The 230,686-nt window shown below is 39.3% G+C and carries 179 protein-coding genes, 2 other RNA genes and 2 riboswitches (1 of these 183 running past the window's edge); of the genes, 113 read left to right on the forward strand and 68 right to left on the reverse strand.

Going from position 1 to position 230,686, the window contains the following annotated elements; translation table 11 throughout:
- Nucleotides 1-7: 7 nt before the first annotated feature.
- From J1N10_RS06660 to J1N10_RS06690, 7 genes are all read left to right on the forward strand, one after another.
- Nucleotides 8-1,612, forward strand: coding sequence for a RagB/SusD family nutrient uptake outer membrane protein (locus J1N10_RS06660; protein ID WP_262325909.1), 1,605 nt, complete (start codon nucleotides 8-10; stop codon nucleotides 1,610-1,612).
- 18 nt (nucleotides 1,613-1,630) lie between these two features.
- On the forward strand, nucleotides 1,631-2,794 hold the full coding sequence (locus J1N10_RS06665) for a SusE domain-containing protein (RefSeq protein WP_262325910.1): 1,164 nt from the start codon (nucleotides 1,631-1,633) through the stop codon (nucleotides 2,792-2,794).
- A gap of 17 nt (nucleotides 2,795-2,811) precedes the next feature.
- Nucleotides 2,812-3,906 carry a starch-binding protein gene (locus tag J1N10_RS06670; RefSeq protein ID WP_262325911.1) on the forward strand — a complete coding sequence of 365 codons (1,095 nt, stop codon included), beginning with the start codon at nucleotides 2,812-2,814 and terminating at the stop codon, nucleotides 3,904-3,906.
- Between the two features lie 77 nt (nucleotides 3,907-3,983).
- On the forward strand, nucleotides 3,984-5,357 hold the full coding sequence (locus tag J1N10_RS06675) for an alpha-amylase family glycosyl hydrolase (RefSeq protein ID WP_262325912.1): 1,374 nt from the start codon (nucleotides 3,984-3,986) through the stop codon (nucleotides 5,355-5,357).
- A gap of 35 nt (nucleotides 5,358-5,392) precedes the next feature.
- A complete protein-coding gene (locus J1N10_RS06680; protein WP_262325913.1) occupies nucleotides 5,393-7,381 on the forward strand; it encodes a glycoside hydrolase family 97 protein in 1,989 nt (662 codons plus the stop codon).
- 377 nt (nucleotides 7,382-7,758) lie between these two features.
- Nucleotides 7,759-8,595, forward strand: coding sequence for a helix-turn-helix domain-containing protein (locus J1N10_RS06685; RefSeq protein WP_262325914.1), 837 nt, complete (start codon nucleotides 7,759-7,761; stop codon nucleotides 8,593-8,595).
- Nucleotides 8,596-8,620: 25 nt separating this feature from the next.
- On the forward strand, nucleotides 8,621-9,775 hold the full coding sequence (locus J1N10_RS06690) for an iron-containing alcohol dehydrogenase (protein WP_262325915.1): 1,155 nt from the start codon (nucleotides 8,621-8,623) through the stop codon (nucleotides 9,773-9,775).
- Between the two features lie 74 nt (nucleotides 9,776-9,849).
- On the opposite strand, the gene J1N10_RS06695 is transcribed toward J1N10_RS06690, so the two are convergent.
- The 5 genes from J1N10_RS06695 to J1N10_RS06715 all read right to left on the reverse strand — a co-directional run bounded on the left by J1N10_RS06695 (nucleotide 9,850) and on the right by J1N10_RS06715 (nucleotide 15,326).
- The gene (locus tag J1N10_RS06695; protein WP_262325916.1) at nucleotides 9,850-10,872 is read right to left on the reverse strand and encodes an aldose epimerase family protein; all 1,023 of its coding nucleotides are present in this window, start codon (nucleotides 10,870-10,872) and stop codon (nucleotides 9,850-9,852) included.
- A 27-nt stretch (nucleotides 10,873-10,899) separates the two neighbouring features.
- On the reverse strand, nucleotides 10,900-12,141 hold the full coding sequence (locus tag J1N10_RS06700; RefSeq protein WP_262325917.1) for an MFS transporter: 1,242 nt from the start codon (nucleotides 12,139-12,141) through the stop codon (nucleotides 10,900-10,902).
- Between the two features lie 69 nt (nucleotides 12,142-12,210).
- Entirely contained in the window at nucleotides 12,211-13,485 is a 1,275-nt protein-coding gene (locus J1N10_RS06705; RefSeq protein WP_262325918.1) for a galactokinase, read from the reverse strand.
- A 69-nt stretch (nucleotides 13,486-13,554) separates the two neighbouring features.
- A complete protein-coding gene (locus J1N10_RS06710; RefSeq protein WP_262325919.1) occupies nucleotides 13,555-14,601 on the reverse strand; it encodes a UDP-glucose--hexose-1-phosphate uridylyltransferase in 1,047 nt (348 codons plus the stop codon).
- Between the two features lie 26 nt (nucleotides 14,602-14,627).
- Complete coding sequence (locus J1N10_RS06715) at nucleotides 14,628-15,326, reverse strand: NUDIX hydrolase (protein WP_262325920.1); 699 nt, start codon at nucleotides 15,324-15,326, stop codon at nucleotides 14,628-14,630.
- Nucleotides 15,327-15,586: 260 nt separating this feature from the next.
- Nucleotides 15,587-15,780: riboswitch (cobalamin riboswitch) on the forward strand.
- A 187-nt stretch (nucleotides 15,781-15,967) separates the two neighbouring features.
- Here J1N10_RS06715 and J1N10_RS06720 point away from each other — a divergent pair.
- Genes J1N10_RS06720 through cbiD form a run of 6 tightly spaced genes read left to right on the forward strand, consistent with a single transcriptional unit; the run spans nucleotide 15,968 to nucleotide 23,165 of the window.
- Nucleotides 15,968-16,273 (forward strand): hypothetical protein, encoded by a 306-nt coding sequence (locus J1N10_RS06720; RefSeq protein WP_262325921.1) that lies wholly within the window; start codon nucleotides 15,968-15,970, stop codon nucleotides 16,271-16,273.
- A complete protein-coding gene (locus tag J1N10_RS06725; RefSeq protein ID WP_262325922.1) occupies nucleotides 16,236-16,940 on the forward strand; it encodes a precorrin-2 C(20)-methyltransferase in 705 nt (234 codons plus the stop codon). The genes J1N10_RS06720 and J1N10_RS06725 overlap by 38 nt, the downstream gene beginning before the upstream one ends.
- Nucleotides 16,937-18,328 (forward strand): precorrin-3B C(17)-methyltransferase, encoded by a 1,392-nt coding sequence (gene cobJ / locus J1N10_RS06730; RefSeq protein ID WP_262325923.1) that lies wholly within the window; start codon nucleotides 16,937-16,939, stop codon nucleotides 18,326-18,328. The genes J1N10_RS06725 and cobJ overlap by 4 nt, the downstream gene beginning before the upstream one ends.
- Entirely contained in the window at nucleotides 18,321-19,508 is a 1,188-nt protein-coding gene (cbiE, locus tag J1N10_RS06735) for a precorrin-6y C5,15-methyltransferase (decarboxylating) subunit CbiE (protein WP_262325924.1), read from the forward strand. Before cobJ ends, cbiE begins: the two co-directional genes overlap by 8 nt.
- A 2-nt stretch (nucleotides 19,509-19,510) precedes the next feature.
- A complete protein-coding gene (gene cobM / locus J1N10_RS06740; protein ID WP_262325925.1) occupies nucleotides 19,511-21,337 on the forward strand; it encodes a precorrin-4 C(11)-methyltransferase in 1,827 nt (608 codons plus the stop codon).
- A complete protein-coding gene (cbiD, locus tag J1N10_RS06745) occupies nucleotides 21,330-23,165 on the forward strand; it encodes a cobalt-precorrin-5B (C(1))-methyltransferase CbiD (protein ID WP_262325926.1) in 1,836 nt (611 codons plus the stop codon). The genes cobM and cbiD overlap by 8 nt, the downstream gene beginning before the upstream one ends.
- A 131-nt stretch (nucleotides 23,166-23,296) precedes the next feature.
- On the opposite strand, the gene J1N10_RS06750 is transcribed toward cbiD, so the two are convergent.
- The 4 genes from J1N10_RS06750 to J1N10_RS06765 form a co-directional block, all read right to left on the reverse strand.
- The gene (locus J1N10_RS06750; RefSeq protein WP_262325927.1) at nucleotides 23,297-23,989 is read right to left on the reverse strand and encodes a YjjG family noncanonical pyrimidine nucleotidase; all 693 of its coding nucleotides are present in this window, start codon (nucleotides 23,987-23,989) and stop codon (nucleotides 23,297-23,299) included.
- A 119-nt stretch (nucleotides 23,990-24,108) separates the two neighbouring features.
- Entirely contained in the window at nucleotides 24,109-24,990 is an 882-nt protein-coding gene (locus J1N10_RS06755) for a Cbp1 family collagen-binding glycoprotein adhesin (protein ID WP_262325928.1), read from the reverse strand.
- A gap of 152 nt (nucleotides 24,991-25,142) precedes the next feature.
- Complete coding sequence (rsmI, locus tag J1N10_RS06760) at nucleotides 25,143-25,859, reverse strand: 16S rRNA (cytidine(1402)-2'-O)-methyltransferase (protein WP_262325929.1); 717 nt, start codon at nucleotides 25,857-25,859, stop codon at nucleotides 25,143-25,145.
- Between the two features lie 98 nt (nucleotides 25,860-25,957).
- Complete coding sequence (locus tag J1N10_RS06765; protein WP_262325930.1) at nucleotides 25,958-26,902, reverse strand: hypothetical protein; 945 nt, start codon at nucleotides 26,900-26,902, stop codon at nucleotides 25,958-25,960.
- A 68-nt stretch (nucleotides 26,903-26,970) separates the two neighbouring features.
- Here J1N10_RS06765 and J1N10_RS06770 point away from each other — a divergent pair, with 68 nt between their 5' ends.
- The 5 genes from J1N10_RS06770 (at nucleotide 26,971) to J1N10_RS06790 (ending at nucleotide 31,647) form a co-directional block, all read left to right on the forward strand.
- A complete protein-coding gene (locus tag J1N10_RS06770; RefSeq protein ID WP_262325931.1) occupies nucleotides 26,971-27,546 on the forward strand; it encodes a thymidine kinase in 576 nt (191 codons plus the stop codon).
- Nucleotide 27,547: 1 nt separating this feature from the next.
- Nucleotides 27,548-30,001 (forward strand): bifunctional UDP-N-acetylmuramoyl-tripeptide:D-alanyl-D-alanine ligase/alanine racemase, encoded by a 2,454-nt coding sequence (locus tag J1N10_RS06775; protein WP_262325932.1) that lies wholly within the window; start codon nucleotides 27,548-27,550, stop codon nucleotides 29,999-30,001.
- A 98-nt stretch (nucleotides 30,002-30,099) separates the two neighbouring features.
- Nucleotides 30,100-30,408, forward strand: a complete 309-nt coding sequence (locus tag J1N10_RS06780) for a hypothetical protein (protein WP_262325933.1) — start codon at nucleotides 30,100-30,102, stop codon at nucleotides 30,406-30,408.
- 131 nt (nucleotides 30,409-30,539) lie between these two features.
- The gene (locus J1N10_RS06785; RefSeq protein ID WP_262325934.1) at nucleotides 30,540-31,121 is read left to right on the forward strand and encodes a hydrolase; all 582 of its coding nucleotides are present in this window, start codon (nucleotides 30,540-30,542) and stop codon (nucleotides 31,119-31,121) included.
- 52 nt (nucleotides 31,122-31,173) lie between these two features.
- Complete coding sequence (locus tag J1N10_RS06790) at nucleotides 31,174-31,647, forward strand: FKBP-type peptidyl-prolyl cis-trans isomerase (protein ID WP_262325935.1); 474 nt, start codon at nucleotides 31,174-31,176, stop codon at nucleotides 31,645-31,647.
- Between the two features lie 207 nt (nucleotides 31,648-31,854).
- Here J1N10_RS06790 and J1N10_RS06795 read toward each other — a convergent pair whose 3' ends face one another.
- From J1N10_RS06795 to J1N10_RS06815, 5 genes are all read right to left on the reverse strand, one after another.
- Entirely contained in the window at nucleotides 31,855-32,454 is a 600-nt protein-coding gene (locus J1N10_RS06795; protein WP_262325936.1) for a PD-(D/E)XK nuclease family protein, read from the reverse strand.
- A gap of 68 nt (nucleotides 32,455-32,522) precedes the next feature.
- The gene (locus tag J1N10_RS06800; RefSeq protein WP_262325937.1) at nucleotides 32,523-33,131 is read right to left on the reverse strand and encodes a DUF4386 domain-containing protein; all 609 of its coding nucleotides are present in this window, start codon (nucleotides 33,129-33,131) and stop codon (nucleotides 32,523-32,525) included.
- 131 nt (nucleotides 33,132-33,262) lie between these two features.
- Nucleotides 33,263-34,543: a DEAD/DEAH box helicase gene (locus tag J1N10_RS06805; protein ID WP_262325938.1), complete on the reverse strand. Its 1,281-nt coding sequence runs from the start codon at nucleotides 34,541-34,543 to the stop codon at nucleotides 33,263-33,265.
- 241 nt (nucleotides 34,544-34,784) lie between these two features.
- Entirely contained in the window at nucleotides 34,785-35,231 is a 447-nt protein-coding gene (locus tag J1N10_RS06810) for a cold-shock protein (RefSeq protein WP_262325939.1), read from the reverse strand.
- A 164-nt stretch (nucleotides 35,232-35,395) separates the two neighbouring features.
- Nucleotides 35,396-36,052: a hypothetical protein gene (locus J1N10_RS06815; RefSeq protein WP_262325940.1), complete on the reverse strand. Its 657-nt coding sequence runs from the start codon at nucleotides 36,050-36,052 to the stop codon at nucleotides 35,396-35,398.
- 53 nt (nucleotides 36,053-36,105) lie between these two features.
- Between J1N10_RS06815 and J1N10_RS06820 the strand changes: the two genes are divergently transcribed.
- Nucleotides 36,106-36,240 (forward strand): hypothetical protein, encoded by a 135-nt coding sequence (locus J1N10_RS06820; RefSeq protein ID WP_262325941.1) that lies wholly within the window; start codon nucleotides 36,106-36,108, stop codon nucleotides 36,238-36,240.
- Between the two features lie 78 nt (nucleotides 36,241-36,318).
- On the opposite strand, the gene J1N10_RS06825 is transcribed toward J1N10_RS06820, so the two are convergent.
- Both J1N10_RS06825 and J1N10_RS06830 read right to left on the reverse strand, forming a co-directional pair.
- Nucleotides 36,319-37,017, reverse strand: a complete 699-nt coding sequence (locus tag J1N10_RS06825; RefSeq protein WP_262325942.1) for a response regulator transcription factor — start codon at nucleotides 37,015-37,017, stop codon at nucleotides 36,319-36,321.
- A 40-nt stretch (nucleotides 37,018-37,057) separates the two neighbouring features.
- On the reverse strand, nucleotides 37,058-38,536 hold the full coding sequence (locus tag J1N10_RS06830; protein WP_262325943.1) for a sensor histidine kinase: 1,479 nt from the start codon (nucleotides 38,534-38,536) through the stop codon (nucleotides 37,058-37,060).
- A 195-nt stretch (nucleotides 38,537-38,731) separates the two neighbouring features.
- Here J1N10_RS06830 and J1N10_RS06835 point away from each other — a divergent pair, with 195 nt between their 5' ends.
- From J1N10_RS06835 to J1N10_RS06890, 12 genes are all read left to right on the forward strand, one after another.
- Complete coding sequence (locus tag J1N10_RS06835) at nucleotides 38,732-41,401, forward strand: outer membrane beta-barrel protein (protein ID WP_262325944.1); 2,670 nt, start codon at nucleotides 38,732-38,734, stop codon at nucleotides 41,399-41,401.
- Between the two features lie 381 nt (nucleotides 41,402-41,782).
- Entirely contained in the window at nucleotides 41,783-42,625 is an 843-nt protein-coding gene (locus J1N10_RS06840; protein ID WP_262325945.1) for an alpha/beta fold hydrolase, read from the forward strand.
- Between the two features lie 2 nt (nucleotides 42,626-42,627).
- On the forward strand, nucleotides 42,628-43,122 hold the full coding sequence (locus tag J1N10_RS06845; RefSeq protein ID WP_262325946.1) for an RNA polymerase sigma factor: 495 nt from the start codon (nucleotides 42,628-42,630) through the stop codon (nucleotides 43,120-43,122).
- Complete coding sequence (locus tag J1N10_RS06850; RefSeq protein WP_262325947.1) at nucleotides 43,109-43,672, forward strand: hypothetical protein; 564 nt, start codon at nucleotides 43,109-43,111, stop codon at nucleotides 43,670-43,672. Before J1N10_RS06845 ends, J1N10_RS06850 begins: the two co-directional genes overlap by 14 nt.
- 251 nt (nucleotides 43,673-43,923) lie before the next feature.
- Entirely contained in the window at nucleotides 43,924-44,703 is a 780-nt protein-coding gene (locus J1N10_RS06855) for a GNAT family N-acetyltransferase (protein WP_262325948.1), read from the forward strand.
- Between the two features lie 24 nt (nucleotides 44,704-44,727).
- Nucleotides 44,728-45,573, forward strand: a complete 846-nt coding sequence (locus tag J1N10_RS06860) for a hypothetical protein (protein ID WP_262325949.1) — start codon at nucleotides 44,728-44,730, stop codon at nucleotides 45,571-45,573.
- Nucleotides 45,574-45,675: 102 nt separating this feature from the next.
- On the forward strand, nucleotides 45,676-46,686 hold the full coding sequence (locus J1N10_RS06865) for a hypothetical protein (RefSeq protein ID WP_262325950.1): 1,011 nt from the start codon (nucleotides 45,676-45,678) through the stop codon (nucleotides 46,684-46,686).
- A gap of 721 nt (nucleotides 46,687-47,407) precedes the next feature.
- Nucleotides 47,408-47,767 carry a trypco2 family protein gene (locus tag J1N10_RS06870; protein WP_262325951.1) on the forward strand — a complete coding sequence of 120 codons (360 nt, stop codon included), beginning with the start codon at nucleotides 47,408-47,410 and terminating at the stop codon, nucleotides 47,765-47,767.
- A 406-nt stretch (nucleotides 47,768-48,173) separates the two neighbouring features.
- Complete coding sequence (locus tag J1N10_RS06875) at nucleotides 48,174-48,536, forward strand: response regulator (RefSeq protein WP_262325952.1); 363 nt, start codon at nucleotides 48,174-48,176, stop codon at nucleotides 48,534-48,536.
- A 43-nt stretch (nucleotides 48,537-48,579) separates the two neighbouring features.
- Entirely contained in the window at nucleotides 48,580-48,945 is a 366-nt protein-coding gene (locus J1N10_RS06880; protein ID WP_262325953.1) for a response regulator, read from the forward strand.
- Nucleotides 48,945-49,535 carry a hypothetical protein gene (locus tag J1N10_RS06885; protein ID WP_262325954.1) on the forward strand — a complete coding sequence of 197 codons (591 nt, stop codon included), beginning with the start codon at nucleotides 48,945-48,947 and terminating at the stop codon, nucleotides 49,533-49,535. Before J1N10_RS06880 ends, J1N10_RS06885 begins: the two co-directional genes overlap by 1 nt.
- Before the next feature lie 6 nt (nucleotides 49,536-49,541).
- Nucleotides 49,542-50,774, forward strand: a complete 1,233-nt coding sequence (locus tag J1N10_RS06890; RefSeq protein ID WP_262325955.1) for a sensor histidine kinase — start codon at nucleotides 49,542-49,544, stop codon at nucleotides 50,772-50,774.
- On the opposite strand, the gene J1N10_RS06895 is transcribed toward J1N10_RS06890, so the two are convergent.
- From J1N10_RS06895 to mdh, 5 genes are all read right to left on the reverse strand, one after another.
- Nucleotides 50,746-51,414, reverse strand: a complete 669-nt coding sequence (locus J1N10_RS06895; protein WP_262325956.1) for a response regulator transcription factor — start codon at nucleotides 51,412-51,414, stop codon at nucleotides 50,746-50,748. The two genes, J1N10_RS06890 and J1N10_RS06895, sit on opposite strands and share 29 nt — an antisense overlap.
- A 16-nt stretch (nucleotides 51,415-51,430) precedes the next feature.
- Nucleotides 51,431-53,836: a PocR ligand-binding domain-containing protein gene (locus J1N10_RS06900; RefSeq protein WP_262325957.1), complete on the reverse strand. Its 2,406-nt coding sequence runs from the start codon at nucleotides 53,834-53,836 to the stop codon at nucleotides 51,431-51,433.
- A 298-nt stretch (nucleotides 53,837-54,134) separates the two neighbouring features.
- Nucleotides 54,135-54,535, reverse strand: a transfer-messenger RNA (tmRNA) gene (ssrA, locus tag J1N10_RS06905).
- 155 nt (nucleotides 54,536-54,690) lie between these two features.
- Nucleotides 54,691-55,182 carry a hypothetical protein gene (locus tag J1N10_RS06910; RefSeq protein ID WP_262325958.1) on the reverse strand — a complete coding sequence of 164 codons (492 nt, stop codon included), beginning with the start codon at nucleotides 55,180-55,182 and terminating at the stop codon, nucleotides 54,691-54,693.
- 419 nt (nucleotides 55,183-55,601) lie between these two features.
- Entirely contained in the window at nucleotides 55,602-56,528 is a 927-nt protein-coding gene (gene mdh / locus J1N10_RS06915) for a malate dehydrogenase (protein ID WP_262325959.1), read from the reverse strand.
- A gap of 464 nt (nucleotides 56,529-56,992) precedes the next feature.
- Here mdh and folP point away from each other — a divergent pair, with 464 nt between their 5' ends.
- Genes folP through J1N10_RS06930 form a run of 3 tightly spaced genes read left to right on the forward strand, consistent with a single transcriptional unit; the run spans nucleotide 56,993 to nucleotide 59,488 of the window.
- Nucleotides 56,993-57,796, forward strand: coding sequence for a dihydropteroate synthase (gene folP / locus J1N10_RS06920; RefSeq protein WP_262325960.1), 804 nt, complete (start codon nucleotides 56,993-56,995; stop codon nucleotides 57,794-57,796).
- Between the two features lie 7 nt (nucleotides 57,797-57,803).
- Entirely contained in the window at nucleotides 57,804-58,571 is a 768-nt protein-coding gene (cdaA, locus tag J1N10_RS06925) for a diadenylate cyclase CdaA (protein ID WP_262325961.1), read from the forward strand.
- A 32-nt stretch (nucleotides 58,572-58,603) separates the two neighbouring features.
- Nucleotides 58,604-59,488: a TIGR01777 family oxidoreductase gene (locus J1N10_RS06930; RefSeq protein ID WP_262325962.1), complete on the forward strand. Its 885-nt coding sequence runs from the start codon at nucleotides 58,604-58,606 to the stop codon at nucleotides 59,486-59,488.
- Nucleotides 59,489-59,523: 35 nt separating this feature from the next.
- Here J1N10_RS06930 and trhA read toward each other — a convergent pair whose 3' ends face one another.
- The 3 genes from trhA to J1N10_RS06945 form a co-directional block, all read right to left on the reverse strand.
- Nucleotides 59,524-60,165, reverse strand: a complete 642-nt coding sequence (trhA, locus tag J1N10_RS06935; RefSeq protein WP_262325963.1) for a PAQR family membrane homeostasis protein TrhA — start codon at nucleotides 60,163-60,165, stop codon at nucleotides 59,524-59,526.
- 113 nt (nucleotides 60,166-60,278) lie between these two features.
- Nucleotides 60,279-62,132 carry an alpha-amylase family protein gene (locus tag J1N10_RS06940; RefSeq protein WP_262325964.1) on the reverse strand — a complete coding sequence of 618 codons (1,854 nt, stop codon included), beginning with the start codon at nucleotides 62,130-62,132 and terminating at the stop codon, nucleotides 60,279-60,281.
- 40 nt (nucleotides 62,133-62,172) lie between these two features.
- Nucleotides 62,173-64,596, reverse strand: coding sequence for a glycoside hydrolase family 31 protein (locus tag J1N10_RS06945; protein ID WP_262325965.1), 2,424 nt, complete (start codon nucleotides 64,594-64,596; stop codon nucleotides 62,173-62,175).
- A 445-nt stretch (nucleotides 64,597-65,041) separates the two neighbouring features.
- On the opposite strand from J1N10_RS06945, the gene J1N10_RS06950 reads away from it, so the two are divergent.
- Complete coding sequence (locus J1N10_RS06950) at nucleotides 65,042-65,509, forward strand: MaoC family dehydratase (RefSeq protein WP_262325966.1); 468 nt, start codon at nucleotides 65,042-65,044, stop codon at nucleotides 65,507-65,509.
- Between the two features lie 111 nt (nucleotides 65,510-65,620).
- On the opposite strand, the gene rbr is transcribed toward J1N10_RS06950, so the two are convergent.
- Nucleotides 65,621-66,196, reverse strand: a complete 576-nt coding sequence (gene rbr / locus J1N10_RS06955) for a rubrerythrin (RefSeq protein ID WP_262325967.1) — start codon at nucleotides 66,194-66,196, stop codon at nucleotides 65,621-65,623.
- Nucleotides 66,197-66,906: 710 nt separating this feature from the next.
- Here rbr and J1N10_RS06960 point away from each other — a divergent pair.
- The 6 genes from J1N10_RS06960 to rplI all read left to right on the forward strand — a co-directional run bounded on the left by J1N10_RS06960 (nucleotide 66,907) and on the right by rplI (nucleotide 71,461).
- The gene (locus J1N10_RS06960) at nucleotides 66,907-67,740 is read left to right on the forward strand and encodes a sulfide/dihydroorotate dehydrogenase-like FAD/NAD-binding protein (RefSeq protein WP_262325968.1); all 834 of its coding nucleotides are present in this window, start codon (nucleotides 66,907-66,909) and stop codon (nucleotides 67,738-67,740) included.
- A 2-nt stretch (nucleotides 67,741-67,742) separates the two neighbouring features.
- Complete coding sequence (gene gltA / locus J1N10_RS06965; RefSeq protein ID WP_262325969.1) at nucleotides 67,743-69,227, forward strand: NADPH-dependent glutamate synthase; 1,485 nt, start codon at nucleotides 67,743-67,745, stop codon at nucleotides 69,225-69,227.
- Nucleotides 69,228-69,238: 11 nt separating this feature from the next.
- Entirely contained in the window at nucleotides 69,239-70,231 is a 993-nt protein-coding gene (locus J1N10_RS06970; protein WP_262325970.1) for a dihydroorotate dehydrogenase-like protein, read from the forward strand.
- A gap of 147 nt (nucleotides 70,232-70,378) precedes the next feature.
- Nucleotides 70,379-70,726, forward strand: coding sequence for a 30S ribosomal protein S6 (gene rpsF, locus J1N10_RS06975; protein WP_262325971.1), 348 nt, complete (start codon nucleotides 70,379-70,381; stop codon nucleotides 70,724-70,726).
- Between the two features lie 3 nt (nucleotides 70,727-70,729).
- Nucleotides 70,730-70,999, forward strand: a complete 270-nt coding sequence (gene rpsR / locus J1N10_RS06980) for a 30S ribosomal protein S18 (RefSeq protein WP_212188816.1) — start codon at nucleotides 70,730-70,732, stop codon at nucleotides 70,997-70,999.
- A gap of 18 nt (nucleotides 71,000-71,017) precedes the next feature.
- Complete coding sequence (gene rplI, locus J1N10_RS06985; RefSeq protein ID WP_262325972.1) at nucleotides 71,018-71,461, forward strand: 50S ribosomal protein L9; 444 nt, start codon at nucleotides 71,018-71,020, stop codon at nucleotides 71,459-71,461.
- 209 nt (nucleotides 71,462-71,670) lie between these two features.
- Here rplI and J1N10_RS06990 read toward each other — a convergent pair whose 3' ends face one another.
- Both J1N10_RS06990 and J1N10_RS06995 read right to left on the reverse strand, forming a co-directional pair.
- Nucleotides 71,671-72,048: a RidA family protein gene (locus J1N10_RS06990; RefSeq protein ID WP_262325973.1), complete on the reverse strand. Its 378-nt coding sequence runs from the start codon at nucleotides 72,046-72,048 to the stop codon at nucleotides 71,671-71,673.
- A gap of 32 nt (nucleotides 72,049-72,080) precedes the next feature.
- Entirely contained in the window at nucleotides 72,081-74,822 is a 2,742-nt protein-coding gene (locus J1N10_RS06995) for a putative LPS assembly protein LptD (protein WP_262325974.1), read from the reverse strand.
- Between the two features lie 139 nt (nucleotides 74,823-74,961).
- On the opposite strand from J1N10_RS06995, the gene J1N10_RS07000 reads away from it, so the two are divergent.
- From J1N10_RS07000 to J1N10_RS07015, 4 genes are all read left to right on the forward strand, one after another.
- Nucleotides 74,962-76,065, forward strand: coding sequence for an N-acetylmuramoyl-L-alanine amidase family protein (locus J1N10_RS07000; RefSeq protein ID WP_262325975.1), 1,104 nt, complete (start codon nucleotides 74,962-74,964; stop codon nucleotides 76,063-76,065).
- An 80-nt stretch (nucleotides 76,066-76,145) separates the two neighbouring features.
- The gene (locus tag J1N10_RS07005; RefSeq protein WP_262325976.1) at nucleotides 76,146-77,384 is read left to right on the forward strand and encodes an MlaD family protein; all 1,239 of its coding nucleotides are present in this window, start codon (nucleotides 76,146-76,148) and stop codon (nucleotides 77,382-77,384) included.
- A 312-nt stretch (nucleotides 77,385-77,696) separates the two neighbouring features.
- On the forward strand, nucleotides 77,697-79,124 hold the full coding sequence (gene dnaA / locus J1N10_RS07010) for a chromosomal replication initiator protein DnaA (protein WP_262325977.1): 1,428 nt from the start codon (nucleotides 77,697-77,699) through the stop codon (nucleotides 79,122-79,124).
- Between the two features lie 118 nt (nucleotides 79,125-79,242).
- A complete protein-coding gene (locus tag J1N10_RS07015) occupies nucleotides 79,243-81,363 on the forward strand; it encodes a M3 family metallopeptidase (protein WP_262325978.1) in 2,121 nt (706 codons plus the stop codon).
- A gap of 144 nt (nucleotides 81,364-81,507) precedes the next feature.
- Here the strand turns inward: J1N10_RS07015 and J1N10_RS07020 are convergent, their stop codons facing one another.
- From J1N10_RS07020 to J1N10_RS07030, 3 genes are all read right to left on the reverse strand, one after another.
- Entirely contained in the window at nucleotides 81,508-82,044 is a 537-nt protein-coding gene (locus tag J1N10_RS07020; RefSeq protein ID WP_262325979.1) for a glutathione peroxidase, read from the reverse strand.
- Between the two features lie 62 nt (nucleotides 82,045-82,106).
- Nucleotides 82,107-82,784, reverse strand: a complete 678-nt coding sequence (locus J1N10_RS07025) for a protein-L-isoaspartate(D-aspartate) O-methyltransferase (protein ID WP_262325980.1) — start codon at nucleotides 82,782-82,784, stop codon at nucleotides 82,107-82,109.
- Between the two features lie 2 nt (nucleotides 82,785-82,786).
- Nucleotides 82,787-83,233, reverse strand: coding sequence for a nuclear transport factor 2 family protein (locus tag J1N10_RS07030; RefSeq protein WP_262325981.1), 447 nt, complete (start codon nucleotides 83,231-83,233; stop codon nucleotides 82,787-82,789).
- A gap of 157 nt (nucleotides 83,234-83,390) precedes the next feature.
- On the opposite strand from J1N10_RS07030, the gene truA reads away from it, so the two are divergent.
- A complete protein-coding gene (gene truA, locus J1N10_RS07035) occupies nucleotides 83,391-84,170 on the forward strand; it encodes a tRNA pseudouridine(38-40) synthase TruA (protein WP_262325982.1) in 780 nt (259 codons plus the stop codon).
- 103 nt (nucleotides 84,171-84,273) lie between these two features.
- Here truA and J1N10_RS07040 read toward each other — a convergent pair whose 3' ends face one another.
- From J1N10_RS07040 to J1N10_RS07055, 4 genes are all read right to left on the reverse strand, one after another.
- Nucleotides 84,274-85,014, reverse strand: a complete 741-nt coding sequence (locus J1N10_RS07040) for a shikimate dehydrogenase family protein (protein WP_262325983.1) — start codon at nucleotides 85,012-85,014, stop codon at nucleotides 84,274-84,276.
- A 4-nt stretch (nucleotides 85,015-85,018) separates the two neighbouring features.
- The gene (locus tag J1N10_RS07045) at nucleotides 85,019-85,927 is read right to left on the reverse strand and encodes a DUF368 domain-containing protein (protein WP_262325984.1); all 909 of its coding nucleotides are present in this window, start codon (nucleotides 85,925-85,927) and stop codon (nucleotides 85,019-85,021) included.
- Nucleotides 85,928-85,938: 11 nt separating this feature from the next.
- Nucleotides 85,939-87,345 (reverse strand): tetratricopeptide repeat protein, encoded by a 1,407-nt coding sequence (locus J1N10_RS07050; RefSeq protein WP_262325985.1) that lies wholly within the window; start codon nucleotides 87,343-87,345, stop codon nucleotides 85,939-85,941.
- A gap of 539 nt (nucleotides 87,346-87,884) precedes the next feature.
- Complete coding sequence (locus J1N10_RS07055) at nucleotides 87,885-88,787, reverse strand: EamA family transporter (RefSeq protein ID WP_262325986.1); 903 nt, start codon at nucleotides 88,785-88,787, stop codon at nucleotides 87,885-87,887.
- A 134-nt stretch (nucleotides 88,788-88,921) separates the two neighbouring features.
- Here J1N10_RS07055 and J1N10_RS07060 point away from each other — a divergent pair, with 134 nt between their 5' ends.
- Together J1N10_RS07060 and J1N10_RS07065 are read left to right on the forward strand one after the other, a co-directional pair.
- Complete coding sequence (locus tag J1N10_RS07060; protein WP_262325987.1) at nucleotides 88,922-90,247, forward strand: amidohydrolase family protein; 1,326 nt, start codon at nucleotides 88,922-88,924, stop codon at nucleotides 90,245-90,247.
- A 62-nt stretch (nucleotides 90,248-90,309) separates the two neighbouring features.
- Nucleotides 90,310-92,703 (forward strand): GumC family protein, encoded by a 2,394-nt coding sequence (locus tag J1N10_RS07065; protein WP_262325988.1) that lies wholly within the window; start codon nucleotides 90,310-90,312, stop codon nucleotides 92,701-92,703.
- A 2-nt stretch (nucleotides 92,704-92,705) separates the two neighbouring features.
- On the opposite strand, the gene J1N10_RS07070 is transcribed toward J1N10_RS07065, so the two are convergent.
- Together J1N10_RS07070 and J1N10_RS07075 are read right to left on the reverse strand one after the other, a co-directional pair.
- Nucleotides 92,706-93,452 (reverse strand): glycosyltransferase family 2 protein, encoded by a 747-nt coding sequence (locus J1N10_RS07070; RefSeq protein ID WP_262325989.1) that lies wholly within the window; start codon nucleotides 93,450-93,452, stop codon nucleotides 92,706-92,708.
- Nucleotides 93,453-93,459: 7 nt separating this feature from the next.
- On the reverse strand, nucleotides 93,460-93,987 hold the full coding sequence (locus J1N10_RS07075) for a DUF7935 family protein (protein ID WP_262325990.1): 528 nt from the start codon (nucleotides 93,985-93,987) through the stop codon (nucleotides 93,460-93,462).
- A gap of 283 nt (nucleotides 93,988-94,270) precedes the next feature.
- On the opposite strand from J1N10_RS07075, the gene J1N10_RS07080 reads away from it, so the two are divergent.
- From J1N10_RS07080 to gyrB, 5 genes are all read left to right on the forward strand, one after another.
- Complete coding sequence (locus J1N10_RS07080) at nucleotides 94,271-95,470, forward strand: pyridoxal phosphate-dependent aminotransferase (protein ID WP_262325991.1); 1,200 nt, start codon at nucleotides 94,271-94,273, stop codon at nucleotides 95,468-95,470.
- A 166-nt stretch (nucleotides 95,471-95,636) separates the two neighbouring features.
- Nucleotides 95,637-96,368, forward strand: a complete 732-nt coding sequence (locus J1N10_RS07085) for a cell division ATP-binding protein FtsE (RefSeq protein ID WP_262325992.1) — start codon at nucleotides 95,637-95,639, stop codon at nucleotides 96,366-96,368.
- 148 nt (nucleotides 96,369-96,516) lie between these two features.
- Entirely contained in the window at nucleotides 96,517-99,561 is a 3,045-nt protein-coding gene (locus J1N10_RS07090) for a tetratricopeptide repeat protein (RefSeq protein WP_262325993.1), read from the forward strand.
- 11 nt (nucleotides 99,562-99,572) lie between these two features.
- The gene (locus J1N10_RS07095; protein ID WP_262325994.1) at nucleotides 99,573-101,333 is read left to right on the forward strand and encodes a TonB-dependent receptor; all 1,761 of its coding nucleotides are present in this window, start codon (nucleotides 99,573-99,575) and stop codon (nucleotides 101,331-101,333) included.
- 162 nt (nucleotides 101,334-101,495) lie between these two features.
- Entirely contained in the window at nucleotides 101,496-103,460 is a 1,965-nt protein-coding gene (gene gyrB, locus J1N10_RS07100; RefSeq protein ID WP_262325995.1) for a DNA topoisomerase (ATP-hydrolyzing) subunit B, read from the forward strand.
- 161 nt (nucleotides 103,461-103,621) lie between these two features.
- Here the strand turns inward: gyrB and J1N10_RS07105 are convergent, their stop codons facing one another.
- From J1N10_RS07105 to J1N10_RS07115, 3 genes are read right to left on the reverse strand one after another with little or no spacing between them, the layout of a single operon-like run.
- Nucleotides 103,622-104,995, reverse strand: a complete 1,374-nt coding sequence (locus J1N10_RS07105; protein WP_262325996.1) for an efflux transporter outer membrane subunit — start codon at nucleotides 104,993-104,995, stop codon at nucleotides 103,622-103,624.
- Nucleotides 104,982-108,137, reverse strand: a complete 3,156-nt coding sequence (locus J1N10_RS07110) for an efflux RND transporter permease subunit (protein ID WP_262325997.1) — start codon at nucleotides 108,135-108,137, stop codon at nucleotides 104,982-104,984. The genes J1N10_RS07105 and J1N10_RS07110 overlap by 14 nt, the downstream gene beginning before the upstream one ends.
- A 2-nt stretch (nucleotides 108,138-108,139) precedes the next feature.
- Nucleotides 108,140-109,213, reverse strand: a complete 1,074-nt coding sequence (locus J1N10_RS07115) for an efflux RND transporter periplasmic adaptor subunit (RefSeq protein WP_262325998.1) — start codon at nucleotides 109,211-109,213, stop codon at nucleotides 108,140-108,142.
- Between the two features lie 244 nt (nucleotides 109,214-109,457).
- Here J1N10_RS07115 and J1N10_RS07120 point away from each other — a divergent pair, with 244 nt between their 5' ends.
- From J1N10_RS07120 to J1N10_RS07185, 14 genes are all read left to right on the forward strand, one after another.
- Entirely contained in the window at nucleotides 109,458-109,946 is a 489-nt protein-coding gene (locus J1N10_RS07120; protein WP_262325999.1) for a PaaI family thioesterase, read from the forward strand.
- A 711-nt stretch (nucleotides 109,947-110,657) separates the two neighbouring features.
- The gene (locus tag J1N10_RS07125) at nucleotides 110,658-113,771 is read left to right on the forward strand and encodes a SusC/RagA family TonB-linked outer membrane protein (protein WP_262326000.1); all 3,114 of its coding nucleotides are present in this window, start codon (nucleotides 110,658-110,660) and stop codon (nucleotides 113,769-113,771) included.
- Nucleotides 113,772-113,789: 18 nt separating this feature from the next.
- Nucleotides 113,790-115,475: a SusD/RagB family nutrient-binding outer membrane lipoprotein gene (locus tag J1N10_RS07130; RefSeq protein ID WP_262326001.1), complete on the forward strand. Its 1,686-nt coding sequence runs from the start codon at nucleotides 113,790-113,792 to the stop codon at nucleotides 115,473-115,475.
- 169 nt (nucleotides 115,476-115,644) lie between these two features.
- Nucleotides 115,645-116,670: an L-threonine 3-dehydrogenase gene (tdh, locus tag J1N10_RS07135; RefSeq protein WP_262326002.1), complete on the forward strand. Its 1,026-nt coding sequence runs from the start codon at nucleotides 115,645-115,647 to the stop codon at nucleotides 116,668-116,670.
- 131 nt (nucleotides 116,671-116,801) lie between these two features.
- Nucleotides 116,802-118,007, forward strand: a complete 1,206-nt coding sequence (locus J1N10_RS07140; protein WP_262326003.1) for a hypothetical protein — start codon at nucleotides 116,802-116,804, stop codon at nucleotides 118,005-118,007.
- The gene (locus J1N10_RS07145) at nucleotides 118,008-119,981 is read left to right on the forward strand and encodes a dipeptidyl peptidase 3 (RefSeq protein WP_262326004.1); all 1,974 of its coding nucleotides are present in this window, start codon (nucleotides 118,008-118,010) and stop codon (nucleotides 119,979-119,981) included.
- 12 nt (nucleotides 119,982-119,993) lie between these two features.
- Nucleotides 119,994-120,189, forward strand: a riboswitch (cobalamin riboswitch).
- A 25-nt stretch (nucleotides 120,190-120,214) separates the two neighbouring features.
- Nucleotides 120,215-121,360 (forward strand): ABC transporter substrate-binding protein, encoded by a 1,146-nt coding sequence (locus J1N10_RS07150; RefSeq protein ID WP_262326005.1) that lies wholly within the window; start codon nucleotides 120,215-120,217, stop codon nucleotides 121,358-121,360.
- A complete protein-coding gene (locus J1N10_RS07155; protein WP_262326006.1) occupies nucleotides 121,360-122,406 on the forward strand; it encodes an iron ABC transporter permease in 1,047 nt (348 codons plus the stop codon). Before J1N10_RS07150 ends, J1N10_RS07155 begins: the two co-directional genes overlap by 1 nt.
- Nucleotides 122,399-123,412 carry an ABC transporter ATP-binding protein gene (locus J1N10_RS07160; RefSeq protein ID WP_262326007.1) on the forward strand — a complete coding sequence of 338 codons (1,014 nt, stop codon included), beginning with the start codon at nucleotides 122,399-122,401 and terminating at the stop codon, nucleotides 123,410-123,412. Before J1N10_RS07155 ends, J1N10_RS07160 begins: the two co-directional genes overlap by 8 nt.
- Before the next feature lie 255 nt (nucleotides 123,413-123,667).
- A complete protein-coding gene (locus tag J1N10_RS07165; protein ID WP_262326008.1) occupies nucleotides 123,668-125,149 on the forward strand; it encodes a sulfatase family protein in 1,482 nt (493 codons plus the stop codon).
- 8 nt (nucleotides 125,150-125,157) lie between these two features.
- Nucleotides 125,158-127,206, forward strand: a complete 2,049-nt coding sequence (locus J1N10_RS07170; RefSeq protein ID WP_262326009.1) for a sulfatase family protein — start codon at nucleotides 125,158-125,160, stop codon at nucleotides 127,204-127,206.
- Nucleotides 127,207-127,642: 436 nt separating this feature from the next.
- On the forward strand, nucleotides 127,643-129,697 hold the full coding sequence (gene htpG / locus J1N10_RS07175; RefSeq protein WP_262326010.1) for a molecular chaperone HtpG: 2,055 nt from the start codon (nucleotides 127,643-127,645) through the stop codon (nucleotides 129,695-129,697).
- A gap of 310 nt (nucleotides 129,698-130,007) precedes the next feature.
- The gene (locus J1N10_RS07180) at nucleotides 130,008-130,583 is read left to right on the forward strand and encodes an acetate uptake transporter (RefSeq protein ID WP_262326011.1); all 576 of its coding nucleotides are present in this window, start codon (nucleotides 130,008-130,010) and stop codon (nucleotides 130,581-130,583) included.
- A gap of 153 nt (nucleotides 130,584-130,736) precedes the next feature.
- Nucleotides 130,737-131,687 carry a CPBP family intramembrane glutamic endopeptidase gene (locus J1N10_RS07185; protein ID WP_262326012.1) on the forward strand — a complete coding sequence of 317 codons (951 nt, stop codon included), beginning with the start codon at nucleotides 130,737-130,739 and terminating at the stop codon, nucleotides 131,685-131,687.
- Nucleotides 131,688-131,745: 58 nt separating this feature from the next.
- Here J1N10_RS07185 and J1N10_RS07190 read toward each other — a convergent pair whose 3' ends face one another.
- Entirely contained in the window at nucleotides 131,746-132,753 is a 1,008-nt protein-coding gene (locus J1N10_RS07190; protein ID WP_262326013.1) for a DUF2027 domain-containing protein, read from the reverse strand.
- 107 nt (nucleotides 132,754-132,860) lie between these two features.
- Here J1N10_RS07190 and J1N10_RS07195 point away from each other — a divergent pair, with 107 nt between their 5' ends.
- Nucleotides 132,861-134,075, forward strand: coding sequence for an S-adenosylmethionine:tRNA ribosyltransferase-isomerase (locus tag J1N10_RS07195; protein ID WP_262326014.1), 1,215 nt, complete (start codon nucleotides 132,861-132,863; stop codon nucleotides 134,073-134,075).
- 84 nt (nucleotides 134,076-134,159) lie between these two features.
- Here the strand turns inward: J1N10_RS07195 and J1N10_RS07200 are convergent, their stop codons facing one another.
- Nucleotides 134,160-134,354: a (2Fe-2S)-binding protein gene (locus J1N10_RS07200; protein WP_262326015.1), complete on the reverse strand. Its 195-nt coding sequence runs from the start codon at nucleotides 134,352-134,354 to the stop codon at nucleotides 134,160-134,162.
- Nucleotides 134,355-134,389: 35 nt separating this feature from the next.
- Complete coding sequence (locus tag J1N10_RS07205) at nucleotides 134,390-135,250, reverse strand: histidinol-phosphatase (RefSeq protein WP_262326016.1); 861 nt, start codon at nucleotides 135,248-135,250, stop codon at nucleotides 134,390-134,392.
- Nucleotides 135,251-135,610: 360 nt separating this feature from the next.
- On the opposite strand from J1N10_RS07205, the gene J1N10_RS07210 reads away from it, so the two are divergent.
- From J1N10_RS07210 to J1N10_RS07245, 8 genes are all read left to right on the forward strand, one after another.
- Nucleotides 135,611-136,606, forward strand: a complete 996-nt coding sequence (locus J1N10_RS07210) for an AAA family ATPase (protein WP_262326017.1) — start codon at nucleotides 135,611-135,613, stop codon at nucleotides 136,604-136,606.
- Between the two features lie 83 nt (nucleotides 136,607-136,689).
- Nucleotides 136,690-137,556, forward strand: a complete 867-nt coding sequence (locus tag J1N10_RS07215) for a DUF58 domain-containing protein (RefSeq protein WP_262326018.1) — start codon at nucleotides 136,690-136,692, stop codon at nucleotides 137,554-137,556.
- Nucleotides 137,556-138,581, forward strand: coding sequence for a hypothetical protein (locus J1N10_RS07220; RefSeq protein WP_262326019.1), 1,026 nt, complete (start codon nucleotides 137,556-137,558; stop codon nucleotides 138,579-138,581). Before J1N10_RS07215 ends, J1N10_RS07220 begins: the two co-directional genes overlap by 1 nt.
- 14 nt (nucleotides 138,582-138,595) lie before the next feature.
- On the forward strand, nucleotides 138,596-139,591 hold the full coding sequence (locus tag J1N10_RS07225; protein ID WP_262326020.1) for a vWA domain-containing protein: 996 nt from the start codon (nucleotides 138,596-138,598) through the stop codon (nucleotides 139,589-139,591).
- A gap of 53 nt (nucleotides 139,592-139,644) precedes the next feature.
- Nucleotides 139,645-140,697, forward strand: coding sequence for a vWA domain-containing protein (locus J1N10_RS07230; protein WP_262326021.1), 1,053 nt, complete (start codon nucleotides 139,645-139,647; stop codon nucleotides 140,695-140,697).
- A 12-nt stretch (nucleotides 140,698-140,709) separates the two neighbouring features.
- A complete protein-coding gene (locus J1N10_RS07235) occupies nucleotides 140,710-141,453 on the forward strand; it encodes a tetratricopeptide repeat protein (RefSeq protein WP_262326022.1) in 744 nt (247 codons plus the stop codon).
- Between the two features lie 117 nt (nucleotides 141,454-141,570).
- Nucleotides 141,571-143,391, forward strand: coding sequence for a BatD family protein (locus tag J1N10_RS07240; RefSeq protein WP_262326023.1), 1,821 nt, complete (start codon nucleotides 141,571-141,573; stop codon nucleotides 143,389-143,391).
- A 2-nt stretch (nucleotides 143,392-143,393) separates the two neighbouring features.
- A complete protein-coding gene (locus J1N10_RS07245) occupies nucleotides 143,394-144,143 on the forward strand; it encodes a tetratricopeptide repeat protein (RefSeq protein WP_262326024.1) in 750 nt (249 codons plus the stop codon).
- A 411-nt stretch (nucleotides 144,144-144,554) separates the two neighbouring features.
- Here the strand turns inward: J1N10_RS07245 and J1N10_RS07250 are convergent, their stop codons facing one another.
- Nucleotides 144,555-145,514 carry a hypothetical protein gene (locus J1N10_RS07250; protein WP_262326025.1) on the reverse strand — a complete coding sequence of 320 codons (960 nt, stop codon included), beginning with the start codon at nucleotides 145,512-145,514 and terminating at the stop codon, nucleotides 144,555-144,557.
- 196 nt (nucleotides 145,515-145,710) lie between these two features.
- On the opposite strand from J1N10_RS07250, the gene J1N10_RS07255 reads away from it, so the two are divergent.
- From J1N10_RS07255 to J1N10_RS07310, 12 genes are all read left to right on the forward strand, one after another.
- Nucleotides 145,711-147,327, forward strand: coding sequence for a sensor histidine kinase (locus tag J1N10_RS07255; protein ID WP_262326026.1), 1,617 nt, complete (start codon nucleotides 145,711-145,713; stop codon nucleotides 147,325-147,327).
- Between the two features lie 5 nt (nucleotides 147,328-147,332).
- A complete protein-coding gene (locus J1N10_RS07260; RefSeq protein ID WP_262326027.1) occupies nucleotides 147,333-148,022 on the forward strand; it encodes a response regulator transcription factor in 690 nt (229 codons plus the stop codon).
- Nucleotides 148,023-148,218: 196 nt separating this feature from the next.
- The gene (locus J1N10_RS07265) at nucleotides 148,219-148,851 is read left to right on the forward strand and encodes a DUF4097 domain-containing protein (protein ID WP_262326028.1); all 633 of its coding nucleotides are present in this window, start codon (nucleotides 148,219-148,221) and stop codon (nucleotides 148,849-148,851) included.
- Between the two features lie 282 nt (nucleotides 148,852-149,133).
- Nucleotides 149,134-149,796 carry a hypothetical protein gene (locus J1N10_RS07270; RefSeq protein WP_262326029.1) on the forward strand — a complete coding sequence of 221 codons (663 nt, stop codon included), beginning with the start codon at nucleotides 149,134-149,136 and terminating at the stop codon, nucleotides 149,794-149,796.
- Between the two features lie 396 nt (nucleotides 149,797-150,192).
- Entirely contained in the window at nucleotides 150,193-150,852 is a 660-nt protein-coding gene (locus tag J1N10_RS07275; protein ID WP_262326030.1) for a hypothetical protein, read from the forward strand.
- A 293-nt stretch (nucleotides 150,853-151,145) separates the two neighbouring features.
- Nucleotides 151,146-160,385 carry a T9SS type B sorting domain-containing protein gene (locus J1N10_RS07280; protein ID WP_262326031.1) on the forward strand — a complete coding sequence of 3,080 codons (9,240 nt, stop codon included), beginning with the start codon at nucleotides 151,146-151,148 and terminating at the stop codon, nucleotides 160,383-160,385.
- A gap of 25 nt (nucleotides 160,386-160,410) precedes the next feature.
- Nucleotides 160,411-161,343, forward strand: a complete 933-nt coding sequence (locus J1N10_RS07285) for a PorP/SprF family type IX secretion system membrane protein (protein WP_262326032.1) — start codon at nucleotides 160,411-160,413, stop codon at nucleotides 161,341-161,343.
- Between the two features lie 53 nt (nucleotides 161,344-161,396).
- The gene (locus J1N10_RS07290) at nucleotides 161,397-163,436 is read left to right on the forward strand and encodes an OmpA family protein (protein WP_262326033.1); all 2,040 of its coding nucleotides are present in this window, start codon (nucleotides 161,397-161,399) and stop codon (nucleotides 163,434-163,436) included.
- A gap of 37 nt (nucleotides 163,437-163,473) precedes the next feature.
- A complete protein-coding gene (locus J1N10_RS07295) occupies nucleotides 163,474-164,100 on the forward strand; it encodes an SPOR domain-containing protein (RefSeq protein WP_262326034.1) in 627 nt (208 codons plus the stop codon).
- Nucleotides 164,101-164,122: 22 nt separating this feature from the next.
- An RNA gene (rnpB, locus tag J1N10_RS07300) (RNase P RNA component class A) lies at nucleotides 164,123-164,491 on the forward strand.
- A gap of 22 nt (nucleotides 164,492-164,513) precedes the next feature.
- The gene (locus tag J1N10_RS07305; RefSeq protein WP_262326035.1) at nucleotides 164,514-165,818 is read left to right on the forward strand and encodes a YihY/virulence factor BrkB family protein; all 1,305 of its coding nucleotides are present in this window, start codon (nucleotides 164,514-164,516) and stop codon (nucleotides 165,816-165,818) included.
- A 345-nt stretch (nucleotides 165,819-166,163) separates the two neighbouring features.
- Nucleotides 166,164-167,531 (forward strand): exonuclease domain-containing protein, encoded by a 1,368-nt coding sequence (locus J1N10_RS07310; RefSeq protein WP_262326036.1) that lies wholly within the window; start codon nucleotides 166,164-166,166, stop codon nucleotides 167,529-167,531.
- Between the two features lie 184 nt (nucleotides 167,532-167,715).
- Here J1N10_RS07310 and J1N10_RS07315 read toward each other — a convergent pair whose 3' ends face one another.
- The 6 genes from J1N10_RS07315 to J1N10_RS07340 form a co-directional block, all read right to left on the reverse strand.
- Nucleotides 167,716-170,067, reverse strand: a complete 2,352-nt coding sequence (locus tag J1N10_RS07315) for a glycoside hydrolase family 95 protein (RefSeq protein ID WP_262326037.1) — start codon at nucleotides 170,065-170,067, stop codon at nucleotides 167,716-167,718.
- A gap of 102 nt (nucleotides 170,068-170,169) precedes the next feature.
- The gene (gene aroC, locus J1N10_RS07320; protein WP_262326038.1) at nucleotides 170,170-171,246 is read right to left on the reverse strand and encodes a chorismate synthase; all 1,077 of its coding nucleotides are present in this window, start codon (nucleotides 171,244-171,246) and stop codon (nucleotides 170,170-170,172) included.
- A 282-nt stretch (nucleotides 171,247-171,528) separates the two neighbouring features.
- Nucleotides 171,529-172,065, reverse strand: a complete 537-nt coding sequence (locus J1N10_RS07325) for an FKBP-type peptidyl-prolyl cis-trans isomerase (protein ID WP_262326039.1) — start codon at nucleotides 172,063-172,065, stop codon at nucleotides 171,529-171,531.
- 246 nt (nucleotides 172,066-172,311) lie between these two features.
- Nucleotides 172,312-173,007, reverse strand: a complete 696-nt coding sequence (locus J1N10_RS07330) for a hypothetical protein (protein WP_262326040.1) — start codon at nucleotides 173,005-173,007, stop codon at nucleotides 172,312-172,314.
- Between the two features lie 44 nt (nucleotides 173,008-173,051).
- Nucleotides 173,052-173,759, reverse strand: a complete 708-nt coding sequence (locus J1N10_RS07335) for a DNA alkylation repair protein (protein WP_262326041.1) — start codon at nucleotides 173,757-173,759, stop codon at nucleotides 173,052-173,054.
- A 280-nt stretch (nucleotides 173,760-174,039) separates the two neighbouring features.
- Nucleotides 174,040-176,472, reverse strand: a complete 2,433-nt coding sequence (locus tag J1N10_RS07340; RefSeq protein ID WP_262326042.1) for a TonB-dependent receptor domain-containing protein — start codon at nucleotides 176,470-176,472, stop codon at nucleotides 174,040-174,042.
- A gap of 254 nt (nucleotides 176,473-176,726) precedes the next feature.
- On the opposite strand from J1N10_RS07340, the gene moeB reads away from it, so the two are divergent.
- The 3 genes from moeB (at nucleotide 176,727) to J1N10_RS07355 (ending at nucleotide 179,574) form a co-directional block, all read left to right on the forward strand.
- On the forward strand, nucleotides 176,727-177,833 hold the full coding sequence (gene moeB, locus J1N10_RS07345; RefSeq protein ID WP_262326043.1) for a molybdopterin-synthase adenylyltransferase MoeB: 1,107 nt from the start codon (nucleotides 176,727-176,729) through the stop codon (nucleotides 177,831-177,833).
- Nucleotides 177,834-178,069: 236 nt separating this feature from the next.
- Entirely contained in the window at nucleotides 178,070-178,975 is a 906-nt protein-coding gene (locus tag J1N10_RS07350; RefSeq protein WP_262326044.1) for an NAD(P)-dependent oxidoreductase, read from the forward strand.
- A gap of 71 nt (nucleotides 178,976-179,046) precedes the next feature.
- A complete protein-coding gene (locus tag J1N10_RS07355) occupies nucleotides 179,047-179,574 on the forward strand; it encodes a hypothetical protein (protein WP_262326045.1) in 528 nt (175 codons plus the stop codon).
- 6 nt (nucleotides 179,575-179,580) lie between these two features.
- Here J1N10_RS07355 and J1N10_RS07360 read toward each other — a convergent pair whose 3' ends face one another.
- The 5 genes from J1N10_RS07360 to ligA all read right to left on the reverse strand — a co-directional run bounded on the left by J1N10_RS07360 (nucleotide 179,581) and on the right by ligA (nucleotide 185,222).
- Nucleotides 179,581-180,960 carry a COG3014 family protein gene (locus tag J1N10_RS07360; RefSeq protein WP_262326046.1) on the reverse strand — a complete coding sequence of 460 codons (1,380 nt, stop codon included), beginning with the start codon at nucleotides 180,958-180,960 and terminating at the stop codon, nucleotides 179,581-179,583.
- 121 nt (nucleotides 180,961-181,081) lie between these two features.
- Nucleotides 181,082-181,675, reverse strand: a complete 594-nt coding sequence (locus J1N10_RS07365) for a penicillin-binding protein activator LpoB (protein ID WP_262326047.1) — start codon at nucleotides 181,673-181,675, stop codon at nucleotides 181,082-181,084.
- A gap of 76 nt (nucleotides 181,676-181,751) precedes the next feature.
- A complete protein-coding gene (gene dapA, locus J1N10_RS07370) occupies nucleotides 181,752-182,636 on the reverse strand; it encodes a 4-hydroxy-tetrahydrodipicolinate synthase (RefSeq protein ID WP_262326048.1) in 885 nt (294 codons plus the stop codon).
- A gap of 9 nt (nucleotides 182,637-182,645) precedes the next feature.
- Complete coding sequence (locus J1N10_RS07375; RefSeq protein ID WP_262326049.1) at nucleotides 182,646-183,194, reverse strand: DUF6913 domain-containing protein; 549 nt, start codon at nucleotides 183,192-183,194, stop codon at nucleotides 182,646-182,648.
- A gap of 27 nt (nucleotides 183,195-183,221) precedes the next feature.
- The gene (gene ligA, locus J1N10_RS07380) at nucleotides 183,222-185,222 is read right to left on the reverse strand and encodes an NAD-dependent DNA ligase LigA (protein ID WP_262326050.1); all 2,001 of its coding nucleotides are present in this window, start codon (nucleotides 185,220-185,222) and stop codon (nucleotides 183,222-183,224) included.
- 162 nt (nucleotides 185,223-185,384) lie between these two features.
- Here ligA and J1N10_RS07385 point away from each other — a divergent pair, with 162 nt between their 5' ends.
- Nucleotides 185,385-187,022: an ABC-F family ATP-binding cassette domain-containing protein gene (locus J1N10_RS07385; RefSeq protein ID WP_262326051.1), complete on the forward strand. Its 1,638-nt coding sequence runs from the start codon at nucleotides 185,385-185,387 to the stop codon at nucleotides 187,020-187,022.
- A 117-nt stretch (nucleotides 187,023-187,139) separates the two neighbouring features.
- Here the strand turns inward: J1N10_RS07385 and J1N10_RS07390 are convergent, their stop codons facing one another.
- The 5 genes from J1N10_RS07390 to J1N10_RS07410 all read right to left on the reverse strand — a co-directional run bounded on the left by J1N10_RS07390 (nucleotide 187,140) and on the right by J1N10_RS07410 (nucleotide 194,480).
- Nucleotides 187,140-188,768 (reverse strand): AMP-binding protein, encoded by a 1,629-nt coding sequence (locus J1N10_RS07390; protein ID WP_262326052.1) that lies wholly within the window; start codon nucleotides 188,766-188,768, stop codon nucleotides 187,140-187,142.
- Between the two features lie 363 nt (nucleotides 188,769-189,131).
- A complete protein-coding gene (locus J1N10_RS07395) occupies nucleotides 189,132-190,268 on the reverse strand; it encodes an MBL fold metallo-hydrolase (RefSeq protein WP_262326053.1) in 1,137 nt (378 codons plus the stop codon).
- Nucleotides 190,269-190,594: 326 nt separating this feature from the next.
- Nucleotides 190,595-193,003, reverse strand: coding sequence for a TonB-dependent receptor (locus J1N10_RS07400; protein WP_262326054.1), 2,409 nt, complete (start codon nucleotides 193,001-193,003; stop codon nucleotides 190,595-190,597).
- Nucleotides 193,004-193,136: 133 nt separating this feature from the next.
- Nucleotides 193,137-193,421: a hypothetical protein gene (locus J1N10_RS07405; protein WP_262326055.1), complete on the reverse strand. Its 285-nt coding sequence runs from the start codon at nucleotides 193,419-193,421 to the stop codon at nucleotides 193,137-193,139.
- Nucleotides 193,422-193,910: 489 nt separating this feature from the next.
- Nucleotides 193,911-194,480 carry a hypothetical protein gene (locus tag J1N10_RS07410; RefSeq protein WP_262326056.1) on the reverse strand — a complete coding sequence of 190 codons (570 nt, stop codon included), beginning with the start codon at nucleotides 194,478-194,480 and terminating at the stop codon, nucleotides 193,911-193,913.
- A 163-nt stretch (nucleotides 194,481-194,643) separates the two neighbouring features.
- Here J1N10_RS07410 and J1N10_RS07415 point away from each other — a divergent pair, with 163 nt between their 5' ends.
- On the forward strand, nucleotides 194,644-195,912 hold the full coding sequence (locus tag J1N10_RS07415; protein ID WP_262326057.1) for an LVIVD repeat-containing protein: 1,269 nt from the start codon (nucleotides 194,644-194,646) through the stop codon (nucleotides 195,910-195,912).
- A 117-nt stretch (nucleotides 195,913-196,029) separates the two neighbouring features.
- A complete protein-coding gene (locus J1N10_RS07420; RefSeq protein ID WP_262326058.1) occupies nucleotides 196,030-197,436 on the forward strand; it encodes a dicarboxylate/amino acid:cation symporter in 1,407 nt (468 codons plus the stop codon).
- Nucleotides 197,437-197,438: 2 nt separating this feature from the next.
- Here J1N10_RS07420 and J1N10_RS07425 read toward each other — a convergent pair whose 3' ends face one another.
- The 7 genes from J1N10_RS07425 to J1N10_RS07455 form a co-directional block, all read right to left on the reverse strand.
- Complete coding sequence (locus J1N10_RS07425; protein ID WP_262326059.1) at nucleotides 197,439-197,852, reverse strand: hypothetical protein; 414 nt, start codon at nucleotides 197,850-197,852, stop codon at nucleotides 197,439-197,441.
- 189 nt (nucleotides 197,853-198,041) lie between these two features.
- On the reverse strand, nucleotides 198,042-199,217 hold the full coding sequence (locus J1N10_RS07430) for a sensor histidine kinase (RefSeq protein ID WP_262326060.1): 1,176 nt from the start codon (nucleotides 199,215-199,217) through the stop codon (nucleotides 198,042-198,044).
- A 220-nt stretch (nucleotides 199,218-199,437) separates the two neighbouring features.
- On the reverse strand, nucleotides 199,438-200,934 hold the full coding sequence (locus J1N10_RS07435) for a PepSY domain-containing protein (protein WP_262326061.1): 1,497 nt from the start codon (nucleotides 200,932-200,934) through the stop codon (nucleotides 199,438-199,440).
- A gap of 227 nt (nucleotides 200,935-201,161) precedes the next feature.
- Entirely contained in the window at nucleotides 201,162-202,418 is a 1,257-nt protein-coding gene (locus J1N10_RS07440) for a GNAT family N-acetyltransferase (RefSeq protein WP_262326062.1), read from the reverse strand.
- 383 nt (nucleotides 202,419-202,801) lie between these two features.
- Entirely contained in the window at nucleotides 202,802-203,860 is a 1,059-nt protein-coding gene (gene rsgA, locus J1N10_RS07445; protein ID WP_262326063.1) for a ribosome small subunit-dependent GTPase A, read from the reverse strand.
- A gap of 365 nt (nucleotides 203,861-204,225) precedes the next feature.
- Entirely contained in the window at nucleotides 204,226-205,458 is a 1,233-nt protein-coding gene (locus tag J1N10_RS07450) for a PorV/PorQ family protein (protein WP_262326064.1), read from the reverse strand.
- A complete protein-coding gene (locus J1N10_RS07455) occupies nucleotides 205,451-206,725 on the reverse strand; it encodes a DUF4270 domain-containing protein (protein WP_262326065.1) in 1,275 nt (424 codons plus the stop codon). Before J1N10_RS07455 ends, J1N10_RS07450 begins: the two co-directional genes overlap by 8 nt.
- Nucleotides 206,726-207,043: 318 nt before the next feature.
- Between J1N10_RS07455 and J1N10_RS07460 the strand changes: the two genes are divergently transcribed.
- The 14 genes from J1N10_RS07460 (at nucleotide 207,044) to J1N10_RS07525 (ending at nucleotide 222,786) form a co-directional block, all read left to right on the forward strand.
- Complete coding sequence (locus J1N10_RS07460) at nucleotides 207,044-208,060, forward strand: Kelch repeat-containing protein (protein ID WP_262326066.1); 1,017 nt, start codon at nucleotides 207,044-207,046, stop codon at nucleotides 208,058-208,060.
- Between the two features lie 34 nt (nucleotides 208,061-208,094).
- Complete coding sequence (locus tag J1N10_RS07465) at nucleotides 208,095-208,373, forward strand: DUF4907 domain-containing protein (protein WP_262326067.1); 279 nt, start codon at nucleotides 208,095-208,097, stop codon at nucleotides 208,371-208,373.
- 119 nt (nucleotides 208,374-208,492) lie between these two features.
- Nucleotides 208,493-208,930 carry a hypothetical protein gene (locus J1N10_RS07470; protein ID WP_262326068.1) on the forward strand — a complete coding sequence of 146 codons (438 nt, stop codon included), beginning with the start codon at nucleotides 208,493-208,495 and terminating at the stop codon, nucleotides 208,928-208,930.
- Nucleotides 208,931-209,065: 135 nt separating this feature from the next.
- Entirely contained in the window at nucleotides 209,066-212,371 is a 3,306-nt protein-coding gene (secA, locus tag J1N10_RS07475; RefSeq protein ID WP_262326069.1) for a preprotein translocase subunit SecA, read from the forward strand.
- Between the two features lie 135 nt (nucleotides 212,372-212,506).
- On the forward strand, nucleotides 212,507-213,292 hold the full coding sequence (gene lgt / locus J1N10_RS07480) for a prolipoprotein diacylglyceryl transferase (protein ID WP_262326070.1): 786 nt from the start codon (nucleotides 212,507-212,509) through the stop codon (nucleotides 213,290-213,292).
- 140 nt (nucleotides 213,293-213,432) lie between these two features.
- The gene (locus tag J1N10_RS07485; protein ID WP_262326071.1) at nucleotides 213,433-214,020 is read left to right on the forward strand and encodes a TetR/AcrR family transcriptional regulator; all 588 of its coding nucleotides are present in this window, start codon (nucleotides 213,433-213,435) and stop codon (nucleotides 214,018-214,020) included.
- Complete coding sequence (locus J1N10_RS07490) at nucleotides 214,020-215,165, forward strand: hypothetical protein (RefSeq protein WP_262326072.1); 1,146 nt, start codon at nucleotides 214,020-214,022, stop codon at nucleotides 215,163-215,165. Before J1N10_RS07485 ends, J1N10_RS07490 begins: the two co-directional genes overlap by 1 nt.
- A 35-nt stretch (nucleotides 215,166-215,200) precedes the next feature.
- The gene (locus tag J1N10_RS07495) at nucleotides 215,201-215,905 is read left to right on the forward strand and encodes an ABC transporter ATP-binding protein (protein WP_262326073.1); all 705 of its coding nucleotides are present in this window, start codon (nucleotides 215,201-215,203) and stop codon (nucleotides 215,903-215,905) included.
- Between the two features lie 77 nt (nucleotides 215,906-215,982).
- Complete coding sequence (locus J1N10_RS07500) at nucleotides 215,983-217,143, forward strand: ABC transporter permease (protein ID WP_262326074.1); 1,161 nt, start codon at nucleotides 215,983-215,985, stop codon at nucleotides 217,141-217,143.
- 71 nt (nucleotides 217,144-217,214) lie between these two features.
- Complete coding sequence (locus J1N10_RS07505; RefSeq protein WP_262326075.1) at nucleotides 217,215-218,369, forward strand: ABC transporter permease; 1,155 nt, start codon at nucleotides 217,215-217,217, stop codon at nucleotides 218,367-218,369.
- Between the two features lie 163 nt (nucleotides 218,370-218,532).
- A complete protein-coding gene (locus tag J1N10_RS07510) occupies nucleotides 218,533-219,807 on the forward strand; it encodes an ABC transporter permease (RefSeq protein WP_262326076.1) in 1,275 nt (424 codons plus the stop codon).
- 49 nt (nucleotides 219,808-219,856) lie between these two features.
- Nucleotides 219,857-220,591 carry an outer membrane lipoprotein-sorting protein gene (locus tag J1N10_RS07515; protein WP_262326077.1) on the forward strand — a complete coding sequence of 245 codons (735 nt, stop codon included), beginning with the start codon at nucleotides 219,857-219,859 and terminating at the stop codon, nucleotides 220,589-220,591.
- Nucleotides 220,592-221,071: 480 nt separating this feature from the next.
- Nucleotides 221,072-222,412, forward strand: coding sequence for an ammonium transporter (locus J1N10_RS07520; protein ID WP_262326078.1), 1,341 nt, complete (start codon nucleotides 221,072-221,074; stop codon nucleotides 222,410-222,412).
- Nucleotides 222,413-222,435: 23 nt separating this feature from the next.
- Nucleotides 222,436-222,786 (forward strand): P-II family nitrogen regulator, encoded by a 351-nt coding sequence (locus tag J1N10_RS07525; RefSeq protein WP_262326079.1) that lies wholly within the window; start codon nucleotides 222,436-222,438, stop codon nucleotides 222,784-222,786.
- Nucleotides 222,787-222,888: 102 nt separating this feature from the next.
- On the opposite strand, the gene J1N10_RS07530 is transcribed toward J1N10_RS07525, so the two are convergent.
- Nucleotides 222,889-224,421, reverse strand: a complete 1,533-nt coding sequence (locus J1N10_RS07530; protein ID WP_262326080.1) for a DUF4301 family protein — start codon at nucleotides 224,419-224,421, stop codon at nucleotides 222,889-222,891.
- A gap of 283 nt (nucleotides 224,422-224,704) precedes the next feature.
- Here J1N10_RS07530 and J1N10_RS07535 point away from each other — a divergent pair, with 283 nt between their 5' ends.
- Nucleotides 224,705-225,922, forward strand: a complete 1,218-nt coding sequence (locus J1N10_RS07535) for an OmpP1/FadL family transporter (RefSeq protein WP_262326081.1) — start codon at nucleotides 224,705-224,707, stop codon at nucleotides 225,920-225,922.
- A gap of 12 nt (nucleotides 225,923-225,934) precedes the next feature.
- Nucleotides 225,935-227,287: an SGNH/GDSL hydrolase family protein gene (locus J1N10_RS07540; RefSeq protein ID WP_262326082.1), complete on the forward strand. Its 1,353-nt coding sequence runs from the start codon at nucleotides 225,935-225,937 to the stop codon at nucleotides 227,285-227,287.
- A gap of 54 nt (nucleotides 227,288-227,341) precedes the next feature.
- On the opposite strand, the gene J1N10_RS07545 is transcribed toward J1N10_RS07540, so the two are convergent.
- Nucleotides 227,342-228,130 carry an aminotransferase class IV gene (locus J1N10_RS07545; protein WP_262326083.1) on the reverse strand — a complete coding sequence of 263 codons (789 nt, stop codon included), beginning with the start codon at nucleotides 228,128-228,130 and terminating at the stop codon, nucleotides 227,342-227,344.
- 293 nt (nucleotides 228,131-228,423) lie between these two features.
- Between J1N10_RS07545 and J1N10_RS07550 the strand changes: the two genes are divergently transcribed.
- The 3 genes in view from J1N10_RS07550 to J1N10_RS07560 are tightly spaced (at most 3 nt apart) and all read left to right on the forward strand, a layout consistent with a single transcriptional unit that may run on beyond the window.
- Entirely contained in the window at nucleotides 228,424-228,861 is a 438-nt protein-coding gene (locus J1N10_RS07550) for a hypothetical protein (RefSeq protein ID WP_262326084.1), read from the forward strand.
- Nucleotides 228,862-228,864: 3 nt separating this feature from the next.
- Entirely contained in the window at nucleotides 228,865-229,770 is a 906-nt protein-coding gene (locus tag J1N10_RS07555) for a hypothetical protein (protein WP_262326085.1), read from the forward strand.
- A 2-nt stretch (nucleotides 229,771-229,772) separates the two neighbouring features.
- On the forward strand, nucleotides 229,773-230,686 hold the 5' portion of the coding sequence (locus J1N10_RS07560; protein WP_262326086.1) for a beta-ketoacyl-ACP synthase III. 229 nt of this gene lie beyond the right edge of the window; only the first 914 of its 1,143 coding nucleotides appear in the window; it begins with the start codon at nucleotides 229,773-229,775; its stop codon lies beyond the right edge, outside the window.

The following is a 230,686-nucleotide window of genomic DNA, read 5'->3' on the forward strand; positions in this document are numbered from 1 at the left end:
GAACACTATGAAATCGATATATAACAAATCTGTTTGGGTCATTGGGCTGTTACTAATTTTAGGTTTTGGTGCCTGTACGAATGACTTGGACACGACACCTCCGGGAGGAAAAGAGACAACAGCTGATGAGGCCTGGGAGGATGAATCAACTTACAATAAGTTTGTGGCAAAAATATACGGCAGTTTTGCCTTGTCTGGTAATCAGGGACCTAATGGCTACGATGATATTGCCGGGGCCGATCAGGGTGAAGCTACTTTTCTTCGTTCCTATTGGAATTTGCAGGAACTACCTACTGACGAGGCTGTTTGTGCCTGGTCTGATGATGGCCTGGATGGTCTGATGTTTTGTCAGTGGACATCGAGTAACCGCTTTGCCGAGCTGAGCTACAACCGGATGCTTGTTACCATTGCCTTTTGCAATGAGTTCATGCGTGAGACTGAAGAGGAAAAGCTAGATGCTCGCGGGGTGGATAACGCATTAAAAGCAACCATCCACGAATACCGGGCAGAAGTACGCGCATTACGGGCGATGAATTATTATTTCCTGATGGATTTATTTGCTAATGTGCCTTTTGTGACACCTGAAGATGGTGTTGGTGCATTTTTACCTGAGCAAAAAGGGCGCGATTTCTTCTTTCCATGGATAGAAAGTGAACTGAAGGCTTGTGAGGGTCAGCTACCTGAGAAAACAGAGGCGAACTATGGTAAAGTAACCGATGAGGTGGTTTGGATGGTATTAGCCAAAATGTACCTCAATGCCGAGGTATATGTGGATGAGGCGCACTATACCGATTGTTTAAGCTACCTGAATAAACTGTTGGAAGCCAATTACGGGCTCGATGATAAATACAGCTATTTGTTTGGTGCCGATAACCACGTGTCGTCTGAAATCATCTTCCCGGTTATTTTTGATGGCAAGAAAGCAACAAGTTATGGCGGAATGACTTACCTGATGGCAGCAGCCTGGGGTTCTGATATGGAGCCGGGTAGTAATTTTGGTTTGGCACAATCGTGGTCAGGATTGAGAGCCAAAGAAACATTGAGCACGTTGTTTGAAACTGATGATGCTCGTGCCATGTTTTGGACTGATAAGCGCACACAGGAGACACAAACGCTTAACGATTTTAACTCCGGTTATTCAGTTATCAAATTCACCAATATTCTGCGCAGCGATCCCTTGAATGTGCCGGTTGGTGAACGGGTGTTTGGTTCCGATAGTCAGTTCCCTGACGCAGATTTCCCGATGTATCGCCTGGCCGATGCTTATTTAATGTATGCTGAATGTGTGCTTCGAGGCGGTGAAGGTGGTAGCATCTCAACCGCTTTAGGTCTGGTCAACGAAATTCGTACAAGAGCCCATGCTTCTACTATTGGTGAAGCGGATTTAACACTCGATTTTATGTTGCAGGAGCGGGCTCGTGAGCTTTACTGGGAAGGGCATCGTCGTACCGACTTGATTCGTTTCAACCGCTTTACCGCCAATTATACCTGGCCTTGGAAAAACGGGGTGTACAGTGGAACTGCTAGTATCAGCAAGATTTATAAGCTATTCCCTATTCCGGCAACCGAATTGGTAGCCAACCCAAATATCAAACAGAATATGGGCTATTAATCATTTAAGCGCAAAACAATGAAACTAAAAATAGTAATCCTTAATATACTTCTTGTTGGTATGACTGCCTTGTATAGTTGCCAGCAAGACGACGAACAACCTGTGTTGACCAATATACAGGCCAGTGAGCTTGATTACCTGCCTTTCAATACCTTTGAGTTGCAAGAGCCTGAGGGTGATGCTAACCCATTGTTATTCACGGTCACCTGGAGTGAAACACAATTCTTTCTTGATAATGCCAGTACGTCTTTTCCGGCTGGCCCGGTAAGCTATACGCTTGAGATGGACGTAGAGGGCAATGATTTCAATGATGCTGTGGCATTGGCAGCAACCACTAATTTGTTTGCCGACATTTTAGTCGTTGATCTCAACACGGTGCTGTTGAATAACTTTGGTGCTGTGCCGGGAACAGCTGATAATTATGAGTTAAGAGTAATAGCTGCATATGGTGGTTCGGGAAGTCCGGCGCATCAGGTGGTTTCGGTCAATACTTTGCCAACTACCATTACACCATATTTCCCGCCTAAAGACATTGAACCATTGTATATAATTGGCGATATGCAATCGGCAGGCTATGAGGCCACCGCATTTATGATGTACCGTAACAGCAGCAGCAACGACGATTATACCTACACTTATACCGGTCGTTTTGATGGAGGCACACATTTTAAACTGGCCCCGGAAAGCGAATTATCATCTGGTAAGTTTTATTATGCTGGTAACGATGGTGAGCTTTTATTTGGTGATGCTGAAGGTGGGGACTTCTACATTGAAACAGAAGGCTATTATACTTTGAACATCAACGTGGAGACGATGACCTGGAGCATTGAAGCTTATGATGCGAGTGAAGCCGCAGTCTGGACTATCGTCAATTTTGTGGGGCAATTCTCCAACTGGGGTGCCGATAACGAGCCAAACATGGTGGTGTCAGCCTATGATCCGCATCAATGGACGCTCGACATCAACCTGGAGAACATCGATTATGGTGTGAAATTCAGAACGAACAACAGCTGGGACAATCGCTGGTGCCCACAGGTACCAACTGATAGCCCTTATGGTATTGCCGATTTTAATCCTACTGGTCATGATAATAATATTGATTTGGCTGAACAGGGACTTGGTCATTACCATGTGCGCCTGAACGACCTCACTGGTCATTATGTGGTGCTGATTCAGGAATAATCTAAAAAAATGAGAAGATGAAAAGCTTAAAAAATATACTGGGTCTGATGGGTATCATCGTGTTGTTGTTTGCCTGTACAGACGATTATGAAAGAAGTGCCGGAGGTGAGATTGTAGCCGAGGCACCGGTATTAAATATGTTGGGACAAAATGCGTTTTTGCTTGCACATCCGGAAACCAGCGAAAGTGATTTGTTCCTGTTTCGCACTTCATGGGCCAGGCCACGCATATCGTATGAAAATGGCTTACCCTGTGAAGTGAGTAACCTGCAGTATCAGGTAGAGGCGGGTCTGTTAGGCGAGGAATTTGCCACAGCCGTTACAATTGAAGAGACGAGTCAATTATTTTTTGATATGTACACATCCAATATGTATCAGGTAGCTGAGCAATTGCTGGGTGAGGACTTTGAGGCACCGGTCAATTTGGAATTGCGTGTAGTAGCCACTTACGATGGCCTTGAAGAGGCGTTGACATCCAACTCAATCACTGTTGTACTGCAGCAGGAAGTGGTGGAAGAACCGGAAGAGCCTGTTGAATTAACCATACGCTTTAAGCAAACGGCTGGTGATTGGGATGAATTCGCGGTGTATGCCTGGGGCGAATCGGAAGTGTATGGAGGCTGGCCCGGGTTAAAACTGGACAGTGATGCCAATGGCTGGTATGCTTTTACGGTGCCGGTTAATCGACCTATTAATCTGATTATAAATAACAATGGTGGTGGTCAGCAGTTTGATTTTCTAGCTGATCCAACTGAGGATGCCTGTTATGAATTTGATACGGGAGCCGGAACATGGACAGCGGTTGATTGTCCGGGCTTGCCCATAACCATACGCTGGAAGTATGTCGGAACCGATTGGACAACATCAGCCATCTACGCCTGGGGAGGGGATCCGCTTGGCGAAACGTTTGGCGGTTGGCCAGGCGCTGTAGGCACGCCAGATACTGAAGGATGGTGCAGTGTTACCGTTGATGCCGGCCAGGCTGTTGGCAATGTCATTTTCAATAATGGAACAGGTGGCGATGGAGGTCAGTTCGATTTAGGTATGACCATCACCGAAGATATCTGTTTTGAAATTACATCAGATAGTTACACCGTAGTAAATTGTGAATAGGTGAATATATGTGAAGAGACTGTCTGGAAACGTTTAGGCAGTCTCATTTTTTAATGAGAGTACAAAAAACGATAGATATGAGAGGGCTGATTTTTCTGAAATTATTGATTCTTCTTTGTTTCACAACGTGTTTGTCGTGCGAGGATGACGATACGGTTGATAAAAAGCAAGAAGTAGTTGATGAGTTTTATGGTGAACCATTTGATAAAGTGCCATCGCCAGATGAAGTGATTATGTATGAAGCCAATGAGCGTGTGTTTGCTGCCAATGCCTCATTTAGTGCGATAACACAGCGTTTGGATGCCATAAGCGATTTGGGTGTTAATGTATTGTGGTTGATGCCTATTAATGAACAAGGTACTGAGAAGGCTTTTGGCTCGCCATACTGTGTAAAAGATTACACCAGCACCAATCCGGAATATGGTACGCTTGCTGAATTGCGCACGCTGGTTGAGGAAGCGCACAAGCGTGAAATGGCTGTTATTATCGATTGGGTGGCCAACCATACCGCATGGGATCACAGTTGGATGAAGGACCATCCTGAATGGTATACACAGGATGAGAATGGCAACCCAATGCCACCCGAAGGCACCAACTGGAGCGATGTTGTTGATTTAGATTTTAACAACCACGCGATGCGGGCTGAGATGATTGAATCGATGAAATATTGGGTGCGCGAAGCTAATATTGATGGTTTTCGTTGCGATGCAGCCGATTGGGTGCCGGTTGATTTCTGGCGCGATGCCATTTACCAGCTTCGTAAGCTGCAGGAAGGACGCACCCTCATTATGCTGGCCGAAGGCACCGAACCTAAGAATTTGCAGGCTGGTTTCGATATGGATTATGCCTGGAATTTTTGCGATGTGCTCGAAGGAGTGTTTAATAATTCTCAGTCAACAGCCAATCTTTTTCAGTCGCATTTTAATGAATTGGAGCAGATACCTGCCGGTAAGCAGAAGTTAAGGCATAACACCAACCACGACCGGGCCATGGAACACAGCCCCGTGACAAAATATCAGAGTGCGGAAGGTGCACTGGCAGCCTATGTGGTTTCAACAACTATGGGAGGCGTTCCGCTTATGTATAGTTCGCAGGAGGTAGCATATCCTAATGCTGTTGACTTCTTTAATTATGTAGCTGTTGACTGGAGTAGTAATCCTGAGTTATTAAACGATTATCAGGCGCTTATGAGCATTTATCAGCAATACGATGCATTTAAAAATGGGGTGCTTGAGCCGTTTGAAAATGACGATGTGCTCTGTTTTACCAGAACCTACAATCTGCAGCAGGTATTGGTAATAGTAAATGTTCGCAATAATGTGTCGGCTATTGAAATGCCTGATGATTGGTCTGGTGATCAATGGATAAATGCCTTTACGAAGGAAAATGTGAATGTGACTCAAACGATTAACTTGGAACCGTTTCAATACCTGATTCTTGTAAAAGAGTAGCTGTTGGACGTATAATTCAATTTTGACAGATGTTAATGAAATCATTTTTTAAATATTTAGTGTTGATAGCAATGGCAGGACTGATGGCTTGCCAGCGCAATGCACACTTCAATGTAGCGTCTCCTGACGATAAAATTGTGGTCACTCTTGGTGAAGAGAACGGACGAGTTTATTATGAGGTTTTTCACGATAGTAAGCCGGTTGTTTTACAATCATTTCTGGGTTTTACGTTAAAAGCTACTGATAACCTTGAGGATAACTTTTACTTGAAAGATGTGAGTTATGCCGAAGTGAATAAGACCTGGGAGCAACAATGGGGCGAAGAACGATTTGTAGATGAGGTATATAACGAGATGAAAGTGCTGGTGGAAGAGAAGAGTGGGGATAAGCGTCAATTTTACATCACATTCCGCTTATTTAACGATGGCTTTGGGTTTAGATACGAATTCCCTGAGCAAGCAAACCTCAAGAAATTTACCATCATGGATGAGCAAACCGAGTTTGTGCTCAATGGCAATCATACTGCCTGGTCCATCCCTTATGATATTGAGGCCTATGAGGGTTTGTATCGTCAAATGCCAATCAGCGAATTGGATACCGTCTGCTCACCATTAACCATGAAAACAGCCGACGGATTATACCTGGCTATTCATGAAGCCAACCTGACTGATTATGCGGCGATGAATTTATACCCAACAGGTGATAGTACTTTAAAGGTTTACCTGACACCATGGTCAAGCGGTGAAAAGGTGTTTATGAAGGCACCACATCAAACACCGTGGCGTACCATGATAATTGCCGATAATGCCGGTGATTTGTTGCTTTCGCGCCTGATGCTCAACTTGAACGAACCGTGCCAATTAGAAGATACCTCGTGGATTAAACCCGGGCGGTATATTGGTATCTGGTGGGGCATGCACATGAAGCATTATACCTGGCACGAAGGCCCGCAGCACGGCGCTACTACAGAAAATACGATGCGCTATATGGATTTTGCCGCCGAGCATGGTTTTTCAGGGGTGCTGGTGGAAGGATGGAATAAAGGTTGGGACGATTGGCAACACTTTAGCTTTACCGAACCCTATGCAGATTTTGATCTGAAAGCAGTGACGGAGTATGGTGCCACTAAAGGCGTGAAGCTCATTGGACATCACGAGACCGGTGGGAATGTGAATAACTATGAGGCACAGCTCGATGATGCCTTTAATCTGTATCATCAACATGGCGTATCTGTTGTTAAAACCGGTTATGTGGGCACCTTGCTAAATGGAAATGAGATGCACAGTGGACAATATGCTGTCCGGCATTATCGCCACGTGATTGAAAAGGCAGCGCGTTCACAAATCATGATTGATAACCATGAGCCGGTGATGCCAACAGGTCTGCAACGCACGTTTCCAAACCTGATGACGCAGGAAGGCGTTCGTGGACAGGAATGGAATGCCTGGGCCGGTGATGGTGGTAATCCACCCAATCATACAACCATTATTCCGTTTACGAGGGGGCTGGCCGGACCAATGGATTTTACGCCTGGCATTTTCAATTTTGACAATCCGGAGATGCCACAAACGCGAGTGCAAACCACTTTAGCCAAGCAACTGGCCTTGTCAGTTATTTTATACAGTCCTTTGCAAATGGCCGCCGATATGATTGAGAATTATCAGAACAATCCTGAGCCGTTTGAATTTATCAAAGCCTGTCCGGTCAATTGGGCTCAAACGGTGGTGCCCGAAGCCGAGATTGGCGAATATGTTACCATTGCCCGAAAAGATAGGGATAGTGACAATTGGTTTGTTGGCAGCATCACCAATGAGCATCAACGTGAATTGGTTTTACCACTTGATTTTCTCGAGCCTAATACCAGGTACATGGCACAGGTTTTTAAGGATGCAGAAGAAACTGATTATTTATCAAATCCTTATGAGCTTATAGAGGAAGAGTTGGAGGTGAACGCTCATACTGTGCTCAAGATAGGGCTTGCACCTGGTGGCGGAACAGCTATTATATTGACTAAAATTGAATAGAATATCTTCAAATACATTGTAATATCGGATGCGATGAGGTTACTTACCTCAACAATTCATAATTTCATAAAAACTAGATTTAATGCCCGGAAGAACGCTTCCGGGTTTTTTTGTGATAATAATTCAATAATTATCGCGAAGTAAGTTGAAAATATTGTCGTTTAATAATTGGCTGAGCAGTATAGGTATGTTGTATCATTTGTTCAAATTCATTCAAGTCTCACTCTCAGCTTTAAAAAAACTCTTCATGATAGGTTAATTCAGTGGGTAAAATCATATTTGATTGAATATTTCAAATTATTTGAAAGAAATAGACAAGTTAAATCAACAATATGACTCTACTTTTGTCATAAATTTGTTGATTAAAAGCATCAGATATGAATTCTTGTGAGTCACAAATGATAGAATGTGATGGCCTTATGGTGGCTGCAACCTGTAAAACAGATAAGCCGCAGGAGCATCCCATTTACTATCCGGCCAATATGCTGATATATGTTGAGCAGGGAACGCTTCGTTTAAATATCAATAATGAAATAAACCTGATACAAGAAGGGGAAATAGGCTTAGTGCGTAAATATACCTATGGCACTTATTTTAAAACATGGGAAGATACACAAAGTGGTTTTCGTGATCATATTTTTGTGCTGGAAGACCGATTTATTAAAGAGGTGATTAATAGATTTAAACAGCCCGATGGTTATATGCCATGCACCGTTCCAATGGTGAAATTGCCAACTACCCTTTTGCTTCAAGGCCTAATGGAATCGATAAAAACATATGTATCAGGATTGGCACAGGTCGATAGTCATTTAATACGTTTAAAAACGATGGAGGCTATTCATGCCATCACTGCTGCTCAACCCGATTTGTTGCATGTGTTTTACGAGTTTTCAGAACCTGCGCGAGCTGATTTAGTGCCTTTTGTGGAGAATAATTTTACCCACAATGTATCCCTGGAAAAGTTTGCCGAGATGTCGGGGAGAAGCTTGTCAACTTTTAATCGCGATTTTCGAAAGATTTTTGACACATCGCCACATAAATGGATAAGACAAAGGCGCTTGGAGCTGGCTAAAAAGCTTTTGACTAATACCAATAAAAAAGCTTCGGATGTATATCTCGAAGTGGGTTTTGAGGATTTGGCACATTTTAGCCGATCTTTTAAAAGTCACTTTGGCTTAAACCCATCCGAAATAAAAAGTACCTCAGTAGCATAACCACAACACTAAAAATATACATAACATGCTAAATTTTGATTTTTACAACCCAACGCACATCGTTTTTGGAAAAGAGCGATTGAATGAATTAGACAAATTGGTTCCACAAAATGCCAAAGTATTAATTACCTATGGAGGTGGAAGTGTTAAGAAATTTGGAACATTACCTAAAGTCACTGAAGCTTTAAAAGGTAGAGAGGTATTGGAATTTGGAGGTATTGAACCTAACCCGCGCTTCGAGACTTTAATGAATGCTGTTGATGTGGTGAAAAAAGAAAATATCGACTTTTTGCTGGCCGTTGGAGGCGGATCGGTAATGGATGGTACCAAGTTTATTGCTTTGGCTGCCAATTATAAAGGCAATGACCCGGAGAAGATTCTAATGGGTGGAGCTGGTACTGTTGAAGAAGCCGTACCTCTTGGAACGGTGGTGACTTTGCCTGCTACCGGTTCAGAAATGAACATGGGAGGCGTAGTAACTTACAATGGTGGTAAGCTTGTTTTTATGAGTCCTTTGGCGTTTCCTAAATTTTCATTTCTCGACCCTACATTGACTTATAGTTTGCCGAAAAAACAGGTGGCCAATGGTGTAGTTGATGCTTTTGTGCATACAACAGAGCAGTATTTAACCTTTCCGGTTGATGGCCGTTTTCAGGACAGAACCGCAGAAGGTATTCTGCAGTCATTAATTGAGATTGGACGCAAAACCATGGATGAACCTGAAGATTACGATACACGTGCTAACCTAGTTTGGAACGCTACAATGGCGTTGAATGGTGTGATTGGTTCGGGGGTGCCGCAAGATTGGGCAACGCATATGCTCGGGCATGAGATCACTGCTTTTTATGGCGTTGACCACGGTCAATCACTGGCTATTGTATTGCCGTCGTTATTACGCTTGCGTAAAGAGGGTAAAAAAGCCAAATTAATTCAATATGCCGAACGTGTTTGGAATATCACTACTGGCACCGATGATGAAAAGATGGAGCAGGCCATTACTAAAACCGAAGAATTCTTTAATAGCCTTGATGTTAAAACCAAGCTATCAGATTATGGCATTGACGCATCAGGTATTGACCTGATGATTGGAGGATTAGAAGCGAAAGGTTTAAAAGCCTTGTCTGAAACTCGCGATATTACTTTAGATGTTAGTCGTCAGATTTATGAAGCAGCTTTATAAGTAATTGTTGCTTCAATAGAAACAAAAAGCTGCTTCCTGGTTAGAAAGCAGCTTTTATTTTTATATCTAATCCATTATATAAACTTGTAAACACAAGTGTGTTTGTAATGTTCTTCAGCTTTTAGGGTGGCATCAGGAAAATGCTCCTTATTGGGCGAATCAGGGAATATTTGCGTTTCCATGGCCAGTCCAGCCCATTTTTCAATTGGGTTGCCTAGTTTACCTGTTTCAGAACCATCGAAGTGACTACCTGTATAGATTTGAATACCAGGTTGGTCAGTATACACTTCCATGGCACGGCCTGATGCTTCGTGTTCGAGGCGAGCAGCCAGTTTAAGCATGCCATCAAATCCGTTGATGACGAAGTTATGATCGATGCCATCCACCAGCTTCACCTGCGGACAATCGGCGCTTAAAGCCTCACCTATTTTTTTTGCTGATCTAAAATCCATGGCTGATTTTTCCACGTCGAGTATTTCACCAGTCACGGTGCCAATTTCTCCATCAATAGGAGTGAACTTATCGGCATTCAAGGTCAGCTCATGCTCAGCAATCGTACCAGTACCTGCACCTGCCAGGTTAAAATAGGCATGTGAAGTTAGGTTGATGATGGTATCTTTTGTTGAAACGGCATCATACTCAATCACTAACTCATTGTCTTCGGTTAGTCCATATGTTACGACAGTTGTTAGCTCGCCAGGGTAATTCTGATCCCCATCAGGGCTCACTAACATCAGCTTATAAGCTTGAGCGAACTGTGGAAGGTCAACTTCTTCAACGTCCCAGGTGCGTAAGTTGAAACCATCATTTCCTCCATGCAGGTGATTGGAACCATTATTGGTATCCAATTGGATTTTCTCACCATTTAACTCGAATTGACCATTAACAATACGATTCGCGTAGCGTCCACAGAGTGCGCCAAAATAAGCGTCTCCAGCCAGTGCTTTTTCAGTTGTTTCATAACCAATAACCACATCGGCCATTTCGCCTCTGGTATTGGGAACCTTAATGCCAGTAATCTGACCTCCGCGAGCAATAAATGTTACTTCAATATTATTGCTGTTTTTTAAAGTATATGTATCAGCAGCATTTGCCATGATATTTTGTTTTTTTAAGTTTAATAATTAAGCGTTTTTTCTGATTTTAGAACCTTTTAGTGCAAAGAAGATAATGTAGGCATAAAACAAGAAGAAGAACGCATAGGCAATACCATAATTAGCGGTAGCCGGGTCGGTAACTCCATTGGTAACTGTAGCTGTAGAATCAACAACCTTACCCATAATGAACATCCACATGCCGGTAAACACAACGCCTGTACAAATAATTCCTGAACCTAACTTGGCTGCTGAAGCAGGTATATCTTTCATTGAAAGATCGAACAATACCGACCACATAATTGATAGGAATAAACCTTGTGCAATCAAAGGCCAGATTGAGAAAGCAGAGCCTTTCGTCAGGAAGAAAGTGGCTAATAAAATCACACAAATTAGCGAGTTAACAAGCAATACTTTTGAAGCCTCAAATTTCTTTAATAAACCAGCACCTACCAATCGACCAATAAAGAAGCCCAATGGATAGAAGCCCAGAATTTTTGAAGCAAAATCCATTGTTTTGCTTTCTACATTGTACTCTACATAATTTAAAAAGTAATTACCAACGCCAACTTCCAGCCCCATGTACATGCCAATAGCTATAAATCCAAGGATTAAATGCGGATAACTCCATGCACTGCGTCCTTCACTGGTTTCACCTGCTTCTGCATCATCTTCAATTGCTGGTAAGTTCATGAATACCAATAATACGGCAGTACCAATTGAGATACCTGCCAAGGCGATAAACATTGTTTTTGCTAAGCCTTCATTAACAGTTACATCACCATTGCTTGATGATAAAATGAAGCCACCAATGACTGGAGCTAACACAGCAGCCAATGAGTTAATGGCCATTGCCAATGTTAATCGTGAGGCTGATGTTTCAGGTGTACCTAATGCAATAACATAAGGATTGGCGGCAACCTGCAATACAACAACGCCAATAGCGGTTACAAATAATCCCGCCAGCACCATAGAGTAGCCAATACCTAGTGCAGGCACAAAAATAGCGCAACCTATTCCGGTAATAACGGAGCCAATTATTACACTCATTTTGTAGCCTACTTTTTTGACAACTTCGCCAACCGGAATGGATATAATGTATGCACTAAAAAAGGCAGCACTTACTAATTGAGCCTGGCTTTCTGAGATCGAAAACTGGACTTTCATAAATGGTACCAGAATGTTGTTTATCCATGTTACAAATCCAAGTAGGAAAAGTAAGAAAGACATGATGGCAAAGGGGATGGCATAGTTTGTTTTTGAATTTCCCATTTTAACTAAAATTGGTGTAGTTAGTAAAAAGAAAAGGCATGCAATTGATTTTACATGCCTTTCTTGATGTTATAATTTAACTTCAACGGCTCCTTTAGAACGGATAAATAACTTGTGACAATTACCTTTTCCAAACACAGACTCTAACGTCGTGATGTAATCGTTTAGCAAGTCATTTGGTACAAAAGCCTGGATGGTACCGGCAAATCCACCACCATGTACACGCCATGCACCTTTACCTTTTAGCACTAATTCAGATAGCGCTAAAGCTAATGCCACATTTTGATGCTTGGTTTCGCCACCAACAAATATATTCTGGTTGTACATGTAAGAGCTAAAACCTGACTCAATTACTAACTCAAGGAATTTATCAAAGTTACCAGACTCCAATGCATCAACCTGGTAAACAACTCGGGAGTTATCGGCCTGGAAGTGGATTGAACGCAATAGTGCGCGATCACCTACTTTTTCACGAATTGCAGGAATACCTTTCACCACATCGTCCATCGATAGAGGACGTAATACCTCCTGTCCAAGTTCTTTAGCAACAGATTTCATTTCTCCGGGCAGAGCGTTATATTCTTCATCCAATCCACCGTGGCTGCCACCTGTGTTCGTAATCACCAAAGAATAACCTGTTTTGGCAAAGTCAAAATCCAATGCTTTAACAATAGGGTTAGCTTTATCGGCAAAGTCGATAGTGATAAAACCACCTACTGCACATGCCGTTTGATCCATTAACCCACAGAATTTCTTGCAGGCGTGCTCGGCTTTCTGACCAATCTTGGCATTGTCAACCGGATCCAATTTACCTTCGTTAAATAGGTTACTAAAAATTGCCCCAATTAATACCTCAAATGATGCAGAGGAGCTCAAACCAGAACCTTCAGGCACACATCCATGAATAACAGCATCGAAACCGGCAATTTCAAATCCTAAAGCTTTGATTTCTTTCGCAATAGTGCGAACAATATTTCCTGGCGTTAGTTTGAATTCAGTGACTTCCAACTCGCTTAGGTCCACTTCAAAAGGGTCGAAACCAACCGATGTGATACGAACTTTATTGGTTCCGTTTGGTGCAGCAACAGCAATGTTATCAAGGTTAACAGCACCTGCCAATACACGTCCCAGTTGGTGGTCGGTGTGGTTACCACCAACCTCTGTACGACCTGGTGAGCTTAAAAGCATAACATCATCTGTTCCATAAATACTTTGGAACTCGTTCATATATTTGATATAACGATCGGCTTGTTCTTTAAGAACAGCTTCGTCTGTACCATAAATCTCTTTGAAAAACGGGTTGTTACCTCCGTTAATCTTTTCAATTAAACTTGTAATCTGCATATCTAAACTGAATTAAGTGTTTTTTAATAGAAGCCAATAGCCATCAGAATAGCCATTAGCTTTAAATAATTATTTTGCTTTATAGTGTGTTGTTGGTAAATCGCGCAAGCGTTGAGCTGCCTGCTCTGCCGTTATATCGCGCTGAGCGTTGGCCATCATTTCATAGCCGACCATAAATTTCTTAACGGTTGCTGAGCGTAATAATGGTGGATAAAAATGCATGTGTAAGTGCCATTCAGGATGGTCTTCACCATCGGTTGGCGCCTGATGAATACCTGCAGAATATGGGAATGATACCTCAAACAGGTTATCGTACATCACGGTCAGTTTTTTATAAGCATCAGCCAATGCAGTACGTTCCGCTTCAGTTAACTGAGTCAGGTTTGAAACAGCGCGTTTACTTACAATCATAGCTTCAAACGGCCAGGTGGCCCAAAAAGGAACCAAGGCAACAAAGTGGTCGTTCTCAACTAAGATGCGTTCATCCGATTTTAATTCATCCGCCACATAGTCTTCTAAAAGTGTTTTTCCATGCTTGTCGAAGTATTCCTTCTGCTTGATAGCTTCTTTGGCAGGTTCAACGGGCACTGAGTATTGTCCCCATATTTGGCCATGTGGGTGAGGGTTACTGCAACCCATGATATCACCTTTATTCTCAAAAATCTGCACATGCTTGATGTAATCCAAGGTGCCAATTTCTTCATATTGCTCGCACCAAAGGTCAACTACCTTTTTGATGTTTTCCACTTCCATTTCAGGAATTGTCAGGTCGTGACGAGGAGAGAAGCAGATAACTTTACAAAAACCACGTTCGCTTTCGGCTCTGAATAAATCGCCATTAGTATAATTTCCTTCCGGAATATCAGGAACTAAGGCACTAAAGTCATTCTGAAAGACAAAAACATCTTTGTAATCGGGATTTTTATGTCCACCAGCACGTTCATTACCAGGACATAAATAACACTTCTCGTCATATTGCGGACGTTCGTCAATGGCTGGTTTTTCTACCTTGCCCTGCCATGGACGTTTCGTGCGATGAGGAGATACCAATACCCAATCGCCGGTTAGTGCATTGTAGCGCCTATGTGAGTGTTCTGTAAATTCAAATTGTTCCATAATTCTATATTGTGCAGTTAGTTATTTTATATCGTTCGCTTGAAAATTGGATGGTTGAATTCGCCTTCTTTCTTGGGCTTAAACTTGAAGTAGAAAGCACCTTTTTTCGATTCAGACATGTCTTTCTCTTCCAGACGTTCCAACACTTTAAGTGATAAAATCTTTTTACGAAAGTTGCCTGGGTCAAATTGTTTCTGAAAAATCTGATCGTATAAATTGCGCAGGCGCGTCAGTGTAAATTTCTCAGGCAAAAGTTTACGGCCAATAATTTCATAACTAGAGCGCAGACGAAGTTTTTCCAAGGCTTTTTCAACTAATATATTGTGGTCGAAAATGAGGGGTGGCAATTCGTCCAGAGTAAACCATTTGGCGCCATAATCTTCAATTAGGTTGCTCGCTTTTGCATCAATCTTAATTAAGGCATAATATTCCACAGTGATTACACTGCCTCCCGGGTCACGTTCCGGATCTGAAAAAGTATGAACTTGCTCCAAATAAATATCTTGCAATCCGGTAAGTTTGTTGAGTACTCTTCTTGCTGCATCTTCAGAGGATTCACCGGCATTAACCCATCCTCCTAATAAGGACCATTCACCTTTTGACGGTTCAATGGCACGTTGAAAAACCAAAAGTTTTAGTTTTTCTTCTTCGTAACCAAAAATGACGCAGTCGACTGAGACGAAGCGTTTGTTTTCCTGATATTGATCGTAAATACTTGTATTCATAATAAGAACAAATATAAAAGTAAAAATTACTTTTAAAAATATTTTAAAGGTAAAAAACACTTTTAAAATACATAAAACTTAGGATAACAGTGCTGTAATTGTTATTTAGAAAGATTTTATCAAAGAAAGTGGTCATTTGAATGTGTAAATGTCGTTTTAATAATGTGTGATAGGGTGTCTTTGAGGATTAGATCAAATTTAATTGAACTATTAACCGCATGAAGTTCATAGGATGAAATTATAATATTACATTTGTCGTCACAAAATGGTGCGTCATTAGTCAGCCTATTCGGACAATGACAAAAAGAGGGAATTCGGTGTAAATCCGGAACTGTACCCGCAGCTGTAAGCTCTAATAACTCCATTGCAACAGGTCACTTTTCGCTTTTAGGCGGATGGGAAGGCGCAAAAGGAGGGAGTAAGTCAGAAAACCTGCCATTGAAGCAAACATATTATTATTCAAAGCTTTCGGGTTTTAAACTTTGATAACTATGATGATGAATCCCTTTTTTAAAGGCAGGATAAGAAGCCTGCAATGTATAGCAAATACCAGCTGTTTAGAAGCAAAGCATAATAACCAGGTTTATTCAATGTATTAGTGCTGATATTGTATCTAATACATAATTGATAGTTTGGTGATTATGAATTGCGAGCTGATTCAAGAAAATACGAATAAACCTTATCGGGTTGTTGGTGGCGGTAATAATACTCCTCAAGAGGCAATAAAGCTTTGTCAGGCTGGTTTAGCTGTAACTGATATTTCCAAAGATATTTTTCCAGACCTGCAGGTGCGGAATGAGAAAACTGCCAATCTCATCTGCCTTTATCAAACGGATATTGTTAAAAGCTTTGCGGGCGAGTTTGCCGCCACTAACAGCCTTAGGTTTAAGCAACAAAAACATAAACACAATGATATATGGAGTAGCATTAGGGCCTGGCGATCCTGAATTGATTACAATAAAAGCTTTAAGGATATTACAACAGGCCGATATTATTTACTATCCATCGACTATCAACAGCGAAGGGACAATTAATAGCATGGCCTATCGTGTTTTAGGAAGTTTAGAGATAGATCAATCACGCTTGAAATCTTTTGAAGTGCCGATGAAATATGACCGTACTGATGTCTCAGGTATCTATCAACGATTGGCTCAGGAAAGCATCCTTAAGAGTCGGGAAGGACAACAAGTCGCCATCGTTAGTGAAGGTGATATCTCGTTTTACAGCACCTTTGCTTATCTCATTGATGATTTTAAAAAAGCAAATGTATCGTTTGAAATGATACCTGGTGTACCGGCATTTATTTTAGGTGGTTCCTTAAGTCAACAAGCCATTTGCATGCAAAACGATAATGTGTTGATAACACCGGCTATTGATGGAGAAGCACATCTTACTGATTTGCTTTTGGCTAATGAAACGGTGGTTATCATGAAAGTGTCAAAGATAAAAGACTGGATCATACCTTTTATTAATACTGGTAATTATGCCTTTTTTTATGGCGAATACATGGGAACCGATAAAGAATATACCTGTACAGCTATTGCAGAATTGTTAGGGCGAAGCATCCCTTATTTCTCAATTTTAATTATAAAATCAGCGAACAATCATTCATGAGTCAAATTAAAGTAATCGGCTTAGGGCCGGGCAACCCCGATTTGTTTTTAAAACCAGCAATTGAAGCTATTCAACAAGCTGATGTGGTTATTGGTTACAAATATTATTTCCAGTTTATACAGACCTATTTACAAGAAGGTACCGAATGTATTGATACCGGCATGCGTCAGGAAGTTCAGCGCGCTGAAATAGCCTTTGAGAAAGCCGAATCGGGCTTGTGCGTGGCGGTGATCAGTTCGGGAGATGCCAATATTTATGGTATGTCATCTCTAATCCTTGAAATGGCCGATAAACGACAGTCTCAGGTGGATGTGGAAGTCATTCCGGGTATTTCTGCTTTTCAGGCTGCTGCGGCAAAACTAGGAGCACCTTTAAGTCACGATTTTGTTATTCTGTCTTTGTCCGATTTACTTACGCCTTGGAAGTTGATAGAAAAACGAATGAAAGCTGCTGCTTATGGTGATTTTGTTACTGCATTGTACAACCCTCGCAGTCAGAAGCGTTATTGGCAAATCTATCGCTTGCAGGAATTGTTTTTGGAAGAACGTTCACCCGATACACCAGTTGCTATTGTGCGTCAGGTAGCGCGTGAAGATGAGCAGATTACATTAACTACCTTAGGCGAATTTGACCCTGAAGTAGTGGATATGTTTTCCATTGTGATCATCGGTAATTCACAGAGTTACGTGGCTAACGATAAATTTATAACACCTCGTGGATACTATTCGAAATACGATGAGAAAGGGGCTCCGGGGCCACTGATTATGCAAGAAAGTTTTCGCACTATTGCCGAACAACTTATCAATTTGGATATTTCCAATGAAGATAAATGGGTGATGATGCACTGCATCCATACAACGGCTGACTTTGAGATGAAGCAGTTGTTGCGTATTAAAAACAATGCTGTGGCTCGCATCAATGACTATTTACAGAAGGGTGGTACAATCATAACAGATGTAACCATGGTGCAAAGTGGCATCCGAAAAAAAGCTTGCGAGCGTTATGGTATTAATGTCAAGTGTTATTTGCACGATGAGCGTACCCTGGCATTAGCAGCCGAAAAGAATATTACACGTACACAAGCTGGTATACGACTGGCGGTCGAAGAGCATCCCGATGCTTTATATGTGTTTGGCAATGCACCAACCGCATTGATTGAGCTGACCGAATTAATGCGTCGAAAGCAATTTCAGCCGGCCGGTGTTATTGGAGCACCTGTAGGTTTTGTGAATGTGGAGGAATCCAAACATCGTTTAAAAACCTTTCCTGAGCTACCATTCATAAGCATAGAAGGGCGAAAAGGCGGTTCTAACCTGGCGGCCACAATTGTAAATGCGGTTTTGAGTCGCGATGAAGCTGAAACCCTTAAACCAGGCCGTGATGTGTAAGTTTCATGTTGTAGGCATTTCAGATCAGGCGAAGCCGGAACTTAGCGTAAAGGTAAAAGAACTCTTGCAGTCGCACCTTTATTTCTCTGGTGGTAAGCGTCATTATGAGCTTGTACGGGAGTGGTTACCAGCGAATCATCAATGGATTGATGTTTTGGTGCCTTTGGCTGAGACTTTTAATGAATACAATAGCATCGACGCATCCATTGTTGTGTTTGCTTCGGGTGACCCTTTGTTTTTTGGTATCGGCAATACTTTGAAGCGCGAGTTTCCGGATGAGGCTATAACGGTTTACCCGAGCTTTAATAGCCTGCAAATGCTGGCACACGAATGTCAGTTGCCGTATGGCACCATGAAGGTAGCCACATTAACCGGTCGCCCATGGATTAATCTTGACCAGGAGCTTATTAAGGGCACAGCGCTGATAGGTATCTTAACGGATAAGCAAAAAAAACCGGCTGCCATTGCGCAACGTATTATGGCTTTTGGCTTTGTTAATTATCGGATTTATCTGGGCGAGCGAATGGGAGGGGATGCTCAGCAAGTTCGAAAATTATCGGTAGAGGAGTGTGCGAAAGTAGAGGCAGAAATGCCCAATTGCTTAATCATTGAGCAAACAGAAGCTTTTGAGCGAACATTTGGAATTAATGAAGGCGATTTTCACTTTTTAAAAGGCCGTCCGAAGATGATTACCAAGCGAAGCATCCGTTTAATGTCTTTGTCGATGTTGAAGCTTGACTCTGCCAGCGTGTTATGGGATATTGGTTTTTGTACAGGCTCAGTATCCATTGAAACCAAGCAAATGGCACCGCACGTTGATGTGTTTAGTATCGAAAAGCGGGAAGAATCACGTGAGCTAATGCAAAAAAATCAGTTTACATTTAGAGTGCCAGGTATCAATGCCTTTATCGGTGATTTTTTCAAAACTGATTTGAAGGATTGGCCTCAACCCGATAGAATCTTTATAGGTGGTCATGGAGGACGGCTAATGGAGATGATTAAACAACTAGAGAAACAATTAAAGCCTGGAGGTATCATTGTTTTTAATGCAGTAAGTAACGAAACACTCAATCAGTTTAAGCAAGCAATTGCTACAGTTTCAATGACTATAAGCGATGAGATGCAGCTTCTGCAAGATGACCATAATCCAGTAACAATCATTCAGGCAACAAAACAATAGCAATGGAACATACAGCCATTATAATCAATAATTGCAATGCACTAGCTACAGCCAAGTTGCTTAAGCAGGAGCTGGGTGCAACTATTTATACGACATCTGAATTGGAAGGCACGGAACGAATTGTCTCTATTTCAGCTTTTCTGACGACAAAATTCGAATTGCTTGACAGTGTTATTTTTGTTGGAGCTCTGGGTATCGCCGTCCGTTCTGTGGCGCCGTATTTACAAAGTAAGCAAAGTGATCCGGCCGTGATAAATATGGATATTCATGGTCGTTTTGTGCAATCGGTGGTGTCTGGACACAAAGGAGGTGGTAATGCAATTGCACAACGATTGGCGAGAATAACAGGTGGACAGGCCGTGATAACAACAGCCAGCGATTCACTGGATTTATGGCCGCTGGATATTATTGGTAAAACGTATAATTGGATCAACGAGTATATTGGTTTGGACGAAAATACTTTTATCGCCCGATTTGTTAATGGTGGCAAAACAGCCTTGCTGCTCCAAATCAAAGATGCCGGAACAAAGCACCTGGAGGAAACCTTGCCTGCGCATGTCAAGGTGTTTTATTCAACAGATGAAATAGAAGCGAATAAGTACGAATTAATCATCGCTGTGACACCGTTTCTACATACGTTTGGCCAGCCTGCTTTATATCTTCGTCCTAAGTGCCTGATGATTGGTGCGGGTTCGCAAAAAGGATTGAATAGTCAGTTTTTCCAGGATGAAATTGAAAAGGTGTTATCTGCCAATGGATTAAGTGCCCTATCTGTGCATTCGCTTCATTCCCATGAATTAAAGAAGAAAGAACAGGCGTTTGTGGATTTTGCTAAAGAAAAGGACATTGATTTTATAACACATACTGCCAGCGATTTAAATCGTGTAGCTGATAACCTGGAAACATCTGAAGCAGCTTTGGAAGTCACTGGCGCTACCAACGTATCAGAGGCCTCAGCTTTATTGGCTTCGGGCAATCAAGAGTTGTTAATCGGCAAAACAAAAGGCTGCGATGCCAATGGCAAGCACTGTACTATTGCTGTGGCAATGGACCTGGCTCAGGAGCGAAGGGGCACCATCTACATTGTTGGAGCAGGCCCGGGCGACCCGGAGTTGGTATCAGTTAAAGGCAAGAAACTACTTGAAGCTGCGGATTTAGTCTTGTACGCCGGCAGTTTGGTGCCTGAGCAATTGACACATTATGCCAAAGATGGATGTGTGGTGCGTAACTCGGCTCAAATGGACTTGGAAGAGCAGTTCGAAACCATGAAAGCCATGTACGATAGAGGGGGTCTTGTCGTACGTTTGCATACAGGTGATCCCTGTATATATGGTGCTATTCAAGAGCAAATGAGTTATTTTGATGAGCACCATATGCCTTATGAAATTGTGCCTGGTATCTCGTCATTTCAAGCGGCGGCAGCTCGTTTAAAGTCACAGTTTACCATTCCTGAACGCATCCAAACCATAATTTTAACACGTGGTGAAGGGCGAACACCAATGCCGGAGCGTGAGAAGTTATCGGAACTGGCGAAGTTCCAGAGTACCATCTGTTTGTTTTTAAGTGTGTCGCTCATCGACGATATGCAGCAACAATTACTGGAAGGTTATCCTCCTGAAACACCTGTTGCTATCTGCTATAAGCTTACGTGGAAGGAAGAGAAAATATGGCGTGGTCAGTTGAAAGACTTATCAAAGATTGTGAAGGAAAATAAACTGAAGTTAACGGTTATGATTGTGGTGGGTGAGGCCATTGATAACCGTAATATGCGTTCGAAGTTGTACGACCGTAAATTCACTCATTTATTCAGAGAAGGAAAGAGTGAGTAAGCCAACGAACATATTGTTGTTTGGTGGCACCACCGAAGGTAAAGCAACAGCCAATTGGTTGAACGATATGGGATTCGCTTATTTCTATTCAACCAAAACACCTACCAACTTTAAGGTGCACAAAGGCAGTCAGAAGATGGAAGGTGCGCTGTCGCGTGAGGCGATGATTAGCTTTTGTAAAACGCATCAAATTGATTGTGTGATTGACGCGGCGCACCCTTATGCGCATGAGCTGCATTGGACGATTCACCATTGTTGCCAAGCGGTGGGAGTGGAGCATGTGCGTATTGAGCGCGAATTAACTGATAAAGTGAAGTGCGATCATGTGATTTATTTGTCTTCGCTCGATAAAATGGTGGAGTATTGTCGTGAGAATGATTATAAGCGCATTCTTTCGCTGATGGGCGTTAAAAGTGTGGCCAGGCTTCATCAGGGTTTAGATGATAAGGAAGTGTGGTATCGTATACTTGATCGTGCATTATCGTGGGATGAAGCGTTGAGTGCGGGCGTTAAAAAAGAACAAGTGCTTGCGTCACTGAATCTTGAAAGTCTGGATGATGCTGAGCACTTGATTCAAGACAACAACATAGAAGCGTTGCTCACCAAAGACAGTGGTTTCAACGGTTTATTCGACCAGAAAGTAGAATTGTCGAAAACATACAATATTCCTTTATTAGTGTTGGAGCGTCCGGTCATGCCTTCGTTTCATCACTTGATAAAGTGCCGTGCTGATTTGCGCAAATACATGTGTGCTCATTATACGTTACCAAAAGCGGAACTGGCACATGGCTATACAACCGGCACCTGTGGCACTATTTGTGCCAAGGCTGCTGCTTCAAGGCTTTTAAGCGGCTTTATCGCTGATAAGGTTCAGGTGTTTTTACCCGATGGTGAAGTGGTGAGTATGCCCATTCATAGCTCAGGTGGTGATAAAAACGAAGCCTTTGCCACCGTAATAAAAAACAGTGGTGATGACCCCGATTTAACCGATGGATTGGTGATTGGTTGCCGTATTAAACTGAATGAAGCAGGCCTGATTCGATTTGTATCTGGCGAAGGTGTTGGTATTGTACGCCTGCCGGGATTGCGCCTACCCATTGGTGAGCCGGCTATTAATAAGGTGCCTCGTCAGATGATAATGGGGGAGTTGCAGCAGCTTCTGGATGAGTACGATATGTCGCATCAGGGAATGGATGTGCAAGTGTATATTCCGCAAGGCAGACGATTGGCCGAAAAGACTTTTAATCCTCGGCTGGGTGTGGAAGGCGGGCTGTCTATAATTGGTAGCACAGGTCGTATAAAACCGTTCTCATCAGCTGCTTATGTAAATAGTATCAAACGACAACTGGGGGTGGTGCAGGAGAATCGAGCCAGTCATATTGTTTTAAATTCAGGCGGACGAAGTGAGCGCTACCTGAAACGGCGTTTTAATCATTTGCCCGGTTACTGCTTTGTTCAATACGGCAATTATATTGGCGAGGCTTTAAAAGCAGCTAATGAGTGTGGAATTCAGCAAGTCACCATGGGTGTAATGATCGGAAAAGCTGTTAAGCTGGCAGCTGGTCACCTGGATACACATAGCCGCAAAGTGGTGATGGATAAGGATTTTATTATGCAAATGGCGAACGAATCTGGTTGCAGTGCAGTAATCGTAAAACAGATTGGCACGATTACTATGGCACGCGAACTGGAGGAACTATTGCCTTTTGAGGCCGGTGAACCCTTCTTTAAATTATTGAAGGAAAAATGTTATCAGGTGGCTGCTGATGTGGTTGAAGGATTTAAGCTGGATCTTATCTTAATCAATAACGAAGGGAAGATGATTTAAACTCATTGCGAGCCTGTTGGGGTTGCAATGGTTAATGCCGAAACAGAATCACAGATTGATTTTTTATAAATCGTTTTGATTCGTATTCGGTATAAATTAAACTCAGCGTCTTTGTGTTAAAATTAAACGAATTACAAAAACTCCAGCAACTCTTTCAGTTCGTTAATTACATAAGTAATTTCTTCGCTGTGTTCCTGTTTTTTCGAATTAAAAAACACCTGATCAATACCCGCTTTTTGAGCACCTTTAATGTCAGCCTCCAGGCTATCGCCAATCACGAGGCTTTCTTTTTTACTGGCATGACTGCTTTTAATCGCATAATCAAAAAAGTAGGTGTTGGGTTTTTGTACGCCAATCAGTTCTGAAATATAAATGTTGGTGAAGTAAGGGCGCAAACCACTGTTATGTAGCTTTTGTGTTTGTACTTCTTTAAAACCATTGGTGATAATGTGAAGTTGGTAGCGCTCTTGCAGCTGTTTTAATACTTCCAGGGTGTTGGGAAATAAAATGGTTTTGGTGGCACTAATATCCAGATAGTCTTTGGCAAATTGCTGGGCGACTGTTAAATCATCAAAGCCTACTTCGGCAAAAGGTAGGTAGAAGCGCTGCACGTTGAGCGTTTTCTTATCCACCTTATTCCTTCGATATTGTGCCCACAAATACAAGTTATGTGGCTCGTAACGGGCATGAAAATCATCGTAATCAGTAAAAAAACGCGATAACTTGTAGTTGTCAAACATCTCTCTCAATGTCGCCTCGGAGTTAGCTTCAAAGTCCCACAAAGTGTGGTCGAGATCAAAAAAGAGGTGTTTGTATGTTTTCATTGTTTAGTTGTTGATGTGATGATTTTATTGAATTGTCTGATTGCTAAATTGATAGACTGTGGAATTGGTGAATTGTATTTCAAACCCGAAACTCAAACCCCAGTAACCTAAACTCTGAACTATTTAGATACCTGAATTACCATATACCTGGTCATGCTCCAGAAGTTTTCTTTATCAACTATTTTCAGAATCATGGCGTCGTCGCTTCCGGCTTCCAGTGAATAGGACGATTTTGGGTGATTAGATAATAACTTAGCCTTGGGCATGTACACGTTTAATGAATCCAGTTCGCGGTAATCAATAGTGGAGAAATAGTCTTGTGAATAACCTTCAGACAAGAGCTTGTTTCTGCTTAGGAAGCCATCGTTTGATAAAATGCCTTGAGATTTCAGTTCTTTTTTAGTGCCAAATACATAGTAGGCACGATACAGTTTTTCTATGGTTTCGTCTAACTCTTGTTGCGTAGCATATTTAACACCTTCTAATGAATCAACAACTGCCTGAAGACCTTCGATGGTGAAGTTCAGGTCGGCAATCTGCAGACTCTGACTTTCCAACTTTTTCTGCAACTGAATAATTTCAACCGTTTTGTCCTTGAGTTGCGAATTGAGGCGTTTAACCAATTTATTAAGGTTAGTGTTGTTGGCTCCAGATTGTTTTAGTTGTTTTTCAAGATGCGAGATTTGTTCCTTATTCTGAAGCATTAAATCATAAATGACTTGTATATCGCGATTAATGCGGTCTTCCAATGCTTCACTACCATTTTCATTATTGGCTATGTTCAGCGTGATGAGGTGCTCTTTCTCCTTTATTTTTTGCAGATTATCATCAATTTCGAGTAGTGCTGCAGCCAGGTTATTCATCTGTTGGTCTTTTTCAATCGACAGCATCTGCAACGAATCAATGGTCTTGGTGTCATCAATTGACACCGTTTTTGTTTGTGGTTCATGCTTGCAACTGAAGAGTGCGATAATCAAGGCTATGGTTAGAATGTTTTTCATTGTTTATATATTGTGCCCGGTGGAAAATAGCCGGTGCTTGTTTGTGTCAATTAATTCATTAGTCGTATGGCTGAACCCGATAGTTTTTTTATGTCGAACTGGTTAATTGTCGAATTGAGAAACTGATGATTCAAAACTCAAAACTATTAAACTCACTTCTCATCCCTCTTCTCTTTTCTCTCTTTCTTCTTTTTCTCCTCAACCTTTCCGGCTACCACAATCACTATTTCTCCTTTAACGGTTTTTGATGAAAAATGTTGTTCTAAGTCCTTGAGTGTTCCTTGTTTATTTTCTTCATGCATTTTACTGATTTCACGCGATACGGAAGCCTGTCGCTCTGGTCCGAAATGCTCAATAAATTGCCCAAGAGTTTTAACCAATCTAAAAGGCGATTCGTAAAATACCATTGTGCGTGTTTCTTCTGCCAATAATTCGAGGCGTGTTTTGCGGCCTTTCTTTTGTGGTAAAAAACCTTCGAAGCAAAAACGGTCGTTGGGCAGACCCGAGTTAACCAAGGCCGGAACAAAAGCTGTTGGACCTGGCAAACACTCCACTTCAATGCCTTCCTCCACACATTTTTTTACCATCAGGTAACCCGGATCCGAGATAGCGGGTGTGCCGGCATCCGAAATTAATGCGGCTGTCTCACCTGCTTTCAATCGCTCAGCCACCTTATCCACCGATGAATGTTCGTTAAATTTATGGTGCGATATCATGCGGGTTGACACTTCCAGATATTTTAAAAGAAAACCACTGGTTCGTGTGTCTTCGGCCAAAATAAAGTCCACTTCCTTTAAAATACGAATGGCACGTAGAGTAATGTCTTCAAGGTTGCCAATGGGTGTGGGCACTATATATAGTTTGCTCATTTGCTTTGATTGCTAAATAGTTGAGTTGTTGATCAGTTGAAAAGTTGAACTTCAAACCAAAACTCGAAACTTATCAACTCATCAACTTTTAAACTAAATTAAATAAACCGTCTCTTTATACTTCTAAAAAAGCCTTCGCTGGCTTCGTTATCACTTTCCCAACTGTAATTCGACTGTAAAAAGCTAACTGCTGAAGCATAGCTTTCCATGTTGTTTATCTGGTCAAGTGTTTGGTTAAAAAGGTCAGCATTGTTATTAAATAACTCGCGCTGGTAGTAGAAACGATCATTTAATCCAAAGGCTTTTTTTACATCATCAACGGGTTTGCCAATTTGCTTAATGTCTTCGAACACTTCCTTTTTATTGGCCAGAACATCATTAACCGATGATGCTTCTTTATTAATCACTTCACCTAATACCGATTTTTTAGTTTCTGATTTAGCCTTTTTAGCACTTGTTTTAGGAGCTGCAGTAATCTCTACTTCTTTTGTTGTCTTTTCAGAGGCGCTTGTTGAGCTTTCAGGCTTTATAGTTTGATTGTCAGAAGCCCTTGTTTCAATTAAAGCATCTATTGTTTCAGCTGCAGCATTGTTTGTTTTATGCGAAGCGACCATTGTTTCAGGTGAATTGTCAATGGTTTCGTCCTCAGCCATAATTGTTTCACTTTGTGAAGTCTTTGTTTCTGTTTGTAAGTCGCTTGTTACACTATCAGCGACCTTTTCAGGCTTTGGAATTGGCTTCGATTCAATATTTGATTCTCCCGCAACGAATCGACTCGATGATTCAGCAATAGCCGCATTATCCTCTTGAGCAGAACTTGCTGTGACTGGCGATGTTAAAGATGTCTCATTCGTGTCTGTTGATACTTTTTTCTCATTAACTTGCTCCAACAAGCTTAACTCCTCGTTAATGTTTGCTATTTTAGTGCGTGTTAAGTTGATGAAAGCTGCATTGAGTTCCTGCTTACCTTTAAAGGTATTAACCAAAGCATGAACTTCCTTTATATCATTAAGAATAATATCTATGAGTGCTTCTTGTTCCATAGTAAGATGTGGCTTTTGATAGACTACACAAAGGTAACGATTGCAATTAAATAAACCGGATACACTAAATGTTTCTTGAAAATAAGGCCAATAGAGAGTCACAAAAAGGATGGATTGAAGTTATTGTAGGCTCCATGTTTTCGGGTAAGACCGAGGAACTGCTGCGACGATTAAAGCGGGCAAAGATAGCTCAGCAGAAAGTGGAGATTTTTAAACCCATGGTAGATGTTCGCTACAGTGACGATGAGGTAGTGTCGCACGATGCCAATGCCATTCGTTCAACGCCGGTTGAATCGTCGGGTAATATTATGTTGCTGAGTGGTAATGTGAACGTGGTGGGTATTGATGAAGCACAGTTTTTTGATGATGGCCTGGCCAATGTTTGTCATCAATTGGCTAATCAGGGTATTCGCGTGATTGTAGCAGGACTGGATATGGACTTTAAAGGCAAGCCATTCGGGCCTATTCCTTCTTTGCTGGCTACAGCCGAATACGTTACTAAAGTGCATGCCATATGTATGCGTTGTGGTGATTTGGCGCAGTTTTCACACCGCTTATCCGATGAAGAGAAACTGGTGGTGTTAGGCGAAAAGGGTGATTACGAACCACTTTGCCGTTGTTGTTTTCTAAAAGCTAATTCGTGATATGGCCTATTCAGTCGCACAACTGGCACAATGGAGTGCAGCCAAACTTATTGGTGATGCAGAACGAACAGTTGAAAAGATTATTTTCGATAGTCGTAAATCTTTTAGTTCGGAAGAAACGCTTTTTGTAGCTATCAAGAGCACCACCAATGACGGTCATTCGTTTATCGCAGAGTTATACGATAAAGGAATGCGAAGCTTTATTGTTGAAGCTGATTGTGCCATTGATTATAAGAAATATCCCGAGGCAAGTTTTATTGAATGTACTAACTCAATAGAAAGCTTGCAATCCATAGCCGCACAAATTCGTCATAGCTTTTCTATTCCCTTTATAGGTATTACGGGAAGTAACGGTAAAACCATTATTAAAGAATGGCTGGCGCACATATTGGAAAAGACTTATAAAGTTGGGCGTTCGCCACGTAGCTTTAATAGTCAGATTGGTGTGCCTTTATCCATTTGGTTTTTAGCCAAAGATATAGACTTTGCACTAATCGAGGCCGGTATTTCCATGCCAGGAGAAATGGAAAAAATTAGCACATGCATACAGCCAGCTTATGGCTTGCTAACGAATATAGGACAAGCGCATCAGGAGAATTTTGAAAGTCTCGAACAGAAGCTTGATGAAAAGCTTAAGCTATTTGCTTCGGCTCATACCATATTTTACAATGGTGATGATGCGATGATTAACGAAGCATTAAAGCAACACTTTCCAGATAAAGCACTGGTGAGTGTTGGTGCCGAGCCGGGTAATAATTTGCAAATAGTAAAAACAGAAACTACTTCAGGAGGAACCAGTTTAAGTTTGCATTGGAAGGAGCAGGCTTTTACCTTACAACTTCCTTTTCAGGATGCTATTTCCATCGAAAATTCATTATTAGTGGCTCTATGCGCGTTAAATCTAGGTGTTTCAATTGAAATATTACAAACGGAAATGCAGCAGCTTTTCCCAATTGCCATGCGCCTTGAGCAGAAAGAAGGCATCAATAACTGCCTGCTTATTGATGATGGTTATAATGCTGATATTACTTCACTGGGGTTAGCGCTCGATTTTCTCAACCAGATGGGTGCCAAGCGCGGTTTGTCTAAAACTTTGATTTTGTCTGATATTCAGCAGAGCGGTGTGGATGCGACGTTATTATATCAAAAGGTGTTGAGATTGGCAGAGGAAAAAGGCATCACAAAGCTTATTGGTATTGGGGAGAACATGTTTGCAGCGAAAGAAGGCCTTAATGCTTACCAAAGTACTGAAGAATTTCTTGAAAAAGTTGATGTTAACACTTTTAAGGATGAGGCCATTCTGCTGAAAGGGGCACGTCACTATACCTTTGAGCGTATTTCAGCATTGTTGGAACAGCGTCGTCATAAAACAGTGCTGGAGATTAACTTGAACGCATTGGCTGAAAATGTGAAATATTTTCGCTCTAAGCTAGGTAAAGAAACAAAGCTGTTGGCTATGGTGAAGGCCTTTTCGTATGGGACTGGTTCGTTCGAAATAGCCAATCTATTGGCGCATCAAAAAGTAGATTACCTGGGGGTGGCTTTTGCCGATGAAGGTATAGAACTGCGTAAGACCGGCATTAGTTTACCAATCATTGTAATGAATCCGGAGCTGAGTAGTTTTCCGATGATGCTGGAGTATGAACTGGAGCCGGAGATATATAGTTTTGAGGTGTTGGAGGCTTATCTCTCAGCTGTTCAGCGTCAAGGATTGAGCCGTGTGCCAATTCATGTAAAGGTAGATACAGGCATGAATCGCCTGGGTTTTTTGCCCGAAGAGACAGAGAGCTTGATTGAGCGACTTCACAAGAATTCATCTGTTTTTGTCAGTAGTGTGTTTTCGCATCTGGCTGGCAGCGATGAAGCCATTCACGATGGCTTTACTCAACAACAAATCAATTGCTTTACATCGACTTGTCAACAGATGGAAAAGGGCCTGGGCTATGGCTTTACCCGACATATACTCAACTCGGCAGGTATTGAGCGTTTTCCTGAAGCTCAAATGGATATGGTACGTTTGGGCATTGGCATGTATGGCGTTTCTGTAGTTGACAATACAAATCTTCAACAGGTTAATACCCTTAAATCATACGTGTCGCAATTTAAAACCATTAAAGCAGGTGAAACAGTCGGCTATAGTCGCAAAGGTCGTTCAAACAACGAGATGCAAATAGCTGTTGTTCCAATTGGCTATGCCGATGGCTATAACCGTCGCTTGAGCAATGGTGTGGGACATGTGATTATCAATGGTAAAAAGGCTTCTGTGGTTGGGAATATCTGCATGGATATGTGTATGATCGATGTTACAGATTTGAATATCAAGGCCGGTGATGAAGTAGAGATTTTTGGCACACAACTACCTATCAAAGCAATGGCACAGCAGTTAGAAACGATTCCATATGAAATATTAACAAGTATCAGTCGTCGCGTTAAGCGCATTTATATCATGGAATAGAGTTGTTTATGTTTTGGGTGAAAATTCTCATGTTGTAGAACACGTGTTTTCTGCCTGAGAATTGTCTTATCGTAGCAGTTTAATCTTATTTTTGCGGCATGAACAAACAAAGCGGTGATATTTCAGAGTTAGTGAAGGAGCATGTGCAGGCGCTTGATCCGTATGCAGAAGTTGTTTTGCTTTTCCCTCAGGGAGTTAGTATTCATGAGGATATTCAGATATATGTATTATCGAACGAAAAGGTTGACTTTCGTTTAGAGCAGCAATACCTGGACGCTAAATACCAGGTTGAACTCTTGTCTGGTCAATCCATTTCTCTTTATCTCTATTCAAAATCAGATTGGCACAAGCAATTTAAAGATACACCTATCTATCAAAAAGTAAGTGGCGAAGGGGTTTACTTGTAGTTGAGTAGTAACCTCAGTTCGACATATAATTAATTGCTCAGACCGCTTGTAAATAATAGCTTGAACTGATAACCGCATTATTTATTTGTTTGATTTTTCTTAAATTCATCTTCGAATCAAACAATTAACTCATGACAAATGCACCATCACGGCACCAGGCACTTCAATTATTTAAAGAATACAACAAAAGTGAAAGCCTCTATCGTCACGGATTAGCGGTTGAAGCAGTAATGCGGCACTTTGCTCGCAAGTACGATGAAGATGAGGATAAATGGGGTATCATTGGTTTAGTTCACGACCTCGACTATGAAATGTATCCCGATGAACATTGCCATAAAACGGAAGCCATCCTAAAAGAAGCCGATTGGTCGGAAGAATATATTCGGGCTGTTATGAGTCATGGCTGGGGAATCTGCACCGATGTTGAACCTTTGGAAACAATGGAAAAAGTGCTGTATGCCTGTGATGAACTAACTGGCCTGGTAACCACCGCTGTTTTAGTTAGGCCCGATAAGAGCATTCACTCACTAACTGTCAAGTCTGTTAAGAAAAGATGGAAGGACAAGCGCTTTGCGGCTAAAGTAGACAGAAGTATTATTGCACGTGGGGCAGAGATGCTTGACATACCAGTTGAAGAGCTAATAGAGGAAACCATTAAAGGCATGCAAACTATCGCTGTTAGTTTGGGACTAGATGGTATAGAATCGAATTAATGTTTCAGTAAAGTTGTTATTTTAGCACAACTAATCTTTTAAAATCTATTAAATGAAATCATTTTTAGCATTTGCTATTGCAGCTTTTATATTAGCATCTTGTCAGTTGAAAAGTTCACAATCGGACGTCAAAAAAGAAGATAACGTCATCCAAACAGCCAGTGGTTTGCAATATTATTATATCAAAAAGGGAGATGGGCCGAAAGTGGTACCTGGTAGTCGAGTGGGCACTTATCTGAGTCTAAAGGTAAAAGATTCTGTAGTATGGAATACCAACGAATTACCCGATTCGCTTTTTACTTTTGTAGCTGATTCAACCCGCCTGATAAAAGGATTCACTGAAGTTTCTTTGTTGCTTCGTGAAGGAGATGAGATAGTTGCTATTTTGCCCGATTCATTGGCCTATGGAGCGAAAGGCGCGGGTGATGTCATTCCTCCCCATGCTACTTTGATATATGATGTGTTTAAAGTGGTGAAGGTAGAGGCTCCTTATAAAAAGACAGATAAGGCTTCGGAAGCTCTATGACTCTGTTAAGTGCTTTCTATGGGCTTTCTTCGTGCCAGCTGCGGCTTAACCTCGCTCTCAGCGAGGTTGATCCCGAAGAAGACCTTTAGTTGGAACGAAGCAGGTAGTAAAGTAAATTAGAGAACAGAGATGAGAATTGAGCGATGAACTGAAATGCTTTGTTTAATTTTCATAGACTAGTTCTTAGTTTTTCAGTTCGACAATTTCTCAATTCTTCAGTTCGACAACAAACAAAACTAACAATACCACTCCAATAGCTACTTTAACCGGCCAGTAGGGGATGACAATGCCTGTAATGCCGGCAATAATTACTACTTTGAGTAAGTTGCTGCTACGCCGTTCCATCTTTGATTTAAACTGCACGAGTTTGAGTTGTCGGTTTTCCATATCCAGGAGAAATACACCATCATTTTCCACCACATAATCATATTCGAGCAATTGGCGGCGTGTACTTTTATTGCGGGCGCTAATGGCTTGCGTACCGCTCTTAACCTCCACAATATACTGTTTACCATTCTTCTTAACGATGTAATCGGGTTGTATTTCGGCGTGCTGTACTTCGCCGTCTTCCTTGTATTTATGTTGGTATGTACTTTGGTAATCTACAATGGAGTAGCCTTTACTTTTCAAAAAGCTTTTGGCCTGAAGCTCCAGTTTGTTGCCCCGTTCAAAGCGCTTGCGTACTTTTCGTTCCTGAAAGTAAGTTTTGATTTTATATCGGATGATAAGGAGGACTAAAGTCAAAATTATCAGCCCCAGTAACAGAAATATCAGATGATTTTGATTGGTATAATCGAAATGCTGCATGTTGTATGGTATAGTTATTGGCAGCAAAAATAATGTGTTGCGGCTATAAAACCGAATCAACTAACTTATTACTTACCTCCTTTTGCCAGCAACCAAACGGATAAGGCCATTTCACCAAAAATGCTTGGTATGGCTACCAGAGCTAGAAAAACAGAGGCATAGTTTTCATATTGAGGAAGTAGAAAGTGGGCTATTGTATCTGTCATATACATTATGCCAGCAATTATAAGGAATGCACTTATAATTGCTGGTCGTTGCAGGATACGCCCTAACAGAACAAGGTGAATACCAAAAAAGAATAAGCCAATGAGCCATATGGTATTAAATATATCCACATGTCTTAATACATCCTTAGTGGTGGTTGATATCAGGGCCAGGGGCAATGCGAAGATGGCAACGCCCATTATGGCGGCATGCATCATCCTGAATAAGGTGCTTAGTCCTGATAAGTTGTTTGCTTTATATAGTTCATATAATGCCCAGGCCACAACCACATCAAAGACTACTGTGATAAGAAAAGCCACGGTACCCAGCCTGACCATTATATGATGCTCCTGAATTGCCACCAAGGGATCGTCAAAAATGGTTTCGAGCACAAAGAAGTTGGCAAATATTGCTGAGAAGAAAATGACCAGGTAACTAATACCTGCTATTATTGAAAGGGTTCTTGGCTTCATAACCGGATAAACTATTAATAAACATGCTTTATATCAGTACTATGCTAACAGTCTATGTATTGAAAGTGTTTATTCTTCCAGTCACATTATCACATGAGCAACCCTCTTAATTGGCCATCTTCTTAAAAGTTTTATTTCAGCTCCTGACGTTTCTTTCTTTTGAATCCGGGCTTTTTTGCCGTCTTTTTCTTATTACGATTGGCAAAATACTCTTGACGTTTGCGTTGTTTCTCCTTTTCAAACTCCTTTTTCTCTTCGGTATTCATCGGTTTGTCCGTCTGGGGAAAGGGATTATCCTCAGCTTTGTCAATCTTGCGTTTAATAAGTTGTTCAATATCCCTCACATAGGCATTTTCCTCGGGTTCGCATAGTGAAATGGCAATGCCTTCTTCGCCGGCGCGGCCACAGCGTCCAATGCGGTGTACATAGGTTTCGGGCTCGTTAGGTATATCATAGTTAATCACATAACGCAGCTTGTCAATGTCGATGCCACGTGCAGCAATGTCGGTAGCTACTAATAGTTTTATCTGGCCACTTTTAAATTGCTTTAGGGCTTTCTGGCGTTGGTTCTGACTCTTATCGCCGTGGATGGCTGCACAATCAATTTTCTTATGGCGCAGGTTGCGTACAATACGGTCGGCGCCATGCTTGGTTCTTGAAAACACCAACACCTGGTCCATGTCCTGGCTTTTCAGAATGTGAAGCAATAGTGCCTTTTTATCACTTTTATTAGTGGAGTAGAGGTATTGCTGTATGGTTTCCGCAGTTGACGATACGGGGTTGACAACGACCTTTTCGGGATTCACTAATATCTGTTGCGAGAGCTTTAATATTTTTGGAGGCATAGTGGCAGAGAAGAACAGTGACTGTCGCTCTTTGGGCAGTTTCTCCAGCAGCTTCTTAATGTCATGGATAAAACCCATATCCAGCATGCGATCGGCTTCATCGAGTACGAAATATTTAATGTGGCGAAGCGTAATATAGCCCTGGCTCATTAAATCGAGCAGGCGACCTGGTGTAGCAATCAGTACATCTACACCTGCTTTGAGCGACCTTACCTGGGCATTTTGTGATACGCCACCAAAAATAACTGTGTTTTTTACTTTAGTGTATTTGCCATAGGTAGTGAAGCTTTCGCCTATTTGAAGCGCCAGCTCACGAGTAGGTGTCACTATCAGGGCTTTTATTTTTCGCTTACCTTTCTCTTGCGGCACATCTTGTGTGAGGTGTTGCAGAATGGGAATAGCAAAAGCAGCCGTTTTTCCGGTGCCGGTTTGCGCACTTCCTAATACATCTTTTTGTTTAAGGATATGCGGTATGGCATTGGCCTGAATATCTGTTGGGGTAGTATAGTTTTCATCCCTTAGTGCCTTAAGAATGGGCGGGATTAAATTTAATTCGGTGAATTGCATGTGTTTTGTTTCAGGATATGCAACTCATGACCATATAGCCAGATGACTGGCCTGGGTTTAGACTGCATATCATTGTTTAATTACTCAAAACAAAGCCCAAAAGTGGCGGCTTTTATATTTGAATAATGACGATATAATTTATAATCGAATTGAGGAACTTATTGTCTTTTATTGGGTGCAGAAAAGTATTGTGTTCTTAAGTTGTTAAAAACAATACAAGCCTGCAAATGCTATTGTTTGCTTAAATCTTTTTTACTCTCACGGCATTTAAACCTTTCTTACCTTGTTCAAGTTCAAAGCTCACCATATCATTCTCTTTTACTTCTTCGGTCAAGCCATTGACGTGTACAAAAAACTTCTCTTGTGTTTCCAACTCTGTAATAAACCCAAAGCCCTTAGAAGTATTGAAAAAAGCAACCTTTCCTTTACGTATCGGGTCAACTTCGATGTCTTCCTTTTTAGGGATGCTGATATCAATATTTTCGGCTTTAACTTTTTCTTTATTAGCCGGATCGGGAGGTGTGTCAGTGATATTTCCAAATTCATCAACATAGGCTATCATGTCATCCAACGATGAACTTTTTGCATTAGCCTTTCTTTCTTCCTGCTTTTTCTGCTTCTCTTGTCTTTTCTTCAGGCGTTTAGCCTCTTTTTCTTTTTTACTAAATGATTGTTGCGATTTCGCCATTAAATAATTTTTATATCACTGCTAATTAAAATGCAATAGTAGGGAATATTTTTTAGTAATTCGTTGAATAAGTGAATATAATTGGTTTTTCGTTGCGAATTTCTGAAAAATAAATGACAATTGCTTATAAAAATGATTGGCTAGCTACTGATAGCTAGTGTTTTTTAAGCCCACTTCACTTCAATGGGCTGATTAATCCAATCGTGCTCAAACACCTGTTGTCGCATGGCTTTTAATTGTGCTGCCGGAAACTGGCTGTAGAAGCGAACCGGAAAACCGTCGGGTGTGGTGACGATGCAGGCCAGGTCAACACCGTAATGTTTCATCGTGTACTCGCGCAGATACTTAAGCGGGTATGCCACTTTTTTACCAATGTCAAGGCCACTTTCATAATCGAGCTTTTTAAAGCTGATGGTTTCTTCTTTATAGGCACAGCAACTCAACACCGGCACCAGGCGTTGTGCCATTGTATTGCAGGTTTCATCATCGTACAGCTCGTTGTCGCTTTTATCTTTTTTCTTGTTGTCAATGGCTTTTAAGCACTCCAATGTGGCAGCGTAATTAATATTGCTGGCATCAAAGGTATTAACGATGCTTTCCAACATTTTTATGGCAATGTGGTAAGGCCAGTTGCGGTTGTCTAATACATGAACCGGCCAGTGGGCCACTCTTTTAAAATGGAAATGTTTATGTCGCGTATCAACATGATAATCTACAGCCCAGGTGATTTCTTCCTCGGTTAATGCATTAATGTCACTTCTGAAATTATAAGGGTTTTTAAACGAATAAGTGTCCTTTCCAACCCTTTTCCACTGGAGCATATTGAGTACTGATTAGTTGATGTGCAAGTTTAGTAATTTTGATTGAGTTGCCCATGCATGAAGGGTTAATAAACTTGATAACAAAGCGCATTGCTTTATTCGGATACTATCTGACACCTGGCGATGATGAATCCACAGGTGATAATGCTTTATTTGGAGTTAGAGAGCTGTATGTGCTGAAGAATTAGGGACTGAAGAAAAAATACAAAAGGCTTGTTGTTTGAGGTATAGCTTATCAACAAGCCTTTGTTTTTTTGTAAAAGAGTTTACCTTACTAAAAATAGATATCCTTTTCCACGTAGGGTTTGAATCTCGATGTTATCGTCTTCACTAAAATAGGTACGTAGCTTTTTAATGTACACATCCAGGTTACGTGAATTAAAAAACGAATCATCGCCCCAAATCTTCAATAGCAATTCTTTACGTTCGATAATTTGACTGCCTTTGCCAGCCATCATATGCAACAGTTCGCCTTCGCGGCTCGATAGGTTGATAATGCCCGACGGAGCTTCCAACTCATAGCGTTGCGGGCGGTACTTGTACTTTCCGATAGTCATTTCATCAATATCTTGATCAGGCCCATTGTTGCCTCCATGAATTTGTTGTAGCTGTAGCTGATTATTGATGCGTACAATCAATTCCTCAATGCTGAAGGGTTTACGAATATAGTCAGTACCGCCGGCTTCAAATCCTTTAACCAAATCTTCTGTATTGACCTTTGCCGTTAGAAAAATGATAGGTAGTTGAGGTTGTAGTTCTCTGATTTTAAGACACAACTCATAGCCATTAATGTTCGGTAACATTATGTCGAGAACGCAAACATCGGGTTCAAACGCTTTGAAGTGTTCCATTACCAAAGCGCCGTCTTGTTCCCACACAACCTCAAAACCCTGAAGACGAAGTGTGTCATTAACAATTTTACCCAGGTTGGGCTCATCTTCTACATAGAGTATTTTCTGCTTCATTTGTCATTGATTCTATCAGCGTGCAATATTTTAATTCTCCTTAATCACTTAGCTCTTTGGGGAGCTTAATGGTAAAAGCACAGCCACCTTCCGGCAGGTTTTTAACGGCAATGGTTCCTTTATGTTGGCGAACCAATAGCGCGGCAAAGCTAAGGCCGAGCCCAAAACCTTTGACATTGTGTTTGTCATCTGTTGGAACTCTGAAGAATTTATCAAAAACCTTATCCAGGTATTCTTTTTTGATTCCTGGTCCGTTATCACTAACGATAAGGATGGCTTGCGATTCGTTTTCTTCAAGTTGGATGTTAATAATAACATCTGAACCACCATATTTGATGCTGTTATCAATCAGATTTTTTATAATACCTTCAACATAAACACGGTCTATATAACTATAAATCAAATCTGATGGATGCTTATAGGTAATGTTGATTTTATTGCCAACAGAAAGTTTTTCGGCAGAGTGGACTATGTGGCTTAAAAATGTGTTGAGTTCTGTTTTTTCAAGTTTAAGATGTTGCCTCTCTTCTTCAAATACCGAATGTTTAAGCACTCTTTCTGTCAGCTGATCGAGACGATTCATCTCGCGCGCCATCATATCTAGATATTCTTCCATTGTTTGGGTGTCAGCTTTTAAGCCGTATGTTCTTAGTGCTTCCAATGCCACTTTGGCTGTGGCTACCGGTATTTTTAGCTCGTGTGTTATGTTATTGACAAATTCTGATCGTAATTGATTTAGCTTAAGTTGATTGATGTAGCCTTTGTAGGTGAATATCAATGCAAAACCAGTTAAGCTTAACAATACCAGAGCAAACAAAATTTGTGGCATTATAACTTTTATCAGGTACATCTGGTAATCTGTTATTTGTATCGCTACTTCATATTTTTTTAAAGTTCGGTTATAGCGATTGATTGAAGGTTCTTTATCCTGTGGTGTGATAGTAGTATCGGCAGGAATATAATGAGCCTGAAATGACATCTTATTGGCTTCAAGATGCTTTAAGAACATTTGCACAAAAAGTTCTTCATCAACAGCTATACCATTTTGTCTGGATATACTGCTGAATAAGGAGCCCAAGGGTCTGATGCCATGCCAGTAGGCAATTCGATTAACACTATTTATGGTTTGCTCAATAGATTCATCAGCTTCTGGATAGGGATATGGCTGTAGCAGGTAGTTGTTGATATGCTCAATGTCATCTTTGTTTGATTCGATAAACTGAGTGAGTTCATTGATTAACCCGACCTTTTTAAGGGAGTCTATCTGGATGTTTTTCAGTAGTTGAGCATCATTTTTATTCTCTAGCAAAGGCACGATTAAGTTAGTGTGTATCTGTCGTGTATTATAATCCTGCCTTGTTTTACTCCACAGTGTGCGAAGTTTATTATTGAGCTCATTCTTTTCATTCTGATACTGAGTGTTAAGCCAGTAGCCTACAAACATGGTCAGGACTAGCTGACTACTAATCATTAGTAGAATATTACGAATTCGTTTCCGGTTCAGTGCCTTTTTTTTCATATGTTGAACCCCTTTGTGTCAGTTAAATAGAGTAGTGTAAAGAAACACTTTTTTTATCGACAACGGGGTAATCATTAACCTTAATTAACCTTGATTGTGCTAGTGTTAACCTGAATCCATTATCCAATGTGCTTTTTTTGCATTAGAGATTTTAGAATGCTTAAGCACTAAAATCAATATCCCTTAATATTCGAAATGACAAGATTTTTTTTCATAGTTTTTGTATTGTTTATCACCTTGTCTGCTATGTCGCAAACGGGCGGCATAACAGGCTTGGTTCTCGATGAACAAGAACAACTTCCGCTGCCAGGTGCAACTGTTTTACTTCAAAATCTTCAGGACTCATTGTTACAGGAAGGTACGATTACAGCTTTGGATGGCAGCTATCATCTACAGGTGTCGAACGGAAGCTATGCACTGCAGGTTTCATTCATGGGATTTAAAATATATCGGGATACGCTTCTGCTGGAAGATAAACCATTAGAATTAGCGACTATCGTTTTGGCTGAAGAAACCGAAGTGCTTGAAGAGATAAAGGTGGTGAGTAACCTGGCACCAACATTTCAACGGGGCGATACCACACTATATAATCCGGCTGCTTTTAAAGTAAGCCTTGATGCCACAGCCAATGACTTGCTTCTGAAAATGCCCGGATTCTATGAAGTGGATGGGAAGATGCTGGCATTGGGAGATACAATAAAAGAAGTACTGGTGGATGGGAAACGCTTTTTTGGATTCAATGTGAATGAGGCCTTGCGCAGCATTCGGCCCGAAATGATTAAGGACATTGAGGTGTATCAATATAAAAGTGATGAAGCCAGGCATTCGGGCTTTGAAGATATGAATGGTGGACAAACCGTTAATATTGTTACCAAAGAACAAAAGAACTCGATGCTGTTTGGTGAGCTGGCTGCTGGTATTGGGAAAGATGATCGCTATGTGGGCGAAGCCAGTTTGAACCGGTATAGCGAGAAAAACAGAATGAATGTAAGCGGAGGAGTTAATAATGCTAATGTACCTATTAAGGTCAATCAGGGAAGTCCGCGGCAAAGCATATCTGGGAATAAGATGGAGCAGAAAAGGCTGAATGCCAATTATGGTTTAATGGGCCGGCAGGAATTGAATGTGAACTATTCGTATAACGATCAGCAGTCGGAAAATATATCCAGAAATTCACGTGAATATATATCAGGTGCAACGGCCGGGCAGGCCAACTTAAGTGAGCGAACATCAGATAATACTTCGCTTAATAATCAGGTTCGAATGAATTGGTCAAGCCCGAAGAGTGAAAAGTATCAATTGAGGGTCAGTGCCCGTTTAGGTAATTCAAAACGGGAGAGTACTGGCTTAACCAACGCATCAACACTAATGAATGGTGAGCTGCTTAATGCCAATAAACGGCTTAATAGCAGCAATAACGAATCAAATCGGATCAATACTCAGCTTAACTTTATCCGTCGATTAAATGATAAGGGAAGCGCTGTTTCGGCTAATGTGGGCTTGGGAGTTAATCAAAGTGAGGGAGATGGTTCGCTGCTTTCTGAAACCCGCAATGGAAGTGATGAGTTGGTGCAGGCTGTCAATCAGATATCCAATAATGAACGAACGAATACGAACTTAAATTATGGACTTAACTATAACCAGGCTTTAAGTCCGAAAAGTAATCTTAATTTTGGTTATTCATTTAGCCACAATAGCGGACAATCTTTGAAAACGAGTTATGATTATGAAGAAGAATCGGACTCGTATGCTCACATCGATTCTTTAACATCCAGCGATTTTAACAATACATCCACTGTTCATCAGGGGCGACTTGCTTTCAAAACTGGTGATGGAAAGACCAATTTGTATGTTGGGGTCAATGTTTCGCAAACCGAACTAGAGAGTGAAGAGGTGTTTCCAAAAACGGAACAGCTGCGCGAGACCTTCTTGTTTTTTGAACCACAGGTAAAGTATAGCATCCAAACAGATAAGAAAATGCGCTGGCAGTTTAGCTATGCCATGTCAAATAGTAATCCGTCGCTACGAAACCTGCAGTCTGTTGTTGATAACAGTAATCCTCTGTACATCTCAACGGGTAATCCCGAATTAAAGTCGTCGCGCACGCATAATACGACCATATCGCTCAGTAAATCATATGTTGAAAAGGGTGTGTTTATGTCGCTTAATCTGCGGGGCAGTATGACCAACGATATGGTAGCTCAAAACCGTGTGGTAGCTCAAAACGATACGGTGATTATGGGTGAATACCTGTTGCCGGCAGGTGGCCAGTTTAGTTCGCCTATTAACCTGGATGGTAATTTTAGGATGAGTATGTTTGGAACATTGGGTTTACCGATTAATACCCTCAAATCGAAATTGAATATGCGCACTGAGTTGAGCTTTGCCAATATGCCTAATATTATCAACAACGTTAAAAGCTACTCAAAGCGCTACAACATTTCTCAAAGCTTTACTTTAAGCTCTAATATTAGTGAAAAAATAGACTTTACACTGTCGAGTAACAGTAGCTTTTCATTGGTTGACGGGCGCAATGGAAGTTCAGCTCAGTCCAACTATTTTACGCAACGTAGCGGACTTAATCTGTACTATAATTTTTATAAGAAGTTTATCTTCAAAACAAACACAGGTCATAACTATACAGGTGCTTCAGGTAGTCTGGCAAGTAACAGTCGTCTGTATCTCAACCTGTCGTTAAGCACTAAATTGTTTAAGGATAATAAAGGAGAAATAAGCCTATCGGGCTACGACCTGACCAACAATGTAGATGAGATGCGTCGGACAGTTGATGAATTCTCTGTTTCAGAGTCCTATCAACCCACCTTAAATCAGTTTGTGATGTTAAGCTTCGCCTATCGGATATAAAAATAATTTAAGCTTATAAATAGGATACTAATCTTGACTTTCCGGCTTTAATATGGAAGCTATGCTGAGTTGTCTAAGGTGTATTAGCTTCAAGGGCATTGATTTATGAATCAGTGCCCTATTTTCTACTTTGACAAAAAATACTCTAAAAGAATGATTTGGTTATGAACCAAGGGGAGAGAAGCAATTAGCCAACGGAATGGATTCCTTTGGCTTTTTATTTAATAAGTGGGTTGGGTTTTAATGATGAAGGTAATCAGTCTGTTACGTATTGATAGGTGCAGGTATCTATTATTTTTTCTAAAAAATATCATCTTTTTTGTAACGCTCTGCTACAATCTGAATCCTTAGGGAAATTAAAAACCATTAAATCTAACAGAAATGAGAACATTAAAACAAACTATCCTAAGCCTAATGATGATGATTGCCGCAAGTAATTTATATGCTACTGACATTGATATTAAAGTTGAGAAAACAGGAGAGGGGCAGCCCATTATATTTTTGCCAGGCTTTACTTGTCCGGGTGATGTGTGGAGTGGTATTGTACAGCCATTAAGCACACAGTATGAATGTCATTTAGTAACGTATCCCGGTTTTAACGGTCTTGCTGCGCCCGACACCTTATGGTACCAAACAGTAGTTGACTGCTTAAAAGAATATATCAACGATGAGCTTGATGAAAAGCCGATTGTGATTGGACATAGTGTGGGAGGTCTGTTTGCTATGCAACTGGCTATTGACGAAACAGAGATGTGCGAACGCTTAATTCTGGTTGACGCCCTCACGTGTATGGCCAGTGTGATGATGCCGGGGGTGCAAATGGAGAATATCACCTACGATTCGCCTTATAATCAGAATTTGTTGGCTATGGATGAGGCGCAATTTGCCGGTATGACAACACAAATGGCCAACTATATGACTAAGGTAGAGGAGAAGAAAGGCATTATAGCTGAATGGATGCAACAGGCCGATCGTCGCACCTATGTGTATGGTTATACCGAGATATTAAAGATGGATATTCGTCAGGAGGTGGCATCCATTGAAGTGCCAACGCTTGTATTGGCAGCAGTGCCTTTTAACCTGGAGCAAACGCAACAGATAATGGCGGACCAATATGCCAACTTAAGCAATAAAAAAATCGAATACATCGAAAACTCCGGCCATTTTATCATGTTTGATCAACCAGAGTGGCTTTCTTTGCAAATAACATCCTTTTTAAAATAAGCATGCCAAACCACCACGAATTTGATACCATCTACCAGGCGTACTATTCAAAAGTCTTTCGACTGTGCGCCGGGTATGCCTCTGGACGAGACGAATGGGCCAGTGATGTGGGCCAGGAGGTTTTTATCACGGTGTGGAGTAAGCTCGACAGCCTGAAAGACCCTAAAGCACTCCCGGCGTGGATATACCGCATTACCTTTAATACCTGCATGAAGCGTTTGAAGGATAATAAAACGGAGGTACAAGCAAACGATACCTTACCCGATATCAGTTATTCGCCGGAAGAAGCCTCAGAGGCCAATGAAATGCTAAAGAAGGTGTATCGGGCACTGGAGCATCTGAAAGTAGAGGAGAAGAACCTGGTACTTTTAATGCTCGAAGGCATTGAACATGAAGATATGGCTGAGATACTTGGACTGTCGCGTTCTAACTTAAGAGTGCGTATGCATCGCACAAGAGATAAACTTAAAAAACTGATGGACAATGAACGACTTTAACGATATACAAAACCTGTGGCAAGCGCAGGATAAGCAAACTTTGGTAAGCACCGAAGAACTCAAGGTAAAAGCTAAAAACCATCAACAGCAGGCCTTAAAAAAGTTACTTTATACAATCCTTATTTTGAGTACTGTTTGTATTACTTTGTTGGTGTTGTGGTGGCTTACGCCCTGGGGTAATGCTGTCAGCACCGGACTAAGCATGATGTTTTCAGCCATACTGATACGTGTGAGTGTGGAGTTGTATTGCTACCGTCGCATGAAAAACATAGATATTAGCGAGGTGAGCGACCGCTACCAACAGAAGATTAAAAACTTTTATCGCTTGCGCCGGGTGCTGGTGTCTGTAGTAACTAGCACAACTCTTCTGCTTTATATTGCCGGTTTTCTGATTATGTTACCGGTTTTTAAAGCCACACTGCCACATTGGTTCTTTATCTATATTGTGGTGTTCCTCAGTATAGGTATTCCGCTAAGTGCCTATCTGCTGATACGCCATGCCCGCAATGAGTTAAGCGAACTAAAACGAGTGATTGGACTGTTGGAGTAGGAGGTGAAAGGAAAACAATAGAGGATGTCCAAAGATAAAGTTTCACGCAAAGAACGCTAAGGATCTCGCAAAGGCCGCAAAGTATAAATTGTTATTTTTTAAGACTTTGCGTTCTTTGCGGTTTTCTTGCTTTGCGCACTTGGCGAGAAATAGTAATGTTTTTGGACAACCCCATAAGGAATAGACTACAGACTTGTATTCCCCACTAAACAACATTCACTATATTTGAATAAACTAACCAATTTACTACCATGACTACTACTTTTAAAATCATTGACCTGACGCCTGAAACCATTGCCGATTATGGTGTTTGTGGCTATAAAGATGTCAATAAGCACAAAGAACTTCGCAATAAAATAGAATGGTTTAGTACCTACCATGCCCAAGGACTAAAGATAAAAGCTCTGCTGGCTGAAGATGGCACTTACCAGGGCATGATTGAATACCTGCCGGGCGAGTTGGCGCACCGCCCTGTTAATGCCAAAGACTACCTGTTTATTCACTGTCTGTTTGTTGGTTTTAAAAAGGAGCATAAAGGAAAAGGCTATGCCTCGGCCCTGCTCGGTGAATGCCTGCAGGATGCCAAAGCACAACAAAAGAATGGAGTTGCAGTGATAACGCGCAAAGGCTCTTTTATGGCCGATAATAAGCTGTTTTTAAAGAAAGGTTTTAAAGCGGTTGATAAAGCTAAGCCCGACTTTGAGTTATTGGTTTATAAGTTCAACGATAATGCACCCGACCCTCGTTTTAATTCCTACATACAGACGATGCCGGAACAATACAAAGAAGGCCTCACCATTCTGCGCTCACCTCAATGTCCCTATACCGAGAAAAATGTGCACGCTATTATTGATACCGCACAAAAGAAATACAAAGTACCCACTCAGTTGATTGACCTCGATAATGCACCAGCTGCGCAGGCAACACCCTGTGCTTTTGGTACTTTCTGTATTATTTACAATGGTGAGGTCATTAGTCATCACCCCATTAGTAATAAGCGCTTTGAGAATATAATGGATAAGGTGATGTAGTGTAGGCAAACTAACTCGATTTTTATGAATGACTATATAAATTCACCAGATCCAAGAGATGATCTAGTACTGTTTTATCTTTTAAAAAACGAATTAGATAAAGTATTTCAGCAGTTAAGGGATTATGAACAAGTTAGTTTTGAAGATAAGAAAGTAGGAGTGTATAAGCACTTGAAGAAGCTAATGCCATGTTTTGATGTGATAGCAGAAGTTGCAAAAATGGATTCTGTACAATCTTTAATCACATTGACGCGGATGGTTGTAGATAATTACTCAATACATTATTTGTTAACTTCATTTGGAACCAAAGGGGAGCAACAATTGAGATACTATCTGTTCTTATTAGATGCGACAACTTCCCGAATAAATACAGCAAAGGATTTTTATGCAAATGTTTTGTTTCCATTGCCTGAAGAAACAATTAATAATTCTAAAATTGTTATTCAACTTGATGAAAAGGCTGTTTGTGATATTAAAGCATTAATAAAAAAGAAGGGATTAAATATAGGAGTTGATTCAACAATAATTGATAATGTAAACTGGAAGTTTAAAGATAAGAACCCTGCAAAAAAGAGTAATAATAGATATAAGTGGCATGAGTTATATTCTCTTGCTCGAATCCCAGAGCATCAATCAAGACTGATTCAAAACTACTATTCTTCATATGTACATGGTTTAGGCATGTCTCTTATTCCTATTTATGAAAATATCGATATTTTTAAGGCTTTAGCTTATTCAACATGTAACCAAGTAATGCCACTGCTGATTAAAACTTTGTTGTTAGAATTTGCTGAAGAAACAAAACAAGTAAATCTTAACAAATTCGTCCGGATTGTGATGGAGGATTGCTGGAATTTGGAAAAGAAGTAATTTACTGCTGCTTGATTAAAATGATTCTTGATAGAAGTATGCTAGCTGAGTTATAACCATATTTTGTTTAGTTTAGAACTACAGTTTTTTAACCTAAACAAAATGAAAACGCAAATAAAACCAGAGGCTGTTGATTCAGTTCAATTACTTAAAGATAATTTAGAGGCATTAAGGGGAAAGTTTGATTCAATTTCCATGGCTCATAATGAGCTTTCTGAAACATATGATTTTGTAAGTAACCAACTAAATAAACTATGTGTAAGGGTTGATTCTGCAGAAGCAGTTGCCAATAATTATATGGTTCGACAAGATTATTTTAGTGATATTATTTCTTCGCAGTTGATGTGGTTTACTATAATTATTGCTGTTACTGCAATAATAGCTGGTCTGTGTGTTTGGAAAGGTGTGTTGCAACCGTTTAAAGAAGAGGTTATTGATATCAAGAATGAGCATGAGACAATTAAAGCAGAATTACAGGGAAGCCTCAAATCAACCACAAAAGAATTAAGAAATGAATTACAAAAAAGTTCATATAATTCAAATACTTATATCAATAAGATAAGAAGAGAAGTTCGAAGATATGTTGATGATGAATTTGATGAAATAAATGTTTCATTTAATGCTGTTGTTGAGGATTTTGAAGAGCAGGAGAATCGGTTTAAAATTAGTTTGGAGAATCAAACAAGTTTATTGAAAAAGGAACAGATTGAATTATTAAAAAAACAAGATTCAGAGTTTAAATCAAGGATTAATAAGATTACTAAAGGATTATATCAAACTACATTTGATGTGGCACGTAGTATGTGCTTAATTGCGGAAGGTGCAAAGAGGTATAATTCAGCATTGAGCTGGGCAATAAAAACACTATTCGAATACCAATCTAATAAAATAGAGGGACATGAAATATCAACCTTTACTTCGAAAATTGATAAACTAGTTCCAAAATTTAAGTATTATGAAGGGTGTGAGAATGAGTTTAAGAAGGCTATGGAAGTTCTGGAATTGACAATTAAGAAAACTCATGATACGAATGTTAAGGAAGAGCTAGAGGGGATTAAGGATAAGGTGGAAGAACGATATTACTTAACGAAGACTGATTATAACAGAAAGTAAACATTGCCTCCCTCCGTGCCACTAGCGCTCTGTTCCACGTTGCGTCCCGCTATGTCGTTTAAATACTACCACCAAAACCTGTCAAGATTCTTAATCCTGACAGGTTTTTTTATAACACTACTCTCCAAACTATCAAAAAGGTTATCTTATTTTTTCCTCCACCTATTGAACTTTAAATTATCCTACCGTAAATTGCTTCTCGTTGTTTTGAATTTGCTGTCGGGAAACAGCTATTTATCGGGCAACATAAAAGATAATTAATCGGGATACAGTAGTAATACAGCAAGGTTGCTTATGTGCGCCTTGCGGTATAAAAGGTCTTTGACATACTGCATCCCTTTATACCTCCTTAATTGTTGGTTCCTCCTTAAGGTTTATCCTTTTTTTTAATAATTATTGGTCAGCAAGTGCCTATGGTGGCTTTGCATAGGAAGCTTTGTACAACAGCTTGCTTTATACCAGAGCCAATGATGAGGTAGATGATACACCAACGTATTCCCCGGCATTGTTACAGCCAGTTTATTAAACATACGCCAGCGACCAAGCATACAATCACCAACAGTTAGCGAACTCCTGCGGCAAGGGATGCACGTCACTCAATTGCAACAGCACAGCGAATGGTTAAAGGTAAAAGTGGAGCTGGAAGGCTGTGTAAAAAGCGATTTTGTGAAATTGGTGGAGGATTGAATAAAATTTGTTACTAATTAATAATTTTTAAACTATGTCAGAACTAAACCTAAAAGAATTGATTCACGAAGTACGTGAAGAGCTAATTGCCTCAGAAAAATTAAGGGTGCAAAAAGGCCTTGATACTTTATTTGAAGTTGATATGCTTAAGATTGAAGTCAATTTTGTGGTTGAAAAAATCAGCGGCAAAAGTGGAGGCGTTAATCTGAAAGTGATTGATGGAAAATTGAATAAAGAGTATAAAGAGCAGCAGGTACACAAAATCACTCTTGACCTAAAAGTGCCAGATGAGGTTATTATGGTAAAACCTACAATAGGCAGCAGACCTGGTTTATATCCCATTGCACCTAAAGGATATAAAGCAGGTTTAACTGGTTATGACGAGAAGCTTTAATTTAAAACCTGTCAGGATTCCAAATCCTGACAGGTTTATTTTATCTACCCACCAAATACAAAAAATCACCCGTAGGTGATTTTGACGGTCGAGTTGCAGAGGTCGCCCTCGAAGCCATATGCTTTCATAGTCATTGGTAACTTCTTCAATGCATTCCAACCAGATATTTATTAACCGACCATTTATTTTGATACAGTGCTGTGCTAAGAGCTAATAGATCGGAAGGGATATAGTTTATTGCTTATATAAATGCTTAATATATAGGGAATATGCGCATGTAAATAGGGAGAATGCGCACATGGAAATAGGTAAAACAAATTCTTATATAGCCCACTAAGCTAATACTTTTGTCACAAGAATGTAATAGTGAGTTTAAATACCAATTTAGGATATTAATCAAAGGAGCATGACAAAAGTTTTAATAGTTGATGATGCCTGTGAAGCGCGCCTTATCGGGAAGTATCTCTTGCGACCATATAACGTTGAGGTTTTTGAGGCAAGCAATGGTAAGGAAGCTTGGGCTGTCATTATCCGCGAAAAGCCTGATGTTATATTATTAGATTTGAAAATGCCTTTGATGGATGGTTTCGAGGTTTTGCAAGAGCTACACAGTGAGGCGTTTCAGATTCCTGTTATTGTTATTACTTCAGATACATCAAATGAGGTTCATAAGTTGTGTCAGGCTTTAGGCGTGCTTGGCATATTTTCTAAACCCGTAAACTTAAAAGGCTTTCATAGCACCTTTAGCAATGTATGTCAGCTCAGTTAGAAGTTAGCAAACGCTGTTAAAGGATTTTTAAATATACACCCATATGATTAAAATTTTGATTGTTGACGACTCATTCGCTGCGCGTATGTATCTGGCCAACTTACTTGATGACCAAGGCTTTTTTTTGCATTTTGCAGGCAATGGCAAAGAGGCACTGGATAAGATAAAAACCTATCACCCAGACCTGATGATCATGGATTTGTTGATGCCTGAAATGGATGGAACAGAGGTGTTAAGGAGGTTGCGTAGTGTCAGTAATGCTCCATTCTCAATCGTTTTGTCGGCCGATATACAGGAACCTACACAAAAACGTTGCTTCGAACTGGGAGCCAATGCTTTCTTAGCAAAGCCTGTTAATAAGCAGGTGCTTATTGGTCAAATTCAACTATTGCTTAAAAATAATTTGTGATGGAATTATCTGCTCTTCAACTGGATGCTTTAAAGGAGTTGATAAATATTGGCGTTGGTAAAGGTGCGAGCTTGCTCAATCGGATGTTGAATAAGCCCATAGAGCTAAAAACGATACACGTGCAGATTGTTGATTGGCACGATGACGTTTTAAAGGAGTATCAAACTAAAAATGCATCAATTGTGCACATGGATTTTAATGGCCAGATAAACGGCCGTGCTAATTTGATATTTCCAAACCGCGATGCTATTCGCCTGCTTGGTTTAATTGCACCCTGGCTCAATGTTGATACCAGCATTAGCCATGTAAAAAGGAATGTACTGACAGAAGTGGGCAACATTGTTATCAATGGTGTGATTGGCAGCCTTAACAATGTGCTCAACCTTCATTCGTCCTATACACTACCATGTTATTCAGATGGTGCATTGTATGATTTTTTTGTTGGCATGGGAAAAGGCAAGTTTATTTTAGCAAATACACAATATGCGATAGAAGATCAGGCCATAAAAGGCACTTTGCTGATTTTTTTAGAGCTAAACTCATTTCAGGTGTTGGGTGAACTTCTTGATAATATAAACGGTAACGCTTAGGGCCTGATGACAAATGAAGAATTAACAGCAGTATATAATCCTGTTCCTTTGGGTATTTGTGTGTTAAACAGACAAAAGCATATTATTTTTGTTAATAAGGGTTTCAGGGAGCTACTGAATGATAAGCGGAAGCAAGTAGAAGGTTGGCCGCTGGAGGAATTGTTTCCTGTTTTTGAGCAGAGCTATTTTAAGCAGCGTCTCGAACAGGTCTTTAACCAGAATGTCCCATTGTTTTTATCATCGGGTTTGCATGGGGTGGAAGTTGCACAGGGATTGGGCAAAAAAGATGCCTACTGCGAGGTGTCGTTGGCTCCATTGATAAAGCGAGATGATCATTACGCCGAACAGGTGGTTTTAACTGTGGAAGATGTGACATCAACTGTTAAGCAGATAAAGCAGCAAAAGAATCTACTGAAGTGTTTACGTAGGCAACTGAAAGAATCGGAAGTAGTTAAGCAAATTATGGAAGGGGTGCAGTTGGAGCTAGAAGAGGCTAATGCTGCCAAGGATAAACTCTTTTCCATAATTGGGCATGATTTAAAAACACCATTTAGTGCACTGGTGGCCATAAGCGATTTGCTGATGAACAATAGTTATAAAGATACTGATGGTAAGGAGCGGCGGCGATTATATGAAGCTATTTGGCTCACTGCTACTCAGGGGATTGAGTTTGTAACTAATTTGCTGAACTGGGCACAGTCACAATCGAATAGCATCACCGCTTTGCCATGTCATTTCGATTTGGATAAGCTGCTTAGTGAGCTGCAGGCCTTCTACCGGTTAAGCATGCAAAAAAAGTCAATTAATATACGGCTGACCTATAGTACAAGAAATAGCCAGGTTTTTGCCGATATGGATATGATAAAAGTGGTTTTGCAAAATCTGCTGTCAAATGCCATTAAGTTCTCCGGAAATGCACAACACATCGAAATAGAATTAGCAGCGGAGAATGGTAATCGTACCCGCATACTCGTGAAGGACAAAGGACTTGGTATGCCAGCTCATACACTCAAGAGTATTATGCGCAAGAAACGGGTTAAGCCGGGTTTAGGTGCTAATATGGAGAAGGGAACAGGCATAGGATTGTCGGTTTGTCACGAATTTCTGGAAGCTAATAACAGTTCATTGCTAATTGAGAGTATTCCAGGTAAAGGGAGTACTTTCAGTTTTTCATTAGCCAATACTGCAAAAAGTTTCCATTCGCAGCCGGTTAAAGATGAGTCAGAGCATCCAGGCTAACCAGTTTATTTTTGATGCTGTAAATCACCAACCTGATAAGGTTTTTACATCCGGTTTTGGCAAGTATATTTTCTTTATGCTTGTCAACCGTTTTCTCGGATATATGCAGACTGCTTGCTATCTCCTGCCGGCTTAGGCCTTTGCATAGTAACACAAGTAACTGTTTCTCACGGCCTGTTAGAGATACAGGTGAATTACTTATTTGGTGGGAGTTGCCGTTGATGGCTCGCTTTGATAATGAAAGCACTATTTTATTGGAGAAGTAATTGTTTTCATTCATTACAGCCTCAATGGCTTTGTTAATTTCATCAGGTGTCGCTTCTTTAAGCAGGTAACCATCAACACCGGCATCTATCATTTTTTCTACATGCTCCAGGCTTTCTAACGACGACAGAGCAATTACTTTAACATTGGAATGATTGGCCTTTATGTGCCTGGTTGCTTCAATACCATCCATAACTGGCATCATTATATCCATAAAAACAATATGAGGCAGGTAGCCATTCTCAATCAGTTCAATAAACTGTTGACCATTAGCTGCTGTTTCCAGTCTTTCAATCTTACTATTTAAGCTGAGGTATGATTTAAAACCTTCAATAAACAGAGGGTGATCGTCTACTATAGCAATTGTGTAATTCATGTGATTGGTGTTGAAGTTAGTATTTAAGTTGTATTCCAACAATCAGGCCAAAGCCCTTTATTGGAAAAAACTGGCACGCTCCACCGTAAGTACGCACTCTAGTCATTATGTTTTTAATGCCCATGCCTGCGCTCTTAAGGCTGTTATCGAGGCAAAAATTGCCATGACCGTTGTCCTCATATAGCAAGAATATTTCGCCATTGTAATTAAACAGATTAACAGTCATAGAATCTGCCTTGCCGTGTTTGATTGAATTGCTGATTAATTCCGATACAATTCGGTAAATGGATAACTGTACTTCTTTACCTGGCTCTTTCGTCAGATTATCGGTCAGAAATTTAATATTCAGCTTGTCAAATTTGCTATAAAGTAGCTGAATAGCGTTAAGACTTTCGGCCAATCCAAGCGTTTCAAGTTCTGGGGGTTTTAGTTCGCGAGCCACCAGCCTGATGTCATTAGCAGTTTGTTTTACTATGCTGTCAACCTGCTGTAAAAGTTTATTGTGAGGGTATTGCGTATTAAGGGTATTCATATACATGCTGATAGCCGACATGGTAGCGCCGATTGAATCGTGAAGCTCCATTGATATCCGCGTCCTTTGACGCTCCTCAGCATCCCATATGGCCGACACTATTTGTTTATCCTGTTCCTTTTGTTGAGTGATGTCAAGGGATATGCCTCTAATGCCTTGTAATACACCCCTTTTATTGTATATGGGCTTGCCCGAGGCTTTTAAGTAAGTTCGTTTGTGGCTTTTGTCCAGAAATACTTCAAAATCGTTAAATTCATGGGGATATAAATGAAATGTGGAAATGAACTTAAACAGTTTGCCATGTAGTTCTGAATCGAAAAGATAGTGCATAGGTTGTCCAATTAGTTCCTCAACCTGGTAATTGGAATAGCGGTAAATGTTGGGCGAAACGAATTGGATAATACCACGCATATCTACCTCCCACACAATACCCGAGAGGTGCTCAACTATTTCCTTATAATCGTGGCGGGTTTGCTGCAGTAATTTGCGCTGCTCAATAACGCGGCCTTCCAGTTTGTTCTTATAGCGCATTAACTCTTCTTCCATGGCCTTATGCTCTGTTACGTCTTCTTTGATAGCAACAAAATGAGTTATGAGTCCCTCCTTAAGTACCGGACTTATTATGCAATCTTCCCAAAAAAAGGAACCGTCTTTTCTTTTGTTTTGAAATGTGCCTTTCCATGTGCGCCCTTTGCTAATTGTTTGCCAAAGGGCATTATATGCAGCTGTTGATGTAGCTCCAGATTTAAGGATGCGTGGATTTTTTCCTTTAACTTCTTCGAATTTATAGCCCGTATTGCGGGTAAAGCACTCGTTAGTGTATTCGATATTAGCATCACTATCGGTAATGACAATAGCAACTGGACTTTGATCAACAATATGCATTAATTTTTTTACTTCATCATAAGCTGATGCTTCGTGAGTAATGTTGCGTATGTGAAGAGTTGTGCCGCCAAACTGATTATGAGAATTTCGCCTGCACGCAACAGTTGCTTTAAATTGTTGTCCGGGGTAGCGGCTATATAACTGAAAGTAGAAACTCTCGGCTTTATTGTTGAGCTTAACGTTGGAAATAGTTCGTGACAGTCTTCGTTTAAATTGTTGATCAATCTTTATGGCAGTAAAGTGTTTACCTTTAATATTATCGTAATTATCCTCCAGTAAGCCAATTCTAAAATGAGTATACATCGTTTCAAAGCAGTCATTTGTATCCAACGAATAGATGTAGTCCTCCAGTGAAAGAAGTGTGGTGGTTAGTATTTCGTTTCGTTTATTAAATGCAATATTTGACGGCGTATTATAACTGATTGTTTCACCATTAACTTTCTGCCATTTATGTTGGTCTGCGCTTGAGACAATCATCTTTGCCAGCGATTTAAGGAAAGTTACGATGCTATCAACCTTTTCCTGTGAAAACACCTTAATTGACTTAATGCTAGCCAGATATTCTAATTTGTTAAACCCGTATTTATCTGCTATTGAAGCGTAGTTATCGATATCAGGAGTTTGCATAAAAAACTGGCCTGAAAACAAATTGCCAATGTGCTTGCGTTTGTAATGCACCGGAACGGCTATATCAACAAGACCATTGAGACAGGTATAAATAGCATAATCTTTTCCGCCCTTTAAGTGTGCTGCCAGATACGTATCACTTATGATGCAGTTTTTCTTTGTTGATTCACATTGTCGATGAAAATGTGTACATGCATGGGCCCAGCCAGCACCAAAGTGTGAGCCATCAGAATTGTACAATAAATTGCCGTTGATGTCAGTAAATGTCACAGCAACGCCACTTAAGGTATGAAAACTCTTAAAAAGCGCCTGAAGGTTGTTTAATTCAATTATAGAATGAAGTTGCTGGCAGCCTTGCATCAAAGTTTTTGCTAACAAATGTAGAAGCTTTTCTTTAAGTAGGTATTTGTACCTGGAAAAATAGGTAATATCCCTATGGAAATCGGTAGAATACTTATTTAAAAATGACTAAAAAGTGATGAATTTTGAATTATAACTAAGATTTCCAGCGATGCAATAGTAGTAGAGCAGTCATGTTTGTTATGGTAACATTGCACCATGGAGCAATGGTATTAGGTGGGCAAGGCAATGGTTTTGTCCACTTCTTTTTAATTGTATGTAAAGTTACCATGTAAAAAAAAGGAGCAAAAAAAAAATCACCCGAAGGTGATTGAAGTTGTGGAGCTGGAGGGGATCGAACCCTCGTCCAGACAAGGAAGCTATGCGCTTTCTACATGCTTAGCTTTGACTTGGTTTTCGAGTAATAACTGGATCAAAGCCACCGATTATTACCTTATCCTCTTAAATTTCGGAATAGGTCCAAGGCTTACCTTTTCCTAGTTCTGATTTTCCAGCATCCCTAGTACGAACCGCCTCAAAACGTTAGCATTCGTGGGATGTCTCGTTTCTGCACCTTGTGCTGAAATAAAGCTTATCTACTATGATTCGATTAAGCAGCAAGAGCGTAATTATTTTCGCCAATTAAAAAGTTTGAGATCCGGGATTTACGAGCCAGCATCACGACGCTCGACATGCTTACACACCACTTTGCCAAGCTGTCAAATCCACGTCAGCCCCATAAAGAAATGCGAATGCAAAAATAATAAAATATGCCATATTATGGCACATGTTAAAAACAATTGTGATTAATGGTTCAGCGACAACTGGTAATAATTTGCACTAAAAAAGCCGGACTATTCAGCCCGGCATAATGAAGGAACGTATATTAATGGTTATTTAGCGTTAGCAATCCAGTCATCGGTACTAAGCATCCAGCTTTCAATGGCTAATGGTGCTTCGTCAAAGTCAGCATCGTTGAATACAGTTGACCAGCTGTCTAAGTCCAACATCCATGCTTCAATATAAAGTTGCTCATTGGTAAATTCGTCAGCGGCAATGTTTGAACCGGCCCAGTCGCTAGTGCTTAACATCCAGCTCTCAACTCTTAAAGCCTCTTCTTCAAAGGTGTTCGATGAAGCTATTGTCCAGCTGTTCATGTCGGTCATCCATTCTTCAACAACGATAGGGTTCTCGGTATATGTAGTTGGTAGTGTTAATGTTGAAGAGCTTGCAGTTACTGTTGCTGTTGAACTTGATGTTGCAACCTCAAAAGGTTCTGTCATCCAGGCTTCAATTTCAAGAGGAGCTTCTGTGTCAGCTATTAATTCTTTTAGGTTGGTAGCATATGTTTCGGTAATAGGAGTAGTTGTAGCAGGTTTTGTCATTCTTGAATTCATAATATATGACATGTCCTTTATCAAATTAACTTTTTCTTCTGTTTGAAAATAGGAGAAGAAAATACTCAAAGTAAAAATGCTTGCAGCAATACCGAAAAATAGGTAATTAATTACTGAGTTTTTGTGGCTATGGTTAACTGTAGTTTTCATCTTAATATCCTCCATTGTTTGTTACGTCAATGGTATATCAGAATATGTGCCACAAGATATAACTGACAGATTAATAGGGTATAAGGTGTTAAAAAGACATTTTTGTCTGATAAATTCTGAACGGAATTGCAACAAAGGGCTGTACGGATTCGAACAAACAAAAAAAAGTCCTGTCAAATTGTTGACAGGACCCTATATTATTGGCCAATTTTTTAATGCTCAAGCAGCCTTGTTATCTGCTTAGATGCATTTGCTAATTATGCTTTATCTAATACGCTCATTACTTCAAGTACGTGCTTGCGGCTAGTTTCCAACAATTCTTTTTCGTCAGCGTTTAAGTCAAGCTCAATCACTTTCTCAACACCGTTTTTACCAAGAATGACAGGAACACCCAGGTAACAATCGTTAATGCCGTACTCACCATCTAACTTAATACATACTGGGAATACACGTTTTTGGTCTTTAACGATAGCCTCAACCATTTGTGCAGCAGCCGAACCTGGAGCATACCAAGCAGACGTACCCATCAACTTCACTAATTCTCCACCTCCAAATTTAGTACGCTCAATGATAGCATCTAGTTTTTCACTGTCGATTAGCTCAGTTACAGGAATGCCGCCAACAGTTGTATAGCGCGGAAGTGGTACCATCGTATCACCATGTCCACCCATTAATACAGCCTGAATATCTTTTGGAGACACGTTTAACTCTTCTGCTAAGAAAGCACGATAGCGAGCAGTATCAAGGATACCAGCCATACCCATTACTTTAGTTCGTGGGAATTTAGATGTTAAATGCGCCTGATAGGTCATTACATCTAATGGGTTCGATACAATAATGATAATTGCTTCTGGTGAATGCTTAACTACTTGTTCAGTTACCGACTTTACAATACCAGCATTAGTCGAAATTAAGTCATCACGCGTCATCCCCGGCTTACGAGGTAGACCTGAAGTAATTACCACAACGTCAGAACCAGCCGTTTTCTCATAATCATTGGTTGAACCGACGGTTCTTGTATCATACAAATTAATCGGAGCTTTTTGCCAGATATCAAGCGCTTTTCCCTCAGCAACGCCTTCTTTAATGTCAACAAGTACAACTTCGTTAGCAATTTCTCTATAAGCGAGAACATCAGCGCAAGTTGCACCTACATTACCTGCTCCAACTACAGTTACTTTCATAATAAAAAGGTATTAATTTAGTGTTATATCAAATTTTTCTAAATCCAGATACTGTGCATGTTAGCAATACTTAACACTTCCCCTTTAAAGTGTTTGATTTTTTGCACACGCAAATATAAAACTTTATTTAGCCCTACATTTAAATTTTGGGGCTTTAACGTTTGTTAGTAAATTAGGTCTAGATTGTAATGTTCAGGTAATTAAGTTGTTGAAGATGATTTTATTTAATGAAAAAATTCTCTATTTAGTTCGTATTCCCTTAAATGTTAATAAATATGACTAGTACTTAATTTCACAATGAGTTGGTTCTTTAACCTATTGTTTTTTGTCTGGTTTGTAGCTAATAATTTGTTTTTAGCTTTGTATGAGATTTAACAATTATCGGCTCATCATGTTTAAATATTTTTAAATGAGTCATAGTAAATAGTGATAATATGCATACAGTCAATATAAAAGGTGAGCTCATGGAGCTGTCAGAACCCATGGTGATGGGCATTTTGAATATTACACCCGATTCGTTTTTTGATGGAGGGAAATACCAATTACAAAAAGATATTGAAGAACGTTGCGAGGAAATATTAAGTGAAGGTGCGAAAATAATTGATTTAGGAGCTTATTCATCACGCCCAGGCGCCACACATATTTCAGAAGAGGAAGAAGTGAAGCGACTGACAAAGGCTTTAACATGGATTCGTAATAAATATCCTCATGCCATATTATCCGTTGATACTTTTCGGGCTTCGGTGAGTGAGTTGGTTGTGAATGAATTTGAAGTGGATATTATCAATGATATTTCAGGTGGTACAATGGATGAGCATATGTTTGAATCCATTGGACAATTAGGTGTTCCGTATATTTTAATGCACATGCAGGGAACACCGCAGAATATGCAGATGAATCCGGTTTATCAGAATCTGATTGGCGATATCAGCTTGTTTTTTGCTGAACAACTGAAAAAACTAAGAGCATTTGGAGCCAAAGATGTTATTCTTGACCTTGGTTTTGGTTTTGGAAAGACTTTAGAGCATAATTACGAGCTTTTGCGTGAATTAAGGCAATTTGAATTATTTGAGCTGCCAATGTTGGTTGGAATATCACGTAAGTCGATGATATATAAGTTGCTCGGTGTGGATTCGCAAGCTGCTTTAAATGGGACAACTGCTTTAAATACCATCGCTTTATTAAATGGCGCCAATATTTTAAGGGTGCATGATGTTAAAGAAGCCGTAGAATGTATTAATTTAGTGCGTCAACTTAAAAAAGCCTGATTACTAAATGACATTTCTGGATATACGCTTTATTGATTTGGTCGACATTGTTCTGGTGGCTTACCTGATGTTTCGCATTTATAAGCTTATCAAGGGAACCGTGGCACTGTATATTATGCTGGGCATTTTTGCCTTTGTCATTTTTTGGGTGTTGATAAAAACTTTTGGGATGGAGCTATCATCCACCATCCTTGACCATATTGTTAATGTAGGTGTGATTGCCTTTATTGTGGTGTTTCAACAGGAAATCAGACGATTCTTATTATTACTTGGTTCAAGATACAATGTCACTAATCGCTTTTCGATGGATAAGGTGTTTATGTCGCAGTCGAAAGGGATGATGTCCATCTATAATAAACCTGTTGTAAGGGCATGTGTTTCATTAGCCAAAACAAAAACTGGAGCATTGATTGTTATCACCAAAGATTCGGAGTTGTTGGACTATGTGCAAACTGGTGAACTTATTAATGGCGTGATTTCAACGCAGTTGTTGGAGAACATCTTCTTTAAAAACAGTCCTTTGCATGATGGTGCTGTTATTATAACCGGAAATAAAATTAAAGCAGCAGGATGTATTCTGCCTGTATCTCAAAATACTGACCTACCCAAACGTGTAGGTTTGCGTCATCGAGCCGCCATGGGTATAACCGAATCGACGGATGCCCATGCAATTGTTGTGTCTGAAGAAACCGGACGTATTTCCTTCTTTAGTAAGGGGCAAATGGAAATGGGTGTAACTGATGAAGAGCTACAGGACTTGTTGAATAAATCCTGATAATAGAATGTGAATTAAAAGAGAATAAAGATATGCCTCAAGGGCTTACCTCAAATAAAGTGGCGATTAGCGGTGCTACAGGTTTTATAGGAACTGCATTGTGTGATTTCTTAGAGTGCAATGGTTTTGAAGTTGTTCGGCTCAAACGCCATCATTTTGAAAAAAGAAGTGGGCAGCTCGATAGGTTAATTGCCGATTGTTCGGTGATTATTAATTTGGCGGGTGCTCCGATAGCTGCTAAAAAATGGACCAGGAGTTATAAGAGTGAGATTTTAAATAGCCGAATTAAAACAACTGAGCGTTTGGTAGAAGCCATTCATAATATGACCACCAAGCCTGATGTGTTTATCTCATGCTCGGCCGTTGGAGTGTATGATAGCTACGAGGTTCACGATGAGTTTTCAACCAATTATGCCGATGATTTTCTGGGTAGTGTTTGTCAGGAATGGGAAGCCCGTGCTTTTAAAGCGCAAACCATAGATGATGTGCGCCTGTGTATTGTTAGAATGGGTGTAGTATTAGGTAACGAAGGAGGTGCTTTTTCGCGCATGGCCAGACCTTTTAAATATGGTTTAGGTTGTAAACTTGGTGATGGACATCAGGTGTTTCCATATATTCACCTGAACGATGTGTTAAGTGCTTTCTGGTATTTAATTCAACGCAAAGCATCTCATGGCATCTATAATTTGGTGGCTCCACAGATGATTTCCAACCTGGAAATTACGGAAGCGATGCAAAAGCGAACTCGAAAATCAGTGTTGCCCTCTGTGCCTAAAGCTGCACTAAGATTGCTTTATGGCGAAGGGGCGGAGATGCTGCTTGTTGGCCAGAAAGTAGTTCCAAAACGATTGGAGCGAGAAGGTTTTCACTTTGCTTTCCCAGATTTTGAGTCTGTTTTGGATGATTTATTAGTATAAGTTGAGGGTTGTTCATCCTTTATCTTTCATCTTTTTTATAAATACCAATACACGGCATGGAAATGAGCGTAAGCACCTATCAAAACGAAAAAATGAAAGATGGCATGATTCATTGGGATGCGCTTAATTTGATAAAGAACAGCCCCTACGGTGTAGAATGCACCGCCAATTGATAACCATAGTAGTGTTTCGGAAGTCAACGCATCAATTAATGACTTACTGGCAATAACTACAATCCAACCTAGTAATACATAGCTACTTGTGGAGATTAGTTTAAAACGACCCGTGAAGAAAAGTTTAAGAATAATGCCGGCGATGGCTAAAAGCCAGACTGCTGCCAGTATCCAATAGGCTATTTTATTGCCGATACCCAAGGCTAAAAAAGGAACGTACGAACCAGCAATCATCAGATAGATGGCACAATGGTCAAATACTTTCAGTTTCAAACGTTTCGATTCTTCTTTTGCAGAGTGATAAAGTGTCGATGCTGAAAACATGGCAATAATACAGAGACCGTAAAGCAGGTAGATGGCAAAGGTTAATGGGCTTGAAGCTTTTATGAGGAGGAAGATAAGTGCCACTACGCCCAGTGGTATACCGATCAAATGGCTGTAGATGTTTAGCTTTTCTTCGGTTGGGCTGTAAGTGTTGGGTTTAAGCTGCATTTTTTCTTTCAAAAGTAGTAGTTTAATATGGATTGCTTGTTGTAGAATAAGAAATCATGCAATAAAAAAGGCTAAAACTTCCTTTATTCAGAAGCCTTAGCCTTAGCATTGTTCCCCGATTAGTGCTATTTAATGCAGTATATAAATGATTCCAACGGTTTAAGAGTTGTTTTAATCGTTCCAACACCTTCTTTAACAATCATTGTGTTGGTTGAAGCAAATAGAGCATCTTCAAGGTTGTACTTGCCATCTTTTAGGCTCCATTTTTTAATCGTTTCGGCAGGGATTTTTAATGCGAATGAATCAACATCAGACGGTTTAAAACTTGATACAATAATTAGCTTTTCATCATTACTCCAACGCACAAAGCTGAATACTTTATCGCCATAACCTTCGGTGTTTGCTCTGTTGAAAGTGTGTATTTCTGCATATTCGCCCATTAAAGCTGAGCTTTGGGTTGAAAAAGTAAGCAGACGCTTGTAGAAGTTGCGTAACTCTTTTTCTTCTGCACTTAACTGGCCACCATCAAACGCACCATTGTTCATCCAGCGTTGGTGATGCGGCACGCCTATGTAGTCGAAGATACTTGTTCTGCTATTACTTCCAAAACCAGCATCTTCAGCACCAGGTTCGCCCACTTCCTGACCAAAATAAAGCATGGTTGGCGCTGTGCTGATGCATGTTGAAACCACCATAGCTGGCTTACCCTTTTTTGCATTACCTGCGAATTCAGGACTTGCAATACGTTGCTCGTCATGATTTTCAAGGAAGTGCAGCATATGATGCTCAATATCTTGCAAACCGTCTTGAATGGCAGGTAGGTTATCGGTTAAACCGTGCCCTTGCATAATGTGCTTTAGGGTATCATATAGTTCTACTTTGTCATACAAGTAATCCATTTTGCCTTTATGGATGTAATCGCGATACAAACTTGGGTTATACACTTCAGCCAACAAGAAGGCATCAGGATTGGCATTTTTAATAGAAGAATTCATAAAACTCCAGAATTCCACAGGTACCATCTCAGCCATGTCCGAGCGGAAACCATCAACACCGAAATCAATCCAGTAAAGGGCGATATCGCGAAACTTCAACCACGAATCGGGTAGCGTCTTATTCTGCCAGTAGTCGAAATGTGCCTTCCAACCCTTCTCGTCGTAACCTTCGGGAAGTTCAGGGAAATCTTTTGTGCCATCGGGACGAACGCCATAGTTGATTTTAACGGTCTCGTACCAATCATAAAAGCCAGGCTGAGCCAGTCGTGAACCGTTTCCTGTCCATTTAGCCGGATTCTCATCAAATAGACCATCAGCTAGTGGATGCTCTTCGCCGCCCAGTGGTTTGTAGTTGTTTTCCGGAGCAGGTACTTTAAATGTCTCGCCAGGAATGTAATAAAAGTTGTTGTTAATGGCATATTCAACAGAAGTATCGTCATTGGCACCAAAATCAACAACACCTTCAGGGTTGTTTTTACCTTCGTAGTGACGGGCAACGTGGTTAGGCACAATATCAATCAATACTTTCATTCCATGTTTATGCGTGCGCTCCACTAAAGCTTTAAATTCGCTCAGTCGATTAGCCGGGTCAACAGCCAAATCGGGATTGACATTGTAGTAATCTTTCACCGCATAGGGTGAGCCGGCACGGCCTTTAACCACATCAGGATCATCATTCGAAATACCATATTGCGTGTAATCGTGAATTACAGCGTGGTGAGGAACGCCTGTGTACCACATGTGTGTGACGCCAAGTTCTTTTAGTTCGCTTAGTGCTTTGTCGCTAAAGTCATTAAACTTGCCAACACCGTTCTCTTCAACGATACCCCAGGGCTTGTTGGTGGTGTTGGTGTTGCCAAATAGACGTGTGAAAACCTGGTAAACTACGGTCTTATGTTCTTTTTGTGTTACCACTTCCTGTGGTTTCTGCTGACATGCGATTAGCACAACCAACATTACTGCGAATGATAAGAATCTTCTCATGAATTTAATTATCTAATTAATTTATTAATTATTGTTGTTTCTATTCGGTTACTATGGATTTAATGGTGTTACCCATTTTGAATTTTACATGAAGTTTTCCTGTCTTCGAATCGTATGCAGCCCCTTCTTCTCGTTTTTTGAGTTTTTTCAAAGAACCACTTACTTTGTATGTACTGTCACCAATTGTTATGCGCTTGGTTTTGCGATTAAAATGGTGAATCACTAGTTCAATGCTGCGTTCTTCGGGCATGCCATTATATTTATAACGAAGAGGAGTTAGTTTGAATGTCAGGTTGCCTCTGTTATAACAATCAAAAATCAAAGTTTCTGATTGATGAGATAGGTGATTGTTTTTTGTTATGCCGTCATCTTCATATAAATAGCTATTGCCGTGTAGTACTTCATTATCATGATAGTAGTGAAGGGTAAGCTCTTTTGATGTATAATCTTCGGTATTTTGAATTAATGGAACCATTGGCACAAAAGCACCGGCACGCACAAATACAGGGATGGTGTTAATGTCGACATCTACTTCAATGTGTTGACCGCCAGAGTATCGTTTACCATTAAAGTAATCGTACCAGATAAAATTGGCAGGTAGGTAAACCAGCTGCTTTTTAATGCCTTTTTCGATGATTGGAGATACCACAAATGCTTCACCCCAGGCATAAGATCCTGTATAATCTAAAAGTTCGGGATTATCATCATAGAAAAACAAAGGGCGCATCATGGGTAATCCCAAGGTGCTGTTTTCGTGCATCATCGAGTAATTATAGGGCAGGAGCTGATAGCGGAGATTAATAAATTCTCTGACAATATTTTTAGTGCTATCGGGCCAGAAAACTGGTTCAGGCGGAACATCCTCTTGTGCGTGAGTCCGGTATACAGGCTGGAAAACGCCATATTGAAGCCAACGTGTATACAGTTCATCATCTCTGTAATCACCAGCAAAGCCTCCTAAGTCAGAATGCATATAAGCCAATCCCTGCATGCCCATCTGTAGCGAAATCTCAACCTGTGATTGCAAACCACCCCACGAACGGCTTACATCGCCTGACCATGGAATCATGCCATAGCGCTGCGAACCAATGAAACCAGCACGCATCAATGTTACCGGGCGTCTATCCGGAAAATCTTTTTCGAAACCCTTATAAATTACTTTTGCCCACTCATGACCATATAAATTATGAACTTCGTCGGCTCGCCCATTGACATGCAGCAAGTCGTCAGGGTGAACTTCTGGTTCGCCCAGGTCGCCCCACCAGCCATCGACGCCACTTAAGGTGTGTTGTTTATATATGTTCCAGAACCAGTCTTGCGCTTCGGGTTTAAAAATATCGATCAAAGCGGTTGTGCCAAAAAAGAAATCGAAGATATATGGCTCGCCCTTAGCGTTTGTTCCTAAGAGCCCTTGCTGGGTGCATTCCTGGTATTTGCTGCTGTTTTTTAAAATAAAAAGCTCCGTGATTAAAACCGTTTTTATGCCTCTTTCTTTGTTGCGTTGCAGCATTAGTTCCGGCTCTGGGAAAGAGTCGCGATGCCATTCCAGGTTACCCATATGTCCTTTTACATCGGGGCCAAACCAATAGAGGTCGAGCACAATACCATCCAGTGGGATGTTATCTTCAGCATATTTGTCAATCACCGATTCTACTTCTCGTTGAGAATGGTATCCCATGCGCGAAGAAATATTACCTAGAGCCCATCGCGGTAGCATGGGGTGTCGTCCGGTTAGTTCGGTAAAGTTAGTCATCAGACCTTGCCAGCTATTGGATGTGACAATAAAATAACTTTTACGTCCTCCCACACTTTCAAACTGTAAAATGTTAGGCTCGGCTTTGCCAAGGTCGAGCCAGCCGCTGGCACCATTATCAAATCCAAGCATGTATTTTTCGGATGAGATAATAAGAGGCATAGAATAGTACATTAACTCGGCATGTGTTTCATAGCCATAGGAGGCACGATTATATAGTTGTAATCGATGTCCTCTGCGATTCATGCCTAATGCCCTTTCGCCGGCGCCAAACAAATGTTCTTTTTTATTCAGGTTAAAACGAAAACCTGAAATACTGTCGTTGCAGAAGTAACCTTTTTCTTCCGAAAACAGGTATTTGCCCATGTGGTAATAGGATATTTTAAACGGCTGTTTCTGTATAATTGCCGATACTTTTGTAGTAGAAAAACTAATTTGATTCGCTTCATCCTGGTAGTTTATTTTATCCAGATAAGGTTCATCAATTATGGCAATGGCAGGAAAAGGAGCAATAGAGTCCTCTAAAAACACTACCTCCAAATTTGAGTCGGAGTAAGGTGTGATGATAATTGTGCCGTCCGACACTTCCAGTGTAAGTTTATTCTCGTAATAACTGGCAGATAGAAACTGACGTGTTTCGTTTTGTGCCTTAACGATATAGCTAATCGATAGGAGGAGCGTTATTAGGATGGCTGAAAATCGATAGTTCATAAAGTTGATTTTTGATAATAAGGTCTTAAAGTTTAGGCAGAGGTGCAACTTCAATTAGCCAAATTACTAATTAGGTAGGTTTATTTCGTAAATAGTGAATGTTATGAGCTAGTTGCATCAAAGGATATGATCTAAGGTTTTGTTTTGTAAGGTGTATGAAATCAGGTTGATAGGTTTGTTGTTTTATGGTTGTAATACCGTTGGGATATATTTAAATTCTAGTCGTATTTAATTTAAGTGCTTATTTGCAAACGTTTTCGATAAAAGGTTGGGAAGAAGGATGTTTGTTGTGTGTAAGTGTCATTAAATTAAGGTGATGTATTTTGATGAAAAATCTTGGTGCAAGCTGCTAATGAAATTATCTAATCCAATCTGGGTTAAAAACTAAGGAACTATTGTATCTTAGCAACCGCAAAATATTTGACAAATAATTAAAGAAAATACGATGAGTAAGGTAGTAATTAAAAGTTTTGATGAATTAGAGAAATTAATCGGCAGCGATTTGGGGATTTCTGATTATCATGAATTTACTCAAGAGCAAATCAACCTTTTTGCAGATGCAACTTTGGATCATCAGTGGATTCATACTGATGTTGAGAAAGCAAAAAATGAATCTCCTTTTGGTAATACCATTGCTCATGGTTACCTGACTGTTTCAATTCTTCCACACTTGTGGAATCAGATTGTAGATGTACAAAACCTTAAAATGCAGGTTAACTATGGTATTGAAAAATTGAAATTTAATGCCCCTGTAGTTGTAGGAAGTAAAGTACGCTTGCATGCAAAAGTGAATAATGCTGTCAATCTTCGTGGTGTTTGTCGCGCTAATATTGGTATTAAATTAGAGATTGAAGGAAGTCGCAAGCCAGCTTATGAAGGAGAAATTGTTTTCCTATATCATTTCAACGCGTAATCTTTTCAGAATCGATATTTCTAAGGCACCACTTGGTGCCTTTTTTTTGTGCGCAAAAAAAGAGGGCACCTTGTAAGCGCCCTCCTGAATGCCATTACTTGACTCTGCGGTCTAGAAATTGCAATCGTGTACTTCAAAATAAGCTTGTGAATGTAGGCAAGCCGGACATGTTTTAGGTGCTTTTGTTCCTTCATGAATAAAACCACAATTGCGACACATCCAGGTTACTTTTCCATCTTTTTCAAATACTTTACCTTCCATCAGGTTATCGTATAGTTTACGGTATCTTGCTTCGTGGTGTGCTTCCACTTTAGCAATCATTTTAAAGGCAACAGCTACTTCTTTAAAACCTTCTTCTTCGGCAACTTTTGCAAACTCAGGATATAATTCATCCCACTCTTCTTTTTCACCATCGGCAGCTGCTTTCAGGTTGTCTTTTGTGTCGCCGATAATGCCTGCAGGGTAAGTGGCTGTAATTTCGACCATGCCACCTTCTAAAAATTTAAAGAAGCGTTTAGCGTGTTCTCTTTCTTGTTCTGCCGTTTCCATAAAAATGGCTGATATTTGCTCTAAACCTTCTTTTTTGGCTTGTTTGGCAAAATAGGTATAACGATTGCGTGCTTGAGATTCACCAGCAAAGGCTTTAAGTAAATTTTGTTCCGTTTTTGTTCCTTTTAAACTATTCATTTGTCTTTTTTATAGGGAATTAATTAATTCTAAATTTAATGGTAGGTTCTACAAATATAGTGCATCATAATAATTTGTTTTACCTTCAGGATTTAGAAAGCTTAATTTAGGATCTTTCTAAATATAATATTGTTACTCTAGTGGCTCGAACATATCCATAACTGAGTCGGATGTTGAGCTCATTAAGATGCGCGATAAATACTAAAATTAAAGAGTCGGGATATGTACTATTCCCCGAATTTTCAATGGTAGGAACATAAAATATTTACATATGTTAAATGTTTATATTTTTTATGTGTAGATGTTTTGGCTTCAACTCATTGCAACTTGCGCAAGTTCTTCTGTTACTTTAAAGGCTGTATTTGAAATATATCCATTATTCTATTCGCCATCCTGCTTTTGATAATTCTTTAGTTATAAGTAATTTAAAGAAGGCTTCAAAGTGTATGAAGTATGAAGTTTGTTATTTTTTGATAGTCAATAAACTACTCATATTATTGGCAAGGAATAGGATATAGGTAATTTCCTTTTAAGGATATAATTCTCTAATTTAGAATTAGTGTAAATAGTTAGTGAATAACTAATATCATTATTTCGGGATTATTCAATCGGTATATTTACCTTTGAAAATTCTAAAAACGGCAAGAGCCTTTGTTCTGCCTGCCTTTTTTGGGGTCTCAGGTACTTTAATTAAGTAATTGTTTGTTATAATGAACAGAATTGTTGAAAAGGAGTTTTTTTCAGAGAATGTTGTTCGTCTGGAAATCGAAGCTCCACGCATTGCAAAGGCCCGTAGAGCGGGACATTTTGTAATTGTCAAAATTGGTGAAACGGGTGAACGTATTCCACTGACTATTGCTTCTTCCAATCCTGAAAAGGGAACGATAACTTTGGTGATTCAGCGCGTGGGTGTGTCTTCACGACGTATTACTGAGCTGGAAGTTGGTGATGAAATAACTGATTTGGTTGGACCTCTTGGTGAGGCCACACACATTGAAAAAGTTGGTACCGTTTTAGCCTGTGGAGGTGGTGTAGGAGTAGCTCCTTTATTGCCAATTGTTGAAGCCCTTAAAAAAGCTGGCAATAAGGTAATAACTATACTAGCTGCACGCACTAAAGATTTAATTATCCTCGAAGATCAAATCAGACAATATTCTGATGAGGTGATTGTAATGACTGATGATGGATCGTATGGTAAAAAGGGTTTAGTGACTGATGGAATGAAAGAAGTGATGGAGCGTGAGAAAGTGGATCAATCAGTGATTATTGGACCTGCCATCATGATGAAGTTTGCAGCATTAACAACCAAAGAATATAACGTACCAACTGTAGCCAGCCTCAACACCATTATGGTTGATGGTACTGGAATGTGTGGTGCATGTCGTATTACTGTTGGTGGTAAAACAAAGTTTGTATGTGTAGATGGCCCTGAGTTTGATGCGCATCAGGTTGACTTTGATGAAATGTTATTGCGCCTGAATGGTTATAAAGAAATTGAAAAAGGAGCAGAGAAAGAATATCTAAAATCGAAAGACAATAAGTAGTTATGGCTGTTTCAAAAGAATATTTAAAAGAAGAAAGGGAGCAGGCATGGCGAGTAGATATTCGCAAACTGCTTAAAAATAAAGAGCGTACAGGTTTAACGCGTGTTCACATGGGTGAAGTGGAGGCTGGTGAACGCATCAAATCAAATATTGAGGTTAATTCGGGTTTGACCGAAGAAGAAGCGGTTAATGAAGCGCGCCGTTGTTTGGATTGCCCTGATCCAACCTGTATAACCGGATGTCCGGTAGAAATTAATATTCCTAAGTTCATCAAGCGCATTGAGCAAGGTGAATTTTTAAAGGCCGCACAAGTTTTGAAAGAAACCAGTGCTTTACCAGCAGTGTGCGGTCGCGTTTGTCCGCAGGAAAAACAATGCGAAGCCAAGTGTTTTTACCAGGTAAAAATGAAAAAAGACCCGGTGGCCATTGGCTACCTGGAGCGTTTTGCAGCTGATTACGAGCGTGAGTCAGGACAGATTTCTGTACCAGAAGTAGCAGCTCCCAATGGTATTAAAATAGCTGTGATTGGCAGTGGACCTGCTGGGTTAACCTTTGCCGGTGATATGGCCAAGCATGGTTACGATGTAACTGTTTTTGAGGCCTTGCACGAAATTGGTGGCGTGTTAAAATATGGTATTCCTGAGTTCCGTTTACCCAACAGTATCGTTGATGTGGAGATTAACAACCTGAAGCAGATGGGTGTTAAATTCGAAAACAACTTTATCGTTGGCCGTACCGCTACTATAGATGATTTAAAAGAAGAAGGATTTGAAGCGTTCTTCACGGGCAGTGGAGCTGGTTTGCCACGTTTTATGAACATTCCGGGCGAGAACTACATTGGAATTCTGAGTTCCAATGAATACCTGACTCGTGTTAACCTGATGGATGCGGCTAATCCGAAAACAGATACGCCTATTATTAGTGGTAAAAATGTTGCCGTCATTGGTGGTGGTAACACAGCCATGGATTCTGTTCGTACCGCCAAACGCTTGGGGGCTGATCGGGCCATGATTATTTACCGTCGTTCGATGGAGGAGATGCCGGCACGGGTAGAAGAAGTGAAACACGCGCAAGAAGAAGGTATTGAGTTTTTAAACTTAACCAATCCAGTTGAGTATTTTGCCGATGAAAACGGACGTGTCAATAAAGTGCGTGCGCAAAAGATGGAGTTGGGTGAGCCTGATTCGTCAGGCCGTCGTCGACCAGTGCCAATGGAAGGGTCTGAGTATGATATTGAGGTGGATACGGTTGTGGTAAGCGTAGGTGTATCGCCAAATCCACTTATTCCTAGTTCTTTACCTCAGTTGGAAACCACGCGTTGGGGAACCATTGTAGTGGATGAAGAAAAATTACAAACGTCCATTCCGGAAATGTTTGCCGGAGGAGATATTGTGCGCGGGGGAGCAACGGTTATTCTTGCCATGGGTGACGGACGTAATGCGGCCGCAGCGATGCATCAATATTTACAGGATAAACTAAACGCATAAATACCCTTACTATGAAAGATTTAAAAACAACATATTTAGGACTGCCTATTAAAAACCCGATTGTGGTGGGAAGTTCAGGATTGGCATCAACCATTGGAGGTATTAAAAAGTTGGCCAATGCCGGTGCGGCTGCCATTGTGCTGAAGTCTGTTTTTGAAGAAGAAATTAAGGCAGAAGCCGAGCAAACGGTTGGTCAGCAATTGGGAATGGACGAAAACAATCTGGAGTTTTACGATTATTATGACTACCAGGTTAAGAATGAGGTGCTTGAGAATTACGTGTCGTTAATTCGTGAAGCTAAAGAAGTTGTTAATATTCCTATTATTGCCAGCATTAATTGCAGTAGCTATAGTGAATGGGTGTCGTTTGCCAATAAAATTGAAGATGCAGGTGCTGATGCTATTGAGCTGAATATTTTCAAACTACCTTTTGGAATCAACGACGAAGCGGCTGCGATTGAAAAAGTGTATTTTGATATCGTCAGAAAAGTTAAAGAACGTCTCTCTATTCCTGTTGGTATCAAATTGGCACCTTATTTTACAAATTTAGGGAATGTAATCAATCGCTTATCTCATAGTGGTGTTAATGGGTTGGTATTATTCAATCGCTTTACCTCTGTTGATTACGATATTGAGAATGACCAGGTGATTACTGGTAAAGTATATTCCAATGCCAATGATTACGTTAATACATTGCGATGGATATCTGTGTCTTCTTCAGAAGCTGGATGTGATTTAATTGCGTCTAACGGTGTACACGATTATCGTACCTTGGTGAAAATGCTATTGGCAGGTGCGTCATCTGTTGAAGTTGTTTCAGCGGTCTACAAGGAAGGTCCGGAAGTAATTGGCGCCATGTTAAAAGAATTGGAAGCCTGGATGGAGCGTCGTAACGTCAATACAATCGCCGATTTTAAAGGACGCTTAAGTCAAGGTAAATCGGCCAACCCTGAGGTGTTTGAGCGTGTTCAGTTTATGCGTTATTTCTCAGGACATAAGCATTAAAATATAGTCAGAAGAAAGTAGTCAGTAGTGATGGTGATAACTACTGACTACTGACTAAAAACGAATCACTTATTTCCTCTTTGTTTCTTACTTTTTTATTTCTATCTTTGCGCCCTGATTATTTAAACCTTCTAAAATTAAGAAGATATGTTAAATCGTTATGAAACCGTTTTCATTTTAACTCCCGTTTTGTCTGATGCTCAGATGAAGGAAGCGGTCGACAAATTCAAAGGTTTGATTGTTGAGGCCGGAGGTAAAATGGTAAATGAAGAAAATTGGGGACTTCGTAAGCTTGCTTATCCAATTCAAAAGAAGTCAACAGGATTTTACCAGTTGTTCGAATTCGAAGCTAATGGTGAATTTATTAACAAGTTCGAAACTGCTTTCCGTCGTGATGAGCGTGTGTTACGATTCTTGTCATTCCGTTTAGACAAATACGCAATGGCGTATGCAGAGAAAAGAAGAGCAACTAAAAAAGAAAAAAAGGAGAACTAGACCATGGCACAGAATCAATCAGAAATCAGGTATTTGACTCCTCCGTCAGTAGAGATTAAGAAAAAGAAGTACTGTCGTTTCAAAAAGAACAAGATCAAGTATATCGATTACAAAGATCCTGAGTTCTTAAAGAAATTCTTGAACGAGCAAGGTAAAATTTTACCTCGTCGTCTAACTGGTACATCTTTGAAGTATCAAAGAAAAGTTGCGCAAGCAGTTAAGCGTGCACGTCACTTGGCCTTGTTGCCATACGTAACCGATTTGATGAAATAAGAAAAAGGAGGATTTACGATGGAAATTATTTTAAGAGAAGATATTCAGAATCTTGGCCATAAGAACGACATTGTGACGGTAAAGAATGGTTACGGACGTAACTATTTAATCCCTCAGGGACTTGCTATTTTGGCAACTCCTTCGGCTAAGAAGGTACACGCAGAGAACTTGCGTCAGAGAGCTCATAAAGAAGAGAAAATCAAAAATGAAGCTCTTGAAGTAGCTAAGACACTTGAAGGTAAGTCATTTACAATCGGTGCTAAAGCTTCATCAACTGGTAAGATTTTCGGTTCAGTAAACACAATTCAAATTGCAGAAGCTTTAACAAAGGAAGGTTTCAACGTAGAGCGTAAGAACATTTCTATGAAAGAAGATGCAAAAGAATTGGGTACATTCAATGCAACTGTAAAATTACACCGTGAAGTTAAGGTTGACATCTCAATTGAGGTTGTTGCCGAGTAACATTTATTAATCTTCGGATAGATTAAGACATTTTTCAAACAGACATAAACCACCATGGGGACATGGTGGTTTTTTCGTGCTTTATTGTTTGGTTGCGACTGGTGATTCATCGGATGACTTTTATAATTTTGATAATTATCCGAAATGTAAAGCACAAAAAAAGCGGATAACCATCAGGCTACCCGCTTATATCTTAACTGAGAAGATTGTTACTTCACAGCAATTGTTTCAATTTCTACCAATACGCTTAGTGGTAATTCTTTAACAGCAAAAGCCGCGCGTGCCGGAGGATTCTCCTTGTAGTAGGAACCGTATACTTCGTTCATTGTCGCAAAGTTGCTCATGTCGCTTAATAAACATGTTGATTTTACAACATCGGCAAAGGTGTAGCCTGCTTCTTCCAAAATGGCCGCAATATTTTTCATAACCTGCTCGGTCTGCTCTTTGACTCCACCTTCAACCACTTTACCTGTGGCAGGATCAACAGGTACCTGGCCTGAGATATACAAGGTTCCGTTAACTTCAATGGCCTGGCTATAAGGGCCAATGGCGCCAGGTGCATTGCTTGTTGAAATTACATTTTTCATTTTATTAGTTTATTTAAGGATTAATCATGTTTTTAATAGAAGCTATCGTTGTCACGTGGGTGATTACGCTTTTCGTACTTAAGGTCTTGTAGCATGCTTGAATTCACCCGAATGGTGAAGAAATAAGACTTATAGCGGCCAACGGGAACCAGGTTGAAATTCATGCTCCAGCAGTGCAAATCGCGGCTGATTCCAACGTTAGTGTGCGAAATCTCATTCGTGTCAAAAGTATAACCTGATGAAAAGTTAATGCGCCATTTGGGTGTCAGCGACAGGTTTCCGTTTAAGTTGATATTTGATGTGACTTTGTAATCATAAGCCATTTTCCTGGGGTCAAAGCTTTTCGTGTCTTCTGATAAGCGCAATGAGTAGTTGATGGATATATTCCATGGTATTTCAAATTTGGCATAACCATCATCACCTTCTACAAAAGTGGCATTGCCGCCCTGAAATGTAGCACGAGGATCAAATTCCTGATCGTTCAAAGGATCGGGAGGTAGATCATTGGGGTCTTCACTCGTGGCATTCGGATCGGTAGTTTGCTTTTTATCCTTCTTTTTAAATGTGTCAGAGCCAAAATTAAGCCCAAAGCTTAAGTTGGCACTGGTCATGCGGAATAGTTTCTTTTGTCTTGAAAAATGAGACTCATTGACACGAATAACCTTTCCGGTGCTGGTTGTATCAAGTGCATAAGGATCGAAGCGGGCTCCAAAGTTGACATTGGTGCCGAATAATTTAGTACGACCAGTCATATTAACCGGTTGCCATTTCATAGAATCGGCCAGAAAGTTGTAGCTGGTACTGAAGTTTAAGCTCTCCAGTATTTTAAGCTTTTTAAATCCAGTGGTATCCTTATCGCTCTTAACTTTCATTTCTAGTGTGTTCCCCAGGCTTAAACTCATGGATCCGGATTTTCCTCGTCCAGGTGTACCATATAAAGCACCATCGTAATAAGAATAGTCGTGTCGCACAACCTCGTCTTGCTCTTCGTCATAGTATTCAAACCAATCGTAGTACCCATATTTTGTTTGTCCAAAATCAGGTCGGTACGACATTGAAACAGATGGTGTGGCAACGTGTCGAATTTTATGAACCTTATCACCAAATAACTTGCGCCAAGGTGTGTATTCAGTGTAAATTTTTGTTGATGTTCCGGCGCTGAAACTATAGTCGTAAACACGATTAAACCCTGTAATTGTATCTGTATTAACAATTTTGTTTGTTTCTTCGTCGTAACCTTTTTCAATTTTGTTTAGATACCAGCGCTCTGTATAGTTAAACGAAGGAGTAACTGTAAAGTGCTTCAAAAATTTCAGGTTCATAGCAACAGGAATGCTGTGCTTAACCCCATTTTTCCACTGGTTAGCCAGGCTTTCTCCATCCACTCCAAGTTCAGATTCTTTCGCATGAACGTAGTTTTTTAGATTACCTGTGTAGGATAAGCTAATCTTTTCAAACATGTTTTCCTTGGTGCCGACTTTATTCTTCTTTTTAAAAGGATAGAATCGGTTGACTGTAAAGGTTAAATCAGGAATAGTTAAGTCAATGGTAGTATCGCGGCTATTTTGCGAGTGTAACAAGTTAGCAGAAAAGTTATATGGTTTTCCGGCCCAGCGTTTACTATATGAAATACTGGAGCGCTTCGTATTTGTTGAAATATCGTTATTGGCCGCGTTATATAGGTTGTTAATGTTATTTCGGTCAAACGAACTGGTTGAAAAATTCACACTGGCAGAGAACGTTTGATAAGGATTGGCTTTCGCATCTTGGCGGTGAGTCCAATTGATAGCCATATCTTTTGTTTTACTATAGTCGGGCAGATCTTTTTCGCTATATATATTGGTGATATACTGGAAATTGAAACGCCCACTGTATTTATACCTTACCTTATAATTTGTTCCTGTTCTAATGGCCCATGAGCCATTGGTAAAGATGTCGCCTTTAACCATAAAGTCAAAGTAGTCGCTGGCTGCCCAGTAATAACCACCATCGGTCAGGCCAAATCCTCTTATTTGCTCATCGCGGTATGATGGAAACAGAAAACCAGAGCTATAGGAGCTGGTTGTGGGAATCATGGCGAACGGAACAACTATTGGTAACTTAACATCTTCAACCACCAGGTAGGCAGGGCCTGTTACTGTTTTTTTACCGGGGATTACTTTTGCTTTCGTTAAGTTAAGGTAAAAGTGAGGGTGATCGTGGTGATCGCAAGTTGTATATTTCGCATTTTTCATACAATACGAATCGTCCTCAATTTTCTTGGCTTTACTTCCTACAACAAAACCTTCTCCCTGTTCGGTTACAATGTGTTCAATGATCGCTTTTTCGGTTTTGAAATTGTATCTCATTCGGCGCATTGTGTACTCACCGCTTGGGTCGGTAAATACGGGTAATCCAATTTCATTCCCTAAGGTATCAATCGTTCCATAAGCTGTTGCAGTACTACTGTCCATGTCCAATTCGATGTAATGAGCTTGTAAAGTAACATCCAGGTAGCTTATTTTTGCATCGCGATAGAGCTTCATTTTTGAAGTAGGAATTTGATCCATTCTAATCGAATCTTTCGCTTCATAATCAACAATGCCATCTAAAAAGGGTGCATTTCCCGATTTGATTGATGTACTGTCTGCTACTTCAGTTTGTTGTTCTTCAGGTTGCAGAAGCTTGTTCTCTTGAGCGTTTAAAAGAGAGAGTGAAAAAGAGAAGCTCATTAAAGCTATTGTTAATGTAATAGTTTTGAGCGCCTTGTATGCCTTAAGTCTAATTAGTGTCAAAGTGGTATTTTTTTCAAGCGTTCACAAAAATAGTCAAAAATTGCGCACATGCAGGCTCTCTCTATAAAATATGCCTTTAGTCATGCTTTTTTTAAGTGTGTATAATTTTTCTATTTTTGAACAGTAATAACGTAAAAGTATGACAATTTATTTATTTAAAACACGCCTGAGGTTTTTCGTTTGGATAAGTGTTTTATTTCTTTTTAACACTTTTATTGGTGAGTCGCAGGAGTCGATACAATTCAAAACGGTGGTCATTGATGCCGGACATGGAGGCAAAGATCCGGGTGCTATTGGAAAAATATCGAAAGAGAAAGACATCGTTTTGAATGTGGCTTTGAAACTTGGGGCATATATAAATGAATACATGCCAGATGTAAAAGTTGTATATACCCGCCAGAAGGATGTGTTTGTGCCCTTAAATAAACGTGCTGAAATAGCTAATAAAAGCAAGGCCGACCTGTTTATATCCATTCATGCCAATGCAATTTCAACGCCTAAAATATATGGCGCCGAAACGTTTGTTTTAGGATTGCACCGAACAAAAGAAAATTTGGAAGTGGCAAAGCTTGAAAACTCCGTTATTGTTCTGGAGGAAGATTATACAACTACTTATGAAGGTTTCGATCCCAACTCGGCAGAATCGTATATTATATTTGAGTTGATGCAGAATATTCACATTGATCAAAGTATTCAGATGGCGTCTTTGGTGCAGGGACAGTTTAAAGAAAGAGTGGGGCGTCGTGATCGTGGTGTAAAACAGGCCGGTTTTCTTGTTTTGAGAAAGGCTTCCATGCCTAGTGTATTGGTTGAGCTTGGTTTTTTAACTAACGGCACTGAAGAGAAATTCATTGCTTCAGAAAAGGGGCAAACTTATATGGCATCGGCAATTTTCAGAGCAGTGCGTGATTATAAAGAAGAGTTTGATGCCAAGAGTAAGTTGGAAGACATAACACGTCAGGCTCAGGTTGTGAAAGAAGAGAAAATTAATTATAGAATACAGGTGGCTTCTTCAAAGAAGAAAATAAAAGAAGGAACACATATCTATAAGAAGTTTGATGAAGTGTGGGAATTTAAAGATGGTGAACGTTATAAATACACTACCGAATGTAGCTCCGATTACGACGTTATATTAAAATCCTTATCACAAGTAAGAAATAAAGTTTCTGATGCCTTCATTATTGCGTTTAAAGGCGATGCTAAAATCAGCTTAAGTGAAGCCAGGGGGTTACAGAAGCAGTAAAACTAAAATCTAAGCAATTTGATAGCAATTTTGGTAAATTGTTTATTCAATGCAAACATATAATCACCAAATAAGTAGTTATGAAGAAGGAAGTTAAAATAGGATTAACCGTATTTATTGCTTTTTTAATCGTCGTATGGGGATTTAACTTTTTGAAAGGCCGGAATATTATTGAAGTAGGTAAATCGTATTATGGGGTTTATGATCGCATTGATGGATTGACAAAAGCCAGTCCAATATTTTTCCGAGGTTTTAAAATCGGTACTGTTCGAGATATTGATTTTCATCCATACGAACCCAATCGTTTTCTGGTAACTTTTACTTTGATTGAAGAAATAATGATACCGGAAGATTCCAAGGCTCAAATATATAGTTTGGATTTAATGGGGTCTAAAGGAGTGCAATTCGTAAGTGGTACAAGTCAAAATATGCTGGCCGTTGGCGATACGATGAATACATCTGTAATGGGCGATTTGGCCGATAAAATGAGTATGGAGGTTTTGCCTTTAAAAGATAAGACAGAACGATTAATAGTTAAACTCGATACTGTACTCACCAATCTTGGCGAGATGTTTAGTGAAGAAAAAGGGCGTTTTAGTTCCAGTATGCAAAACCTGGAGCGATCAATGCGCAACTTTGAGTCAATTAGTCGAAATCTGGCTAAGAAAATGGATGATAATGGTGATGTAACTGTCATGCTTCAGCGTACCGATTCATTAATGGCGATGTTAACAGCTCAGCGCCCGTATATTGACTCGACGTTTTCAAATCTGGCTGGATTTACGCGACAGCTGGAAGCAACCAACCTTGATAAGACCATTGAACATCTGGCTCTAACACTTCAAAGTGCCAATGTGTTGTTGGATAGTGTCAATGCCGGTGAAGGTTCATTGGGACAACTTATGCATGATGAGGAGCTGTATAACTCATTGACCGAAGCGAGTAATAACCTTAATAGATTGTTAATTGATGTTAGGCATAATCCCAATAGATATGTCTCATTTTCAGCTATTAATATGGGTAAAAAGGTTGTAGTTAGCGATCAGGCATACGGAGTTGGAGGGGTGGTTTATGAGGTGGTAATAAAAGAGTCGAAACAACCTTTAGATTTGGGTAAAACAATACCGGATAGTGATATTAGAATCGTCGAAGATTATCGAAATTCGAAATATATTTATACTTGTGGACAGACTCGTAATTTTGACGAAGCGCAGAAAATATTAGATAAAGTAATTCGTATTTATGACGAATCTGTAATTGTTGCACTTGAAAATGGCGTGCCAATTAGTCTCAAAAAAGCACGTAAAAACACTCAGTAAAAAATAAATATACTGTTAATAAATAGCGCCTTAATTTTTTTTTGAAAAAATTTAAGTAATTGTTATCTAATCGCACAAAAGGTTTAAAAACAGGGCATTTGAGATGTTAATTGAAAGTTGGCTAGAAACTGTAAGTAATTGAATTTCAATGGTTATTGTCAATTGATTTTAATTGCTTGATTTCTAGGTATCAAATGTTGATTATTAAAATGTCAAGTCTTTTTAAGTTTTTTTTTCATTTTTTTTTTCACAAATTTTGTTTTCGCATTTAAGATAGTTATCAAACATAATTCTATAAAGGAAGCAGAAAGAATGGAAGTCGATTACAAAAAAATTTGGGGGAATTGCCTAAACGTGATTAAGGATAATATACCTCAGATTAGTTACCAAACCTGGTTTGAACCTATTGTACCTGTTAAAATTGATAAAGACGTTCTGACAATTCAGGTACCAAGCCTGTTTTTCTATGAATATCTTGAAGAACAGTTCATTGACTTATTAAGCAAGACTCTTCGTAAAGAACTTGGGAATAATGCTAAGCTAGAATATAATGTAGTAATGGATAATGCACATGTTGCTAATCAACAGCCTTATACATTAAATTTTCCTACTAGTAACAAAACAGACCTTCGTAATCGACCTGTAAGCGTTAATAACCAGGAAAAGCCAGATATTCGCAATCCATTCATTATTCCGGGAATCAAGCGCTTGAGTGTTGATCCACAATTAAATGGTGATTATAACTTTGAGAATTTTGTAGAAGGTGAATGTAATCGTTTGGCGCGCAGTGCGAGTTTAGCAGTTGCAAAAAATCCTGGTAAAACAGCTTTTAATCCATTGTTTTTATATGGAAACTCTGGTTTAGGAAAAACCCACCTGGCACAGTCAATTGGGATTGATGTGAAGCGTAATACGCCCGAAAAAACTGTTTTATATGTTAGTGCTAATAAGTTTATAACTCAGTTTACCGATTCAGTAAGGAATAACTCGCAAAACGACTTCCTGAACTTTTACCAAATGATTGATGTGCTGATTATTGATGATGTACAGGAATTTGCTGGTAAAACAAAGACGCAAAATACGTTCTTTCATATTTTTAATCACTTACATCAATCGGGTAAGCAGTTGATTTTAACAAGTGATAAAGCACCTGTTGAGTTGCAGGGCTTGGAAGACCGCCTATTATCGCGTTTTAAGTGGGGTTTGGCTGCAGATTTACAGATTCCTGATTTTGAAACTCGTGTTTCTATCTTGAACAAGAAGATATATAAGGATGGTTTGTCCGTTCCTGAAGAGGTTATTTATTACATTGCCAGTAATGTGGTTAATAATGTGCGTGAGTTAGAAGGGGCGCTTATCTCTTTGTTGGCTCAGGCTACTTTGACAAAGAAGGAAATTACATTTGAATCGGCTAAGCAGATCATTGATAAGCTGGTGAAAAAGACTAGTAAAGAATTGTCTATTGATTCAATTTCACAAACTGTTTGCGATTACTTTGGTTTAGAACTCGATATTCTTCAATCGAAAACACGTAAGCGCGAAATCGTTCAGGCGCGTCAGATAGCTATGTTCTTCAGCAAAGGCTTGACAAACTCCTCGTTGTCAACCATTGGAGCCAAAATTGGTAAAAAGGATCATGCTACTGTATTGCATGCCTGCAAAGCCATTAATAACCTGATTGAAACGGATAAGGATTTTAAAGGCCAGATAAAAGAAATTGAGGCTCAATTAAAGTCATAACTCAACGCAATAAGTTGCAAAACATAAAGACATCTCATTTAGGGATGTCTTTTTTTTATACTTTTGGCTTCGTGCTGAAATTTTTTGCAAAATGAAATCCAACCAAAATCAATTTACGATGAATAAATTATTTAGCTTTTTGCTGGCGCTTGTTGTGCTGGCAAGCGCATGTCAAACCGCGACAAAGACAACAGAAGGTATGAATCCATTCTTTACTGAATATGAAACGCCGTTTCAAACACCACCTTTCGATATTATTAAAGTTGAGCATTATATGCCAGCCTTCGAGAAAGGTATGAAGGAGCAGGTAGAGGAAATTGATGCTATTGTAAACAACAGGGAACAGCCAAGTTTTGAAAATACAATTTTAGCTTACGACCGTTCAGGCGCTTTATTAGACAAGATAAGCTCTGTTTTCTTTAATATTCAGGGAACCGATAATAATGATGATATTCAAAAGATTGCCAGAACTATTACGCCATTGCTGACTAAGCATTCGGATAATATTTCGATGAATATGGGCTTGTTCAATAAGGTGAAAGCTGTTTATGAGCAACGAGAGGAGATGAACCTGACGGCTGCTCAAAAACGCGTAACTGAAAAATATTACAATGATTTTGTCAGAAATGGAGCAGAGCTTTCGGCTGAGGATCAAGCTAAACTTAAGCAATTCAATGAACAGTTGTCGACGCTGCAATTGGAGTTTAGTGAAAACCAGTTGAATGAAACCAATAAAAACTTCAAATTAGTGATTGATAAAGAAGCTGATTTGGCTGGTTTGCCCGAAGGTGTTATTTCTGCTGCTGCGGAAACGGCTAAAGCTAACGATATGGAAGGTAAATGGGTGTTTACACTTCAAAAGCCTAGTTTAATTCCATTTTTGCAATATGCTGATAATCGCGACTTACGTGAAGAGATTTATCGCGGCTATTTTATGCGTGGTAATAACAATAATGAGTTTGATAATAAAGAGATTGCCCGTAAGGTGGCAATGCTTCGTAGTGAACGCGTTAAGTTGCTAGGTTATGAAACACATGCCGATTATGCCATTGCAACTAATATGGCTCAAACGCCTGAAAATGTTGATGAATTCCTCATGGGGCTATGGAAGCCTGCTTTAAAAGTCGCTAAGCAGGAGCTGAAAGAAATGCAACAAATTATCGACCAGGAAGGTGGAAAATTTGAACTTCAATCATGGGACTGGTGGTATTATGCCGAAAAGTTGAGAAAAGCGAAATATGACCTTGATGAGTCGGAAATAACGCCATATTTCCAGTTAGAGAATGTGCGTGATGGAATGTTCTGGGTCGCTAATCAGTTGTATGGAATCACCTTTACACCGATTGAAAATATTCAGGTTTATAATCCTGCAGCAGAAGTTTTTGAAGTAAAAGAGGCTAATGGTGAGCATGTTGGATTGTTGTATTTGGATTATCATCCACGCGATAGTAAACGTCCGGGTGCTTGGCAAACAAGTTTCCGTCAGGCGATTACCAAAGATGGTAAAAAGATAACTCCGCTTGTTTCGTTGGTTTGTAATTTTACTGCACCTACAGGTGATATCCCTGCTTTGTTAACTTTTGATGAAGTGAGTACTTTGTTCCATGAGTTTGGGCATGGTCTTCATGCATTGTTTACCAGTGGCGAGTTTAAACGAACAGCAGGTGTTGTTCCGCAGGATTACGTAGAGCTACCATCACAAATTATGGAAAACTGGGCAGCTGAACCTCAGGTGATGCGTCATTATGCTCGTCACTATAAAACAGGTGAGGTTATTCCGGATCATTTGATCGAGAAGATTCAGAAGAGTGGTCATTTTAACCAGGGTTTTGCTACGGTTGAATATCTTGCGGCTTCGTTGCTTGACTTAAAGTGGCATGCACTTAAAGCTGGTGATGTGGTAGAAAATACCGTTGAATTTGAAAAGACAGCTATGGATGAAATTGGTTTGATTGAGGAGATTATTCCAAGATATCGTTCAACTTATTTTGGTCATATTTTTAGTAGTGATTACTATGCAGCTGGTTATTATGTGTATATCTGGGCTGCTGTATTAGATTCAGATGCGTTTGATGCATTCAAGCAAAGCGGAGATATTTTTAACAAAGAATTGGCAGTCAAATTCCGCCAGCATTGTCTTTCTGAGTGTGGTGATGATGAAGGCATGATTCAATATCGTAAGTTCCGAGGGCAGGAGCCGTCGCTTCAGCCTTTGTTGAATAAGAGAGGATTAAACTAGTAAAGTATCTTATATTGAAAAGGTCGATGCATCAACATCGACCTTTTTTATTTCTGAAAGAAAAGCTACCGGAAGAACAGAAAGAATGCATAAAAGATAGTAGAAGTCTGAATGCCGGTAACTTTCCCAATCATACATTCGTTTTTAGGATGTTATCCAATCGATAATCTCTTTATCGTCTGGTTTGGTCTTTGGAGAAATAACTTTTTCAATTTCGCCTTTCTCGTTGATTAAATATTTCTGAAAATTCCACTTGACTTTGCTGTCGCCAAAATTATTTAGTTCTCCACTTGTTAACCATTTATACAAAGGATGAATATCATCACCTTTAACAGAAATTTTACTCATCATTAAAAAAGTAACACCATAATTTTTTTCACAAAAAGTGGCAATCTCATCATTTGTGCCAGGTTCTTGTTTCATAAAATTATTCGCCGGAAATCCAATGATTGTGAAGTCGTCGCCGCCATATAATTCATATACTTTCTGAAGTTCTTTGTACTGCGGTGTAAGACCGCATTTGCTAGCCACATTAACCACCATTACTTTTTTACCTTTAAGTTGTGATAATTGGAAAGGTTGCCCCTCAATAGTAGTTACTTCAAAGTCGTAAAAAGATTCTTGTGCTTGCGTTGTTAAAGCAATTAAAGAAAAGAGTAATGTTGAAAAAATAAATTTCATATTTGTATTTGTTGTTTAAAATGTTGAATCTCTTTAGATAACACGTTAATACATTGTTTTGTTTATGGATTATTGCGGGTAAATGGAACAAATCGTACCGCTAATAAACGTTTGTGTTTAATCTTATTTTTTTCCTTGGTATAAAGTATTAAATACTGTTGTCCGTTTTTTTCAATCGGTGCAATTAATTGTCCTTCTTCATCAAGCTGTTCAAACAAAGCTTTGGGTACATTGGATGGTGCAGCTGTTAGTATTATGGCATCATAGGGTTCGTTTTCTTTCCAACCATGGTAGCCGTCGCCAATTCGACAAAATACGTTCGAATAGCCTTGGTTTTTAAGTGTAGAAGCGGCTCTTAGTCCAAGTTGTTTGATAATTTCGATGGTGTAAACCTCTTCAACTATTTCGGCCAATATGGCTGCTTGATAGCCTGAGCCTGTGCCAATTTCCAAAACCTTATCGCCAGGTTGTAACTCTAATTGCTCCGTCATATATGCTACAATGTAGGGTTGGGAAATAGTTTGATTATTACCAATTGGCAGAGGCCTGTCGTCATAGGCAAATGGTTGAAGTTCATCAGGGACAAATAGGTGTCGTGGAACTTTCTGCATGGCTGTGATGGTAGCTGGGTTTGAGATGCCTCTTTTAATAATTTGATTTTCAACCATGTTGGCGCGCATGTCGGTGTAGTTCTGAAATGTTAAGCAGAGTAATATATTAATTAATATAATTCCAAACATGCTTATCTAATCAAATTTGGTAATGTATTGTCGGGTATAGAAATATGACTTTGTACAATAAGCCATTTGTTATCACGCTTTTCAAGAACGCCAGTATGTCTGAATCCTTCCAATCTAAATGGCTCTCCTTTTGTTTCAAAACAGGTATCTAAAAGTTGTGAGTACCAGGCAACATCTTTGTTTTGGCTAAGCTGAATGCGTGTGTCTTTTGATGCAATAGTGTAGTCGGGTTTGTTAACGATGGCAGTGGTCATCCAGTCGTAAAAGGCCTGCCATCCATACCATATTTCGTCTAGATCGGTACCGATATTAACTGTTTTGTCATCTTGGGCAAAGCAGGTGGAAAATTCCTGTAAATCACCTTTTTCCTGCGACTTAATCAATTTGTCGAGAACCGCCAGGATGGGTACTGTTTCTGTGTTGATAGTGGAGTCATGTATTGTTTCCATGGTGTAGTTTTTTTAAGTGGTTAGACATTTTCTTTTAAATCATTCAAAGGCAAGTTTATTAAAGTTAGTTATTTGATTAAATGATGTCAAGATTAAGAAAGCACCTCTGATGGTAGCGTATTTTAGTTAACTTTGGCAGCGTTAATGTAAAATCAGGATGTATAGGTATTTTATAGAGTTGGCATACAATGGTGCATCGTTTCATGGCTGGCAAATTCAACCCAATGCGATTAGTGTGCAGGAGGTGATGAATGATGCACTAAACAAAGTTTTGCGAAAGAAGATCAATGTGGTTGGCTGTGGCAGAACTGATACGGGTGTGCATGCTTCTTATTTCGTAGCACATTTTGATAATGATGAGCCTGTGGATGACACAGATTATTTGGTATATAAGCTGAATCGAATTGTTGGAAACGATGTGGTGGTTTATTCTGTTCAGGACGTAGATAAAGACGCTCATAGTCGCTTTCATGCCATTGCGCGTACTTATCATTATTATTTACGGACTGAGAAAAATCCTTTTATAAAAGATTTTAGTTACCGTCCTTATTATAAGGTGGATGTGGAAAAGATGAATGAGGCGGCTCAAATACTTTTTGAATACACCGATTTTACTAGTTTTAGTAAATTACATACCGATACAAAAACCAATAATTGCGAAATTAAGTATGTCAAGTGGGAGCAAAAAGATGATGGAGCGGTGTTTGTAATTAAAGCTGATCGTTTTCTGAGAAATATGGTACGAGCTATTGTAGGTACTTTATTGGAAGTTGGTCGTGGTAAAATTACAATAGAGCAATTCAGAGAGGTTATAGAAAACAAAGACAGGGCAGAGGCTGGGACGTCTGTGCCCGGGCAGGCATTGTTTTTAGTTGATATTGAATATCCGCATGATTTGTTTCGGTCTAAGATAAAGCATTTGCCACCCTTTGTATAGTCGATGCTATAAAGGTGTAGGGTTTACGATTTCATGTTACCACTGACGGTGTTAAGGATTGATTTTTAGTTCATCGATTTAGTAAATAAGTAAATCGCCCTTTTTACTCATTCCAAATTCTCCAGGCAGCTTCTGCTTGCAGGTGAAGCATCTCCAGGCCATTTTTAACTGTTGCGCCTTGTTCTAAGCCATTCTTCATAAACTGTGTGGTCTCCGGATTGTAAGTGAGGTCGTAAAGCAAGTGCTTGTCCGATAAGAGTTGATAAGGAATATCCGGGCATTGTTCAATGTTTGGGTACATGCCCAATGGCGTGCAGTTAACTAAGACATTGAACTCATCCAGTATTTCTTTGGTAAGTTCAGTATAGGTGAGTGTGTCTTCTTTTTTATATCTGGATACGTATTTGTATTCAACGCCCATTTTTTTAAGTCCAAAGGCAATGGCTTTAGCAGCTCCACCTGTGCCTAAAATCAATGCTTTTTTATGATGTTCTTTTAATAGTGGTTGAATGGAATCAGAGAATCCGATAACATCAGTATTGTAGCCTTTTAGGATGGGTGTTTTGTTTTTCCAGGTGACTTTAACCACATTGCATGCTTCAATTTCACGAGCTGTTGGATCAAGTTCATTGAGAAACTTAAAGATGTTTTCTTTGTGAGGAATTGTAATGCTGAATCCGGCAATGTAGGCATGGTGATTCAGAACTTCCGGCAGTTCAATGATGTCCTCCATTTCAAAATTAAGATAACGGGCATCTATGTTCTCATTCTCAAATTTCTGAGTAAAGTATTTTTGTGAAAAAGACTGTGCTAACGGAAATCCTATCAGGCCAAACGTTTTCATTGCTCTATTTTTTCTTGGTCGCTAAAAGTTCTGTAATTGTAATGCTTGCTATTCCTAAAATAATAAAAATCACAGCAAAATAAAACTCTGAAGTAAACTCTGGCTGGTAATAATCAAATCCAACTGTTTTAATTTTCTCTCCAAATTGCTGAGTTTCTTCAATTTTCCATGGCCAAAGTATTCCCAGTGAACCAGCAATAAATCCGGTAAGTAATGCAATGGTTTGGTTGTGGTATTTCTTTAAAAGCCACGATAAAAAGTGAGAAAATGCAACTAATCCGACCCCAGCACCCAAAGCAACAGGCAGAAGTATTTTGAATGAAAGGTTGTTAATGGCATCAATCATCACTAACTGGTAGTTGCCTAATAATATTAAAACGAAAGAACCAGAAAGGCCAGGCAGAATCATGCTGCATATAGCTATAACCCCACATAAAATAAGATATAAAAAGGAGTCGTTCTGACTCGCTGGCGTTAATACAGTAAATGAAATTGCAATTGCAGTGCCAACACTTAGACTGATAATTGCTGAAACGGACCATTGTTTTAATGTTTTACCAACGTAATAGACTGATGCCAAGACAAGTCCAAAGAAAAAGGCCCATATGTAAATAGGATAGTTGATAAATAAATAATCAAAAAGTTTAGCCAGGCTAATAACGGCCAGGCCAATACCTGTAAATAATGCAATCAAGAAATATAAGTCAATGTGCTTTGCTAGTTCTTTAAAGTCTCTCTTTAATAGCAATTGAATAGCTTTTCCATTGAACGACTTTATGGCATTTATAAGACGTTCAAAAATGCCTGTTATTAAGGCGATTGTGCCACCTGAGACACCAGGTATTACGTTAGCTGCGCCCATGGCAGCTCCTTTAATGGCAATTTTAATAAATGAAGAAATGGCGTTGTTCATTTGATGTATGCTTATTCGATAATTGTTTTAATCAATTGGCTGATAGCTTCATCTTTTAAGAATTCAGGATAATCTTCTTCAATAGCTTTCAGGCCTTCTGTATCAAGATTTAGTGCAGTGTTCAACGAAACAAGTGCATGAGGTGTGTTTTTGAGGTAATGATAATGGGCGATAGCCGATAAATAATGCACCGCTGCCACATCATTATATCTCTCTGTAATATTTGTAATGTATTCTGTAATATCGAAATTTTCGTTGAGAACGATTTTTAGTTTTAATAACTCAAACCAACCCGTTAGTTCATGCGGATCGAGGTTGAGGCCATTTTCAAGACTGCATGTGGCATCTTCGCCTTTGTCAAGTTCAAAGAGTGCTCGTGCATGCGCAAACCAGTAATCGGCATTGAGAGGGTTGATTGAAATAGCTTCGTCAATAGCTTGTAAGCCACCCTCGAAATTTGACATTTCCATTAGTGTTGTTCCCATTCCATACCAGGCATCAGCCTGATTGGGCATTAGCTTAATGGTTAGTTGATAAAAACGAAGGGCTAAGTTATAGCTCCTCAACTGTTCCCAGCAATCTGCAATATATTGATAGGTAAGGGCAATGTCCTTACTGTGTGAAATATGCTCGGTATAAGCATCAATGGCTTCAGCAAAGCAGCCTGATTGGACCAGGCTGTTTCCTTTATTAAAATATGCTTCTTCGTGATTAGGATTGATGGCTAAGGTGAAGTCATACGCCTTACAAGCTTCAAAGTGATTGCCCAGCTTGTTATAAATAATACCTAAGTTATACCAGCCATTTTCAGAATACGGATTGATCTCAAGTAATTTCTGGTATGTGTCAATACTTTTTTGATACTCGAGCACTTTATCCAATGAATAGGCATATTCAAACAGTCCGTTTTCGTTGTTAGGTTCTTCTTTTAAAAGTGCTTTTAAAAAGTTGATGGCTTCAAGGTAAAGTTCGTGCTGGTTAAGATTGTAGCTTATTTCTAATAAGATATCGCTTTTGTCATCAAAGGCTACATCAACAGCTTTCCAGAAATAATGAAGTGCCTTTTCTGTGTTGCTTTTTTGAAGCATAATCCAGCCCAATGTCATCATCACATCAGCATTGGAATTTTCAAGTGGAGCAACGGTTTTTAGTATTTCAAGCGCTTCGTCGAGTTGTCCATTTTCAGCAATCAGCATTGCTTTTTTTACTAATAAACCCGATGAATTAGGATGTTGCGAAAGGCCAATGTTTAAAATCTGTTCGGCCTGTTCCGGCAAATTCTTTTCGAAGTAAAAGTCATAAATACTCTCAATCTGATGCACATCAAAATATTCAATTTTATCTGCGCTCATCATTTTCTCGTATCTCTCTATAGCCTGCAAGGCCTCATCATGACTTGCGTGCAAGAAATCCTGCATATATAATTGTTTAATGCTACAAAAATACCAATTTTATTAGCATCACCAACGGGTTGCTGTAATTGTTATCAACAGGTTTATTGACAATTAAATGTAAGTGGTGATTCGGAAAAAATATAAAAAAAAGAGGCTGAACTCTTTGGGTCGGGTTACAGCCTCCATGCCTGAAGAGAAATTGCACCTTTATCGCCAAAACACTAGAAACCGTGTTGGTGAATGTCCTTCAGGCGATCGCCTGGATTTTTAATGAAGAAAATAATGAGATAAGAACTCATTATTATTATGCAGTAAAGAAATCGCCATTTTCTTTGTGAGTGTTTGAATTCTTCATTTTACCTGGGCAATGCGTTAGGTTTGTTTGCTCTTATGCGCTATTTGCATTACAATAATTGTCGTTACAATCGGTGCTGTGTTAAACAATATGTATGCCAAGTGGAGTAAGTGTCAGCATTGCTGCTAGATAGGGTTTGTTTCTGTTTAACGACAATATTTAAAAAATGTACGATTTTGTGAATGTTGGTGTACGAAATCGTACGAATTTAGCTTAAAGTGGAGCCGTATATGAGAACGGCAATTCCAATTAATATGCCCGTCAGGTAATAGGCTTTCTTTTTAATATTTTGTTCTTTGAATACGATAGCGCCGAAAGTAAATGCAATAATAACACCGCCTCTTCTGATGGCCGAAATGACTGAAATAAGGGCGTCGGATTGGCTGACTGCTTTAAAATAGATGAAATCGGCCAGTATTAAAGTGATTCCAATAAGAGGAATTGTCCATCGAAAAGAAAAAGGTGTTGATGTTTTTCGATTAGGCCACCATAGGAGTAGAATGATGGGTATCATTAATAATGTTTGATAGATTGAAAACCAGCATTGCACAGCTAATCTGTCTACTCTATGGAGTAGGTGTTTGTCGTACAGGCCACTTGCGGCGCCGCTGATAGTAGCCAAAATGATGAACCAAAACCATTTATTGTTTTTAAAGCTGATGCCTTCTGTTTTTCCGGTGGTTGAAAACAGGTAAAAAAAAGAAAGCGTAGTAATTATGCCAATCCATTGGTAGGTGTTAAGTTGTTCAGAAAAAATCAGGATGGCGCCAATTAAGGTCCATAATGGTCCGGTAGCTCTGATTGGTGCCACTATGGTAATGGGCAAATGTTTAAGCGCAAAAAAAGAGAATATCCATGAAATTAGAACGATTACTGACTTTAAAAGAATCTGAAGGTGTTCATTAATAGTGATGTTTGGTATAAATAATTCATGTTCTGCAGTTATGTAGTTGTTAACTGATAACAGCCACAGAGGAATGAATAGAAGGGCAGACGACATTATGCTTATCATTAAGACAGGGAGAACTGCATTGTTATTTAGTGATGCTTTTTTGAAAACATCGTAAACGCCAAGTAATAATGCTGAGGATAATGCCAGGTAAAACCACATATGAATTATTTTGGCGCAAAAGTATCAAAGAAATGAAGAAAGTCAGAACATCTACGATTAATTGTTCATTGTGATAGTGGGTTGGGTTGTAATTGCTTAGTTGAATTGATATATTTAGAAAAAAAACAACCGTCGTGGATTATGTTCTGATTAAAAATGGGAAGATTGTCGTTGATGGAGAGTTGAGGAGTAAAGATGTGTTAATTGGTAATGATAAGCTGATTGATGTTGATGATGCTATTGAAAGGCCCGAACCAGAAACGCCTGTGATTGATGCTAGCGGCAAATTTCTTTTGCCTGGCACTATTGATACTAATATTTTTTTTAGTGAACTGATAATGCAGGATGAAGAGGCATTGAAACGCTTTAATCAGGCGCATATCAGTTGCGGAACGACTACGGTCATTGAACCGGTTTTTCCTCAATCGTCATTTTTATATAAAGAGGAACTGTTGCGCAAAAAAGAGGTGGTCCATGGCATTAATGCTGATTATGGCTATCACCTTTCCTTGAATGACTGGAAGGAGTTAAGTGGTAATGATATTGATTATTGTTATGCGCATGAAGGAGTGGCCTCTTTTTATCTTAAATGGCCTGTTAAGCCAGATGAGCATAAAAGATTGGAAAAGCTATTGAAATTTGCAGCTAAAGATTCAACGCCCATTTTGGTGGAAATGCATAAACCGGGAGAAGAAAGTTTTTGGTACGAATCCGCATCAGCTGTTTATGCTGAAACCATCGCCAGTCATATCAATCAATTGGATGCTTTTTTGCAGATTGCTACTGAATTGGGGTGTGTTGTTTGTATTCAGAATGTTTGTTTTAAGGAGGAGTTGGATGTAATTGAGGAATATGCGACCAGTGGTCATGTGTATGCTGAATTGATGTTTCCATTTCATATTTCAAATTCTGATAGAATTGCCGTTGATGGTCGCTCTGTTTATTCCGGACTTCCGGTTGTTGAGGAGTTAAGTTTACTTTCAGAAGAAACGATTTGGCGATGTTTAAAGCAGCAAAATTACTTTGTGGCGCGACCAATGAGTAAATTGTTTGCACAAGGTGTTGTGAAAGATAGTCAGGTTGATAATCGACCTGATGAATATTTTTTAATCCGAAATTTACTATCCGTTTTGTTTACGTGGGGCGTTACAAGTGGTAGGATTACTTTTGCGGAGTTGATTGACTTAATGGCTTGTAGAACGGCGAAGTTTATGGGCTTGTTTCCGCAAAAAGGCATTATTCGTGTTGGTAGTGATGCTGATGTTGTGATTTGGGAACCAGGTTTTAAGAGGAATCTTTATTGTCATTTGCCAGGTATGCAGGAAAAAGTGAAAAACTTTTTCCCCTTGCAGGGGCGAGTTGAGTTTGTTTTTGTTAAAGGGCAAATGGTATATAATGGAGAGAGTTTTAGTGATGATTTGGTAAAAGGCAGATATTTATACAGAAGTCCATATTTATAGAAGTAAAGCGTAATTATTAAAAGGCTGAAAATGTATATATTTGGCAAGCCAAATTTATATGAATGAGTAATATTGATACTTCACAACAAACCAACCATACAGAAGTAAGAAAAACAGGGGGTGATAATCTATTTGATATCAATCGATTAATTCGACTTGTACTTAAGAATTGGTACCTTTTTGTTATTTCCTTTCCGCTTTGTTTTGGTGCTGTTTTTTTATATCATCGTTATACCGTACCTGTTTACAAAGCTTCTGCAACCCTAATGCTGAAAGGGAGTGAGCAGAAGTCAATATCTCAAGCTGACTTAATGGAGGGCTTTGGTTTGTCGCCAGAAATGCGAAGTGTGGAAAATCAGAGTTTTATTATTCGTTCGCGTAATATTATTAAAAAAGCGATTGATCGCCTTGATTTTGGCGTGTCGTATTATCAAAAAGGCCGTTTTAAAGATTCTGAATTGTATAATCGTTCACCATTTACAATTGTTTTTGACTCTATTCATCCGCAGTTGTTAAATGTTCCTATTGAACTCAATTTTTTATCCGATAATAAAGTTAGAGTTCATGTAAAGAGTGAAGGCGGTGTATTGCATAATTATGCCCGTGAGGAGTTTGCCGGACGTGCAGGCTTGCTTGATGTTGACCAGGTTGTCAATGAAGGTGAGTGGTTGAAGAATGATGCTTTCGCATTTAAAATTAATAGAAAAAGTAATGTTAGTCTCACGCCAGGCACATCGTACTATTTTATTTTTAAAACACATCAGCAATTAACAAGTGAATACCGGTCCTCGCTTGGTGTAGCACCTTATCGTGAGGGTTCAAGTATTTTATTTATTACATCTATCGGTACTAGTCCAAGTAAGATTGTCAGGTTTTTAGATGTGTTATGTGAGGTAATTTTGGAGCATAATCTGGATCAGAAAAATGATATGGCGACTCGTTCTATTGCCTTTATTGAAGCGCAGTTAGCAACGGTTGCCGACACCTTGGATAAAGTGCAAAATCGTTTGTCGTCGTATCGTAAAGCCAATCGCTTTATGGGGCCTTCAGAGTTTTCGCAGAAGCTGGCAGATAAATATTATGAAACAGAAACTGAGCTGAAAATGCTCAATATGCGCATCGATTATTATAAGTTTTTGCAAAAGAACCTTGAGTTGTCGGATGATTTCGAACAGTTTTTGCTGCCGGCAGTTGATAATGAGAGTACAGGTTTGGTAAGCGAGTTGGTGAAGCAATTGATTGAATTGCAGAAGGAAATAGAAATGCTGAAAGGGTCGGCCCAGGAGAATAATCAATATGTGGTGACACTGAATGGGCGAATTGAAGTAACCATTGATTTGCTGAATAAATCCATTAACCAGGTGTTGCGTAATCTGATGCTGGAGAAAAGTGAAATTGAGAAGGAGTTGCAGTCGATTGTTCGGGATATGGAGAAGTTGCCTGAGTTGGAGAAGGATTACCTGATTATTGATCGTACTTATAAATTGAATGATGCAATTTATACGTTCTTGTTACAGAAGCACTCTGAAACGCAGATTTCAAAAGCAAGTAATGCGCCCGATAATGAAGTGATTGATAATGCATCTGTTTCGGCGATTGTTTCTCCCAATAAAAGTAGTGATTACAAAAAAGGATTGATGCTGGCCTTGCTTATTCCTGCTGTTTTTATTGGATTGAAAGAGTTTTTAAACACAAAGGTCCGGGGTAATGATGATCTGCGAAGTTTGGTGCCACACGTGCCGGTGGTTGGTATAGTTGTTAATAATAAAAGTGAAGCTGAGAATGTGATTCATGAATATCCGCATTCTGTTATTAGCGAAACCTTTAGATCGATACGGACCAAGCTTAAGTTTATGGCTGGAGCCAGAGAGTTGAAGGTTATTACTTTAACCAGTTCAAATACAGGTGAAGGAAAAACGTTTTGTGCACAGAATATAGCATCGGTATTTGCCATCTCGGGTAAGAAAACGGTGATTGTCGGTTTTGATATGCGCAAGCCACGCCTGACTGCCTTATTTAATTTGGAGGCAAAAGAAGGTTTGTCGAACTATTTTATAGGCCAATGCTCCATTAAGGATATTATTTATGATTCTTTTTTGGAGAATGTGAGTGTTGTTCCAGCCGGGCCAATTCCTCCCAACCCAAGTGAGTTAATTGTTGGAGAGAAAACAGATGAATTATATGCCTATTTGAGAAAAGAATTTGATGTGATTGTGATTGATTCACCGCCAATTGGGTTGGTGGCAGATGCACGATTGTTGATGCAGCACTCTGATTGTAATCTGTTTATTGTGCGATCTAATTATACTTCAAAAGATCATATGGTGCATACCATTGATAATTTGGTGAGTGAGCAAGTTGAAGGGCTTGGGGTTATTCTTAATGATGTCTCTATTAATGAAAAAGGTTATGGGTATTATACAGCTGAATACTACGGGGGAAATACCCACGTTTAGCTTTAGCCAAAAAACTGAAAAACCTTACTGAAGTTTTTAATAAATAAAGCGTATAGGCCACCAATTTTATTATTTCTTAAAGCGCGGTAATCTTCCTTCGATTTACGGATGATATTCTTTAAGGAATTGTTGCTAACACCGCCAAGGCGCATGTTGATGATGGTCTGGTCAATAAATAAGCTATTGGTGTCAGGGTGGGAGAAGAGTCTCAGCATATAGTCGTAATCGGCTGAAATCTTAAAGTGTGTATTGAAAAAACCTAATTTCTGAATCAATTCATTTTTAATATAGACTGTTGGATGAGCGGGCATCCAGCCTCGTTTAAGTAGTTTGGGTGAAAAAGGCTGGCTTTTCCAGTAGCGTATTATATGGTGAGGTGGATTTTCCTGGATGTAATTGAGATTACCGTAACAAACGTTTTTGTTGTCTTTTATTGAGTGGATGATATTCTCAATCACAGTTTCATTATAAAACATATCGTCGGCATGCAAAAAGCCCACCCATTCGCCTGAAGCCATTCTCAAGCCCTTGTTCATGGCGTCATAAATGCCATTGTCGGGTTCGCTTATCCATTTATCAATGCCGTCATTGTTAGCTTCAATAATTTCCTTTGTTTTGTCGTTTGATTGGCCGTCAATTATCAGGTATTCGATTTCATTGCGTTTGGTTTGTTTATTAACGCTTTGAATAGTATCACACAGAGTTTTTTCACAATTATAAGTAACCGTGATAATTGTTATTTTCTTCATTGAGTTCTTAGTCAAAATAATACAGCTGAATATCTTTTTTTAGTGCTTCTTTGGCTTTTGTAAGGTAGAAATTGGTTTCATTGATGCCTTTCTCTAAAATAACTCTCGAAAGTTCCATTGAAGGTGAAGTCGGTTGCACTTCGCCAGATGATGTGTTGATGAGTTTTATGATTTCATCGCGCGATTTAATGATGGTGTCCCAGGTTTTTATTGGAAGATAGACCTGCATCGCAAAGTTGTGCTCAAACTCCTGCCGGATGATTTGCAGTAGTTGTTTTTGTAATTGTAAGCTGGTTAAGCCGGGTTTGTTTTCTCTTAAAACTATCGCTTCAGGGCTAATGCGCTCCAGTAAAATCGTTAAGCGTTCGTAGGCTTGTAGTCGTGTTGGTATCAATTCTTTAAAGGTGCTATTGGCGAGCTCGAGTTCCTTAAGTTTGATGTTGTGTTTCAAGAACCACCTGAACAAAATAAGTAGTGGTGTTGCTATTAGAAAGACAACGCCTGCTATTTTAAGTAATTCATTAAGAGCTATCATATGTGTGAAATTTACGTGTTTTTTATAGTGGCTTGTTAAATTGTAAATTTATAAATCATTGTATTATGAATTGAAAATAAATTGATTCGAAATTTTGCAATGATTAATTGTGTATATGTGTAAGTAAAAAATAATAAACTTTAATAGTGTCTATGCTCGTAAATGTTGCTTGCTTATGATTTTTAACTAATTTTGTTGCTATTCGAATGCAAGATATAAAATGTTTTGCTTTGAGTAGAGATGTTAATAAATTAAGTCATTCAAGTAATAAGGAGAGTTTTTGATGAGTACAGATGTTATTTCGAACCGAATTAATGCATTGTCTGAGTCGCAAACCATTCAGATGAACCAAAAAAGCAGAGAATTGCAAGAAAGTGGTGTTGATGTAATCAACCTGACGTTGGGCGAGCCTGATTTTAATACACCTGAGCATATTAAAGACGCGGCTATTAAGGCAATTAATGACAATCTTTCTCATTATCCTCCTGTGGCGGGCTTTCCGGCTTTAAAGCAAGCTATTGCTGACAAACTGGAAAAAGACAATGGGTTAAGTTATGCGGCCAATGAAATTGTCGTGTCGGGCGGTGCTAAGCATAGTTTGGCCAATGTTTTACAGTGTATTGTAAATGCTGGTGAGGAAGTTATTATACCTGCACCTTACTGGGTAAGTTATATTGAATTGGTTAAGTTGGCCGAAGGAACACCGGTAATTGTAGAGGCGGGTGTTGATACTAAGTTTAAAATAACACCTCAGCAGTTGGAGGATAGTATCACACCAAAGACAAAAGCTATTTTATTTAATTCTCCTTCGAATCCAACGGGTAGTGTATATAGTCGTGATGAGCTAAAAGCTTTGGCTGATGTGCTCGAAAAGTATCCCCATGTTTATATTATTTCTGATGAGATTTACGAAAAGATTAATTTCGTTGGAAAACACATTGGTTTGGCTGAATTTGAGTCGTTGAAAGAGCGTACCATTGTGATTAATGGTGTGTCAAAGGGCTATGCCATGACCGGATGGCGTATAGGATATATTGCCGCTCCTGCTAATATTGTTAAGGCTGTTGCAAAGCTGCAAGGACAGTTTACATCTGGTGTTTGCGCCATTGCGCAGGCAGCATCAATACAAGCTTTTGAGGGAGATCAGCAATGTGTTGAAGATATGAGGGTGGCATTTTATAAGCGTCGTGATCTGGTGTTGGATATTGTTAAAGATATTCCGGGCTTTAAAGTGGCAGTACCCGATGGAGCTTTCTATATTTTTCCTGATGTGAGTGAGTATTTTGGAAAGAGTTATGGTAAATATACAATTAACACGTCAATGGATTTATGCATGTATTTATTGGAAGATGCCCATGTGGCATCGGTTCCGGGAAGTGCATTCGGAAGTGAAAAATGTGTTCGCTTCTCTTACGCTACGGCTGATGATAAATTGGTGGAAGCTTTTAATCGTGTGAAAAAAGCGCTTGCTCAATTGAAATAATATAAAAATTACATATTGTTTTAGCCCTGGGGTATTCTTATCTCAGGGCTTTTTAATTCATACCAATGGAATAAGATTTCAACAGTTTACCTGTTGATAAGTATTGGTTTTATATCCGGTAAAAAAATTGTTTCTTTGATTGATTAAATACAGTCATTGATTTGATATGAGGAAGCAACCCATAAAAAGTACAAATACCGAAGGGAATATAATAGAGTTTAAAAATGCTTGCATTCGCCAGCAGGAGCACCTGATTTTACAGGATGTAAACTTTAGTATCCAACCGGGAGAATTTGTGTATTTGATTGGTAAAGTGGGAAGTGGGAAGTCAAGTTTGTTAAAGACAATGTACAAAGAGTTGCCCCTTGAAGAAGGCTATGGCTTTGTAGCTGGTTATCCACTTAAAACCATTAAAACCAATCAGGTGCCTTTGTTACGACGAAAAATGGGTATCGTCTTCCAGGATTTCCAACTATTGTCCGACCGCAGTGTGTATGATAACTTGATGTTTGTGCTGAAAGCAACAGGCTGGAAGGATAAGAAAGATATGGATAAGCGCATCCGTGATGTGTTATCGCATGTTGATATGGTACACAAAGGCTATAAAATGCCACACCAACTTTCTGGTGGAGAGCAGCAACGTATTGGAATTGCCCGAGCACTTCTGAATTCACCAGATTTAATACTGGCTGATGAGCCAACGGGTAACCTCGATCCGGATACTTCTGATGAGTTGATGCACTTGTTGAAAAAGATTTGCCTGTCGGGTAATACCGTTGTGATGGCAACGCACAATTACAACTTGCTCAAAAAATTTCCGGGACGAACGATTCGATGTGAAGATACACGCTTGTTTGAGTCGAAGCAAGAGGAAATAGATTTTGATTTACTCGATTAATAATGATTGAATCACAGATAGATTAAATGCTCCATTCATATTGCTGATGAAGCACTTTTGTTATCTTTAGCAGCATATTATTCGCTACAGAATAAAAATAGGAAAACAACGTTTTATAGTTAAAACATAACTTAAAGGCCTTATCCTTATGATGAGAAAAATCGCATTATTGCTTTTTGTCAGCCTTGTGCATTGTTCTTTTGCACAACAATCACTCAAATTCGACTCAAGCCATAAACTGTACGAGCGAGGCATGGATATGTACCGCTTGGGAAAGTATGGTTTGGCACGCATTAATTTTAATAAGTTCGTTGATGAAGCCAATGGTGAGAATTCATCATTTGTAGCCGAAGCTGCCTATTTGTCGCGCGTGTGTGCACAAAAACTCGAGAATGAGGACGTAAAGTATTTGTGGGAGAGTTACATGGAAGAGTATCCATACAGTAACCGTCTGCATTATGCCAAAATGAACCTGGGCGAGTATTATAAAGAACAGAAGAAATACAAGCAGGCATCGCGCTGGTACGACAAAGTTAAAGCATCTGCCCTGGATGAAGAAACGCAGGTTGAATACTATTTTTCGGCCGGTTATGTGTTGTTTATGCTGGAGGATTACGATGCGGCTCTGGGCTATTTCAATAAGATAAAAGGAAGAGATAACAAATACAGTTCGTCGGTGCAGTATTACTATGCGCACATTCAATATCAGAAGGGCAATTACCAAACGGCCCTGGATGAGTTTAAGAAGATAGAAAATGATAAAGGCTTTAAAAATGTAATTCCTTTTTATATTGCACAGATTTACTACCTGAAAGAGGATTACGATGATGCCATAAAATATGCCGAGCCACTAACACAAGAAGGCACAAAATCGCGCCAGGCAGATATGAACCGCATTGTGGCTGACTCGTATTATGCACAAAAGCAATACGAAAAGTCCATTACCTATTATGAAAAAGTCATCAGGTTAGTGGATGAACCTCTGCGTGCCGACTACTACCATTTAGGTTTTGCCAATTATTTTACCAAAAATTACGAGGAAGCTGTAAAAGGTTTATCTCTAGTAACAGCAGGTGATGATATTATGGCACAAAATGCCCATTATCATTTGGGCGATTGTTACTTAAAGCTTAACGATAAAAAGCGGGCTCGCGTCGCGTTTGAGGCGGCCTCAAATAACGACTACGATAAAGAAATTCAGGAAGATGCTTTATTGAATTATATCAAGTTGAACTACGAGTTATCTTACTCACCATTCAATGAGATTATTAATTCCTTTATGCGCTTTATCGAACTCTTTCCGGAAAGTGACAAAATTGATGAGGCCTATGAATATTTGGGCAAAGCCTTTTTAACTACAAAGAATTACCGTGAGGCCTTGGCGTCGATGGAAAAGATACAGCGCAAAACGGGTGATGTTTACCGAGCCTTGCAGCGTGTGGCTTATTATCGTGGATTGGAGCTGTTTACCGATTTGAGCTTCGCCGAAGCCATTGAGTTTTTCGATTACAGCTTAAAATATGCCGAGTATGACAAATCATTAAAAGTAGGCGCTTACTATTGGAGGGGCGAGGCGTATTACCGAACGGGAGATTATGCCAAAGCCATTCTCGATTTCCGCGAATATATTTATCAGCCCGGTTCATATGAGATGAAAGAATTTCCAGTTGCTCACTATAATATTGCCTATTCTTATTTTAAGCAAAAGGAATATACCGAGGCCCTGGGCTGGTTTCGCAAGTACATCAACATGACCGATAAGCGTGACCGTATGATGTTGGGTGATGCTTATAACCGGGTGGGGGATTGCTACTATGTGAATCGCCAGTTTTCGCAAGCGGTTAAAAACTATGACCTGGCAGCAGGCATACCTGAGAGTTCGCCCGATTATGCCATGTTCCAAAAGGCCTTTTGTTTAGGCTTGATGAAGCAGTATGATGAGAAGATTTCGGTGCTGGATGATATGATTAACCGTTATCCGACATCACCTTATGTCGATGATGCCTTGTATGAAACAGGGCGCTCCTATGTGGCATTGGGTAATAATGACCGGGCAGTCTATTATTATAAATCAACCAAAGAGAAATACCCCAAAGGCAGTTATGCGAAAAAAGCGATGCTGCAGCTGGGCTTGGTATATTATAATAATAATGACTCGGATAACTCCATGAAATTCTACAAGCGTGTGGTCAACGAATATCCGGGAACGGATGAGGCGGAAGATGCTTTAGTTGGTATTCGTAATATCTACATGGATAAGAACGATTTGGATGGTTACATGAAATACACTGGTTCACTGGGGGCATTTGCCCAGGTTAATGAGCGAGAGCAGGATAGCTTAATGTTTGTGTCGGCTGAGCGTTTTTATATGCAAAGCGATTGCGACCGGGCCATCAGTCATTTTAAAAATTACCTGAATAAGTTTCCTGATGGCAAATTTGTGTTGAATGCGCATTTCTATAAAGCCGATTGTCAGTATAAAACAGGAGAATATACCGATGCCTTGAGTTCGTTTGAGTACGTAGCCGAACGTGAAAGAAGTTTATTTACCGAAGAGGCCTTGATTCGCATGGGAGAACTGCTTTATCAGCAAGAGGCTTACCGTAAAGCCTATGAAAGCTTTAATCGATTGGAGCTGGAAGCCGAAATTTCGGAAAACCGACTGGAAGCCAAGATTGGAAAAATGCGTTGCCTGGTTAAAATGAATCAGCCAGAAGAATGTATTAAAGCAGCTGAGAACTTGTTAACTACGGCTAAGATTGCTGATGAAATTAAGCGTGAAGCCATTTTTAATATGGGCAAAAGTTATCAGGAATTGGGTAATAACGAAAAGGCATTTGAGAATTATCAGCTGGTGTCATCCAATACCAAAAGTGTTGAAGGGGCTGAAGCAAAGTACCAGGTGGCCCAAATGCTTAGCGACCGTGGTGAAAAAGATGCAGCAGAGAAGGAAGTGTTCGATTATATTGATAAAGGAACATCCCACCAATATTGGTTAGCACGTAGTTTTATCTTATTAGCCGAAATTTATAATGAGCGTGGAGAGACTTTCCAGGCTGTACAATATCTGCAAAGTATAAAAGATAACTACGAAGGTGACGATGATATTGAGCAGCGTGTTGATGCGTATTTGAAAAGCTGGGATACACAGGAGAAAGAAACAACGGACACTGAAACAATTAATGTTGGATAATTGATTAGACAATGAGGTATTATTATATAGTTTTTATCACAATTGTAGCAGCTGTACTAACTGTAAATAAGGCAGCTGCACAGGAAGAAATTAATCAGGATGTAAAAGTAGTTAAAGCTTATACGCCAACGGTTTCTGATGCTTTTAAGGTGAGCTACATGCCTGATTTGAATGACTCTTCATCGTTTAATCCCAATTTTAATTACCGTATTCTGAGCACTTCAGTGGCGACTAATTACCAGCCGGCACCAATAGCCGCGGCTAAAATCAATACGAAGCGCAAAGAGTATCTGCACAAGTCTTACATCAAAGGTGGGGTGGGTAATTACAGCTCTGTTTTTGCCGAGTTGGGCTATAATATTTTAGAGAATGAAAAGTATGTATTGGGTTTAAATGTTGGGCACCTGACCTCGATGGGTGATTTAACACTGGAGGATGACAACACAGTAGATGCACCTTTTAATGATACCTGGGCAGCGGCTGATTTTAAGCACTTCTTTGATGATAAAACCCTGAGTGTTAATCTTGGGTTTATGCATAATAAGTTTCAGTATTACGGCTATCAAACCATGACCGATGGCGATATGTATTGGTTACCAGATGGTACTTTATCGCCGGGTGTTACTTTCAGGCAAGATAAGGATCAACGTTTGTCGGGATTTAGTGGTAGTATAGGTCTGAGTAACAATGAAACAGATAAGCGTAAAACGCGCTATGCCATTGAAGGTGGATTTTCTACATTCGGCAACATGACCGGTGTAAGCCAGTTGGGGATTGCAGTAAATGGTAAGCTGTCAAAACCAATCAATGATTTGGCCTTTGATATTAACGGTGGAATTGAAAGTTACAGTACCAGTGTACCCGATACAATTGGGCCAATGTACACCTTTAAAGAACGCAATCAAACGATGATACGTGTTAATCCGGCGATCAACTTTAAGTTTGATCGTGCTAATTTACGCGTAGGAATGCAGATAGCAGGTATCATCGACAGCGAGGGCGATGAGTTTTACCTCACGCCTGATGTGATGGGAGAGTTAACCGTTGTTGAAGGTATTGCCTCCATTTATGGTGGTATCAATGGGAAGGTAAACATGAATGATTATCAAAGTATGATGAACGAAAATGCTTTTGCATCCGCTGATATTAATGTGAAGTCATCATTATATGGATTAAACTTTGTAGCTGGTATTAAAGGTAATTTCAGTTCATCCATGTCCTTCTCAGCCGGTATGGAATATGGATTGTTTAACGATGAGCATTTCTGGGTGAATAAGCCTTATACGGGTATGGAAGCGCCGGGTGGTGTTCAAGCTATTCAGCATTATTCCAATGTATTTGATGTTGTATACGACGATGGTTCTTTGCTCAAGGTAGCAGGAGAGTTGATGTATAAACCCAAGCAAACCATTGAATTTGCCTTAAATGGCGCGTATTATGGTTGGAGCCTCGATAATCAAGCTGATGCATGGCATATGCCAGAAGTAGAATTGGGGCTGGAAGGAAGCTTTAATTTATTAGATAATCTATACGCCACCGCTGGTGTTAAGTACTTGGGAGAGCGCTCTGCATTAGATGCTTCGAATGCGACTACATCAGTGAAGTCATTAGATGGCGTTGTTGATGTAAATCTAGGTACTGAATACTACTTTAGTAAGCAATGGTCATTTTGGTTATCTATGAATAATTTGGCAGCTTCAAAATACTACAAATGGAATGGTTATCCCATGCAGGGATTTAATGCAAAAGCGGGCGTAATATTCTCTTTTTAAGTGGTTTTAAATCAGTTAGAATAAGAAGATAAAAAGTAAGCAAAAATCATCATTTAAACAGCGTTTAAATGATGATTTTTGCTATATTTGTGTGTCTTTCTGTAAGGAGGATGAATATAACCGGTTAAGCCGGTTTTTTTACGCTTTTCAAAAGAATATAAGATGAGTGATCAGGTAAATGAAAATGTAAATAAACAAGGCGAATATAGCGCCAGTAGCATTACCGTATTAGAAGGCCTGGAAGCTGTTCGTAAGCGTCCCGCCATGTATATTGGTGATGTTGGCGAAAAAGGATTGCACCACTTGGTTTACGAGGTGGTTGATAACTCAATTGATGAGGCTCTAGCCGGCCATTGTGATTCGATTGAGGTGATTATTCACGAAGACGATTCTATTTCAGTAAGTGATAATGGTCGTGGTATTCCAACTGACTTTCACGAGAAAGAAGGAAAATCGGCGCTTGAGGTAGTAATGACGGTCTTACACGCCGGTGGTAAATTTGATAAAGATTCATATAAAGTATCTGGTGGATTGCACGGTGTGGGTGTATCTTGTGTGAACGCCCTGTCAACCATGTTGAAGGCAGAAGTTCATCGTGGAGGTAAAATACATACGCAGGAGTATTCAATCGGTAAGCCGGTAACTGAGATTACTGAGATAGGCACTACTGATCGCACTGGTACGATAGTGACCTTTAAGCCTGATGATTCAATCTTCAATACAACCACTTATAAGTTTTCAATTCTGGCTAATCGTTTAAGAGAATTGTCATTCCTGAACAAGGGAATCAAAATTCGTTTAATTGATGAACGTGAGTTGGATGAAAACGAGCAGGTAAAAACGGAAGAGTATTTATCAGAAAGAGGGTTAGAAGAATTTGTAGAGTTTATTGATGAGTCGCGTGAAAAGTTAATTGATAAGGCAATTCATATCTCAACAGAGAAGAATGATATTCCGGTGGAGATTGCGATTCTATACAATACATCGTTTGCTGAGAACATCTATTCATACGTCAATAATATCAACACTATAGAAGGAGGTACACACTTAACCGGTTTCCGTCGTGGTTTAACACGTACATTAAAAACATTTGCCGAGAAATCGGGTATGTTAAGCAAGTTGAAGTTTGATATTAATGGTGATGATTTCCGTGAAGGACTTACAGCGGTTATTTCGGTTAAGGTGGCAGAGCCTCAGTTTGAGGGACAGACCAAAACCAAATTGGGTAATGGCGAGGTAAGCTTGTCGGTTGACCAGGCAGTAAGTACCATGCTAACGAACTATTTGGAAGAGAATCCAAAGGATGCCAAGGATATCGTAAACAAAGTTATTTTAGCTGCTCAGGCACGTCATGCAGCTCGTAAAGCACGTGAATTAGTGCAGCGCAAGAGTGTATTGAGTGGAGGAGGTCTTCCAGGTAAACTAGCCGATTGCTCCGATAAAGATCCTGCAGCCTGTGAGGTGTTCTTAGTCGAGGGAGATTCGGCGGGTGGTACTGCAAAGCAAGGTCGTGATCGAAAGTTTCAGGCAATTTTACCATTACGTGGTAAAATTCTGAATGTGGAGAAAGCTCTTCAGCATAAAGTGTTTGAAAGTGATGAAATCAAGAATATTTTCACGGCATTGGGTGTAACTATTGGTACGGAAGAAGATAGTAAGGCATTGAATGTTGAAAAGCTTCGCTATCACAAGATAGTCATCATGTGTGATGCCGATGTCGATGGTAGTCACATTGCGACTCTGATTATGACGTTCTTCTTCCGTTACATGAAAGGTTTGATTGAAAACGGGTACTTGTATATTGCTACTCCACCATTGTACCTGGTGAAAAAAGGTCAGAAACAGACCTATTGCTGGAACGAAGAACAGCGCCTACGCTTAGTTGAAGAGTGGGGTGGAGGTAAAGAAAGTGCTTTGCATATCCAACGATACAAAGGTCTTGGTGAGATGAATGCTGAGCAATTATGGGAAACAACCATGAACCCGGAAGAGCGTACATTGCGTCAGGTGACGATTGAAAGTGCTACTGAGGCAGATCGTGTATTCTCCATGTTGATGGGTGACGATGTTCCGCCTCGTAGGCAATTTATCGAAGAGAATGCGACATACGCTAATATTGATGCATAATAGTTGTCTGTTCATAAAGCAATAGACATAAATTAGATGACATAAAAAAACGAGACAGGTTTGAGGACTTGTCTCGTTTTCTTGTTTTAGGGATTGTATTTTTATTGACAATTATCAATCCATAAAGATACAATCCTAAATATCATATGAGGATTAGCATGTTACTGCCAACCACCACCTAATGCCTGGTACAATTGGATATAAGCCTCCAATAAATCTTGTCGGTTACCTGTTTGCGACATTTGTGCGTCAAAGGCCTGGCGTTGACTCTCAAGGAATTCAATATAACTGGCAATCCCTTTGTCATACCGGTCGCCAGATAATTGAGCTGCTTCAACCGCCGCTTCCACATGTTCTTGTATAGCTGCCTCTTCTTCTTTTAATGTTTCTATAGTAATTAAGGCATCTTCAACCTCTCTAAAGGCATTGAGTACTGTGTTTTCGTATTGATAAACGGCCGCTTCGGTCCGAGCACGTTCAGCCTTTACACGATTGGAGTTTTTGCCCCAGTTAAAAATTGGACCTAATAAGCTACCACTAATATTCCAGGCCGGATCACCAGAAGTCATTGTGCTTAAATCATCGCTCGCCAAACCGAGCATGCCGGTCAGACTAATGGATGGCAGACGAGCAGCCTGAGCAGCACCAACCAGTGCATTCTGCGCTATCAATTGTTGCTCGGCCATTAAAATGTCTGGACGACGATTGAGTATATCTGAAGGAATTCCTGGCGGAATGGCGGGTATTTCAGAATATGATTCCAACTTATTCTCCAGCTCAATTAAATGAGGATTCTCACCAATTAGCACGGATAACAGGTTTTCAGATTGCGCAGCATAACGCTTATAAAGCGGTATAGCTGTTGCTGCAATGGCTTTTTGAATACGTGAATGATTAACATCAATGGCCGGAATAATGCCCGACTCAAAGCGTTGTCTTAATATTTGATAAGAACTGTCGCGAATAGCATAGGTTTGCTCCGCAATCAATACTTTGCTATTAAATTCCATCACCTGGAAATAGGTGGTTGCTACCGTTGTTATCAATGACAGGCGCAAGGCATTTAACCCATATTCAGATGCCAGGTATTGTGCTTTGGCAGCTTCATTCATCCGTCGCAGTTTACCCCAGAAATCAATTTCCCAGCTAGCCTGTCCAACGATGCTGAAGTTGTTGGTTGGTTCAGCCAGTTTAATGGCTTGGAAATTGCCTCGTCCAGCCGAACCTGAATAGTTGAACTGTGGCCAAAGGTCAGCTTTTTGAATGGCTAGCTGAAGTCGCGCTGCTTCAACATTTTGAGCAGTAGCCAATAAGTCTCTGTTATTCTCCAGGGCCTTTTTTATAAGCGTATCTAAAACTGGATCATTAAACAATTGCCACCATTTTAAAGCTTCGTTATACGTGGTGTCACCATAGGAAAACACAAAGCTTTGTGGCGATTCAATTTCAGGCCTTGAATAGTTCTTGCCCATTTTACAGCTACTTATAAAAAGTGCTGTAAGGGCCAGAAATAATATGTATCTAGTTATTTTCATTATCGTTAGATTTTTCGTTGGCTAATGCTCTTTTTTCTTCATACTTAGCGAGTTTTCCAATGAAAACAAATAGCATTGGATACATAACAACACCTAATACGGTGGCAATTGTCATTCCGCCTAATAATGCCATTCCCATCACTTTGCGGGCTTCAGCACCAGCACCTGAAGCTGTTACGAGAGGCAATACTCCAAGGATAAAAGAAAAGGCAGTCATTAAAATTGGTCTGAAGCGTAGTCGTGCTGATTCAATGGCTGCATCGAATAAGCTAAGGCCTTCATCAAACTTAATTTTAGCAAACTCAACAATTAGGATAGCATTTTTAGCTGCCATAGCGATTAGCATTACTAATGAGATTTGCATAAAAACATTGTTTTCAAAGCTTGGGCTGAAGAAGCGGGCAATCAGTACAAACAACATTGCACCCAACACAGCAAAAGGTGTTCCCAGCAAAATGCTGAATGGCAATGACCAGCTTTCGTACTGCGCTGCTAAAATGAGGAAGACGAATAAAAGCGCAAAGATAAAGACGACATTACCCGAACCGCTGGCTTTCTTTTCCTGGTACGACATATTGGCCCATTCATAGCCCATGCCAGATGGCAACACTTCGTTAGCTACTTCCTCCAAAGCATCTAATGCTTGAGCTGAAGAATAGCCGGAGGCCGGTGAACCGGAAATTTCAACCGAACGATATAAGTTAAAACGGTTGGTGAAATCAGCACCGTAACTCTTTTCAACCGTAACCAGTGACGACAGTGGTAAGCTCGCACCGTCTTTGTTTTTGACAAAAAACATGTCCAGTTGGTCAGCATTTAACCTGAATTCAGGGGCTGCTTGCAGATAGGCCTTATAGAGGCGCCCAAATCGGTTGAAATCGTTGATGTATGCACCTCCAAGAAAGGCGCTGATAGTGGTGTATAAATCATTCAATTGAACACCGGCTTTGAGGGCCTTGTCACGGTTAATGTTTAAACGACGTTGCGGAACATTGGCTCTAAAGGTGGTGAAAATATTTGCAATTTCTGGTCGTTGTTGAGCTGCAGATATAAATTTTGCCGTTTGTTCTGCTAAATATTGTGGGGTATTGCCCTGTTTGTCCTGTAGCATTAATGAGAAGCCTGAACCACTTCCTAGTCCTGGAATAGCAGGCGGGCCAAAGGCAAAGACCTGGGCTTCTTTAATGCCCTGATAAAACATGAAATTCAGTTTTTTAGCTAACCCGTTGGCCTTTAATGAACGGTCTTCCCAATTTTTCAAGGTTACGAAGATGATGCTAGAATTTGTAGACATGCTTCCCGATAATAAATTAAAACCCGAAACGGAAGCTACACTGGCAATCTCATCCACACTGTTTAATATCGTTTCCACCTCGTTAACCACTGCCTGGGTGCGTTGTAAAGATGCTGCATCGGGTAATTGCACATTCACAAATAAGTAACCCTGATCTTCTTCCGGGATAAAGCCTCCAGGTACAAAACGGCCAACAATGATAATGAGCACAACTGTTGCACCAATAAAAATAACGCTTCGTGTAATTTTTCGAGCGACCACATTGGTTATTTTCATGTATTTTACCGAGCTGCGATCAAAAGCTTTGTTAAACGACTTGAAAAAACGACCAAGTAAACCACCAGGAACTTCTGGTTTTCGTAATAGGATAGAGGCCAGTGCAGGTGAGAGAGTTAAGGCGTTAACCGATGAAAAACAGACGGATACAGCTACAGTTATAGCAAACTGCTGATATAGGCGTCCTGTAATACCACCCATGGAAGCGACTGGAATGAATACCGCGATAAGCACTAGAGTTGTGGCTATAACGGGAGCTGTTACCTCCTTCATGGCAGCAATGGTTGCTTCGCGGCGGTTCATTCCTTTCTCAATATTAACCTGAACAGCCTCTACAACAACAATAGCATCGTCCACCACAATACCAATGGCTAATACCAAGCCTAATAAAGATAAGGTGTTGATGGTAAAACCAAGCATCGGAAATACGGCAAAGGCACCAATAAGCGATACCGGAATAGCAATGGTTGGGATTAGTGTAGCCCGCCAATCCTGGATAAAGAGGAATACAACCAGAATTACCAGGATTAATGCTACCACTAAAGTGATAGCTACTTCCTTAAGTCCTGCTGTAATAGGGGCAGTGGCATCCAGTGCAATATCGTAGGTCACACCTTCTGGAAATGCTAAAGCCAGCTCATCCATGGTTTTCAATATTTCTTCTCCCATGGTGACAGCATTGGTTCCTGGCGACTGGTAGATGGCAATCAGTGCACAGGGGTTTCCTTTAAATTGTGCATTTGAATTATAGCTTTCTGTTCCTAATTCAATGGTAGCCACATCCTTTAATTTCACCTGGCTACCATCTTTATTGGTTCTGATAGCTACTTCACCAAATTCTTCCGCTGTTACTAAACGGTCGGGTAAAGTAACAGTATAAGTGTGTTCTGTACCAGCAGGAGCTGGTTCAGCTCCAAATTTACCACCTGGTACAATGACATTCTGTTCGCGTATAGCAGCTGTTATTTCCGGCACGGTCAGGTTAAGTTGCGATAGTCGGTCTGGTTTAATCCAGATGCGCATGGAGTAGTCGCTTGCACCCATAACCTGAACGCGTCCTACCCCTTTGGTTCGGGCCAGGATATCCTGAATGTTGATAATCGAGTAGTTACCTAGAAATTCCTGATCGTAACGACCATCACTATAAACAGCCAAGGCCATTACAATACTACTCATACTTTTTTGAGTGGTAACACCAAGTCGCTTGACCTCTTCTGGCAATTTGGCAGTAGCGGCAGAAGCCCTGTTTTGTGCAAATACTGTATTCATATCAGGATCGGTGCCTACTTCAAAGGATATATTAATCGCCATACTGCCATCGTTGGCGTTGGTCGACTTCATATATATCATATTTTCAACGCCATTGAGTTGTTGCTCTAATGGTGTGGCAACCGATTGCTCTACGTTTAAAGAATTGGCTCCTGTATAATTAGCTCGTACCTGAACCATTGGAGGAGTGATGTCGGGGAATTGCTCCATTGGCAATTGTAAAGCTGAAATTCCACCTACAATAAGAATTACGATGGCAATAACCATGGCCACAATGGGCCTTCTAACAAAAAAATTACCCATAATTACTGTTGCTTATTGCGTACTGATTTAAACTCTTTCTCTTGTGGGATGATTGTCATACCAGTTCTGACGCGACTCAGGCCTTCCATCACAACTTGTTCGTTAGCATTTAAGCCGGCGTTGATTATCACCATATCTTGCAATGTTTCGCCAATGTCAACAGTTCGAAACTCAATCTTATTATCCTTATCAACCACAAAAATATTGTATTGCCCTTGCACTTCCTGCAGGCATTTAAGCGGAATAATAACCTTTTCATTCGGATGATCTAAACTTACACGTAAGCGTGCAAACTGACCAGGACGAACCAACATTTCAGGGTTGGGGAAAGAGGCCTGAACCATCAAAGTACCCGTAGTTGGATCAATATTTCTACCTACAAAATCTATTTTACCATTATGAGTATGGCGACTACCATCTGCGAAGTACAATTCAATATCTGGTTTTCCGTTTTTTTGCGGATTACTGACTGTTTCTTTTGCTCGTGTGAAATTGATGATGTTAAGGTATTGCAATTCAGTAATATGGAATTGTACTAATATGGTATCAAGACGGGAAACGGTGTTTAAAACCACAGGGTTGGGTTCGCGCCCAACATAATCACCTACCTTAGCTTCTGATCGACCAATAATTCCAGCAATAGGAGAATAAATTTTTGTATAACCTTGTTGAATTTTAGCATATGCAAGTGATGCTTCTGCGGCCTCAAGAGAAGCTTTAGCAGCACCATAGCTAGCCAGGGCAGCATCATAATCACTCTGGCTCACAGCATTGCTTTCTGCCAACGGTTTATAACGCTTGTAATCACTTTCAGCCTTAACTAGGTTGGTTTTGGCTTGGGCGACGACACTCATAGCTTCAGCCACTTTGGCATCCAAAGGAGCCGGGTCAATTGAGTAAAGTAATTGTCCCTTTTTGACATTGCCTCCCTCTTCAAAATGAATACCTTCAAGGTAACCATCTACCCTGGCGCGAATTGAGATGTCAAATAAGCCATAGGTTTGTCCTACAAAGTCTTTTTGTAGCGTAACCATTTCTGTTTTTGAAGTGTATACCGGGATTTGTGGCGGCCCCATTTCAGGATGTTTATTTTTGCATCCAAAAATTGTGGATAGTAGAATCAAAAATGCGATAGTGTTTCTCATTTTATAAAGCTTGATTAGTATTCGGTTTTTCAATTAAAGTAATTAGAAATATAAAAGTACTTATTTGATTTATATTTCTGGCAGTTAATCTGTGGTATTATTGTTTACATTTGTTTAACATTACACTTTTATATATGTTTCCATAATCACGTAATAAGCTATTGAAATTTCAGATATGAGCAAGGTGAAAAAAATTAATAACCCTTTTGTACAACAAAAAGGCGATCAATATATGTGTTTTGGTTGTTCGCCAAATAATATGATTGGTTTTAATCTAGAGTTTTTTGCCGAAGACGAGATTGTATTTGCCAAGTGGAAGCCAGAGCAAAAATATGAAGGTTATTTGAATGTTGTACATGGAGGTATACAGGCTACATTAATGGATGAAATTGCCAGTTGGTATATTTATTCGATGCTTGATACAGCTGGAGTCACTCAGAAATTAGAAGTGCAATATCATAAACCTTTATATGTATCAGGAGGTGAAGTGTTGATTAAAGCAGATTTGGAAAAACAAACCAAAAAACTGGCACGTATCAAAACAGAAATTATCAACTCTAACGGTCAGGTGTCAAGTTCTGCTATTGTTGAATATTATCTGTTTCCGCCTAATGTGGCCAGGGTAAAGTACAAGTATCCAGGCAAAGAAGCCTTTTGGCTATAAAAAATGCCCCGCTCAAAGGAAAGAGTGTGAGAACGGGGCAAGGGGAAAACAACCTGTCAGGAAAGATATAAGCAAATATAAGTAAAATAGATGGGAGCGAATGTGTGTAGTTTTCGTGTTTGTGATAAACAGTCGTATTTTTTAGACTAAATTGGAGTATTGTTCCATTAAAGACATTAATAATTATTTATAGTAAATAGTATGTGTGTTTTCGATATGAAATGACACCTGAAGAGTTCTTTAGAATTAATGCCTTTCCTCTGTGTATGTATATTTTAAGTAATTGACAGCTAAGGTCGACTCTCATTCACTCATCCCCGTAACTATCTCCCCAATTATAAATGCCGTTTTTATGAACTCACAAAGATTTGTTAGCAACTTCTAGTGTAGCTAAATAATCCTATGAGATATCTTAATTGCTCTAACAAAATTGGATGGTTTTACAGTTGCTAGTATTCACTGATTTGTAGTGAAGAGGGATTAATGAGGTGTAAATATGTTTCAAATCCCTTAAATATGTTCCTAAGTGTAAAATAATGTAAAATCAATCTTGAATTGTTATTAATAACTACTTACATTCAAACGATTAATAATTAGGGTATCTGTAAAGGATTGAGATGTAGATATTGCAATAGGATGTATTATAGAAGTCATCCTCAAATTAACATTTCATAACACAGTAAACTTTTAATAACCTATAAAATCACACGTATGAAAAAAAATGTAAGTTGGTTTAAAAGGTGTTTGTTACTAATTCCAACACTCTTATTCGGAGCATTCCTATATGCTCAAGATTTAACTGTTACAGGAACTGTCACCAGTACTGAAGACGGACAACCTGTTCCGGGTGTCTCAGTTGTTCAGAAAGGGACAACGAACGGAACCATCACTGATATTAATGGACAATATAATATTACGGTGCCACAGGGTTCAGTGTTAATATTTTCATTTGTCGGAATGACGAGTCAAGAAGTTTCGGCTAATTCAACTTCCTTGAATGTTGCATTGGAGCCGGATGTAATAGGAATGGACGAAGTGGTTGTTACTGCTTTAGGTCTTTCCAGGGAGAAAAAGGCTCTAGGGTATACTGTTACTGAAGTAGGTAGTGATGAGATATCGACTGTTAAGGATGTCAATGTTATGAATTCATTGGCAGGTAAAGTGGCCGGTGTTAATATAACACAAGGAGCTTTTGGTCCTGGTAGTAGTTCTAAAGTAACTATCAGGGGTAATAACTCTCTCACGGGAAACAACCAGCCATTGTACGTTGTTGACGGTATTCCTATGGATAATTCAGCTCAAGGTTCGTCTTCTAGTAATGATACTGGAGCTTACTCCAAAACGGATTATGGTAATGGTATTTCAGATTTAAACCCGGATGATATTGAAACCATGACTGTTCTTAAAGGGCCAAACGCAGCTGCATTATACGGAGCAAGAGCTGCCAATGGTGTAATCTTAATTACTACCAAAAAAGGAACAACAACGAATGGTCTAGGTGTTACCGTTTCGTCAAGTTTAACTTTTGATACACCAATGATTCTGCCTGAATATCAGGATAAGTATGGTCAAGGTAAGCAAGGGTTTGTACCCGATAACTTAGATGATTTAAAACAAGCTGGAGGTTCATGGGGTGCTATGATGGACGGTTCTAACCAATTATATTGGACAGGAGAAACTAAGCCATACACTTCGCAAGCAGATAATGTTAAGGATTTTCTAGAAACTGGCTCGACTGTTATTACCTCTTTAGCCATTGATGGTGGTACGGAAAATGCAAATGTTCGTTTCTCATATACCAATACAAGTGCACAATCGATGTTGCCTAATTCGGATTTAATGCGACATAATTTTAATTTAAGAGGTTTTGCTAAGATGGCTGATAAATTAACAATAGATGCCAAGGCAACTTATTTTTATCAGTATGGTAAGAACAGACCTACATTAGGAACGGAAGGTGTAATGGGTAATGTATATTCAATTCCTCGTAACTTGGCAATTGATGATTTAAAAGCGAATATGGTTGATGACGCTGGTAATTCAAACTCCTACAACACACTTGGTTCTAATGCATATTTTGCATTATATAATAATCGTAAAGAAGACTGGAAAAATCGCTTTAACGGTTTTGTTAAGATTCAATATGATTTCAATTCCTGGTTATCTGCGTTTGTAAGAATTGGCACTGACTTTACTAATCATAATATTGAAACGGAAGAAGCATATGGTCACTGGTATTATCCAACCGGTCGTTTTAACTTCCGTCAGTTTAAAACAACAGAAACCAATGCTGATTTCTTATTCATGTTCAATAAAGATATTAGTGATAGAATTAATATTAGTGCTTCTGTTGGTGGTAACCATATGTATCGTGGAGAAGCATTTTTCCGTATCAATGGTGAAGATTACAGAATTCAGGATGGACCTCCAGTAGATATTGCTGAGCAAGTTTTTACAGGTTATGCTCCTTTAAAGAAAAGGATTGTAAACTCACTGTATGCAACTGCATCTGTTTCATTTGACAGATGGTTATATCTTGATGTGACAGGGCGTAATGATTGGTCATCGTCATTGCCAAGTGACAATTGGTCATTTTTCTACCCATCGGTAAGTACATCTGTTTTATTACATGAAGCATTTGATATTAGTGGAATTCTTGATTTTGCAAAGGTTCGTTTAAGTTGGGCTGAAGTAGGTAATGATACAGATCCGTTTAGGTTAGAGGATGTTTATAGTATTGATGCTTCTACGGATTCATATCTTGGACGCACAACAATGAGTCGCAGTAATACTAAGAACAATGCTAACTTAAAGCCAGAGGCAATTACTTCTGTTGAAGCTGGTGCTGAATTGAGATTCTTTAAGAATCGTGTTTATACAGATTTTACAGTATATAATATTAAATCTACCGATTTGATTTTTCCTGTTCCTGTAGCGCCAGCTACTGGTTATGGATTTGTTATTGATAATGTTGGTGAAATAGAGAATAAAGGTTTTGAATTGTTAATTGGAGGAACGCCGATTAAAACAGCTGATTTAACATGGGATATCTCTTTGAATTATTCTAGAAATAAGAATGAATTAAAATCGTTGATTGAAGGAACCGAAACATTCGCATTTGGTCAAACAAATAGTGGTAATATTTTCGTTCAGGGAACAGTAGGCGGTGGCTTCGGTGAAATTTGGGGTACTGATTATGCCAGAACAGAAGATGGTACGATGATAGTTAATGCAGATGGTGTACCAACAGATAGTGAAGCTAAGTTGCTCGGTAATTATCAGCCAGATGCCTTGGCAGGTTTAACTAATACTATCGACTATAAAGGATTTACATTCCGTTTCTTAATTGACGCACGTTTTGGTGGTGAGTTTTATTCAGGAACGGATGCGGCTCTAGATGGTAGTGGGGTTTCGGATCGTACATTAAAATACAGAGGTGAAGATGTTGTTTTAGACGCTGTTGTTGAAACAGGTACTGATGGAGATGGTAACCCTATTTACGCGCCAAATGAAACATCAATTACAGGTCAGCAATACTGGGGAGCTGTTTCAGGATTAGGAGCACCTTATGTTTATAGTCAAACAAATGTTCGTTTGCGTGAAATGTCATTAACTTATCGTTTCCCACAAACTTTAATTGGAGACACTTTCATTAAAGGAGCTTCTGTTGGTGTAATTGCACGTAATTTGTTCTTTATTTATAAAGATTCACCAAACTTCGATCCTGAAATGAGCTATAGTACAGGTAACTATTCACAAGGTATTCTTTATAACCCGTTACCTTCGGCACGTAGCATTGGATTTAATGTAAACCTTAAGTTCTAATTTTTAATGATTATAGTTATGAAAATATATAAGCTATTAATAGTTACGTTATTGCTCGGATGTATTGCCTCGTGTACAGATGAATTTCAGGATATTAATAAAGATCCATCAGCGATAACAGGCGAAAATATCGAGGCTAAATATTTTATTACCAAGGCTCAGGTGAACCTAATTGCTCCTAATAGATATCCATATTGGCGAGCACAATTAATTCATGCTGATAGATATGCCGGTCAATTCTGTTTTGGTTTTAATGGGTCATGGTGGAGTGATGCATTAGGTTATAGCTATAGTGGAGGTTATACGAATGCAGCCTGGGATTACTTTGAAGGGTATACAGGTACATTAGTAACTTATCTTCAAATTACCGGAGAAGGTGGTGATCGTGAGAATGATTTAGCACATGCTGTTGGATTAGTAATGCGTAGTATGTATTTCATGTATTTCACGGATGTTTTTGGAGAAATTCCATATAGTGAAACCGGAAGTTTGGATGTATTATTACCAAAGTTTGATACGCAAAAAGATATTTATCAAGGTATGATAAATGATTTGACTTCAGCGATTCAAATCATTGGGGATGCTGATAAAACAGGTGAAAATGAACAGGATTTAGGTGAGAATGATTTGTTTTTTGGCGGTGATCTTCAGAAATGGAAAGCACTTGCCAATACGTTAAAGTTACGTTTAGCACTTCGAGCTAATGGAGCTGAAGGAGATAACTTTTCCACAACAGCTATAACAGAAGCGATGAGTGGTGATTTCTTGGAAGAATTTGACGATAACACATTACTACCTAAAGATGATGTAATCAACCAATGGAATAGTGCTGCTTACGGTGATGTGTGGCATAACTTTGGAGGATATGGTTCCAAGTGGACAGTTAGTAAGTATGTCATTAATAACCTACAGGATAATGCGGATCCGAGGTTAGAAAAATATGCAAAACCTGCACCAGGAGGTGAGATTACAATTCCTCAACCAGAATCAGATGATGCTGCATTGTATGCTAAACGTCGTGATTTTATTCTGGCTAATTTAGATGAAGCAGGAGCCGTTTATACTACATCAACCAATGAGGATGGTGAAACGGTTGTAACAATGGAGGCTGATATGTATTACATAGGTCAGCCACCTCGTCTTAATGGTGAAATGTACGACTACAACCGTCGTGAGTTTTATAGTATGCCTGCAGACTATATTGTTCAGGCTAAAAACGAAGATAAAGAAATCGCTCCCGAAATAGTTGTTAGTAGTGCTGATGCCTACTTTATGCGTGCGGAAGCTATTGTTAAAGGATTAGCAACAGGTGATGCTAATGCATTATACCGAAGTGGTCTTGAACAAGCATTATTGCTTTGGGGCGTTGAAGAAGGTGATATTGCTACTTTCTTAACCGATTCACCAGCGGCCAATTTAACAGGAGCAAATGACTTGGAAATGATCGCTATTCAGCGTTGGTTAATTAACTACACAGAGGGATTTGAAGCATGGGCTATTGTTCGTGATACTGGCTTCCCAACAGAATTAGCTGCAGGTGTTGACGATGCTGATATTTATGGGATGGGTGATCTAAATGGTAAATATCCTCAACGTATGCGCTATGGAACGAATGCCTACACGCGTAATGGAGATAATTTAGAAGAAGCCATTAGTAGACAAGGGCCTGACTTACAAGCCACAGAATTGTGGTGGGCTAAATAACTAAACCTAATCAAACGTTTCTTAAAGGCTGGCATTTTTGCCAGCCTTTATTTATTTTATGTAACTGATAATAATCATAGGTGTATATCAAATACCTTTTGCACTTTTGTTATTTAGAATAATAATAGATAGGACATAATTACACGCTAAAAAATACAACACTATGACAATGATGAAAGCACTTGTTAAATCAAAGGCCGAAAAAGGAATTTGGTTAGAAGAGGTTAAAATCCCTGAGATTGGGCCTAATGATGTGTTAATCAAAGTTTCAAAATCTGCTATTTGTGGAACGGATTTGCATATTTATAAATGGGACGAGTGGGCTCAAAACACGATTCCTGTAGGCATGACAATTGGTCATGAGTATGTTGGCCATGTTGCTAAGTTAGGTAGTGAGGTAAAAGAATTTAAAGAAGGCGATAGGGTAACAGGAGAAGGACATATTGCCTGTGGTCATTGTCGTAACTGTCGACGTGGACGCCAGCATATATGTGAAAAAACAGTAGGTATTGGTGTTAATATCGATGGTTCATTCGCTGAATATGTAAAAGTACCTTCAACTAATGTTATGAAAATTAATGCCTCGATACCTGATGAGGTATTAGCTATTATGGATCCATTTGGTAATGCTACTCACACAGCTTTATCGTTCCCTTTAATTGGTGAAGATGTTCTGATTACTGGTTCTGGTTTGATTGGTAGCATGGCTGTTGCAGTGGCTAAGTTTGCAGGTGCTCGATATGTAGTGGCAACGGAAACAAACGAATTTAGGGCTGAATTAGCACGTAAAATGGGGGCAACTCGTGTGGTGAATCCAGTTACTGAGAACCTTCGTGAGGTTATGGATGATTTGGGTATGATTGGTTTTGATATTGGCTTGGAATGTTCGGGTGCGCCTGCTGCTTTTAATCAGTTGGTTGAACACATGTATAATTCTGGTAAGATTTCAATGCTAGGAATTTTGCCTTCCTCAACTAAGGTAGATTGGAATCGTATTATCTTCAAAGGTTTGACTCTTAAAGGTATTTATGGCCGCGAAATGTACGAAACCTGGTATCACATGGAGCAGATGTTGATGTCAGGCCTTGATTTATCACCAATTATCACGCACCAATTTCATATCAATGAATTCCAGAAGGGTTTTGATGTGATGGAAGAAGGTAATTGCGGTAAGGTGTTACTGAACTGGGATTAACGAAACAATACTTCATATAGAGAAGGTAGTCAATTAGGCTACCTTTTTTTATAACCCTTTGTCTTCATTTAGAAACTATCGTTTTTTCAGGTGAATAATATGGGTTAAATTTGGCAGATAATATATTGGTGATGAAAAAAACAAGGTTGTTAATTTTTCAGCTGTTTATTTTTAGTGCTTTAGTTGTTAATGGTCAGCAGCATCAGCAATGGGCTGAACGATTGAATAAATTGGAATCTATAATTGATGCGAATAACAAGCGTTTCGAACTTTTAGATCTTAATAAGGAACTGAAAACAATTTGGCAATCGGAACAAGATGTTAATGAAATATTGCGCTATACTGATAAAGTGAAAGTACTTAAGTCTGACGATGAAAAGCTAAGCATATTATCATTTGGTAACTCAACATATAGTAATGTCTATCAGATAGAGTGGTTGGTGTTTTATAATAACCAGGCATGGGGTTTCTCCGAAGAATTCAATATTAATGAAGCAGTTACCCAAGAAACGTTGCAGTATAAACTGATAAGTTTGGAAAATGAATTATATGCTTTATCAATTTTAAAGGGCAAAAAGAAGATTGTAGATGCAAAGGATTTGGTGACCAAATGTATGTTTGAGGAACTACAAACGTTATCAACAGATGAAGAAAAGGATGCTTTAAATGCAAAGCTACAAGACCGGTTAAATCTACTTTGGTCAGACAAGGAGTTGTTTAGTGAATCATTTGAGCAATTAAAGCGCATGAAAACGCTAATTTCTGATGATGAGAAAGTTAAGGTTTGTACATACAATATTCAGAAGGAAGGTTTTAAGCAAATGTTTTATGGAGCCGTTATTTTGAATGAATCCACCGTAAAGGTGATACCCTTAACTGATAGTAGTGAGAAGATTAAATCGCCGGAACGCTCAACTCTTTCGAATAAAAAATGGTATGGCGCTATTTACTTAGATCTCATCCAAACCATGAGTGGTAACAAAACTTACTACACATTACTTGGTTATAAAGGTCACGATGAGTTTATAAAAACGCGTGTTATTGATGTGTTAACAGTACAAAATAGTCGCCTTCGATTTGGTATGCCTATTTTTAAAACCGACCGAATAACACGTAATCGGGTTGTGTTTCAGTATTCAGCTAAAGCAACAATGATGTTGCGTTACGATGCCCGCGAAAAGATGATTGTTTTTGATAACCTGGCACCAAAGGAGCCGATGTTCAGAGGTGTTTATCAATATTATGGCCCCGATTTCTCATATAATGCCTTTAAATTCACTAAAGGTGTTTGGGATTTGAAAAAAGAGGTTGATCTAAGAAATCCTAAGTTGCAATAGATGATGCAGAAGAATTTTGAATATCAGGTTGAACAGTTTGCAGACATTCGTATTCTGCGTTATACGGTTCCTAACTTTAGCGAGTTGTCGTTGAAGAAAAAATTGTATATCTATTATTTGTCTGAAGCGGCTCTTTGGGGACGTGATATTATTTGGGATCAAAACAACAAGCATAATTTGTGGTTACGCAACTGTTTGGCTTCGCTTTATCATTGCGTAAATAAAAATGATAGTTCAAGAAATAAACTTGAGTTGTTTTATAAACGAGTATTGTTTGCCAATGGTATTCATCATCATTATAGCACCGATAAGTTTCAGCCCGATTTTACGATAGATGAGCTGTCAAATTGGATAAAAGATTTGTCTGATGAACAAATTATTGCTTTATCATGTGATTCTGTGCCGGAGCTGACAAAAAGGCTTACGAAATTGCTGTTTGATGTGGACTATATCTCCAAGCGAGTGTGTCAGGATGAAGATAAGGATCTCATCATTCATTCAGCTAACAATTTTTATAGCGAGGTTAGCCAAGAGGAAGTAGAATCGTTCTATCATTCCATTATCAATAAAGATGATGCTAAGCCAATTTCATACGGTTTAAACTCGCGCCTGATAAAATGCAATGGTTCTGTTAAAGAAGAAGTTTACTGTGCTGAAGGTAAATATGCTGCTACAATCAATAAAATCATTTTTTGGCTTAAAAAGGCAGCAGAAGTTTGCGAAAATAATCAGCAAAAACTGTTGATTGAAACCCTTTGTGAATATTATCAAACGGGGGATTTGAGCCTCTTTGATGCCTACAGCATTGAATGGTTGAAAGAACAGTTTGGAGAAGTTGATTTTATCAATGGTTTTATTGAAGTCTATGGCGATCCGCTTGGTTTTAAAGGAACCTGGGAGAGTTTAGTGAATATCATCGATAAAGATGAAACAACCAAGGCATCTTTGATAAGCGAAAATGCGCAGTGGTTCGAGAATCATTCACCTGTACTGGAACAACACCGAAAAGAAGAAGTGAGCGGTGTCAGTATGAAAGTGATCAGTGCCATCATGTTGGGAGGCGATTGTTACCCGGCTTCACCATTGGGAATTAATTTGCCCAATGCCGAATGGATTAGGGAAAAACATGGATCGAAGTCTGTTTCACTTCAAAATATTAGTAAAGCGTATGAAATGGCCTCTTTATCATCGGGTATTATTGAAGAGTTTGCCTATTCAGAAGAGGAGATTAAACTACATAAACAATATGGGGCACTGGCTGATAACCTGCATACCCATTTGCACGAATGTGTTGGGCATGGTTCAGGAAAATTGGAGCCAGGTGTTCGCTCCGATGATTTAAAAGCCTATGGTTCTGTTATTGAAGAAACACGAGCCGATTTGTTTGGCTTGTATTTTATGGCTGATAAAAAGATGATGGAGCTGAATTTAGTGTCACATATGGATGTCTGTAAAGCGCAATATAACGCCTATATTCGCAATGGTATGATGGTGCAATTGGCGCGTATTACGAAAGATGCTAATATTGAGCAGGCTCATATGCGTAATCGCCAGTTAATTTCATCCTGGGTATTTGAGCATGGACAACAAACCAATGTTATAGAGAAAGTGAGGAAGGATAATAAAACCTACTTTGTTATTAAGGATTTTAAGGCATTGCGTCATTTATTTGGTACTTTATTAAAAGAGGTGCAGCGTATTAAATCGCAAGGCGATTATGAAGCCGCAAAGCAACTTGTTGAAACTTATGGGGTGAAGGTAGATGTGGAGCTGCATAATGAAGTGTTGGAACGATATGCCAAACTGAACATTGCGCCTTATTCAGGTTTTATTAATCCGAAATTATTGCTTGTTAAAGATGAATCTGAACAAATTACAGATGTAAAAATCTCCTATGAAGAAAGCTTTATCGAACAAATGCAACGATATAATAATGACTATAGTGTTGAGAGTGTCGGTATTTATGAGTTGTAGAAGTTGATAAAGGGCTTATCTTAATAAAAAGACTATTTTTGCAGCATTAAATAAAAAGGGAATTAGGTGAAAGGCCTGAACTGTACCCGCAGCCGTATTCTGTGCCCCACTAGGAACTTTTACTTGAGGGCCACTGACTGCCGAAGGCAGATGGGAAGGAAAGTAAAAGAAAGAAAGTCGGAAAACCTGTTTGTTTAATACTATTACTAACCAATCTTTCGGGAGAAAAAAAGATGTTTAGACTTTCAGCAATTATTGTTGCGCTACTTTTGATTCTGGGCGCATGCCAGACAAGGCAAAAAGGAGAATCAGTGATAACTTCGGGAAATACGCCGGATAGCATTTTTCAACCTAAATATGCCAAAGGATTCAGTATAAAGTATTTTAAAGGTTATCGCCAGATTGTACTCAACGACCCATGGGGCGACTCAACCAAAAATGAAACCATCGTATTGTGTCAGGATAAAACATTGTTTCAAACGCTTCAGGAAACGAATGATATTGTGATAAACTACCCGGCCAATAAGTGGATTGCCTTGTCATCGACCATGGTAAATTATGCCGATAGACTGGAGATGAAACAAACTATTGGAGGCGTTGCTGAACCTCAATATATATCGGATGACTTTATTCAGCAAGGGATAGCAGACGGAACGATTAAAAATGTAGGAATGGCCGTAGCACCCGATGTGGAAGTGATGGTGGATTTAGAGCCTGACTTTATGATGGTGTCTCCTTTTAAGGATAATCATTTTGCAGCGGTTAAAAGTGCAGGTGTTCCGGTTTTAACAAATTCTGACTATCTGGAACAAACACCGCTTGGTCGTGCCGAGTGGCTTGTATTTGTGGGAGAGTTGGTTGGAAGAGGAGAAGAGGCAAAGCAAATAATGAATGAGATGGAAGCAGCTTACCTTGGTGTAAAAAAGAAGGTGGAAAGCATTAAAGACAAGCAAACAGTATTTACAGGGCATATTTACCAGGGCATTTGGTATACACCGGCTGGAGAAAGCTATATGGCCAATTTCTTTAACGATGCCGGTTTTGATTATATCTACAAAGAGACAAAAGGAACAGGCTCCTTGTCAAAAGATTATGAAACGATAATTGATAAAGCGGAGCATACTGATTACTGGATATTAATCCTTAATCATCCAACAGAAATAACTTATTCTGAAGTAGCTAAAATAGATGAGCGCTACACTGATTTTGATGCCTATAAAAACCGTCAATTGGTTGTTACCAATGCGTCTCATTCACTTTATTTTGAAAAAGGATTGTTACAACCTCACATTGTTTTAAGGGATTTAGTTAAGGCTATTTATCCTGAGTTACTTGAAGATTATCAACCAACCTATTTCCGAAAGCTGGTAGAAAAATAATGGAAGATTATCGATATAAATGGATATTGGGTTTTGTCTTGTTGTTAGCAGCTATGTTAGCTCTTTTTATGCTGAATATTGGGCTGGGATCAGTATCTATTCCTCTTGAGGATATTTTTAATGTGCTGTCGGGTGAGCAGGCTTCACGAACAGCCTATAATTCAATTATACTTAAATCGCGCTTGCCTCAAACGATAACCGCAATATTGGCAGGTGCAGGTCTGGCCGTAGGTGGGTTACAAATGCAGACATTGTTTCGAAACCCTTTAGCCGGGCCATCCATATTAGGAATTAGCAGTGGTGCTGGTTTAGGAGTGGCTTTGGTCTTGTTGTTTGCTGGTAATATTCTGGGTGTAAGTATTAGCGGTTATGGCTTAATTGGCCATATGACTGTAGTCGGTGCCGCTTTTGTTGGGGCTTTTTTTATATTATTACTCATCGTGTTTTTTGCCCGTGCTTTGCGCGATAATACCATTTTGCTAATAGTTGGGATTATGGTGGGTTATGCTGCTTCAGCAATAATTGGTGTGATGAAGTTCTACAGTCCTAAAGAAGACGTTCATGCCTATGTGATATGGGGACTAGGAAGTTTCTCAAATGTAACCTGGGAACATCTGATGATATTAATTCCGGTTGTGGTTATTGGCTTGATTTTTAGTTTGCTTTTAATCAAGCCTCTGAATGTGCTTATACTAGGTGAAAACTATGCCGAAAACCTGGGAATAAACATTAAGAAAACACGCCTGGCCATTTTATTGTGCACTGGAATTCTTACCGCAGCAATTACTGCATTTTGTGGGCCAATTGCTTTTTTAGGTCTTGCAGTACCACATCTGACCAAAGGCTTATTTCGTACCACTAACCAGAAGGTATTATTACCAGCTGTGATTTTTGCTGGTTCTGTTCTGGCTTTATTTTGTAACTTAATTGCTCGAATGCCCGGCTTTGAAGGCGCTTTGCCAATTAATGTAGTAACCGGACTGATTGGTGCACCCATTGTGATATCTGTAATTATTAAACGGCGCAAACTCAACATGAATGGATAAGGCAATATTATTACAATCCGATGATTTAGCAGTTGGGTATCACCGTAATACAGCAAAAGAACTTGTGTTGCACAAAAATATCAATGTGCAATTGCATCAGGGTGAGTTTGCTTGTTTGTTGGGGCCTAATGGTGCCGGAAAATCTACACTGATAAAAACATTAAGTGGTTTTATTCCAAAGATTAAAGGTACTATTAAAGTGGACGGGCGCGAATTACATTCGTATAAACGTAATCAGCTGGCTAAGGTAGTGAGTGTGGTGTTAACCGAACGGTTGCTGGTTTCAAATATGACGGTTTTTGATTTGGTGGCCTTGGGGCGGACACCCTACACCGATTTTTTTGGAACAGTTAGTAAAAAGGATAAGCTTAAAGTGCTGCAGGCCATTGATGATGTTGGTCTGCATGGTTTTGCTAACCGTCAATTGGTCTGCATGAGCGACGGGGAGCGACAAAAGGCCATGATTGCCAAAGCACTTGTGCAAGATACGTCTTTGATAATACTGGATGAACCAACGGCTTTTTTGGATTTACCAAGTAAAATTGAGATTGTTCAGTTGCTTAAAAAACTGGCTAGGGAAAAGAATAAAGGTATCTTACTATCGACGCACGACTTGGATTTAGCACTTCAGCTAGCAGACAAAATATGGTTGCTGGCGCAAGGACGTCAACTGGAAGACGGTATACCTGAAGATTTAGTTTTGGCTGATGGCTTCCGGCGATTTTTTGAGAAAGAAGGTATTTTATTTGATAATGAACGTGGTGCTTTTAAAGTGGAGCAAGAGCAGTTGAAGACCATTCGTGTGGTTGGAAAAGGCATCGAATACAAATGGTTGAGTCATGCCCTGAACCGTAAGGGTTATCAAACAACAGAAGCAGAAGGTGATTATCCGCATATTGAAGTGGATAAAACCAATAACAAGGCTTATATCCTTCATCAAACCGATGGTAGCATGCATGCCCTGCGCACCATTGAAGATTTATTGCAGCAAATTACTTTGGATTAGATAAGGTTCCCATTGCTTAGTGCCTGGTGCTATAATTGCAGTTGTTAGTCTTCTTATTTTATTCATCGAATGACTTGTAGTACTTGTTCGAGTCATCCGATGAATATATATACACTGGCAATTTATCAAGGCAGGACTTCCGAAAATGTTCATCATTTGAACATGTCTGACCATTTCTGAACTACCATTAAACGCACTTCTTTTTCCGGAGAATTAACTTTGTAAAAACAATATCATTAACAAGAAACCGTTTTTATGAAATTCTTTTCCAGATGGCTTGTAATTTCATCGCTGCTGGTAATTGCAGTAAACTATACAAGTTGTACAAAATCAACACAACCCAATGTTATAGTTATATTCACCGATGATCAGGGATATAACGACTTGTCTTGCTATGGAGCAACCGACTTTGAAACGCCTCATCTTGATAAATTAGCCGCTAACGGTATCCGTTTTACTAACTTTCATGTGAGTACGGCTGTTTGTAGTGCTTCGCGTTCAGCTCTTTTAACAGGATGCTATAACGAGCGTGTTAGTGTGCGCGGTGCCTACATGCCTTGGGACACACTAATTGGTCTTAACCCTGATGAGGTGACCATCGCCGAAATATTAAAAGATAACGGTTATTCAACCGGTATGGTGGGTAAATGGCATTTAGGGCGGAGCAAAGCCTTTTTACCGCTTCAGCAAGGCTTTGATGAGTATTACGGTATTCCTTATTCCAATGATATGTGGCCAGTTGATTATGATGGCATATCGGTGCATGAAAAAGACTCGGTGTCGAAACCCTGGAAATTAAAATATCCCCCGCTGCCAATATTAGAAGGCGATGAAATAGTCGCAGTGATACATACACTGGAAGAACAGGCGCAAATTACAACCTTGTATGCCAATAAAGCGGTTGATTTTATTAAGCGTCATCAATCGAAACCGTTTTTTCTTTACCTGGCGCATTCTATGCCTCATGTTCCTATTGCAGCATCTGATAAGTTCAGAGGAAAAAGTGAGCAGGGCCTATACGGTGATGTCATGATGGAGATTGATTGGTCGGTGGGGCAGGTGATGCAGGCGCTGCGAGATGCCAATATTGAAGACAATACACTGGTGATTTTTACAAGTGACAACGGCCCCTGGTTATGCTTTGGTAATCACGCCGGTTCGGCCTACCCCTTGCGCGAGGGCAAAGGCTCGATGTGGGAAGGCGGGCATCGCGTGCCGTGTATTATGTATTGGCCTAATCAAATAAAAGGCGGACAGGAAACCGATAAGCTGGCTTCTACCATTGATTTATTACCTACGATTGCAAATGTAACAGGAGCAAATCTGCCAGGTAATAAACTGGACGGGGTGGATATCACACCTCTGTTAAAGGGCGAAGATGTAACACCGCGTAATGAGTTTTGGTGTTATTATGGTGGTGAGTTGCATGCTGTTAAAAAGGGTGATTGGAAGCTGTATTTCCCGCATGAATATCGATCGTATCGTCAGCATCCTGTCGGAAATGATGGTTACCCAGGATGGACTAAACAGATGCCCTGTGGGTTGGAGTTGTATAACCTGAAGAGCGATATCGGCGAAACAACTAATGTTATTGATCAATATCCTGATGTAGTGGAGGAATTGCAGGCCGTAGCCAAACAGGCGCGTTATGAGTTGGGTGATCGTCTGCAAAAGCTGGAAGGTCATGAAGTTCGTCCGCTTGGCCGTATTGAACCAGAAACGTTAACGACCAAATAAATAGAACTATGAAGCGTATAATCAAACAGTTGACATATTTTTCATTGCTGCTGGTTGGCTTTGCCTGTTCACCTGCTAAAACCAATCAGCCAAACATTATTTTTATTATCTCCGATGATCATGCCGATCAGGCCATCAGCGCCTATGGGCATGGACTTAACCAAACACCCAATATCGACCGTCTGGCCAAAGAAGGGGTGCGTTTTACCAATGCCACGGTGACCAATTCGATTTGTGCTCCATCGCGCGCGGTGATATTAACGGGTAAGCACAGCCATAAGAACGGATTGATCAACAACGAGGTGACTTTCGACGGTTCGCAGGCCACTTTTCCTAAGCTGTTGAAAGAAGAAGGCTACCACACGGCTATAGTGGGTAAGTGGCACCTGAAGAGTGAACCAACCGGTTTCGACCAGTGGATGGTGTTGCCAGGTCAGGGCGAGTATTATAACCCTGATTTCAGGACACCACAAGGCATCATTCGTATTCCAGGATACGTAACGGATATCATCACCGAAAAATCATTAGAATGGCTCGATGACATCAAGAGTCAGGATAAGCCATTTTGCCTGATGGTGCAACATAAGGCGCCGCATCGTAACTGGATGCCGGCACCTGTTTACCTCAATCAGTTTGATAATACTGAAATACCGGTACCAGATAATTTCTTCGATGATTATTCAACACGTGGACGAGCGGCACGCGAACAGGAAATGGAGATTGATAAAATCATGAATAGAGGCTATGATTTAAAGCTGACTATGCCTGGTACAGATGATATTATCAAAGATGGCTGGGGCGATAGCTGGGATCGTATGAACCCTGACCAGTTGAAAAAATGGCAGGATGCCTACCATGACAAGAATGAAGCTTTTAATAAGGCTCAACCGGTAGGTAAGGAGCTGGCTTTATGGAAGTATAAACGTTACATGCAGGATTACCTTTCTACTATTCAGTCGGTAGATGATGGTGTTGGTCAAATACTGGATTACCTCGATCAGAATGGATTGGCTGAAAACACCATAGTGGTGTACACCTCCGATCAGGGTTTTTACCTGGGTGAGCATGGCTGGTTTGATAAGCGTTTTATGTACGAAGAGTCGTTGAGCACTCCATTGTTGATGCGTTATCCCAAAGCGGTCAAGCAAGGCTGGGTGTGTGATAAAATGGTGCAGAACCTCGATTTTGCGCAAACATTCCTGGATTATGCCGGTGTTGAGGCGCCCAAAGAAATGCAGGGCATGTCAATGCGTCCGGTGCTGGAACAAACAGGTGGTGAGTGGCGCGACGCTATTTACTATCAGTATTTCGAATATCCCGGTATCCATGCTGTTAAGCGTCATTATGGTATTTCAACCGAACGTTATAAACTCATCCATTTTTATTTTGATACCGATGAGTGGGAGTTTTATGATTTACAGGATGATCCGCATGAAATGAATAATCGCTATGCTGACCCTGAGTATGCAACTGTTATTGAGGATTTGAAGACCAATTTAACTGAATTAAGGCAACAATACGATGTGCCGTCAACGGAACAGGAGTTGAGCAAACGAGTTATCACGATTCCGAACTTAGCTAAAGATGCCAAAGTAAGTATCCTGCAGGGTGCTGACAAACCATATGATGCTCCGGCTGCTTGTTTATGCGACGGAAAAGGAAAAAGTTTTACCCCATTATGGGCTTCCGACTATGATAATTTCCTGGGCTTTAATGGCAGTGATTTGGAGGCTGTGGTTGAGCTAAAGGCAAATACTCCTATTAATAGCATTAAAATGCGTTTCCTTGATAAAAGAGGGGCATGGGTGTATGCACCCGAAATTGTTGAACTGGCTGTTTCGCAAGACGGACAACATTATGACGCTATTGAAACCAATTGGTTGGATAAAACGGAAGTAATGAATAATGTATTTGTGGTAGAAAAGGGTGCTACGGGATTGAATACCAAGGTTTGTTATGTTAAGGTAAGAGCTCGAAATTTTGGTATGATACCAGCCGATAAACCAGGTGCCGGGCATCCTTCTTGGATGTTTTGTGATGAGTTAATTGTTAACTGATATTTAACTGAGCATATCAATGGAAAGTCCACCTGAAAGTGGTCTTTTCTTGTTTATAGATGTGTCTCTGTTTTTTGTGCGAGCTTGCAGCAACTTATTGCAGATATGTAATGGCCATTGCGGCTGTGTTTTTGTCAATTGTACTACTGTAATTCACAAAAACACGCTTGTTTTCATCAATTACATATCTGCAATAGCCAAAAGCACGCTCGCTGAGCTTATTACAAGCTTGCGATAAGCTCAAACATGCTCGCGATATAAATCCAACATCATAGATCATAAATCGAACATCATAAATCTCAAATCCATATTCTCTGCCAAAATTTCAACACTCTGCCACCACAAGCTGTCGCATTGACAGACATTGACGAATGGCACATGCTTTGATAACTTTGTGCCGTTAATTTGATAGTTAAAAACATAAATATTAGTAACGATGCAAAAAGGACATATTGGGGTTACTACGGAGAACATTTTCCCAATCATCAAAAAGTATCTTTATTCAGATCACGAAATCTTTTTACGCGAGTTGGTTTCCAACGCTGTTGATGCCACACAAAAGCTAAAAACACTGGCTTCGGTGGGTGAGTTTAAAGGCGAAATGGGCGAAACACCGGTTCGTGTAATCTTAGACGAAGATAAGAAGACCATCACCATTTCTGACCGCGGTGTAGGTATGACGGCCGAAGAAATCGACAAGTACATAAATCAGGTGGCTTTTTCAGGTGCCAACGAGTTTCTTGAAAAATATAAGAAAGATGCCAATGCGATTATAGGTCATTTTGGGCTTGGTTTTTACTCCTCATTCATGGTGTCAGAAAAAGTGGAAATTATCACTAAATCATTCCGTGATGGTTCGCAGGCTGTTAAATGGAGCTGTGATGGAAGTCCGGAATATACGCTTGAAGAAGTTGAAAAAGCCGACCGCGGTACTGACATCGTGTTGTACATCGATGAGGACAATAAGCAATATGCTACCAAAGCCGAAGTTAGTGCACTGTTGAAGAAGTACTGTCGATTTTTACCTGTTGAGGTGGTGTTTGGCAAAGAAACCGAGTGGAAAGACGGTAAAGAAGAGGAAACGGACAAGGATAATGTGGTGAACGAAACCAAACCATTGTGGACGCGTACGCCTTCTGAGCTGAAAGACGAGGATTACAATCAATTCTATCGCGGATTATACCCGATGGCCGATGAGCCCTTGTTCAACATCCATTTAAATGTTGATTATCCGTTTAACCTGACAGGTGTTCTTTACTTCCCTAAATTAAAGAACAATGTGGAGGTGCAGAAAAATAAGATTCAGCTATACTGCAATCAGGTGTACGTAACCGATTCGGTTGAAGGTATCGTACCTGAATTCCTGACATTGTTACATGGCGTGATTGATTCGCCTGATATTCCGTTGAACGTATCGCGTTCGTATCTGCAGAGCGATGGTAATGTGAAGAAGATATCAAGCCACATCACTAAAAAAGTAGCTGATCGACTGGAAGAAATCTTTAAGAAAGACCGTGAAGGATTTGAAGCGAAATGGGACGATTTAAAGATTTTCATCGAATACGGTATGTTAACCGAAGAGAAATTCTACGACCGTGCCAAGAAGTTTACTTTATTGAAAAATACCGATGGTAAATGCTTTACATTTGATGAGTATGCCGGTATTATCAAAGACAATCAAACCGATAAAGATGATCAGTTAGTGTATTTGTATGCCACTGATGTTGAAGCTCAATACAGCTTTATTGAAGCGGCTAAAAACAAAGGCTACGATGTGGTTGTGTTAGACGGTCAGTTAGACAGTCACTTTGTGAACCACTTGGAAAGTAAATTTGAGAAATCGCGTTTTGTTCGCGTTGACAGCGATGTTGTTGAGAAGTTAATTCCTAAAGCCGACACAGCTCAGTTAAAGTTAAACGAAGCTCAAAAGCAGGATTTAACAACTATCTTCAGTTCGCAGGTGCCTAATGTCGATAAAACTAACTTCATTGTTACGTTTGAAGCATTGGAAGAGACCGATACGCCGGTAATGATTACGCAGCAGGAGTTTATGCGTCGTATGAAGGAAATGAGTGCACTAGGTGGTGGCGGTATGAATTTCTATGGTGAGATGCCAGATAGCTATAATTTGGTGGTGAACGGTAATCACCCCTTGGTCAACCGAATTATTGAAGACGAAGAAAAAGAAGTTGGCGAAAAGGTGTCGTCATTACGTCATAAGATTGAAGGTTTGGAAGGTAAACGTTCTGAGCTAGAGAAAGCCAAAGAGGGTAAGAAAGACGAAGAGATTCCTCAGGCGGATAAAGATGAGATGGAAGACATCAACAAAAAACTGACTGAATTAAATGGCAAGAAAGATGAAGAACTATCTTCATTTGCTTCATCTAATAAGTTAGTTTCACAATTAATAGACTTAGCGCTTCTATCAAACAATATGTTGAAAGGAGAAGCCTTAACTAAGTTTGTTAAACGTAGTATCGACCTAATTTAAAGGTTATCATAAATGCAAGAGATATGCTCGGGAGCGTTGGTTTCCGGGCTTTCTTTTTGGGTTTAGGGGTGCAGTTGGAAGCTTGTTCTTCAGTAATAAGAAATTCGATAATTCATCAGTTCAACAATTAAACTCAGAACCGACAACTTGAGTCTTAACATCTTTTAACGAAATAAACCTCATATGATGATCATGAATAGGTTATTAATTCAGTCATTTATCTATTTTTGCGCCGATTTTTAATGAATGTACATTGCCTATTGGGGATATTTGGCAATGGGCAAGTATTTATTCTTTATAACCAGAAAAAATGGAACAAAACGTTTTCATCGCAAAAGACGTGACAACGAACCCTGCGCCACTAGGATTGACAGGTTTTGGATTAACAACTATGTTGTTGAACTTGCATAATGCAGGTTTATTCGGATTAGACACTATGATTATGGGTATGGGCATCATGGTTGGTGGCTTACTGCAAATTTTAGTAGGTATGATGGAGTGGAAGAAAAACAACATGTTTGGTATGATGGCATTCTCATCATATGGTGCATTTTGGATTTCTTTAGTATTTATTTGGATTTTCCCAAAAATGGGATTAGGTGAGGCACCTTCGGCAACTGCCATGGGTTACTACCTGGGCCTTTGGGGTGTTTTCACGCTAGGAATGTGGATTGCAACACTTAAGATGAACTTCACCATGATGTGGTTGTTTGGTACTGTGGTCGTTTTATTTGCGTTGTTGGCACTTGCTAACTTTACTGGTAGCCATTTGATTCATACTATTGCTGGTATCGAAGGTGTTATTTGTGGAGCTAGTGCACTTTACATTGCTATTGCTACATTGTTGCAAGAAACTTATGGAAAGCAAATTTTACCAATGCCATAAGCCCAAATATTATAACAATATCAGAAGCGCTCAAACTCATGTTTGGGCGTTTTTTATATAATAATTTTGACCAAAAGATAATGTCTGTTTATTAATAACCTTGATTGAATAGCCTAATGCACTAATTTTGCATTATAAACCTTACCTCAGATTATGAAACATCTTGAAAGTGCACTGACTAAAGATAACGAATGGTTTGGTTATTTTTTAATGCTGACCATTATACCTTTTGTATCTCAGCTACCCGCCATTCTTCCATTTATAATTATTAAAACTATTACGCCTTTGCCTGAAGGAGTTGATGAATCAATGGTTGATTTGATGAATCCTGTCAGTTATGGAGTCAATCCAACAATAGCACTGGCTTTAATGATATTTCCGTTTATAACCATGTTAATTGGCTTCATTGCTTGTTATAAGCCATTTCATGGTCGAAATTTTAAGAACGTTATTAATGGAACAACGAGTATCAGATGGCGAAGAATAATTATTGGCTTTGCAGTTTGTTTTGTTGTTGCTTCCTTTTTCCTGGTGGTTGATTATTATATGAACATTAAAAAATACGAACTGCGTTTAAACTGGCGGGCTCTTATACCTTTAGCTGTTGTTTCTTTTTTATTAATTCCGTTTCAGGCTTTTTACGAAGAAATTGTTTTTCGCGGTTATATAGCTCAAGGTGTTGGACGATTATTCAAAAACAGACTGGTGGTTATTTTGGTTCCCAGCCTTCTTTTTGCTTTGTTGCATGCTTTTAACCCTGAGGTTGAAAAGCATGGCTTTTGGGCTATGATGCCTTTTTATTTTATAGCTGGCTTAACCTATGCCATTATTTCAATTTTGGATGATGGAATTGAATTGGCTATGGGATTGCATGCCGCTAATAATATTTTCTCAAGCATTTTTATTGTCACCGAAGATAGTGTTTTTCAAACCGAGGCACTATTGTTATTAAAGAATGTGGAAATTAATACCGAATACTTACCTTTTATTTTATCTCAAATCATCATTGTAGGAGCAATTGCTTTTAAGTATCGATGGAAGTTAAAAACACTATTTACTAAAGTTGGAGACGATGATAAAGAATTGGAGTTCGCTCAGGTATAAATAGCAATAAAAAAAAGCCTCCGGTTGTGGAAGCTTTTCTGTAAATCTTTTTAAGTGTTTAAATGATCACCATTGTTGCACCATAGCCATACTCCTGAAAAGAGGCATCCTGGTATTGGTGTTTTTTATACTGACGGTCAAGTAATTTGCGTACTTCAGTTTTAAGCTTGCCATTGCCAACACCATGGATAAATACAATTTTTCGTCCTTTATTGTTGGCATTATCAGCCATCACCTGCTTGAATTTATCTAACTGGATAGTTATAATCTCGCCTTTGCTCATGCCGGCTGTTGTATCAATCAACTCATCAATGTGCAGATCGACCTCCAGTAGAGTTGGTTCATCGCGACGAGCATACTTTTTACGTGGTGTTTTTGCTTCTTTTTCCTTGATAACCTTTTTGATTTCGTTATCGGTTAGCGCATCCAGTTTGCGCTCAAATTCGCCTTTTATAACGGGTAAAAGAACAGCTTTCTCGTGGTAATAATCGTTATCGGCAAATACATTTTCTTTTAAAAAGCGCGAGGCTTTAATTTTAATAACTTCCGATACCGGCTGTATGTTTTTGTAGGTTTTACCTTGCTTATAAAGTGTTAGATTTATTTGCCATTGACGGTCATCCAATTGCATAACCGCCAACTTATCCAAGGCCAGTTTAGTATTGGGTTCGATGGTTCCATGGTAACATAAATCCAAGTCACCGTCTTTACGAAGGTTACTGATGGTGTAAAATACAAAGTAATTACTGTCGTTAATGGCTTGTACTCTTAAATCTCCCGAGGCCTGACCCGGTTTATCTCCCTGAAGAAACGAAATGTAAAACTGTGGATTAGAGTCATCACCAAGTTCTTCAGTAAATTCATAGTTTTCTTCTTCAACTTCGGGTGCTGCCTCATCTGTCTCTTTTGAAGAATCTTCCCTTATCACCACGCATTCATGAACCATTATAGGTACTTCAAAACCGTCTTCATCTTCCACATAGGCTAGTTTACCATCAACACGCACAACGGTTCCTCCACCGCTACTATTTAAAAAGCGAACATTATCGCCTGCTTTTACTTTCATATGATTAAGTTTTTATTTTTTTTAAGAATAATTGCACCAACATGTATTCGTCTTAATTGGTGAGCAAGGCAAAGTTAACTAAATTTGTCGCGCTAAAAATGACTGTCATGATAAAGCCACATATTTCAATTAGTGATTATACATATGATTTGCCTGATGAACGCATTGCAAAATACCCATTAAGCAATCGTGAGCAATCGAAACTGCTTGTTTATAAAAACAATGAAATAGGTGAGCGTCAGTTTACTGATATACTTGACGAATTGCCACAAGGAGCGATGCTCGCTTTTAATAATACCAAGGTTATCCGGGCACGTCTTAAATTTCAGAAAGAAACGGGTGCGGAAATAGAAATCTTCTGTCTCGAGCCTCTCGTGCCAGCCGAGGTTCAGATGGCTTTTGACAGTCGACAGTTAACTACCTGGAAGTGCATTGTTGGAAATGCGCGTAAGTGGAAAAATGGTGCTCTAACTAAACAGGTTTCTGTTGGTGAATATGAACTAGTTTTGTCAATAGAGAAAGGTGAGCGATTAAGCGATGCCTACAGTATAGATTTTTCGTGGGATAATGACAAGGTGTCTTTTGCCGAAATTATTGAGCAAATTGGCTTAACACCGATTCCTCCCTATTTAAATCGTGAGACGGAAGATGTTGATAAAGACCGCTATCAAACTGTATACTCAGAGCATCAAGGCTCAGTGGCTGCACCAACAGCAGGATTGCATTTCACCAAAGAGATATTGGCTCAGCTGCAGAAAAAGCAACATCCGCTTTTGAATGTGACCTTGCATGTAGGTGCTGGAACGTTTAAACCTGTTAAATCAGAGGCTATTGCCGACCATGATATGCATACTGAGCATTTTGTGATTGAGCAAGAGGCTTTAAAACGTTTGCTTGCACATGAAGGGAAATTGATTGCCGTTGGAACGACTTCGGTTCGTACCTTGGAAAGTTTGTATTGGTATGGCGTACGTTTGCTAATGGACTTGCCAATCGAACAGGGCATTCAACAATGGGATGCATATAATCTGGATAACCGTTTCCCAAAGAAGGCAGCATTTGAGGCTTTACTCAATTATATGCAGGATAATAAATTATCGCATCTGGCTGGTAAAACAGCCATTATTATTGTTCCTGGGTATCAGTTTAAAGTGATAAATGGATTGGTTACGAATTTCCATCAGCCACAAAGTACTTTATTACTGCTTATTGGTGCTATTGTTGGACAGGAATGGAAAAGCATCTATAAGTATGCTCTTGATAATAATTTTCGTTTCTTAAGTTATGGAGATAGTTCGTTGTTGATGATAGAGGGTAGATAGGTGAAAATTGAAGAATTGGTCAACTGAGAAACTGGGTATTGATTTTCAATTAACCGATTCCCCAATTTATCGATTCATCATTATTCATAGTTCCCGCTTAGCAATTTCATCTTCTAAAATCTCTTCAATATCAGCTACACAGCTGCCACAAATTGTAGCAACGTCGGTTTCGTCCTGGAGATCTTCAAAGGAGGTGATGTTTTTATCACGGATTACTTTAATGATATCGGCTTTAGTTAGTTGCATGTGGCGGCAAACAAAATCGTTATCGTCAAACATTTTTTATCGTTTAGTTTATTATCAATTCTTTTAGTTTATGAAATAACAGCATCAATTGCTTTTTGTTTCCAGCCGTTCTTGGTAAAAATGCTAATCGATTTTCCACCTGCCTGTCTAATGGCTTTTAAAGCACTTTCAAATTCCGAAGTTAGTTCACCCGGGTGGTGAGCATCAACCGAAACGGTTAATGGAATGCCCAATTCGACACAACGTTTAATAATATTTTCATTAGGAAAATAAGTGTGGTATTTTCCTCGGTATATTCCACGTGTATTGACTTCGATAACCGTTCCGGCTTTAGCAATCACTTTCAATGTCTGTTCCAAAATAGACTGGTACCAATCATCCTTTTCTGAAAAGAAGCGCCCCTTGTTATTCATCACCACTTTATCTATGTGTGCAATCATATCGGGTTTTTGAGTGATGATCATTTCCTGTATTTGCCTGTAATAACTTCTAACACCTTGCCTGATGTCACCATCGAAACATTCATTTAATCCAATTTCGTAGTTCTCAGCCGGACCGTCCAGAAACCAGATGGCATTTTCTTTTTCGGGATTGGAAACCAGATGTACTGAACCTATAATGTAGTCCAGTTGCCCCAGTTGTCGCCATACATCAAAAGGAACACTGCGGTTGTGAGCAATAAAATCGGCCTCTAATGACCGATATATTTCAAGTTGTTCGCTAAACTTTTCTTTGCAGCGCTTTACCTCGGCTACGTAGGGTTCCAGATTTTGGAAATGCATCGCCCATTTGGTTTCAAAAGGCACAGGTGCGTGACTACTAAATCCAAGCGTTTGAAGACCCTTTTTTATCGCTGTCTCACAAATTGCTTCAATTGATGTTTTTCCATCACAAAAATTGGAATGGGTATGAAGAGAAAAATAATACATTTAATCTATTGTTTATCGGCAAATCTGATTACAAAAGCATTTATCTGAGTTGCTAAAATGTTAATATTTTCTTAAAACGACAATGATAAATCCCACACACTTTTATTAAGTAGTTGTCTTCACCCTAATTTGTATGGATAGTCTTAAAAATCGTGTTATTTTTGTTCTTGGCACAAAATAATCGTTGTGTTTCGATTGTTAATATTTGACAATAATAATCGTTAAAGGATAGTTAAAGTTGTTTTGGCTTAACAAAAATTAACGAACCTGAAATCTTTCAATAGATGAAGATTTTGTTTTTTTGAATAAAACAAACAAGAATTTAAAGCGAAAAGAATAAAAAACAATAAAATACAAACCATGGAACAATCCGTAGATATTAAAGCGATAAACGAACGCATTAAGGAAGAAAGCTCTTTTGTTGACTTATTGACAATGGAGATGAATAAAGTAATTGTTGGTCAGAAGCATTTGGTAGAAGGGCTGCTAATTGGCTTATTGTCTGATGGTCATATCTTGTTGGAAGGTGTTCCGGGATTAGCAAAGACTTTAGCGATTAATACACTGGCAACCATTGTCGATGCTAAGTTTTCGCGCATTCAGTTTACACCCGACTTATTGCCTGCCGACTTATTAGGTACCATGATTTACAGTCAGAAGAAAGAAGAATTCATCGTAAAACAAGGGCCTATCTTTACCAATTTTGTGTTGGCCGATGAGATTAACCGTGCCCCGGCTAAAGTGCAGAGTGCCTTACTAGAAGCCATGCAGGAACGTCAGGTAACTATTGGTGAAACAACATACCCTTTGGAAGAGCCTTTCTTAGTAATGGCGACGCAAAACCCGATTGAGCAGGAGGGAACATATCCGCTGCCTGAAGCACAGGTTGACCGTTTTATGTTGAAGCTGGTGTTAGACTATCCAAAGAAAGACGAAGAGCAGATGATTATTCGTCATAATCTGGCTAAGACTTTTCCAAAAGCATCAACCATTCTTAAGCCAGAAGATATTATTCGCGCTCGTCAGGTTGTGAAAGATGTGTACATGGATGAGAAAATAGAAAAGTATATTGTTGATATCACATTTGCGACACGTTATCCTGAGCAATACGGTTTAGAGAAGTTTAAAGACATGATTTCTTATGGAGCGTCTCCTCGTGCAAGTATTAGCTTATCGATGGCGTCAAAAGCTTTTGCCTTTATTAAACGTCGTGGATATGTTATTCCGGAGGATGTTCGTGCCATTTGTCATGATGTTTTACGCCACCGTATTGGTTTATCATACGAAGCTGAGGCTAATAATGTCACATCAGAAGAGATTATCAGCGAAATTCTTAACCAGGTTGAAGTACCTTAAACCATAGCTGTTGGCTATTAGCTAAAAGCTATTAGCTTCCTTTACAAACAGAGATTTTTTGTATAACATCTAAACTAATTAGATTGGAAGCAACTGATTTATTAAAAAAAGTACGCCAGATAGAGATTAAAACGCGTGGGCTCTCGGCCAATATATTTGCCGGTGAGTATCACTCGGCGTTTAAGGGGCGGGGTATGACCTTTAGCGAGGTGCGTGAATATCAGTATGGCGACGATATACGTAATATTGACTGGAACGTAACGGCACGTTTTAATCACCCCTATATCAAGGTGTTTGAAGAAGAACGTGAGCTAACAGTTCTGTTGATGATTGATGTGTCGGGTTCGCGTGAGTTTGGTACATCTTATAAGTACAAGAAGAATGTTATAACCGAAATTGCTGCTGTTTTAGCGTTTTCAGCCATTCAAAATAACGATAAGATTGGCGTTATTTTCTTTAGCGACAGAATAGAGAAGTTTATTCCACCTAAGAAGGGACGGAAGCATATTCTGCATATTATTCGCGAGTTTATCACCTTTACGCCCGAACATCGCGAAACCAATATTTCAGAGGCATTGAAATACCTGACTAATGCCATTAAAAAGCGATGCACCGCTTTTATAGTATCTGACTTTATCGATGATAATTTTGAAGATGCTTTGAAGATTGCCAATCAAAAGCATGATGTTGTGGCTTTAAAGGTGTTTGATAAGCGCGAAACGGAAATTCCTAATATTGGAATGATAAAGCTAAAGGATGCTGAAACCGGTGAATATTATTGGGCCGACACATCCAATCGTGCCGTTCGTGAGGCTTACGGTAAATGGTGGCACGAAACAAATGAAGCAACACGACGCTTATTTAGCAAATGCGGAGTGGATAATGTGTCGGTAAGAACGGATGAAGATTACGTTAAGGCGCTGATATCCTTGTTTAAAAAACGCATATAATGAAAATAGATACATATATAACTTGGCTTAGAAACGCAATGTTGGTCATCGGTTTGATGATGTGTAGTTTCTCATCATTTGGTCAGGATGTTACGGTTTCTGCCCAGATGGATTCTACAGTCATTTTTATCGGTGGGCAAATTGATTTAAAGCTGCAATTAAGCCAACCGCAGGATTTAGAACTATCTTTTCCATTATTGACAGATACAATTACAAGGAATATCGAAATTGTTCGATTTAATGAGTTGGATACACTTAGTCGTGATAACGGACGTTTCCTGATCGAGCAAAATTTCAGAATCACCTCGTTTGATAGCGGGTTACATTATATTCCACCAATTGTATTTGAAGAAGCCAGTCAGAAACTGGGGGCTATTTTACAAACCGAACCAATGGCTTTGATGGTGGTCAATCCATTCGAAGAAGTGGATCCGCAGAAGGGAATTGTGGATATAAAAAAGCCGCAGGAAACACCGTTTCATTTGTCGGAACTATACAAATATCTGCCTTGGGTATTGGGCTTACTGGCTTTGGCTGGTATTGTTACTTTTGTGGCGCTCAAATATTTTGGTAAGGATGTGCCTGTAAAGATTTTCAAAAAAGAGGAGCCAATTATCCCACCGCATGAAAAGGCATTGGAGGCGCTTGGTAAGATTAAGGAAGAAAAGCTTTGGCAACATAATCGTGTTAAGGAGTATTACTCTGGAGTGACGGATACTTTACGTCATTATATAGAAGAGCGTTTCGAGATTCGTGCGATGGAGCAAACCACAGATGAGATTATGGATTCGTTTAAAGGTGTTGATGTGTCGGGCGTGAAATCGATTGATAACCTCAAGCAGATTTTAATGACAGCCGACCTGGTGAAATTTGCTAAGCACGAGCCGCTGCCTGATGAGAATGATTTGAGTATGATAAATGCCTATTTCTTTGTGAACCAAACTAAAGAAGAGGAAATTAAATCATTGGAAGAGGAAAAGGCAGAGATGCTTAAAAAGGAAGAAAACGAAGCAGTTACTGAATAAAATAGCATTGAATAATGATTAACGATATAACATTTGCACAACCTTTGTTTTTCTGGCTTCTACTTATCGTACCGGCCTATATTGCCTGGTATGTATGGAAGCAAAAGGGAATGCAAGCCTCGCTTAAAATTTCCACACTTAAAGGGTTCGCAAAAGCACCAAAATCTAATAAAGTGTATTTGCGTCATCTGTTGTTTGCTTTTCGAGTGTTGAGCATTATGTTGCTTATCACCGTGCTGGCCAGACCGCAATCGAGCAATAGTTTCCGCAACGAAATTACAGAAGGGATCGATATTATGATGGCGCTCGATATTTCGGGGAGTATGATGGCCGAAGATTTTAAACCAAACAGGCTTGAAGCAGCTAAAGATGTGGCAGCTGAGTTTATTAAAGGACGGCCTAATGATAAAATTGGTTTGGTAATTTATGCAGCAGAGAGTTTTACGCAATGTCCGTTAACAACTGATCATAATGTGCTTCAAAACCTGTTTAGGGATATTAAGTTAGGTCTTCTTGAAGATGGCACTGCCATTGGTATGGGATTAGCAACAGCAGTGCAACGTATTAAAGATAGTGAAGCAAAGAGTAAGGTTATTATCCTGTTAACCGACGGAGAAAATAACCGGGGAGAAATTGCCCCAATGACAGCTGCTGAAATAGCCAAGACTTTTGGTGTTCGCGTTTACACAATTGGTGTGGGTACTAATGGAATGGCACCATACCCGATGCAAACAGTTTTTGGAAAACAGTACCAGCAGATGGAGGTGAAGATTGATGAAGAATTGCTACAGGGCATTGCTGATATGACTGATGGAAAGTATTTCCGTGCCACCGACAAGGCTAAACTGGATGAAATCTACCAGGAGATCGACCAGTTAGAAAAAACGCGAATAGAAGTGCGTGAATATACGAAGCGTAAAGAGGAATATTGGTGGTTCGCAGCCTTTGCCTGCCTGTTTTTATTGATGGAGATTTATTTGAGGAGTACGGTGTTTAGAAATTTACCGTAATGGTTTTCTAATAACTGATAAACTTAATAAACTATTGACCTAAAGAATTTATAATGAATATATTCAGATTTGAACATCCTGATGCTCTTTACTTACTGGTGCTCATTCCGGTTCTGGCATTTGTACACTTGTATCTTGCCAAAAGGCGTAAGAAAGCGTTGGAGGAATTTGGGAGTGCAGAGTTGATTAACGACCTAATGCCCAATGTGTCATTTAAGCGACCAACCATCAAGTTTTACATCATGTTATTTGCCTTTGTGTTGTTGATTATTACTATAGCTGGTCCTCAGTATGGAAGCAAATTGCAAACAGTGAAACGTAAAGGTATTGAGCTTATAGTAGCTTTAGACGTTTCTAATAGTATGATGGCACAGGATATTGAGCCCAATCGACTGGACAGAGCGAAAAGAGCAATTTCTCGTCTGGTTGATAAGCTTCAAAACGATCGTGTTGGCTTTATTGTATTTGCCGGAGAGGCCTATGTGCAACTACCAATAACCACTGATTATGCATCTGCTAAGATGTTTCTTAATTCAATCAACACAGATATTGTAGGCACACAAGGAACGGCTATTGGGGCGGCGATCGACAAAGGAATATCTTCTTTTACAACGCAGGAAGATGTTAACCGTGCAATTATAGTGATTACTGATGGTGAGAACCACGAAGATGACCCGATTGCTGCGGCAAGTGCAGCGGCCGAAAAAGGCATTAAGATATATACTGTGGGTATGGGATTGCCCAAAGGAGCACCAATACCTGTTGTTGGAGGTCGTAGTAATGATTTTATGAAGGATCGCGATGGTAATGTGGTCATTTCAAAATTGGATGAACAGACTTTGCAAAAAATTGCAATAACTGGTAATGGGGCATATATTCCGGCTAATAATATTCGCAATGGTATCAATAATTTGGTGGATGAGTTGAGTGAATTGGAAAAGTCGGAATTAGAAGCTAAGGTTTATACTGATTACGACGATCAGTTCCAGTATTTTGCAGCTTTGGCCTTATTGTTGATAATTATTGAATTTCTGATTTTGGAGCGAAAAAACCGTCGCTTAAAGCACATCAATATATTTGAAGTGAAAGAGGAGGAAAATAAGTAAGGATTTGTGATTATGATGAAATTTAAATACATACTATTACTATCGGCGTTTTTGTTTAGTCTTGTTAATGTTAATGCTCAGGATGAACGCCGTTTTATTCGCAGTGGTAACAGTCATTTTACCGATTCTGCCTATTTAGAGTCGGAAATTGAATACCGCAAAGCCTTGGATAAGACAGGCGATTCATTTGAAGGGCAATTTAACCTTGGAGATGCCTTGTATAAACAAGAGAAATACAATAATGCCATAGACCAGTTCCAAATTTTAGCAGGTGTTGAAACTGATCCGCAACGCTTATCTGAAGTGTACCATAATATTGGTAATAGTTATTTTGCCATGCAGAAATATCAGGAAAGTATTGAGGCCTATAAAAATGCTTTGCGTAATAATCCTGAAGATCATGATACGCGCTATAACCTGATAGCCGCCCAAAAAATGTTGCAACAACAACAGCAAGATCAGCAAAACCAGGATCAGAATAAAGATCAGGAACAGCAGCAAGAGCAGAATAAAGAGCAACAGCAAAAGAATCAGGAGCAACAGCAGCAAGAGCAAAATAAAGATCAACAGCAGGAACAAAATCAGGATCAACAACAGAATCAGCAACAAAAACAACAACAGCAGCCAGAAGAACAGATGTCGAAAGAAGATGCACAGCGTTTGTTGAATGCTATTCAGCAGGATGAGAATGAGTTGCAGAAGAAATTGCAAAAAGCAAAAGCTGCTAAGCAAACAAAAACGGAGAAAAACTGGTAGAAGTTCTATTTTTGTAGTTTAATTTAGATGTAAGACAAAAGATATTAGATACAAGAAGAATAGCATGCTGTAAATAATCTTGTTCTTTTTTATCTTGATACTTAATACTTAATATATATGCGACTTTTTATACTTAACCTATTACTGCTATCGCTTGGTTTGTTATCGGCCAATGCGCAAGATGTTAGTTTTACAGCTCGTACCCAATCAGCAGTTGTAGTTGGTGATAAATTTCAGTTACAATACACCTTAAACAAGGAAGGAAGTGATATTCGGCTTCCTGCATTGCAGGACTTTCAGATTCTGATGGGACCAAGTACATCTTATTCAAATAGTACCTCAATTATTAATGGAAAGGTTACCAGGGAAACTTCTTATACTTATACTTTTATTCTCAAGGGGCTGAAAGAAGGGCAATTTACCATTCCTCCTGCTACGATTAAGGTAGACGATGAAAAAGTCAGTTCAAACGCCCTGAGTATTAAAGTGGTCAAGGGTGAGGCGCAAGCCCAACAGCAAAATCAGGAAAGCCAGGCAGCAGGAAGTGCGCCGAGCGATGATGATTTATTTATTACAGTTACTCCATCTAAAAAGAACTTATATCAAGGTGAGTCACTGGTTTTGATAACAAAAATTTATACGAAGGTACAGCTAGAAAGTATTTCGGATATTAAACAGCCTGAGTTATCTGCTTTTATTGCGCAGTCATTACAAGGTCAGAATGGAAATTCGTGGACGATGGAAAATGTCAATGGACGCACGTATAACGTCAATACATATGAGCAAAAGCTACTTTTTCCACAGAAGTCCGGTCAGCTTAAAATTGAGCCTACCGAAATTGAGTTTCTTGTTCGTCAACGGGTGGCACGCAGCCGTTCACGAAGCATATTCGATGATTTCTTTGAGTCCAACTATCGAACAGTTAAAAAGAAAGTTCGTTCAAAAGCCATAACGCTTAATGTAAAACCATTGCCTTCAGGACGACCAGAAGGATATACCGGTGGAGTTGGACAACTAAACATGAAAGCCAGCGTTAATAAAAATGATGTTTCGGTTAATGACGGAGTGACCTTAAAGGTGGTTGTTAGCGGAACAGGGAACCATAAATTTATAGAAGAACCGCAGATTAAGTTTCCAGCTGATTTTGATGATTTTGATGCTAAAATTTCGAATAGTATTAGTAATACAGCCAGGGGAATGACGGGTTCTAAGACATACGAATACCTTATGATTCCTCGTCATGCTGGTGAGTTCACCATTCCTTCTATTAAGTTTGCTTATTTTAATCCAAAAACGGGTAGATATGAAACATCCGAGTCTGGTCCCTTAACCATAAATGTAGAGAAGGGTGAAGGTACTGATGACGTAACAAGTGGTGTTATTCGCTCGAGTGTAAGTAAGGAAAATGTAAAGTTTATTGGAAAAGATATTCGCTTTATCAAAACCGGTAAAATTACTTTAAAACCGATTGGAACATTCTTTATTGGTAGTTTGGCCTACTATATCGCATTATTGGTGCCATTGTCATTGTTTATTCTCATATTCATTATTAATCAGAAACGAATTAAGGATAATGCTAATGTTACCCTAATGAGAACCAAAAAGGCCAATAAAGTAGCTATTAAGCGCTTAAAAAAATCTGCTCAATTCCTGAAGTCAAATGAGAAAGAGGCATTTTATGAAGAGGTGCTAAGAGCACTTTGGGGGTATTTAAGCGATAAGTTGAGTCTACCCTTAAGCGAATTATCAAAAGATAATGCAGGTGAAATATTGGCCAAGTCTAATGCTTCAGAAGAAGTTATTAGTGAGATAATGAATATATTGGATACATGTGAGTTTGCTCGCTATGCACCGGCATCGGGTACTGGCGAAATGGATAAATTGTACAACCAAACAATTGCCACCATTAGTAAGCTTGAAAATCAAATAAAAAGGTAAAAATGAAGCAACTGATTATATTATTTATTGCCTGTTTGTCGTTTGGAGTTGCACATGCGCAAGATGAACGTTTTGAAGAAGGCAATCAGCAGTATAGCGATGGGAATTTTCAAACGGCAATCGATACTTATAAAGGGATATTATCGACCGGAGTAGAAAGTGGTTCTCTTTATTTTAATTTGGGAAATGCTTATTATAAAAATGGGGAGTTAGCTAATGCCATTCTTAATTATGAGCGTGCTTTGCTATTAAAGCCACACGATAAAGATATTAAGTATAACCTAGAGTTGGCCTATTCGCAAACAACGGATAAAATAGAGTCCGTAGATAATTTCTTTTTGAGTAAATGGGTAATTGATTTTAGGAATAAGACAACCTCAGACACCTGGGCATTTATAGGTGTTGCATGTTTCCTTTTAACGCTTGTTATGGCCGCTCTGTTCTTTTTTACAAATTCAGCGTTTCTTAAAAAGGCAGGTTTCTATTTAGGCGTAGGTTTGCTATTGGGAACAATGGTTACGCTTACATTTAGTTATCGACAAAAGTCGAAGCTCGTTAATCGAAACCATGCCATTGTATTTAGTCCATCACTTACGGTAAAGAGTTCGCCGGATGCAAGTGGTACTGAGATATTTATTTTGCATGAAGGAACAAAGGTTGAAATAGTAAGTACCTTAGGACATTGGAAAGAGATACAAATTGCCGACGGTACAGTAGGTTGGGTCGAAGAAACGTCTATAACGATTATTTAAGAATTCTATACAGCAAAAAAAAGCTCCTTATCCGTTGATAAGGAGCTTTTTTATTATAAACACCCAAACTACTGATTGGCTCTACTTTAAAAGCTACCGTAATAAAGCGCCAATCAAATATTTCTTAAAAATCTTTTCTATCTGCAATCAAATATTTATCGATGATAAACCAGATGTAGCAAAAGCATGTGATAACACCGATAATTTCAACAGTCAACATTATTATTGTAATTTTGACAATGCTTAATCAATTGCTTTGCCAAAAAATGTAATGTGCAGTAGTTCAGTGATAAAGCTATTTGGATGCAACAAGAGGTGTCCATAATGTGGAATTGAAAGCAAAAAGTGGAAAAACAAAAAGCGGATGCCTTACAATGAAGACACCCGCCAACTTTACAACATAAATTTTTGTTATAAGACAACCTTTCTGCCGAAGAATTGATTGTTTTTAGATAAAATCAAATAATATGGAGCCTCTTCTTTTTTAAGCTCAAATTCTTGTTTCATTGGACCTGCTTTAATCTCTTTTTCTTCTTTCACTTTATTGCCTTCCTGGTTAAACATTTCAAGGTGGTAAGTTCCTTCAGGTAATTCACATTCTATATGCATCAAGGTTTGAAGCTTCTCGTCCTCTATAATTTTCTCTATTTTTACTTGAAGTTCTTCTAACTTAATTTGTTCCGACATAATCTTCTTTTGCGAAAGGCCAATTTTTTTCAGAAAAGCAATATCTTCCAGAGGAATAGACTCAACGCTGACGGTTGTTTTATGCGCATGTTTCTCTTTCCAATGCATAGGTTTGTCGTGAGAGTCCGATGTTATCACGTATGTTCTGGTGCCAGGCTCGTGATCAGATGATTCATATATTTCTTTTTTAATGATTTTTATGTGGTCGCCATCCTCATTAATAAACTCTTCAATGTCGAATTCGTTTTCACCATTCTGCATAATCATAATTCGATTCCCATGTTCTTTGTGCATATCTTCGAATTCCTTCCATTCGATGCCTTTTTCTTTCATTATGCGTTCCATTTCTTCATGGATTTCCGTCATATTACCATCAAAGTCAAAATTAAATTCGTTTAAGGAATCCATTTTGAAGGCCATTACACGCATGTGCTTGTCAATGTCGTGGTGATGGGCTTCCATAATACTATCCAAATTGATAACTTTGGTTTTATCGCCCGATGAAAAAACAAAAACATCATGGTTAAAAGTCGTATCCATTTCTACTACTTTATCACCCTCGCTGCTGATGACTTTAACTTTTACTTGACTTTTCTTTTTGCTCTGACTTGTAGCAGTAATGCTTACCGTGGCTATTAAAACTGCCGTGAGTATTAATCCCAATGCTTTCCTTCCTGATTTCATAGTTTCCATGTTTATGAGTTAGTAACTAATTTATGTACGATGTTATTTGATGTCAATAGACAAATTTTACAATATCAAAAGTACAAATCAGCTGATTTTAAATCGGTTAAGGACTGGTTAAAAACAGTTAAGGAAACGTTAATGTGTTTCAGCACTTTGTGTCAAAGCTTTATCTTTACAAGGTAATTGATGTAATATGAAGAGAAAGTCTATACTAGGTTTGATTTTACTGATGAGTCTGTCCTTATTGGGCATTATCGGTGCTCAGTATTTGTGGATACAACAATCGGTAAAGGTGCAGAAAGAAAAGTTCCAGGCTACGGTGTATCGTTCACTCGATAATGCTGTCCAAAGATTGGAAAAAGAACAAAGTGCTGAATATATCTATCGTGAGTTTTTGCATCATCCTTCTACGCGCAGCAACACAACCTATAAACAAGATGCTAATGGTAATATTGCCATTATTCGTCAGAATAGTGTCAATGCAGCCAAGCCCAAAGTTATTTATCACAAAACAGATACCGTAATTGCCAATGGTGGTACTCGTATTGAAGTGCATGCCGAAGTAAGTGGCAATGGTACCGAGCAGCAGGTGTGGATTGGTACCTCGGGTGAGGCCATAGACGTGATTGAGCTGGAGGAAAAAATGATTCATATGGAAGATTCCATTGAGGTGGTAATGGAAGCTTTGCAGAATCGTAATCAGCAGATGATGGAGGTTTACCAGCAAATGAAGCGCGAATTTGAGGCTAGGCACAATCCTCTGCAGCGTGTTGATTTGGAGCGTTTGAATAAGGTACTTAAAGAAGAATTGAATCAGAATGGTATTGATACTCAATTTGAATTTGGTGTCTTTGACCAGTTTTCGCGGCAACTGACCAAATACCAATCATCTGAATTTAATGTGGCAAAGCTAAATGACCATGCACCATATCGTATAAAATTATTTCCGCACGATATATTCAGAGGACTTTCTTCTTTTGAGTTGTTAATGTATTTCCCCGATATGGCATCTTATCTTATTAGATCACAAGGATTGATGGTGTCGTTATCTGGCATATTCACCTTGTTTATTTTAATTACCTTTTTTATTACCATTCGTACTATTCTCAACCAGAAGAAGGTGTCGCAAATTAAAACTGACTTTATTAATAATATGACGCATGAGTTTAAGACGCCAATTGCCACCATTAGTCTGGCTACCGATAGTATTTTAACACCGTCGATTATTAATAACGAAGAGCATGTAAAGAACTTTCTGCGAATAATAAAAGAGGAAAATTCGCGGATGAACAGTCATGTGGAAAGGGTGTTGCAAATGTCGCAGATTGAAAAGAAGGATTTCTCAGTGGTGAAGGCTTCAAAAGATGTGCATGAGCTGATTTTAAGGGCTGTTGATAACATGCAATTGCTGGCTAACGAAACCAGCGGTAAAATTTTGACTTCGCTAAAAGCAGAATTAAGTGTATTTTTAGTGGATGAAATACATTTTGCCAATGTGATTGTTAACTTGCTCGAAAATGCACTGAAGTACGCTAAAGAAACACCTGAGGTGATAATTTCGACCAGTAATATCAGTAGTGGATTGCAAATCACTATTAAAGATAATGGTATTGGCATGACGCGTGAGCAGCAAAATAAGATATTCGAGAAGTTTTATCGGGCTACAGGCGGTAATGTGCATAATGTTAAAGGCTTTGGTTTAGGATTAAGCTATGTTAAAGCGGTTATTGATGCACATCATGGAAATATAAGTGTAAAAAGTAAAGTCAATGTAGGAACCGAATTTATTATTCAGCTCCCTTACAAATAGTATCGATGGAAGAACGCAACAGAGTTTTTATGGTTGAAGACGACCGCAATTTTGGAACGGTCATGAAGGCTTATTTAGAGATTAATCAGTTTGATGTCACCTGGGTGAAAGATGGGATGTTGGCCGTGAAACGTTTTCAGGAGAGTCAGTTTGATATATGCATTTTGGATGTGATGTTGCCCAATGTTGATGGTTTTACCATTGCACGAGAGATAAAAGAGATTAATGCTGATATTCCCATTATCTTTTTAACTGCCAAGGTAATGAAGGAGGATGTACTTGAGGGCTTTAGTGCCGGGGCCGATGATTACATTACCAAGCCATTCGATTCTGAGATACTGATATGCAAAATTAAGGCCATCCTAAATCGTAATAAACGACACCAAGACGATGTTCAGACTGAATATAAAATTGGAGGAGCTATTTTTAACAGCGAGTTCCGGATCATTCATTTCAATGGTGAAGAACACAAGTTATCGCCTAAAGAAGCAGATTTGTTGATGCTATTGTGCCAGAATGAAAACAAAGTGTTGCCGCGTGATAAAGCCCTGAAGCAGGTGTGGGGCGAAACAGGTTACTTCACAACGCGTAGCATGGATGTGTATATTACGAAACTTCGAAAATACCTGCGTGATGTAGAAGGCGTAGAGATTGTCAATATTCATGGAAGTGGCTATCAGTTAAGGATTGATTAGTTGGTTGAAAAGTTCACTGTTTCGGGTTCACTGTTCCGGGTTCTTTGTTCTGAGTTTCCGGTTCAGAGTTGGTCATTTCGATTTTATCAGTTCATCAATTTCTCAATTCGACAATTCCCCAGTTCTACTATTGTAACCAATCGAGTTGGTAATGCGTCCTACTTTTGATACTAATGACAACTGAAAAAAATAAAACATGAAGAAGCTATTTTTATTGATAGGAATAATTGGCTTTTCCCTTGTGGCAATGGCACAGGATAGAAAAGTGGAAGTAGATAAAACATTCGAGAATATTACCGAGGTTGAAATAAACGTTGTGTTTAGCGATGTACTTATTGAGCAGTCGTCTGGTAATAGTGTGCATGTAACCGGTTCGGTAACCTGGGAGCGTGATAAGGACGAATATGAAATCATCACACGAAAGTCGGGTACCACTCTAATTGTAGAAGTGGATCATCCACGTAATTCGCGAGGTAGTGCTTCGGGTAAATTTTATATTACCATGCCCGCTATGACCGATGCCGATGTGAATAGTGTGAGTGGCGATATCAAAGTGTCAGGTGTAGGACAGCGCCGCGTAAAATGCAATACCGTATCGGGTGATATTGTTGCCAGTAAGATAGGTAGCGATATCTATGCGAATACAGTATCGGGTGACATTAATCTGGATGGTGTTAAAGGCAATGCTAAGTCAAACACTGTGTCGGGAGATGCTGAACTTTCTAATATTGATGGAAACCTTAAAGGAAACTCAGTTTCTGGTGATTTCCGAATTACTAACCTTAAAGGAAATAGAGAGATTAGTACTTTATCGGGTAGTATCAGATAAGCGATAAAATAAGAAAAGAGTAAATACTAAATAAAATAGCCGCTTACTATTTATAGAGTAAGCGGCTATTTTATGTCTTATTGATATTTCAATATTCTCTGATTAATAGAAGATGTACGTAATGGTTATTCATGATTGCAGCTTGTAATACCTTGCTATTGCAGCATGTGTATTATTTTATCGAAAGCAAATGATAGGTTATGTTATTTTTGTTATTTTTAATCAGGTGAAAATAACTGTTTTGAAAGAGTGATATGTTTAAGCAATTAAATGCATGAATTTATGATGAAACAAAATCATTCATTGTCCGACGCAGCAGTCGTAGACAGAAGTAAAACAGTTTTTATAAACTTAGAAGCTAACCAGGAGGCCTCTGCTGTCATGGCAGAATTTGGCTATGGAGCCGATGAATTATTGGTGGGTAAGGCCTTACAAGCTGAGGCGCAAAAATGCCTTGATAATAACAAGAAAGAAACCGACGAATCACGATCTGCTTACCAGGCATTCGCTGAAAAACAGGCAGTAGTTGATAAGCGTTATCGTATGCAGCGTAAAAAGGCAAAAGTTGTATTTCGAAACAATCCTTTGATGATGCAAAAGCTGGGCGTTGACGGTACAGTGCCTGCTAACTATATCGATTGGCTTGACAAAGTAAGAGTATACTGCATGGCCGTTGCAGGTTCTGAAGAAATTCAGGAAGCTTTAAAGCGATTAAAGGTAACAATTGAAGAAATTAGCGAGACACAAGCCGATATTCAAGAATTGGATATGCTTCGTGCTACCTATATTCGTGAGAAAGGGGAATCGCAACAGGCAACCCAGGTAAAAGATAAAGCTCTTTCTGATTTGGATAAATGGATGAGAGATTTTTTTGCAGTAGCTAGAATAGCTTTTGATGATCAACCACAAATGTTAGAGATATTTGGTGTAGTTGTTAAAAGTTAATTTTATAAATATCCTATCAATGAGGCAGTTTCAGTTTTGGAGCTGCCTTTTTTTATGCTCTTTCAATTTCCTATTGGGTATATTTTGCTAATAAAATATTGTCATCAACTATTTGTTAATATTAATACGTATTTGCTAATAGATTTTACCTTTTTTATAAATGTATTTATCGATTGTCTAATTTAATTAATCAATATTAATAATGAATATATCGATTTATTAAGTGTTAAAATCTATAGTCTAATAATTGAACTACAAATATTAAATAGATATATACATTCGTAAAAAAGATTAAAAATAATTTGGATAATTAAATAATATTTTCAAATCTTTATAATATTAACTATATCACGAAGAAATAGTATTTAATTAATAGAGATTAAATTATAAAAGCGAATGCATTTTACAAAGCATAGATTAAATACTTATTTATATGGTGTCGAACTATTATTTGGTAATAGTTTAAAACAAAACCATATTAAAGATGAAGTGAATAAATATGGCTATGATGAAAATCAATTAATAGCTGTATATAATCATAAGTCAGATTTAGAAGCTATTGAAAGTCAAAAGCATCTTGCCGAGAATGAGAAGAAGGTGTTGTATAATAAAAAGAACTTGCTGGCCAATGTAGTTAAGCGTGATTATATGCGTTACCTGAAGTTGGCACGCATTGCCTTTGCTGAAAACCCCAAAGCTACTGAAGCATTGATGCTGAACGGGGCCAGGGCTCGAACAAATAAGGAGCTAATGTTTCAAATGAGCATCTTTGTATCGAACTTGCTGAATAATAAAGAGTGGATCGTTACTTTGCAGGGAGTGAATGTTGGTAAAGAGCAGATAAAGAAACTGGAAGCTTTGCTTGGTGAGCAAAACAGGCTGGCCGAACAATGCCTGGAAGCAAAAGGAGAGGTGAAACGTTTGACGGATATGAAACGCAAGAAACTGATTGAACTTCAGCGCTATGTGAGTGAGTATGTCAAGGTGGTACGCATTGCTTTTGAAGAGCGGCCCAAGCTGTTGTTGAGCCTGGGCATAAAAGTTAAAAAAGAGTAGTAAATATAATTCACGATTAAATATTACGAATTGATATAAAGAAAGCCTGAATGAATGTAACTTCTGCATAGTGGTCTCGTACAAACCTTAATCATGCGCTTGGTTGGTTTTATTGTTAATTAAGCAAGTGGTTTATGAGTGTTAGGCTTGAGGTGTTTGTCAACGTAAAGGGGGTGTTGATAAAAAATTGCAATAAATAGTGTGTGTTGGCCTAATACTTAAGATACGAAATTATATTTTTAATGCTGTGTAGGAGCATTGTGAAGTTGGGGACCAAAATAGACTCAATGTTTATGAGAAGAGTAAGATTTTTAAAGCCTTTATTAGTTGTTGTAGCGTTCGCATTAGCAAGTATTGTAAATGTTGATGCACAATCTATTCCAAGTAGTGAGAAGAAGGCAATGCGGGCCTTTTTCAATGAGCAGTTTTCAGGAAGTGCAAGGCTTAAAGGAGTGAATGGTACAATACCATCACTTGATTCTGAATATTGTTCGGAGGATGGCTATGTTGAATTAGTGCCTCCAACAATTGATCCGCGAACAGAATCTATCGTTTGGACAGTTGTTGCTTACTATGGCGGAACACCGGAACTACATCCGGAGTGGGCGGATTATAGTGGGACAGGGGCTTCAACAGTGCTTCGCTTTTACCCCGGCAGAGTTGATGCGACGTATCACAATACCGTTCGAATCTATTTTGGCTATCAGCAATATGATGATATAGGTAACCCTGTTGGAATTGCCGATAATGACTACACATATGTAAGAACTACTCCGACCGAATTTACTTTTGGTTCGGATGTTTCTATTTGTACTGGGCAAACTGCCACTCTTACACTTAATGGTTCTGAAACGGGCATCGAGTATTTTTTGGTTAAAGATGGAGTGGAAGGAATACCAGTATCTGGAACTGGTAATTCGATGGACTTTTCAGTTACTGCAGCAGGTACCTATAGTATGCGTGCTAAAAATGTTTTAGATAATTCGTGTTCGAAAGATATGGCTGGAAGTGCTGTGGTTACAGTGAATCCTTTGCCATCAGCTTCGGCTGGTAATACTGGTGATGTTTGCCTGGGAAGTGACTTTACTTTAGAGGGTGATCCTGATGATTTAACCAATTATACTTGGTCTAATCCGGATGCTTCCGAAGCGGGAACAACGCAGGATTTAACGTTATCCTCTAACGATTATGGTATAGGTAGTCATACTTTTACCCTTACTGTTGAGGATGAGAATACTTGTGTAAATACAGCAACAACAACGGTAACGGTATTTGAAAATCCTGCTGTAATTGCAAATAATTCAGGACCAATTTGTGTTGGAGGTGATTTAACCGTTTCTTCGACGGTTACTGGAGGTGTAGGTCCTTATACATATGCATGGACACATGTGCCAAGCGGAGCGACTTATAATACTGATGCCTTTACAATTAATAATGTAACACTAGCTGCCGCTGGTGAATACCAATTGATCGTAACTGATGCTAATCTTTGTTCTGCTGTGATGGCATCAACAATTGTGGTTGTTAATGATAACCCAACAGTTACTGTGCCTCTTGGACCGACAACTATTTGTGAAGGAGAACCGTTAACTATTGCAGCAACCGCTGCTGGAGGAAGTGGAACATATACCACATATACTTGGTACCGTGATGGTGCTGAAATTGTAGGACAAACAGGATCGACCTTAACAATTGATCCGGTAGCAATTGGAGATATAGGAGCCTATACGGTTATCGTTACTGATAATAATGGCTGTGTTAGTGCCGAGTCTTTACCTGCAGTTATAATTGTTATACCATTCTTCAAACCAACAGTCACTAATGATAGTCCTGTTTGTGAAGGCGGAGATGTACAGTTGAGTTGTAGTTCCGGACCTTATGTATCTTACTCATGGACAGGTCCAAATGGCTTTACTAGTAATGTGGAAGATCCGTTAATTACAGAGATTACTCTTGCGGACGCAGGAATCTATAGCTTAACGGTTGAAGATATTAATGGGTGTTTTGGTACAGAAACAACCGATGTTATTGTTAATGCAAATCCAACAGTTACTGCCGGTAATACTGGCCCTGTTTGTGATGGCGGTTCTGTAGATATTAGTGCCACTCCAACAGGAGGAACGGCACCATATTCATATAGCTGGCAAAAAGATGGTAATCCTTTAGCCTATGCAACTGATGTATTTACAATCAACCCTGTTACTCTTGCAGATGCAGGTGTTTACAGTGTTGTGGTGACCGATGATAATACATGTTCATCAACAGTGGCTGCGACTACTACATTGGTAGTCAATGAAAACCCAACTGTTACGGTAGCTTATAATGCACCAGTTTGTAATGGAGCAACTTTAACTTTAACTGCTACACCTGCCAATGGAAGCGGAATATACAACTCATATGTATGGACTAAAGGTGGTGTCGTAATTCCTGGTGAAACAGCATCTACTTTAACAATTGATCCTGTCACCCTTGCTGATGGTGGGGATTATGGAGTAACCGTAGTTGATAACCTTGGATGTACAAGCACTGAAGATGTAGTAACCGTTACAATAAATGCCTTACCATCTCCAACAGCATCAAGTAATACTGATGTATGTGCGGGAGATCAAATTGAATTATACGGCGGACCAGGTGGTATGACCACATATACGTGGACCGGACCGAATACTTTTAGTAGTAATTTACAAAATCCAACTATTGCCAATGCGACAACTGCAATGGCAGGAACTTATACATTAGAAGTGTATGACGGAACATGTAGTGCCACTACCACTACTGATGTTGTAGTAAATGAAGTGCAGGCTACCATTAATGTTTCGCCACCAAGTTTCGTGGTTTGTGAGAATGAAGTGCTTACCTTCACAGCCAATGATTTAAATGATAACACAACAGATACATATGAATACGAATTCTTTGTAAACGGCGCAAGTCAGGGAAGAGGTTCAAGTAAAAACTTAGTTTATACAGTAACTGCTTCCTCAACCATTGATGTAGATGTCTATAATATGACAACGGGTTGTTCTGACAGAGCAACAACATCAGTTACAATGAATCCAATTCCTGTTGTGGCTATAACCACACCTGTTCTTGGTGATGAGTTCTGTGAAAATGAATCGATTACTATAACAGCAACTCCTGGTTACGATGAATATGTTTTCTGGTCGGGTCCTGTTGGAAGTGCCACGGAATTGTATCGCGGACCAAATAACACCTATACTCATGCAAGTGGTTTTGCTGTAACAACAGATATTGCAGTTGAAGCATCTTACAGTGCGACTGGATGTTCAGCCTTATCAAATATTTATACTGTTGTTATCAATACACGCCCAAATCCTGGAATAAATGGAAATACTACGGTTTGTTTTGATGCTTTAGAAACGTATACAACTGATTCAGGCTCAGGAGAGTCAAACTGGATTTGGACTGTAACAGGTGGTACTATAATTGGAGCTGACAATGCTGCATCTGTAGATGTGCAGTGGGATGGCATTGCACCTTATTCTATCAATGTTAATTATGATAACTCTGATGGCTGTGCAGCTGAAACTCCAAGTTCGGAAGTAATTACCGTTAATCCGCTACCAGTACCAACCATTAATGGGCCTGCTGTCGCATGTAATAATTCAACACAAACTTATACAACTCCTGATTTAGGGATGACCAACTATAAGTGGTCTGTCGTAGGCGGAACAATTGTAGGTCCAGATAATGGAACAACTGTTGATGTAACCTGGAATGTGTTTGGAGCGCAAAGTGTTAGCTTATCTTATACGGATGGTAATTTGTGTGATGCAGCTGCTGCAACAGTTTACAATGTAACTGTTACAGATTTGCCATCACCAACAATTACAGGTTCGGATGTGGTTTGTACTGAACACACTTATTTATATTCAACTGAACCAGGAGCAAATAATTACGATTGGGATATTGTTGGTGGAACAATAACCACAACAGCCAATCCATATGAAGTTAGTGTTGTTTGGAATACAACAACAGGTGCTGAAGAAATTTCTGTTAACTACGATGTGGCAGGATGTCCGGCAGCTGCTCCAACAGTTCTACCGGTTACTGTTAGTGCAGTCCCTGTAGTTTCTATCGTTGGAAACACAGACCTTTGTTTTGGTGATACGGAAACGTATGCTGCTAATACCCTTGGTCTTGGAAAAGGAAATTATACTTGGGTAATATCAGGAGGTACACTAACAAGCGGTGCTCTTGACGAAGAAACCATTGACATTACATGGGATGGTGTTGCACCTTATACAATCTCGCTTAATTATGTTAATACTAATGGTTGTGATGCTGTTAATTCAACGATTGAAAATATAACTGTAAATGTTGTAACTGCTGGCTTAAGTGCCGATAAGACAACCATTTGTAGTATTGAAGATGTTACCTTTACTGCTACAGGAGGTGTTACATATGAGTTTTATGTAGATGCAGTTTCTGTACAAGGACCAGATCCTTCTGATACTTATGTTGCTTCTGGCTTAACTGATGGTCAGGTTGTTACTGTTAGAGCAATTGGTGCAACAGGTTGTGATGATACGCATGCAGGTATTCCAATTGCTGTAAATACAACACCAACTCCTGTAATTACTTCAGGTCCGGATAATGTGTGTAATGGTGATGCTGGCACATATACAGCAGAAGCTGGTTACGTTAATTATGTGTGGACTGTGACAGGAGGTACTATTACTAGTGATCCGACACTAAGTAGTATTGATGTTCTGTGGGATACAGATGGAGCACAGTCGGTTAAAGTGATTTATGAAAGTACAGCAGGATGTGTTGGTGCTGAATTTACATTGCCAGTAACTGTTAATGCACTTCCTACCGGAACTCCTTTCACTGCTGCTCCAAGTAATAATGTTATAAAAGGAACCGATATTACTTTCACAGCAACAGGTGGAGTAGAGTATGCCTTCTATAAAATTGATGGAGGAGGAGTAAGCACCGAGTTACAAGCGAGAAGTGCAATTGACAATTTAGTAGTGAGTACTGAAGCACCTAGTGCTAATCCTGTATTGGATCATGGTGATATTGTACGAGTATATATATTCAATGCTGCCGGATGTAATGTTTATCAGGAGATTACAGTAGGAATTTATGAAGGAATTACAGGCTTTGATGTTATTGCTTCTGAAGCAGGACATTGTTTTGGGGGTAGTATTGCTTCTATTAGCTTGTCAGGTTTCCAACCAGATATTACTTACGAATTATTCCAGGTAGGTACGCCTGATGTATCACTTGGTAAAGTTTTAGCAGATGCTGGTACCACAACAGTTGAATGGACAAATATTAGTGGAACAAGTCCGGCTGCTGAGTTTTATGTGGTTGCATATTACGACGGTACACCTCCAACACCGCCAATTGAAATGAATAATCGTGTGTTCGTAGAAGAGTACGCTGAACTAAATATTTACAATGTATCACCTACGACTGAACAAAGTTGTGGTGATGTAATTGACGTTACACTTGATGGTTCTGATGCAGGTGTTGATTATGAGTTATTACTAAACGGAAATATTGAGGCAACGCAAACAAGTGCTGGTGGACCTCTTACGTTTGTTGGTGTAACATTGAAAGTTGGCACTTACACAGTTAGGGCTGTAAAAGATAATGGTGGTATTATTTGTATCGCCGATATGAATGGTTCATTCGATGCAACTGGAGATCCAGCTATTAATACAACTTTTACAATTGAAGGAACAAAAGATGGAAAGTATTGTGATGACGGTACTGATGTAGTAACACTTTCGTTATCAGGTTCACAATCAGGATACGACTATGAATTGTATTTTAATAATGCACCAATTGCACCAACTCCTGTAGTTGTAGCAGGTACAGATGCACCAATTACTTTTGGAGACTATACTACAGAAGGAGTTTATTCTGTTATAGTTGTGCACAGTGGTTGTACATATTATATGAGTGGAACTGTAACTGTAGAAAGAGTTAGTTTACCAGCAGCCTTTAATTTATTAGCAGAAGATAATGGTCATTATTGTGCGAATGATGGTGATGGAGTGGAGTTAACACTCGATGTTAGCGAGCCGACTATTTCATATCAGCTACTGTTAGATGGCAATCCTGTTGGAACACCAATTACTGGTGGAACTTTAACATTTGGAAACCACTTAGCTGAAGGAGTTTATACAGTAGAAGCAAGTACAGGTTCACCTTCACTATGTGTTGTTACTTCTAATGCCATTGATGTAACTAAAGATGTGTTGCCAACTAAGTACCCTATTGTCTCTGATGGAGATTTCTGTCAGGGCGAAACAACTTTCCTACATATCGATAACTCAGATACGGATGTTGAGTACTTCTGGTATAATAATGATGATGGAACACAGGGAGTTGCTGTAACTGGTACGGGTGGAAGATTAGATTTTGAATTGGCTGTAGCAGGTAGCTATGATCTTAGAGCAAGAGCTTTATCAGGAGCTAACTGTATTGTTAATATGAACGACACACCTATTACTATAATAGAAAAGCCATTACCTGATAATACAGTAGTCGTTGAAGTGACTGATCCGGGTACAGATTGTACAACAGGTGCTATAGTAACAGTAAGGAGCTCTGAAGTTGGTGTTAACTACACTTTAGTTAAAAGAGTAGGTCCGGATTACTTCCCGGTTGTAGGTAGTGGTTATACAGTTACCGGTGATGGAAGCGATTTAGATTTTGATAGAGTTATAGATGTAGCAGCTACGTATTCAGTATTGGCTGAGCTAAACGGATGCGAACTATACCTAAACGACGTTGTCGTTAATGTTGTGGGGGCTATTGCTCGTCAAACACTGACTTCCACTCTATTAGAAAAATGTAATGGAGATCCTTTTAATCCTGTTTATGGATTAGAAGACTCAGAAGATGGAGTGAGCTATCAGTTAATGCGTATTGATGGTTCCGGTACTGCAACTGCAGTTGGTTCTGCTGTTGCCGGTAGTACAGGTAATCCAATAACATTTGGAGAGTATGGTCAGGAAGGAACGTATTATGTTACGGCTACCTCAGCGGCATGTACTGCAAATATTGAAATGAATAACCGCATAACTTTCACTATTCATGAATTACCAACTGCATTTAGCCTGGTTGGTTCAGGTAAATATTGTGATGATACAGTGGGAGCTCCTATTGAACTGGATGGTTCTGAAGATGGTGTTACCTATCAATTGCAATATCTTGAAAGTGGCGTATTAACCGATATTGGCGCACCAGTAATTGCTGGTTCAACAACAGGAACAATTAAGTTTGGATATTTTACAGAAGGTCCTGGAACATATACTGTTGTAGCTATTTCGCCTAATACCTGTACCTCCAATATGAAAGGTTCAATTACGGTTCAAAAAGTAGCTGGTCCTGCAAATCAAAATATTGTAGGAGAAGCTCCATACGTATATTGTGCAGATGGCACAACTGGTTACAACGTTTCCATTAGTGATCAGGAAGTAGGAACTATTTATGAACTTGTGAAGATTGACGGAACAACTGAAACGACTATTTACACTGTTACAGGTAGTAATGAGGGTACTCCGTTGGAGCTTGGAGAAGTAGCTTTTGGTACTTATGCTGTTTATGCATCCTATCCAACACCTTCAACAGTAACAACAACATGTCGTGTTAAAATGAATGACAGAGATGGGGATGGTGTTGGTGAAGACTTTATAGTTACCTCAGAGCCTGTAGCTCCAGTTATTAGTCCAAATGCCGATACGGGTTATTGTGCAGGTGAAGAAGGAGTAGAGTTCTCTGTATTAGGAACACAATCTGGTGTTGGTTATCAGTTAGTAGATGCTTCAGGTACTACAATAGCATTTGTTGAAGGTACAGATGGCGATGATAAAGTATTCCCAACCAAGGCAACTGCCGGAACATATCATGTAGTAGCTAAAGGTTTAACTTCTGGTTGTGAGATTAGTAGTGCTGATATTGTTATTACTGAGTCTGAAGCACCTGCTGAATTTGATGTAAGTATTGCAGATGCATATGTTTGTTCTTCAGAGCAAGTTGTAATTAACCTCGACGGTAGTGAAACTGGTGTTGAATATCGTGTGGTCGATGAAGATAGTGGTGATATTAAAACAACTGTAAATGGTACAGGAAGTGCATTGACAATATCGTTCACCGAAACTGAATTGGGCGAAATATTCTATACCGTCATTGCTTCAAAAGCAGGATTAACTTGTGAGAAGGAACTAGGAATGGTTAGAGCTGAATTAACACTGGCTCCAACACAACCAGTTGTAGAATCTACAATAGATATGAACTATTGTTGGGATGCTGATGGAATTAAGATTTCGCTTACTGCCGTTGAAGCTGGAGTCGACTATTACATTGTTGAACAAGCAACGGGTAATAGGATTAGCTTCTTATCAGGTGATGCTGGTGTATTAGAGTTCAAAGAATCAGTGTTAGCAGGAACATACTATGTAACTGCCAAATCATTTGATAGTGGTTGTGTTAATAATAGTACTGATTTTACAATTAATGCATATCCTGAAATTCAATTGTTCAATATGCAGGTAGGAGCACCATCGCGAGGATTTGAAACTATTAATGAAGGTGAAATTGGCTATGGTTCTATTAATGCTGATACTATTCGATTAGATAATTCTACTACAGGTGTGGTTTACACATTACTAAAAGATGGTTTAATTATGACCCCAACAGTAGAGCTACCTGGTTCAGGTTCTGAACTTGATTATCGCACTATGAGTGATGGAGGATTATATACTATCAATGCGTCAGAATTTGGTTGTAGTCGAATGATGGCAGGTAGCGTTAAAATTTATGAAAAACCTCTTATTGCTATTGATGATATTCTTCCAGTGCCGTATGGTAAGAGTCAAGCCGATACAAGTGTTTGGAAAAATGATGATAGCGATGCTTCATTAGATATCAATGTAGCAGGTGATACTAAGAATATATTCTTTAGTTTGGTTGATTTGTCGAAGGGTGAGAATTATGATTTATTACCAGAGGCCAATCGTATAACTGAGATGAATACAGATATTGGTAACAATGTTAAAATATATCCTGATGGACGTATTACATTTACGAAGTTACCAACATTCTATGGTCGTGATTCGATTGACTATGTAGTATTCAATACAGATTATCTTGATAGACGGGATACTGCAAGGGTTTACTTCTTTGCTGGTAATTATGACCTTTCAGAAGACGATAATCTATTAATACCAAATGCATTCTCTCCAAATGGAGATGGCTTCAACGATAAGTTTGTGATTTCAGGTCGATTTGAAAGTGAAGTAGCAGAGTCGAAATTAGAGGTGTATAATCGTTGGGGATCGATTATTTATCGTTCAAAAGGTAAGAATTACAACGAAGACTATTGGGATGGAACGTCTAACGCAGGAATGGTGTCGTTAGGCCAGAAATTACCAAGTGGAACATATTTCTATGTATTTAAAATTGACATTATTGTTGATGATACCGATGATGGTATTGAAAATGGAGAGAAAGTGTCCAAAGAGTACACCGGCTTTATTGAGCTAAGAAGATAAAAGATTAAAAGTAAAATCTATACAGATGAAATATCTACTGCCTATATTAATGCTAATGGTTTTGCCATTGTTTACCAATGCTCAGGATCAGGCTCAGTATAACCATTACATAAGTAATCAGGGGGTGTTAAACCCGGCTTATAATGGTACCAGAGATGTCATTAGTGGATTAATAATCAGTCGTAACCAATGGTTAGGTATGAGCGATGCACCTATGAATCAGGCTATCAATGTTCATGGACCTATCGAGGATACTAACCTGGGAGTTGGGGTTGTACTAGAGAATGACCGCTTAGGGTTCTCTAATAACTTCAATTTTATGGCCGCTGGTTCTTATAAGCTGCAAATGGGGCGTAGAAACTTTCTTGCGCTAGGTTTGCAATTAGGAGTAACTTCAAATGTTTATGATGGTACAAAGGCGATAACCCAAGATTATGGTGACCCCGTTTTTGATGGAAAGCAGTCGTTAATTGGTTTTAATTTTGGTATTGGAGCTTATTATTATGCAGAGAACTATTTTGCTGGCTTCTCTATTCCGCGCTTTTTTAGGCCAAATTTCGACGAAGCCAATGAAAACGATGGTAAGTTTAAAAATACTGTCAGCTTCGAAGATATGCACTCGTATTGGTACGGGGGATATATTTTCGACTGGGGTGATGTTAAAGTAAAACCAACAGCTTTAATCCGAACGGTTGTTGGTGCGCCACTAACCTTTGATGTTTCAGCTAATGTGTTGTTAAATGAGCGTATCTGGTTAGGAGCTGGTTATCGCAGTATTTCCGAGATGGTACTTTTAACTGAGTTCATTATTAACCGCCAGTGGACGGTTCGCTATTCCTTTGATTATTCACTGTCTAAGCTGGGGAAATATGGAACATATGGTTCACACGAAATTGGCTTACAGTTTGATTTCTCTTTTAACAAGAGAGCAGGAATGCGCTCAATTCGATACTTCTAAAGAGTATCAGCGATTGGATTTAAAAAAGAATTTTGGATTAAATATTTTAACCGATGAAACCTAATTCTCGAATAACACTTCTTCTTTTAATGCTACTGTCATTTACTTCGGCATTTACGCAGCGTAATGAGCTGAAGAAGGCACAGGAGTTTTTAGCCAATGAAGAGTATTTCAGAGCATTGGAATATTACGACTTGGCCAAAGAGAAGGGTGCACAATTTAATACGCAAGTAAAGCTTGAAATTGCACGCTGCCATTATGGTCTTAAGGATATTCAAAGCGCTTTTGATACATATATCGAATTGCAAGATGCGCTTGAAGGTATTGATATCGTCAATTATGCCTCGTGTTGGCATATGCAAGGTGGTTTTGATGTGGCTATAGAATGGTACGAAAAGGCCAAAAAAGTTGAAGGTGTTAATCCCATTGACATGAATAAGCTAATTGAAGCATGTAGGTGGGCAGAAAAGAATGGTAGATTGGATACAACTGTAGTTGTAAACCCTGAAACGATGTTAGTAGGCGACGTTTCTTTCGGTATTCAATACTATAAAAATGGGGTTGTTTATTCGGCAGAGAAAGAAAAAAGTAAAGAAGTAGACCGTTCAGGAAAAGGGATTCTTAACCTGGCTTATTTGAGGATTGAAAATGGTGAATTACAAGAGGGGAGTCAATCGTTTTCGAAAAACCTAGAGTCGGATTCTCACGTCGGTGCAACTGCTTTTACAAGTGACAATAGTAGGATATATTACACAAAGCCTGTACGTATAAAGGGTGGTGATAGTCGTTTAAAAATATTTACAGCTGAATACGATGGTGAGGACTGGGTGAATGAGCGTGTTTTATCCATCAGTTCAGATGGATATAATGTTGCACATCCAGCTGTGTCTAATGATAATAAATACTTGTATTATACATCAACACAACGAGGTGGATATGGAGGCAAGGATTTGTGGTATGCAGAAATTAAACCATCTGGTGATGTAGGTAAAGGTCAAAATGTAGGACCAGAAATAAATACTTTTGGAGATGAAGAGTGGCCTTATATTACAAAAGATGGAAGTTTAGTATTTGCTTCTGATGGTCACGTTGGTTTTGGGGGGCTAGATATCTTTAAAGCAGAAAGGACAGCCAATGGTTTTGGAAATGTCAGCAACATGCGTCGACCTATCAACAGTGGAATGGATGATTTTGGTTATGTAATTAACCCAGCAGATAACTCAAGAGGTTATTTATCATCAAACCGTTTAGGTTCCGGTAGAGAGGATGCTATTTTTACAATTGCTCCACCTTTGGTACAGGAAGAAGAAACAGATGCACCTCCAATTTTTGGTTTAGATGAAGTGCCAGTTGTTGATATGCAAGCTGAAGTGCCGGCTGACACAACACCAGTAGTAGTGCCAGAGCCTATACCGGTTGTGGATTTGTCAATGTTCCCGGCTAGCTTACAAACTAAGATTACTTCTACGTACAATGGGAGTATAATTCCTGGTGTATTGGTAGAAATACGTGATGCTAATGATGGAACCTTAATCGCTTCAGGTGTTACCGGAGATGATGGAAGGGTATCAATAGCAATACCTGATGAATATAAGAAGGAGGAGCAAGAGTTCGAAATTAAATTCTCTAAAGGTGGTGAATTTAATTCTAAACGAATGATTGTGAATATAATGGAAGTAGATGATATCAATAATAATGGATTAAGTTTAACACCAATCTTTAACGATGATGTTCTTGATGATATTGGTATGATGATAATTCCTTATGAAGGAAATGAAATAACAAAAGAAGGCTTAGCTGTTTTAGATGAATTGGCAACTTACCTATTGCAAAACCCTAATATTGTAGTGAAATTGAATGGTCACACAGAAGCAAAAGGGAATAGGTATAATAACTTAAACGTATCTCAAAGTATAGCTGAAAAAGCTGAGCAAATAATGATTTCGAAAGGAATTAATGATGATCAGATGATACCTCGTGGTTATGGTGAACGCTATTTAAAGAATAAATGTAAGCGTGGTGTATACTGCTCTGACAGTGAGCATCTGATTAATCGTCGAATTGAGGTTGTTGTTTGGCGAATACTGGATTAATTTAATGAACTAGTGAAATCGTAATAACGTGTCAATAATGAAACTAAAATATCTAATTCTATATGCTTTCATGTTTGTGCTAAGTATAGGCGCTAAAGCAGATAAACTGGAAGCCTTGCGTACAAATAAAAAGATAATCAGGATGAGTGAAGCACAAGCACCGTATTACGCCATTCAGATTATTGCCTTACGCTTACCTCCTCAGGCTCCTGAGTTTTTTAAAAACATTGATGTAGCTCGTGAATATTCATGTGATGATGGGTACTTAAGATTTTGTGTTGGTGAGTATAACTCGTATGCCGAAGCAAAATCTGCACTGGAAGGCGTAATAACTAAAGGTTATGATCAAGCTTTTGTGGTGAATACAAGAAAATATGCCATAAATGAACATGCGGCTGGTGTTAATGTCTCTTCTAAAAAGATTGACCCAAATAAAGTTTATACAGTCCAATTGAGTGCTTTCCGGTTCCCGGTTTATTTATCACACTTTAAAAACATAGATGATGTGATGGAATTTAGGATGAAGGATAAGATTTTTCGCTATACGACTGGTCAATTTAAAGGCGATGTAGCCGAAGCTGAACTTCAACGCATTAAAGCACTTGGGTATAAAGATGCTCATTTAGTAGAGTTAGATAAGTACCTACCGTTTAAGATTGAGTAAAATTTATTGTAGCTTTGCATTAATAGCAAGTCGGTCTATCGCTGCAACCAGTGGGTTGGAGAGGAAAGTCTGGGCAATATAGAGCACCGTACTTCTGAATAGGAAGAAGCTCGTGAGGGTTTAGTAGCGTAGCAGAAAATAACCGCCTTCGGGTAAGGGTGAAAAGGTGAGGTAAGAGCTCACCAATGGGGTAGGTAACTATCCTAGTTGTACGCCTTACGGATTGCAAGACCATGTATATCATAATTCCGCAAGGAGCAAGGCTGCTCGCTTTGTTTCGTTAGATGTTATGAGGGGTAGGTCGCTAAAAGCAACGGGTGACTGTTGCTTTAGATAAATGATAGACACTCCTTATGGAGGACAGGACCCGGCTTATAGACTTGCTATTTTTTTCTTTTGCACTTAACACATTGATGATGATAAAGGATCTTTACGAAAAAGTTAAGTATTATCTTCACGAGGATCTATGGCGAGTAAGAGCGGATAAGACGACACGCAGACAATTCTTCTTAATACGTATTTTACGCATTATTTACATTGCCATAAAAGGCTTCATTCAGGACAGCTGCCCTCAAAAGGCATCTGCCTTGTCTTTTTATTCCATGCTTTCTATTGTACCAATAACAGCTTTGGCTTTTGCTATTGCTAAAGGATTTGGAGTTAATGATAAACTGGAATTATTAATGGAAACCCGTCTTGAAGGGCAGGAGGAAATATGGCATAAAGTTGCTGAGTTTGGACTTAATTATCTTGAAAAGACCCGCGGAGGCGAGTTGGCCGGTGTAGGATTAGGTGTTTTGTTATGGTCAGTTATTCAAATATTCAGTAATGTTGAAATTTCTTTTAATGATATTTGGAAAGTAAAACATCCGCGTGGATTGTTGCGTAAATTTAGTGATTTTATCTCATTGAGTTTTGTAGGTATATTATTCTTGACTTCAATGAGTGGTATGATAATGTTTGTTACGAAGCAGTTAGAAAGCTGGGGGTTTCATTACGGATTATTTGTTCCAATTAGCTCATTTTTAATCTTGTGGATTATTTTCACTCTTCTGGTGTCAATTATGCCCAATGCTGGTGTGAAAACCAAATCCGCACTATTTGGAGCATTTGTAACGGCCATTATGTTTCAGATATTGCAGCATTCATTCATTGAAATTATGCACCGTGTAACCAGTTACAATCTGGTTTATGGTGGTTTTGCAGCCTTACCATTGTTTATTCTTTGGATGCAAACGAGCTGGCTGATTGTATTATTTGGAGCTGAACTCACCTTTGCACATCAGAATGCCCATAGTTTTGAGTTCGAATCTGATATTAAAAACATATCCCATTCATACCGCCGTTTGCTTTTGATACTTATTACAGAGCGTATTGTTAAACGTTTCGATAATGAGGAAGAGCCGTACGATAATCAAGAGCTTTCATTAGAGTTAAAGTTACCGGTTCGATTGGTGAATGAATTACTCAATCAATTGATTGAATGTAAAATTATCTCTGAGATATATTACCAGGGTGCAGAAGATACCTTTTATCAACCCGCATCGTCAATAAGCAAGCTTACTGTTTTGAAAGTGATTAATCTTGTGGATCACTATGGAACCACCGATTTTCATTACGAAAGTTCAGAACACTTTGATAAGATGAAGGATGTGCTGGAACAAATGAACCGACGCTTGGATAGTAGTCGTACCAATAAATTACTAAAGGATTTATAAAAAAAGAACCGCATCAACCGGGATTATTTAAACTCCTGAAAACAGGATTTGAGTGCATGTAATTATCGATAATCCTCCGTACTACAAGTAGTAACCACAAGGGCGAGGCCCGCTCTTTAAAAACATAGCGTCACTCGGTGTTCTTTTAGTGTTGAGTTTAACAATCTAAATACGACTGATGCGGAATATTTTTGTTTCAATGAACGTACTACAAATATAGCTTTTAAAGTTGCTGTATCCAAGAAAATACAAGGGTTTTAGAGGTTTTTAATCAGAAAGCTTTGATTAATAAAAAATTAAAATGTGTACTTTTACCGTTACTTTAATGTGATGGATTTTTAGTACATGTATGTAATTGTTGATATCGAAACAACCGGGGGGAACATGAAGAATGGCAAAATAACTGAAATTGCCATTTACAGACATGATGGACATGGTGTTGTTGATGAGTTTGTTAGCTTAGTTAAACCCGAGATTTATATTCCTCCGTTTATTACTTCTTTAACCGGTATAACCAATGAAATGGTTGAATCGGCTCCTCCGTTTTATCAAATTGCCAAGGATGTTGTTGAGATATGTAAAGATGCGGTTTTTGTTGCTCACAATGCCGCATTTGACTACAATTTTATCAAAGAAGAGTTTAAAAATTTGGGCTACAACTTTGATATGCCTACCATTTGTACAGTTAAACTATCACGAAAATTGTTGCCCGGCCATGCATCCTATAGTCTTGGTAAAATTTGTCCTGAGTTAGGTATTGGTAACGAAGCGCGCCACCGTGCTGCTGGCGATGCTTTGGCGACGGTTCAGTTATTTGAGATATTACTGAAGAAGAACAATGGTATATTAAATCCCGAAGATCCATATAAAGAATTTTCTGCTGATGGCTTACATGCAGATCTGTCATTGGAACATATTAAAGGTTTGCCCGCAAAAACAGGTGTTTACTATCTTCATAATGAGAATGGTGAATTAATTTATATTGGTAAGAGTAAAAACATCCGAAATCGCATCATTACTCATCTTGGCAATCCAAAGACCAAGAAAGGGATAGAAATGAAGCAAAATACAGCCGATATTAGCTTTAACCTGACCGGGAGTGAACTAATTGCCTTGTTGAAAGAATCGCATGAAATAAAGCAGGAGAAACCCCGTTATAATCGGGCTCAACGTCGCTCGAAAAGTAAAATCGGTTTGTATAGCTATACAGATCGAAGAGGTTACATTCGACTTTTATTGAAGCCTAATAACGGTGTTGATGTGCCCAATGCAACATTTGATACCATGCAGGAGGGAAGAGAGCGTTTGTTTCAATGGATTGAAGAATATGAGTTGTGCCAGCAACTGTGTGGTCTATATGATGGTAATCACGGATGTTTTCAATACCAGTTGAAGACTTGTAAAGGGGCCTGCGTTGGAGAAGAGGATGATGTGAATTATAATAATCGTGTGCTCGAATTACTTAAGAAGCTATCATATGGACATAATAACTTGGTAATACTGGATAAAGGGCGGAATGATAATGAAATGGCCCTGGTAGTGATTGAAAATGGTCGTTACCTTGGCTGGGGCTATATAGGAGAGGATGCCTGTATTGAAGTACCTCAGCAATTTAAGGAACACATAGAACTATATGATGACAATGGTGATACGCGAACCATAATCTCTGCTTACTTGCGAAATAAAAAATATAAAAAGCTGATTCCGTATTAAAATCCTATCAAAAAAAAAAGCTACTAGCCAACAGTTGATAGCTATTAGCTAATGTTCCAAGCCGCTCCCTGAGCCTTATTAAAGGATAAATTGACGTGATTATGCATTGATAATCACGTCAATTTATATTTCATCTCAACTCCAATCGATGACCGAATTGGGTTTAGGACACTCTCTTCTTAGTTTAGTTTTTAAAACGAAATGGTTTGTTAGGAAGCAAATGCACAGCAAGAGTTTTGCCATTTATGATGACATCCACTTTTTGTTCTTGGTCAGCAATTAATTCTGCCGAGATTATTTTGCCTTCCTGCCATTGCATATTAACCGTAATATTACCTCTTGCCTTCAGTCCATTGACGGAACCATTGCGCCATTTGTCTGGTAAGGCAGGTAGGAGCCTTATCAAACCGCTTTCGTGAGATTGAAGTAGCATTTCGGCGATACCGGCAGTATAGCCAAAGTTACCATCAATCTGAAATGGCGGGTGCACATCAAACAGGTTATCGCACATCGATTTTTGAAATAGTTTAATAATATGATCGTGCGCCATGTTGCCATCATGCAGTCGGGCGTAACAATTGATTAGCCAGGCGCGACTCCAGCCCGGTCCGGCACCTCCATTTTTGATGCGACGTTCAAGTGTTCTTTTAACTGCATCTAAGAGTTCTGGTGTTTCGCTGGCTGTAACTGCAGTGCCGGGATGGAAACCATAGAGGTGAGACATGTGGCGATGGCCTGGTTCAACTTCCTCGTAGGGGCGATCCCACTCCAATATTAAGCCCTCGTCGCTTAAGACAAAGCCTGGACGTAATTGCTGATGCTGTTGAGCTATTTTATTGACGAACAAATTGTTAACATCTAGAATGCGACAGGCTTGTAAATAGTTTTCAAATACTTCGCCAATAACCTGCTGATCCATTGCAGAGCCCAGGCAGGATGCCACCTTATTTCCGTTAGCATCAATAAAGCGGTTTTCTGGAGAAGTAGAAGGTGCAGAAACTAAATAGCCGTCACGAGGATCGGTAATGATCCAGTCGCTGTAAAAACGAGCTACTTGTTCTAATGCAGGCAAGGCAGTAGACCTCAGGAAAGAGGTGTCATTTGTAAACAAGTAATGCTGCCAGTAATGTTGCATCATCCAACCTGCAGCGCCCATTGAGCAGCCCCAGTACGCTGTTGGCGCACGCATCCAGGTAGGTGCCCATAAATCTGTTGCATGCGGAATAAAGGCACCTTCGCACCCAAAATTCTGTTTGGCGGTCTTCTGTCCATTTTCAACCAGTTTATCAACGTAATTAAACAAAGGTTGATTTAGTTCATCCAGGTTGGTGACGTTGGCCAGCCAATAATTCATTTGCAAGTTAATATTCAAATGATAGTCGGCATTCCAGGGGGCTTCAATGTCGTTATTCCACAAGCCTTGAAGATTGGCAGGATTTGTACCTGGCCGCGATGAACTGATTAATAAATAGCGACCATAATTGAAAAGCATGGTTTCGAGCCCTGTATCTATTTGTCCATCCTTAATGTTTTGTAGACGTACATTGGTCGGAAGGCTGCTATTGTCCAGGTCTTCGATCTTTAGACTAACGCGTTGATAATAGCTCTGGTAATCAGCAATGTGTTGTTTTTCCAATTCATCAAGTGGCAGCGCCATGGCTTTATCTAGTTGCTGCTTGTTTTGTTCTGAGAAGTTGTTGTGGTTAAATGAGGAGTTGGCCACCAGGTAAATGATGGCTTCTTTAACGGCATTTAACTTCAGGAAGGTTGGCCCTGTTATAATCTCACCATCCTGGTTTTCGATATGGACAAGCGTTTCAAATCTAACTCCATTAGTAATTGGAGCCGGCTTTGAATCAAAAGTCCCTTTATATTGCGTCACTTCTCCCTGCATCAACAGTTCGTTATTTCCTCTGCTGCTTACTTGTACCGTAGGATGGCCCTGGTCATCGGGTCGTGTTAAACGTATTTTACCATTAATCCCTTGTGGGTTCTCAGTTTTAAGGTGAACAACCATGACCTGATGAGGAGCAGAGACAAATACTTTTTGCATGAATTGGTAACCATTTGTTTTATAACTGGTATTGGCAATGGCTTGGTTGATATCTAATTGACGTCGATAGTCACTTATATTTTTATGGTTAAAGTCGAGCCATAAATCGCCCATTGTTTGGTGCGAACGAAGCACTGTTTTTCGTGAAAATTTGTCGACGAATAGTTTGTCTGCTTCCTGATGCTTTTCTTTAAACAATAACTCCCTGATGTCTTGAAGATCATCTTCAGTACCATCTGGTTCACTCCAGTCCATTGCGGCCGGCCACATCGAGTCTTCATTAAGCTGAATACGTTCATTGGTAGTTTTACCAAAGACCATTGCCCCCAGGCGCCCATTGCCAACAGGTAGGGCATCTAGCCATTTTTCAGCCGGTTGCTTGTACCATAATTGATGATTACTTGGTTGATAGGTATTTTGCTGGCATGCAAACAAACCTGTAATCATGATTACAATTCCTGATAGTATAAATTTCTTTAACATGATTGGTGGATTTTGTCGTTTAAGGGTTGACGCGAAATACTATGAGTAGTAAAATAGGTCTATTTAAACAAAAATGCCAACCCGAAGTGGATTGGCAAAATATTATCTGTACATTTTATTGATAAGAATATGATCTGCCAGTGTGATAGCGGCCATGGCTTCTACAATGGGAACAGCTCGTGGTAACACACACGGATCGTGACGCCCCTTAGTCGTCGATTTAATTTCTTCACCTTTTCTGTTAACAGTGTTTTGTTCCATTAGCACAGTGGCAATTGGTTTGAAAGCCACATTAAAATAGATATCTTCACCATTACTGATACCTCCCTGAATACCACCTGAATGATTGGTTTTGGTTCGAACACGGCCTTCTTCGATATAAAACTCATCGTTGTGCTCCGAACCTTTTAGATCAGTAGAGCCAAAACCTAAACCATACTCAAAACCTTTAACAGCATTGATGGATAACATGGCCTGGCCCAGTGTAGCGTGTAACTTATTAAAAACAGGATCGCCTAATCCAACAGGTGCATTTTTAATGACGCAGGTAATTACTCCACCCACTGAATCTTTGTTTTTTCTAACTTCATCGATATATTGAATCATTTTATCAGCTGTTTCAGCATCGGGACAGCGGACAATATTATTTTCAGTATTATTGAGGTTAAGCTCCTTATACTCTTTTTCCAGTTTTATGGAACCAACTTTAGAGGTAAATGCCTGTATGCTGATACCTTGTTGTTGAAGCATTAGTTTAGCAATAGCTCCTGCCACAACACGGGCTATTGTTTCACGAGCGGAAGAGCGTCCGCCACCACGATAATCGCGTATGCCATATTTACTTTGATAAGTATAGTCGGCATGTGACGGACGATATACATCAGCAATATTGCCATAATCTTTGGAGCGTTGGTCTTTATTCCAAATAACAAATCCGATAGGCGTACCAGTGGCTTTACCCTCAAAGATACCTGATAAAAACTCTACCTTATCTTCTTCGTTGCGAGGAGTAGTGATAGCCGATTGTCCTGGTCGACGTCGGTTCAATTCACTTTGTATAAAATCTTCATCAATTTTTGTATTAGGAATAACTCCTTCAATTACTCCTCCAACAGCTTTCCCATGAGATTCGCCAAAAGATGTTAATTTAAATAAGGTGCCAAACGAATTTGCAGACATATAATATCGATTAATTATAGTTTGTTAAAAAAAGATGCGTAAAAATAGCTGTTTAAAAGTGATTGCCCAAAGGGATGGAAGAATAGTTGTTAAACTGCTTGACGGTCGAATAGTTGAACTATTTAATTGTCGAACTGTCGAATGGTATAATCGCTTATTTGTTTAAGGGTTGAAAATTAGCTCTCCAAAACAATTTCCTACTTACTACTCTATGGACTTTCTAAAACAAAAAAAAGGGAAGTGAAACTCACCTCCCTCTATATCGTTAATTGTGTCATATTATTAACCGCATGAGCAACCGCCACCGCAGCCTCCGCCACCAGAACCACAGCTGCCAGAACCACAGGATTCCATCATTTCATCTTCTGTAGCTTCACGTACTTCAAGCACTTCACCTTTGAAGAATAGGTTGTCGCCAGCCAATGGATGGTTAAAGTCCATTTTAACTTTTTCGTCAGCCACTTCAAGTACTAAACCATTTAAACGGTTACCATGCGCATCTTGCATAGGTACATGGTTACCAACAGTAAGCAATTCGTCGTCAATCTTACCTTCTACTTCGAATATGTTTTTTGGAATTTCAACAATAGCATTAGGATTAACTTCTCCATAAGCCTCAGCAGCTTTTAGTTCAAAATCAAAAGCAGAGCCTTTCGCTAAGCCTTCTAATTTGTTTTCAAACATTTCAAGCATTTTACCTGCACCAAATACAAACCCAAGTGGAGAAGCAGCTTCTGTTTTTTCAATTACTTCGCCTTCAGTTCCGTTGGTACGCAATTCGTAAGTAAGGGTCACGAATTTATTTCTTCCGATTTCCATCTTATAAAATTTAGTATTGTTATTATTTCTATCTAATGGTCCTTATTAATCAATTATTGCGCCAATATTAATTGACTGACAATGATTCCGATTATGCGACAGTTGGACATAAAGACTTGCAAAAGTAAGCGAGTTTTTTACATCTGCACCATCAATCGTAATAAAAAGACACAAGAAAGGTGAAAAAGTTCAAAACCTGAATAAAAATAACGTTTAAATCCCGTTAATGATTTAATTATAATGCATTTATAATTGTGGCTTATTGAAATGCCTAATAGTATGAGGACATTTCACAACGCACATAAAACAGGTGCTACATTGTTTTACATCCACAATGGCATCTCTATGTGTTGTTAAGCTCCATAGTTGACCTTTGATAGCATGAGCTTCGCATATTTCCTGACAAATGGAACAATGACCACATTGAGGTTGTAAAATGCGATGATTGTCACACGTGATAGGAGCATTGGTTAAAACAGAACACATGCTAATGGCACTTCCGTATTGAGGGGATATTAATAGGTTATTTTTGCCAATCCAACCCAAACCTGCTAATAAGGCAAGAGTTTTATGAGGTAGAGGCGTTATGTAGCCGGTCACATTATACCGGCCTGATTGTTCAATATTTTTTTCGGATTGTGAGTAGCCTTTGTAACTCTTTTCTTTAATAAATGCTGCTAATTCGTCAGCCCATGTATCTGTAGCTACTTCTGTATTATGAAACTCATCCGATTCAACTGTTTTTGTACGAATCATCTCAGCCACATAGTGTGGTGTTGATGTTACTTTTTTTAAGTAAGCAGGCGAAAGCGCTTTACCAAACAACACGGCTGATTTGAAGCCTTGTGTTTGTTCGAAACTTAGTTTTGATATATCAATATAATGCAAGAAGTCTACGCCTTTTGCATTTAAAAAGGATTGTATCTGCTCTTGTATTATCATTTATAGTTTAGTAGGATGAAATTCGCACAATCGCCAATGATTGTTTAACACCTGGCTACTTTTCTTTTTTTACCAACATTGCCTTTATCGATAACTTTTGCGATGTAATCAGTTGCTAAGGGCACTTTACAGGATGTTCCGCCTACATCCACTCTTACTTTTCCTATTTTCCGCGCTATTTTCTGCGATTTACTCGTTAGGCTTTTAATGTAGGAACCTATTGCAATAACAAATCCATTCATTGTATATCTCACTCTATTTTGGGCCGTATGGATAGTCTTCTCAATCGTATCGAGTAGTTCGCTGTATTTCTCAATGTTTAATGTGTCATCATCATTCACGGCCGAATAAGAGGCTAATGTCGACCAGCCCGCTGACGCAATTGTTTCCTTATCTGATTCAATCCATTTAAGCCCAAGTTCAAAGCCATATATAGTTTCTGCCGTAATCCATGGTACAGCATATTCGCTTAAATAATACCAGTAGGCTTGTTGCACCCATTGTTCTAATTGCTTTTTTGTAATTTGCTTTTCATCCGCCATTAAACAGGCCAGGTACATAGCATCGGAGTTGCCGGTGGCATATAATTCCAGAGAAAGTTCATGGTTCTTCCTGGTCTTTTTTAAGATTTTCTTTAGGTCTTGCACCTTAACTCCAAAAAAAGGTTCTTTAGCACCATGTTTTAGCAACACACTTTTGGTTTGTTCATTGCCATATTCTTCTAACTGCTTAATTACTTCTTTGGCTGTCATAAGCTATTGATGATTCAAATTAAAAAACACCTTAATCTTAAAATTGGCACCAGGCATAGTCGTAATTCTAATTTTAAAATAGGGACTTCCTCGATGCGGCCTTCACATGTTGCCAATGTGGAATTTCACAAAATCCTAATGACAAATCTCGGTTAATAAAAATGCAGAATGTTAGGCGAATAGGCAACTTAAATAGCAAAATGATACAAAAAAAGGAAGATTCATCACTGAATCTTCCTTTACTTAACCTAATTGTAGAACAATTTACCTAACTCATTTCTTAAAATTCTTCTTCCATGCCCCCTCCATTATCACCATTACGGCCACGCTTCTGAATAAAGTTATTCAAACGATAGCTAAGGGTGAACGACACCATTGGAGCCTTTCGGGTTTGTTTTTGATAATTGTATAGTTCAGGTGTATCTGTTATTGATACACGTTGAGCCGTTCCAAATAAATCACGTGCTTGAACAACAGCCGATAGTTTACGGTCGAAGAAGTCCATGCGAACAGCTGCATTCATATAATAACTTTCCTTAGTTTCTCCTTGGGCAGTTATGGATGGACTATTGTAATTACCATCAATTTGTAATTTGACATTTTTACGTAAAGCGAAGGAGTTATTGACGCGCGAACTCCAGTTAAACGATGATCGATCATCTTCGTCGTTGTAATGACTGTCAATTCGATAATCGTATATATTACCCATTAGGTTCATTTCCCACCATTTTGCTACTGGCAAGCGAAGCATTGCTTCAACACCAAGCGAATAGTCGGTGCCAATGTTATCATAGGTGCTCAATACAACATCAGGATCGTCCAAATATGTTGTTCGTATTCTATCTACTTTGTCGTGCGTAATACGGTAGTAACCTTCAAGAGATAGCTGAACTTTATTCCACTCTTTTAGGTAGCCCAACTCAAAGGCATCAATGTATTCGGGAGCTAGTTCGGGGTTACCGCTTCTTACGTTAAACTGATCAACATAGGTAACAAATGGTTCCAGGTACCATCCTCGCGGGCGGTCAATGCGGCGCGAATAACTAGCCATAACCTGGTTATCAGCTGGTAGTTGATAGGAGAGGTGGATCGTTGGAAAGAAATCAACACGGTCGATGGTGTAGATTTCATTAACACCACTTGAACTAATCATGCGGTCGGTATATTCACCACGCATACCCAACTGGTAACCAAAATCGTTGACCTGGCCTTTGTAAACGGAATAAAGCGCATAGATGTTTCGATCCATTTCTGTTGTATTGCGGTTGATTACCTCTTCTTCAAAATCGCCCAAATCAGTATTCCATTTGTATAAGCGTGTTTCATCATCGCCCTGACCTGATCGTCCTTGAAAACCGGCTTCGAACATGTCGTTTTCGCCAACAGGTTTAGTATAGTCTAATCGTAATTCCCAACGTTTATTGGGACCTACTTCGGTTGTTTTAGTTCCTTCGTCAATTATGTTACTCAGATAAGTAAAGTTCTCAGAGAATTCATCACCATCATGTCCACGATAGTTTAATTGCGCCGATAGTTCATGACCTTTCTGAGCAAATTTATGTGTGTAATTAGTGGTTAATGACATATAGTTACCACTTCGTTTCGATTCGCTGTTAATTAGTGAAGCGACTGTGCTGTTATCAGGGTTGGTTCTCAGGTAATCCAATTCGGAAGAACCACCCATATTAAATTGCCCCACACGGAAGCTAAAGCCAAAAATATCACGTTTACTGATATCCCAATCAAGACCACCACGGATACCGCCACCGTGAAATTTTCGTTCGTTATCGCCAGATGCTTCAAGAATGGTTGTCTCGTTGTTAATTACAGTTTCACGATGCGAATAGGTTTCACCAGGAAATGGACGGTTGTTATAATCAGCCCCAAAGTTAAAATTCACCTTCTTTGTTCGCCAATTAAGCATAAAATCGCCACCATACATATCGTAACTACCACCTTTTAGATTGACAAGTCCTTGAACTCCTTGGGCACGATTCTTTTTAGTAATGATATTAATAATACCACCCGTTCCATCGGGTTGGTATTTGGCCGATGGGTTGGTGATAATTTCAATGTTTTCGATGGTTGAGGCAGGTGTCTGACGCAGCACATCACTTGGGTCGAGTACGGTTGGTTTACCATCAATTAGAACGGTAAAACCTGTACTTCCTCGTAACGAGACATTACCTTCAATATCAACACGCACAGAAGGTACATTTTCCAGTACTTCAACTGCCGACAGTGAGGCAGAAGTCATTTGTTTGCCAACAGATACCACTTTTTTGTCAATATGAAATTCAACAGACTGGCGTTCAGCAACCACTTCAACTTCATCAAGCGATTGGTTAGCCGAGCCCATGGTGATATTACCCAAATCTATCATATCGCGACCGCCATCCACTATAATATTATCATAGCGCTTGTTCTCATAGCCTAAAAAAGATACCACAACATAGAAGTTACCTTTGTTGAGTCCTTTAATTTTAAAATCACCATTTTCATCACTGATAGTACCGGTTATTACACTGTCATCATCAGCATTATAGATGGCAACCGTGGCATATTCCACCGGTTTTTTTGATTTGCCATCATATACTTTTCCTTTAACAATTCCTTCTTTTTCTGGCGAATTAGCCAGGATTGTAAGAGGAATAAGCATTCCTAATAAGAGGGTTAAAATCTTCACGTTCACTTTATTGTTATTTTGTTCCAAAACTTACCTATTTAAAGACGCTATCACGTTTGTAATCCTGCGCAAAAGAAGAACAAAAAGCGGAATAAAAAGATTAATGACTTTTTACGGTATTTGAAAAGCAGAGACCTATAATTACTTAAGTCTTTCACGGTTGTCCAAAAAATAATTCTACCGCTTTCCTATCATATTCAAGGGATACAAACGAGTTGGTTTATCTGCTTCTTGTATGGACGAAAGTAATTATCTTCACATCCAAATCTTTAATATTTAACATGTCATTAACAAAAGCAGAACTGGAACGTTATAAGCGTCATACTTTCTTGCCAGAAATTGGCGTTGAGGGACAACTTAAACTTAAAAATGCTTCGGTATTGATTGTAGGTACTGGCGGTTTAGGTTCTCCAATAGCCATGTATTTAGCAGCTTCAGGAGTCGGGCATATTGGCTTGGTCGATTTTGATGTTGTTGATGAATCAAATCTTCAGCGACAAATAATACATAAATCAAAGAATGTAGGAAAGCTTAAAACCCAATCGGCAGCAGAAACATTAAAGGATATTAATCCTCATATTGAAATTTCACTATTCAATGAAGCTTTAAATGTGGATAATGCGCTTGATATAGTTGAGCAGTTCGATATTGTGACTGATGGGACCGACAATTTTGCGACTCGCTATTTGGTGAATGATGCGTGTGTTTTAAGCGGTAAGGTCAATGTATTTGGCTCTATTCGTCAGTTTGAAGGTCAAGTGAGTGTTTTTGGCACCACAGATGGGCCTTGCTATCGATGTTTGTTTCCTGAACCTCCGCAACCGGGAATAGTACCTTCTTGTGCTGAAGCTGGAGTAATGGGAGTTTTGCCTGGTGTGATTGGCACCTTGCAGGCGACAGAAATCATTAAGCAAATTACTGGGATTGGGGAGGCTTTAATTGGTCGTTTGCTAAGCTATGATGCGCTAAAGATGGACTTTAATGAGATTAAATTTATCAAAGACCCGGATTGTAAGTGTTGTGGAGAAAAACCAAGTATAACTGGTTTAGTTAATTACGATGCATTTTGCTGTTCAAAGCCAGCTTCAATTGTTCGTGAGATAAATGTTGAAACCTTAAAAGATAGTATCGAGAATGATAAATCGCCTGTGTTGATTGATGTGCGGGATTCTGAAGAACTTAAGGAAGGTTTTATCACTAATTCGATTCATATTCCTATGGAAGAAGTGGCGAAACGGGTGCATGAAATACCAAAGGATAAACCAGTGGTAGTGTATTGTTATTCGGGCATGCGAAGTACACGTGTTATTCAGGAATTAGAGCAAAAAGGATACACCAATTTAGTTAATTTAAGAGGTGGATATGAAGATTGGGAAACTATAATTTAAGAGACCCACAAACATGGAAAGACCCATTACGAAAAAGAAGTGGATGGAAATGATAACAAGCCTCTCCATGTATGTCTTTGAGCAAATATGCTCCGGGTTTTTAAAATTTGACTTCGAAAGTAGCTCTTGCAGATACACTTATCGTAAAGTGAATGTTAAATAAATATGAAATATATTGGTCAGACTTAGGTAGTTAAGTTTTTGGCGCATCTAATCTTATTAAGGATAATAGCATAATGTTTACACAACTCGTCATTCTCGATTATACCGGATTGCAAGGATTTGCAATTGAAAAGCTGCAGGCTTTGTCAGATAAACCTATAAAAGTATATAACACTATACCCGCTACCGATGAAGAGAAAATTAAAAGAATAGGCAATGCAGACGGCTTATTTGTATCGTGGAATACGCCGGTCAACGCCAAGGTGATTGAGCGTTGCAAGCATCTTAAATACATTGGTATGTGTTGTAGCCTTATTGATGAAGATTCGGCCAATGTAGATGTCCGCTATGCATGTTCAAAGGGCATTGAGGTACGAGGCGTTCGCGATTATGGTGATGAAGGCGTAGCTGAGTTTATTGTATCTGAGTTAATTCAATTGCTAAAAGGACTTGGTAAGCATCAGTGGCTGTCGGAACCTGTAGAACTGACCAAACGAAAGATTGGTATTATAGGTTTGGGGACAACCGGGTTAATGACTGCTCAGCGCTTACAGGCTTTTGGTTCGAAAATATATTATTACAGCCGAACCAGAAAATATGAAGCGGAAAAATGTGACATCAACTATTTGCCAATTAGTGAGTTGATAAGTGAATGTGATATTATTTCCTTTCATTTGCCGCGTAAAACAAAAGTATTAACCAACGAGCATTTTGAAATTCTGGGTACGAGCAAAATTTTAGTTAACACCTCGCTCGGTTTACCTTTTGATATTGGTCCATTCGAAAAATGGCTGCTGAAAACTAATAATTATGCCATTTTCGACCTTGTAGCATTTGGCTCACATAAAGAGCAATTAATCAAAAACAATAATCTGATTTATGCCGAAAATACCTCGGGATGGACAAGGGAAGCCAAAGAACGACTTTCGTATAAGGTGATAGAGAATGTATCTGCTTACTTGCATTCAAAGAACGACTAAATAGTAGCATCTTATTTAGAATTGTCAATTACTGCCTTATACCTATATTTGCTGTCTCACTTCAAGAATCAATGAATAAAAAGACAACTTCGAAAAATTCTGTTACTAAAATCATGCGCATTCTGCACCGTGATATTGGTTTTTTAATGATTGGATTAACGCTTGTATATGGTGTTAGCGGTATTATTTTGCTTTATCGCGATACAGATTTATTTACCATCGATAAACAGTATATTGAAACGATTAAACCCGATACACCAGCCAGTGAGTTAGGGCAAGCACTTGAGTTACGACGATTAAAAGTGCTTGAGGAACGCAACGATACCATCTATTTCAATTACGGTTACTATTGCCAGTCGAGTGGGGAAGCTGTTTTTACCATCACAACCTACCCCGATTTTGTGTGGACGATGAATAGTTTTCATAAACTAAAAAGTCGCTTTACCAGCCATTGGTTTGCCACAGTTTATGGTGTGATGCTTTTGTTTTTAGCCTTATCGTCTTTGTGGATGTATAAACCATCGACAAAGAAGTTTAAGCGAGGAATACTATTAACAGCTATCGGACTGATTATTGCTGCTATAGCGCTTTATGTATAAGCAAAATTAGCGTTGACTTTCAAGGTTGTGGAAAGCAAAGAAAGTTGTTTGATTTTTCTTAATGTCAAAATTAAACGGTACAGAGTTATTCATGCGACCGTTGGTATTAAGCTGCACACTCTGCCTACCTTCATCCAGTGGGATGCGACAATAGGAAATACTGTAAGGTAACGACTGCCAGTTGCGAGTATCGGCTTTTTCAGTCATGGCATTAACAATGCTGACAATGGTACCTAAATTCTCGTTTTCGTTACGTGCCACTTCTTCCAAGGCTTTTTTAGTGGCCAGACGTGCAATTCCTGCTGCCATTTCGCGCATCATCCGGTCGTTTAAGCACTGGAATGCCACTGAATTCACATTTTCTCCTAGTTCTAATTTATATTGTTCTCCATTGACCGAAAGATGAGCCTTTGAGAAGATAGGTTTTCGTTCGTGGTATTTAGGAAAGGCTACCCGCAGGAAGGATAAGTTTTGGAAAGCAGTCTGGTCGTTTCTTGATTTATTACCGATGTAAATAGGAAAACTTAATCCTTGCTCTTCGTTGGCCAAAGTTATCCAGCCATCGTTGTAACCTGTATTGGTGAAGTTAATGCTCCACTCATCTTTTACCGGGCCAAAACCATTTAACCAGAAAAATACCAGGTGCCCTTTGTCTGGATCTTCGGGTTCATATTTATAGCCAAATTTGTTTTCATAAAAGTTAAGCTCTGAGCCAAAACCTAGTAGATGAGCGGTGCGCATTAAATCGTTTTTCAACTGATTGGGCACATCTACTCCAAATAGCTCTTTATAGTCTTCCTCGTATATTTCCAAAGCATTACGATAGGCAATAAAGGCATCGTTTGTGTTGCCTGCTGCTTCGTATATCAAACCCATCATACAGTGGGCAAAGGCATCGCGGGCATATTTGTTTTTGTTCTTTTTGTACTTGTCGTTGAGTTGCTGAAGTACAATATTTACTCGCCGACATTCAACCAATGCACCTTCGTAATCTTTTAAATAGATATAGTTAAGGGCTTTGTAAAAGTGTATCAATACCGACTCAAAATCCTCCGGGCGATACGGTTTAACCATCGGGTTTGTTACCAATGCCAAGGCTTCATTACCCAGTGATTTACTGAAATCCTCTACGTAATAATCAGCTTTATTAAAGTAGTCGTTACTTAACTCATATTGCCCATTCATAAAACACACTACACCACGATTACAGAAATATAGGAAGCGATTTTTACCTTCAGCACCTTTAGAGTCTTTAGCCAGTTCTTTGTCTGCTGCTTCAAATTGCCCGGATGCAATTAAGCTTTGCAGCTTAATGTTTTGCTCATAGTAAGTAGCGCATCCAAATAATAAAATGGAGAGTAATATGGTGAGGATTTTAAATTTCATAGGTAGAAGTGTAAGGGCAGAGTGTTGTGTTTAGAGTTTATGGTAAGGGGGTTAATGATTAATTGTCAATGATAAGTTATTAATTATTAGCAATTAACCATTAACCATTAACCATTAACCATTATTTATTAATATACTTCTTAATCTCCTTATCACCAATCCAAACAACCTCGTTGGTTTCAAGGTTAGACAGTTCCATATTAACCTTGTAGAAATTAACACGTTCCTTTTTGTAAGTGTCTACAATAGAATTGATGTCGCCATTAAGCATAAAATCAGCACCTAACTCTTTTCCCCATGCTTTTGCTGTTTCCATACTGGCAAACTCTTGCTGTGCGGCTCTTTCGCGACGCAGTTCTTCGCGCTTGTCGCCAGCTTGAACCAGCCTAACGCGCCCACTGTTGATAAACGCTCTTTCTACATCTTTTACAAATGTTTCGGCGCTTATGTGTTCGTGCGATTTGTTATATACCAAACCAACAACCACAACTGGTTTTTGTCCGTTATTTTCTTCCTGATGGTTACCTATCCAGGCCCCGCCCAATACCTGATTAACCATTTCTTCAGCAACTAAACGTGAGTCGGTGTCATTCCATCGTCCACTTAAATCGATGGCTTCTTTTGTATCGACACGTTCAACTGAGTGTGTGGCACATCCGGTAAGTAAACTTGCAGTAAAAATGATGGCCATGACGAATACTAAATGTCGTTTCATAAGTAATAAGTTTAGATTTATGGATATTCTATTTATAGTCCGCATTTGGTTAATCAAAAAACATTCCAAAAGCCGCTTACAGCGCCGCTATTTGTGATTTTAATTGTCCGTATAATTTATCGGTTACAGGAACAAGAGGTAAACGCAGTTGATTTTCAATCTTTTGTTGCATAAACATAACCGCTTTTATACCTGCCGGGTTTCCTTCTGCAAAAATATTATTAACAACATCGGTTAAACTATAATGTATTTGGCGTGCTAACTCCATCTCATTGTTTTTAGCAGCCCGAACCAAGTTACTGAATTCATTTGGAAATGCATTGGCAATTACAGATATAACTCCATCTCCTCCCAGTGAAAGGAGTGGAAGCGTACCATTGTCATCTCCTGAAAGTACAATAAAATCTGCGGGCTTGTGTTTAATAATATCCATTAACTGTTGCATATTACCAGATGCTTCTTTAACTGCTATGATGTTTTCAAAATCATTAGCCAATCGAAGACAAGTTTTAGCATTCAGGTTACAGCCTGTACGCGATGGTACATTATATAGGATAATGGGTACAGGTGATACTTCTGACATCGCCTTGTAGTGTTGGTATAAACCTGCCTGATTAGGTTTGTTGTAAAATGGGGTAACCGTTAAGATAGCATCGATACCATCAAAGTCAGTACGGTTAATGGTTTCGACCAATTGAGCCGTGTTATTGTCGCCCATGCCTAATACCAATGGTACACGGCCTGCATTAGTCTCCTTAATGGTGCGCACCACTTCCAGTTTTTCTTTGTTGGTGAGCGTAGCGGTCTCAGCTGTTGTGCCAAGTGCCACCAGAAAATCAATACCATTATCAATTACATGATTAACCAGCTGCTTTAATGCCAGGTGATCAACGTCTTTTTGCTGATTAAATGGCGTGATAAGAGCCACGCCTGTTCCGTTTAGTTGATTGGGAGATATCATAAGGCAAGATTAGTGATTGTTAAGAAGTTTGAGGTAGTGGATAATTTGTTTTTTAAGCTCGGCAATACCACTACTTTCATTTAATTCTATCATAAAATCATATAAGTCATTGTCTAGCCCTGCTTTACCTGCTTTAAACTCTGCTTTCGATAATTGGCCCAGGTAATCAATGGCAAAGGGTTGTTCATCTACCAATACAAAAAGCAGGTTAAAAGGCTTGTCAATAAAAGCCTGGATAGCTTCTTTTTTAATGGAATAGAAAAAGCTGAAGTCATTGCGGCAGGCAAAACTATATGTTCTGTCACCGATGTAATTGTCATCTCGTTTTTTCTTATCTATAAAACCCAGCGCCTCAGCAGTGATGCTCTCTTCTTTAAGTTCTTTAATTAATTCTTTTATGATTTTGTGGTTAGCTTCGTTGGTTGCATCGTAAATAATACCGGCTGTAGAAGCTGTTTTAAGGTTATGAAGCCGTTTTTTACGTGGTTCCTTTTTAAGCTGGCTTTCCAACTTATACAAGGCTATTTTTTCTCTGATTTGTGTTATGAAGTTGCTCATCTAATGCTTCAATTATTGTGTGTTGGTTTAGTCTATCATTTGTTTGAATTCCTCTTCAGAAATAATATTGACCTTAAGTTTTTCTGCCTTCGCTAATTTACTTGGTCCAATTTTATCACCAGCCACAAGGTAGTTGGTTTTTGAAGAAACACCACTCAGGTTTTTACCTCCATTTTTTTCGATCAGGCTTTTCAGCTCATCGCGTGAAAAACTGGCAAAACTGCCACTGACAACAAAAGAGAGGCCTTCGAGTTTGGAGGAGTGCTGCGACTGTTCTTCTTCTGACAGCTGAAACTGTAAGCCAATGGTTTTAAGTCTTTCAATCAGCTGGACGTTTTGCTCTTTTTCAAAATATTCAACAACACTTTGTGCGATTCGCTCACCAATTTCGTCTACTTCAACCAGTTGTTCCAGAGTGGCGGCCATCAGATTATCAATGCTTTTAAAAGCGGAAGCCAGTTTCTTTGCAACGGTTTCGCCTACATAACGAATGCCCAGTGCAAATAATACCCGGGCAAAAATGATTTGTTTAGAAGCTTCCAAACCTTCCAGTATGTTATTAGCCGATTTAGTACCCATGCGCTCTAAACCCGATAGTTGCATAGGGTGCAGTTCATATAAATCAGCCACATTTTTAACAAAGCCATTTTTATATAACAGGTCGATGGTTTCTATACCCAGACCATCGATATTCATCGCTTTGCGGGCAATAAAGTGTTCAATTCGTCCTTTAACCTGAGGAGGGCAAGATTCGGCATTAGGACAATAATGAGCAGCCTCCCCTTCAATGCGGATGAGTGGTGTTTCACACTCCGGACAGCTATGTATAAATACAATTTTATTGGCTGAAGTGTCACGCACACTATCATCAACGCCAACAATCTTGGGAATAATCTCGCCACCTTTTTCTACATACACCATATCGCCTTCATACAAATCAAGGGTATTGATGATGTCGGCATTATGCAACGAAGCCCGCTGCACCGTTGTGCCTGCCAGGAAAACAGGCTCGAGATTGGCTACAGGCGTTACGGCACCCGTTCGTCCCACCTGAAAAGTCACTTCTTTTAGTTTCGTATAGCCTTGCTCAGCTTTGAACTTATAAGAAATGGCCCAGCGAGGTGATTTGGCCGTAAAGCCAAGGCTGCGCTGTTGTTCAATATTGTTGACTTTTAGAACAATGCCATCAATGTCGAAAGGTAAATTCCGACGCTCTTCATCCCAGTAGTTGATAAAGGCAATCACTTCTTCAATGCTTTTACAGACCTTGATATGTGGTGGAATTTTGAAACCCCACTCGCTGGCTTTATTCAGGTTCTCAGAGTGAAGATTGCTAGGTAAATTTTCGCCCAACATATAGTACAGATAACAATCAAGTGGTCGCTTAGCTACTTGTGCACTGTTTTGCATTTTTAATGAACCCGCTGCCGCATTGCGCGGGTTGGCAAATGGTGCTTCGCCTGCTTCTGCACGTAATTCATTTAGTTTTTCAAACCCTTTGTGTGGCAGAAAAATCTCGCCACGTATTTCAAATCTATCGGGATAATCGCCTTTTAGTTGCAAAGGTATGCTTCTGATGGTTTTAACATTGGTTGTTACATCATCGCCTTGCACACCATCGCCCCGGGTAACCGCTCGAAGTAGCTTTCCATTTTCGTATGTTAAACCAATGGCGGTTCCATCGTATTTAAGCTCACAAACAATTTCAAAGGGAGTCCCCATTAGTTGTTTGCTCACACGCGTATAAAAGTCATTTATCTCACCTTCATTGTAAGTGTTGCCCAACGAAAGCATTGGATAAACGTGTTTCACCTGCTCAAATTCCTTGTTTAAATCGCTTCCAACCCGCTGGGTGGGGCTGTTTGGATCATCAAACTCGGGGTGTTGCTTTTCCAGCTCGATCAATTGGTTAAGCAACTGGTCAAATTCAAAATCTGATATAAGCGGTTCATTCAGTACGTAATACTGGTGATTATGATGGTGGAGTCTTTCTCTTAATTCTTGTATCTCTTTCCCGATATCCGGCATTCTTCTTGCGCTTTTGTAAGGTTAACAAACAAAAATACAATAATATTTTATTCGGATAGGGCGATGTTCACTTATTCTTCAGGGTCTCATAACGAATTCTTCGGTATTCAAACTTCGGTCTTCGGACTATAGTTATATCTTTGCGGCGCTAAATAAAACAATATGATTTCGGTAGATGGATTGACGGTAGAGTTTGGTGCTACCACGCTTTTTAAAAATATCTCTTTCGTTATTAATGAAAAGGATCGCATTGCCTTGATGGGAAAGAACGGAGCCGGGAAATCGACGCTGTTGAAAATACTGGCTGGAGCTCGAGAAGCTAACAAAGGCCACGTGTCAGTGCCAAAAGATAAGGTGGTGGCTTACTTGCCTCAGCACTTGATGACTGAAGATAATCGCAGTGTGTTTGACGAAGCATCACAGGCTTTTGCGCATATATTTGCGATGGAAAAGGAGATTGCTGAAATCAATAAAGAGCTGGAAACACGTACTGATTATGAGTCGGAAAGCTATTACGAACTGATTGAAAAAGTATCGACCTTAAGTGAGAAGTTCTATTCTATTGAAGAAACTAATTTTGATGCTGAGGTAGAGAAAGTGTTATTAGGCCTTGGTTTTATGCGCGATGATTTGCAGCGTCCGAGCAGTGAGTTTTCCGGTGGATGGCGTATGCGTATTGAATTGGCTAAAATCCTTCTTCAAAAACCCGATTTAATTCTACTGGATGAGCCAACCAACCATTTGGATATTGAATCTATACAGTGGTTGGAAGAATTCTTGATTAATTGCGGAAAGGCGGTTATTGTTATTTCTCACGACCGTGCTTTTGTTGATACTATTACCACGCGTACCATTGAAGTAACCATGGGGCGTATTTACGATTATAAAGTGAATTATTCGCAATACCTGGTGTTGCGTCAGGAGCGCAGGGAGCAGCAACTAAAAGCCTACGAAGAGCAACAGAAGATGATTGCTGAAAATGAAGCTTTTATTGAGCGTTTTAAAGGCACCTATTCGAAAACCTTACAGGTGCAGAGTCGTGTTAAAATGTTGGAGAAACTGGAAAGGGTAGAGGTGGATGAAGAAGATCGCTCATCGTTGCGTTTGAAATTTCCACCGGCGCCACGCTCAGGAAATTATCCTTTGATAGGTACCGAAGTAACCAAGTATTACGACGAACACCTGGTGTTTGTTGATGCCTCATTGACCTTGGAACGTGGTGAGAAGATTGCGTTTGTTGGGCGAAACGGTGAAGGTAAATCAACACTTGTAAAAGCCATAATGAGCGAGATTGATTACCAGGGAGAACTGCAACTGGGGCACAACACAATGATTGGCTATTTTGCCCAGAATCAAGCGTCTTTGTTGGATGAAGAGCTTACGGTGTTTCAGACGATTGACGATATTGCTGTGGGTGATATCCGAACTAAAATTAAAGATATGCTGGGTGCCTTTATGTTTGGAGGCGACGACATAGATAAGAAAGTACGTGTGTTGTCAGGTGGAGAGAAAACGCGTTTAGCCATGATTAAATTGCTTTTGGAGCCGGTCAACTTATTGATTCTGGATGAACCAACCAACCACCTGGATATGAAAACTAAAGATGTACTTAAAGATGCTTTAAAAGCGTTTGACGGCACTTTGATTCTGGTGTCTCATGACCGTGATTTCCTGGACGGCTTAGTTGATAAGGTGTATGAGTTTGGTAACCAGAAGGTGAAAGAGCATCTGGGTAATATTCAGAGCTTCCTGGAGATGAAGAAGATGATGCATTTGAATGAATTAGAGCGAAAGAACTAAGCTTCGAAGTTATTTTAATAGATAATAAAAAATTGCTCACTGAGCGGAGTCGAAGTGATTGTGGTTTTCATCTCGACTTCGCTTGATGAGCAAATATTTGAGTTAGCTCTTAGTAGCTTATTTTCGTTGTTCTAAGCCTAGTTCCTTAGCGGAAATGTCACGCATCTCAACTTTACGAACTTTGCCAGTAACAGTTGTAGGAAACTCCTCAACAAACTTCCAGTATTTAGGTATTTTGTAGGTCGCAATCTGTCCTTTGCAATAGTTTTGTAAATCCTCACCTGAGAGTTTATCACCATTTTTGAGAATGACCCAGGCCATTACTTCTTCACCATATTTGGCAGACGGCACGCCAATTACCTGAATATCTTTTATGGAATCGTGCTGGTGTAAGAATTCCTCAATCTCAAATGGTGAAATATTTTCGCCACCGCGAATAATTAAATCTTTAATTCGCCCTACAATTTTGACATAACCATCTTCATCCATTTCGGCCAAATCGCCCGTATGCATCCAACGTCCTTCATCTATCACCGAAGCTGTAGCTTCAGGATTATTCCAGTATTTGAGCATTACAGAGTAACCACGGGTGCAGAACTCACCACGTTCACCTCGGGGTACTATAGCGCCAGTTTTCGGGTCAATTATTTTAATCTCGATATGCGGATGAACCATACCAACGGTGGCGCAACGGCGATACTCATTATCGTCTACAAAAGTTTGTGTGCTCACCGGTGATGTTTCAGTCATACCGTAACAGATACCTACTTCACTCATATTCATCTTTTCGCGAACGGCTTTCATGGTTGACTCAGGGCATGAAGCACCCGCCATTATGCCGGTCCTCAGACTTGAGTAATCGTATTGGTCAAATGACGGATCGTTTAATTCGGCAATAAACATTAAAGGCACACCATATAAGGACGTGCATTTTTCGTCCTGAACAGTTTTAAGTACTGTTTCAGGTACAAATGCTTCGCCTGTGAGTACCATGCAGGCTCCATGGGTGATACATGCCAAATTCGCCAATACCATACCAAAACAATGGTACAGAGGAACTGGAATACAAACACGATCTTTATTGCTGTACTTTAAGCGTTGACCAATAAAAAAGCCATTATTGAGTATGTTGTGGTGTGATAGTGTTGCTCCTTTAGGAAAGCCAGTTGTCCCGGATGTATATTGAATATTGATGGGGTCATCAAACTGTAAAGAGTTCTCTAGTTTTGTCAATTGTTCAGTCGCTATCTTTTTGCCGGTGTCCAACATTGCTTGCCAATCGTGATCAATAACAATAATATTTTTTAAGTGGATGCATGAGCCTCGCACTTCACCCAAAATATCGATGTAGTTAGTTTGACGAAAACCTTTGGACATGATAAGCAGGCTAATTTCTGACTGGCGAAGCGCATATTTTAATTCAGCTGCTTTGTAGGCCGGATTGACGTTAACCAGAATGACTCCTAATCGGGCAGTGGCAAATTGCACCAATACCCATTCGAAACGGTTTGGTGACCAAATACCAACGCGGTCTCCTTTTTTAACGCCATAGGAAAGAATGCCTTTAGCGACCTCTTCAACTTGTTGCCAGAATTCTTTGTAAGTGGCCCTGTAGTTTTGATAAGGGACAACAAGCGCTTCATTATCCGGATATTTGTCTGCGGTTTGTTTTAATTGTTCCGAGATTGTAATACCCAGTAAGGGCGTGTCCGACGTTCCATGGTCGTACGATAATAGATTGTTCACTGTGTGTGGTTTAATTAGTAATGTTTTACTTTGTCTTATTTAATTTCCTTTAAATATCGAATAGAAAGAAAAATTGAGTTAAAAGTATTAATTAATAATTAAACTACATGAGGTAAGTCATCTGATTGTCAATTTCGAAAAATGGTAGTAGTTTATAAATTGTTTGTCTTATAACGTTTTAGTAACAAAAAAGAGTAGCTGAAAATATATAATACTTTTGGTTATTAAGCAGAGTTAAAATGAATGCCTGGGCTCATAAGTGTTATTAGAATTTTACCACGACAATGCTTGTTGATCACTCAGATAGCAAGAGGATGAACGAAAGTTATTTTGCATATCTATTTGCTATCAATGTGCTTATTCTTATTTATTTACGATGAGTTGTTGCGATTCCTGAGTTTTCCACCATTGTACAGTTTGAGGCAATTCGCCATTTAAAATTAAACCATCACCTATTTGAGGCGTAAGAACTGGCATGCCTATTTCTTGCGCCTTTGCTGAAGCACGTGTAATAGGTTCCAGCCAATCGTGCATGGCTAAACGGAAAACACCCCAGTGGATTGGCATCACAGCTTTGGCTCCAATGTCATTACCCGCCGTAATGGTTTCTTCAGGCATCATGTGTATCTCTTTCCACAGTTCGTTATATTGGCCACATTCCATTAGTGCTAAATCAAAAGGACCGTATTTTTTGCCTATTGCTTTGAAATGATCGCCATAACCGCTATCGCCACTAAAGAAGATGTTCTTTTCATTGGTTTTAATCACCCATGAGCACCAAAGGGTAGATGCCTGATCGTTAAACCATTTTCCACGACCAGAAAAATGTTGTGCCGGGGTACAGGCAAATGTTAAATCTTCGTGTCGGAGCTCTTGCCACCAATCTAATTCTGTGATTTGACTTTTGTCAACTCCCCAGGCATGCAGGTGCGCGCCAACGCCTAATGGTGTATAAAATTTATCTGTTTTATCCTTGAGTTTTTTGATAGTATAGTAATCCAGATGATCGTAGTGATCATGAGAGATAAGTATGATATCAATTTTTGGTAATTGCTCAATGGTAATAGGTAAACTCTTATTAAAGCGCTTAACGCTAAAAACCTGAACTGGTGAAGCGGATGGTCCCAGCATTGGATCTATTAATATGTTTTTGCCATTGGTTTGAATTAAGAATGATGAGTGGCCAAACCAAAATAAACGCATGTCACCATTGTAATCTGCCAGGTTGCTTGAGTCCATGGCTACAAAATTGGGGGCATGATGCGGTGTGGCATCCGGATGCATATTAAACTGTTCTTTCATCATGGCCCAAAAGTTTTCTCCCGACATATCGATCTTTACATCGCTAATATTGGCAAACTTGCCTTTTCTGAATTGCTCCGACTGTTCGTATGTTAGTTGAGTTTCTTTATTGGCTCTTGCACCAAATTGTGGGTTCAATGCCATAAAGAGTACCACACTTAAAGCGATACCGCTTAGTATACTTATCGTTATTATCATTATTTTCTTTCTTTTACTCATAATCACCTAACTATTAATGATAACAAAAGTAAGAGATGATTTGTGCGTTGATGTATATATTTTACAGCTTGTTGTATACTTATTACTGTTGGTGATTTTTATCAATTTAAAAAGGTCAAGCAGGGCATTTGTAAGGGAAATCCAGGGAGTAGGAGCGGATCAACCTCGCTAATAGCGAGGTTGATCCAATGGTGTCCCGAAGAAGGTGCGAAGCTAGTCCTAAAAAGGTATTTAATATTTAGATGCATTAGATTAATAAAAAGCCCGACATTTCTGCCGGGCTTTCATACTAATATAGTCTATAATTAGTGTCCAAATACATTACTTAGTTTGATACCGAAATAAATGGTTCGTGGATTTGTTGGTCCATAAATATAAGCCGGGTCTCTGTTGATGCCTGAATCAAAATCATCCTGGTATGAGTTGAAAATATTCTTAACACCAGCAAAGGCTTTAAATGGAAGGCCAGCAATTTTTAAATCATACTCTGCTTTCAAACCTAAGTCAAAAAATGTTGGGGTAGTACGAATAACACCTGGATCTTGATCTTCTAACTCAATATAGCTTTCACCTGGTTTTAGGTTTTCGCCATAATAAGCAATCTTCATCTCACCCGTATAAGTTCCACTAGCTATTAAGGTTAATTTTTCTGTTACACCATAGTCAACAGAGAAGAAACCATAATCGTTTGGTGTACGTAAGAAATCACTTTCACCTAATTCAACAGCATCACCATACTCGCTTGACTGTAGTGTGTATCCAGTACGTAGATATAGTTTCTTGCCTGGAGATGCAGTCAATTCAAAGTTAACTCCTTTAACTTCGGCACCATTTTCGGCATTGCTTCTCACGTAAGTAGTTACACCGGTAGCTTCATCAAACTCAGGAGCCTGGGCAAATGCATCGTCCAGATTGGTGTAAAATCCTTCTGCTAACAGACCAATGTTCCATGCACCAAAACGTTTATTAAAGTCAAATGAAGTCATATACGAGTGGCTGGTTTCCTGCTTTAGGTCTGGTGCATTGGCATGAACAACTTTACGAGAGCCTGATGTTTCGATGTGTAAGTCTTCATCGAATACCTGGGGTGCACGATAACCTTGCGAGTAGCTAACACGCCATTGTAATGATGGTATAACATCCCATAGTACATTAACACGTGGTGAAAACACATTACCTGAATTATTTCCTTCTTTATGATCCAGGTCTGTAATTTCGTATCGGTCAAAACGTGCTCCTAAAGATGCTTTGACTGGCCCAAATTGGTGATCATATTGAGCAAATGCGCCATAAACATTCTTATTTTGGTCGGTTATGGTTGTATTAGGTACATGCCCATTTGAACCAATTACATTGCCGGCATCATCATAGATTAAGTCGTGGTATCCCAGTTTCTTATCAAGCATATCATCGTGCACTAACTCAATTCCTGTTACCAGACTGTTTTTACCAAAGTCAGTTTTAAATTGCGTACCAATATTGTAGGTTAATCCATCTGTTTGACCATAGTCGGCCAGGCTTTGTTCTGCTCCATAGTATGATGCACGGTCAACATTTTGTGCCGAGCCATAAACCGATAACATGCTTCCTGTCCCGATAAAGCGTTCATAGGTTAAAGCTGTCGTTGTAATTTTATGGTCAACGGCTTCAGAAATATCCGCCTCATGGTTTAGTTTATCAAAATCATTGCCACCTCTACGTTCTTCGTTAACACGGATAAAGTCTAAAGTTATTTTATTGCGATAGTCGATACGGTGATACAAACGAGCGCCAAAGGTCAGGTTTTCGAATTGTGAAGCCTCCGAGAAACCATCACCATTGGCATCAAAAGGATCTCTGTCGCGGTAGAAGCCAAATAAAGCTAATCCAGTTTTTTTATTATCACTCACAATGGTAGAATTCATGTTTAATGAGTAATCATTAATAGCACCGCCATCGCTGCCAACACCCACTGAACTATATTGTGAAGTAATATCATACGAATTATTCATCGGGTCTTTTGTAATCAGATTGATGGTGCCGGCCACTGCATTACTACCATACAAAGCCGAACCACCACCGCGAACCACTTCAATGCGATCAATCATGCTCGATGGAATTAACTCTAAACCATAGACACCTGCCAGGTTACTAAAGATGGCACGGTTGTTAATTAGAATTTGCGAGTGAGCACCATCCATACCATTCATGCGTACTTGTGTGAAACCACAGTTTTGGCAGTTGTTTTCCAAACGTAAACCGGGTACGTAGTTCAAACCTTCTGAAATAGATACAGCTTGTGTGTTTTCAAGAAGTTTAGGTGTAATAGTATTAACAATAACTGAAGCTGTCGTGCGTTTTTGTTCGTTCCTGTCTGCCGTAACAACAACTTGCTCCAGACCTAAAACGTCAGTTTCAAGGTCAAAGTCAAGTGTTATGGCTTTACCAGGTTTAAAGATGATGGTTTTTTCAATGGGTTTGTATCCCATGGCTTGTGCTTTTACCACATACTCGCCTTCAGGAATGTAATTAAGATCGTAAGCTCCTTCCAGGTCAGATGCAACACCCAGTGTAGTATTGCCAATGGTAATTGTCGCAAATGGCAAGGGTTCACCTTCCGATGTTATGGTTCCCTGAATGGCACATACAGGCTCAGGCGGTGGGGTTGTAGCTAATACTGTTGTTGAAATAAAAGTTAGAAGTAGCAATAGTGCTTTCGCAATATTAAAATTCATTGTCAATTCTGTTTAATTAATCTATTAATAAGATTAAGAGTTACTTATTAGGTTGAATGTATCGATATAAAATAGGTGCGTGCTTTCATATAGTAATGAAAGCCAACGGTAATGTATATTAAATGTGAGGGAGTTAAGCTACAGGAGGAGCTCTTCCGGAGTTGGAGCCCAGATATTGCTCATTGATGAAGAAAGGGATCTCCATCTGAATTGTTTCAATATACGAAGGCAGAATATCAGATAAAAGCTTTGGCGTTTCATCTGATAACATGTTTTGTAGTTGTTGATAGAAAGCAAAATCGGCTGCATTGTGCGAGTGTCCGTCACAACCTGGATGGGCGTGACTGTACGATTTTCCATCTATTGTATGGGTGTGATAAAACAAAGCATTGCTTGCAATTTGAATCGCAAACATCATTACAAGCAGTATTGCCAGCCTATTAAAGACTTTTTGGTATTTTATGTGCTTATTTATCACGGTGCAAAAATGAAAAAATTCTTTAATAATCCAAATACCTACATATGGGGATTTATGTCATGTTTTTATCATGTTTAGCTTGATATGTATCAAGAAGCACAAAAAATGAAGCACAAAAATATTTATTGGAAATGAGCTATAAGTTTTTTATAAAGATGTTAGTGTAGGGTGAGAGAGAATATGAAAAAGAACAGGTTCTATTCCCATCTTACTATGTGGACAGTTCCTCTAATGATATTACTTGTAAATCAACTCTTTGTTGCAGCCTGAGTTTTAAAATTTAAATCGAACTCAGTATCCCAAGCACAATATCTAATGATCTAACAAATTTACTCCCTTCGACTCCGCTCAGGGAACACGCTCAGGGAGTGACTTGAAGCATTAGCTAATAGCTATCAGCTGGTGGCTTTTTTGTTAGATAATTAGGGCTTAAAACACTCTCACCCCAATCCTTACCGAAAGACGGTTATAGGTAGTTTTTCTCTCTACTTCGTTTAAATACCAGTCTTTTCGGGTAAATTCAAATTCATGGTAACGGTAACCTAAGGCTATAAAGAAATTATAATGCCGCTTACTCGAAAATAAATAGCCAAACTCAGTATTAAAGAAAGCACCTCCTTTTGTGTCGATAATCTCATACTCCCAAAATTCCATGTCTTCCAGGGCAATGGCATAACCACCAGAGGTGCTCCAAAAGAAACTGGACTTGTTCTTATTGGGTATAAATACTTTAACATTAGGCCCTAAGGGCATTACGGTTACATCAAGCCATTCTACTCCAGTTACCAGACCGGCAGCAATTGTATTGTTAAACTGATAATTATGTTCCATCAACAAGGAAGTAATGTAAGTTTTGTCGTCATTTTTCGAGCCAATTAAGGAGCCGATGGATGTGTAGTTGAAATAGCCTTTTTCTTTAGGTGGTACTAATTCAGCATTGTTTTGCGACCACGTCAAGATAGGTATAAGTAATAGTAGAAGGGATAATTTTTTTCTCATTTGAATAAGGTTTAATAGGTAAGACTGTTGATTTAACAAATGGGTTGCGTCAATGGAAAATTATTTTTAGAGACGCAACCATATGCTCTAAGGTTCATCTAGTCAGTTGTATGTGGTGAGGAAGTGCTTGCCCTTTTATTAACCGTAATTAAAACCTAATGTGATGAAAATACTATTGAATTTTTCTGTTGTTATATTGGCCATTATTTCATTTTCGGCTTGTAGCGATAAAATTGAAGAAACCTACACTGTTAATACACCTGAATATTTAAGTTATGATGATTTGCGGTCATCGTTTCAGATGAAAAGTGCTCAAACCATTGTTCAACCTGGTAAAATTTACTTCAAGGATAACTTTATTTTTATCAATGAATATCAAAAAGGCATTCATATCATTGATAATTCCGATCCGGCTCAGCCACAAGTTGTATCATTTCTGGAGATTCCGGGTAATGTTGATATGGCAATAAAAGGTACAATGCTTTATGTTGATAGTTATATCGATTTGGTGACTATCGATATCAGCGATATGAATAATATAGTAGAGGTAGATAGGGACGAAGAGGCTTTTCCATACATTATTCCAGCCTTCACTGATGGAATTTTAAGCAAAGTTGATCAGACAAAAGGTGTGATAATCGGCTATAAAGTCACACAGGAAACAGTGGATGTAGAACCTAATGAGGTAACTTATGGTCGCTTTCCAATGTGGGAATCCAATTTCATTGGTTTTGATGCTTTATCGTCTGCAAAGGTCAGTCCTACTGGCAATGGTACAGGAGGCTCAATGGCTCGATTTACGTTGTTTGGCGATTATCTTTATGCAATTGATAATGCTTCATTACATTTGTTTGATGTGTCGGATAACTCCAATCCTAATTTCACCAAGCAGATACCTATAAGCTGGCAGATAGAGACTCTGTTTCCTTATAATCAACTGCTGTTTATTGGCGCGCAAAGCGGTATGTATATTTATAGTTTGCAAAACCCGGCTAATCCAGAATATATTTCAGAATTCAGACATGCCACAGCTTGCGACCCTGTTGTGGTAGAGGGTGATTATGCCTATGTAACACTTCGTGGAGGCAACCTGTGTGGAGCTATTGAAAGTCAGCTCGATGTTATTGATATATCAACCATTGAAGCCCCACAAATGGTCAAGTCTTATTCGATGAAAGAACCTTATGGTTTAGGAGTTGACGATGAGGTACTTTTTATTTGTGATGGCAATGCCGGTTTGAAAATTTATGATTCAAGTGATCCATTAACCATTGCTAATAATCAAATAGCCCACTATCCCGATATAAATGCCTTCGATGTCATACCGTTAGGAGAGGTATTGTTGCTAATTGGTACCGATGGTTTGTATCAATACGACTATTCCGATTTGGATAATATTGAGCTATTAAGTCAAATCCGCATCTATCAATAATTCCCAAATACAATTCGCTTTAAAGGCTGCTTCGTTTTTGGAGTAGCCTTTGTTTTGTGCCAATATTGTCTTGTGTTTTTTGTAAATTAGCCAGTTCAATTGAAAACACACATTTGAATGAAGAAATTAGCACTGCATTGGAAAATCATTATTGGACTATTTCTGGGAATATTTTGGGCTGTTCTATCCGGCTTTTTTGGTTGGAGCGAATTTACAACTAACTGGTTAGCACCATGGGGACGTATATTTATTAATTTACTAAAACTCATTGCCATTCCATTAGTGCTTTTTTCAATTATCGGCGGCATTGTTAGTTTGGGCGACCCAAAGCAGCTGGGGCGGATGGGAGTGAGAACGTTAGTGTTGTATTTGTGTACCACAATTATAGCTGTATCAATTGGCCTATTGATTGTTAATATTTCTAAGCCCGGCTTATGGATGGATGATGAGGTGCGAAAGGAAAACAGAATTGCTTATGAATTGTGGGCGAAGCAAGAAGGCCAGCCGGTACATGATAATATGAATATTCTGGATGAACCAGGCAATGAGGAGCTGATACATCAGGTGGCCAAGCGTCGTGGTTACGATGAAGATGAAAGTGTACAATCACGTTTAAAACTCGTTGAAAATCAAAAGGAGAGTGGACCGCTCACGTTTATTGAAGACATGGTGCCAAGTAATGTGTTTATGGCTATGTCGGATAACGGAAGTATGTTGAAAATTATATTTTTTGCTTTGTTTTTTGGTATTGCCCTACTATTTGTACCCGACCAACAATCGAAACCGGTTATTAGTTTGGTTAATGGACTTACCCAAGTGTTTTTGAAAATGGTGGAATTGATTATGCAGGGTGCGCCATTTTTTGTTTTTGCCTTATTGGCTGGTCTGGTGTCAGAGATGGCCGGTGACAATCCTGCAAAAGTGTTTGAATTGTTTAAAGGCCTGACTTGGTACTCGTTGGCCGTATTGACTGGATTACTACTGATGGCTTTTGTGATATACCCCACTATCATGAAGTTTTTTGTAAAGCGGCTGACCTATAAAGGTTTTTTAAAGGGTATTAGTCCAGCACAGATGCTGGCTTTTTCAACCAGTTCAAGTGCGGCAACGTTGCCTGTTACCCTTGAATGTGTTGAAGATAACTTAAATGTAGATCCAAAGGTGTCGAGTTTTGTATTGCCCATAGGAGCTACCGTTAATATGGATGGAACGAGTTTGTATCAGGCTGTTGCTGTTGTTTTTTTGGCCCAGATGCATATGATTGACCTCAGCTTTGGTCAGCAGGTAACGATTATATTGACAGCAACATTAGCGAGTATTGGTTCGGCTGCCATTCCAAGTGCTGGTTTGGTTATGCTAATGATCGTTTTAAGCTCAGTTGGCTTAAATCCGGCCTGGATTGGTATTATCTTACCAGTGGATAGAATTCTTGATATGGTACGAACTGTAGTTAATGTGACTGGTGATGCAACGGTTGCCACAGTTATAGGAGAAACATCTTCAATAAATGAAATAAAGGAGTAATACTACTCCTTTACTATTTTTTTTCTGCTCTTTCCTTTTGACCGATTGATGTTTTTAGGAAGTATCGTTAATGTGTGTTGATCTTTTGTTTTAGAATCAGGAGATGCTTTTAATGAATCGGAGGAGATTATAATTTTGTTTTTTTGAGAATAATTAAGTGAGTCGTTTTCCGATAATTCAATGGTACGGCCATCGGAAAGTATCAAAACTGCCTTGCGCATACCGGGTTTTATGCCATCCCCATATTTAACTGTTTTTTGTTGTCCTACTATATCGAGGCTTAAATTAAGACTTATGAATGTTAAGAAAGTGACTATCTGTAAGTTGATGTTACTTTTGGATATTGTGTTTGCTTGTTTAAGTTTTTGATATATAGGGAGTATAACTTGTTTTGGAGATGTAATTAAAAAGCGCATTTGTTGATTTGTGTTTTAGTTATTTTGTTTAAAATAGTTTTAAAGACAGGCGGTTTGTTATATTTTCATCAATAAAGACACACTAGAACCAGATTAAGGTGACAAATTTGATGTTATTAATTGTTAAAGAATAAATCAGATTATTAAATGCTTGGCTTTTTCTTATTGAATGTGCAGTGATTCAGTGTGTTATTGATTGTTAGTGGGGAGTTTTAAATAGAAAGTGGTGCCCACATTTTTCTCCGATTCGAAATATAGTTGACCATTCAGCTTCTCAGTTAAATTGCTGCAAATTGCCAGTCCCAATCCACTGCCATCTAAATTCATTAGTTGATTATCGTCTTTTGCCTGCTCATATTGCTTGAACAGTTTGTCCTGTTTCGATTGGCAAATGCCAATACCAGAGTCCTTCACAATAAAAGTAATCCAGTGGCCGTGGGTTTGAATATCCAGATGAACAAAACCCTCTTTAGTGAATTTTAAGGCGTTAAAAGTCAGGTTGGTTAGTATCTGGAATAGCATTGCGGCATCAGAGTATATCATATCATTATCAGCCTCTGTTGCTACTATTCTAAAATCAACAGCATCCGATTGCTTATAGGATAGAGATGAATAGACACGTTGAACAATTTGTAACCCAACAAATTTGGATAACGAAACCTTTGTCTGCTCCTGCTCAATCTTTGAAATATTGATAATATTATTCAACAATAACAGCAGAGTGTTGCCATTCTCATTGATATGATTGATGTAAGACTTTCTTTCGTCATTTTCTAAATCATCTTGGTTTAGTAATTCGGAGAAGCCCAGGATAGCATTCATAGGGGTCCGTATTTCATGACTTAAACTGGTGATAAACGATGTTTTTAGTTTTTCTGATTGACGTGCCGTGTTTCGCTGTTCAATTACAACTTTTTTGACGTATATAATAAGAGGTATCTCAAAAACAATAAAAACTGAAAATACCATTAAAATATCCATCACTCGATGCAGTTGGCTGGGATATGAAGTGATATATTCCGGAAAGTACACCTCAAAGAGTAGGAGCATGGGAATATTAAAGAATATAATGGTGTAAGTGTATTTTAGCATCTTTGAACTTACCATGAAGGTCAGCATTGGTACAAATGCGACAATATAAACAACTGTTGGTCCGGTGCTGCCTCCTGTTTCAATCCACAGGTAGTTGATCATTACAAAAACAAAAAGTAAGTATAAACGTCTTCCAAGCGTGTATCGTTTTTTAAAACGGACTGCCCAATAAATACATCCAATAATAAAAGCTGATAAATTATTCGAAAAAATAACGGATTTACTTACACCAACGAAAGGATTGAAGATGGTTGCAATTAGAATTAAACACATAGTAAGATGAAGCATGTGAATTAAAACCAAATTTTGAACTTCGTAGTCCTCAGGTTTTATATAAACAGTCTTTTTAAGCCCTTCTATCAATTTATTTCTCCACATGTCACCATTCATCATTATGCCAGCTTACGCATAATTTTATAATTGGTTTTAGAAAAATAACGTATTGTACTTATGAACTTCAGTGTTCGTTTGTAAAAGGCAGTTGGATAAAAGGTTATGTTTGGGATTTTTTTAGATAAATCCAAAGGCCTGATAGCAAAAGAATGATGGTGCTTAAACCAGTCAAGGGAACAATCAAGATATAAAAAGCACTAATAAAATCCTGAAAGATGCGTCCTGTATGTACTTCTAAAGCCAGGTTCCAAAGTGATAACGGAGAGTTGCTGATTATTGATTCTGGCATTTGCTCAAATCGTATATTAGAATTAAGCGTTACTGCCCCTTGATTATAATCAAAATACACCTCGCCTGCTTCATCCATATGATATCCACTTGCCATATTCACACCAATGGGGCGCGTCATGCCCACCTGCGGAATATGCGGTTGTTTAGTGATGTAGTTATAGCAGAAGTTTGTAAACGGATTCCAGAGGTACAGGCCACTAAAAGAACCAACCAGGTAATTGTTAGCGGCTTTTTCTTCAAAAACAGTAATCCCCATTACAGAAACAGGTGGCTGGTTAGGTATTTTTACCATTTCCTTAAAGTCAGCGGTCATAGCATACATACCTTTGGTTGTGGAAATAATATATACACCATAGTCGCTATTATAGCGGATGCCTCTTAATTGGTCGTGCCAGGCATTGGGAGTGTCGAGCATTGAGTAGGGGATACTTTTAACCTGGGCATTGGCAATAGAGATAAGCAATGGTGGTCGTAAAAACATCCCGGTAAAAGTGGTAAAAACTAACATTATAGTGGTGTAATAACCAAGCTTGTTATGCCATTTGACAGAAAAACGAAGGAGTTGTTTCGTTTTTTCAGCTGATTGTAGTTTTCTCTTTGCCTGTTTAATGAGAGAAGGCGAAATAAACCAAATTATTCCGGTAACGGATAAGAAGATAAAAACCAATGCGACTATATCGACCAGCAGTTTGCCTGTTGTTCCAAGTATTTCGCCACTATGTAATACCCAAATGGTTTTAAATAAACTGGTGGTTCTCTGATGTCCTTCAGGAGCTGGGAGTGTGCTGATTTCAAGTGAGTCATTACCAAGATGGAGTCGACCTAATTCACTTCTTGTTAATATCATTAGCTCGTTATCGACTTCGGTTAAATCCGTAATGCGCTGGTGGTCGATATTTAAATCAATAAAATTCCAGTGATTATTTTTGTATTCATAAAGGCCAAAAAGTGTGCCCGCAAATAGACGACCATTTGCTGATTGTAGTGCTTTGGTGATTTTTCGTTTATCAATACCATTTGAAAAGCCTTTGTTAAAGTCAGTCCAGCTGGCATTGTTACCATTATAGAGCCAGCAGCCTATATTTCCATAATAAAGGGTACTGGTGCTATCGATTTTAAGACTGCCTTTTAGAGCAGCATTATTCCAGTTATGGTATTGATAGCTGGATGATAGCAGAGAGCGGGGAATTGACAGCGCACTAATGGCTTCGCGATGGTTGAGCAATATGCCCGATGCCGAAAATAACAATAGAAAAAAGCTAAGGACGATACCTGCCCATTTATGGTATTTGCGCCAGAATTTCATGAAAGCGAAAATAGAAACTATTCGGTAATTATTTACTTCTTAAAAGCAAAAGGCTGTCCAAAAACACGAATATTTCTCGCAAAGTGCGCAAAGTATTGAAAAATGACAGTCTCAATTTTGCGACCGTTGCGAAAAGCATAGCGGTGCGTTAGCTATCGCACTTTGCGTGATTTTTTGTTTTCAGACGCCCTATTCTAAAGCTATATTATTAAATGCTCTATCAAGCTTTAGTATTCCAGGTTTATCCAGTTGTTGAGTTTTGGAAAAAGCACATCAAACAAGCTGCCGCATGCTTCTGAAGGTTGTTCGATTGAAAACCGCAGATACTGGTCAGCCGGGAATACATCAGGATTTATGTATTGCAATTCGCGCCATGAGCGATAACCTAACAGCAATTTCGTTAATAAATGCTCCGGTATGCTTAAGGTATACGAGGCTTCTTCAGCATACTCCTGGTTGATGCCGGTGATTAAACCGTTCTTCCATTCGATGTTAACTTGAAATTGGTAACAATTCAATGCTGTAAGGCCAGTTAGGTCGAAGTATGCACTCGATTTAATTCGTTTCTCTAAAATAGGCTTTATCTTATTGATAAATCTGATATAGTCTACTATTTTGATTTGCCAGGCATATGATGGCCGCACTGTTGCCCCTAAATGATGTGCTGCCTGAACTAAAGGATGCGAACCAGAAAGGTTAAGACGTAAATAGGGCTTTTTAAGCTTTTGGGCTTCCTGTTTTAATAAGCTAAAGGCTGCTGTCTGAACATCGACAGGCATTGACATGCTGGCTTCACTTATCGTCAATCCTGTGCCAAAACCGCCATCTAATATTCTTAAATAATATTGATAGTTTGTAGTCTTGATGATGAAAATGCGACTGCCGTATTCCGACTTTCGTCCTTCTTTCAAAATGTACTGCCATTGTTCCGGGCTTCTGTTTGAAGTAATGTTGTAATTCTTTTTAAAGTATGTTTCTTCTTCAATCAGAAAAGGGATGTCGTCAGTTTGTGCTTCACGAATATCGATGGATAAATCGCTTGGAATGGAATGAAGAGGTACCTCTGTGTGGTTTTCCATTGGTAAAGCATAATAGTAGCCCAGGCGGTGATAGATGCCGGGAATACCCTGTATAACTGCTAAATCATACTCCTGCTTCTGCAAATCGTGTTCAAACAGTTGATTGTTATGTTTAAATAAGCCTTTGTTTCGATGTTCTTCGCAGGTACCAAGAATGCCTAGCTCTGCAACTTTTAGATGAATGTCATCAAAACTCCATTGCCAGGGGATGGAAGCAAAGGCAGATACAATCTTGTCTTGTTCTTTGGCAACATACCAATTTGAAAAGCTGAAGCCAGGAAAGAAATCGCTTAAAATACGGGCAAATTGGCCCACTTTTTCTGGTGCAAATACATTATTGAATAGTTCAACCAATTGTTCTAAGTCGTTTGAATGATTGGCTTTGGTATATGTGTAGTTGTTCATTGTTGTTTGAATTTAAATAGGTGTATGTCTATTAACCCGAGTTCGATTAAAATTAAACAGCTCAGATTTTATTAAATGACTGATATACAATATAAATTTTTGAGGCATAGCGAGCTATGGCGATAAAAATTTAGAGCAGTAGATTAGTTAGTTAATAAAAAGTTAGGTTTACCACTTCTAAACAACTGTTTTTTACGTCATCTTTGTTTACCATAGCTCGCTATGCCTTCACAAAGATTTCTTGAAACCAATTATTTATAAGCGGTCTGAGCATTTAATTTTATGTCGAACTCGGGTTGTTATTTAAAGTTTTGATACTAAAGGAGATTTTAATCATTTAGCGTTTAATCCTATATCTTTAGTTTTGAATCTAAAGTCTGATTTTAATAGCGTTTTTTGATGTTGTAACGTTTCATGTTTTTTATCACTTTAGCCAGACTTTTGCCTTTACGCTTTTTATCCTGCACAGATGTGGAATAATGCTCCGATTCATTTCTGAGCTTGATATAACTATCGTACAAATCGGAGGAAAGCCGTCCTTCGTCTATGGCTTTAAGAACAGCACAATCGGGTTCGTTGATGTGCGTGCAATCTTGATAATAACATTCTTCAGCCAAGGAGCTGATATCAGTAAATGTTTCAGCAATCGATTCCGTATTCTCCAAAGCTAATCCAAACTCACGAACACCTGCCGTATCAATGATAAGACTGCCATTGGGCAAGGCAAATAGTTCACGTCGGGTAGTTGTGTGTACACCCTTTCCAACAGCTTGGCTGGTGTGTTTGGTTGCCTGTATGTTGTTACCCATCAATGCATTAATCAGTGTGCTTTTCCCAGCTCCTGAAGAACCAATTAAAATATAGGTTTGCTCCGCCTTAAGTAATTTAGCTAATTCAGAAAGACCAGTGTTGTTTAAGGCACTGATTGTCGTAATGGGAGTGTTGGGTATATTGCTTTTGATTTGAGCAATTTTCGCATCACCATCATTAACTAAATCGACTTTGTTTAGTAGGATATTGGGTATAATACCGGCATCTTTCAAAACCGTTACCATTCGTTCGAGTCGTCGAGGGTTGAAATCTCTGTCGAGGCCTTGCACAATCAATGCCTGGTCTACATTAACGGCAATAATTTGCTTGTCATAGGTTTTGCCTGCCTCTTTACGAGCCAGAGTGCTGTATCGTGGCAATATTTCAGTAATGATGCATTGCGTATCAAATTGCATAATTTTAACCCAATCACCTGTTTGAGGCATTTCATCTGGCTCGGCCGCATATAATAGCCTGCCGGTTATTTCTCCCTTTAAAATGCCTTCGTTCGTAATAACCTCATAGCTTGTTTTGTTTACGGTGCGGATGCGTCCAAGTTCGTTAAGGTTTATTGTTGTTTGTGTTCGTTGACTATAATAAAGCCAACCGTATGTATGTAATAAATTGTTCATTGCTTATCAATTATGAACTGCCAGGTAGCAGTTATAAACTTATAATTTACTAAAAATAAGGATATACCAAAGACAGGCCGATAATTAATATCGAAGAAGAAAATAGTAAGGACTTGCCTGTCTTTACTTTACCAGATAAGCAACTGTTAGTGTCATAAGCAACAAATGTAATTATTTTTACTTAAGTGCGCAAAAATCCCCATAAATGGTGATTGTTTACGATGGCAACTGCCATTACTTTTGCAACGGTTATTAAAACAGTTATATTATTACAAGCGATTTTAATTTATTGGTTATTTAAAAATCCCAACTTCCATTTCAGCCAGATGGTAGTTGGGATTTTTAGTACAGAAAAGTATGATGAGTTACTTAAATTTTCGTTTCTGAAACCAAGTTTCGTTAAAGGTAAGTCCAATTTTAAAGGAGTTGTATCGCTCCTGTATTAATCCCGCATTCATTGTGCCGCGCTCTTTGTATTCGTAGGCCACATTTACTTTGGAGCCATCGCGCATAGGAATGGTTAATCCGGCTGTTACTCCTTTTGTGTCAATGTCATTGCCCTGTATGGTGATGTATTCCTGGTCGTAGAAAGCACCAATACGGTATTGCATGCGTTTAAATAAGGAACGGTGGTAACGCGTGGAACCATATTGTATACCAAAACTTCCACCATGAGTATTACGAGCTTCGCCACCAGATATTAATAGTTCTGATTTCGACCATTCACCATAACGGTAATCTGCTGCTATTGTCCATCCTTTATGGGTTTGTAGCGCAATACCTGCCTGATAGTTTAAAGGAATAAAAATGTTGTTGGCATCATTTTCAGTTGAACTTAAATCTGAAGTAACATCATTATAAATACGATGTTTGTAATAAGTATCTAACTCGGTTGACATATTGGCAGAGCCAGCAAATGATAATGTGGACATACCAATGGGTTGGTGATATTGAAATGAGTACTCAAGCAGAAGGCTTGATACATGATAATTACGCTCGTTGTAAATGGTTTCACCATCTAATTGAGGGTAATATGAGACTTCAATTATATCGGTTGAACCCCATAAATACGAAGCACTTATACCTAATGATAATCGCTTCGTTAGTTGAAAGCCATTGTGCCATGATAATTGCGAAATACCTCCTTCGCCATAATAGTTTATCGGGTATTTACTCAAGGTGCCCAGAATATACTTTTGGCTATTGACGTTGTAACCAATGTTTGAATACGGTGATAAGCTAAATCCCATACCCCAATTTTTACTGGCTCTAAAACCAAATGAAAATGATTCCAGGTTAGCGTCGATGTTTTTTTGCTGTTCACTCTGTGTTTGGTAATCGGAAAACGATAAGCTACCCTGAAGGTTAAAAATAAATCTGACACTGTCGATGGCACTATACGAAGCGGCATTCAGATTGTTTAAATAACCTGTTGAAGGAAGAGCCAGGCCTGCATAGCCCATACCGGCCGATGAGGCGTCCGCTTTTGATTGTCGTAAGCCAATACCATAGGCAGAATATAGTGATGAGGTGTTATTTTGTGCACAGATAATTTGCGTTGAAACAAACAGTACAAATATCAATAGTATCTTATTCATTGTCGTAGTAATAATAATATAATAGAAGCTTTGAATTGTTGTTAGTTATTGAATGACCGTTGACGGCGAGCCACATTAAAGAACTACCCATGTCATCATCGGGCAGTGTGATAAATAAGCCTTGGTCGGTGTCCACTACAGCTTCTTGCATGCGTGAATTGATGTAATAAGTTAAGTCAAAGGAGTAGTAAGTATTTTCGTGATACATACGATCGACAGTTAAAACACTGGTGAGCAAATTACTGTTTGTATCAGTAAGATATCCCCATATTTCGTTGGCTCGATATATATCACCAATGTAGAGCGTTGAAGGTAATTCATCGGTTTGCATGATATCCATATTGGGATGTATGCGCAGTTCAGCTTTAACAATATGGCCTTTGGTTTCTAATTCAATCAAGTTGTTCAATGAAGGTAAATCAACTCTGAATTTATAACCAAGCCCAGACTGAAGTATGACCATTCCATCTGTAGACTGTTCAGTCAACCGGCTCTTTTTATCTTCAAGTTGGTTAAAGATGATATCCTTATTATGGGCATATATTTCATTGAATTGGGTGGTGCTTTTTAAACTAAAAGTTTGCTCTTTTTCTATTTTTTCCTGTTCAACAGTGTGCGAATAGAGACGCAGGTAGGATGTGGAGTCACTTACTTCAAACGCCATGGCAGCCCTTGTTTGCGTAGTGTCGCAATTAATAACAAAGCCTTTGTAGTCTTCTTCAAATAAAGAGTTTTTATCTGTGTGGTTTTTGTAAGTGTTTAAAAAATCGATGATGCTAATGGCATAAGTGTCATCCAGTCGCATGTTAACTTCTTCTTCTTTCTGAGGGTAGGGTCTGAATGATTCCGTGCTGATAGGTGTTTCCTTAAAGGCAAATGAATTAGTGTTGTATAGCGAGCCATCATCGTTCAACTCAATGGTTTCAGTTAGCTCGTGAACATTAAACAAAGCATCAACAGTCGTGTCGCCAATTGAATAACCAGTAGGACGTAAAACAAGTACTAAGCTATCGAATACTTCTTTCTCTGTGTCCCAGCTAAAGTTGCTTGGTGCACTTAGTGAAAAATAAGATTGCGCCGTTTGTCCACCCATTATCGGATGTTGATGATAGCCAATTAAAGCATTGCCGGTGGATGTTGTTTTAACCGTATCTACAATGGTAGAAAGCTGAATCGTTACGGTGTCAATTAAGGACGTATAAGTAGACGTGTAAATAAAGTTGTCGTCCATGTCCAGTTCGCCCTCCTGGCATGATACAAACCACATACCTATAAGAAATATGGGTAATAAATACCATTTCCTGTTTTGATGATTGACCATATGTTTGATTGAATTTCTTGTGATTTTTCCACAAATAAAGGTTTCATCAGGCAAGTCTGTAAATCTTATCAATTAAATCGGGGTGCATCCATACAAAAGGTATAGACTACTCAACTAATGGACATTTGGCGTTCATTGAAAGGATAGATGCCGTTTGTTGAAGAAAACAGGTGTCATGAAGATAAAAAGGAGCGATTAATCGAATTGATTTAGTTATGCGCCATTTGAACTCTAGATTTGAGCGAATTTTAAAAAAGACAAACAATGAATTATAAACAGCAATTAGGTATTTGGCTTTTGCTATCACTTTTTATTTTAAGTGCCTGTTCATCTAGTGACGATGATGAAGATTTAATGGGTAACTGGGTTGAAAAAGGCGCTTTTGAAGGTGTTCCGCGTTGCGATGCGGTGGCTTTTGTAATAGATAACTATGCTTATATAGGAACAGGCTATGATGGCGTTGAAGATGAGCGTTTAACAGATTTCTGGAGATATGATGCAGAGAAGGACTTTTGGACTCAGGTGGCCAACTTCGAAGGCTCGGCCCGTAATGGAGCCGTTGGTTTTGGAGCTGGTGGCAAGGGGTACGTAACAACCGGATATGATGGGAAAGATAAACTGAAAGATACCTGGGAATATGATGCGTCATCAAATAGCTGGACGCAGAAAAGTGATTTTGCCGGAACAGCACGTTATGATGCCGTTTCTTTCGTTCTTAATAATAAGGGCTATGTTGGAACGGGTTACGATGGTAACTTGTTAAAAGATTTCTGGCAATATGACCCGGCGACCGACACCTGGGAGCAAAAAGTAAGTATTGGTGGTAACAAACGACGTCATGCGACTGCTTTTGTTATCGATGAGAAAGCTTATGTGTTAACAGGGATGGATAACGGGCAGTATTTGGATGATATGTGGGAATATGATGCTAACTCTGATGTTTGGGATGCCAAGCGCGACATTGGTACAGATGCCAATGAGGACGAGAGTTATGATGATGAGTATCAAATAACAGGGATTAAAGCAGTGTCATTTGCAGTTAATGGTTTGGGTTATGTTACAACAGGAGGTCCGGGTGCACCAGGCTCTTTAACCTGGGAATATAACCCCGATATTGATGAGTGGGAGCAACGCAGTAATTTCGAAGGTTCTCCACGTTATGATGCTGTGTCATTCACTATAAATGATAAGCCGTATGTAGCGACTGGTAATAGTTCGGGTTATTATTTCGACGATGTGTGGACATTTAATCCTAACGAAGAGCAGGATGATGATGACTAATCGCTCTATAAGAACTTTCTTAAAGTGGGGCAGTGTGATACTTGTATTGGTCTGTTGCCTGGGTTATTATTTCGAAAAATCTGGCTCTGATTATACTTACAAAGTTTACAAAGTAAACGATGGCTATGGATATCAGATTCATAATGACAATAAGTTGTTTATTAAGCAAGATTTCATACCAACTATTGATGGTTATAAAGCATTTGCTTCAGAACAACATGCGAGAGTGGCTGCTCAGAAAGTGATTGCTAAACTAAAAGAAAAGCAAGCCCCGGCCTTATCGCATCAGGAAATTGAACAAATAATAAGGTAAAACAATAAATTCAGAATAGTATCTTAATGTTCGGGTGACGTTTCTTTTTGAAATAGTCACCCTTTTTGTCGTTCATTAATAAAAATCTTTTCGCATCTTTACGTGCAATTTGACAATAAGTGAATCAAACGAACAAAATAGAAGCGTATTATTTAAAGCTCATCGGGGTAACTCTTTTGATGACTGCTGCCAGTGTTTCCGATGCTGGTAATAAACGATTCTATGCCGATGATAACGTTCGGGAAATTATTCTTGAACAATTCCACTTGTTATCTACAGCTCACTGGAATGAAGTTGTTGATTGGGAAAATGCCATCAAAGATCTTAGTGAGTTACCACATCAGGAGAGTGCATTAAGCGATTACACCAAATACCAGGTGGTCGTCTCTAATCAATCACTTCCTGCATTCAGTGCTGGTTCCGGAATGTTTTACAGTCTGATTAATGTCGAACCGACTTTAATCATTCAGGAACAACCATTTAAACAGGAGCAGCATAAACTTACAACAGAACGTAATAAACACTCCCTTATTACACGTGCCGGTCCTTTGGCATAGTGTAGCTTCCGCACGAATCCTTTCGTGTGGCTAATTAACCACGCGAAAGGATTCGCGCGGTAGCGAAAGAAATATTTTAATTAGACTGTCTTTAGTCTAATGTCTATCATCTAAAAATCTAATAAATATAATAATATGGCACTTACGGGTTTGATTTCCAAATTGTTTGGAAACAAGTACGACAGAGATATGAAAGAGGTGGAACCTTTTGTGAAGAAAATCAAAGAGGTTTACCCGCAAATTGAGAAACTATCGCACAACGAGTTGCGTCAGAAATCGACTGAATTGCGTGAGCGTATTCAGGGAGCTGTTAAGGCTGAGCAGGATAAAATTACTGAGTTAAAAGCGAAGACGGAGTCATCAGAGATTTCAGTTGGTGAAAAAGAAAAGATATATAAAGAAGTTGATAAGCTGGAGAAAGACATTACAGAAAAGCTAGAGCAAGCCTTAACAGATGCTTTGCCAGAAGCTTTCTCGATTGTAAAGGATACCGCCCGCCGTTTTGCTCAAAACGAAAAAGTGGAAGTGGCAGCAACGCAGTTCGACCGCGATTTGTCAGCTACTAAAGATTTTGTGAAGATTGAAGGCGATAACGCTGTCTATTATAATTCGTGGTCTGCCGGAGGTAACGAAATTACCTGGGACATGATTCACTATGATGTGCAGCTGATTGGTGGTGTGGTACTACATAGCGGTAAAATTGCCGAGATGGCGACCGGTGAAGGTAAAACATTAGTGGCCACATTGCCGGTGTTTCTGAATGCGTTGGCCGGACGTGGTGTTCATGTGGTAACGGTGAACGACTACCTGGCTAAGCGTGACTCGGAATGGATGGGACCTTTATACCAATTCCATGGTTTATCGGTTGACTGTATTGATAAGCACCGCCCTAATTCGCCTGAGCGTCGTGCTGCTTACAAAGCAGATATTACATTCGGTACCAACAACGAATTTGGGTTTGATTACCTGCGTGATAACATGGCTATTTCACCAGATGATTTAGTGCAACGACCACATAACTACGCTATTGTCGATGAGGTTGACTCGGTGTTAATTGATGATGCACGTACGCCTTTGATCATTTCTGGTCCGGTGCCAAAAGGTGATGACCAGTTATTTGGCGATTTAAAGCCAAAGATTGAGAAGATTGTAGAGGCGCAAAAGAAATTGGTGACGGGTGTATTGGCAGAAGCCAAGCAAAAGTTAAAATCATCGAATAAAAAAGAGCAGGAAGAAGGTTCATTGCTATTACTTCGTGCTTTTAAAGGATTGCCAAAGAATAAAGCCATCATTAAGTTCTTAAGTGAAGTTGGGGTGAAAGCCAGTATGTTGAAGACAGAGAACTTCTACATGCAGGAGAACAGTAAGAACATGCACATTGTTACTGACCCGCTTTTCTTTGTGATTGATGAGAAAAACAACTCCATTGAGTTAACCGATAAAGGACTTGACTTGATTACAGGTTCTTCAGAGGATCCAAACTTCTTCGTACTACCTGATGTGGGGTCCGAAGTGGCGGCATTGGAAAAAGAAACCATGTCGGAAGAGGAGCGTACCAAGAAAAAGGATGAGATTATCCAGAATTTCTCCATTAAGTCGGAGCGAGTGCATACCATCAACCAGCTATTAAAGGCTTACACCTTATTCGAAAAGGATGTGGAATATGTGGTGATGGACAACAAAGTGAAGATTGTAGATGAGCAGACAGGCCGTATTATGGAAGGCCGTCGTTACTCTGATGGACTTCACCAGGCCATTGAAGCCAAAGAACGTGTAACCGTTGAAGCGGCTACACAAACCTATGCCACTATTACCTTGCAGAACTATTTCCGTATGTACAACAAGTTGTCGGGTATGACTGGTACGGCGGAAACTGAAGCAGGTGAGCTTTGGGATATCTATGAATTAGATGTGGTGGTAATTCCTACCAACCGTCCAATTCAGCGTAACGATATGGAAGATATCGTTTACAAAACTAAGCGTGAGAAATACAATGCCGTAAGTGCCGAAATCATCCGTTTGGTGGAAGAAGGTCGTCCGGTATTGGTGGGTACAACATCGGTTGAAGTATCGGAGTTGTTAAGCCGTACTTTAAAAATGCGCGGTATTAAGCACAATGTACTGAATGCAAAGTTGCACCAGCGAGAAGCAGAGATTGTGGCTGATGCCGGTACGGCTGGCGTTGTTACGATTGCCACCAACATGGCCGGTCGTGGTACAGATATTAAGTTGTCGAAAGAAGTGAAAGATGCTGGTGGTTTAGCTATTATTGGTACTGAGCGTCACGAATCACGTCGTGTCGACCGTCAGTTACGTGGTCGTGCCGGTCGTCAGGGTGACCCGGGTTCATCTCAGTTCTTTGTGTCATTGGAAGATGATTTGATGCGCTTGTTTGGTTCAGATCGCATCGTGAAATATATGGACCGCCTTGGTTTGGAAGATGGTGAGATGATTCAGCACAGCATGATTACCAAATCGATTGAGCGTGCGCAGAAGAAGGTGGAAGAGAATAACTTTGGTATTCGTAAACGTCTGTTGGAATATGATGATGTGATGAACTCGCAGCGTGAGGTTATCTATACCAAACGTCGCCATGCCTTATATGGTGAGCGAATCCAGGTGGATATTTCCAATATGATGGCCGATACTTGTGCCGATATTGTGACCGAATACCAGGAAGCTGGTGATTACGAAGGTTTCAAGCTGGAGTTAATTCGCATATTCTCAGCGCAATCACCATTTGCAGAAGAGGAATTCCTGAAAGGAAGAGTTGATGAATTATCAGAGCAGTTGTTCGCTAAAATGTGGGATGCCTACAAGCGTAAAGGTGAAATCATCGCTAAACAAGCTCATCCGGTTATTAAAGACGTGTATGAGACCAAGTCTGAGATGTATAAAAACATTGTGGTACCAATCAGCGATGGTCAGAAGGTATATAATATCACAACCAACCTGAAGGATGCTTACGAAAGTGAATCAAAAGAATTGGTTCGCTCATTCGAGAAAGCGTCTATGTTGGTGACCATTGACGATGCCTGGAAAGAGCATTTGCGTGAATTGGATGACTTGCGTCAGGCAGTGCAGAATGCGACATATGAGCAAAAAGATCCATTGTTGATTTATAAGTTTGAGTCGTTCAACTTATTTAAAACCATGGTGGGCGAAAATAATAAAGCGGTTGTTTCATTATTGTCAAAAGGTCATATTCCAATTCAAAATGCCGATGGTGTTCAGGAGGCTCAGGAGCGCAAGCGTCAGGATTATAGTAAGATGCAAGCGCGTAAAGATGAGTTCTCGCGTGGCAATGGTTCAACCGAAGGTGGTCAGAAGAAACCAGAGCGTGTAGAGCCGGTTCGTGTTGAGAAAAAGGTGGGTAGAAATGAGCCTTGTCCATGTGGAAGCGGTAAGAAATACAAGCAATGTCATGGTAAAGGATTGTAAATTTTAGACATAAGACATAAGTATCAAGACTAAAGACTTAATGCCCAGAGGCTCACTGAGGGAGTCGAAGTGTGATAAGGTGTTTAGACAATAAACCATCTTGATACTTAACTCTTAATACTTAATACAGAAAATATGATTCTAAATTCAATCAATTGGAATGTTGATCCGGAGATTTTCTCAGTCGGTTTCATTCATGTGCGTTATTACGGCTTGCTGTTTGCGATGGGGTTTATGCTGGGCTATTACATTATCGAAAAAATGTTTAAGTCCGAAGGTATCCAGCAAGAGTGGCTTGATAAGCTCTTTATGTACGTGGTGATTGCCACCATAGTGGGCGCACGTTTGGGCCATGTGTTTTTCTACGGATGGGATTATTACTCGCAGCATCCTGGCGATATCATAAAAATATGGGAAGGCGGATTGGCCAGTCATGGTGGGGCCATTGGAATATTGATAGCACTGTATTATTACTCGAAGAAGGTAACCAAAAAAAGTATGATTTGGACGCTCGATCGTTTGGTAGTACCAGTGGCTCTAACAGCTGTATTTATTCGTTTAGGTAACCTGATGAACTCAGAAATATATGGTCATGCTACCGACTTACCGTGGGGTTTTGTATTTGAGCGTCGTGGCGAAGAAGTTGCCAAGCACCCAACGCAATTGTACGAGGCTTTATGCTATCTGATTACTTTTGTCGTTACTTTCTTTACCTATTGGAAAACAAAAGCTAAAGAAAAGCAAGGCTTAATCTTTGGTATTTTCTTAATCGGTATTTTCTTGTCGCGCTTCTTTATTGAGTTTGTTAAGGAAAACCAGGAAGCTTTTGAAGAAGGAATGACCTTTAATATGGGGCAGTTGCTTAGTGTTCCTTTTGTTATCGCTGGTGTTTATTATATCTACAATGCCTTAAAAAAGTAAGATTATAAATAATTTATATAAAAAAGCTGAAATTCGTTATGGGATTTCGGCTTTTTTATTCGCAATTGTTAAAAATGGACGATTTTAATAATAATATAAAATAATCGTCTATATTTGTGAGTGTAGTAATTTTGTGTGTTATGAAAGACCATTCGAATAACAAGAAATACCAGGCCATAATGGCTAAAGGCAAAGAGAAATTTTGGCGTCATGGTTTGAGACGTGTAACCTTAGAAGAAATTTGTCAGGAGGCTTCGGTAAGTAAGATGACCTTTTATAAGTTTTTTCCGAATAAAATAGCATTGGCCAAAGCCATTATTACAGATATGATGGAACAAGTTATGGATGATTATTCGGCTGTAATCTTATCTGATTTAGCGGTTGAAGATAAAGTAAGTAAGGCTATTTTTTTGGAGGTGAAGATATCTAAAGATATAAGCATTGAATTTGTTAATGATATCTATAAAAACAATGAAACCGAACTGATTAATTTACTAGAGCATTATAAGAATGAAGGTAAAACAATGATGTACTCTGTTCTGGTTCAGGCTCAGGAGGAAGGCATCATTCGAAGAGATGTGAAGATTGAATTTATAATGTATCAGTTGGATAAGGTATTTGAAACGCTTCAGAATGATGAGCTACTCAGTCAATACAGCTCTTTTAGGGAGTATTCACTTGAGAATATTAATTTTCTATTGTATGGTTTAATGCCTAAAAAACGCTAATGAGGTACGTAGCTGCCATAATGCTTTGGGGAATTTGCCTGAATGCCTGGTCGCAACTTAGTTCAGAAACAAGTGCGGTTGATTGGCAAGGTCAGGTGGTAGGCTGGGGGCACTATAATCCCGATAATCCTTACCCGATGTATTTTGGGGCACGCTTTATTCCGCAGCTTAATTATGAAATAACACTGGCCAACAGTGGCTTGATTGATTTTGAAGGGTCTGCCAATATAGTTGGTGATGTTGGTGTGCATATTCCCGATTCATCTGACTGGAATGGGAAGTTGTCACCATATCGAATTTGGGCACGATATTCAAATGAGCAATTAGAATTCAGGGTTGGACTACAAAAAATAAACTTTGGCTCGGCCACCTTATTGCGTCCGTTAATGTGGTTTGATCAGGTGGATCCACGTGATCCGCTTCAATTAACGGATGGTGTTTGGGGTGGATTGATGCGGTATTATTTTATGAATAATGCCAATTTATGGTTATGGGTATTGTATGGTAATGACAATCTAAAAGGCTGGGAGTTTATAGAAAGTAATCATCGGATTCCGGAATTTGGTGGGCGTTTTCAGTTGCCTATACCATTAGGTGAAGCAGCCATTTCTTATCATCATCGTTTGGCTGATAGCCGTGGATTAGATGAAGCAATTCGTTCTTTTGAAAAAATACCGGAAAACAGACTGGGTATAGATGCCCGTTTGGACAAAGTGATTGGTTTTTGGTTTGAAGGAGCATGGGTAAGTACGATAAAAGATTTGGGGGCTTTCACCAATCAAATGAGTCTTAACCTGGGGCTTGATTATACCTTTGGATTTGGTAATGGTTTAAATGTACTTGCCGAACATTTGGTGACGGCGTATAATGAAAAAGCCTTTCGATTTGATGAGTCAGTCAATTTTAGTGCCCTGTCTTTGAACTATCCAATTGGTATGTTTGATAATTTAAATACCATTGTGTTCTATAATTGGGCCGATAAGCAATTCTATAATTTTATCAACTGGAGCAAACAATACGATTCAATCGCTTTAAATATAATGGGCTATTGGAATCCAGATGATTATAACATGATTATGCAGGCCAATGCTGAAAATCTGTTTGCAGGCACCGGAATTCAGTTGATGTTGGTCTATAACTTTTAATATGCCTAACTTAAGCTCATAAAACCAATAGTAATATGGACGATAAGGTGATACAATTACAAAGTCTGACGAAACGATTTCCGGTAGGGAATGGTTATTTTACAGCCCTTACAGATATTAACCTGGAACTTCAAAAAGGAGAATTTGCTGGCTTGGTTGGGCCAAGTGGTTCGGGCAAAACAACATTGCTTAATATTATAGGTTCACTGGATGTACCAAGTGAAGGTACAGCAACAGTACTAGGTAATTCCATTGCCCAATTAAGTCAAAAGCAGGCTGCTCACCTCCGGAATCATCATATTGGTTTCATTTTTCAGACCTATAATTTACTGCCCGTTTATACGGTTTATGAGAATGTTGAATTTGCGCTTTTATTGCAAAATATGTCAGCCAACGACAGGCGTAAATCAGTTATGCAAGCGCTGGAATGGGTGGGATTGACCGATAAGGAAAAATCGAAGCCATCCATGTTATCAGGAGGAGAGTGTCAGCGAGTGGCCATTGCCCGTTCAATGGTCAAAAAGCCGCAAATTGTGCTGGCCGATGAGCCCACGGCAAATCTTGACTCTAAAAACTCGCACCATATTTTGCAAACCATGCAAACTTTGAATGAAGAGTTGGGTGTAACGTTCGTGTTTTCAACGCACGACGAAAAAGTAATGCAGTATTTAAAACGAAAGATATCACTGGCAGATGGCAGAGTTGTTAAAGATGAAACGGTCATGGCTGATAGTGTGTAAGTTTATTAACCTGTCAACTCTTCAACTAATAAACTTTTAAACTGATAAACTCATCAACCTTTAAACTAATATAACAATTGGTAGCATTTAAACTGGCATATAGAAATCTGATTGGCGCAGGATTACGTACCTGGCTAAATGTTAGTGTACTGTCCTTTGCTTTTGTCTTGATTATCTTTTACAATGGCATGATAGATGGCTGGAACAGGCAGGGAAGAAATGATACGCAAGAATGGGAGGTGGCTAATGGTCAATATTGGCATCCTGACTACGACAAACTGGATGTTTATAGTATAAAAGATGCTAACCAGGAGCTGGGAGAGCAAGTGGATGAATTAGTTAAGGCTGGACAATTGCTGCCGGTCTTAATTCAACAAGCGACTATTTATCCGCAGGGACGTATGCAAAGCATATTATTAAAAGGCGTTCCTACTGATCAAATCATTTTGAAGTTGCCAACTGATTCGTTGCAGGGAGATAAAAATTCCTTGCAGGCAATTATTGGGCGAAGAATGGCCAAAACAGCTCAACTAAAGGTGAATGATCGGGTTTTGTTACGATGGCGCGATAAGAATGGCACTTTTGATGCTCGTGAAATCACCATTACTTCTATTTTCTATTGCGATGTACCTGGTGCGGATAATGGTCAAATATATATCGACTATGAGAAGATGCAAGACATGATGGGCTTTAATAATAGAGCTACCTTACTTGTTACCGCCAATGAAGAGCCAGAAGTGCTTGCCGGTTGGGATTTTAAAAATTTGGACTTTTTATTAGCTGAATTGGATCAAATGATTGAATCGAAAAAGGGGGGAGGTATCGTTTTGCAAGGTGTTTTATTGCTAATTGCATTGCTGGCTATTTTCGATACTCAGGTATTGTCCATTTTCAGGCGGCAAAAAGAGATTGGTACCTATGTAGCTTTAGGACTCACCAGAAATCAGGTAGTGGGTATTTTTACAATTGAGGGCGGTATGCATAGTGTTTTAGCGGCATTGTTGGGTGCGGTTTATGGTATTCCGTTCTTCTTATGGCTCGATACGGTTGGCTTGAGTTTCGGGGGGCTCGATGTTGGCATTACCATGGCTGAAGTTATTTATCCTTATTACAGCCTTGGATTGATTTTGTCAACGACTCTTTTGGTGGTGTTGGCAGCTACTGTAGTCAGTTATCTCCCGGCTCGAAAAATAGCAAGGATGAACCCAACAGAGGCGCTAAAAGGAAAAATACAATGAAGAAGTTGAATAGTTAAAAGTTTAAGGTTCTGAGTTTAGGAAATACAAAATTATAAATCATCAGTCAAAGTATGCTCGCATTTAATTTAGCTTATAAAAACCTGTTGGGCGCCGGATTAAGAACCTGGCTGAATGTGAGTGTTTTGTCCTTGGCATTTGTCCTGATTGTCTTTTATAATGCCATGATTGATGGTTGGAACCGGCAAAGCAGAGACGATACCCAGGATTGGGAAATTGCACAGGGTCAATATTGGCACCCCGACTATGAAAAGTACGACGTATATTCTTTAAATGATGCCCATCAACAATTGTCTGAGCAAACGCAACAAATCGTTGATAAAGGGGTGTTGGTGCCCGAATTAATTCAGCAAGCGACCATTTATCCGCAGGGGCGTATGCAGAGCGTTTTGTTACGAGGTATTCCTAAAGAGCAGGAGGTTCTTAAATTACCTACCGATTGTTTATTGTCACCTAATAAACCCAATGTTGCAATCATTGGTAAGCGAATGGCTAAAGCAGCCAAGCTTCAGAAGGGTGATGCTGTATTGCTGCGCTGGCGCGATAAAAATGGCACCTTTGATGCGCGACAATTTACAATTGCTGCTGTTTTCAATTGTGATGTAGCTGAGGCAGATCAAGGTCAGTTCTATGTTGATTATCAGCTGATGCAGGAGATGATGGGTTTTACAAACGAAGCAACATTGTTAGTGTCGAAATTAGAACAAAATCCGACCATTGACCACTGGACATTTCAGTCAGCCGATCGTCTGTTAAAAGAATTGGATGATTTAATTAATTCGGAGCGCATCAGTGGTATGATCATCCAAATGATTTTATTGATGATTGCTTTATTAGCGATCTTTGATACGCAGGTCTTATCGATTTTCAGACGTAAAAAAGAGATTGGTACCTATATCGCATTGGGCTTAACCCGTCAACAAGTGGTGGGTATTTTTACGATAGAAGGAGCCATGCATAGTTTGTTGGCTGCTCTGCTTGGTGCCATTTATGGAATTCCGTTTTTTATTTGGGTTAATTCCATTGGGATTAATTTCGGAAGTGCTGATATGGGGATAACTATAGCCGAGAAGGTGTATCCCTATTACAGTCTAAGGTTGGTCGTGTTAAGTGTGATAGTGGTTTTAGTATCATCCACCATCGTTAGTTACATACCGGCGCGAAAGATTGCGTATTTAAAACCAACGGATGCTTTAAAAGGAAAGTAAGATGATAATCTGTCGAACTGTCGAATTGATGAACTGATGAATTGAGGAATCGAAAAAGTGTTGAATGGCAGAATAGGAAACTCCGAACGCGGAACCCAAAACATAAAACAGGAAACTATTACAGACTTCGGACAATGAGCTTCGGAGTAAAAATATAACCAACATGATTAAATTTCTTTTAAAAGGCATATTGCGCGATAAAAGCAGGAGCTTGCTACCTGTTGTAGTCGTTTCATTAGGGGTTTTTCTCACGGTTTTCATGAGTGGTTGGATGAAAGGTGTATTTGGCGATATGATTGATATGAACGCCAATTATACCATGGGGCATGTGAAGGTGATGACGCGTGCTTATGCTGACAATGAAGCACAAATTCCCAACGATTTAGCCTTATTGGAAGTGAGCGAGCTAATTAATCAATTATCTGCCGATTATCCCGATATGGAATGGGTGCGGCGAATTCAGTTTGGGGGATTGCTCGATGTGCCTGATAAAAATGGAGAAACGCGCGCGCAAGGGCCAGCTGCTGGCAGAGCCGTTGATTTATTATCACCAGATTCCAAAGAAGCTGAGCGCTTGAATATTCCAAAATCAATTGTTAAGGGACAAATGCCCCAATCGCCAGGTGAAGTTTTGATAAGTGATGAGTTTGCCGAGCGATTTGATGTAAATATTGGTGATGAGATTTCAATTTTGGGTTCAACCATGTATGGAAGCATGGTGGTGCCAACCTTTAAAGTTGCCGGTACGTTGAATTTTGGGATGGCTATGCTCGACCGGGGAGCAATTATTATGGATATAACAGATGCTGAAATGGCCTTTGATATGACGGATGCAGCAGGAGAGGTACTGGGCTATTTTAAGTCAGGATTATACGACGATGAGCAGGCCTTAATCGTGCGCGATGCATTTAATCAAAAGCATAGTGATACAGATGATGAGTTTGCGCCGATAATGCAACGTTTGCGCGATGAGCCTTCATTGAAGCAATACCTCAATATGGCCGATAATATGAGTGCCATGATGGTAATGATATTTGTTATAGCCATGTCTATCGTATTGTGGAATACCGGCTTGTTGGGTGGTTTACGCCGTTATACCGAATATGGTGTTCGCTTGGCTTTAGGAGAAGAAAAGAGCCATATTTTCAGGACTATTATTTATGAAGCGATGATTATTGGTTCCATCGGTTCCATTGTAGGATCGATATTTGGAATTGCTGTATCGTATTACTTGCAAGAGAATGGTATAGATTTTAGTGCTTTAATGGAGAACGTGACCATGATGATGCCAACGGTTTACCGGGCTAAAGTAACGCCTGAATTATTCTATATAGGTTTTATTCCTGGTTTACTGGCGATGACACTGGGTAATGCCCTGGCTGGATATGCTATTTATAAGCGTAAAACTGCCCAATTATTTAAAGAATTGGAAGTGTAACTATAGAAGGAACAAGAACGGAATTATAAAACGAGTCAATTTAAATACTATGAAGAATATAATAATCCCACTAATATTGGTCTGTTTTTGCACTTTAACGTACGCTCAGGCGGCCAGTGAAATAATGCAAAAGATTGACAAGAATATGTCGTCCGATAACCGCATAGTTGAATCAAGTATGACGATACATGGTCGTCGCAACAGTAGGACGATTACTTCTATAAGCTACACGGTTGGTACTGAAAAATCGTTTACAGAATATTTGTCACCGGCGCGCGAAAAGGGCACTAAAATGTTGAAGCTCGACGATAAATTATGGACTTATTATCCGGCTAATGATCGGATTGTGCAGATTTCGGGGCATATGTTGCGCCAATCGGTAATGGGTTCCGACTTATCCTATGAAGATATAATGGATGATCGTAAGTTAAGTGATGTTTATGATGCAGAGACTGAATCAGAAGAAGTGATTGATGGACGAGCAATAAAGGTGCTGAAGTTAAGTGCTAAAGTTGATGATGCAGCCTATGAAACAAGAAGGCTTTGGGTGGATACCGAGTATTATTTGCCTATAAAAGAAGAATTGTACGCTAAAAGTGGTCAGCTTTTAAAACGTACGACTTTAAGTGATTTTAAAAAGATTGATGGACGTTGGTTTCCCATGAAGCTTAATTTTAAAGATGTGCTTAAACAAGGCCAGGGAACCGATTGGGAAATTATCAGTATTGAATTTAACGGGGAAATTCCAGAATACATTTTTACCAAAGGCGCCTTGAAGAAGTAGTAAGAGATATATTTTTTTGCTAAGACTGACATCATTATTTACTTAATTCAAATAATGATGTCAGTCTTTTTATATCAATGAAGTGCTAATTGTAAGAATTAGGGGGTATGAATTGATAAAGTGTTATTTATTTATTCTATATATAAATAAATAGGGGTATAAAATAAATATATAGCATTAATTTGTAAATAAACCCCTCGTTTATATATTTGCAACCGAAAAAACTGATAAATGTCATAAAATAGTTTCGGGAGAGCAGCGCAACAGATTTATGGAGATTCAACTAAGATTCTTAATTCTCTATGATAATGCTGATTTATTACGAAGTTTTATCCATTTAAAAATGGTATGACAGGCAATCATTAACCTTTATCACATTATCGTGAGACGACCAGATAAATTCGTATATCTCCATTGTCACACAAAGGGGGAGCCAAATTTATATGGGAGTTTCATCTGAAATGAAAAAAATCTAAACAGATGAAATTGAATTTAAAGTTAAAAAAAAGAATGCTGGCCACCCTGGGGATAATTATGGGCTTGGGTGGTCTGATGGAATTAAGTGCTCAACCGGGGGTTGACTCGGGAGCTACAGCGTGGATGATTACTTCTACAGCGCTGGTATTATTGATGGTACCAGGATTGGCCATGTTCTATGGCGGATTGGTTCGGTCTAAAAACGTATTGGGAACGATGATGCACAGTTTTGCGGCTATGGGCGTCATGAGCGTGTTGTGGGTAACGGTGAGTTATAGCATGTGCTTTGGCCCAAGCGTATTTGGAGGTTGGTTTGGCTGGAATCCGGATTATGTTTTCTTACAGGGTATAGATGAAACGGTAATGGAAGGTGGCGTGCCTGAATATGTATTCTCTATGTTTCAGGGGAAATTTGCCATTATTACTCCGGCCTTAATTGCAGGAGCATTTGCTGAGCGTGTTAAATTCAGGGGATACCTGGTATTTATCACTCTTTGGGGATTGCTGGTATATAATCCATTGTGTCACTGGGTATGGGCCGAAGATGGGTTCTTATTTAACATGGGAGCCGATGGGGCAATTGATTTCGCCGGAGGTACAGTTGTGCATATATCTGCAGGTATTAGTGGTCTGGTGGCGGCTATTTACTTAGGTGCACGCAGAGGTTATCCGCATCGTCAAATGAAACCTAATAACCTGGTAATGGTGATGATGGGAGCCGGTTTACTTTGGGTAGGTTGGTTTGGTTTTAATGCTGGTAGCAGTGTTTCAAGTGGATTAAGCACGGCACAGGCCTTGACAGCAACACAGGTTGCTGCTGCAGCCGGAGCATTAACATGGATTTTAATCGAAGGTTTCCATCAGGGTAAAATGACGGCCTTAGGTTTTGCATCCGGAATATTATCGGGCTTAGTGGCTGTTACACCGGCTGCTGGTGTTGTACAGCCTCTAGGTGCTATGGTATTGGGGGCTTTGGCAACAGTAATCTGTTACTTAATGCTGATTGTTAAAGATAAAATGGGCTATGATGATTCATTGGATGCTTTTGGCATTCATGGTGTCGGTGGTATTGTTGGAGCAATTGCCTTAACCTTCTTTATTCGCGATAGCTGGATGGCTAATGCGGCCGAAGCCGCCGGAGGAATGTGGACCATCTGGCAACAGTTGGGTGTTCAGGTAGCTGCAGTGGCTATTGCTATTGCCTACTCTGTAGTGTTGACGCTTATTATTTTAGTGGTGGTTGAGAAACTATTTGGACTTAAATCGACACCAGAGGAAGAAATGCAGGGACTGGATCATGCTTATCACGGCGAAAGAGGATATGGAATGTTGAACCCTAATTAATTAACCAGCAAAAAGATTGAATAATGAAATTAATAACAGCTATTATACGTTCATACCAGCTCGACCAGGTTCGCGAGAGTCTTATAGCAGCAGGTATTACAAGAATTACAGTTAGTCGCGTATCAGGACATGGTGCCCAAAAACGAGAGGAAGTGTATCGCGGCAAAAAAGTTATCCCAGCATTAATCCCTAAAATGCGGGTTGAAATTGCGGTGAATGAAGAATTCGTTGATACCACTGTTGACGCGATTATTGCAGGAGCTAAATCTGTTAATGAGGTGGAAGGCGAAATTGGTGATGGTAAGATATTTATAACACCACTTGATGAGTGTATTCGAATTCGTACCGGTGAAAAAGGAGGTACGGCTATTTAATTAAGAAACCACTGGGGCTTTACCAAAAGCTCCTATACTCCAAATCTATGAAAAGAAAATCCCTCACTGTTGTGGTGAGGGATTTTTGTATGTAGTAGCTAATTACTCTGGTTGATGCTGGGGGCGTAATAAATCCATCACTGTTTTAACCGGATTAAAAGTACTAACCGGCACTTCTACAAAGAAAGTAAGCCAGTGCGCCATGGCTCCATTCCATAAGCCAGGTAATTCGAGTGCTTTTAAGGCCTTACCATTCTGTGTTTTCTCTGAGATAAAACCAGTATCCGGGTCTACAAATTGTTTAAGGTCAAATTTTTCACCTTTATAATCTTTTGTATAACAAACTAAATCAACGGGGTTGAAGTGTGTACTTGCCTTTAAAATAGCTTGTTGTTCTGTGTCCGTCGGGTCTATCTGTGCGCCTTCAACAATTTGAAGGCTGATACTGCCATCTTTCTGTTTCACCCAAAACGGACCTCCACCAGGTTCGCCTTCGTTTTTAACCATGCCACAAATTCTAATCGGGCGATTTAACTTCTCTTTAATCGCAGCTACTTTCTCGTCATTGCTCAAAGCTTCCAGTTTAACGCGATTCATTTGTAGTTCAACACATAAAAACTCGATACCTTTATTAATTGTATTGGCAAAATTGTTGGAATTGGCATTATCCAGTCCTTCTAGAATTTTAAACACCTTTTCCTTTTTATCCAGAAGAATACCTGCTAATAGTTGCTTGTATTTTACCGTTTCAGGTAATTGGTATTCGGGCACAACATTATCAATATTCTTAACGAAAATCAATTCAGCTTTCAGTTCATTTAAGTTTTCAATTAATGCACCGTGGCCGGCAGGTCGGAATAACAATGAATCATCTTCTTGTCGGAAGGGTGTATTATCTGGATTAACAGCAATGGTATCGGTCGATTGCTTTTGAAAGGAGAAATCAACATCAAACTTAATATTGTATTGCTGTTCTATTGGTTTTTTGCCCGTATTTAACTGTGCTTTAAATAACTCATGATGTTCCGGGCTTACCGTGAAATGCACTTTGGCCTGTTGGCCGTTATTGGCATATTGCGCTGCTTCTTTAAGGTGCTCTTCAACTGGTGTTGATACACTCTCGTTTTGCTTGTGGAAGCGAAGCAAGCCCTTTGGAAGCTTGCCATAATTTAGGCCATCCGGTAATAGGATTTTTTTAATTATCCTATCAGCCTCTTCTGTTGTAATAGTATCGGGGTTAATTTCTTGCCCTAATTGGTTCTCTAACTCATTTATAAAGGCAAAATCTTTAATTCTGGCAAAGAATGTACTGTACGGTTCCTGTATTTGAAGTAATGCTTGTTGGTTTTTATCTGACTGTATGAACTCAAACAAAGCCTTAAACATTCGGGTGGCCGCTCCTGAAGCAGGAACAAATTTAATTGTTTCAAGGCCATTTTTTAAGGCGTCTTTGTATTTATTTATAAACGATATTTCATCATTCGGAGTGCTTGCAATAATACCATCACCAAGCGTAGCCGCCTTTTGAAGGGAGGCATAGGCAAAGCCTGATTGAAACTGTTCCAGCTGTTTCTCAATTAGTTCTTGAGGAATCGATTTTTTCTTTAAAAGAAGGAGGTCGTCGTTAGTTAGCATATATTTTAGTTTTAGTCATGTAATAATAATCTATTCAATGGATTTTAACAAGGATAATACGGGATATAAAGCAGACTAATTATTGAAATGTCAATTAGTGTAGTTAACCCCTAATCGTTATTTCTTTACAAATCAGTTATATTTAGTCTGTTTACTATTCGACCAAACGACACTAATGTTCAAATATACTGATAATCAATTATTTGAATGTTTAGATATTTAAAAAAATAGTCTATATTCGCGCTGTTAAAATTTCTTAAAAGTATTCACTAAATTTTCTTTTATGAAGAGAATGGGATTGTTGTGTGGGTTACTTATGGTTAGCTTTCAGTTATTTGCTGAAGGGTATCAGGTAAACCTGCAAGGAAACCGACAGACAGGTATGGGACATACCGGAGCTGGATTAATGTTAGGAGCATCAAGTATGCACTTTAATCCTGGAGCATTAAGCTTTATGGACAAAAAATACGAATTTTCGCTTGGAGTAAGTGGCGTTATTTCTAATAACACCTTCCAGAAACAAGCTCCATCAGTATACGAAGCTAAATCGGATAACCCGGTTGGTACACCATTTTACTTTTATGGTGCTACTAAACTAAATGATAAACTGGCAGTAGGTTTAAGTGTAACCTCTCCATACGGAAATACGCTTAAATGGGGTGATGATTGGGATGGTAAATATTTGATTCAGGATATTTCTTTACGTGCCATTTTTATTCAGCCAACACTATCGTATAAAATTAACGATAAGTTAGGTTTTGGTATTGGGTTAATGGCAGTGAATGGTAATGTTGATCTAAATAAGGCATTGCCAGTACAGTATTCAGGACAAGATGCTACAGTAAATATATCTGGTAATACATGGGCCTTTGGCTTTAATGCCGGAGTAAGCTATCAGGCAACAGAAAAGTTGTCGCTTGGTTTAAGCTACCGCTCAGAAGTGATGGTTGAACTAGATGAAGGTGATGCCGATTTTTCTGTCCCAGCTTCATTAGCTGGTTTATATCCTGATACTAAATTTAAGTCGGAGTTGCCAATGCCAGCCAATATCACGTTTGGTGTTGGTTATATGGTAAATGACAAGCTGTTGTTAGCGGCTGATTTGCAATATGTAGGCTGGTCGTCGTATGAGAGCCTGAACTTTGACTTTGAGGCAGAGTCGGTGCCTGATTCATACAACGCCCGCGATTTTGAAAACACCATGATTTATCGCCTTGGTGCTGAGTATAGTTTAAACGACAAAGCGCAATTTAGAGCTGGTATTTACTACGACAGCACACCAATACCTGAAGACCGTTTAACGCCAGAAACACCGGGTACCAATAAAATTGGTATGTCATTAGGTTTTGGCTATAAAATCAGCGATAAATTATCGTTGGATGCCTCGTTATTATACATTCATGGCGAGAAACGCGAAGATGGTTATGAGCCAACAGACTTTTACGGAACGTATTATACAAATGCTGTGATTCCGGGTATTGGTTTAAATTATTCATTTTAAACGATGAGACTGATGAAACGATATATATATAAATACGCATTTTTATTAGGTGTTATTGCGCTTTGGTCATGCGAACCGAATACGGATGATTTTTCACCGTCGAAGGGTAGTGCTGACTTTTCTAAGTTTATTGCAATTGGCGATTCATATACCGCTGGTTATACCGACGGAGCTTTGGGACGCCGCGGGCAGGAAGAAGGGTTTAGTGCCATTTTAGGTAAGCAGTTAATGCATGTAGGAAGTGATTCTTACAATCAGCCATGGGTGCAGTCTGAAAGTAGTGTTGGTTCAACACAACTACAACCCGGTGTTTACAATGGTTATTACGAATTAAGTATTGTTGATGGTTCATTATCGCCAGTGCCTACCATTGGTGATGCTGCAATTTATGCCGAAGATGCAATAAGTGTTGATAATCAAAATTTTGGCGTTCCTGGAGCGAAGATAACACATTTGGTTACTGCTGGTTACTCGCAATTAAATCCATTTTTTGGGCGTTTTGCAAGTTCTGATATGACACATGTTTTGGGTGATGCAGCTAATGCAAATCCCACTTTTTTTAGTTGCTGGTTAGCTGGTAATGATGTTTTGGCCTATGCCTTGGCTGGTGGAGTTGGCAGCATAGGAAATGGGGTGACAGATATTACTGATGTTGCCGATTATGAATCGGCCATGGGTGCTGTTTTAAATGTTTTAACATCAAAAGGCGCGAAAGGTGTTATTGGTAATATTCCTGATGTTTCTTCAATACCATTTTTTACAACTGTTCCCTACAATGCTTTTGTTATTGATGCTGCCACAGCAGCAGCACTGAATCAAAATTATGAAGCATACAATGCAGGTGCGGAGGCGATGGGATTACCAAAAATGGAGTTTGTTGAAGGAGCAAATGCTTTTATTATCCATGATGCTTCTATTCCAGCTCAATTAGGTAGTAGAAGACAAGCAACAGCTAACGATAGGTTATTATTAACGGCTAAATCGTATGCTGGTTCTGATGATTTTAAAGCTGACCCAATTATCATTGATAATTATGTATTAACTGCTGATGAGCTTACTATGATTAGCACAGCAACAGATGCTTTTAATGCAATTAATAAAACAATGGCTGAAGGTTTTGATTTGGCCTTTTTTGATGCCAATGCTTTAATGGCGCAATTAAATACAACCGGTTTAGTTATCGATGGTAATCATTACAAGAGTACATTTGTTTCAGGCGGAGTATTCTCGCTAGATGGTATTCACACAACAGGTCGAGGTTCGGCCATAATTGCCAATGCCTTCATTGATGCGATAAATGCAAAATACGATGCAGCAATTCCAAGAGCTAATATCAACGACTATGATATGGTAGAATTTCCTTAATGGGATATTTACATAATGAGTGGTAAAGGAGGGGTAACCCTCCTTTTTTGTATGTTATGGGGCAATTTGTTGCTGGATTTTATCATCCAATGCTTTGCGTAATTCAACGAGTAAAGGGTGTTTTACATTGTATTCAGCTTTGTCAATGTGATTAATTGCCAACAATCTTGGCGATGTACCGCTAATGAACGCGGCTTCCATTTGATCGAGTTCATCAATATTGATGGCTCTGAACTCAACTACTATATTTTTTTCCTGTGCAATTGAAAGCACTTGTTTTCGCATAATGCCACCAAGCACCAGTGAATCGTCTGCTGTAATTAGGCAATTGTCTTTAATAAAAAATAAATTGGAGCGGCTACCTTCTGTCAGACAATTATCTGAATTAACCAGTATGCTTTCGTAAACATGGCGTTGTTCAATAATTGTATTTGCTTTTCCTCTAACATCAGGGTTATATATTTTAGCTTTAGGGTGGTGGCGCTCCGAAAATTGCAACGTGCATTTAATACCTTCATTGTATTCTTTTTCGCTTGGGTATTTTGCAGTTGTAAAATAGGCCATAAACTGATAGGTGTCTCTATCCGAGAATCGAAAATCAATTTTAATATTGCCGTTACTAATGTTGTTGGCTGAATAAAGCATCTTTAACCGGTTTTTAAGCTGATTATTATTAACTATTGCTTGGTAGCCTGCTATTTCAATGCTGTTTGCAAGCCGGTTTAAATGTTCGTCGATAAAAAGAGGGGTGGATGCTTCAATTCGGAATACCTCATAAATGCATACTTCATCATCGCCAATAGAATCGTTAAAAAAGGCGACCGACTTTAAGGTTCTATCCATCAAAAAATATTCTCCCTGAATAGCAGATTGCATTATAATGAGGTATGGTTAATTTCAGAAAATGAAGATAGGTAATTTTATTTGGCTGGCAAACCTGCTGGTTAAATGCCTCTTAAAAATAACTGTAAAGAACAGGATTGAGATATGTTGGTAGCTATATATATTTAATTACATAGTGTATTTGTTGAAGAAGAATACTGTGGTTTCGTTAACTTTTGTTTTTTTTGTACGAAAATTCAAATTGTATTCTCTGGAAAATGACGAAACTATTTCTTTTTGTAAATATATTGTTCATGTTTGGTGAACCCGGTGCTATAGAGCGAAGTCAATTCTATGAGGTGTTTTCTGGTGATGAGCATGATGATGTAAACGAGTTGATTACGCAGTTGGAAAAGGAGTTGCCTAATTCTTTGGTAAATGCTTATAAAGGAGCCTTATATATGAAGCTTTCATCATTTATGCCCAAAGCAAAGCTTAAGATTGAAACCTTTAAAAAAGGGCACATTTTGCTCGAAAATGAAATTAAAGCGCAACCAGAAAACATTGAATATCGTTTCCTTCGCCTGGTTATTCAGGAGCAATCACCACCCATATTGAAATACAAAAAGGATATAAAAAGCGATAAGCGCTTAATAATGGATCATTATGCCGATTTAGAGCCTTTAGTACAAAAATATGTGCTTAATTATGCGAATAAATCAAAACAACTAAACGAAAACGAATTCAAGTAATAAATGAAGCTTTTAATTATTTCCTACTCGCAAACCGGACAATTAAACGAGTTAATAGAGAATTGTACACGCGGGATTGACAATGTTGACATAGACAGGATTGAATATCAACCCCAAAATGATTTTCCATTTCCTTGGACCTCGGATGAGTTTTTTGATGCCATGCCCGAGTCGGTGTTGGAAACCAAATTGGAATTAAAACCCATAAACTACAAGCACGAAAAGTACGATCTAATCATTTTGGGTTATCAACCCTGGTTTTTATCACCCTCTATTCCTACCAGTTCATTATTACAAGAGGAAAGTTTTCTTGCTAGAGTGAAAAATACACCAGTGATAACGATTATTGGTTCGCGTAATATGTGGATTAATTCGCAAAAGAGCGTTAGTAAGCGGATTTTAGAAGCCGGAGGTGAAGTTGTTGGAAATATTCCTTTTATTGATACGCATAATAATTATGTCAGTGCTTTTACCATTTTGCACTGGATGCTTGCTGGACAAAAAACAAAGAAATGGGGCATTTTCCCAAAGCCAGGTGTTAGTAGTGAAGACATTGAAGGCGCTGAAGTGTATGCCCCAATTATAAATAAATCTATTCAGGAGAAAGATTTCTCAGAGCTACAAACTGAAATTCTTAAAGTGGGTAAAATATCTGTTGGTTCAGGCATTTTATTTGTTGAAACAGCTGGTAGACGGATTTTTGGTATTTGGTCAAAATTGATTACCAGGTTTGGAACATCACCTAAAAAAAGAAGATTCTTAATTCGCTTGTATAAGTACTATTTGGTTGTGGCTCTTTTCTTTATAGCTCCCATTGTTGTTTCCATTTTCAGGCTGCTTGTGCTTCCTTTTGTTTACCCACTAATAAATAAAAGAAAAAGCTATATTTGCAGCACTAAACTAACATGATAATGACCCAGGTTTTTATTACAAAAACATCTTCTTTTTTACCTAACGAAGTCGTGTCGAGTGCCGACATGGAAAAGTACTTAGGTTACATCAATGATAAACCATCAAAATCGAAAGCCATAGTATTGCGCAGTAATGGTATCGAGCAACGCTATTACGCTTTAACCGAAGATGGTCAACCAACGCATACGAATGCCGAAATGGTTTCTCAGGCCATCAGGAACTTGTTTCTTAACGAACCTGAAAACCTTTCGAAAGTTGATTTAATTACGTGCGGGACAACTACACCCGACCAATTATTGCCCTCACATGCAATAATGGTGCATGGCTTATTGCCCGAAACAGGACAAATAGAAGTAACGTCAAATGCCGGTTCATGCTGCTCGGGTATGCATTCGCTTAAATTTGCTTTTTTATCTGTTAAGTCGGGCGAAAAAGAAAATGCCGTTTGTGCCGGTTCAGAGCGGATTTCGTCTATCATACAGGCTGATACGTTTCAAGAAGAAGGCAAGCATTTAGAAGCTATCGAAGCTAATCCATATGTAGCTTTCGAGAAAGACTTCTTGCGCTGGATGCTATCTGACGGAGCAGGTGCTTTTCTATTGCAAAACAAGCCTGCTGCAGAAGGCGTCTCATTACGTATTGATTGGTTAGAATTGGCGTCGTTTGCTAATCTAAATGATACATGTATGTACATGGGAGCCGAAAAACAAAGTGATGGTTCTCTGTTGAGTTATCAGAATATGCCTCAGCAAGATTTGTTGAATAAATCAATCCTGAGTATCAAGCAGGATGTGAAGTTGTTGAGTGCTCAAATTGTGAAACAAGGCTTTGGTTTGTTAAGCGGTATTTTAGAAAAACACCATATTGATATTAACGATATCGATCACTTTTTGCCTCATATGTCAAGTTATTT

The sequence above is a fragment of the Carboxylicivirga litoralis genome (genome assembly GCF_025499605.1).
Taxonomy (GTDB): Bacteria; Bacteroidota; Bacteroidia; order Bacteroidales; family Marinilabiliaceae; genus Carboxylicivirga; species Carboxylicivirga litoralis.

Excerpts from the sequence above, each read along its gene's own strand:
- J1N10_RS07515 (WP_262326077.1), top strand. The coding sequence starts at position 219,857 with ATGAAGAATATAATAATCCCACTAATATTGGTCTGTTTTTGCACTTTA.
- J1N10_RS06960 (WP_262325968.1), top strand. The coding sequence starts at position 66,907 with ATGAACAGAATTGTTGAAAAGGAGTTTTTTTCAGAGAATGTTGTTCGT.
- secA (WP_262326069.1), top strand. The coding sequence starts at position 209,066 with ATGGCACTTACGGGTTTGATTTCCAAATTGTTTGGAAACAAGTACGAC.
- rbr (WP_262325967.1), bottom strand. The coding sequence starts at position 66,196 with ATGAATAGTTTAAAAGGAACAAAAACGGAACAAAATTTACTTAAAGCC.
- J1N10_RS06755 (WP_262325928.1), bottom strand. The coding sequence starts at position 24,990 with ATGAAAAACATTCTAACCATAGCCTTGATTATCGCACTCTTCAGTTGC.
- J1N10_RS07430 (WP_262326060.1), bottom strand. The coding sequence starts at position 199,217 with ATGTGTTTAATTCTAATTGCAACCATCTTCAATCCTTTCGTTGGTGTA.
- truA (WP_262325982.1), top strand. The coding sequence starts at position 83,391 with ATGTATAGGTATTTTATAGAGTTGGCATACAATGGTGCATCGTTTCAT.
- rplI (WP_262325972.1), top strand. The coding sequence starts at position 71,018 with ATGGAAATTATTTTAAGAGAAGATATTCAGAATCTTGGCCATAAGAAC.
- J1N10_RS07210 (WP_262326017.1), top strand. The coding sequence starts at position 135,611 with ATGGAACAATCCGTAGATATTAAAGCGATAAACGAACGCATTAAGGAA.
- J1N10_RS07510 (WP_262326076.1), top strand. The coding sequence starts at position 218,533 with ATGATTAAATTTCTTTTAAAAGGCATATTGCGCGATAAAAGCAGGAGC.
- J1N10_RS06815 (WP_262325940.1), bottom strand. The coding sequence starts at position 36,052 with ATGCTCCAGTGGAAAAGGGTTGGAAAGGACACTTATTCGTTTAAAAAC.
- J1N10_RS07040 (WP_262325983.1), bottom strand. The coding sequence starts at position 85,014 with ATGAAAACGTTTGGCCTGATAGGATTTCCGTTAGCACAGTCTTTTTCA.
- J1N10_RS06840 (WP_262325945.1), top strand. The coding sequence starts at position 41,783 with ATGAGAACATTAAAACAAACTATCCTAAGCCTAATGATGATGATTGCC.
- J1N10_RS07090 (WP_262325993.1), top strand. The coding sequence starts at position 96,517 with ATGATGAGAAAAATCGCATTATTGCTTTTTGTCAGCCTTGTGCATTGT.
- J1N10_RS07130 (WP_262326001.1), top strand. The coding sequence starts at position 113,790 with ATGAAAATATATAAGCTATTAATAGTTACGTTATTGCTCGGATGTATT.
- J1N10_RS06805 (WP_262325938.1), bottom strand. The coding sequence starts at position 34,543 with ATGCAATTCACCGAATTAAATTTAATCCCGCCCATTCTTAAGGCACTA.
- J1N10_RS06820 (WP_262325941.1), top strand. The coding sequence starts at position 36,106 with ATGCATGAAGGGTTAATAAACTTGATAACAAAGCGCATTGCTTTATTC.
- J1N10_RS06810 (WP_262325939.1), bottom strand. The coding sequence starts at position 35,231 with ATGGCGAAATCGCAACAATCATTTAGTAAAAAAGAAAAAGAGGCTAAA.
- J1N10_RS06770 (WP_262325931.1), top strand. The coding sequence starts at position 26,971 with ATGTTTCTTGAAAATAAGGCCAATAGAGAGTCACAAAAAGGATGGATT.
- J1N10_RS06690 (WP_262325915.1), top strand. The coding sequence starts at position 8,621 with ATGCTAAATTTTGATTTTTACAACCCAACGCACATCGTTTTTGGAAAA.
- J1N10_RS07305 (WP_262326035.1), top strand. The coding sequence starts at position 164,514 with ATGATGATAAAGGATCTTTACGAAAAAGTTAAGTATTATCTTCACGAG.
- J1N10_RS07290 (WP_262326033.1), top strand. The coding sequence starts at position 161,397 with ATGAAACCTAATTCTCGAATAACACTTCTTCTTTTAATGCTACTGTCA.
- J1N10_RS07360 (WP_262326046.1), bottom strand. The coding sequence starts at position 180,960 with ATGAAATTTAAAATCCTCACCATATTACTCTCCATTTTATTATTTGGA.
- J1N10_RS07485 (WP_262326071.1), top strand. The coding sequence starts at position 213,433 with ATGAAAGACCATTCGAATAACAAGAAATACCAGGCCATAATGGCTAAA.
- J1N10_RS07505 (WP_262326075.1), top strand. The coding sequence starts at position 217,215 with ATGCTCGCATTTAATTTAGCTTATAAAAACCTGTTGGGCGCCGGATTA.
- J1N10_RS06660 (WP_262325909.1), top strand. The coding sequence starts at position 8 with ATGAAATCGATATATAACAAATCTGTTTGGGTCATTGGGCTGTTACTA.
- J1N10_RS07495 (WP_262326073.1), top strand. The coding sequence starts at position 215,201 with ATGGACGATAAGGTGATACAATTACAAAGTCTGACGAAACGATTTCCG.
- rpsR (WP_212188816.1), top strand. The coding sequence starts at position 70,730 with ATGGCACAGAATCAATCAGAAATCAGGTATTTGACTCCTCCGTCAGTA.
- J1N10_RS07075 (WP_262325990.1), bottom strand. The coding sequence starts at position 93,987 with ATGATAGCTCTTAATGAATTACTTAAAATAGCAGGCGTTGTCTTTCTA.
- J1N10_RS06780 (WP_262325933.1), top strand. The coding sequence starts at position 30,100 with ATGAACAAACAAAGCGGTGATATTTCAGAGTTAGTGAAGGAGCATGTG.
- J1N10_RS06790 (WP_262325935.1), top strand. The coding sequence starts at position 31,174 with ATGAAATCATTTTTAGCATTTGCTATTGCAGCTTTTATATTAGCATCT.
- J1N10_RS07190 (WP_262326013.1), bottom strand. The coding sequence starts at position 132,753 with ATGAAAGTAAAAGCAGGCGATAATGTTCGCTTTTTAAATAGTAGCGGT.
- J1N10_RS07025 (WP_262325980.1), bottom strand. The coding sequence starts at position 82,784 with ATGTTTGGAATTATATTAATTAATATATTACTCTGCTTAACATTTCAG.
- J1N10_RS06825 (WP_262325942.1), bottom strand. The coding sequence starts at position 37,017 with ATGAAGCAGAAAATACTCTATGTAGAAGATGAGCCCAACCTGGGTAAA.
- J1N10_RS07180 (WP_262326011.1), top strand. The coding sequence starts at position 130,008 with ATGGAACAAAACGTTTTCATCGCAAAAGACGTGACAACGAACCCTGCG.
- J1N10_RS07080 (WP_262325991.1), top strand. The coding sequence starts at position 94,271 with ATGAGTACAGATGTTATTTCGAACCGAATTAATGCATTGTCTGAGTCG.
- J1N10_RS07295 (WP_262326034.1), top strand. The coding sequence starts at position 163,474 with ATGAAACTAAAATATCTAATTCTATATGCTTTCATGTTTGTGCTAAGT.
- J1N10_RS06800 (WP_262325937.1), bottom strand. The coding sequence starts at position 33,131 with ATGAAGCCAAGAACCCTTTCAATAATAGCAGGTATTAGTTACCTGGTC.
- J1N10_RS06945 (WP_262325965.1), bottom strand. The coding sequence starts at position 64,596 with ATGAACTATCGATTTTCAGCCATCCTAATAACGCTCCTCCTATCGATT.
- J1N10_RS07120 (WP_262325999.1), top strand. The coding sequence starts at position 109,458 with ATGAGCAAGGTGAAAAAAATTAATAACCCTTTTGTACAACAAAAAGGC.
- J1N10_RS07285 (WP_262326032.1), top strand. The coding sequence starts at position 160,411 with ATGAAATATCTACTGCCTATATTAATGCTAATGGTTTTGCCATTGTTT.
- J1N10_RS07415 (WP_262326057.1), top strand. The coding sequence starts at position 194,644 with ATGAAAATACTATTGAATTTTTCTGTTGTTATATTGGCCATTATTTCA.
- J1N10_RS07005 (WP_262325976.1), top strand. The coding sequence starts at position 76,146 with ATGAAGAAGGAAGTTAAAATAGGATTAACCGTATTTATTGCTTTTTTA.
- J1N10_RS07385 (WP_262326051.1), top strand. The coding sequence starts at position 185,385 with ATGATTTCGGTAGATGGATTGACGGTAGAGTTTGGTGCTACCACGCTT.
- J1N10_RS07020 (WP_262325979.1), bottom strand. The coding sequence starts at position 82,044 with ATGAAATTTATTTTTTCAACATTACTCTTTTCTTTAATTGCTTTAACA.
- J1N10_RS06675 (WP_262325912.1), top strand. The coding sequence starts at position 3,984 with ATGAGAGGGCTGATTTTTCTGAAATTATTGATTCTTCTTTGTTTCACA.
- J1N10_RS06885 (WP_262325954.1), top strand. The coding sequence starts at position 48,945 with ATGGAATTATCTGCTCTTCAACTGGATGCTTTAAAGGAGTTGATAAAT.
- J1N10_RS06715 (WP_262325920.1), bottom strand. The coding sequence starts at position 15,326 with ATGAATACAAGTATTTACGATCAATATCAGGAAAACAAACGCTTCGTC.
- J1N10_RS07185 (WP_262326012.1), top strand. The coding sequence starts at position 130,737 with ATGAAACATCTTGAAAGTGCACTGACTAAAGATAACGAATGGTTTGGT.
- cbiE (WP_262325924.1), top strand. The coding sequence starts at position 18,321 with ATGTGTAAGTTTCATGTTGTAGGCATTTCAGATCAGGCGAAGCCGGAA.
- J1N10_RS07315 (WP_262326037.1), bottom strand. The coding sequence starts at position 170,067 with ATGTTAAAGAAATTTATACTATCAGGAATTGTAATCATGATTACAGGT.
- J1N10_RS07125 (WP_262326000.1), top strand. The coding sequence starts at position 110,658 with ATGAAAAAAAATGTAAGTTGGTTTAAAAGGTGTTTGTTACTAATTCCA.
- lgt (WP_262326070.1), top strand. The coding sequence starts at position 212,507 with ATGATTCTAAATTCAATCAATTGGAATGTTGATCCGGAGATTTTCTCA.
- J1N10_RS06895 (WP_262325956.1), bottom strand. The coding sequence starts at position 51,414 with ATGAATTACACAATTGCTATAGTAGACGATCACCCTCTGTTTATTGAA.
- J1N10_RS07420 (WP_262326058.1), top strand. The coding sequence starts at position 196,030 with ATGAAGAAATTAGCACTGCATTGGAAAATCATTATTGGACTATTTCTG.
- J1N10_RS07155 (WP_262326006.1), top strand. The coding sequence starts at position 121,360 with ATGGAAGATTATCGATATAAATGGATATTGGGTTTTGTCTTGTTGTTA.
- J1N10_RS06685 (WP_262325914.1), top strand. The coding sequence starts at position 7,759 with ATGAATTCTTGTGAGTCACAAATGATAGAATGTGATGGCCTTATGGTG.
- J1N10_RS07200 (WP_262326015.1), bottom strand. The coding sequence starts at position 134,354 with ATGTTTGACGATAACGATTTTGTTTGCCGCCACATGCAACTAACTAAA.
- J1N10_RS07085 (WP_262325992.1), top strand. The coding sequence starts at position 95,637 with ATGAGGAAGCAACCCATAAAAAGTACAAATACCGAAGGGAATATAATA.
- J1N10_RS07250 (WP_262326025.1), bottom strand. The coding sequence starts at position 145,514 with ATGAAATCAGGAAGGAAAGCATTGGGATTAATACTCACGGCAGTTTTA.
- J1N10_RS06795 (WP_262325936.1), bottom strand. The coding sequence starts at position 32,454 with ATGCAGCATTTCGATTATACCAATCAAAATCATCTGATATTTCTGTTA.
- J1N10_RS07240 (WP_262326023.1), top strand. The coding sequence starts at position 141,571 with ATGCGACTTTTTATACTTAACCTATTACTGCTATCGCTTGGTTTGTTA.
- J1N10_RS07425 (WP_262326059.1), bottom strand. The coding sequence starts at position 197,852 with ATGCGCTTTTTAATTACATCTCCAAAACAAGTTATACTCCCTATATAT.
- J1N10_RS06930 (WP_262325962.1), top strand. The coding sequence starts at position 58,604 with ATGCCTCAAGGGCTTACCTCAAATAAAGTGGCGATTAGCGGTGCTACA.
- J1N10_RS07330 (WP_262326040.1), bottom strand. The coding sequence starts at position 173,007 with ATGATAATACAAGAGCAGATACAATCCTTTTTAAATGCAAAAGGCGTA.
- J1N10_RS06880 (WP_262325953.1), top strand. The coding sequence starts at position 48,580 with ATGATTAAAATTTTGATTGTTGACGACTCATTCGCTGCGCGTATGTAT.
- J1N10_RS07555 (WP_262326085.1), top strand. The coding sequence starts at position 228,865 with ATGAAGCTTTTAATTATTTCCTACTCGCAAACCGGACAATTAAACGAG.
- J1N10_RS07310 (WP_262326036.1), top strand. The coding sequence starts at position 166,164 with ATGTATGTAATTGTTGATATCGAAACAACCGGGGGGAACATGAAGAAT.
- J1N10_RS07145 (WP_262326004.1), top strand. The coding sequence starts at position 118,008 with ATGATGCAGAAGAATTTTGAATATCAGGTTGAACAGTTTGCAGACATT.
- J1N10_RS07535 (WP_262326081.1), top strand. The coding sequence starts at position 224,705 with ATGAAGAGAATGGGATTGTTGTGTGGGTTACTTATGGTTAGCTTTCAG.
- J1N10_RS07325 (WP_262326039.1), bottom strand. The coding sequence starts at position 172,065 with ATGGAAATCGGAAGAAATAAATTCGTGACCCTTACTTACGAATTGCGT.
- aroC (WP_262326038.1), bottom strand. The coding sequence starts at position 171,246 with ATGTCTGCAAATTCGTTTGGCACCTTATTTAAATTAACATCTTTTGGC.
- dapA (WP_262326048.1), bottom strand. The coding sequence starts at position 182,636 with ATGATATCTCCCAATCAACTAAACGGAACAGGCGTGGCTCTTATCACG.
- J1N10_RS07490 (WP_262326072.1), top strand. The coding sequence starts at position 214,020 with ATGAGGTACGTAGCTGCCATAATGCTTTGGGGAATTTGCCTGAATGCC.
- J1N10_RS07170 (WP_262326009.1), top strand. The coding sequence starts at position 125,158 with ATGAAGCGTATAATCAAACAGTTGACATATTTTTCATTGCTGCTGGTT.
- J1N10_RS06875 (WP_262325952.1), top strand. The coding sequence starts at position 48,174 with ATGACAAAAGTTTTAATAGTTGATGATGCCTGTGAAGCGCGCCTTATC.
- J1N10_RS06670 (WP_262325911.1), top strand. The coding sequence starts at position 2,812 with ATGAAAAGCTTAAAAAATATACTGGGTCTGATGGGTATCATCGTGTTG.
- J1N10_RS07335 (WP_262326041.1), bottom strand. The coding sequence starts at position 173,759 with ATGACAGCCAAAGAAGTAATTAAGCAGTTAGAAGAATATGGCAATGAA.
- J1N10_RS07225 (WP_262326020.1), top strand. The coding sequence starts at position 138,596 with ATGATTAACGATATAACATTTGCACAACCTTTGTTTTTCTGGCTTCTA.
- J1N10_RS06950 (WP_262325966.1), top strand. The coding sequence starts at position 65,042 with ATGAGTAAGGTAGTAATTAAAAGTTTTGATGAATTAGAGAAATTAATC.
- J1N10_RS06775 (WP_262325932.1), top strand. The coding sequence starts at position 27,548 with ATGGCCTATTCAGTCGCACAACTGGCACAATGGAGTGCAGCCAAACTT.
- J1N10_RS07260 (WP_262326027.1), top strand. The coding sequence starts at position 147,333 with ATGGAAGAACGCAACAGAGTTTTTATGGTTGAAGACGACCGCAATTTT.
- J1N10_RS07350 (WP_262326044.1), top strand. The coding sequence starts at position 178,070 with ATGTTTACACAACTCGTCATTCTCGATTATACCGGATTGCAAGGATTT.
- J1N10_RS06785 (WP_262325934.1), top strand. The coding sequence starts at position 30,540 with ATGACAAATGCACCATCACGGCACCAGGCACTTCAATTATTTAAAGAA.
- rpsF (WP_262325971.1), top strand. The coding sequence starts at position 70,379 with ATGTTAAATCGTTATGAAACCGTTTTCATTTTAACTCCCGTTTTGTCT.
- J1N10_RS07450 (WP_262326064.1), bottom strand. The coding sequence starts at position 205,458 with ATGAATAAGATACTATTGATATTTGTACTGTTTGTTTCAACGCAAATT.
- J1N10_RS07150 (WP_262326005.1), top strand. The coding sequence starts at position 120,215 with ATGTTTAGACTTTCAGCAATTATTGTTGCGCTACTTTTGATTCTGGGC.
- J1N10_RS07115 (WP_262325998.1), bottom strand. The coding sequence starts at position 109,213 with ATGGGGCCGCCACAAATCCCGGTATACACTTCAAAAACAGAAATGGTT.
- dnaA (WP_262325977.1), top strand. The coding sequence starts at position 77,697 with ATGGAAGTCGATTACAAAAAAATTTGGGGGAATTGCCTAAACGTGATT.
- J1N10_RS07520 (WP_262326078.1), top strand. The coding sequence starts at position 221,072 with ATGAAATTGAATTTAAAGTTAAAAAAAAGAATGCTGGCCACCCTGGGG.
- J1N10_RS06845 (WP_262325946.1), top strand. The coding sequence starts at position 42,628 with ATGCCAAACCACCACGAATTTGATACCATCTACCAGGCGTACTATTCA.
- folP (WP_262325960.1), top strand. The coding sequence starts at position 56,993 with ATGGAGCTGTCAGAACCCATGGTGATGGGCATTTTGAATATTACACCC.
- J1N10_RS06870 (WP_262325951.1), top strand. The coding sequence starts at position 47,408 with ATGTCAGAACTAAACCTAAAAGAATTGATTCACGAAGTACGTGAAGAG.
- J1N10_RS06705 (WP_262325918.1), bottom strand. The coding sequence starts at position 13,485 with ATGCAGATTACAAGTTTAATTGAAAAGATTAACGGAGGTAACAACCCG.
- J1N10_RS07460 (WP_262326066.1), top strand. The coding sequence starts at position 207,044 with ATGAATTATAAACAGCAATTAGGTATTTGGCTTTTGCTATCACTTTTT.
- cobJ (WP_262325923.1), top strand. The coding sequence starts at position 16,937 with ATGAGTCAAATTAAAGTAATCGGCTTAGGGCCGGGCAACCCCGATTTG.
- J1N10_RS07065 (WP_262325988.1), top strand. The coding sequence starts at position 90,310 with ATGAGTAATATTGATACTTCACAACAAACCAACCATACAGAAGTAAGA.
- J1N10_RS07265 (WP_262326028.1), top strand. The coding sequence starts at position 148,219 with ATGAAGAAGCTATTTTTATTGATAGGAATAATTGGCTTTTCCCTTGTG.
- J1N10_RS07270 (WP_262326029.1), top strand. The coding sequence starts at position 149,134 with ATGATGAAACAAAATCATTCATTGTCCGACGCAGCAGTCGTAGACAGA.
- J1N10_RS07410 (WP_262326056.1), bottom strand. The coding sequence starts at position 194,480 with ATGAGAAAAAAATTATCCCTTCTACTATTACTTATACCTATCTTGACG.
- htpG (WP_262326010.1), top strand. The coding sequence starts at position 127,643 with ATGCAAAAAGGACATATTGGGGTTACTACGGAGAACATTTTCCCAATC.
- moeB (WP_262326043.1), top strand. The coding sequence starts at position 176,727 with ATGTCATTAACAAAAGCAGAACTGGAACGTTATAAGCGTCATACTTTC.
- J1N10_RS07395 (WP_262326053.1), bottom strand. The coding sequence starts at position 190,268 with ATGATAATAACGATAAGTATACTAAGCGGTATCGCTTTAAGTGTGGTA.
- J1N10_RS07375 (WP_262326049.1), bottom strand. The coding sequence starts at position 183,194 with ATGAGCAACTTCATAACACAAATCAGAGAAAAAATAGCCTTGTATAAG.
- J1N10_RS07000 (WP_262325975.1), top strand. The coding sequence starts at position 74,962 with ATGACAATTTATTTATTTAAAACACGCCTGAGGTTTTTCGTTTGGATA.
- mdh (WP_262325959.1), bottom strand. The coding sequence starts at position 56,528 with ATGAAAGTAACTGTAGTTGGAGCAGGTAATGTAGGTGCAACTTGCGCT.
- J1N10_RS07195 (WP_262326014.1), top strand. The coding sequence starts at position 132,861 with ATGATAAAGCCACATATTTCAATTAGTGATTATACATATGATTTGCCT.
- ligA (WP_262326050.1), bottom strand. The coding sequence starts at position 185,222 with ATGCCGGATATCGGGAAAGAGATACAAGAATTAAGAGAAAGACTCCAC.
- J1N10_RS07030 (WP_262325981.1), bottom strand. The coding sequence starts at position 83,233 with ATGGAAACAATACATGACTCCACTATCAACACAGAAACAGTACCCATC.
- gyrB (WP_262325995.1), top strand. The coding sequence starts at position 101,496 with ATGAGTGATCAGGTAAATGAAAATGTAAATAAACAAGGCGAATATAGC.
- J1N10_RS07235 (WP_262326022.1), top strand. The coding sequence starts at position 140,710 with ATGATGAAATTTAAATACATACTATTACTATCGGCGTTTTTGTTTAGT.
- cobM (WP_262325925.1), top strand. The coding sequence starts at position 19,511 with ATGGAACATACAGCCATTATAATCAATAATTGCAATGCACTAGCTACA.
- J1N10_RS06990 (WP_262325973.1), bottom strand. The coding sequence starts at position 72,048 with ATGAAAAATGTAATTTCAACAAGCAATGCACCTGGCGCCATTGGCCCT.
- J1N10_RS06695 (WP_262325916.1), bottom strand. The coding sequence starts at position 10,872 with ATGGCAAATGCTGCTGATACATATACTTTAAAAAACAGCAATAATATT.
- J1N10_RS06850 (WP_262325947.1), top strand. The coding sequence starts at position 43,109 with ATGAACGACTTTAACGATATACAAAACCTGTGGCAAGCGCAGGATAAG.
- J1N10_RS06910 (WP_262325958.1), bottom strand. The coding sequence starts at position 55,182 with ATGACAAAACCTGCTACAACTACTCCTATTACCGAAACATATGCTACC.
- J1N10_RS06855 (WP_262325948.1), top strand. The coding sequence starts at position 43,924 with ATGACTACTACTTTTAAAATCATTGACCTGACGCCTGAAACCATTGCC.
- J1N10_RS07045 (WP_262325984.1), bottom strand. The coding sequence starts at position 85,927 with ATGAACAACGCCATTTCTTCATTTATTAAAATTGCCATTAAAGGAGCT.
- J1N10_RS07165 (WP_262326008.1), top strand. The coding sequence starts at position 123,668 with ATGAAATTCTTTTCCAGATGGCTTGTAATTTCATCGCTGCTGGTAATT.
- J1N10_RS06860 (WP_262325949.1), top strand. The coding sequence starts at position 44,728 with ATGAATGACTATATAAATTCACCAGATCCAAGAGATGATCTAGTACTG.
- J1N10_RS07205 (WP_262326016.1), bottom strand. The coding sequence starts at position 135,250 with ATGTATTATTTTTCTCTTCATACCCATTCCAATTTTTGTGATGGAAAA.
- J1N10_RS07050 (WP_262325985.1), bottom strand. The coding sequence starts at position 87,345 with ATGCAGGATTTCTTGCACGCAAGTCATGATGAGGCCTTGCAGGCTATA.
- J1N10_RS07140 (WP_262326003.1), top strand. The coding sequence starts at position 116,802 with ATGAAAAAAACAAGGTTGTTAATTTTTCAGCTGTTTATTTTTAGTGCT.
- J1N10_RS07440 (WP_262326062.1), bottom strand. The coding sequence starts at position 202,418 with ATGAACAACTACACATATACCAAAGCCAATCATTCAAACGACTTAGAA.
- J1N10_RS06750 (WP_262325927.1), bottom strand. The coding sequence starts at position 23,989 with ATGAAAACATACAAACACCTCTTTTTTGATCTCGACCACACTTTGTGG.
- J1N10_RS07530 (WP_262326080.1), bottom strand. The coding sequence starts at position 224,421 with ATGCTAACTAACGACGACCTCCTTCTTTTAAAGAAAAAATCGATTCCT.
- J1N10_RS07540 (WP_262326082.1), top strand. The coding sequence starts at position 225,935 with ATGAAACGATATATATATAAATACGCATTTTTATTAGGTGTTATTGCG.
- rsgA (WP_262326063.1), bottom strand. The coding sequence starts at position 203,860 with ATGAACAATTTATTACATACATACGGTTGGCTTTATTATAGTCAACGA.
- J1N10_RS07365 (WP_262326047.1), bottom strand. The coding sequence starts at position 181,675 with ATGAAACGACATTTAGTATTCGTCATGGCCATCATTTTTACTGCAAGT.
- J1N10_RS07230 (WP_262326021.1), top strand. The coding sequence starts at position 139,645 with ATGAATATATTCAGATTTGAACATCCTGATGCTCTTTACTTACTGGTG.
- J1N10_RS07355 (WP_262326045.1), top strand. The coding sequence starts at position 179,047 with ATGAATAAAAAGACAACTTCGAAAAATTCTGTTACTAAAATCATGCGC.
- J1N10_RS06865 (WP_262325950.1), top strand. The coding sequence starts at position 45,676 with ATGAAAACGCAAATAAAACCAGAGGCTGTTGATTCAGTTCAATTACTT.
- J1N10_RS06970 (WP_262325970.1), top strand. The coding sequence starts at position 69,239 with ATGAAAGATTTAAAAACAACATATTTAGGACTGCCTATTAAAAACCCG.
- J1N10_RS07220 (WP_262326019.1), top strand. The coding sequence starts at position 137,556 with ATGAAAATAGATACATATATAACTTGGCTTAGAAACGCAATGTTGGTC.
- J1N10_RS06700 (WP_262325917.1), bottom strand. The coding sequence starts at position 12,141 with ATGGGAAATTCAAAAACAAACTATGCCATCCCCTTTGCCATCATGTCT.
- J1N10_RS07015 (WP_262325978.1), top strand. The coding sequence starts at position 79,243 with ATGAATAAATTATTTAGCTTTTTGCTGGCGCTTGTTGTGCTGGCAAGC.
- J1N10_RS07525 (WP_262326079.1), top strand. The coding sequence starts at position 222,436 with ATGAAATTAATAACAGCTATTATACGTTCATACCAGCTCGACCAGGTT.
- J1N10_RS06720 (WP_262325921.1), top strand. The coding sequence starts at position 15,968 with ATGAATTGCGAGCTGATTCAAGAAAATACGAATAAACCTTATCGGGTT.
- J1N10_RS07435 (WP_262326061.1), bottom strand. The coding sequence starts at position 200,934 with ATGAAATTCTGGCGCAAATACCATAAATGGGCAGGTATCGTCCTTAGC.
- J1N10_RS06830 (WP_262325943.1), bottom strand. The coding sequence starts at position 38,536 with ATGAAAAAAAAGGCACTGAACCGGAAACGAATTCGTAATATTCTACTA.
- J1N10_RS07105 (WP_262325996.1), bottom strand. The coding sequence starts at position 104,995 with ATGAAAATAACTAGATACATATTATTTCTGGCCCTTACAGCACTTTTT.
- gltA (WP_262325969.1), top strand. The coding sequence starts at position 67,743 with ATGGCTGTTTCAAAAGAATATTTAAAAGAAGAAAGGGAGCAGGCATGG.
- J1N10_RS07545 (WP_262326083.1), bottom strand. The coding sequence starts at position 228,130 with ATGGATAGAACCTTAAAGTCGGTCGCCTTTTTTAACGATTCTATTGGC.
- J1N10_RS06940 (WP_262325964.1), bottom strand. The coding sequence starts at position 62,132 with ATGAGAAGATTCTTATCATTCGCAGTAATGTTGGTTGTGCTAATCGCA.
- J1N10_RS06725 (WP_262325922.1), top strand. The coding sequence starts at position 16,236 with ATGATATATGGAGTAGCATTAGGGCCTGGCGATCCTGAATTGATTACA.
- J1N10_RS07455 (WP_262326065.1), bottom strand. The coding sequence starts at position 206,725 with ATGTGGTTTGTATCATGCCAGGAGGGCGAACTGGACATGGACGACAAC.
- J1N10_RS07550 (WP_262326084.1), top strand. The coding sequence starts at position 228,424 with ATGTTTGGTGAACCCGGTGCTATAGAGCGAAGTCAATTCTATGAGGTG.
- J1N10_RS07070 (WP_262325989.1), bottom strand. The coding sequence starts at position 93,452 with ATGAAGAAAATAACAATTATCACGGTTACTTATAATTGTGAAAAAACT.
- J1N10_RS07110 (WP_262325997.1), bottom strand. The coding sequence starts at position 108,137 with ATGGGTAATTTTTTTGTTAGAAGGCCCATTGTGGCCATGGTTATTGCC.
- tdh (WP_262326002.1), top strand. The coding sequence starts at position 115,645 with ATGATGAAAGCACTTGTTAAATCAAAGGCCGAAAAAGGAATTTGGTTA.
- J1N10_RS06835 (WP_262325944.1), top strand. The coding sequence starts at position 38,732 with ATGACAAGATTTTTTTTCATAGTTTTTGTATTGTTTATCACCTTGTCT.
- J1N10_RS07405 (WP_262326055.1), bottom strand. The coding sequence starts at position 193,421 with ATGATGTTTGCGATTCAAATTGCAAGCAATGCTTTGTTTTATCACACC.
- J1N10_RS06680 (WP_262325913.1), top strand. The coding sequence starts at position 5,393 with ATGAAATCATTTTTTAAATATTTAGTGTTGATAGCAATGGCAGGACTG.
- cdaA (WP_262325961.1), top strand. The coding sequence starts at position 57,804 with ATGACATTTCTGGATATACGCTTTATTGATTTGGTCGACATTGTTCTG.
- J1N10_RS06890 (WP_262325955.1), top strand. The coding sequence starts at position 49,542 with ATGACAAATGAAGAATTAACAGCAGTATATAATCCTGTTCCTTTGGGT.
- J1N10_RS07055 (WP_262325986.1), bottom strand. The coding sequence starts at position 88,787 with ATGTGGTTTTACCTGGCATTATCCTCAGCATTATTACTTGGCGTTTAC.
- J1N10_RS07280 (WP_262326031.1), top strand. The coding sequence starts at position 151,146 with ATGAGAAGAGTAAGATTTTTAAAGCCTTTATTAGTTGTTGTAGCGTTC.
- J1N10_RS06765 (WP_262325930.1), bottom strand. The coding sequence starts at position 26,902 with ATGGAACAAGAAGCACTCATAGATATTATTCTTAATGATATAAAGGAA.
- J1N10_RS07095 (WP_262325994.1), top strand. The coding sequence starts at position 99,573 with ATGAGGTATTATTATATAGTTTTTATCACAATTGTAGCAGCTGTACTA.
- J1N10_RS07160 (WP_262326007.1), top strand. The coding sequence starts at position 122,399 with ATGGATAAGGCAATATTATTACAATCCGATGATTTAGCAGTTGGGTAT.
- J1N10_RS07275 (WP_262326030.1), top strand. The coding sequence starts at position 150,193 with ATGCATTTTACAAAGCATAGATTAAATACTTATTTATATGGTGTCGAA.
- J1N10_RS06665 (WP_262325910.1), top strand. The coding sequence starts at position 1,631 with ATGAAACTAAAAATAGTAATCCTTAATATACTTCTTGTTGGTATGACT.
- J1N10_RS07400 (WP_262326054.1), bottom strand. The coding sequence starts at position 193,003 with ATGAATTTTAATATTGCGAAAGCACTATTGCTACTTCTAACTTTTATT.
- J1N10_RS07245 (WP_262326024.1), top strand. The coding sequence starts at position 143,394 with ATGAAGCAACTGATTATATTATTTATTGCCTGTTTGTCGTTTGGAGTT.
- J1N10_RS07255 (WP_262326026.1), top strand. The coding sequence starts at position 145,711 with ATGAAGAGAAAGTCTATACTAGGTTTGATTTTACTGATGAGTCTGTCC.
- rsmI (WP_262325929.1), bottom strand. The coding sequence starts at position 25,859 with ATGAGCAAACTATATATAGTGCCCACACCCATTGGCAACCTTGAAGAC.
- J1N10_RS06710 (WP_262325919.1), bottom strand. The coding sequence starts at position 14,601 with ATGGAACAATTTGAATTTACAGAACACTCACATAGGCGCTACAATGCA.